This window comes from Streptomyces sp. NPDC052299 (assembly GCF_040679335.1).
GTDB lineage: Bacteria > Actinomycetota > Actinomycetes > Streptomycetales > Streptomycetaceae > Streptomyces.
The window spans coordinates 56,970-280,901 of record NZ_JBFAUP010000005.1; the positions used below are offsets into that span (position 1 = coordinate 56,970).

A 223,932-nucleotide genomic window follows, 5' to 3' on the forward strand; every position below is an offset into this window, starting at 1 on the left:
ACCAGCGCCTCGGCGCGGGCCAGGTTCTCGCGTTCCATCGCGTTCATGAAGTGGCCCTCGGGCAGGTGCGCCCGGCCGGTGCCCAGCAGCCGCGCCGCGATGCCGGCCTTCTCCTCGCCGCCGAGCCCGCCGAGCGCCCAGGCCAGGATGACCAGGTTGATCACCGCCATCTGCGGCGCGACCATCTGCGCCAGCGGGTCCCGTACGCCCTTCAGGGACCGCCGGCTCCGCTCCAGCGCGCGGGCGTACTCGCCGTCCTGGTTGTCCAGCCAGGCCAGGCCGCCGAGGACGAAGCCCTCGAACACCGCCATGGTCTCGGACGCGAACTCCTCCTGGAGGAGGGAGAACTGCTCGCGCGCCTCGGCGGTCCGGCCGCACCGGCCCAGCCACATCGCCAGGAACAGCCGGGCCGCCGGCCTGGCCTCGTGGCCGGTCTGCCGCTCGTCGGCCAGCACCTCACGCATGATCGCCTCGCCCTCCGCGCCCCGGCCGAGCTCGGTGAGCACGGAGGCGTAACGGACGCGGAGCACGGAGACCTGGGAGAGGGCGCCCAGCTTCTCGGCCGAGCGGATCGCGGCCTGGAAATCCTCGGCGGCCTGCGCGTAGTCGCCCTGCTTCTCGTTGGCCTCGCCGCGCGAGGAGATCGCCTCGGCCATGCCCCAGTCGTCGCCGAGGCGACGGAAGATCGCCAGGCTCTCGTCGGCGTCCCGGTGGGCCTCCCCGGCCCAGTCGGGGCGGTTGGCCAGCACGTTGGCCCGCATCTGGAGGGCGGCGGCCAGCTCCCACTCGTAACCGAACTCCCGCGCGCCGCGCACCGTTTCGTCCAGCAGGTGGCGCAGGTCGGCCGCGCCGCCGGTGAGCATCACGGCGTAGAACCAGAGCGAGGCGGGGCTGCGGCAGGTCTGCGGCTGGCCGACCCGGTAGGTGGCGACGATGGCCCGCAGCCGGGCCATGCTCGCCTCGTTCATCCACTCGTCCATCGCGTGGTCCATGCTGACCAGCTGGACCAGGGTCACCTGCCGCCGCGCCTCCTCCAGCAGCTCCCGGCGCATGGGCGGCGGCGCGTCCGTGCAGCGCTCGTGGATGGAGGGCGCGGGCCGTACGGGCTCCGCGAACGGGTCGGGGCCGAGGGCGGCGACCGCGTCGGCCCAGTGCAGGGCGTCGCCGCGCAGGTTGCGGATCTGCCAGTACCAGGACAGGGACAGCACCATGCACAGCGCCTCCTGCTCGTCGCGGGCGGCGACGGCGTGGCGCAGCGCGATGCGCAGGTTCTCGTACTCGCGTTGCAGGAGCCGGATCGCGGCGAGCTGTCCGGAGCCGCGCAGCAAGGGGTCGGTCGTACGGGCCAGTTCGCGGTAGAACACGAGGTGCCGGTGCTCGACGGCCTCCCGCTCGCCCGACTCCTCCAGGCGCTCCGCCGCGTACTCACCGACGGTCTCCAGGAGCCGGTAGCGCATCCGGCCGTCGTCCGCCGGGGCCGCGACCACGAGCGACTTGTCCACGAGCGAGCCGAGGAGGAGGGCCACCTCGCCGGAGCGGCCGGCCGGGTCGGCGCAGACGGCCTCGGCGGCCTCCAGGGTGCAGCCGCCGGCGAAGACGGAGAGGCGGCGCAGGGTGACGCGCTCGTCGTCGTCCAGCAGCTCCCACGACCAGTCCACGACCGCGCGCAGGGTCTGCTGTCGGGGCAGCACGGTCCGGCTGCCGCTGGTCAGCAGGCGGAAGCGGTCGTCCAGCCGGTCCGCGATCTGCTGCGGCGTGAGCATCCGCAGCCGGGCCGCGGCGAGCTCGATGGCGAGCGGCAGGCCGTCCAGGCGGCGGCAGATCTCGGCGGTGGCCGCCGCCGTCGCCTCGTCCGCGTCCACCCGGAAGCCGGGGCGGGCTGCGGCCCCGCGCTCCGCGAGCAGCCGCAGCGCGGTCGGGTCCGGGAGCGGGTCGACCGGCCGGACCGCCTCGCCCGGCACGCCGAGGGGTTCCCGGCTGGTCGCGAGGACGGTGAGCCGGGGGCAGCGGGCGAGCAGGTGGTCGGCGAGGGCGGCGGCGGCCTCGATGACGTGCTCGCAGTTGTCGAGGAGGAGCAGCATGCGGCGTCGCGCGCAGTACTCGGTGAGCCGGGCCAGCGACTCACCGGCCGCGCGCTCGTCGCCGGAGGCCCGCTCGGCGGCCCGGAACTCCCCGGAACCGGCGCCGCTGAGCACGGTCTCCCGGGCCCCGAGGGCGGCGAGCACCGCCTCCGGCACGGCCTCCGGATCGTCCACGGGGGCCAGCTCGGCGAGCCAGATGCCGTCCGGCCAGGTGCCGGGGTCGACGGTGTCGGCGACCTCCTGCGAGAGCCGGGTCTTGCCGGCGCCGCCGGGCCCGAGGAGGGTGACGAGCCGGCCCCGGGAGAGGTCGTCGCGCAGGGCCTCCATCTCGTGCTCCCGGCCGACGAAGCTGGTGAGCCGGGCGCGGAGGTTGCCCAGGGGCGCGGCTTCCCGCACGGGGGCCGGGGGCTCCTGCCGCAGCAGCTCGGCGTACAGGGTGGTCAGCTCGGGGCCGGGGTCGGTGCCGAGGCGGTCGGCGATGAGGGTGCGGACCTCCTCGTACGCGGCCAGCGCCTGGGCGGTGCGTCCGGCGTCGCGCAGGGCCCGGAGGCGGAGCGCCTGGAGGGGTTCGTCCAGGGGGTGTTCGCCGCAGAGCGCGGTCAGCTCCGGCAGCACCCCGGCGGCCCGGCCGAGCGCGAGCTCGGCGGCGAGCCGGTCCCGGCGGGCGTCGAGCCGGCGGGCGTTCCAGCGCGCGGCGGCGGCGTGCCGGTCGGGGAGGTCGGCGAGGGCGGGGCCGCGCCAGAGGGCGAGGGCGTCGCTCAGGAGGCCCGTCGCCCGGGCCGGGTCGCCCTCCGCGAGGGCCCTCGCGCCGTCGCCGGCGAGCCGTTCGAAGCGGAACAGGTCGACGGCCTCCGGCTCGGCGGCCAGCCGGTAGCCGCTCTCCGCCGAGGCGACGGCGTCGTGCCCGATGGCCCGCCGCAGCCGCCCGACCAGCGCCTGGAGCGCGCCGGCCGCGTCGGCGGGCGGTTCGCCGTCCCACACCTCGTCCACCAGCACGGCGACCGGGACCGTGCGGCCGGGCCGCAGCGCCAGCACGGTGAGCAGCGCGCGCAGCCGCGCCCCGCCGACGGAGAGGGCCGTGCCGTCGTCGCGGAGTGCCTGGGTCGTACCGAGGATGCCGTAGCGCACGCGCCCATTCTCCGCGACCGGCCCCGTTGCCCGCACGGCCGCCCCGCCCCTGCCCCTGCTCGTCATGGCCCCCACCCTTTCCGGTGCCGGAGCGGGAAGCGAACCGTTTCCGCCGTGTCGGGGTCAGCCCTCCGGCGTACGCTCCTTCGGCTCGACCGCGTAGCCGGGCACGGACGGCCAGCGGACGGTGAGCACCACGGACTCCTCCTCGGCGATCCAGGAGTGGTCGACGCCGACGCCCCACACCACGTAGTCGCCCTGCTCCTCCAGGAGCACGCTGCGCCCGGGCAGCTCCACCCGGAACCGCCCGCTGATGAGCACGAGCAGCGCGGTCCGGCTCTCCCCGCGCACCCACTGCGCCCGCTCGTCGCCCACCGGGTGGACGCCCCACTTGATCTCGACGTCCTCGCTGTGCCGGGGATCGCCCGCGTCCTTGAAGTGCCCGAGGATCCATCCCCGGTCGAGCGCGGCGTCCTTGCCGGCGTTGCCCACGTATACGTTGTCGTTCACGTGGGGGGACGCTAGCAGGGGGCGTTCCGTTCGGCGGGGACGGCTACGCTCGGCCCCATGGCGAGCGCAGCGCAGCAGCGGATCAGTCCGGTCTTCCTCGGGATCGCCGCCGTGACGGCCGTGGCCGGGTGGGGGGTGTGGACGGACTTCGCGGCGCAGCCGGGGTTCGCGACGTTCCTGTTCGTGACCGGGGCGTGGGTCGTGTCGCTCTGTCTCCACGAGTACGCGCACGCGAGGACGGCGCTGCACAGCGGGGACATCTCGGTGGGGGCCAAGGGCTATCTGACGCTGAACCCGCTGAAGTACACGCACGCGCTGCTCAGCATCGTGCTGCCGGTGCTGTTCGTGATCATGGGCGGGATCGGGCTGCCCGGCGGGGCGGTGTTCATCGAGCGGGGCCGCATCCGCGGCCGGTGGCGGCACAGCCTGATCTCGGCGGCCGGGCCGCTGACCAACGTCCTGTTCGCCGTGGTGTGCACCGCGCCGTTCTGGCTGGACGCCCTGGACGGGGTGCCGCCCGCGTTCCGGAACGCGCTGGCGTTCCTGGCGCTGCTTCAGGTGACGGCCGCCATCCTGAACTTCGTGCCCGTGCCGGGGCTCGACGGCTACGGGGTGATCGAGCCGTGGCTGTCGCACTCGGCGCGGCGCGCGGTCGAGCCGCTCGCCCCGTTCGGCCTGATCGCGGTCTTCGCCCTGCTGTGGGTGCCCGAGCTGAACCGGGCCTTCTTCGACGCGGTCTACGCCCTGCTGCGCGGCCTGGGCGTGCACGGCTGGTGGAGCGACTGCGGCCTGGACGCCTACCGCTTCTGGCAGGAGGCGGACCCGCGCTGCGCGGTCCCCGGCTAGCCGCGGTCGGCGGTCGCGGTCTCCGCGCGGCGGCGGCGCAGGTAGTACCAGGCCATGTTCGAGGAGAGGCCGACCAGCAGGACCCAGACGACGCCGATGAGCACGCTGCCCTGGACGAAGGACGTCACGGCCGCGGCGAGGGCCAGGACGCAGACGACGAGGGCGTAGAGGGCGAGGCGGGGCATGGGTGGCTCCTGTCGGGGGTGATGCGCGGTCTCCACCAGTGTCCCCCATGCCCCGGGACGTCCGGTGCGGGCCCGGCTCAGACGTCCGTCGTACGGAGGCCGGCGTGCGCCTTGTAGCGGCGGTTGACCGAGATCAGGTTGGCGACCAGCGACTCGACCTGGTGGGCGTTGCGCAGGCGGCCCGCGAAGATGCCGCGCATGCCCGCGATCCGGCCGGCCAGGGCCTGGACGACGTCCGTGTCGGCGCGGGCCTCGCCCAGCACGAGGACGTCGGTGTCGATCTCCTCGATCGTCTCGTCCTGGAGCAGCACCGCCGAGAGGTGGTGGAAGGCGGCCGTGACGCGCGAGTCCGGCAGCAGGGCGGCGGCCTGCTCGGCGGCGCTGCCCTCCTCCGGCTTCAGCGCGTAGGCGCCCTTCTTGTCGAAGCCGAGCGGGTTGACGCAGTCGACGACGATCTTCCCGGCCAGCTCCTCGCGCAGCGACTCCAGCGTCTTGGCGTGCCCGTCCCACGGCACGGCCACGATCACCACGTCGCTCTCCCGCGCGCACGTCGCGTTGTCCGCGCCCCGGACGCCGTTGCCCAGCTCCGCGGCCGCCGCCTCCGCGCGGTCCGCGGCGCGGGAGCCGATGATCACCTGCTGCCCGGCACGCGCGAAGCGGTACGCGAGGCCGCGTCCCTGGGGTCCGGTGCCGCCGAGCACGCCGACGGTCAGGCCGGACACGTCCGGCAGGTCCCAGGGGTCCTTGGCGGGGGGCTTGGGGGCGCTGCCGCTGTCATTCGTAGTCATGGCCCCGACACTACTGCCAGGGCCAGGAGGGAGCCCGTGGGCCCGGCCGCCACCCGTACGGATGGCGCTGCGGCCTTTCGCCGGTGCCGGGGCCCCCGCATGGTGCAGGATGCCGGGCCATGGATGCCGTACGTGTGGCGCTGCTGCGTGAAGTGCTCGCCAGGACCCAGTGGCCCGCCGCCGCCCGGCGGTTCGCCGGTGCGCTCCGCTCCTCCGTGGTCCCGCACGGCGGCGGGCTGCTGCTGGTGGGGACCGAGGTGTACGAGCCCTGGCACCTCGCCGCCCATCTGGTGGACGAGTCCACCTGGTCCGGGCTGCCCGAACTCCGCCCCACGCTGGTGCGCCACCGGGTGGAGCCCGGCGACCCGGCGCACCTGGCGGTCGGCCTCGGCCGGATCGAGGCGGCCGGGCGGGGCGAGACGCTGCTCGTGGTGACGCCGGACCGGGCCGGCGAAGGGCTGCTGGAGCGGGTGCACGACGCCCGGCGCGCCGGGGCGACGGTGCTCTCGCTGGACAACGGCGACCCGCAGGTGCGCGGGCTCGCCCATGAGGCGCTGTCCGTGACGGACGGCGACGACGTGGACCTGGACACCGTCCAGCACCTGGTCAGCGCCGCCGCCGGGGAGAACGGCGCGCCGGTGCCGCGCGGTGGGCGGCGCACGTTCCGCGACCGCCTGTCCCGGCTGGCCGACCAGCTCACGGCTCCCCCGCCGCCCCGTTGGTGAGCGGGCCCGGGGCCTCCGTAATCCGTTTGCATGCTCCACGTATCACGACGGACCATGTCTCCTCGTGACCTCTCGCACCTCCCTCGCCGCCAGGCTGGCCGCGCTCCTCCCCGACCTCTCGCCCTGGCGGTCGTCGGCCGACTTCCGGTTGCTGTGGGTGCAGGGCATCGTCACCTACTTCGGCAGCTTCATGGCGCTCATCGCGCTGCCGCTCCAGATCAAGGACCTCACCGGCTCCCCGCTCGCCGTCGGCGCGATGGGCGCGGTGGAGCTGGTGCCGCTCGTCCTGTGCGGTCTGTACGGAGGCGCGCTCGCCGACGCCGCCGACCGGCGCAAGATCATCCTGGCCACCGAGGCCGGCCTCGGGCTGCTCGCGGTGGTCCTGCTGGTGAACGCGGCCCTGCCCGACCCGATGCTGTGGCCGCTGTACGTGGTGGCGGGCGGGGTCTCCGCGCTCGCCGGGCTCCAGCGGCCCGCGCTGGACTCGCTGATGGCCCGGATCGTGCCGCACGACCAGCTTCCGGCGGCCGCCGCGCTGAACTCGCTGCGCTGGCAGGCCGGGGCGATCATGGGCCCGTCGCTGGCCGGTCTGGTGGTGGCCTACGCCGGGCACGCCACGGCGTACGCCATCACCGTGGTCACCTTCGCCGTCTCGGTGCTGATGTGCCGCCGGCTCGCCCCCGCGCCGCCCGCCGAGCAGGGGCTGAAGCCGTCGCTGCGCGGCATCGTGGAGGGCGCCCGCTACGCCTGGAGCCGGCCGGTGCTGCTGGGGACGTACGCGATCGACATGGCCGCGATGTTCTTCGCGTTCCCCAACACGATCTTCCCGTTCCTCGCGGACGAGCTGGACGCCGACTGGTCGCTGGGCCTGATGTACGCGGCGGGCTCGGTCGGCTCGCTGCTGCTCGGCCTGACCAGCGGGTGGACCTCGCGGGTGCGCCGGCACGGGCTGTTCGTCGTGTCCGGCGCCGCGGTCTGGGGGCTGTCGATCGCGGCGGCGGGCTGGTTCGGCAACGTGTGGCTGGTGCTGGTGTGCCTCGGGTTCGCCGGGGCGGGCGACATGCTCAGCGGGCTCGGCCGGTCGACCATCTGGAACCAGACGATCCCGGAGGAGCTGCGCGGCCGACTGGCGGGCATCGAGGTGCTCTCGTACAGCGTCGGACCGCAGCTCGGTCAGGTCCGGGCGGGCGGCATGGCGGGCTGGACGGGGACCCGGCCCGCGATCTGGACCGGGGGCGTGGCCTGCGTCGCGTCCGTGGCGCTGCTGGCGGCGGCGCTCCCGAAGCTCCTCACGTACGACTCGGCCACGGACGAGGACGCGCTGCGCAGGCGCGCCCAGCGGGCGGAGGGGCCGGCCGTGGAACCGGCGGCCTGAGGCCGGGGGCGCGGGGCCCCCGGGACCTCACCGGTCCGTCAGCCCGCCCGGCCGTCCTCGTCCGGGCCCTTGCGGTCGTGCCACTTGGGGTCCGTGTCCCACTCCAGGTTCCGTTCCTGGGCGGTCTCCATCGCGTGCTGCGCCTCCTGCCGGGAGGCGTAGGGACCGAAGCGGTCCTTGGCCGGGCACTCGGGGCCCTCTTCGACCTTCTTGTGCTCCAGGCAGTAGAACCACTCGCCCGGCTTGCCGACCGTGCGCTTCTTGAACAGGGCCATCATCGGTTCCTTTCCTCTGTGCCATGGTGCCCCGGACACGCTGGTTAGACTCGCTGGCATGTCTGGCCAGTCGCTGCTCGTACCAGGGGAGATCACTCCCGTCCGTTCCGTGCCCGGAAACATCCGGCGTCCCGAGTATGTGGGCAAGCCGGCTCCGACGCCGTACACAGGTCCTGAGGTGCAGGACGCCGACACCATCGAGCGCATGCGCATCGCGGGACGCATCGCCGCGCAGGCGATGGCCGAGGCCGCCAAGCACATCGCCCCGGGTGTCACCACGGACGAACTCGACCGCGTCGCCCACGAGTTCATGTGCGACCACGGCGCCTACCCGTCGACACTGGGCTACCGCGGCTTCCCCAAGTCGCTGTGCACGTCGCTCAACGAGGTGATCTGCCACGGCATCCCGGACTCCACCGTGCTGCGCGACGGCGACATCGTGAACCTCGATGTGACCGCGTACATCAACGGGGTGCACGGCGACAACAACGCGACCTACCTCTGCGGCGAGGTGGACGAGGAGTCGCGGCTGCTCGTCGAGCGCACCGAGGAGTCGCTGCGGCGCGCGATCAAGGCCGTGAAGCCGGGGCGTCAGATCAACGTCATCGGGCGGGTCATCGAGTCGTACGCGAAGCGCTTCGGGTACGGCGTGGTGCGGGACTTCACCGGGCACGGGATCAACACCTCGTTCCACTCCGGGCTGATCGTGCCGCACTACGACAGCCCGCACGCCACGACCGTGATGCGGCCCGGCATGACGTTCACCATCGAGCCGATGCTGACCCTCGGCAGCCACGACTACGACATGTGGGACGACGGCTGGACCGTGGTGACGAAGGACCGCAAGCGCACCGCGCAGTTCGAGCACACGCTCGTGGTGACGGAGACCGGCGCGGACGTCCTCACGCTGCCGTAGCCTCCGCGGCGGGCAGCAGCACCTCCCGGCACCACTGGCGGAAGCCGGTGGGGACCGGGGTGGTCAGGGCCCGCCACTCGGGCTCGTAGATGCCGTCGTCCTGGGCGGCGGCCATGTCGAGCAGGCCCTGCGCCCAGGCGTCGTGCATTCCGTACCCCGTCAGGGCCGCCTTGTACTCCTCGCCGTCGGGCCGCTCGAAGCGGACCGGGCGCTCCAGGACCTCGGACAGGACCCGGGCCATCCCGACGGGCGTGAGGGAGTCGGGGCTGATGAGCGGGACCGTCTCCTGCCCCGACCAGGAAGCGTCGGCGAGGAGGCGGGCGGCCACCGCGGCGATGTCGCGGGTGGCGACGAGCGGCAGCTCGCGGTCCGGGGCGACCGGCACGGACAGCACGCCGCGGGTCCTCAGCACGCCCGCCTGGTGGAGCAGGTTCTCCATGAAGAACGGCATGGCCAGGGCGCGGTAGGCGACCCCGGTGCTCTCGATCATCTCGTCCATCGCGAAGGCGGCCGACAGCTGTCCGGCGTGCGCCCCGTAGCCCCGGCCCAGGCTGCTGATGCCGACGACGCGGCGCACGCCGCTCGCCCGCAGCGCCTCGCGGGCCGGGCGGGTGAAGCCGAGGTAGTGCTCCCGGATGTCCTCGGCGCGGGGGTTGGGCGGGACCAGCCACAGGACGGCGTCGGCCCCCTCGAATGCCCGGCCCAGCACCTGAGGGTCCCCGTGGGAGCCCCGCACCACCTCGGCGCGCTCGCGCGCCTCGGGGACGAGCCTCGCGGGGTCGCGGGCGATCACCCGCACCTTCTCGCCGCCGTCGAGCAGCGCATCGAGCACCTGGCGGCCGATCCGGCCGGTGGGGGCGGTAACGACGATCACGGGAACCTCCGAAGGGGCATGGCTGTGGACGCGGACGCGGCGCGACGGCCGGTCACCGGCCACCCACCGCTTCCATCGCTAACGACTACACCGTAGCACCGATAACGCAGAGCGCTAACACGAATCCGCTATCATCGGTAACCATGGAGACCGAGCACCCCGCCCCCGCCGAGAGCAACCGCCGGCGGATCATCGCCGCCGCCACCCGACTGCTCGCGGAGCAAGGGCGCGAGGCGGTGTCGACCCGGGCCGTGGGCGCCGCGGCCGGTGTCCAGGCCCCCACCATCTACCGGCTCTTCGGCGACAAGCAGGGCCTGCTCGACGCGGTCGCCGCCGACGGCTTCGCGAGCCATGTCGGTGACAAGGCCGCGCTGGAGCTCACCGGCGACCCGGTGGAGGACCTGCGCAGGGGCTGGAACTTCAACACGGAGTTCGGCCTGGCCAACCCGGCCCTCTACACACTGATGTACGCCCAGCCGAGCCCGGGCACCCCCTCCCCCGCCTCGGTGGCCGCGCTGGAGATCCTGGCCGCGCACATCCACCGGATCGCCGAGGCCGGCCGGCTGCGGATCGACGAGGCGCGCGCCACCCACCTGGTGCACGCCGTGGGCGGCGGCACCACCCTCTCGCTCATCGCCACCCCGGAGGACCGGCGGGACATGAGCGTCTCCCACCTGGCCAGGGAAGCCGTCATCGCCGCGATCACCACCGAGGCCCCCGCCTCCCCGCCCCCCGGCCCGGCCGCGGCGGCCGTGGCGCTCCAGGCCCTCCTCCCCCGGACCGACGCCCTCACGGCGGGCGAACGCGCCCTGCTGACCGAACTGCTCGACCGCATCTCGGCCGCCCCCGAGGAACGCGCCTGAAGTTGCCGACGAGGCGTCGGCAAGGTTGACCCCGTTGCACTCCGCGAGCGGGGCGAGGAGTTCCGCGCGGCCTGAACCCTTACCCGTGGTGGGCCAGGACGACCCTGCCGCCGATCTCCACCGTGCCGTCGGGCGCGGGCGCCGTGAGGATCTGTGAGCCGCGGCCCTGTGTGATGTTGAGCGCGCGCCCGAGGTGCGCGCTCAGCAACAGGGCCGCGGCTCCCGTCGCTTCGTCCTCGACGATGCCGTCGTCCCTGCGCGGGAACGCCCTGGCCCGGACGCGCCCCGCCGCCTCCTCCTCCCACGCCCAGGCGTACAGCCAGCCCTCACCGGGCGGCGGTGCCGGGAGCGCGTCGACCTCGGCGGCCGAGGCGTACTGCTCCAGGGTGCGCGGCGGCGCCCACTCCGGGCGGGCGGTGATCCAGCAGAACTCCCCGTCGTGGCGGGCGAAGACGTCGCCCACCTCCAGCTCCAGGACCTCCAGGTCGAGCAGCCAGGCGGCACCGACGACGGGATGCCCGGCGAACGGCAGCCGGAGCCCCGGGGTGTAGATGTCGAGCCGGCCGCGCTCGGGGTCGTCCACGAACACGGTCTCGCTGAAGCCGAGCTTCCCGGCGAGCTCCTGCCGGTCCGCGCGGCCGGGGACGCGGCGCCCGTCGCGTACGACACCGAGGGCGTTGCCGTTCCGGCCGTCGGGGCCGCAGAACACGCGGAGGATGTCGGTGCCGGCGGGTACGTCGAAGTCGCTCACGCCCGCATTCAAGCATCCGCCCGGGCGTCGGGGCGCCGTCGGCTCGGCGCGCCCGGTGGCGTCCCGGCCCGAGGGCCGCGCCCACCACGACTTGACCTGCCCATTACCCATCCGGGGTACGCCCATGGGTCGATCGTGACCGCATCGTCTCCGGGAGCCGGCAGTGAGAGCTGAATCACTGCACGGGTGGGTATCGGGCAGATAAGCCTCGGCTAAGTTAGGTCCGCCTCACCTGGCTTTGTCCGGTCCGATTCCTCCTTTCCTTCATCCTCAAGTGGAGCCCCGATGCGAGCCGTTCGTCTCTCCGTCGTCACCGCAGCCGCCACCGCGGCCGCTCTGACCGCCGTCACGGGCTGCGCCGAGAAGAGCGACGGCAAGGGCGAGGGGGCCGTCCAGGTCGTCGCCAAGGACGACTCCTGCGAGGTCTCGAAGAAGAAGCTCCCGGCCGGACACGTCGAGCTGGCCGTGCAGAACAAGGGCTCCAAGGTCACCGAGGTCTACGTCCTCTTCCCGGACGACCGCATCGTCGCCGAGCGCGAGAACATCGGCCCCGGCACCAAGGCCACCATCACGGCCGAGATCAAGGCCGGTTCGTACGAGATCGCCTGCAAGCCCGGCATGAAGGGCCACGGCATCCGGCAGAAGATCGAGGTCAGCGGCGGCAAGGCGGTCAAGCGCAGCCCGGAGATGGACCAGGCCGTCGCGGCGTACCGCACCTACGTCCAGGCGCAGGCCGACGAGACCCTGCCGATGGTCAAGGTCTTCACGGACGCCGTCGCCGCCGGGGACATCGAGGCCGCGAAGAAGGCGTACGCGAACTCGCGCATCGGCTGGGAGCGCACCGAGCCGGTCGCCGAGTCCTTCGGCGACATCGACCCGAAGGTCGACGTGCGGGAGGACGGCCTGGAGGACGGCCAGAAGTGGACCGGCTGGCACCGCCTGGAGAAGGCGCTGTGGCAGGACAAGAAGCTGGGCGCCGAGGAGAAGGCCCTCGCACCGGTCCTCTACAAGGACCTGGCCGACTGGCAGAAGCGCGTCGGCACCGCCGACATCACCCCCACCTCGATGGCCAACGGCGCGAAGGAACTCCTCGACGAGGTCGCCACCGGCAAGGTCACCGGTGAGGAGGAGCGCTACAGCCACACCGACCTGGTCGACTTCAAGGCCAACGTCGAGGGCGCCGAGCAGTCGTACAAGCTGCTGAAGCCGATCGCGTCGAAGAACGACCCGGCGCTCACCGCCACCCTGGACAAGCGGTTCGCCGAGCTGAACAAGCTGCTCGAGCAGTACCGCGAGGACCCCTCCTCGTACGACTTCACCTCCTACGAGAAGGTCGGCAAGGCGGACCGCAAGGAGCTGTCGGACGCGGTCAACGCGCTGGCCGAGCCGCTGTCCAAGCTGGCCGCCGCGGTCACGAAGTAACCGGCCGGAAAGAGGCTCGGGATGAACGACGAGACCCGCGAGACACCCGCCGGGGGCTCCGCCCCGTCGCGCCGCGCGCTGCTGGGCTGGGGCGGTGCCGGGCTCGCGCTCGGCGCCGCCGCGGCCGGAGTGGGCGTCGCCGCGGCCCGCTCCGGTGACGACGGCCCGGCGACGGCCGCGGACAGCGGCGCCGCGGTGCCGTTCCACGGCGCACACCAGGCCGGGATCGCCACCGCGGTCCAGGACCGGCTGCACTTCGCCGCGTTCGACGTCACGACGAAGGACCGGGCCGAACTGGTCGCGCTGCTCAAGGAGTGGACCCGGGCTGCCGAGCGGATGACCGCCGGGCACGCGGTCGGTGACGGGGCGTACGGGGGTCTTCCGGAGGCGCCGCCGGACGACACGGGCGAGGCGCTGGGGCTGAGGCCGTCCCGGCTGACGCTGACCCTCGGCTTCGGGCCCTCGCTGTTCGCGAAGGACCGGTTCGGCCTCGAAGCGCGGCGGCCCGATGCGCTGGTGGACCTGCCGAAGTTCCCCGGTGACAACCTCGACAAGGCCCGCAGCGGCGGCGACCTGTGCGTCCAGGCGTGCGCGGACGACCCGCAGGTGGCCGTGCACGCCATCCGCAACCTCGCCAGGATCGGCATGGGCCGCGCCGCGATCCGCTGGTCGCAGCTGGGCTTCGGCAAGACGTCCTCGACCACGCCGGACGCCCAGACCCCGCGCAACATGATGGGCTTCAAGGACGGCACCCGGAACATCTCCGGCACCGACACGGCCGCCCTGGACCGCCATGTGTGGGCCGGAGCCGGGGACGGTCCCGAGTGGATGGCCGGGGGCTCGTACCTGGTGGCCCGGCGCATCCGGATGCACATCGAGACCTGGGACCGCGCCCCGCTCCAGGAGCAGGAGGACGTCTTCGGCCGGGACAAGGGCGAGGGCGCGCCGGTCGGCAGGTCCAAGGAGCGCGACGAGCCGTTCCTGAAGGCGATGCTGCCGACCGCGCACGTGCGCCTCGCCCACCCGGACAGCAACGGCGGGGCGATGATCCTGCGCCGGGGCTACTCCTTCACGGACGGCACCGACGGCCTCGGCAGGCTCGACGCGGGGCTGTTCTTCCTGGCGTACCAGCGCGACACCCGCAAGGCGTTCATTCCCCTGCAACGGCGCCTGGCGGCACACGACGCACTCAACGAGTACATCCAGCACGTGGGTTCGGCGCATTTCGCCGTCCCGCCGGGCGTCCGCGACAAGGACGACTGGTGGGGCCGGGCGCTGTTCTCGTAACGGGACTCGAAGCGGAAAGGGAACCGAGACGTGTTCAGCAACTTCCTGATCGGGCTGCGTGAGGGCCTCGAGGCCAGCCTGGTCGTCTGCATCCTCATCGCGTACCTGGTGAAGACCGGCAACCGCGACAGGCTGGTGCCGATCTGGATCGGTGTGTCGATCGCGGTCGTCGTCAGCCTGGGCTTCGGCGCCGGACTCGAATTCGGCTCGCAGGAGATGACGTTCAAGGCTCAGGAGGCGCTGGGCGGTTCGCTGTCCATCGTCTCGGTGGGCCTGGTGACGTGGATGGTCTTCTGGATGCGGCGGACCGCCCGCCATCTCAAGGCCGAGCTGCACGGCAAGCTGGACGCGGCGCTCGCCATGGGCACCGGCGCGCTCGTCGCGACCGCGCTGCTCGCGGTCGGCCGGGAGGGCCTGGAGACCTCGCTGTTCGTGTGGCGGGCGGTGCACGCGGCGGACGACGGCTGGCATCCGATGATCGGCGCGCTGCTCGGCATCGCCACGGCCGTCGTGCTGGGCTGGCTGTTCTACCGGGGCGCGCTGAGGATCAACCTGGCGAAGTTCTTCACCTGGACCGGCGGGATGCTGGTGGTCGTCGCCGCGGGCGTGCTGGCGTACGGCGTGCACGACCTCCAGGAGGCGGAGTTCCTGGGCGGCCTGCAGAACCGGGCGTTCGACATCAGCTCCACGATCCCGCCGGACAGCTGGTACGGGACGCTGCTGAAGGGCACCTTCAACTTCCAGCCGGACCCCACCGTCCTCCAACTCACCGTCTGGGCGCTGTATCTGGTCCCGGCCCTCGCGCTGTTCCTGTCCCCGGTAGGGTTCGGACGGTCAGTGGCGACGGATCAGAAGGCGCGGAAAGCAGCGGATGAGAAGTCTGGGGCCGGTGCGGCGGGCGACGGGGCTCGTGGTGGCGACGGTGCTGAGCCTGACGGCGAGCGGGTGCGTGACGGTGCACGGCGAGCGGGAAGTCGTACCGGCGGCGACGCGGGCTGAGGCCGCCCGGGCGCTGAAGGACTTCACCGCCGCGTACAACGCCGCCGACAAGGCGTACGATCCGGCGCTGGACGCGGACGTGGTGACGGGCTCGCTCGGTGCCGTCAACCAGGCGGGGCTGAAGGCCCGGCACCGGATATCGCCCACCGGCAACTCCCGGCACCAGCCGCTGAAGCTGACCGATGCCCGTTTCGTCATCCCCGGGAAGGCGGGCTGGCCGCGCTGGTTCCTCGCCGACACGGAGTCCAACCGCGACGCGGACGCGGCCGGGCGGACCAGCCGCTGGCTGCTGGCGTTCACGAAGGCGGGCCCCGACGCCGGCTGGAAGGCCGCCTATCTGTCGGTCGTCGCCAAGGACCGGCTGCCCGCCCTCGCGAAGGACGCCGCCCCGGTCGCGGCGGACGGACCGGGGCTGGCCGTGGCCCCGCGCGATCTCGGCACGCGCTACACGCAGTACCTCCAGAACGGCGCCCCGGACGTGTTCGCGCCGGGGGCGGCCACCTCGGAGTGGCGGGAGGCGCGGCTGAACACCCGGCGGGCCGGGTTCTCGTACCAGTACGCCGACCAGCCGCTGGACGGTGGCGCGTACGCCCCGCTGGGGGTGGCCACCGCGGACGGCGGGGCACTGGTCTTCTTCAGCAGCAGGCACTTCGAGCGGCAGACCGCCGCACGGGGGCTGCGTCCGGCGGTCGATCCCGATGTGGAGGCGCTGCTCACCGGAGAGGTGAAGAGCACGCTGACCAAGGAGCGGGTCTCCAGCCAGCTGGTGTACGTGCCGAAGAAGGGCTCCGGCAAGGGCCGGGTGACCGTGCTCAGCCGGCTGCCCGGGCTGATCTCGGCGAAGGGCTCGTAGCGGCGGCAAGGCCGCCGGGCAAGCTCACCGGCGCAGCGGCCAGGCCACCGATTCGTGGTCGACCTCGCTCTGGCCCTCGGAGCCGACGAACCGCGCGCAGGCGTCCGTCAGGGTCTCCAGGAGCGTCAGCGGGTCGGGCAGCGGATGCTCCGGTCCGCGCAGCCAGGCGACGTCCAGCTCACCGGGGAGCTGGGCCGGGGGCAGCAGCACATAGCTGCCGCGGCAGTGCCAGCGCAGGCCCGGGTGCTCGTCCATCGTCTCGGGATGGCAGTCCAGCTCGCACGGCCACCACTCGTCCTCGTCCTCCGGGGTGCCGCGCGTCGCGGTGAAGAACAGCATCCGGTCGTCGCCGGAGCGGGCCACGGGCCCCACCTCGACCCCGGCCGCGAGGAGCCGTTCGAGGGCCTGCTCACCGGCCGCCAGCGGGACGTCGAGGACGTCGTGGATCATGCCGGTCGCGGTGATGAAGTTGGCCTGCGGCTGGCTGCGGGCCCACCGCTCGATCTGGGCGCGGTCGGTGGTGGACTGCGTCTGCCAGGCGAAGGAGAGCGGATGGCGGGCCGGGGTGGGACAGCCGATGCGTTCGCACGAACATCGGTAGCCGACCGGGTGGGCGGCGGGCGCGATCGGCATTCCGGCCTCGGCGACGGCCAGGAGCAGCGCCTCCCGCGCGGTGTCGTCGACCTCGCGCTGCTGCGGTTTGGGTCGTCGCCGCAGCCACTGGGAAATCTTGCTCTCTGAGCCGCGACTACGGCCGAAATCGGCGCCCATCTATCCCCTTGCCTTTGCGTTGCCCCTGCCCATGGTCCCACCATCCTGCGCCTCGGGTGGCCAGAGTCCGGAAGCGGGGTGGGACGGCCGATGCCGCACGGGGGGCACTATCACACGCTTTGTCATGAAAGAGCACGTGTCGTGCCCCGTGACGACGGGCCCCGGGCTCCGCGTCCGCGCGAACCACCCGTTCGGACCACAGCGCCGGTGGCCCGAACGGCGCACCATGGGCTCACGCACAGACCCGTGCGACGCACCGGCCGCAGCGGCCACCAGCCGCCGCGACGATCCGTGGGAGCCCCTATGACTCGTGCAGCCACGCCCCGGCACTATCTGATGTGTGCGCCTGCCCACTTCAAGGTGACGTATTCCATCAATCCGTGGATGGATCCCTCCAAGCCGGTCGACCTGCCGCTGGCGCAGACGCAGTGGGAGGACCTGCGCGACCGCTACCGCGCGCTCGGCCACACCGTCGACCTGCTGGAGCCGCACCCGGACCTGCCGGACATGGTCTTCGCGGCGAACGGGGCCACGGTGATCGACGGCCGGGTGCTGGGCGCCCGCTTCGCGTACCGGGAACGGTTCGAGGAGGCGGCCGCGCACCGGGACTGGTTCCTCGGGCACGGCTTCACCGAGGTCCACGAGCCGGACCACGTCAACGAGGGCGAGGGCGACTTCGCGGTGACCCGGTCCTACGTGCTGGCGGGCCGGGGTTTCCGGTCGTCGCCGCTCTCGCACGCGGAGGCGCAGGAGTTCTTCGGGCGGCCCGTGATCGGCCTCGATCTGGTGGACCCGCGCTACTACCACCTGGACACGGCCCTGTGCGTGCTGGACGACGCGGCCGACGAGGTCATGTACTACCCGCAGGCGTTCTCGCCGGGCAGCCGGGCGGTCCTGGCGCGGCTCTTCCCGGACGCGCTGATCGCCGGGGAGGCGGACGCGGCGGCGCTCGGCCTGAACGCCGTGAGCGACGGGCTCCACGTCCTGCTGCCGCAGGCCGCGACGGGGCTGTTCGACCCGCTCCGGGCGCGCGGCTTCGAGCCGGTGCCGATGGACCTGAGCGAGCTGCTGAAGGGCGGCGGCAGCGTGAAGTGCTGTACGCAGGAGCTGCGCGGCTAGCCGGCGTCCTGCGGGGGCGGCCAGGGGTCGCCCCAGTCGGTGTCCCGGGCGGTGCGGTACAGGGCGCCGTGCCGCTTGGTGACCGTGTCCCGGCGCAGGCCCTCGTCGCGGGTGCAGAGGTCGAGGAGCACCTGCCCCTTGCGGATCTGGGGCCTGCGGACGACCCGGGCGGCCACGGGCAGGGGCGTGAACCGGGTGGCGACGACGTAGCTGAACTTCTCGTCCTCGTACGCCAGTGAGCCGCCCTTCACCTGCCGGTGCAGCGAGGAGCGGCTGACCCGGGCCGAGAAGTGGCACCAGTCGGTGCCCGGCTCGATGGGGCAGGCGCCGCTGTGCGGGCAGGGGGCGGCGACGGTGAGCCCGGCGGCGATCAGGCGGTCGCGGGCCTCGATGATCCGGGCGTAGCCGCCGGGGGTGCCGGCCTCGACGACCACGACGGCCTGTCCGGCCCGGGCGGCGGCGTCGACGAGCGCGGTGCGGGCCGGGCCGGTCAGCTCGTTGAGCACGTAGGAGATCGTGACCAGGTCCGCCGGGGCGAGATCGAGGTCCTCGCCGATGCGGGCCCGCCGCCAGTCCGCCGTGCGCAGGGCGGTCGGGCCGGTGGCGGCCAGTTCGCGGCCGAGGGCGAGCGCGGGTTCGGCCCAGTCCAGGACGGTGGTGCGGTGGCCCTCCCACTCCCCCGCCACGGCCCAGCTCGCCGCCCCGGTGCCGCCGCCGACGTCGGTGTGCGTGGCGGGCGCCCAGTCGGGGGCGGCCTCGCGGAACGCGTCGAGGGCGGACCGTACCGCCTCGAAGGTGGCGGGCATCCGGTACGCCGCGTACGCGACCACGTCCGAGCGGTCGCGGAGCACCGGGGCGTCGGTGGGGATGGTGCCCCGGTAGTGGGCGATGAGCCGGTCGACGGCCTGGCCGGCCTGCTTGGGCGGCAGCCCGTCCAGGAGTCCGGCGAGGGCCGCGCGCAGGGCGTCCGCGGTGGGGAGGGTGGCGTTCACCGAAGGATTGTAGGCGGGGCGGGGCGCCCGTCAGATCGCCGAGGCGGTCCGCCAGGGACGGCACAGGCCCAGGAAGCAGACCAGGGCGCCGGCCGCGCAGACCAGCTGGACGACCGCCATGGGCACCGCCGTCTCCTCGCCCGCGATCCCGACCAGCGGGGAGGCGATGGCGCCGATCAGGAACTGTGAGGTGCCGAGCAGCGCGGAGGCGGAGCCGGCGGCGTGCTTGGTGCGCATCAGCGCCTGGGCGTTGGTGTTGGGCATCGCGAGCCCCATCGCCGACATCAGCACGAAGAGCCCGGCGGCCACCGGCACGAGGCCGACGTCGCCGAAGACCCCGGAGGTCATCAGGAGCAGCGCGGTCGCGGCGGCCAGGATGACCACGAGCCCGAAGGTGAGGGCCTTGTCCAGGCTGACCCGGCCGACGAGCAGCTTGCCGTTGATCTGGCCGACCGTGATCAGCCCGATGGAGTTGATGCCGAAGAGCAGGCTGAAGGTCTGCGGTGAGGCGCCGTAGATCTCCTGGATGACGAAGGGCGAGGCGCTGACGTACGCGAAGAGGGCGGCGAAGGCGAGGCTGCCGGCGATCATGTAGCCGGTGAAGACGCGGTCGGCGAGCAGGCCGCGCATGGTGCGCAGCGCGTCCCCGATGCCGCCGGTGTGGCGTTCGGCGGGCGGCAGGGTCTCGCCGAGCCACTTCCAGACGACGAACGTGAGCAGGACGCCGACGGCGGTGAGGACCCCGAAGATGCCGCGCCAGTCGGTGAGGCGCAGGACCTGGCCGCCGATGACCGGGGCGATGACGGGGGCGACGCCGGAGATCAGCATCAGCGTCGAGAAGAACCGGGCCATCGCGACGCCGTCGTACATGTCGCGGACCACGGCCCGGGAGATGACGATGCCCGCCGCGCCCGCGAGGCCCTGGATGAGGCGGAAGGCGATGAGGAGCCCGGCGGACGGGGCGAAGATGCAGAGCGCGGTGGCCAGCACGTAGACGGCCATGCCGAGCAGCAACGGGCGGCGCCTGCCCCAGCGGTCGCTCATGGGCCCGACGACGACCTGGCCGAGCGCCATGCCGGTGAGGCAGGCGGTCAGGGTGAGCTGGACCGTGGCGGCGGGTGCGTGCAGCGAGTCGGTGACGGCGGGGAGCGCCGGGAGGTACATGTCCATCGACAGCGGCGGGAGCGCCGTGAGGCCGCCGAGGACGAGGGTGACGAGGAGGCCGGTGCGCCGGGCGGCTGCGGTGGCTCTGCCGGTAGGAGGGGTCCCTTGCGGGGTGGTGTCGGTGGTGCGTATGTGCTGGGCCCCGCTGAGGCCGCTCTCCGGCATTCTCGTCTCCATAGTTGTTGAATCCGGCTCTATGCTCTCAGCTCGGCGGGGATGGTCGACACCTTTTTGGGAGCGTGCATGAGCAGGACTGTCCGTTGGGGCGTGCTGGCGACCGGAGGGATCGCGGCGACGTTCACCGCCGATCTCCAGGCCATGCCCGGCGCGGAGGTGGTGGCGGTGGCGTCCCGCTCGGATGCCTCGGCGCGGGCGTTCGCGGAGCGGTTCGGGATACCGCGGGCGTACGGCGACTGGGCCGGCCTGGTCGCGGACGACGAGGTCGACGTGGTGTACGTGGCCACGCCGCACTCCGCGCACCGGGAGGCCGCCGCGCTCGCGCTGGAGGCCGGGAAGCACGTGCTGTGCGAGAAGGCGTTCACGCTGAACGAGCGCGAGGCGCGGGAGCTGGTGAAGCTGGCCCGGGACCGCGGGGTCTTCCTGATGGAAGCGATGTGGACCTACTGCAACCCCTTGATCCGGCGCCTGACCGAGCTGGTGCGGGACGGGGCCATCGGGGAGATCCGGACCGTGCAGGCCGACTTCGGCTTCGCGGCGGACCTGGGCCCGGAGCACCGGCTGCGCGATCCCCGGCTGGGCGGCGGGGCGCTGCTGGACCTGGGCGTCTATCCGGTGTCGTTCGCGCAGCTGCTGCTGGGCGAGCCGGACCGGGTGCAGGCGGACGCCCTGCTGTCGCCGGAGGGCGTGGACCTGAACACCGGGATGCTGCTGGGCTGGGACTCGGGGGCGGCCGCTCTGCTGTCCTGCTCGATCGTCGGGCACCATCCGACGGCGGCCACGGTGATCGGGACGGCCGGGCGGATCGACATCCCGCACAGCTTCTTCCACCCGGAGGGCTTCGTGCTGCGCCGGGCGGGCGCCGAGCCCGAGGAGATCACCTCGGGCCCCGGCCCGCAGGGCCTGTCCGGGATGCAGTACGAGGCGGCCGAGGTGATGCGGGCGGTGCTGGCGGGCGAGACGGAGTCCCCACTGGTGCCGCTGGAAGGTTCGCTCGCGGTGATGCGGACGCTCGACGCGGTACGTGACCGCATCGGCGTCCGCTACCCGGTGGACTAAGCGGGCTCGAGGCCCGGGCGGCCGGCCTCGGTGACGTAGGAACCGGCGGTGGTGACGGGGGCGCCCGGCTTGGTGACGGCCGAGACCGTACGGAAGTCGGCGCGCGCCGAGCGCTCCTGGAGGGTGACGACGGCGTAGCCGCGGCGGCCGTTGTAGAACTTCAGGTGCGGGTTGGCCGCCATCAGGTTGTTGTAGTTGGACGGCTTCTCGGAGCCGTCCTTCCCGCTGGTGATGGACGTGGTGACGATCTCGGTGCCGACCGTGCGCGACGCCGGGTCGTCGAAGTCCCGCTTGATGTCGAAGCCGTAGCTGACGTGCACATCGCCGGTGAGGACCATGAGGTTGTCCACGCCGACGCGCTCGGCGCCCTCGAGGATGCGGTCCCGGGAGGCCGGGTAGCCGTCCCAGGAGTCCATGGAGAGCTTGAACGCGTCGGTGGGCACATCGCGCCGCTGGGCGAAGGTGACCTGCTGGGGCACGACGTTCCAGGTGGCGCGCGAGTGGCGCCAGCCGTCGATGAGCCACCGCTCCTGGGTGGCCCCGGTCAGCGTGCGCTTCGGGTCCTCGGACTCCGGTCCCGGCGTCTGCCAGCCGTCGCCGTACGCCTGGTCGCTGCGGTACTGCCGGGTGTCGAGCACGTCGAACTGGGCGAGCCGGCCGAAGCTCAGGCGGCGGTAGAGCCGCATGTCGGGGCCGGTCGGCCGCTGGGGCGCGCGCAGCGGCTGGTTCTCCCAGTACGCGCGGTAGGCGGCGGCCCGGCGGATCAGGAACTCCTCCGGCGGCACGCTGTTCTCGGGGATGTCGCCCGCGTAGTTGTTCTCGGTCTCGTGGTCGTCCCAGGTGACGACGAAGGGGTGCGCGGCGTGCGCGGCGCGCAGGTCCGGGTCGGACTTGTAGAGGGCGTACCGCAGCCGGTAGTCCTCCAGCGTCGTCGTCTCCCGGTTGAACAGCGCGGGGAGCGTGCGGTCGGTGTAGTTGCGGGCGCCGCCGGTGGCGGTGACGGCGTACTCGTAGAGGTAGTCGCCGAGGTGGAAGACGACGTCCACGTCCTCCTGGGCGAGGTGCTGGTACGCGGTGAAGTAGCCGTCGTGGTAGGCCTGGCAGGAGACGGCGGCCAGGGCCAGTTCGCGCTTGCGGGCGCCGGGCGCCGGTGCCGTGCGGGTGCGCCCGACCGGGCTCGTCCACTGTCCGGCGCGAAAACGGTAGTAGAGGACGCGGTCCGGGGCGAGGCCCCGCACCTCGACGTGGACGCTGTGGTTGAACTCCGGGTGCGCGTACGTGGTGCCGCGCCGCACGACGCGGCCGAACCGCTCGTCGTAAGCCAGCTCCCAGCGGACCTCGACGCGGGCGTCCGGGAGTCCGCTGCCGGGTTCGAACGGGCGGGGCGCGAGCCGCGTCCACAGCAGCACGGAGTCGGGCAGCGGGTCGCCGGAGGCGACGCCGAGCGTGAACGGGTCCTCGCCGATGCGCCGGGCCTCCATCTCGCGGGCGCTCGCGGTCCCGGCGGCGGGCAGGCCGACCGAGAAGGCGAGCGCGGCGGCGGCGCCGGTGACGGTGAGGAAGCGGCGGCGGTCGGTGTGCCGGGCGGCGTCGCGCAGCTCCTGCTGTGGCGATGAGTGCGTCATCTGTCCCTCCCCTGACTGGTGGTGTGGGGGAAGTCCAGCGGCCCGGCGCATCCGGAGGCTGACGTGTTCGCGTCGCGCGGGCGTCGCCCGGATGAGGAGTGCGGCAGGATGGTGCCCCCAGGGGCAAACTCCGCGTTCGCGGCCAAATCCATGATCATCCGTCGGTGCCGGACAGGCGCGGGAATCGCCGGTGCCCCGCTCCGAATCACCCCGCCGGGGCTGCGCGTACGCTGCGGCCGCATGAACAACAATTTGTTGAACGAGCCGGGCGCACCGGCGAGGACGGCCGTCGTCACGGGCGCCGGCTCCGGCATCGGCCGCGCGGTGGCCCTGGCGCTGACCGGCGCGGGCTGGTCGGTGGCGCTCGCGGGCAGGCGCCCGGACCCGCTGGCCGAGACCGCCGCCCTGGCCGGGGAGCACGCCCGGGTGCTCACCGTTCCGGCCGACGTGACGCGCCCGCAGGACGTGGACGCGCTGTTCTCCGCCGTGCGGGAGTGGACCGGCCGCCTCGATCTGCTCTTCAACAACGCGGGGACCTTCGGGCCGGGCGGGCCCGTCGAGGAGCTGGCGTACGAGGACTGGCGCGGGGTGGTCGACGTCAACCTGACGGGGGCGTTCCTGTGCGCGCAGGCGGCGTACCGGCAGATGAAGGAGCAGGACCCGCAGGGCGGGCGGATCATCAACAACGGTTCGATCTCCGCGCACACGCCGCGCCCGCACTCGGTGGCGTACACCGCGACGAAGCACGCGATCACCGGCCTGACGAAGTCGCTGTCGCTGGACGGGCGCCCGTATCGCATCGCCTGCGGCCAGATCGACATCGGGAACGCGGCGACGGAGATGACGGAGCGGATGCGGACGGGCACCCTCCAGGCCAACGGCGAACTGGCCGTGGAACCGGTGATGGCGGCCGGCGACGTGGCCCGCACGGTGCTGCACATGGCGGAGCTGCCCCTGGAGGCGAACGTCCAGTTCGCGACGGTGATGGCGACGGCGATGCCGTACGTGGGAAGGGGCTGAGGGGGCGCGGGGGCGCGCCGGGAATGCCGCCGGGGCGTGGGGGGTTGAGGGGCACATGACTGAGCTTCCCGAGATCCTGCGCTACACCGCGTTCTCCGCCGACCCCGGGGGCGGCAACCCGGCCGGGGTGGTGCTCGACGCGTCCGGGCTCGACGAGGCGGCCATGCTGGCCGTGGCGGCGGACCTCGGCTACAGCGAGACCGCGTTCCTGACCGGGCGGACCGAGCCGTCGGAGCCGGGTGCGCGCGGTTACGCGGTCCGCTACTTCAGCCCGAAGGCCGAGGTGCCGTTCTGCGGTCACGCGACGGTCGCCGCCGCCCTCGCGCTCGCCGAGCGGGACGGGCCGGGCGAGGTGGAGTTCGCCACGCCCGCCGGTACGGTGCCGGTCACCGTGGTCAGCGAGGGCGGCGAGCTGCGGGCGACGCTGACCAGTGTGGAGCCGCGCGTCGAGGACGTGGCGGCGGGCGACCTCGCGGAGGCGCTGGCGGCGCTCGACTGGCCGGCCGCCGACCTCGACCCGGCCCTGCCGCCCCGCATCGCGTACGCCGGGGCCCGCCACCTCGTGCTGGCGGCGGCCACCCGGGAGCGGCTGGCCGCGCTGGACTACGACTTCGCGCGGCTGGAGGCGCTGATGCACCGGCTGGACCTGACGACCGTGCAGCTGGTGTGGCGGGCCTCCGACGCGGTGTTCCACGTCCGCGATCCGTTCCCGGTCGGCGGTGTGGTGGAGGACCCGGCGACGGGTGCGGCGGCGGCCGCGTTCGGGGCGTACCTGCGGGAGCTGGCCCTCGTGCCGGAGGCCGCCGTGCTGACCCTGCACCAGGGCGAGGACATGGGCCGCCCCGGCACCCTCACCGTGACGCTGGGGGCGGGCGACGCGCGGGTGCGGGTGAGCGGGACGGGCACCCGGCTGCCCGACCCGGCCTGACGCGGGGCCGGTCCGGGTCAGCCGCGCCCCAGGGGGTGTCTTGCCGATCAGGGTCGGATCAGGCCGCGGCGTCTGGTGCGGTGCATCGCAAGGCGCCGGAGCGTCTCGATAGCGGAGCTATCGGGGCGTTTCGGCAACGCCGCGAGGTGCCGTGCCAGACGCCGCGGACCCGGCCATGATCGGCAAGACACCCCCGAGGGCGCAGGTGAAGACCGTGTCGCCGTCCTGCACCGCGCGCACCCGGAGGCCGTCCGGCGCGGTCCGGGCCTCGATCCAGCAGGGGCGGTCCAGCTCCACGTACCGGAGGAAGTCCGAGCGCAGGGTGACCGGGAGGAAGCCGGGCACGGTGGCGTTGGCCGCCTGCCGGGCCGCCTCCAGGAGCAGGATGCCGGGCACATGGTCGTTGGGGCGGGCGAACAGCGTCGGGTGCCCGGTGTCGAGCCGCAGCGGCCAGCGTCCGGGCGCGACGGGCTGCCCCAGGACGACGTCGCGCTCGGCGGCCCGGCCGACGGTGCGCGGGGCGAGCGCCGGGAGCGGGGGCGGGGGCACGGTGGCGGACCGGTGGCCGCGCAGGCGGTGGTAGGCGGCGGCCGACGTGCAGCTGATCCGCGAACCGCAGACGGCGATCACCGCCCCGCCCCGGCGCAGCTCGAAGTCGACGCGCATCGAGCCGAGGCCGCGCCCCCGGCGGCGGACGTCGGAGCAGTTCACCTCGACCATGACGTCCCAGGGGTCGTCGCCGAGCACGAGGTGCCCGGCGGCCGTGGTGTAGCGCAGCTCCCACATCACGAACGCGTCGCCGAGCGGCACCCCGAGCTCCGCGTGGCAGACCAGCATGGCCGCCTGCCGCATCGTTTCCGCGATCAGCAGCGGGTCCTGGTGGCCCGCCACGGGGGCGAAGAAGCGGTGGTTGCGCGGCCAGTGCGCGGGCACGCAGAACCGGGTCTCGCTCAGCCGGGCCACGCCGGTCGGGAAGCGGTCCCGCGCGTCCGGGCGGTGGGCCATCCGCCCGAGCTCCTCCCGGGTGACGCGTGCGGCGGAGAAATGGACCATGGGGTGCCCCCGGGAGACTGCGGTTCGATGGGCCGGGGTGCCCCCGGCCCGGCTGTGACCCGGCCAGTTTGCCCCGGCCCGACCGACAGTTTCCAGCCACCCTCCCAGCTGCCTCTCGAGTCCTCCTGGAGCCGGACCCTAAGGTGAGTCGGGTGACCGGTCGTTACCCATGTGACAGGAGTGGCTCATGTCCGTGCACCGCGTGGTCCCCAACATCCCGGTAGGTCCCGGTGACGGCGCCGGGCCGGCCGCGTCCGCCCTGCGGGACAACAGCGCCTTCTACGGCCTGCTCGGCTTCGAAGAGGTCATGAATCATGGCTGGATCATGACCCTCGCCTCCCCCACCCAGCCCACTGCCCAGATCAGCTTCATGACCAAGGACGAGACCGGCCCGGTCAACCCGGACCTCAGCGTGGAGGTGGCCGACGTGGACGCGGTGCACGCCGCGCTCGTCCGCGAAGGGGCCGAGATCGTGTACGGCCCGCACGACGAGGAGTGGGGCGTGCGCCGGTTCTTCGTGCGCGACCCGAACGGCCTCGTGGTCAACGTACTGACGCACCGCTGAGCCGCCGCACCGCCTCCACCGTCTCCGCCGCCCCGTCCTCCGCGGCCATCAGCTCCGCGCCCTTCGCGGCCGCCTCCCGGTAGGCCCGCTGCCGCACGACGCGGTCGAGGGCGTCGGCGAGGCGGTCGGCGGTGAGGGTGCGGAAGGGGACCGGCTCGTCGGCGGCGCCGATCGCGGCCAGGCGGCCGGCCCAGAACGGCTGGTCGGCGGTCACCGGCACGGTCACCGCGGGGACCCCGGCCCGCAGCGCGGCGGCCGAGGTGCCGGCTCCGGCGTGGTGGACCACGGCCGCCAGGTGCGGGAACAGCGGGGCGTGCGGGACGTCCCCGATGGTGAGCACGTCGTCGCCCTCGGCGGCGAGACCGGCGCTGCCCGACTGGAGGATGCCGCGCAGCTTCGCGCGGCGCAGGGCCCGCACGGCGAGCTCGCTGAGCCGTTCGCCCTCACCGGCGGCCATGCTGCCGAAGCCGATGAGGACGGGCGGGGCTCCGGCGCCCAGGAAGTCCGCCAGTTCCGGCGGCAGTTGCGCGTCCGGGTCGTGGTGCGGCCACCAGTTTCCGACCACCCGCAGGCCGGGGCGCCAGTCGGCGGGACGCGGCACCAGGGCGGAGCTGAATCCGTGCAGGACGGGCCAGTCCGCGCGCTCCTGGCGGCGGCGCGCTTCGGAGGGCCTGGCCCGGGGCAGCCCGAGCCGTTCGCGGAGCGCGGTCACCGCCGGGGCGTACAGCCGGTCGGTCATGCGGAGCGCGAAGCGCCCGGCCAGGCGGTTGCCGGGACGGCCGAGGGAGCGGGCGCCCGTCACGACGGGCGGGAAGTCGCCGGTCGGCGCGGTGGGCTGGAGGTAGACGCCGATGCCCGGGGTGCCCGTGGCCTCGGTGAGGTGCCAGCCCAGCGGGGCGGTCGTGGTCGAGAGCAGCAGCAGGTCCGTGCCGTCGGTCATCGCGTCGGCGAACCCCTGGCCCAGGTCCGCGATGAACGCCGAGGCGGCCCGCATGAGTTCCCGCCTGTCGCCGCTCCCGCCGCCGCCCTGCGCCGGGTTGCCCGGGAGGGCGCGGAAGTCCAGCCCGGCGGCGCGGGCCAGGGGTGCGAAGGTGTCCGTGGTGGCGAGGGCGACGTCGTGACCGGCCGCGCGGAGTGCCGCGCCCAGGCCGGTGTACGGGGCGACGTCACCGCGCGATCCGGCGGCGGCGATCAGTATTCTCATCGGTTCTCCTCGGGTTCGTCGGTGCGCACGGCTCGTCGATCCGCCCCGCTCGTCCGTCCGCCCCCGCTCATCCGTCGTCCCCGCCGTCCGTGCGGCGGGCCGCGTTGGCGTGGACGGCCTTGCACAGGTAGGCGGCCAGGCCGGGGCGCTGCTGGGACGGCGGCACGACCAGGGCGAAGGCGCGCGGATCGGCGGCGAAGTCGTCCGCGATGCGCCGGTGCATGTCGGGCGGGCAGGCGGTGAACCAGCGGGAGATGTGCAGCCGGTGCTCCTCGGCGAGGTCGGTCGCCCGTTCGCCGTCGCTCGGCTCGCCCTCGTCGAAGGCCGCCAGCAGTTCGGCGCGCCAGGCGGTGGCCTCGCCCATGAGCTGCCGCCAGTCCTCCTTGGTGTGCGCGGCGGCCCGGGCCATCGACTCCCGCTGCCCCGGTGAGTCCGCCCACTTGAGCGCCGCCTCGGTGGCGTAACTCAGGTCGGCGGTGATCTCGCCGAACACCTCGAAGCGCTCCCGGGGCGTCAGCGTGACCCCGGTCCGCTGCACCTCGATCGCCCGCTGGGCCACCCCCGAGAGCCGCCGTAGCCTGGCGATCTCCGCCTCCAGCTGCTCCTGCCGGGCCCGCAGAAGGTCCAGGGCGTTGGCCTGCGGGTCCTTGAAGATCTCGGCGATCTCGTCCAGCGGGAAGCCCAGTTCGCGGTAGAAGAGGATCTGCTGGAGCCGGACCAGGTCCGCCTCGCCGTAGAGCCGGTAGCCGGCCTGGCTGCGCCCACTGGGCGAGAGCAGCCCCGCCTTGTCGTAGTGGTGCAGCGTCCGCACCGTCACTCCGGCGAAGGCCGCCACCTGCCCCACGGAATAACTCATCCACCTGCCCTTCCCTCGCGACCGTGACCGATCATCGAGCCTGACGTAAGGGGAGGGTCAAGCCGCGCTCCGGTGGGGGCGGACGGGAGAACCGGTCAGATCGCGTCCAGGGCGCGGCCGTTGGTGCGCGGGCCGAGCAGTCGCACGTTCACGCACAGCAGCACCATCAGGACCCCGGAGCCGGTGAACACCGCGGTGGCCCCCAGGTCCTCCAGCACGTCGAGCGCGACGAACGGCAGGACCACCGACGTCAGCCGGGACAGCGAGTACGCGATCCCGATGGCGCTGGAGCGCAGTCCGGTCGGGAAGATCTCCGTCTGGTAGACGTGGAAGGCGTTGGAGAACACGTTGCTGCACACGGTGAGCAGGAACCCCGCGCCGACGATCAGCCACGACGCGGACGCGAACGCGAAGACCAGACCGAAGGAGGCGATGCCGAGAGCCGAGGCGATGATGAGGGTGCGCCGCTCGACGCGGTCGATCAACGGCACGGAGAGCGCGGAGCCCACCGGGTAGCCGAGGTAACTGAGGGCGGCGTACGTCAGTGACTCGGTGACGGTGTGGCCCTTGGCCTGCAGCACGACGGGGGCGAGGGAGCCGAAACCGTAGTAGCCGACCGTCTGCAGCACCTGGAAGATCCACCACATGATCGTGCGACGGGCGTAGGGCGGCTGGAACATGCGCTTGAGCGGCACCCGGACGGGACCGGTCGGTGCCTCCGCAGGCTCCGGCCGTACCGCCGGGGGCTTCGTCGGCGTCGGCGCGCCACCCGCCCGCGCCTCGATGTCCCGCACGATCGCCTCCGCCTCGGCGTTCCGTCCCCGCGCGCTCAGCCAGCGCGGCGACTCGGGCAGCCGGGTGCGCAGCAGCTGGATGAAGGCGGCGCCCAGAGCCCCCGCCACGAGCAGCCAACGCCAGCCGTCCACACCGAACAGCTCGTGCTTGGCGACGAGCCGGGCGCCGAGCAACGCCGCCACCGGGACCCCGACGAAGCCGAGCGTGTAGGCCCAGGCTATGTACCGGCCGCGCACGGACCGCGGCAGGAACTCGGCCAAGTAGGTGTCGACAAGGACGAGTTCGGCTCCGAGGCCGAGTCCGGCGAGGAACCGCAGCACCGACAGCTGGGTGGCGTCCTGCGCGAACGCGCAGGCGAGCGAACAGAGTGAGTACGCCCCCAGGTTGATGAGGAACATCCGTCGCCGCCCGAACCGGTCGGCCAGGAAGGACAGGACGTTCGCGCCGACGAACATCCCGAGGAAACTGGACGCGATCAGCCAGGACTTCTGATGATGCGACAGGCCCCAGGGCTCCGCGAGAGCGGCGGCGAGTACGCCGCCGAGGAACACCTCGTACAGGTCGAAGAAGGCCCCGATGCCGACGATCGCCGTCAGCCGCCGGTGCCACCCGCTCGCCGGGAGCCGGTCCAGCCGGCTCCCCGTGTCGCTGGATTCGCCTGTTTCTGGAACCGCTCCGGCGGCCTCCTGGGTAGTCACGCGGTCAAACTAGCTGCTGGTGCCACATAAATAAAGAGTCCGTTCGCCAGGAGAGATCCGGCCCGCCGAGGGCGCGGGGGGACCGCCCCGCACGCCGCTCGGCGCCGGGTGTCGCGGCCGCGCCACCGCACCCCGGCTTCGGTGGTAGTGCCCGGAATATCCGGGATCAGCTCCGTGCGACCGTGTTGGCGAGGGTGACGCCGTGGCTGCTGAAATCGAGGGTGACCCGGTCACCGTCCGCCATGACGTGCCCGCCGTGGAAGCTTCCGCGGTCGGCCCCCAGGTACACGTAGTGGACGCGCCCGGGAGTGTGGAGCGTCTCGTACCCGAACAGGTTCGTCATCATGGTGTCGAGGTCGTAGTACAGGGCATCGGTGCCCGTGGTGAACGTCCCCTTCCACACGGAGACGCCGTCCCGCTCGATGGTCGTGGCACCGGTGACCTGGGCCGGCGGCGGGCCGAGCCGCAGACCGGGTGCGATCGCCGCGTCGCAGAGCTTGGCGTACGACAAGTGGCCGTTGTGCTGCTTGAACCGCCCGATGTCGGTCAGGTCGTTGCCGAAGGTGTATCCGGCGTACCGCGGCCTGCCCGTCCCCGGGGCCCCCACGTAGACAAGGACGACCTCCGCCTCCTCGCACACGGCGACCGCGTCGCCGGGGACGGACAGGGGCTCGCCCGGCAGCCGCAGCCGCTCGCCGAGGCCCTTGAAGAACCAGGTGGGCTGATCGGCCGTCACCGTGCCGATCTTCACGTTGTGGGTCATCATGAAGCCACTGACCAGGGCGTCGCCCAGGTGGCCGGGGAGCAGGGGGACCCGCGCGCGCAGCGCCTCCCGGTCCGCCGCCGGCACCTCGACCGGCTCCCTGCCGGACGTCAGGGCGGTCACGTCGCCCTCGGCGTCCGCGAGCAGGGACGCCAGTTCTCCCGGACCGCACGGATACAGGCGCACCGCGCCCTTCGCCGCGCCGGGCTCCTCGAAGCCGAACCAGCGACGGTCGCGGTGGTCGAACTCGTAGACGGTCGTCACGATGCGACGCCTTCCTTCCGTTCCTCGCACTGCCGGGCCAGGGCCCGCCGGTCGGTCTTGCCGTTTCCGTTGAGGGGGAGGGCGGCTCGGTACTCGAAGCGGCGGGGGATCATGTACGAGGGCAGGAGCGCGGCCAGATGGCCCCGCAGGGTCCGGGACGGGGTCTCCTCGCCGGTGTAGAACGCCACCAGGTCGAGGCTGCCGATCTGCCCGGGGACGGCGAGCACCACGGCGTCCGCCACACCCGGCAGCAGCCGCAGGCCCCCCTCGATCTCGGCCAGTTCGACGCGGTGGCCGCGGATCTTCACCTGCGAGTCCAGGCGCCCCAGATGGGTCAGCGTGCCGTCCGGCCCCCGGCGCACCAGGTCCCCGGTGCGGTACCAGTCCGACGGGATCGGTGCGCGACCGGTGACGGGGAGGAAGGCTCCGCCCTCGGCCGAGGCGAGGAAGCGGCCCGTGTTGTCCTCGGGGGCGAGGTAGCCGCCGAAGCGCTGCGGCCCCCGCACGCACAGTTCGCCTTCGTCGGTGTCGTGTCCGTCGGCGACGACCACGGACTCCAGATGGGGGTACACGTGTCCGATCGGGACGGTGCGGTTGGCGGTGGCGGGCCAGTCCTCGACCCGTTCGGGCAGCCGGTAGGCGGAGACGTAGACGGTCAGTTCGGTGGGACCGTAGACGTTCTCCACGGCCCCGCCCGGGGTCGCCGCGTGCCAGGCCGCGGCCTGCTCGACGGTGAGCTGCTCGCCGAGGAAGAGGCTCAGCCGTACGGACGGCATGCACCCGGGCACGAGTTCGCCGACGCCGAGGGCGGTGGTGACCGCCGACGGCACCGAGGTCCAGTGCGTCAGGGAGGCGGCGTTGGCCCAGCGCACCGGGTGCATCAGGTCCTGGGGGGCGGGTGCCACCAGCGTGGCACCCGAGCCCCAGGCGACGAAGAGGTCGAAGACGGAGACGTCGAAGGCGAAGTCGAAGTTCTGCGTCATCCGGTCGCCGGGTCCCGTCCCGTACCGGGCGATGTTGTGCGTGACGAAACTGAGCGCGTTGGCGTGGGTGACGGGCACGCCCTTGGGCCGGCCCGTGCTGCCCGACGTGAAGAGGATGTACGCGACCTGCTCCGCCCGGACCCGCTCCGCGCGGACCGCCGGGATCGCGGCCCCGTCCACGGGCGCCCCGACCTCGGGTATCCGCTCGGTCAGCACCCCCGGCACGTCGCGGAGAGCGGCGGCCGGACCGTGCACGTCGTCGGTGAGGACGAGGGACAGCCCCGCCGCGCCGGTGATCGCCCGGATGCGCTCGGCCGGGGCGGAGCTGCTGATGGGGACGACGGTGGCGCCCAGCTTCAGTACGGCCAGGTACGCCACGTACGTACGGGCCGACTTCGCGCCCAGCAGGCCGATCCGGGCCGGAACCGGGGCGGGCCCGGCCGCGAGGCCGGCGGCCAGGACGTCGGCCGCGCGGGTGAGTTCGGCGTAGGTCAGCGGGGGCTCGCCGGGTGTCTCCAGGGCCACGGCGTCCGGATGGCGGACTGCCGTGGCCTCGACGAGTTCGTGCAGCCGGGCCGGCGGGCCGGACGGCGTCGGGATGCCGGTCATACGGCTCCTTACGTGCGGGTTCGGAGGACGTCCGGGTTGACGAAGGACAGGGGGCGCTCGCCGCGCAGCACGCGCTCGGTGTTCTCGACTCCGGCGGGGACCAGGGAGCGGTACATCTCCACCGTGTGCCCCACCACGTGGTCGGTGAGGATCGTGTTCGGCGCACCGCGCAACGGGCTGTCCCCGGGCAGCGGTTCGGTCTCGAAGGTGTCGATGGCCGCGCCCGCGATGTCGCCCCGCCGCAGCGCGTCGGCCAGGGCGGTCTCGTCGACGATGCCCCCGCGCGAGGTGTTGATCAGTACGGCCTCGCGGCGCATGAGGCCCAGCTCGCGGGCGCCGATCAGGCCGCGGGTCGCCGGGTCGAGCGGGAGGTGCACGCTGACGATGTCCGCCTCGCCCAGGCAGCGCTCCAGGGAGACGAACTCCACCTCGGGCCATTCCTCGTGGCGCGGGGTTCGGGTGTGGCAGAGGATGGGGCCCACGCCCCAGCCCGCCAGGCGCAGGCACACCTCCCTGGCTATCCGGCCGAAGCCGACGAGCCCCAGGGTGGCGCCGCGCAGCGAGTGGCTGTCGAGCTCGGCGGGCCGGGGCCGGGGGCGCCCCTGCGCGAGCGCGTCGATCCGGTCCGGCAGACGCAGGCGCAGGGCCAAGGCGAGCATGATGGTGGCCTCGGCCATGCTGCCGTGGTTCTCCGGGGTCGCCCCGTTCGCGACGACGATGCCGCGCCGCGTGGCGTCGGGCACGTCGATGGAGTTCACCCCGCTGGAGGCGAAGACGACCCCCCGCACCTCCGGGTGCGCGTCCAGGAAGGCGGGAAGCACGGGGGTGCGGGAGGTCAGGACCAGGGCGTGCAGGGGCCCGGCCTCGACGTCGCCGGGCGCCGCCGCCCGGACCACCTGGTGGCCGCGGGCGGCGAGCTGCTCGGCGATCTCGTCGAGCAGCTCTCCGAGGACACGGTCCGTGCCGACGAAGACACGGTGGCCGGACGACGGATTCGTGGCGGTCATCCGTCTAGAAGCCGTTCAGGTACGGCAGGCCGGCCGCGGTCTCGCGCACCTTGTCGGAGCTCTTCAGCAGCTCCGTCAGGGTGTCCCAGGTGCCCTCCAGGAAGGCCTCGCGCAGCGACGCCTGCATCTCCACGGCGAACTCGCGACCCCCGATCCGCAGGACGCCCCGGTCGAGGTCGACCTCCGCCTCGGCGGTGGGGTCGGCGGCGGCGATGGCGCGGGCGGCCTCGCCGTCCTCGGCCGAGATGGACACGCACGGCAGGCCGATCGTGCCGCAGTTGCCGCGGAAGATCTCGCCGAAGCTCTCGCCGACGACGGCCCGGACCCCCCACCGGTGCAGGGCCTGGGCGGCGTGCTCGCGCGAGGAGCCGCAACCGAAGTTCTTGGCGACCAGCAGGATCCCGGCACCGGAGCGCTCGGGCGCGTCGAAGGGATGCGTCACGCCGCGGGCGTGGTCCTGTTTGCGGTCGTCCTCGAAGACGTGGTTGCCGAGCGCGTCGAACGTGAGGTGCTTGAGGAAGCGGGCCGGGATGATCCGGTCCGTGTCGATGTCGTTGCCGCCGAGAACCACCGTGGTGCCGGTGACCTGGGCGATACGGGGAGCGGTGGACGTGGTCACGAGGACTCCTTGGGGACTCAGGAAGCGGAGGAAGCGGTGGTGGTGACGGGCGCGGCGCCGAAGACGGTCGCCGGGTCGCAGACCGAGCCGTTGACGGCGGCGGCGGCCACGGCCAGCGGGGACATGATCATCGTCCGGCCGGTCGGCGAACCCTGACGGCCCTTGAAGTTGCGGTTCGACGACGACGCCGCCAGCTCGCGGCCGACCAGCTTGTCCGTGTTCATGGCCAGGCACATCGAGCAGCCGGCCAGGCGGAACTCGAAGCCCGCGTCTTCCAGCACCTTGTCGATGCCGAGTCGCACCAGTTCCTCGCGGACAGCGTTGGAACCGGGCACGGCCAGGGCCCGGACGCCGGGAGAGACCCGGGCGCCGGAGCGCTGCAGTGCCTCGGAGACCTCCTGGAAGTCGGAGATCCGGCCGTTGGTGCAGGAACCGATGAAGGCGACGTCGATGGGGTAGTCGCCGAGCTGGGTGCCGGGCTTCATGCCCATGTACTCGTACGCCTCGGAGTAGGAGTCGGCGACGTCCTGGGAGACGCCGTCCACCGAGGGCAGCACGCCGTCCACGGGAACGGACTGCCCCGGGTTGATGCCCCAGGTCACCATGGGACGGATGACACCGCCGTCCATGACGACCACGTCGTCGTACGAGGCGTCCGCGTCGGAGGCGATGGAGCGCCACCATGCGACGGCCCGGTCCCACGCCTCGCCGGTGGGCGCGGAGGGGCGTCCCTTGAGGTAGGCGAAGGTGGTCTCGTCGGGGTTGACGTAACCGCAGCGCGCGCCGCCCTCGACGGCCATGTTGCACACCGTCATGCGCTCGTCCATCGACATGTTGTCGATGACGGCGCCCGCGAACTCGTAGGCGTAGCCGACGCCGCCGACGACCCCGAGCTCGTGGATCACGTGGAGGATGACGTCCTTGGCGGTGACGCCGGGGGCCAGCTCGCCGTCGATCTGGACGCGGCGGACCTTCAGCCGGTTCATGGTCACGGTCTGGGTGGCCAGCACGTCCCGCACCTGGGAGGTGCCGATGCCCAGGGCGACCGCGCCGAACGCGCCGTGGGTGGACGTGTGCGAGTCGCCGCAGGCGATGGTCATGCCCGGCTGGGTGAGGCCCTGCTCGGGGCCGATGACGTGGACGATGCCGTACTGGTCACCGCTCGGCGCGAAGAAGCGCAGCCCGAAGTCGTCGGTGTTCGTCTCCAGCTGCGCCAGCATGTCCTCGCCCAGCTGGTCGAGGAACGGACGGGTGATCGTGTCGGTGGGGATGACGTGGTCGGCGGTGGCGACGTTGCGCTCGGGCATGGCGACGCTCAGGCCCCGCTCGCGCAGCATGGCGAACGCCTGCGGGCTGGTGGCCTCGTGCACGAGGTGGAGACCGATGAAGAGCTGAGCCCGGCCGTCCCCGTAGTCACGTACGGTGTGCAGGTCGAACACCTTGTTGTAGAGCGTTGAGCCCATGGCAGTTCCTACTTTCTCTTTCGCCTCTGCGGAAGGTCACTTGGAGGTCTTGACGGGGGCGGCGGAGCCCGCTGTCACGCCGCCGTCGACGGCCAGCGCCTGACCGGTGACGTAGCTCGACTCGGGGCCCGCCAACCACACGGCCGCGGCGGCCACCTCTTCGGGTAGGCCGACCCTGCCGAGCGGGGCGCGCCTGGCCCGGGCTTCCATCTGGGCCCGGTCCGCGTACAGTTCACGCAGCATCGGCGTGTCGGTGGACCCGGGGCACACCGCGTTCACCCGGATGCCGTACGGGGCCAGCTGGAGAGCCGCGGCCTTGGTGAGACCGACGACCCCGTGTTTGGTCGCGGCGTACATGGGGCTGCCCGAATGCCCCTGGAACGACGCCACGGAACCGGTCGTGACGATAGTGCCCCCACCTGTTTCGATCATCGCTTTGGACTGATGTTTGAGACACAGCCACATGCCCATGAGGTTGGTGGCGACGACCGCGGACGCGTCCGCGTGCAGGGCCTCTGAGATCAGCCCGGTCGGGCCAAACGTACCAGCGGTGTTCACGGCCGCATCCAGCCGTCCGAATTCCGAGACGGCCGTATCAACTGCGGAACCGACGCTCTCCTCGTCCGTGACGTCGCAGACCACCGCCACGCCGCGGCCGGCGTCGAGACCGGCCAGCTCCAGGGATTCCGCCAACGGCCGCGCCCGCCGTCCGGAGGCGACGACGAGGGCGCCGGCCCGGGCGAGCGCCGCCACCGTCGCCCGGCCGATGCCGCTGCCCGCGCCGGTGACCATGACGACGGCGTCCTTGAGACCGCCGCCGAGGGCGGCGGGTGTGATGGCGTTCATGAGATGTGGAGCCCTCCGTTGACGTCTATGAGCGCGCCGGTCGTGTACCCGGCGTCCTCCGCGCAGAGATGGACGACCGCGGCCGCCGCCTCGCCGACCGTGCCGTACCGCCCCATGGGCAGCCGGCTTCGCACCTCGTCCATGCGCTGCTGCGACATGGAGTTCCAGGCGTCGACGAGCCGCTCGGTGGCGATGGGGCCGTGGGCGACGGCGTTCACCGTCACGCCGTGCTCGGAGAGCTCCCAGGCGCACTGCTTGGTGTAGCCGAGGACGGCGGCCTTGGCCGCCACGTAGGCGGCGTTGCTGAAGATCGAGTACGTGCGTCCGGCGATCGAGGCGAGGTTGACGATCCTGCCCCAGCCGCGGTCCCGCATGGCGGGGGCGCACAGACGGGTCAGGGTGAAGCAGGGCAGCAGGTTGCCGGTGACCGCGCCGGCGAGGTCGTCCTCCCGCAGGTCCTCGAAGGGGATGCGGCGGGTGTCGCCACCGACGCCGTTGACGAGGATGTCGGGGAGCGCGTCCCGGCCGGCCGCCTCCGCCGCGTAGGCCGTGACCGCCTCGGTGTCGGTGACGTCCAGGTGGGCCGCCCGCACTCCGGGACGCTCGGCGCACAGGGCGTCCAGGGCGGCGCGGTCGCGGTCGACGACGACGACCTCGACGCCCTGCCCGGCGAGACGGCGCGTGACCTCCAGGCCGATGCCCGCCGCGCCGCCCGTGACCCAGGCGCGACGTGCCGCGGCGGGCTTCTTCGTATCCGTACTCACTGGTCTTCCTGACCTGCTTCCTGACGAGGCGGACGGCACGGGACGCACCGTTCCAACAGGGCCCAGGTGGGGCGCAGTCCGATGCCGGGGCCGGTGAGGGCCGGGGCCCGGGAGGCGGCACGGTCCACCTGGTAGCCGGGGGCGGTGAACGCCGGGCGCGCGGGGAACCATTCGTCCTGCCTGCCGGCCTCCACGGCGACCGGCTCGCGCAGCGCCGTGCCGATCAGCCGGCCCGCCGCCCACAACGGCCCCACCTCTCCGACCTGCACGCCCAGTTGGACACCGAGCCCGGCGGCGCGGGCGGCCCGGGCGAGCGTCAGCAGCCGCAGCGGGCCGCCGCACTTGGAGACGCGCAGGTTGAGCAGATCGGCAGCCCCGTGAGTGAGGCAGTCGGCCAGATCGGCGGCGCCGGAGAACGACTCGTCGAGCATCACCCTCAGCCCGGCGCCGCGCAGCCGTGCCATGTCCGCCCAGGAGCGCGGGGCGAGCGGCTCCTCCAGCCAGGCCGGACCGGCCGACCGCAGGCGCTCGGCGTGGGCGAGCACCTCCCCGGCGTCCCACGAGCCATTGGCGTCCACCGAGACCGTGGCGTCCGGCACCAGGTCCCGCACCCGCGCCACTTGACCGGCCACCGGGGCCACGTCGGGGCCCGCCTTGAGCTTGACGTGCGGGATCGCCGCGCGCACGGCGGCCGGCAGGGCTGCGAGGCGCTCGGCCGGATCACGTCCCAGATCCAGGACGGTGGCCACCGGCACGGGCGCGGCGCGGTCGGCGAGGAGGTCCCCGAACCCGGCCGTGTGCAGGGCCCGCAGCCCGGGCACCCCCGCCGACCGGCACACCAGGTCGAACAGCGCGGTCTCCACGGCCGCCGCGGCGGCCGGAGCGGGGCGGCCCGGCTCGCCCAGAAACGTGGGCAGGTCCAGAGCGAGCAGGCCCGCGAGCGCATCCGGCAGCGGAGCCCCGATCCAGTCCGCCACCGACGCGGGCACCCCCCGCTCCAGCGCGGCGCGCACCGAGTCCGGCGATTCGCCCGTGACGTACTCGCGCGGTGCCGCCTCCCCCCAGCCGGTCACGGCGCCCCACTCGGCGGCGACCAGTACGGACGCCGTCTCGGCGCGGTTCTTGCCCGCATGCCGGAAGCCCCGGGCCATCGGAATGCGCGCCTCGTACGCCGTGAGCGCCACCTTCGCCGTCCCGCTGCCCCGGCGCCCGCCGAGCGCCGCGGCGTCGGCGCTCACCGCTGCTCCCCGGACCGGACGACCGCGGCCAGCCAATCCCAGTACTGCTCCCGGACGTCGGTGAACTCCAGGTAGTGGGAGACGGCCGGGAAGCGCCGGGCCCGCGCCTGTGGGGCGAGCGCGGCAAGCGTGCCCGCCGCGGCGTCCAGGTTGATGATCGCGTCCCGCTCGGGGTACGCCACCCAGACCTCGCGCCCCTCCCAGGGGCCGGGCCCGGCCTGTACGTAGCTGTCCTCGGTCTCGACCATGGCGGCGCGGAAGGAGTCCGTGACGGAGCGCGTCATCAGGGCGTCGTTGGCCATGAAGCGCAGGTAGCCGGGGAGCGTGGTGTACTGCTCGTCCTCCAGCTGCACCGCGGACGAGGCCGGGCCGCGGTCGGCCCGGACGCGCGCGCGGGCCGCCTCGTCCAGTCGCGCGCGCTGCTGACCGAGCGCCGGGGCGCACAGCACGATCCGGCTCTCCGGCGGAATCCGCCCGGTGGCGACGAGGGCCGCGACCAGGCTGCCGCCGAAGCTCTGCCCGAGGACGGTGACCGGCCCGTCCGCTGCCCCGAGGACGCGTTCGAGGGCGGTCGCGTAGTCGTCGAGGACGGTGGCCGCGTCGGGTGCGTGGCCCCGCGGGCCGGTGCTGGCACCGCAGCCGCGCCGGTCCGCGGTGGTCAGCCGCACGCCGCGCCGCAGCAGCGCGGGCCCGGTCTCGAAGAACCAGCCCGCGTGGCTCTGCAGGCCGTGCACGTAGAAGAGGTCGGCCAGGCCCGGCCGGCCGTCGTCCCAGGTGTGCAGCGCGAGGGTTTCCCCGTTGGACGGCACCTTGTCGACCACCGGGTGCCGTCCGTCCGATGCGTCAGACATCGGCTGCCGCACGGGGCGGGGTGAGGCGGGGCAGGTCGCCGCTCTCCCAGCGGGCGATCAGCGAATCGGCCACGAGCTGCGAGAATTCCCGCCTGCCGGGGACCATCTGTCCGGTGCGCACGAACATGTCCCGCGCCTCGTCCCACTCACAGCGCCACTGCTCGGCGTCGGTGGTGGCACGGGCGGGGTCACTGGCGCTGCGGACCGTCACGGACGGGAACCACGGCCGGTCCGACGGTTCGCTGCTGCGGTAGAAGCGGAAGTCGAAGCTCCACCTCAGCCGGCCGGAGCGGTTCACGGTGGAACCGTGCGGCGTCCGCTTGTGCAGCAGCACCAGGTCTCCCTTGGAGACCGGCAGCGGCACGGCCTCGGCCTCGAGCTCGCTGATCGTGCCGGCGTCCATCGGCCACGGCAGCAGCTTCGTCTCCCGGTGACGGCCGGGCACGACCAGCAGGCAGCCGTGTTCCTCGGTGACGTCCATCGTGGGTATCCAGCACGTCACGAGCGTGGTGTCGTCGGACTCGGGTATCTGGGTCATCGCGTCCTGGTGCCACATCGTGGGCGCGTGCATCGTCTCGCCGCGCCGAGCCCCGAACCGGCCCTCCTGCGGGGCGGGCAGCTTGAGACGCACGTGCTGGTTCGGACTGGCGGAGATCTCCTCGCCGACGAGCCTGCCCACGACGTCGAGCACCTTCGGGTTGCGCAGCAGCCCGAGCACCCCGGGGCCGGTGTGCACCCGGCTGTCCGGCTGGAGAGAGGTGAACGGCATGTGCGGCAGCGTGATGTCCAGCTCGCTCAGCAGCGAGGGGTCGAAGCCGGGCAGCGCCGCGAGCGCCACCAGGTGTTCCTCGAAGGGCTTGCCGGCCAGTTCCTCGCCGCCGGTGAGCAGACCGTCGGCCCGCCACTGGGCGGCCCGGGCGTCCAGCAGGCGGGTGTACTCGTCACGGACCGCGGTGAAGTCCTCTTCGGCGAGCACCCCCGGCACGACCGCGTAGCCGTCGCGCTCGAAATCCTCGGCAAGGGTGTCCAGAGCAGACATGGGTGTCCTTCACAGATGGGGGAAATGGATACGAGGACGTTCAGGAAGCAGGGTCGGGGACCAGCTCGGCGAGCTGCCGGAGCAGGGTGTCGTCCGCGTGCAGCCAGCGGTGCTTGACCTGGGCGGCGGACGCCCCGCGGCCGACCTGGCGCTCGGCCAGCGCGCGGAAGGTGCCCGGCGTGACGGTGTGCCCGCTCAGCGGGGCCAGCCGCCGCGATGCGCGCTTGTCCGCGTACTCGACGTTCAGCCGGCGCAGTTCCGCCTCCACACGGTCGCGGAACCGGTGGCTCGCCGGGCCCGGCCCCTCCGGAGACTCCATGACCAGGCTGTAGCCCGGCGGGTGACCCCAGACCGGGACCACGCAGTAGACGTTGGGGACCGAGGCGCTCCCGGCCGCCGCGCGGATGGCCGCGTGGACGTCGGCCTCGGTCAGCTTCTCCCCGGTGAAGGAGCTGACCGAACCGCCGCGTCCCTCGAATTCGAGGCGCGGCAGCCGCCCCACGTGCCCCACCACGCGGTAGATGTCGCCGGAGTCGTACCGGTACAGGCCGTTGGCCTGGCTCATCACCAGCCGGTAGGTTCCCCGGCCGGCCAGTTCCTCGGGGCCGAGCGTGGCCACGTCGGGCGGGAGGGGCTCCCCCGCGTCGCTCGGATCGCAGGGTACGAACTCGAACACGCCCTGGTCGATCGCGAGCGGCCCCGCCGACGTGTGGGTGTCGACGGGCATCGTGACGATGCCCTCGGTGCCCGTCGTGGAGAACGGCACGATCGGCACCCCGGGCGCCAGACGCTCCAGCCACGCCCGGTAGTAGCGCGCCGAGGCCGAGTTCCAGCACACCTGGAGGGCGAGGCCGGGCCACAGGTCGACGAGGGTGACGTGGCCTTGGTAGGAACGGGCGGCCTCCAGCCGGGCCGCCGTCCGCGGGGCGGGGGCCAGGCGCGGATCCGGTTCGCCGAGCAGGGTGCCGTCGTGCAGGTCCTTGAGCAACGTCTCCAGCTGCTCGTTGAGCAGTTCGCCCAGGGCCGTGATGCGCGAAGGGTTGACGGTGACGATCATGCGGACGTCGGAGTCGGCCAGGAGCCGCAGCTTGGTGTAGAGGGGAAGCCCCCCGGTGTCATCGACGAACCAGGGCTCCCCGTACCAGGGCGGCGTCCAGTCGGCCGGGCCCACCGCGGACGGCCGCTTCGTGATGCTGTAGACCGGCATCAGGTCGTCCGGCGCCGGTGGCTGTATCACGGCCCGCTCCCACGACAGGTCCAGAACCTCGCCGGGCCGGTACCGCTTCAGGCCGAGGCGCTGGTAGTACAGCCCCCACTGCGCGTACAGGGCGGGGCCACGGTAGCGGTTGCGCCAGTGACGCGTGGTGGGGACGTACTTGGGCCTGCCCGTGGTCCCGGACGTGGACAGCAGCGCGTACGGACGGCTGCGGGTCAGCACCCTGTGCTCACCGGCACTGATCCGCTCCACGTATCCCCGGAAGGACTCGTAACCGCGCACCGGCACGGCCGACTTGAAATCGTCGAAGGTCCGGACGGAGCCGAGCGCGTGCTCGCGGGCGAAGGCGGTGCCCCGGACCTGCTCCAGCAGATCGGCGGCGACCCGGTCGGCCACCGGCCGAGGCTCCCGGCAGTAGTCGCGCTGCAGCTGATGCGCCGTCAGCGCTCGCTGGACGAACGCATCGGCAGTCACAACACCGCCCCGGACGCTTCGAGCTCCGCCCGCAGCCATTGACCGATCCGAGGGCCCTGGTCCAGCCGCACCCCGGGCAGGCCCCGCTCCTCGACGGAGTCGGCCGGGCTCTCGAGGGCGACGCAGCTCCCCAGGTAACCGAGCCACCGCTGCTGGACGTCCAGGGTCTCTCGCGCCACCCGGCCGAGCGGACTGCCGAAGCGCCGCTCCATCGCGGACTCCAGGTGGCCGCGCATCAGCACGAGCACGTCCCGCGCCGCCTCCAGCCGGCCGTTCAGGTCAGCGCCGGGCGGCAGGGCCGGGGCGGCGGCCGTCAGGGCCGCCACGTCCGCGTCGGGGGCGGCGCGCAGCAGGAGGGTGCCGAACTCCTCGTACCAGTCGGCCTCGGTCAGCGCGGTGCCGTTCACGCTCAGCAGGGCCGGCGCGGCTGCCCCGTCGGGCAGGGTCGCGATGAGGTGGCGCGCCCAGGAGGCGGCCGAGCAGTAGCCCAGGACGACGGCGGGTCCGTCGGCCGAGCGGCCCAGGGCGTCGTGGCCCCGGCGCAGGCACTCCTCTATCTCCGCGGCGTCCGGGCGCATGGGGACGGGGAGCTCCACGACGTCGGCCTCGGGCAGGATCTCGCGGACGAACGCGGCGAGAGCCGGTTCGGCGCGGGCGCCGGGATAGTCGACGGTGTGGACGGTCAGGACGGGGGCCGGCTCCCCGGCTGCGTCCTCGGCCACGGCCAGCAGCTCGGGCACGGCGTCGACGCGGCCGGCGACGATCGCGTCCGTCACCGCCCGCACCGCGCTCAGCAGCCGCTCGGCCTGGTGTCGTCCCACCAGCGCGAGGCTGTAGTCCAGTTCGAGCGCGAGGCCCGCGCCGCCGTCGTCCTCGAGATGGATGTTGCAGTGCCGCTTGATGCTGCCGGAGCCGAGCCCGAACGGACGCCAGCCGCCGTCACTCATGGCCGACGACTCGATGGGCGCCTCGGCCGCCTGGAAGAGGATGTTGGCGTACGGGGCGAGGGTGCGGGCCGTGTCGTAGGCACCCATCCCGTCGAGTACGACCTCCACGGGCAGCTGCGAGCGCTCCAGGCTCTCCACCACGTCCGCGTGGACCTCGCGCACGTAGTCGTCCGCGGACCGCGCGGGGGCGGTGAAGTCGCCGACGAAGAAGATCTGGTTGGTGAACAGGCCCGCGGTGGTCCGGTACTCGGCGCGATTGCGGTTGGCGACCCCACTCATCACCACGACGTGGTCCTCCCCGGACAGGACGCGGGCGGTGGCGAGCAGACCCGACAGCAGCAGGCTGTAGGTGGTGACGCCGAGGGCGCGCGCCTTCTCCCGGACGGCCGCCGCCTCGCCGGGTCCGTCCCAGACCAGCCGCAGCGTGCCCGCGCGCTGGCCGCTCGCACCGGTCGCCTCCCGGCGGGCGACGGTGAAGTCGGGCGAGACCCGCGCGAACTTCTTCTCCCAGTACGCGATGTCGTCCGCGTGGACACCGGACCGGGCCGCGCCGTCCAGCGCGGACGCGTACCGGCTGAACGGGGTGGCCGCGGCGAGAGCCCCCTCGCCCTTCGTGTAGAGGGTGAGGAAGTCGTCGGTGAGGAGGTCGATGGTCCACCCGTCGGCCGCGATGTGGTGGACCGCGAAATACACCAGGGCCGTCCCGTCCGCGAGTGGCACGCAACCGCCGCGCACCGGCGGCTCCTGCGCCAGCGGGAACGTACGGCCCATGGCCTCGCGGACCGGCAGGGCCGCCGCCTCGGCGTCCGCCGCCTCCGGGTGGCGCACGAACTCCGCGCGCTCCGGCCAGTCGGTCACCTCGTCCAGGAAGAGCCCGTCGGGGGTGCTCACGAACCGGTTGCGCAGGGACTCGTGCCGGGCGACGAGGGCCCGGAAGGCGTGTTCGGCACGGTCCGCGTCGAAGTCCCCGCCGCAGCGCAGCGCCTTCCCGATGTTGAGGAAGGCGGCCGAGCCGGCGCCCTGGGCGTGGCGCCAGTGACGCCGCTGCGTGGCCGTCGCGGGCACGGCGCCCTCCGGTGCCGCCGCCTCCTGGGCGGGCGCGGCGGGCAGCGCGGCCTGCTCGATCAGGGCGCTCAGCGGCGCCGCGCCCAGCAGCCGTGCCACCGGCACGATGACGCCCAGTTCCTCTTCGATCCGCATGACGGCGGCGTAGGCGTCCAGCGAACTGCCACCGTTCTGCACCCAGGACCGCTCGGTGCTGTAGGTCTCGGGAGCGCCGCCCTGCTTGCGGGACAGCGCCTCGAACAGGACCTCCCGCATGGCCTCTTGTGTGTTGTCGGCGTTCATACGCTCCTGCCAGTGGTAGAGCCGGTGGGGTGGTGGGGAGCCGCGGTGGCGGCCGGTGGCGGCAGTGCCGCGCCCAGCCGTGCGGCCATCTCCGCGGCCCAGTCCTCGTCACCGACGCCGTCGTCGGCGAATTGCACGGCGACCCGGGACAGGAAGGCGGCGGCAGTCCGGCGCAGTCCCTCCTCGTCGGCGCAGTCGAGGACGACGTTGCAGGCAATGGCGTCCGTGTCGGCGCGGGGCGCGCCGACACGGGCGATCTCGTCGATGCTCGCCACGCCCGGCACGCGCAGCCCGGCGGGCGAGACCCGGGAGCGGACCGGGCCGCCGGTGTCCGCGAACGGGACGAACATCCCGGCGACGTGGCGCCGGCCGCCGTTGTCGGGCAGCGGCTGCGGAGGCAGGCCCGCGGTGATCAGCAGCGCCTGGCGCACCAGGTCGAAGCCGGTACGGCGCTTGAGGACCCGGCTGAGGTGCCCGCCGACCCGGCAGTTGATCTCGATGATCTCCGGTCCGCCGGCGCCGAGTTTGACCTCGGTGTGCGTGATGCCGTCGTCCATGTCCAGCGCCCGGTGCGCGTCCAGGACCAGCCGTTCCACCTCGTTGCGCAGGCCGTCCGGCAGGCCGCACGGCAGGATGTCGCCGGTGGTCGCCATCTGTCCGGCACCCCGGTTCCGCGCACTGCGCGCGTGGACGGGGAACTTGCCGAAGACGGTGATGACCTCGTGAGTGCCGAGGGTGCTCTGCACCTCCACCGAGACGTAGTCGGCCCGCCAGGTCCCGGCCACCGGGTCGGCGGTGGGAATGAACTGCTCGGCGTAGAGCGTGCCGGGGCTCCAACGCCAGCCGGCGGCCACCTGATCGGCCTGGGCCGGGCCTTCGATCACGGTGACGTCCGTGCCGCCCGCGCCGCGCCGGGGCTTGAGCACGAACGGGAAGCCGAGGCCGGCCGCCACCCGTGCCACGTCGTCGGGTCCGTCCACGGGCAGCGTGGCCATGCCGGTCAGGCCCGCCGCGCCGAGCACGGAGCGCTGGTGGTACTTGTCCGCGGTGCGCGCCGCGCGGTGCCGCACCCCGAGGTGGGCGCCGCACGCCGCGGCCAGTTCGAGTTCGGCGTCGGCGAACGTGACCACACCGGTCACGTCCCGGCCGGGCAGGTCCAGATGTTCCTCGTCGATCTCCAGGGGCTCACCGAAGAGCCGGCCGATCAACGCGGGGAGCGCCGGCCACCGTTGTGCCGATCCAGCCCGCAGCAACGGTACGACATCGATGTCGTCGCCCGCGGCGACCAGAACGTCCCGAGCCGATGCCGCACCTCGGGGGGAGAAGAGCACCCCGATGCGCGGCCTCACCGGGAGGCGGCTTTCTCCGCCGCGTCGAGGAGCGCCGCCAACGTCCCGTCGACGAAAAGGACATCGACCGGAATCTCGGCGCCGAGATCCTTCTCGATCTGCTGGAGCAGTTCGATCGCGAGCAGGGAATGGCCCCCCAGTTCAAAGAACCGGTCCTCCGGAAGGGCCTCCTCCACGCCCAGTACCTCACACCAGTGGGTACGGACGATCGAGTCGACAGTGGGCACGCGGGTCATCGGAACTCCAGGCGGGAGATCTGCTCAACTCGATTGTTGATTCAGAACGGTTGGGGGTCAACAACCTAGAAACGGTGTCCGCAGTCCGCAACCGTGAGTCCGCATACCGAGATTCACGTGCGCGCGCTCCAGCCTTGGAGCCGCCCGTCAGCAGGATGAGAGCTCCGCCACACCCCGACCGACGCGGCCGGCGGAGGCGGGCTTCCGGGAAGCCGGCTGCTTCTACGGGCGATTCCGGTTCACCGCGCTCTTCTCTTTGAACTAGCTTTTGCCATAAGGAAGTTGAATAATGATCTCGCCATACGAGATGCCGGTTTCCGCAAGAAGAGACGGTTGGTAGTTTCACGCCATGGAAATAGTCATCGAGACAATCGATGAGATACCGGAACAACTGCACACTAATTCCTGGCAGTTCAACGCTCCGGCGCTCGCACCGAGCCGAATGGCCGCCGCCGCGGAGGATCCGCGCTGGCTCACCCGGTGGACGGTGGCCCGGTCCGGGGACCGCGTCCTCGGCATCCTGAACAGCCGGAGCCCCCGGGGCGAGCAGTTCCTCAACAGCGTCCTCGACCTGCGCGACCGTACCGACGTGCTCGGCGGCGCAGTACCGGACGACCCGCGGCGCTGGGCCTTCATCGGCAGCAGCGGCGAACTGGCCTCGGGAGCCCTGGTGGCGGCCTCCCTTCCGTCGGACGAGGCGGCCGAGGTGCGCACCGCCCTGGCCGCGGCGGCCTTCGCCCGCGCCGCCGAGGGCGGCACCTACCCGGCCGCCCTCTACGTACGCGACGGCGAGGTGGCCTCGTTCACCGCGGCCCTGGACGGCCGCGCGACCGTGCAACCCGTCGCCCAGGCCGCCGTGCTCCACCTCAACGGCGCCGATCTGGCGGAGCACATCGCCGCGTTGCCCGCCAAGGCACGCGCCAACTGCCGGCGCGACCTCCGCAGGTTCGAGGAGCTGGGCCACACCGCGGACTGCGTGCCGGCCGACGAGGTCATCGCCGAGGCCACCCCGCTGGTGTGTGCCATCAAGCGCAAGTACGGCGTGGTCGAACACCCCAAGCTGTGCGAGTTCCGGTTGCGGCAGTGGACCCGGACACTGGGCCCCGATTCATGCCGGGCGGCGGTCGTCCGCGACGCCGACGGCGTGCTGCTCGCCGCGTCGTTCTTCGCCCTCCACGGACCGCTCGTGGAAAGCTACGAGATCGGGCTCGTCGACGACTTGCCCGGACGCGAGTGGTACTACCTGCAGACCCTGATCCACGGCCCGGTCGCCTACGCGCTCCGGCAGGGCTGCCGCAGCGTCGACCTCGGCCTCGACTCCAGCGCCGTCAAGAAGTACCGGGGCGCGACCCTGGGCACGGCCTGGGCGATCAGCGCCGCCTGAGACCCCTCACCCCCCACCCACGACCCAGCGCGGACCGGCGCTGACGGAGACAGGACTGAGCACATGGAGATGCTGCGCCGCAAGGCCATGCTCGACGTCGCGGGGTTCCCGCCTTATCTGCTCTCCCGTGCCCTGAACATGTTCGGCGCCACGATGGCGCCCGTCGCACTGGCCTTCGCCGTGCTGCACACCAGCGACTCCGCGTCCTCCCTGGGTCTGGTACTCGCCGCCCAGACCGCGCCGCAGGTGATCCTCCTGCTGGTCGGCGGCGCGGCCGGTGACCGCACCTCGCGCAAGGCGCTCATGATCGCCACCAACCTGGTCATGGCGTGCACCCAGGCGTCCACGGCAGCCCTGCTGGTGACCGGACACGCCGATCTGTTCCTGCTGATCCCGCTGCAGGCCCTGTGGGGCACGGCCCGCGCCTTCTTCACCCCGGCCAACACGGGTGTCGTGCCCGACCTCGTGCCCGCGGACCGGATCCAGGACGCGACGGCCCTGGTCACCCTGAGCCGCAGTATCGCCTTCATCTGCGGCCCCGCCGTGGCCGGCGCCCTGATCGTGGTCTGGAACCCGGGCTACATCGTGCTCGGCGACGCCCTGTTCTTCGTCATCAGCGCGGCCCTCCTGACCCGCCTTCCGCTGAAGCGGTCGACCGCCCCGGCCAAGGAGAGCCTGCGCCAGGCCCTGGCCACGGGCTGGCGGGAGTTCACGGGCCGCAGCTGGGTCTGGTCGATGGTGAGCAGTTTCGGCTTCTACCAGGGAGTGGTCCGGCCCGCCATCTTCGTCGTGGGCCCGTTCCTCGCCGCCGGCAAGGAGGGGATGGGGGCGACGGCCTGGGGCCTGGTCATCGCCGCGCAGGGGGTGGGGGCCCTCCTGGGCAGCCTCGTCCTGTTCTGGTGGCGCCCGGCCAGGCCCCTCCTCGTCTCCAACCTCCTCGTCGGCCTGGACTCCCTCTTCCTGATCGGCCTCGCCCTCCCGCTCGGCTTCGAATCCGTCGCCGTCCTCGCCATGTTGGGCGCCGTGGGTGTGACCATGGGCGACGCGCTCTGGCTCAGCACCCTGCAGCGCGAGATCCCCACCGAGACCCTGTCCCGGGTCAGCTCCTACGAGTGGGTCGGCTCCCTCGCCCTCAACCCCCTGGGCATGGCGGCCACCGGTGTGCTGGTGACCGTCGTGGACCCCACGGCCATCCTGGTCTTCGCCGCCCTGTCCAACCTGGTGGTCCGCGGCCTGGTCACGCTCGCGCCCGGCGTACGCGGGATCGGCAACGGCACCCGCAAGGAGAAGCCCCAGGACGACACCGGATCAACCCAGCTCGCCGCGGTCGACTGACCCGGCCCTCCCCGGTCGTGGTGCGGGCCCCTGAAGCGAAGAAAAGGGCCTCCGACGCAGGTCGGAGGCCCTGTCCAAGGCAAAGCCGCAGGTGGCGGCAGACGAGTCGGGCTGTACGCCGGGTTCTGTCGCCCGGTCGCCTCGCGGCGGCCGGGGAGACGGCCATCCATCTAGGACCGGCATTGCTGCCGGCCTCGTGCGGTCTACCCGCGAACTCGGGCGGGCAGCCCTCGGACGTTCGCGCAGGGCCGTCTCGCGACGGCCCCTCTTGACCTTGCTCCGGGTGGGGTTTACCTAGCCGCCTGGGTCGCCCCAGGCGCTGGTGGTCTCTTACACCACCGTTTCACCCTTACCCGGGACCGAGGTCCCGGGCGGTCTGTTTTCTGTGGCACTGTCCCGCGGGTCACCCCGGGTGGCCGTTAGCCATCACCCTGCCCTGTGGAGCCCGGACGTTCCTCGGGAGGATCGAGATCCCCACGCGGCCGTCCGCCCGGCTCGTCTGCCGTGGGGCCCATGCTACCTGGCCGGGAAGGGGCTCAGAGGAAGTCCTCCGTCTTCAACTCCAGGCCGAAGGGCGACGGCAGGCTGATCGGTTTCCCGAAGGGCACGGTGCAGTGCTGGCGGTAGTCGTCGCCCTCCGGGACGCTGAACAGCGTCACCGAGGACTCCTCCCGGTCCACCAGCAGGTACAGCGGGATCGGACCCCTCGCGTAGCAGTGCCGCTTGGCCTCGCGGTCGGCGGCCGGCTTGGACGACGTGACCTCCACGACGAGCGCCACCCCCTCACATGGCATCCACGGGTCAGCGCCCCGGTAGAGCCGGAGTGCCGTCGGGGCGAACGTGCCATCGGGGATGGCGTGGTTCTTCGGACAGGCTCCGCCACTTCTCAGCTTCAGACCCTTGTTTCCGGAGAAGTCCATGTCGGTCGTCGCGTGCCTGACGACCTGCTTCAAGATCACACTGATGTAGTCCTCATGATCCCCGTCCGGCGGCGGTGTCACGACGATCTCCCCCTCGATCAGCTCCGCCCGGAAGCCCTCCGGCGTTTCCAGCGCCAGGAAGCCTTCAAGCAGGACGTCCGCCTGCGAGAGCGGTTCGTCCGGCATGGCAGACATGTCACGCCCCTTCCTCGGTCGCTCGCCAGAGTGGATCATCGCGGAACCAGCCGTCCGTGAAATGAGAGTCGTTCCCCCGATCGTGGCACAGGACGACGTCATGACGTCAAAGGCGGCTCGTCGCCAGCGCGGTGATGCCCGCCGTCCAGGCCGTGGCGACGGCCTCCTGGGTGGGGAAGCGGCCGTTCAGTTCCATCATGACCATGCCGTGGGCGAAGGCCCAGGCCGCACGGGCCAGGTGCTCGTCGGGGGCCAGGGCGCGGAAGAGGGGGGCGGCCGCGCGGGCCTCCAGACCCCGGGGGTGGGGGCGGGACGTGGTGAGGCGGTAGAGGTGGGGGTGGGCCAGGGCGTGGGCGCGGTAGGCCGTGGCCAGGGCCGGGAAGGAGCCCGGAGCGGCCGTCTCCGCCGCCTCCAGGGCCTCGGCGGTCTCCGTCAGCATCGCGTCGGCCAGCGCGTCCACCACCGACGACTTGTCCGGGAAGTGCTTGTAGAGGGACGGGGCCGTGATGCCGAGCAGGCCCGCGAGCCGCCGCATGGTCAGCGCCTCCGGGCCCTCCTGCTCCAGGAGCATGCGGGCGGCGGCCAGGATCTGGTGCTGGCGGGCGCGGTCGGTCACGCCGGTCCTTCCGTCGTACGGGCGCGGGGCGCGGGGGCCGAACTCGCGATCGTACGAGACGCCGTCAGGCCGGAACGAACAGGGCCTTCGCCGTGCCCGGAGCCGCCTGGGCGAGGCGGACCCGCAGGCGTTCGCCAAGAGGGAGGGGCGCGGTGCCCTCGACGCGGGCGACGACGGCGGGGGCGTCGACGTGGACGGTGCCGGTGGCCGGTTCGTTCTCCCTCACGTCCACCACGTAGCCGTCGAAGACCTCGCCCACCCGGTCCTTGAGCAGCGCCGCCTCGACCAGGTCCACGGACTCCCGCTCCACCGTGTTGGCGCGCCGGGTGCCCTCCGCCATCTCCTCGGGCAGCGCGGGCAGGGCGGCCAGGACCCATTCCGGCGGGTCCCGGTCCTCGCAGGCCGCGACGCACAACTCGGAGGCGTAACGGTCCACGAGGCGGCGCAGCGGCGCCGTGCAGTGCGTGTACAGGTCCGCGACCGCCGCGTGCACCGCGGGCACCGGCAGGTCGCCGCCGTCGAAGACGGAGTAGCCCGCGCCGCGCAGCAGCGTCGTGCACTCCTGGAGGAACGCCGCGTGGTCCGTGCGGCCCGGGTCGAGGGAGCGGACGAGCCGGGCGTACGGGACGTGGTGCGGCCAGTCGATGCGCAGGGCCTCGGCGCTGCGCCGCAGCCGGGCCACCGCGCCGTCGGGCGCGACCGGCAGGGTGCGCAGGATGCCGGTGCCGCTCTCCGCCATGAGGTGGGCCGCGGCCATGCCGGTGAGCAGGGAGATCTGGGCGTTCCAGCCGTCGGCGGGGAGCGGGGCGCGGTAGGCAAGGCCGTAGCGGCCGTCGTGCTCGGTGATCTCCTGCTCGGGCACGCCCAGCGAGATGCCGCCCCGGGCCACCTCCCGCTCCTCGCGGAGCGTGCCGATGTCCCGGAGCAGGGCGAGCGGTTCCTCGGCGGTGCCCGCGTCGATCTGCCGCTGCACGCCCGCGTAGTCCAGCTGGGCGCGGCTGCGGACGAGGGCCCTGCGGACCCGGGTCGCGACCGCCGTGCCCTCCAGGTCGATCTCCCACAGGACCGCGGGGCGGACCCGGCCGGGCAGCAGGCTGGCGGCGTCCTCGGACAGGACCTCCGGGTGGAGCGGCACCCGGCCGTCGGGGAAGTAGAGCGTCGTCACCCGGTGGTGCGCCTCGGCGTCGAGCGCCCCGCCGGGCCGGACGAAGGCGGCCACGTCCGCGATGGCGTAGTGCACGCGGTAGCCGTGGGCGCGGCGTTCCAGGTGCATCGCCTGGTCGAGGTCCGTGGACGTGGGCGGGTCGATGGTGAGGAAGGGGAGGTCCGTCGCGTCCGCGTGCCCGGCGAGCTCCGGGCTCCGCGCGGCGTCCGCCGCCTCGGCGAGCACGCCGGGCGGGAAGTCGTCGGGGAGCGACAGCTCGGTGCGCAGGCCGCGCAGGGCCGCCCGCAGCGGGGTCTCGGCTGCTCCGGTCATGTGCAGATGGCGGCGGGGCATGGTCCCGAGCGTAGGTCGGGGCGCGGAGCACGGCATTCCGAGCGGGGGTCCTTGTGCCCGTACGGACCGCCCGGCCGCCCCCGTACGCTGACCTGGGGCGTCCGTGCGGTCCGCACACCGCCGCGCCTCTTCCCCGTACGTACGAAGGAGAACCGCCGTGCTCGTGCTGTTGCCGCCCTCCGAAGGAAAGGCCGCCTCGGGGCGCGGGGCACCCCTGAAGCCCGAGTCCCTGTCGCTGCCCGGTCTGGCCGGGGCACGGGCCGAGGTGCTGGACGCGCTCGTGGAGCTGTGCGTGGCCGACGAGGAGAAGGCGCAGGAGGTGCTGGGGCTCAGCGAGGGGCTGCGGGGCGAGATCGCGAAGAACGCGGAGCTGCGGACGGCGGGAACGCGTCCGGCCGGGGAGCTGTACACGGGTGTCCTGTACGACGCGCTGGGCCTGGACTCGCTCGGCACGGCCGCCCGCCGCCTCGCCGGGAAGTCGCTGCTGGTGTTCTCCGGGCTGTGGGGCGCGGTGCGGGTGGGCGACCGGATTCCGCCGTACCGGTGCTCGATGGGCGTGAAGCTGCCCGGGCCCGGCGCCCTCGGGGCGTTCTGGCGTGCGCCGATGGCTGAGGTGATGCCGGAGGCGGCGGGCGACGGGCTCGTGCTGGACCTGCGCTCGTCCGCGTACGCGGCGGCGTGGAAGCCGAAGGGGGCGGTCGCGGAGCGCACGGCGAGCGTGCGGGTGCTGCACGCGCAGACCGTGGACGGGGTGGAGAAGCGGTCCGTGGTCAGCCACTTCAACAAGGCCACCAAGGGCCGCATGGTGCGCGACCTGCTGCTCGCGGGCGCCCGCCCGGCCGGTCCCGCCGAGCTGGTCACCGCGCTGCGGGACCTCGGATACACCGTCGAGGGCGAGGCACCCGCCCGGGCGGGGCGCCCGTGGCAGCTCGACGTGGTCGTGACCGAGATCCACTGACGCCCGTTGCATCCTGCGCAACGCTCGTTGCGTTCCGCGCCGCACACCGGGCAGGATGGGCGCATGACCTCCTCCTCCGTGCTGGACCTCGCCCCCGTCGTGCCCGTCGTCGTGCTGGAGGACGCGGGCGACGCGGTGCCGCTCGCCCGGGCCCTGGTCGCGGGCGGGCTGCCGGCGATCGAGGTGACGCTGCGCACCGCCGCCGCCCTGGACGCGATCCGGGCCGTCGCGGCGGAGGTCCCGGACGCGGTCGTCGGGGCGGGCACGGTGATCTCGGCGCGCAATGTCGCGGACACCGTGGCGGCGGGGGCCCGCTTCCTGGTCAGCCCGGGGTGGACGGACGCGCTGCTGGACGCGATGAAGGGGTCCGGGCTGCCGTTCCTGCCGGGCGTCTCGACCACCTCCGAGGTGGTCTCGCTGCTGGAGCGCGGAGTCTCCGAGATGAAGTTCTTCCCGGCCGAGGCGGCGGGCGGCACCGCCTATCTCAAGGCGCTCTCCGCCCCGCTCCCCCAGGCCCGGTTCTGCCCGACGGGCGGCATCTCGGCCGCCTCGGCGCCCTCGTACCTGGCACTGCCCAACGTCGGCTGCGTGGGCGGCAGCTGGATGGTTCCGGGGGACGCGGTCGCGGCCCGGGACTGGGCGCGCGTGGAGCGGCTGGCCGCCGAGGCGGCGGCGCTGCGGGGATGAGCGGGGCGGCGGGGAAACCCGTCGCGGATCGCCATGCATGCTCCCCGGTATTCGGGGCACGACCCTTGTAGGGGACGTAGCCCGCATGCCGGGTGACCCGGGTTCCGGCCGGTAATCCCCCGACCCGCCGGAACCGCCTCGGCCCCACCGGCCTTCCCCCCGCCGGTGGGGCCGAGCGCTGTCCGGGTCAGCGCAGGTGGGACGTGTCGTTCAGCAGGCGTACGGAGGCGTTGCCGTCGGCGTAGTACGCGACGGCCGAGACCGATGCCGCCGACAGCTCCATCCGGAACAGCGCCTCCGGGGGCGCTCCCAGGGCGAGCCGCACCAGCGTCTTGATCGGGGTCACGTGCGTGACGACGAGGACCGTGCGGCCCGCGCAACGCGCGACGAGGCCGTCCCGGGCCACCGCCACGCGGCGGGCGACCTCCGCGAAGCTCTCGCCGCCGCCGGTGGGGGCCGCGTCCGGGGAGGCGAGCCAGGCGTCCAGGTCGTCCCCGTACCGCTCCCTGACCTCGCCGAACGTGAGCCCTTCCCAGGCCCCGAAGTCCGTCTCGCGCAGCCCGTCCTCGACGCGGACCTCCAGGCCGAGCCGGGCCGCGACCACCCCGGCCGTCTCGCGGCAGCGGCGCAGCGGTGAGCTGACGATCTCCTGCACGGTGCCGCGCGCCGCGAACGCCGTGGCCGCGCGCTCGGCCTGCTCCAGGCCCGCCGGGGAGAGCGCGGGGTCGGTGCCGCCGCTTCCGGAGAACCTCTTCTGCGGGGTGAGGGCCGTCTCGCCGTGCCGTAGCAGGACGAGGGTGGCGGGCGCGCCCAGGTCGGGCGCCGGGCCCCAGCCCACCTGGGGGGTGGCGGTGTCGGAGGCCACCGGGGGGCGGGGGGTGTCCAGGGCAGCCGTGGACGCCGAGGGTTCCCACCGGTCGCCGCGCCGGCCCGCGTCCATCGCCTCGTTGGCCAGCCGGTCGGCGTGCTTGTTCCGCTCGCGCGGAATCCACTCGTACGTGACGTCCGCGCCGGGCAGGACCGCCGCCGCCTCCGCCGCGAGCGGCTTCATGTCCGGGTGCTTGACCTTCCAGCGGCCGGACATCTGCTCCACGACGAGCTTGGAGTCCATCCGGACGCGCACCTGGGCCCCGGTGCCCACCGGGCCGTCCGCGAGCAGGGCGCCCACCGCGCGGAGGCCGGCGACGAGGCCCTTGTACTCGGCGACGTTGTTGGTCGCGACGCCGATGTACTCGGCGGTCTCGGCCAGCGTCTCGCCGGTGTCCGGGTCGATGACGACCGCGCCGTAGCCGGCGGGGCCCGGGTTGCCCCGGGAACCGCCGTCGGCCTCGATCACGAACCGGCGCGGCAGGCTCACTACAGGCCCGAGTCGGCGGTGCGGACCAGGATGCGGCGGCAGTTCTCGCAGCGCAGCACCGTGTCGGGGGACGCGGCCTTCACGTCGTTGATCTCGGTGATGTTGAGCTCCAGGCGGCAGCCCTCGCAGCGGCGCTGGTAGAGGCGGGCGGCGCCCACCCCGCCCTGCTGGGCGCGGAGCTTGTCGTACAGCTTCAGCAGGTCGGCGGGGACCGAGCCGGCGACGACCTCGCGCTCCTTGGTGACCGAGGCGGCCTCCGTGTCGAGCTCCTGGGTCGCGGCGTCGCGGCGGGCGGTGGCGTCGTCCACCTTGGCCTGCACGGCGGCGACCCGGTCGGTCAGCTCGGCGACGCGCTCCTGCGCGGACTCGCGGCGCTCCATGACCTCCAGGACGACGTCCTCCAGGTCGCCCTGGCGCTTGGCGAGCGAGGTGATCTCGCGCTGGAGGCTCTCCAGGTCCTTCGGCGAGGTGACCGCGCCGGAGTCCAGGCGCTGCTGGTCGCGGGCGGCGCGCTGGCGGACCTGGTCGACGTCCTGCTCGGCCTTGGTCTGCTCGCGGGCGGTGTCGCTCTCCTCGGTGGTGGAGGCGACGAGCAGGTCGCGGAGCTGGGCGAGGTCGGCCGTCAGCGACTCGATCTCGGCGTGCTCGGGCAGGGACTTGCGGCGGTGCGCGAGCTGGGAGAGGCGCTGGTCGAGCGCCTGGACGTCGAGAAGTCGGATCTGGTCGGCGGGCGCGGCGTTCAGTTGGGGGCTCCAGAAGAGTGGTGGGCGGTCCAGGGGTCGGTGACCTGCTTCGAGACGTGGACCCTCAGGTCCCATCCGAGGCGGTCGGAAATCGCTTCGAGCTGTGCCGCGGCCTGCTCGCACCACGGCCACTCGGTGGCCCAGTGCGCGGCGTCGACCAGGCCGAGCGGCGAGTGCTGGGTGGCCTCGGAGGCCGGGTGGTGGCGCAGGTCCGCGGTGAGGAAGGCGTCCGCACCGGCGGCGCGCACCGCGTCGAAGAGGCTGTCGCCGGAGCCGCCGCTCACGGCGACGGTGCGCACGAGCGCGTCCGGGTCCCCGGCGAGACGGATGCCCTGCGCGGTGGCGGGCAGCCGGGCGGCGGCGCGGGCGGCGAACGCGCCCAGGGTCTCGGGGTGGTCGAGCACGCAGATCCGGCCGAGCCCCCGGCGGCCCGCCGGGTCCGTCGGGTCCGGGACGAGGGGGCGCTCGACGCGCAGGTCGAGGGCGGCGGCCAGGGCGTCGGAGACGCCGGGGTCGGCGGTGTCCGCGTTGGTGTGCGCCACGTGCAGCGCGATGCCCTCGCGGATCAGCGTGTGCACGACGCGACCCTTGAAGGTGTCCGCCGCGACCGTCGTCGTACCGCGCAGGTAGAGCGGGTGGTGGGTCACGATCAGATGCGCGCCCAGCTCCTTCGCCTCGTCGGCGATCTCCTGGACGGGGTCCACGGCGAAGAGCACCCGGTGGACCTCGGCGTCCGGATCGCCGCAGACGGTGCCGACCGCGTCCCATCCTTCGGCCCGCTCGGGCGGCCAGAGGGCGTCGAGCTCGGAGATGACTTCAGACAGACGGGGCACGGAGGAAAGGCTACCTGGCCGCCGCGCCCCGGGAAGCCCCGGGAACGGGCCGTCCGCGGCTCGGCCCCGTACAGCACACACGCTCTCCGTCGTACAGCGAAATCCGACCATCACCACCCTTATGTGTGAAGTGAGGGAGGTCGTGTTGTTCGGCTGGAAGTGCGAAAACTAGCTTCGGTTGCCGGAGGTGATGAGTCGATGACTGCCTGTGCCATCGAGGAGGGGGCCACGACGGATGACGGCGGTCCGGCGGAGCCGGAGCCGGACCCCGGTCCCGACGGGCCCGCGGCGGCCGTCGCGGAGGCCGCCCCGGCGGAGGCCGCCCCGGCGCCCGGGGCCCCCGCAGCGGCCGCCGCGCTCGAGGCGGACACCCCGGACGCCCCCGCCGAAACGGTTCTGCCCGCCTTCATGCTCACCGCCGACGGCGCGTACGGCGCGCGGCTCACCGCCGCCCCGGTGCCCGGCGCCGACACCGCCTGGTACGCCGAGCGCTGGACCCTCGACGGGCCCGAACCGTACGCCGTGCCGCTGCCGACCGACCAGCCGGAGGAGGCCGAGGCGCAGGTGGTGCCGCTCGCCGACGGCCGGGTGCTGATCCGGCGCCGGGTCGCCGAGCGGCACACCTTCTCCCTGCTCTACCCGACCGGCCCGGGCACCGGCGAACTGCTGCTCGGGGCCGTCGAGCGGGACGCGCTCGTCCTGCTGCCGCCGTCGCCGGACGGGGTGAGCGCCTACGCCCTGGCGGTCGGCGCCTACTCCACGGAGCTGTGGCGGGTGGCGGGCGGGACGGCCGGGCCCGAGCACCTCGCGGACCTGCCGGGGCGCTGCTCCGGCGGCGTCTGGCTGGACCGGGCGGGCCGGATGCTGGCCCTGGACCGGGAACCGGCGGGCGGCGGGCCGGTGAAGACGGTCGCGGTGGACCTGGGGCGGGGCGCCGAGATGACACCGCTGCTCCAGATCGCGCCGGACAGCGACGACCGGCTGCTGCTCGCGGACCCGGACAGCGGGCTGCTGCTGATCCGCTCGGACGCGCCCGGCGACGACCGGCTCGGCTGGGGCGTGCTCGGCAGCTGCCTGCCCGTGCGGTTCCCGGAGTGCCTGCGGCTGCCGGACCGCTCGGTGGTGCCGTTCGCCGTGCAGCCGGGGCAGATGCTGATGCCGGAGAGCTGCGCGGTGGCCCTCAGGATCGACGGGGCGGCGGGCAGCTGGATCGGCCTGTGGCGCCCGTCGGGCCGCCGACTGCACCAGCTCGCGGCGCCCGGGGGCTGGCTGGCGGGCAGCGGGGTCTGGTCGCGCGACGGGGTGCTCAAACTCCCCTACGCGGACGGGGACACGGCGTGCGCGGTGGCCCTGCTGGAGATGCCGGAGGAGGCGGAGTGCGCGGGCGACGTAAGTGGTAAGCAACCTTCCGCGCCAGCGGTGAATCCTCCAGTGTGTACACCGGTTCCTCTGGGGCAGGCGCCTCTCGTGGGGCGTACGGTCCCTGACTAAGCTGGAGCCGGTCTCACGCACCGTGCGTCTCGGTCACCGACCGTGGCCCTTCCCGGACGGGCGGCGGCGTGACGTTCCGGTTGGCACACACGCAAGCGACCACAACGGGGTGACTTCCCACATGTCTGAAGCCCGCACCGACACGACCCAGACGTTCCCGCCGTCGGCGGACGCGCAGCGGGGCGACGCCGGCGGCTCCGGAAAGCACCGAGGGGGTGTGGCGACGGACGACACGGCGGCAACGCCGGCCGGCCGTCATCGCCGCCCCGCCGAGGAGAGCGGCGCGGCGGCGGCCTGACCGCCGCATCGAGGAGGGGAAAGCGGTGCCCCGCCGCCCGGGACGGTCTCCCGGGCGGCGGGGCACCGCTCTGTCCGCCCAGGAAGCGACCCTTCGCGGAGGCGGACCCTCCGCGTCCGCGATGACAAATGTCATGGCGGACCGAGTACATACACATCTGCCGCCGCACGCTCACGCTGCGTAACGTCGTAGGCATGACGCAGACAAGGGACGACGAGGCCGCGGTGGTCTTCACCGGGGCGGTGAAGACGTTCGGACGGGCCGGACGGAGCGTGCGGGCCGTCGACGGGGTGGACGTGCGGATCGGGCGCGGCGAGACCGTGGCCCTGCTGGGACGCAACGGGGCGGGGAAGTCCACCGCGATCTCGCTGCTGCTCGGGCTGAACGAGCCGGACGAGGGGTCCGTGCGGGTCCTGGGCCGCTCCCCCGGGCAGGCGGTGCGGGCGGGTCTGGTCGGCGCCATGCTCCAGGAGGGGCGGCCGATCCCCCGGGTGACCGTGCGTGAGCTGGTCGCCTTCGTCGCCTCGACCTACCCGCGCCCGTTGCCGGCCGCCGAGGCACTGGCCCTGGCGGGCGTCACGGAGTACGCGGACCGGCGCATCGACAAGCTCTCGGGCGGCCAGACCCAGCGGGTGCGGTTCGCCGTGGCGCTGGCGGGCAATCCCGAGCTGATCGTGCTGGACGAGCCGACCGCGGCGCTGGACGTGGAGGGGCGGCGCGCGTTCTGGGAGTCCATGCGGGCCTACGCCCGGCGCGGGAACACCGTGCTCTTCTCCACGCACTATCTGGAGGAGGCCGACGGGAACGCGGACCGGATCGTCGTCATCGACCGGGGCCGGATCGTCGCGGACGGCAGCGGTGAGGCGATCAAGGAAGCGGCCGGGCACAGCCAGGTCTCCTTCGACCTCGCGGGCCGCTCCACCGAGGGCCTGGACCGGCTGCCCGGTGTCGTCGGCGTCGAGGTGACCGGCGACCGAGCCCTGCTGCGCACCGACGACTCGGACGCGACGGTCGTGGAGCTGGCCCGGCTCGGCATGGTCCGCGGCCTCCAGGTCTCCCGGGCCACGCTGGAGACCGCCTTCCTGGCGCTCACCGCGCCCGGCGAGACCGCCCCGCCCGGGGACACCATCCGCACGAGGACCGCGCCCAGGACCGAGAAGGAGGCCGTCTGATGTTCCGTTACGCCCTGCTCGAAATGCGCCGGACCCTGCGCGACGCCGGATTCCTGATCTTCGGCACGGGCATGCCGGTGATGATGTATCTGATCTTCACCAACATCGGTGACGACAGCGCCGACGGCTGGAAGACCGCCTCCATGGTCGGCATGGCCGCGTACGGCGCGCTCGGCTCCGCGATGTCGATCGGTACGGGCGTCGCCTCCGACAAGTCCCTCGGCTGGCTCCAGCAGTTGAGGGTCACCCCGCTCTCCCCGTCGCACGCGGTGGTGGGCCGGGCGGTCAGCGGATCGGTGACCGTGCTGCCGGTGATCCTCACCGTGCTGCTGGCGGGCGGTCTGCTCAACGGGGTGCGGATGGCGGCCTGGCAGTGGGCGGTGCTGGTGGTGCTGCTGTGGATCGGCGCGCTGCCCTTCACCCTGCTCGGCCTGGGCAACGGCTACCGGCTGACCCCGCAGGGCACCGGCGTCGTCAACGTCGCCTGCCTGATGGGCTTCGGTGTCGTCGGGGGGCTGTGGTTCCCGCTGGACCTGCTGCCCGGGTGGCTGCGCTCGGTCGGCCGGTTCACCCCGGCGAACCGGTTCGCGGACCTGGGCTGGGCGACGACCGACGGGCATGCGCCGGGCGCCATGACCGTGGGCGTGCTCGCCGCGTGGCTGCTGCTGTTCGGCGCGTACGCGGTGATCTCGTACCGTCGGTCCGCCAGGACCGTGTGACGGGAGCGAACATGCCGGGGACCGGACGACCATCGTTCAGGGAGCGCCGCCGGATGCGGAAGGAGGGCCGCAGGCCGGGACCGCCCTCGCCGTACGCCCTGCTGCCGTGGCTGCTGATGGGGCTGGGCGCCTTCTCCAACCTCTTCCAGGGCGAGACCCCCACCCCGTGGATCGCCGGCGCCGGCCTGCTGGCCTTCAACTCGCTCTACGTCTCCGTGGTGTTCCGGGGCTTCAGCAAGGAGAAGCGCGAGAGCCCGGTGACGTACGTCCTGCTGGGCGCGCTGGCCGCGGTCACCTTCGCCCTGGCCATCGGTTACGGGGGCAGCTGGCTGCTGTTCTTCCCGCTGCTCTCGCTGGCCGCCGGCACGGTCCTGCGCCACCGGCTGCTGGCGGTCGGGCTGCTCGGGCTCGCGGTCGCGGCGTGCGCGGTCGCGGTGTGGCGCGACGACAGCGCCTCGCCGCCGTGGACGCTGGGGTACGGCACGTTCATCTCCGGGGCCGTGACGTCGGCGATCCTGCGGCTGGCGGAGACCGTGACGGAGCTGCGCGCCACCCGGCAGGAGCTGGCCCGGGCCGCCGTCGAGCGGGAGCGGCTGCGCTTCTCGCGCGACCTGCACGACCTGCTGGGCCACACGCTCTCGGTCATCGTGGTGAAGTCGGAGGCCGCGCGCCGGCTCGCCCCGCGCGACATGGACGCGGCGCTGTCCCAGGTCGCCGACATCGAGTCCGTCGGGCGCCAGGCGCTCACCGAGATCCGCGAGGCCGTCACCGGTTACCGCGAGGGCAGCCTCGCGACCGAGCTGGACCGGGCCAGGTCCGCGCTGACCGCCGCCGCGATCGAACCGGTCGTCCGGCGCTCCGGGCCGCCGCTCGCCCCGCAGACCGAGGCGCTGCTGGGCTGGGTGGTGCGGGAGGCCGTCACCAACGTGGTGCGGCACTCGACGGCGACGCGCTGCGTGTTCGAGGTCGGCGGGACCGGCGAGAAGGTCCGGCTCACGGTGACCGACGACGGCCGGGGCAGGCCGGAGGGCCCCGCGCCCGCCCCGGGCATCGGCGGCACCGGTCTGAAGGGGCTCACCGAACGGCTCGCGGCGGCGGGCGGCTCGCTGGTGGCGGGCCCCGGCCCGGACGGCGGCTTCGTGGTGACCGCCGAGCTTCCGGTGGAGGCGGGCGGCGCGGAGGACGGCGGCGCCGACGCGACGCCCGGAGCCGGGGACGATCCGGCCTGCTCGCCTACCCTGGGCCGGTGAACGAGATGCCTCAGGAGCACCCTCCGGCCAAGTCCGTCCGCGTCCTGCTCGCCGAGGACCAGGGGATGATGCGCGGCGCGCTCGCCCTGCTGCTCGGGCTCGAACCGGACATCGAGGTGGTGGCCCAGGTCGGCGCGGGCGACGAGATCGTGGCGGCGGCGCTGGCCTCCCGGCCGGACGTGGCGCTGCTGGACATCGAGCTGCCGGGGCGCAGCGGTCTCGACGCGGCGGCCGACCTGCGCGAGGAGGTCCCGGACTGCCGGGTCCTGATCCTCACCACCTTCGGCCGGCCCGGCTATCTGCGCCGGGCGATGGAGGCGGGGGCGGCGGGCTTCCTGGTGAAGGACGGCCCGGTCGAGGACCTGGCCGAGGCGATCCGCCGGGTGCTCGCCGGGGAGACGGTGGTCGATCCGGCGCTGGCGGCCGCCGCGCTCAGCTCGGGGGCGAGTCCGCTCACCGCGCGGGAGCGGGACGCGCTGGTGGCGTCGGCGGACGGGGCGACGGTCGCCGACATCGCCGCCAAGCTGCATCTGTCAGAATCAACGGTCCGCAATTACCTTTCGTCGGCGATCGGCAAGACGGGCACCCGCAACCGCATGGAGGCGGTCCGCGCGGCCCGGCAGCAGGGCTGGCTCTGACCGCTTCCGCGCTCCGTCACGACCGGAAGCCCTCTCGTCATGCCCTTTCGAATACCCGCGCCCCGGCGCCTCCCGCTCTGGCTGGTGCCGGCCCTCTGGACCCTGGGCCTCGGGCTCTGGGGGCTCTCGCGGCAGGACAGCCTGTGGCGGGACGAGGCGGCGACCTGGCAGGTGGCGCTGCGGTCCGCCGCCGAGATACGGCTCATGCTGGGCCATGTCGACGCGGTCCACGGGCTCTACTACCTCCTGATGCACGGCCTCTTCGACTGGTTCGGGCCGTCGACCACGACCCTGCGGCTGCCCTCCGTGCTGGCGATGGCGGTGGCGGCGGCCTGTGTGACGGCCATCGGGGAGCGGCTGGCCGGGAGATGGGCGGGCCTGGGTGCCGGAATGGCGCTCTGCCTGCTGCCGGCCGTGCAGTTCTACTTCCAGGAGGGCCGCCCGTACGCGCTGGTCGCGGCGGGCGCCGGGATCTCGACGCTGTTGCTCGTGACGCTGCTCGGCGGGCGGGACCGGTGGGGGCGCTGGGCGGCGTACGCGGGGACGGTGCTGGTCTGCGCGCTGCTGAACTGGTTCTCGCTGCTGATCCTGCCCGCGCACGCGGTGACGCTGGCGTGGAGCGGGGCCGGGCGCCGGGCGTGGGCGCGTTGGACGGCCGCCTCGGCGGCGGCCGTCGCGGGGGCGCTGCCGCTGGTCCTGTTCACCTCGGGCCAGTCCAGGCAGGTGTCCTGGATACCGCCGCTGACCTGGCACATGATGATCGGCCCGGCGGTGCTGCTGGCGGTCGGCGGCCTCGGCGCCCTGGTGGACCGGCCGGGCGGGCGCCGGCTCTCGTCGGCGTCGGTGGGGCTGCCGCTGCTGGCGGTACCGCAGCTCGGTCTGGTCGCCGTCTCGCTGGAGAAGCCGCTCTTCCTGGACCGCTACATCCTCTTCAGCCTGCTCGGCCTGGCGCTGCTCATCGGCTCGCTGCTGGGGGCGGCGGTACGGGCGGCGGCGCCCCGGTTCCCGACGGCGGCGCGGTGGCTCGTACCGGTGCTGCTGGCCTGCGCGGTGGCGGCGCTGCTGCCGCAGTCGCTGGCCAAGCGGTCGCCGTCGAGCCGGGTGGACGACGTGCTGGCCATGACCGCCGACGTGCGCCGGATGAAGGAGCCGGGCACCGCGGTGGTGTTCCTGCCCGGCGCCCGGCGCGACGCGGAGCTGGTCTCGCCCGAGGCGTTCACCGGGCTGCGGGACATAGCGCTGGCCCACAGCCCGCTCGCGTCCGGGACGCTGAACGGGGTGGAGGCGGACCCTGCCCGGATAAGGAAGGCGATGCTCGCCCAGCACCGGATACTGCTGGTCACGGACGCGCCGGGGGCGGCGCGCCCGGAGAACGGGCGGCGGGAGAAGGTGAAGGCGGCCGTGCTGAAGGACTACTTCACCGTGATCGGGGACGAGCGGGTGCGGGGGCGTCGGGTGACGCTGTACGAACGGAAGTGAGGCGTTCCGGGCGGTGGCGCGGGAGCCACAGCAGCATCAGGAGCAGGCCGCCGAGCAGGACGGTGCCCGCCGTGCGGAAAGCCAGCGCGTAGCCGGCGGTGAGGGCGGCCGGGTCCGTCCCGCCCCCGGTGCGGGCGGCGGCGACCGTGGAGAGCACGGCGAGCCCGAGGGCGCCGCCCATGGTGCGCGAGGTGTTGACGAGCCCCGAGACGAGCCCGGCCTCCCCCGGCGCCGCGCCCGACGTGGCCAGCGAGGCGAGCGGGGTCGAGGCGAGCCCGGCACCGGCCATCATGAGCACGCCGGGCAGGCAGACCGCGGTGAGGTAGGAGCCGTGCTCGGTCATCGTGGACTGCCAGCCGAAGCCGGCCGCGGTGACGGCGGTGCCGATCAGCGCGAGGTTCTTCGCCCCGACGCGGGCCATCAGCCGGGGCGCGCTCTTGGAGCCGAGGACCACGGCCAGCGAGGACGGCATCAGGGCGAGCCCGGCCTCCAGCGCGCTGTAGTCCAGCACGTTCTGCGCGTACACCGTCATGAAGTACCACATGGAGAACGTGGCCGAGCCGATGACGAGCATCGCCACGTTCGCCGACGCGACCGCCCGCGCCCCCAGCACCCGCAACGGCATCAGGGGCTTGGCCGTGCGCGTCTCCACGAGGGCGAACAGGGCGAGCAGCACGGGTCCGCCGAGCAGCGGGACCAGGGTCGCGGCGGCGGTCCAGCCGGCCTTCTCGGTCTGCACGATGCCGTACGCCGTGGAGGCGAGGCCCGCCGTGACGAGGACGGCGCCCAGCAGGTCGACGCGGCTGCGGACGCCCGTGCGGCCCTCGGCGAGCCAGAGGGCGGCGCCGGTCAGCACGAGCACCCCGATGGGCACGTTGATCAGCAGCACCCAGCGCCAGGACAGCGCGTCGGTGAGGACTCCGCCGACGAGTCCGCCGGCCGCGCCGCCGCCCGCCCCGACCGCCATCCAGGTGCCGATGGCCTTCGCGCGGGCGGGGCCCTCGGGCACGGCGGCGGTGAGCAGGGTGAGGGTGGCGGGGGCGAGGACGGCCGCGCCGAGCCCCTGCGCGGCGCGGGCGGCGAGCAGCTGCCAGCCCTCCTGGGCGAGTCCGCCGGCCAGTGAGGCGGCGGTGAACACGCCGAGGCCGACGAGGAACATCCGCTTGCGGCCGTACAGGTCGGCGGCGCGCCCGCCGAGCAGCATGAATCCGGCGAAGGCGATCGAGTACGCGTTGAGCACCCACTGAAGTCCGGTGGAGCTCAGCCCGAGGTCCGCGCGCATCGACGGGAGGGCGACGTTGACGACGGACACGTCGAGCACCACGAGGAACTGTCCGACGCAGGCGGCGAGGATCACCGCCCAGGTGCGGACGGAGTTCCGGTCGGTGGGCTCTGCGGGCATCGGGACGTCGGCCATGGGCGTCATACTCGCAGCCCGGGTGCGCCCCGTACATCGGTTTCCGGTCGCCTCGCCCTCCGCCCAGCGGCGTAGGACCCGGCGATGAACTGACGCGCCGTCACCTCCCTCGCGCGCGCCCCGCGCGCGGCCGGGCCGGATTCGCACCCCGCGCCCCGGAATACGCCGTAGCCGAAGAAGGTTCACCCTGCACAGACTTGGCGGTCGGTGCTGCCCGCAGCACCCGCCGTAACCACTACGCCCGTCCCCTTCTCACCGCCGCCCGGAGGCCGCACGCATGCCACAGACGACGCACGAACAGCCCGGCGCGGAGCTTCCCGATCCGCGCGCGAAGGCGGGCCGGGGGATCGTCCCCGTGCTCGCCTTCGCGGGCATCACCGTCGCCGTGATGCAGACCCTGCTCGTCCCCGTCATCAAGGATCTGCCCGCCCTTCTGCACACCGCCCCCTCCGACGCGACCTGGGTGATGACCGCCACCCTGCTCGCCGGAGCCGTCGCCACCCCGATCATGGGGCGGCTCGGAGACCTGTACGGCAAGCGCGGGATGCTGCTGGCCAGCCTCGCCGTGATGGTCGTCGGCTCCCTGATATGCGCCTTCACCGACGACCTCGTCGTCATGATCGTGGGCCGCGCCCTCCAGGGCTTCGCGATGGGCGCGATCCCGCTCGGGATCGGCATCATGCGCGACGAGCTGCCGCGCGAGAAGCTCGGTTCGGCGATGGCGCTGATGAGTTCGTCCATCGGCGTGGGCGGCGGGCTCGCGCTGCCGGCGGCCGCGCTCGTCGCCCAGCACACCGACTGGCACGTCCTCTTCTTCGGCGCCGCCGGGCTCGGCGTGCTCGCCATGGCGCTGACCGTGCTCGCGGTCCCCGAGACGAAGCTGCGCGCGCCCGGCCGGTTCGACACCGTCGGCGCGCTCGGCCTCTCGCTCGGCCTGGTGCTCCTGCTGCTGCCGATCACCAAGGGCAGCGACTGGGGCTGGACCTCGCCCACCACGCTGGGTCTGATCGCCGCCTCGCTCGTCGTGCTGGTGCTGTGGGGTCTCTTCGAGCTGCGCAGCGACGCCCCGCTGGTCGACCTGCGGACCACGGCCCGCCGCGAGGTGCTGCTCACCAACCTGACCTCGATCATGGTCGGCGTCGCGTTCTACGCCGTCTCGCTGGTCCTGCCCCAGCTGCTCCAGCTGCCGGCCTCCACCGGATACGGTCTCGGCCAGTCGATGGTGGTCGCCGGGCTCTGCGTGGCCCCGCTCGGCCTGACGATGATGTTCGTCGCCCCGCTGTACGCGCGGATCTCGGCCCGCAAGGGCCCGAAGGTCTCGCTGATCCTCGGGATGCTGGTCATCGCCATCGGATACGGGGCCGGGCTCGGCCTGATGAGCGCCCCCTGGCAGACCGTGCTGATCGCCGTCCTCCTCGGCGCCGGCATCGGGCTCGCCTACTCCTCGCTGCCCGCCCTGATCATCGGCGCCGTCGACCCCTCGGAGACGGGCGCGGCCAACGGGCTCAACACCCTGATGCGCTCCATCGGCACCTCGGTGTCGAGTGCGGTGATCGGCATGGTCCTGGCCCACACCTCGACCCGGATGGGCCCGGTCGACGTGCCCACGATGAAGGGCTTCAGGATCTCGTTCCTCATCGCGACGGGCGCCGTGGTCGCCGGTCTCGTCCTGGCCTCGTTCCTGCCGTCCCGGCGCACGGCCACCGCGCCGGTCCTGCTGGCGAGCAGCGAGGGCGACGAGGCGGCCCGGCGCGCCGCCGAGGACGTCGAACCGCTCCCCCTGCCGGGCCCCGAGGGCTTCCGCGGCCGGGTGCTGGACGCGGACGGGGCGGCGGTCGCCGGGGCCAATGTGACCCTGATCGACCGGCAGGGCCGCCAGGCGGGGCTGACCACCACGGACGCGTGGGGCCGCTGGGCGCTGGCGGCCCCGGAGGCCGGCACGTTCGTCCTGGCGGCGTCGGCCACGGGGCACGCCCCGCGCGCCTGTCCGGCACGGGGCGGCTCCGCGGTCACCGACCTCGTCCTGGGGGCCGTCAGCGCGCCGGAGCGTCGAACCGCGGTTCCGTCCTGAGCAGCCAGGACACGTCCGTCCCGGCCGCCTCCTCCCGGGGCTCGGCGCCCCGCGCGAACAGGCGGGCGGGGCGGGCCCCCTCGACGTGGGCCGCCTCGCCCTCGACGCGGAGCCAGGAGCCCTCGCGCAGGCCGAGGACCGGGACGTCGTTCTCCTCCAGGAACTCGGTGAGCCGTTCCTCGCGGGTCTCGCCCTTGTGGGTGCTGGCGGGGTCCGGGTCCAGGTAGTGCGGGTTGATCTGGAACGGCACGAGGCCCAGCGCCTCGAAGGACGGCGGCTGCACGATGGGCATGTCGTTGGTGGTCCGCAGGGTGGGCGCCGCCATGTTGGTGCCGGCGCTGGCGCCCATGTACGGCAGCCCGGCGCGCACGGCGTCCCGGACCGCCTCGCGCAGCCCGGTCCGGTACAGGGCGCTGAGCAGCCGGAAGGAGTTGCCGCCGCCGATGAACACGGCGTCGGCGTCCCTCAGCGCGGCGACCGGGTCGGCGTGCTCGTGGACGCCGTGGACGGCGATCCCGGCCGGTTCCAGGGCGCCGCGGACGCGCGCGGTGTACGTGTCGTGGTCGGCGAGCGCGTACGGCACGAAGGCGAGGCGGGCCCGGGCGGGCAGGAACGCGGTGACCGTGTCCAGGGCGTGTTCCAGGTAGCCGCGGCCGTACTGGGTGGAGTTGGAGAGCAGGAGCAGGTGCACGGGATCTTCCTCCGGGTCGTGCGGTCAGGCGGACGGGGTGCGGCGGGCCCTGGGCTTCGGGCGCTGCGGCGGGTGGGTGAGGCGCTTCTCCAGGAGTGCGGCGGCTTGCCGGAGCGCGTCGAGGCGGTTCTCCGGCGCGCCCGCGAACCGCTCCTCGGCGCCGCCGAGGCTGAGGCTCCCGTACGGTTCGCGGCCCAGGAAGACGGGTACGGCGAGGGTCGCGATGCCGGTGTCGTACTCGCCGACCGTCCAGGCGTACCCCTGGGCCCGGACCTTGAGGAGCTGCTGTTCCAGCACGTCCGGGTCGGTGACGGTGCGGTCGGTGAAGCGGGCCATCGGGCGGCCCCGGAAGAGCCGGTGGCGCTGCTCGTCGGGCAGGTAGGCGTAGAAGGACTTGCTCGTCGCCCCGGCGTGCGCCGGGTAGAGCTCGCCGACCAGCGGGTAGTAGCGCAGCGGCCCCGCCTCGCCCTCCTCGGCGGCCACGCACCGCATGTGGAAGCTGTCCGGCAGGCAGAACAGCACGGTGTCGCCGGTGACCCGGCGCAGCTCCTCCAGGACCGGCCCGGCCAGCAGTTCCAGCGATCCCGAGCGCTCCCAGAGCCGGCCCAGGCGCAGCACGGCGGGGCCGATGCGATAGCGCCGGGTGGCGGGGTCGGAGACCAGGAAGCCGCGCCCGGCGAGCGTGGCGAGGAGCCGCTGGGCGACGGAGGTGTCCCAGCCGAACTCCGCCGCGACCTCGGTCACACCCCAGTCGGGCCGGGTCCGCTCGAACGCGAGCAGCACGAGCAGCGCGCGGTCGACGGTCTGGAGAGCTCCGGCGGGGGTGCGCCGGTCGACGTCGAACTCCGCCATGGCCATCTCACCATCCAGACGTGAATTGCAGATAACGGGAAATCATTGCGCTCAACGCTATCCGATCCCGAATCTGCTCTCAGCACCCCGTCCGGAGCCGCCGCTCCCTGACCGGTTCCGGACGGGTGTGACGGATGCGCGAGAAAGGCCCCCCATGTTGAAGTACGTACTGGACCTCGTCGAGCTGCTCGACGACCCCCAGGCCAATGGAAAGACGGTCGTCGAGTACCTGGACGCCGCGGCGGGGGCCGAGGGCTCGTCCGCACAGGTCACCACGGTCGCCGGTGAGCGGGGCTCGACGGACTTCGTGTCGGTCCGCATCCCCGGCTCCCGGGGCCGCACGGCCGGGGGCGGCGCCCGCACGCTGGGCGTCGTGGGCCGGCTCGGCGGCATCGGCGCCCGCCCCGAGGTGACCGGCCTGGTCTCCGACGCGGACGGTGCGATTTCGGCGCTGGCCGCCGCCGCCAAGCTGCTCGACATGCGCCGCCGGGGCGATGTGCTGCCCGGTGACGTGATCATCGCCACACACATCTGCCCGGACGCGCCGACCGAGCCGCACGACCCGGTGCCGTTCATGGGTTCGCCGGTGGACATCGCCACGATGAACCGCCACGAGGTGACCGGCGAGATGGAGGCCGTGCTCTCCATCGACACCACCAAGGGCAACCGCATCATCAACCACAAGGGCCTCGCCCTGTCGCCCACCGTCAAGGAGGGCTGGGTGCTCCGCGTGAACGAGCAGCTGGGGGAGCTGCTGGCCGTGGTGACCGGTGAGCCGTTGGTCACGTACCCGGTGACCACCCAGGACATCACCCCGTACGGTAATGGGGCACACCACATCAATTCGATCCTCCAGCCCTCCACCGCGACGGCGGCCCCCGTGATCGGCCTGGCCATCACCTCGGCCGCGGCGGTGCCGGGCTGCGGGACGGGCGCGAGTCACGAGACCGACATCGCGTCCGCCGCCCGCTATGCCGTCGAGGTCGCCAAGGCGTACGGCGACGGCCGGCTGGACTTCCACGACGCGGTGGAGTTCGACAACCTCGTCAGCCGCTACGGCTCGCTGACCCACCTGCAGACCTTCGGCCGTACACCCCAGGAGTCCTGATGGCAGCCGCCCCGCAGTCCGGTGCCGTGGCGCCCGCGCCCAAGAGCATCGGCAGCGACGACTACGCGCTCTCGCGCGTCCCGCGCGACAAGCGGTTCGGCTTCTGGTCGATGCTCCTCCAGTGGCTGGCCCAGTCCGGTTCGATCTCGCAGTTCACGCTCGGCGCCACCATCGGCGTCGGGATGACCTTCGGCGACGCGTTCCTCGCGTTCACGCTGGGCGCGGTGATCCTGGAGGTGGTGATCTTCGCGATCGGCCTGGCCGGGATGCGCGAGGGCCTGGCGACGCCGATGCTGACCCGCTGGGTGGGCTTCGGGCGCAACGGCTCGGCGCTGGTCAGCTTCGTGATCGCGGTCAGCCTGGTCGGCTGGTTCGGTGTCCAGAACAAGATCTTCGGCGACAGCGTCTCGGCGCTGGTCGGCGGCCCGTCCTGGATGTGGTGCGTGCTCGCGGGCATCGCCATCACGGCCCTGGTGATCTTCGGCTTCAAGTACATGGCGAACTTCGCGAAGGTCGTCACACCGCTGTTCTTCGCGATGGTCGCCTTCTCGGTGATCCGGACCCTGAACGACCACTCGTTCAGCGACCTGGTCCACTCGCCGCCGCCCGGCGACACCGTCCCGCTGGCCGTCGCGGCCACCGCGATCGCGGGCGGCTACATGACGGGCGCGATCGTCTCCCCGGAGATGACCCGCTACAACCGCAAGGGTTCGCACGTCTTCCTGCAGAGCGCCTCGTCCATGATCCTCTCCGAGTACATCGTCGGCCTGACCGGTGTGCTCCTGGGCCACCTGGTCAAGAGCAACGAGGTCTCGCACATCGTGCTCTCCACCTCCGGCGCCTTCGGTGTGCTCGTCGTCCTGATGTCCACGGCGAAGATCAACGACTGGAACCTGTACGGCTCCTCGCTGGGCGTCGTCAACTTCTTCCAGGTGGTGTTCAACAAGCGCGTCCACCGCGGCGCGGTCACCATCGTCCTGGGCATCGCGGGCACGGTCCTGTCGGCCGTCGGGATCATGAGCCACTTCACCGAGTTCCTGACGATCCTCGGCGTCGCCATCCCGCCCATCGGCGGCATCATCGTGGCCGAGTACTGGGTCGTGAAGCGGATGCGCAAGCCGCTCGACGAGACCCGTGAGGCCCAGACGCTTCCGGCGCACTCGCCGACCTGGGTGCCGATGTCGATCGCGATCTGGATCGCCGCCTTCTGCGTCGGCAAGTTCTACGACGGCGGCATCCCGGCCCTGAACTCGCTGGCCACCGCCTTCGTCCTGTACAGCGCCCTGGGCCTGCTGGGCTGGATCAAGCCCTACGGCACCTCCGTCCTCGCCGACGAGCAGGACGGACCGGCCCCGGCCGCCCGCACCACCACCCCCGTGGGAGCAGCATGAGCACCGCACCCGACACCGCACTGGTTCCCGCCTCCGACGAGGCCCAGGACGAGGTCGTCACCCTCTGCGCCGAGCTGATCAGGTTCGACACCTCCAACCCGACGAGCACCGAGCGCGCGAGCGCCGAGTGGGTCGTGGCCCGGCTGGCCGAGGTCGGCATCGACTCCGAACTGGTCGAGTCGGCCCCCGGCCGCGCCAGCGTCGTCGCCCGGATCGCCGGCCGCGACCGGGACCGCGGCGCCCTGCTGGTCCACGGCCACCTGGACGTGGTCCCGGCGGACGCCTCCGAGTGGCAGGTGCCGCCCTTCTCCGGCGAGATCCGCGACGGCTACCTCTGGGGCCGGGGCGCGATCGACATGAAGGACACCGTCGCGGTGATGCTGGCCACCGCCCGGCACTTCGCCCGCACCGGTACGTCCCCCTCGCGCGACCTCGTCCTCGCCTTCCTGGCGGACGAGGAGGCGGGCGGCAAGTTCGGCGCGCACTGGCTGGTCGAGCACCGCCCGGAGCTGTTCGCCGGGGTCACCGAGGCGATCGGCGAGGGCGGCGGGTTCTCCTTCGCCATCGACGACACCCGGCGGCTCTACCCCATCGAGAACGCCCAGCGCGGCATGGCCTGGATGGAGCTCACCGCCACCGGCCGGGCCGGCCACGGTTCCTCCCCCAACGACGAGAACGCGGTCACCGACCTCGCGGAGTCGCTGACCCGGATCGGCCGCGAGACCTTCCCGGTCCGGCTGATCGAGCCGGTCCGCGCACTGCTCGAAGAGGCCGCCCGGCTCTACGGCGTCGAGTTCGACGAGGACGACATCGAGGGCAGCCTCGCCCGGCTGGGCCCGGTCGCCGACTTCATGCAGGTGGTGCTGCGCAACTCGGCGAACCCGACGATGTTCAACGCCGGGTACCAGACCAACGTGATCCCCGGAAAGGCCACCGCCCGCGTGGACGGCCGCTTCCTGCCCGGCCACGAGCAGGAGCTCATCGACACGATCGACAGGCTGCTGCTGCCGTCGGTCACCCGTGAGTGGGTCAACCACGACATCGCCATGGAGACCACCTTCGACGGCCCGCTGGTCGACGCCATGTGCGCGGCGGTCCGCGCCGAGGACCCGGACGGCCACCCGGTGCCGTACTGCAACCCGGGCGGCACGGACGCCAAGGCGTTCACGCACCTGGGCATCCGCTGCTTCGGCTTCAAGGGCCTGAAGCTGCCGCACGACCTGGACTACGGCCGCCTCTTCCACGGCGTGGACGAGCGCGTCCCGCTGGAAGGGCTGCGCTTCGGCGTCCGCGTCATGACCCGCCTCTGGCAGAGCTGCTGACCCGAGCCACGCCAGGCGCCCCTCCGTACGCCCCCGCCGGTACCTTCGGCGGGGGCGTACGGCACGATGGCGCCCTAGGGGCTGTCAGGCGGATCATGGCCGGGGTCGCGACGCCTAGCACGGCACCTCGCCGCGTTACCGAAACGCCCGCATAGCTCCGCTATGAGGCCGCTCCGGCGCCTTGCGATGCACCGCACCAGACGCCGCGCCCTACCCGACCCTGACCCGCCTGACAGCCCCTACCCGTCCCACCAGGAGGAACACCGTGGCCGCCGAGCCCAAGCCGGACATTCTCGCCGCGTTCCAGGCCGCCAAGGGCTTCATGCCGGTGGTCGAGGGGCTCGCGCTGTACGAGGCGGCCACCGAGGCCGCCGCGCTCGGCCTGCCGGTGCTGGAGGTCGGCAGCTACTGCGGGCGCTCCACGATCCTGATCGCCGACGCGGCGCGGGCGGCCGGTGTCACCGCGCTCACCGTCGACCACCACCGGGGCAGCGAGGAGCAGCAGCCCGGCTGGGAGTACCACGACCCGACCGTGGTGGACCCGGAGGTCGGCCGGATGGACACCCTGCCCACCTTCCGCAGGACGCTGCACGCGGCGGGCCTGGAGGACCACGTGGTGGCGCTCGTCGGGCGCTCGCCGCAGGTGGCGGCCGTCTGGGGCGGCCCGCTGGGCTTCGTCTTCATCGACGGCGGCCACACCGACGAGCACGCCAACGGCGACTACGAGGGCTGGGCCCCGCATGTCGCCGAGGGCGGACTGCTGGTGATCCACGACGTGTTCCCGGACCCGGCGCACGGCGGCCAGGCACCGTACCGGGTGTATCTGCGGGCGCTGGAATCGGGTGCGTTCACGGAGGTCTCCGTGACCGACTCGCTGCGCGTGCTGCGCCGCACCGGACCGGGCATCTGACCGAAAAGACCTGTTTACGGGGTGTTCCCGGCCGGTCCGCGGGCACCCCGGACAGGGCAGGGGGTGGCCGATAACATCGCCGGGTGCGTCACCACGAGAGCCTTCCCCCCACCCCACGCCACCCGCTCCGGCTCGCCGCCGCCCTGCTGTGCCTGGGCCTGGGCCTGGCCGGATGCGGCGGCACGGACGGCGCCGCGCAGGCCCAGGCCGGGCCGAGCGGCGGTGCGGCCACCACCCCGGCCGCCCCGGCTTCGCCGTCCCCGGCGCCCTCGAAGGCCGCTCCGTCGCCGTCACGGCCCCCGGCGAAGTCCTCCGCGCAGCCGTCGTCCGCGCCCGACGGGCCGCTGTCCGGCAGGACCGTGGTCATCGACCCCGGGCACAACCCGCGCAACCACCTGCACACCGCCGCGATCAACCGCCAGGTCGACATCGGCACCGGCCGCAAGGAGTGCGACACCACCGGGACCGCCACCAACGGGGGTTACGCGGAGGCGGAGTTCACCCTCGACGTGGCGCACCGGCTGCGGGACCTGCTGCGGGCGCAGGGCGCGAAGGTGCTCCTGACGTACGACGGGGACCGGGAGTTCGGGCCGTGCGTGGACGAGCGGGCGCGCATCGGCAACGACGCGCACGCGGACGCGGTGGTCTCGGTGCACGCGGACGGATCGGCCGTGGGAAACCGGGGGTTCCATGTGATCCTTCCCGCACGGGTGCGCGGCGGCGGTGCGGACACCTCGAAGATCGTGGCTCCTTCCCGCGATCTCGGCACCCGTATCGCCGGTCTGTTCGTACGCAGTACCGGAAGTTCCCCTTCCAATTATGTAGGCGGCAAAACGGGTTTGGACGTCCGCGAGGATCTCGGCGGACTTAATTTGTCGACCGTGCCCAAAGTCTTCATCGAATGCGGCAATATGCGTGATCCCAAGGACGCCGCCCTGCTCACCAGCCCGGGTTGGCGCCAGAAGGCGGCCCGGGGCATCGCGGACGGTATCAGCAGCTACCTCAAGGGGTAGGCAAGGGGTGATTCTGCGATGAATTCGGGAGGATGTTCCCGCACCAACCGGGCAGGAACACAACCCGCCCGGCCAGACGATAGATTCATCCCTACGATGGGGAGCCGTTCCCGAGCTTCGAGCCTTGCCCGCCGTGTATCCGGCGGCAACGACGACCGCCCCGACGAGACGATCGACTAAGGACCTTCACGTGAATATCCGCTCCCTCACTCGAGGCGATGGCGTGGTGATCGGAGCAGCGGTCGTGCTGTTCATCGCCTCGTTCCTCGACTACTACGACTACGGAAACGCCGCCACCGACGCCCCCAACGCCTGGGACTTCCTGGGCAACGGCATCGGCGTCTACATGGTCGGAGTGATCGGCGCAGCGCTGATCGTGCTCTCCCGTTCCCAGCCCCAGCCGCGCAAGGTCGCGGGTCTCGACCTCGCCCAGTTCGGTGTCGCCGCCACGGTGTTCACCGCGTGGAACATGTTCTGGACGATCATCGACCTGGGCCAGATCGACGCGGGCGCCGGCCTGATCCTCGGCTTCATCGCCGCGCTGGCGCTGGCCGCCGGCGCGGTCGCCTCGCCGCTGGTCCCGGCCCTCAAGGCCCCGCTCGCCGGTGCCCCGAACCCGCAGGCCGTGCAGCCGCCGTACGGTGGCCAGCCCAGTCAGGGCTACGGCTACCCGGGCGGTCCGCAGCCGGCCTTCGGCGGCCAGCAGCCGGGCCAGCCGCAGCCGTACGGTGCGCAGCAGCCGGGCCAGCCCGAGGCGCAGAAGGCTCCGGCCGCTCCGGCGGCCGGTGGCGGCGCCGGTGACTTCACCCCGTTCTGGTTCGCGGTGCCGGTGGCCCGCCAGCTGTACAGCGAGGACGGTTCGCAGGCCCCGATTGCCGAGCTGGCGCCGGGCACCTGGTACCTCGCGGTCGAGCAGCACGGTTCGGCGCTGATCGCCCAGACGCAGGACGGCCGTCGTGGCGTCCTCCAGGACACCACGGGCATCCAGCGAGGCTGACGCCCGCGCCCTGTCCGTCACAGCGGCCCCTGCCCCTTCCGGGCGGGGGCCGCTGCCGTGTTCCAGGGCTCAACCCGCCGCGCGCTCGGGGACTTTGCCCTTGCGGGTCCAGCGCAGCAGCTCGTCGGCCGTCCAGGTGGTGACCACGCGTTCCGGCGGGACCTCGCACTCCTCGGCACGGGCGCAGCCGTACGCCTGCCAGTCGAGCTGGCCCGGTGCGTGCGCGTCGGTGTCGACGGCGAACAGGGTGCCCGCCGCCACGGCCCGGCGCAGGAGTCGGCGGGGCGGGTCGAGGCGTTCGGGCCGACTGTTGATCTCGACGGCGGTGCCCGCCTCGGCGCAGGCGGCGAAGACCTCGTCCGCGTCGAACGACGACTCGGGGCGGCCCCGTCCGGTGACGAGGCGGCCGGTGCAGTGGCCGAGGACGTTCGCCTGCGGATGGCGGACGGCGGCGACCATGCGGCGGGTCATCGGAGCGGCGTCCATGCGGAGTTTGGAGTGGACGGAGACGACGACCAGGTCGACCTGTTCGAGCAGGTCCTCCTCCTGGTCGAGGGAGCCGTCGAGGTTGATGTCGCACTCGATGCCGGTCAGCAGCCTGAACGGCGCCCAGCGCTCGTTGAGTTCGGCCACTTCGGCGAGCTGTCTGCGCAGCCGCTCCGGCGAGAGGCCGTTCGCGACGGTGAGCCGGGGCGAGTGGTCGGTGAGCACCGTCCAGTCGTGGCCCAGTTCCGCCGCCGCGCGGCCCATCTCCTCGATGGGGCTGCCGCCGTCCGACCAGTCGGAGTGCGTGTGGCAGTCCCCGCGCAGCAGCGAGAGCAGGTGCTCGCCGCCCTTCGCGAGGGGGCCGGCGCCGGCGGCCTCGGACTCCAGGCGGTCCAGATAGCCGGGGGTCTCACCGGCCACCGCCTCGCGGACGACCTGGGCGGTGCGGGGGCCGATGCCCTTCACCCGTTCCAGCGAGCCGTCGGCCACGCGCCGCTCCGCCTCGCCGTCGTCCATCGCGGCGACCGTGCGCGCGGCGGTGCGGAACGCCTGGACGCGGTAGGTGACCGCCCTGCCGCGCTCCAGCAGGAAGGCGATCCGCTCCAGGGCCCGGACCGGGTCCATCGGCACCTCCTCGCGGGACGGGACGGCCGGGGTGGCCGCCCGTCCAGCTTGGCCCAGCGCGGCCCGGCCCGCACACCGGCCGGTCCCGTCAGCCGAAGGAGGTGCGCGCCAGCCAGAAGTCCAGCAGCCCGGCGTCGCCCAGGACCTCGACCCGGTCGCTGTCCGGGGCGAGGCGGCGGTTGAAGACGAGCATGACGTCGGTGAGGGTGCCGCGCAGCGCCACGTCCGCCTTGCCGTGCGCCCGGCTCCAGGTGACGCCGTCCGCGCCGAGCTCGATCAGCCACTCGGCGCCGGGCACGTCGGTGGCGTGCAGGTGCAGGGTGCGGCCGTCCGCGCGCAGCTCGCCGTTCTCGCGGTCCGGGTAGGCGTCCTGGGCGAAGCGGACGATCTCCAGCCACTCGTCGATCGTGTCGGCGGCCAGCTCGGGCGTCATCGTGTACGGGACCCGCGCGGCGAGGGCCGCGTCGGCGAGGTGGACGACGGTCTCCAGGGCCATGCGGCGGGCCCAGAACCCGGCGCTGTGGTCCCAGGCCCAGGACCACACCCCGGCGTCCGGCCCGGCCTCCCGGAGTGCGGCGACGGTCCCGGCGGCGCCGTCCGCGAGCCAGGCGTCGAGGGCCGCCGGGTCGTCGCTCCCGGGGCTGTTGTCCGGCACCTTCTCGTCCGGGACCGCCTCGGCGGCCCGGGTGCGGACGATCTCGCCGGCCCAGCGGTGGGCGCGGCCGACGTGCCCGGCCAGTTCGCGCAGGGTCCAGTCGGGGCAGGTCGGCACGGTCGCGCCGAGGTCGGCGTCCCGGAGGGTGGCCCTCAACTCCCCTGTGAGCCGGATGATTTCATCGCAGTAGCGCTCGTGCGTCAGAAGTCCCATGCCCGCACCCTAGTGTTGCCGTCCCCCGCTTCACATGCGGTTATCCGCCGAGCTGCGAGGTGGAAGGGACCTTGTCCTTCACGTCGGCGCCCGCGCTCTTCCCGGCGTCCTTGATGCCGCTGATGACGTCCTCGAACGTGCCGATGTCACCGGCGTCCGCGTCGCCGTTGCGGATCTTGGCGGTGAGCCCCTTGAGCGAGGCGATGCCCGCGGTGAGCGGGGCGACGGCCTTCGACAGCAGCGGGTCGCCCTGGGCGTTCGCCGTGGCGGCCTTCAGCCGGTTGTAGGCGAAGGTGCCCGCGAGCCCGGCCTTGACGAGGGCGAGGGTGCGCCCGTCGGTGCCCTTCTTGAACTTCCCGGCCCGGTACGGCTTCACGATCCACTGGTACGTGGCGCCCGCGGCGAGCCCCGCGTTGGCGACGAACCTGGTCTTGGCCCACTTCTGCGCCTCGGCCGACGAGGTGCCGGTGGGCGACGCCGAACTGCTCGTGCCGCCGCCGTCGTCGTCGCTCCCGCACGCGGTGGCGCCCGCCAGGAGGGCGCAGGCCAGCAGCAGCGCGACGAGCGAGCGGCGGAGGGGTGCGGGACGGGGCACGGCGGACCTCCCTGGCCGGGCGGAGCGGGTGCCGGGGCCCGGCACTCCCCGCCAGGCTGGCCTCGCCCGGGGCGACCCGCCACCGCTGCGCGGCCGTACGGGTCCGGGCGACGGGTTTCGGCCGGGCGGGAGCGGCAAAGCGGAGACCATGTCCTACAGCAGAGGCAACAGCATCACCGCAGCACGTGTCATCGCCCTCGTGGCGGACGTCATGGCCTTCATCATCGGCCTGTGGATCCTGATGTACCTCCTCGACGCGAACCGGGGCAACGAACTGGTCGAGTTCGTGCGGGACACCGCCAGGTGGCTCGCGGGCTGGTCGTACGACCTGTTCACGTTCGACAAGGCGTGGGCCAACGTCGTCGCCGGCTACGGCCTCGCCGCCCTGGTGTACCTGTTCGTCGGGCACGCCGTGGCAGGCCGCGTCCGGCGCTGACCCGGGGCCCTCAGCCGCAGCAGTCCGGTTCGAGCCCCTTCGGGAGCCGGTCCCCGCCGAACACGGCGGTGGTCGCCTCGTCCCCTCCGAGCGCGGCCACCGCCAGCAGCAGCGAACCGGCCGTCCAGGAGGTGTGCTCCTCGGGCCAGAAGGCGCGGTTGCCCTCGAAGACGTAACCCGTCCAGTACAGGCCGCCCTCGGCGCGCAGGTGCTGGACCGACTGGAGGATGTCGAGCGCCCGGTCGGACTCGCCCATCACCCAGAGGGCCAGGGCCAGTTCGCAGCTCTCGCCGCCGGTCACCCACGGGTTGGGCAGCACGCAGCGCACCCCGAGGCCGGGGACGACGAAGCGGTCCCAGCCCTCCTCGATGCGCTCCTTGGCCGCCGGGCCGGTGACGGCGCCGCCGAGGACCGGGTAGTACCAGTCCATCGAGTAGCGGCTCTTGTCGAGGAAGCGCTCCGGGTGGTTGCGGATCGCGTGCCCCAGCGCCCCGGTCGCCAGCTCCCAGTCGGGCTGCGGCTCCTCGCGGCGTTCGGCGATGGCGAGCGCGCAGCGCAGGGCCTGGTGGACCGAGGACGAGCCGGTGAGCAGCGCGTCCGTGACCGGGGTGCCGTCGTCCTCCCGCTTCCAGCCGATCTGGCCGCCGGGCTGCTGGAGGCCCAGGACGAATTCGACCGCCGCGTAGACCGTGGGCCACATCCGGTCCACGAAGGCGTCGTCCCCGGTGGCGAGGTAGTGGTGCCAGACGCCGACGGCCACGTAGGCGCAGAAGTTGGACTCCCGGCCGCGGTCGGTCGGCTGCCCGGCGTCACCGTCGTGGTAGGCGGCGTACCAGGAGCCGTCGCCGTTCTGGTGGCGGGCCAGCCACTCGTACGCGCGTTCCGCGGCGGCGTGCTCGCCGGCCGCGTCCAGGGCCATGGCGGCCTCGGTGTGGTCCCACGGGTCGAGGTGGTGGCCGCGGAACCAGGGGATGGCCCCGTCCGGGCGCTGCACGGCGCGCAGCGCGGCGACGGTCTCGGCGGCCTGCGCGGCGGTGAGGACTCCGGGCAGGACGAGGTGTTCGGTCCGCTCGGGAAGGCTCACGCCTCGGCCTCGACGGCTGCTGCGGCGGCGAGAGGCAGGTGCGGCTTGGTCGCGTAGGCCACGAAGCTCTTGCCGACGACCGGGTTGAGCAGCTGCTCGGCGACCCGGGTCAGGGCGGGCTTCTTCATGATGTCCCAGACCAGGAGCTTGTGGTACGCCTTCACCGGCAGCGCCTCGTCGTTGTCGACGCCGAACGCGCACTTCAGCCACCAGTACGGGGAGTGCAGCGCGTGGGCGTGGTGGGTGCCGTACGGCTTGAGGCCGGCGCCGCGCATCTTGCCCAGCAGTTCATCGGCCTTGTAGATGCGGATGTGGCCGCCCTCGACCTCGTGGTAGGCGTCGGAGAGCGCCCAGCACACCTTCTCGGGGCCGTAGCGCGGGACGGTGACGGCGATCCGGCCGCCGGGCCGCAGCACGCGGACCATCTCGGCGAGGACACCCTTGTCGTCCGGGATGTGCTCCATGACCTCGGAGATGATCACGACGTCGAAGGACTCGTCGGGGAAGGGCAGGTTGAGCGCGTCGCCCTCCATGGCGGTGGCGGTGGCGCCCTCGGGGGCCTCCCCGGCCTCCTTCATCGCGGCGAACCACTTCGCGACCTCGCGGATCTCCTCGCCGTTCCGATCGAGGGCCACCACCTGGGCGCCGCGCCGGTAGCACTCGAAGGCGTGGCGTCCGGCGCCGCACCCCAGGTCGAGCACGCGGTCGCCGGCGGCGAGCGGGAAGCGGGTGAAGTCCACGGTCAGCACGGGTGCCTGCTTTCGCGGTCGGGGGTCGGGGGGGGTGAACGGGGTCAGGGGCCCGGCGGACGGTCCGGGGTCAACGCCGGCCGCCGGGGCCGGTGGCGGCGCGGGCGGCGATGGCCTGCCGGTAGAGCTCGGCGGTGCCGATGGCGGCCTGCTTCCAGGTGAACCGGGCGAGCACCCGCTCACGGCCGGCGGCCCCGAGCCGGGCGCGCAGCTCCGCGTCGCCGAGCAGCCGGCCGAGCGCGTCGGCGAGGGCCCCCGCGTCGCCGGGCGGCACCGCGAGGCAGGTCTCCCCGTCGGGCCCCGCGACCTCCGGGATGGCGCCGCCGGTCGTCGCGACGAGCGGGGTGCCGGTCGCCATGGCCTCGGCGGCGGGCAGCGAGAAGCCCTCGTACAGCGAGGGGACGCAGGCGATCTGCGCGCCGCGCACCAGGTCGACCAGCTCGGAGTCGCTGATGCCCTTGACGAACTCGACGGCGTCCGCGAGGCCGTGCCGCTCGATGGCCCGGGCGACCGGCCCGTCCTCGGCGCGCTTGCCGACGACGACCAGGTGGGCAGCGGGGTTGCCGGTACGGAGCTTGGCGAGGGCCTCCACGAGGTGGACGAGGCCCTTGAGCGGGACGTCGGCGCTGGAGGTGGTGACGATGCGGCCCGGGACCTCGGGGACCGAGGGGTCGGGCGACCACAGATCGGTGTCGGCGCCGATGTGGACGACCCGGATGCGGCGCGGGTCGACGCCGAGGTGGTCCACGATCTCCTGCTTGGAGGAGCCGGAGACGGTGAGCACGGACGGCAGCCGGCGCGCGACCCGCTTCTGCATGCGGGTGAACCCGTACCAGCGGCGCACGGAGGCCCGGCGGCGGCGGCTCGTCGCGGCGTCCAGCTCCAGCTGCCGGTCGACGGTGATGGGGTGGTGGATCGTGGTGACCAGGGGCGCGCCGAGGTCGGCGAGGAGCCCGTAGCCGAGGGTCTGGTTGTCGTGGATGACGTCGAACTCGCCGCGCCGGGCGGCGAGGTGGCGCCGGGCCCGCAGGCTGAAGGTGAGCGGTTCGGGGAAGCCGCCGGTCCACATGGTGGCGACCTCGGCGGCGTCGATCCAGTCCCGGTACTCGCCGCGGCTCGGGGTGCGGAACGGGTCGGGCTGCCGGTACAGGTCGAGGCTGGGCAGCTCGGTGAGCGGGACGCCCTCGTCGAGGACCGGGTAGGGCTGGGCGCCGATGACCTCGACGCGGTGGCCGAGGCGGGCGAGTTCGCGGGCGAGGTGCCGTACGTAGACGCCCTGGCCGCCGCAGAAGGGGTTGCCCTTGTAGGTGAGGAGCGCGATGCGCAGGGGTCCGTCGCCGGGGCCCGTGCCCGGTGCGGCGACGCCCGTACGGGGGCCCGACTCAACGGCCTCAGCGGTCACACTCGGCCCCCTTCTCACTGCGTGTTCGCCGGAGCGTAACCGCCGACGCTAATCTAGAACAAGTTTCAGACTGGGTAGTTCAATGAGCTACGAATCTACCGGCAGGTAGCTTCGACGCAACGGCCGGATCAGGTGATTCACGCCACGGCACACGCCCTGGCCACGGGACGGGACACATGACAGCGGAAGCCAGACCGGCATCGCCGCCCCTGACGGAACGCCAGGAGGCCCGCCGCCGCCGCATCCTGCGGGCCACCGCCGAGCTGGCCGGCCGCGGCGGTTTCGAGGCCGTCCAGATGCGCGAGGTGGCGGAGTCGGCCGGGGTCGCCCTCGGCACGCTGTACCGGTACTTCCCGTCCAAGATCCACCTCCTCGTCGCCACCATGCACGACCGCCTCCGGCAGCTGCGCGGCACCCTCCGCGAACACCCCCCGGCCGGGGACGACGCGGCGGCCCGGGTCGCCGGGACCCTGCTGCGGGCGTTCCGCGCGATGCAGCGCGAACCGCAGCTGGCCGACGCCATGGTGCGCGCGCTGACCTTCGCGGACCGGAGCGCGAGCAGCGAGGTCGACGCCGTCTCACGGCTCACGACGGCGATCATCCTGGACGCGATGGGCACCGGCCACCCGACGCCGGGTCAGCTCTCCGCCGTCCGGGTGGTCGCGTACGCCTGGCACTCCGCGCTGATCACCTGGCTCGCCGGCCGGGCGTCGGACGCCGAGGTCCGCACGGACATCGAGACGGTGTGCCGGCTGGTCGGCCCGGCGGCCCCCTGAAGCGGCTGCCATGTGCGGCACCCACACGCCTCGTGGGTGAGGTGGGGTGCCCTGCACCATATCGACGGCGGCGCGGTGTTCATACGGTTCGGCGACATCACAGGAACACGCCGAGGAGCCGGTCACCATGCCCCGCAGCCGTACCGCCAGCAGAGCCCGCAGATCCCTCAGTGACATCCGTACCGTCGCCGTCCTGGCAGCAGCCGGCCTGCTGCTGACGGGCTGCACCGCCGCCGGGAAGGCGGGCGGCTCCGACACCGCGAAGTCCGCCGGGGACGAGGCCGTCGAGGTCGGCCTGGTGTACTCCAGGACCGGGCTCCTCGCCGACTACGGCAAGCAGTACCGCGACGGCTTCATGGCCGGTCTCGACTACGCCACCCGGGGCACCCGGAAGGTCGCCGGACACCGCATCGAGGTCACCGAGCAGGACGACGCGGGCGACCCGGGCAAGGCGGTCTCCGCCGCGAAGAACCTCATCGGCAAGGGCTACAAGGTGCTGGCCGGCACCACCGACTCCGGCGTCGCCCTCCAGATGGCCCCGCTCGCCGCGCAGAACAAGGTGCTGTACGTCAGCGGACCGGCCGCCACCGACGCGGTGACCGGGATCAACGACTACACCTTCCGCTCCGGCCGCCAGTCGTACCAGGACATCCTGACGGCGGGCACGATGCTCGGCGACGCCAAGGGCAAGAAGGTCACGGTGCTCGCCCAGGACTCCACCTTCGGCCAGGCCAACGTGGCCGCCGTGAAGGCGGTGCTCGGCGGGAAGGGCGCGAAGGTCGGCTCGGTGCTGGCGCCGCCCAGCGCGACGGACCTGACGCCGTTCGCCCGGCAGGTCAAGGCGGGCGGCCCCGACCTGGTCTTCGTCGCCTGGGCCGGGTCCACCGCCCCGGCGCTGTGGACGGCGCTGGACCAGCAGGGCGTGGTGGGCGCGAGCAAGGTCGTCACCGGCCTGGCCGGCACCGCCTCGTACCCGGTATTCGGCGCGGCCGGGTCCAAGGTGTCGTTCCTGGCGCACTACTTCCCGGGCGCGGGCGGGAACAACGCCGTGGAGAAGGCGATGCTGGACGCGGTGGAGAAGGACGGCGGCAGGCCCGACCTGTTCACGCCCGACGGCTTCACGGCCGCCCAGATGATCGTGCACGCCATCGAGAAGGGCAGCGCCACCGACACCGCCGCGATGGTGAAGGCCCTGGAGGGCTGGAGCTTCGACGGGGTCAAGGGGCGGACGCGGGTGCGCGCCGAGGACCACGCGCTGCTCCAGCCGATGTTCGTGGCCCGGCTGGACGGCAAGGGCAAGACCGCCGAGCCGAAGCTGCTGGACACCGAGCAGCTGGACGCCGTCGCGCCGCCCGTGAAGCCCGCGGCGGGCTGAACCGTGACCGCACCCCACACCCTCGGCCAGGCGAGCCCGGCGGACCGGGAGGCGCCCGTGCTCCGGCTGGACGCGCTCGGCTGGAGCGTCGGCGGCGCCACCATCGTCCAGGACGTCTCGCTGAGCGTCCGCGAGGGCGAGTTCCTGGCCTTCATCGGGCCCAACGGGGCGGGCAAGACCTCGCTGTTCAACCTGATCAGCGGGCTGAACCTGCCGACCGCCGGGCGGATCGAGCTGGACGGCGCCGAGATGACGGACCGGCCCGCGCACGTCCGGGCCCGGCGCGGCGTCGGCCGGACCTTCCAGACCTCCAGCCTGTGGCCCGCCATGACCGTCGCCGACCACGTCCGGCTCGCCGCACAGGCCGCCAGGGGCGGCTCGTACCGGCTGTGGCGGCGCGCCGACCCGTACACCGCCGAAGTGACCGGTGTGCTGGAACGCACCGGCCTCGGCCACCGGGCGCGGGCCGCGGCGGGCGAGCTGTCGCACGGCGAGAAGCGGAAGCTGGAGCTCGCCGTGCTGCTGGTGGGCGAGCCCCGGCTGATGCTGCTCGACGAGCCGATGGCCGGGGTGAGCGCCGAGGAGGTCCCGGCCCTCACCGAACTCATCCGCACCCTGCACCGCGAGGAGGGGCGCACGGTCCTCATGGTCGAACACCACATGGACGTCCTGCTCGGCCTCGCGGACCGGCTCGCCGTGATGCACCACGGCCGGCTGCTCGCCCTGGACACCCCGGACGCGGTCACCGCCGACCCGGTCGTGCAGCAGGCGTACCTCGGGGAGGCGCTGTGACGGAGCAACCCCTGCTGGACGTACGGGATCTGCGGGTCCTGATCGGCGGCCGGCACATCCTGCACGGCGTCGACCTCGACGTCACCGCACACGGCGTCACCGCGCTCCTCGGACGCAACGGCGCCGGGAAGACCACCACGGTCCGCGGCATCCTCGGGCTCGTCCCGCGCGCCGGGAGCGTCCGGCTCGACGGCGAGGAGACCGTGGGCCTGCCCACGCACGCCCTGGTCCGGCGCGGCATCGGCTACGCCCCCGAGGACCGGGGGATCTTCGCCGGGCTGACCGTCGCGGAGAACCTGCGCCTGGCCGAGCGGCGCGGCGCGGGCGAACCGGCGTACGGCCTGGTCCACGAGCTGTTCCCGGAACTCAAGCAGCGGGCCCGGCAGTTGGCCGGGACGCTGTCGGGCGGTCAGCAGCAGATGGTGGCCATCGGGCGCACCCTGCTCAACGCGAACCGGCTGATCGTCGCGGACGAGCCGACCAAGGGGCTGGCGCCGAAGGTCGTCACCGAGGTGGCCCGGGTGCTGGAGCGGGCCGCCGAGGCGGTGCCGGTGCTCCTCGTGGAGCAGAACCTCGCCGTGGTGCGCCGGCTGGCCGGGCACTGCGTGGTCCTCGCCGACGGCCGCACCGCCCATCGGGGCCCGGCCGCCGAGCTGCTGGGCGACGCGGAGGCGGCCCGCACGCTGCTCGGCGTGGGCCACGGCCCGCTCCCCGCACACCCTTCCGTGAAGGCGGATTCCTGATGTCCACCCTCGTCCTGCTCACCATGACCGGACTCGGTCTGGGGGCCCTCTACTTCCTCGTCGCGTCCGGACTCTCGCTGATCTTCGGCCTGATGGACGTGCTCAACTTCGCGCACGGGGCGCTGCTGTCCATCGGCGCGTACGGCACCTGGTGGGCCGCGTCCGGCCATCTCCCCGGAGCGGGCCCCGGCGGCGCGGGCTTCGCGCTCGCGGTCCTGTTCGGTACGGCGGTGGGCACCGTCGCCGCCGTGCTCCTCGAACTCGCGGTCGTCCGCCCGCTCTACACCCGGCCGCGCGAACAGGTGCTCGCCACGGTCGGGGTGGGGCTCGCGGTCCCCGCGCTGCTCTCCGGCATCTGGGGCTCGGACGCCCACACCTTCCCCGGGCCCGACGCACTGTCCGGCACCTTCGGGCTGCTGGGCGCCCGGGTCCCGGTCAACCGGCTGGTCCTGGTGGGCGCGGCGGTCGTGGTGCTGGTGGCGCTGCGGCTGTTCCTCGGGCGCACCCGGCACGGGCTGGTGGTCCGGGCGGGCGTCGAGGACCGGGCCATGGTCACCGCGCTCGGCATCGACGTCCGCAAGGCGTTCACGCTGGTCTTCGCGATCGGCGGCTGCGCGGCGGCGCTGGGCGGGGCGCTCGGCGGACTGTACTTCGGCTCGGTCGACCCGCGCCAGGGGACCTCGCTGCTGATCTTCGCGTTCGTCGTCGTGGTCACCGGCGGCATGGGCTCGGTGACCGGCGCCGCCGTGGCGTCCGTGGTCATCGGCCTGGTCCAGCAGTTCGCCAACTACTACACCGCAGCGGGGCTCGGCGATCTGGCGGTCGTCGTCCTGCTCGCCGTGCTGCTGCTGATCCGGCCGCGCGGACTGACGGGGAGGCTCGCGTGAGCACCGCCACCGACACACCCGACCGCACCGCCGGGCGCACCGCCGCCGGGCCGGTCCCCGCCGGGGGGTTCCGCCCGCTGCGCTGGTGGCCCGCCGCCGTCCTGCTCGTCCTGGTGACGGCCCCATTCAGCGCGGTGCCGGTGCCGGGGCTGCTCGACGGTCCGCTGGGCTCGGCGGGCAGCCTGCAACTCCTGGCGACGTGCCTGCTGTTCGGCGCCCTGGCCACCGGCTACGACCTGCTCCTGGGGCGGACCGGGCTGCTGTCCTTCGGGCACGCGCTGTACTTCGCTGCGGGCAGCTACGCCACCAATCTGTTCCTCCTGGAGGCGGGCCTGCCGTTCGCGCTCGCCGGCGTCCTCGGGCTGCTCTTCGGGATCGCGCTCGCCCTGGCCCTGGGGTCGGTGAGCCTGCGCGTGACCGGGATCGGCTTCTCCATGGTGACCCTGGCCTTCGCGCAGGCGGGCTCGATCCTGGTCTCCCGCGACCCCGGCGGGGTCACCGGCGGCGAGGAGGGCCGGGCGGCCCCGTCGGACCTGCTGCCGTCCTCGCTGGTCGGCATCGACAACACCGCCAACCTGTACTGGATCGCGCTGGCCTACCTCGTCCTCACCCTGGGCGTCGTGCACTGGGCGGTCCGCTCCCCCACCGGCCGGGTCTGGGAGGGCATCAAGGAGAACGAGCGCCGGGTGGAGGTCCTCGGCCTGAAGCCGTACGGGTTCAAGCTGACGGCCTTCGTGGTCGCGGGGGCGCTCGCCGCGCTCGGCGGGATCGTGCACCTGCTGCTGACGGGCGGCTCCACCCCGCAGACGACCACGTCGGACTTCACGCTGTCGCTGCTGGTGATGGTGGTGCTCGGCGGCTCCGGCACCCGCTGGGGCCCGATGGCCGGCGGCATCCTCTACACCTGGGCCGACCACCGGCTGGGCGATCTCGCCGGGTCGGGCGCGGTCGCGGACCTGCCGGCGGTCCTGCGCGTACCGCTGTCGCAGCCGTTGTTCCTGCTGGGCGTGGTGTTCGTGGCCGTGGTACATCTGCTGCCCGGCGGCCTGGCCCGGTTGCCGTCCCGGCTGAGGGCAGCATCCTCGAACCGTAAGGAGACCGGAGTCAGTTGAGCCCGCTCGCGGAGTACGAAGAGATCGAAGTCCCCGTGCGCGGGGGCTCCCTGGCGGCCCTGCGCTGGCCGGCCGCCGCCCCGGAGGGGCCGGTCGTGGTGGCCCTGCACGGGATCACCTCCAACGCCCTGTCCTGGGCGGCGGTGGCCCGGCTGCTGAACGGCCGGGCCACGCTGGTCGCCCCCGACCTGCGCGGCCGGGCCGGGAGCGCGCACCTGCCGGGCCCGTACGGGATCGCCGCGCACACCGACGACGTCGCCGCCCTGGCCGAGGCCCTGGGCCCCGGCCGCGTGGTGCTGGCGGGCCACTCGATGGGCGCGTTCGTGGCGGCCCTGGCGGCGGTGCGCCACCCGGACCGCGTCGGGCCGCTGCTGCTCGTGGACGGCGGCATCGGCTTCCCGGCGCCGACGCACCTGACGCCCGACGAGCTGATGACGGCGGTGATCGGCCCGGCGATGGACCGGCTGTCGATGACCTTCCCGGACCGGGCCGCCTACCGCGCGTTCTGGCAGGCGCATCCGGCGTTCGCCGGTGCGTGGTCGGACGAGGTGGACGCGTACATCCAGCGCGACCTGACGGGCGAGGAGCCGGAGCTGCGCTCGTCCTGCCGGATCGACGCGATCCGCACGGACGGGGTCGGGCTGTTCGACGACGAGGTCCTGTCGGCGGTGCGGAAGCTGCCCGTCGACGCGACGCTGCTGTGGGCCGCGCGCGGCCTGATGGACGAGGAGCAGGGCCTGTACGACGAGAGCAGGCTCGCCGCCGCCGGTGTGGACGGGACCCGGGTGGAGCCGGTCGCGGTGGAGGACGTCAACCACTACACGGTCCTCACGGGGGACCGGGGCGCACGTGAGGTGGCCGACCGCCTGGCGGCCCTCGCACCTACGGGCCGCTGACACGGCTTCAGGGGCCGGTCCCGTGGCGGTACCACGAGGCCGGCCCCTGAAGGCCGCGTGCCGACGGGATCAGATCCTGCCGTTCGCCAGCCGGGTCAGCGGGCCCGTACGTGGCTTGGCGGTCGCGCGTCCGGTCGCGAAGGCCACGCCGACGATGCTCACCACGCTCACGGCGGCGCCGGCGGCTATCGCCTTCCTGAGCTTGATGGCGGTCCAGGCGGTGGTGGCCACGCTCCCGACCCTGGCCACGTTGGCCGTCACCACCTGCCGGCCGCTCTGGAGACCGGAGACGGCGGCCTGACCGGCGCGCTGGGTGAGCCCACCGGCCTCGCCCGCGGTGTCCTCGGCCGAGTCCTTGGCCTTGGCTGCCGCGGTCTTCGCCTTGGCGGCCGTGGACTTGGCCTCGTCGGCCGTGGACTTCGCCCGTCCGCCACCGGTGCCGGCCGTCCTTCTCGCCGCACCGGTCGTCCTGCGGGCAGCGGTGGTCCGTGCCTTGCTCCCAGTGGAATTCTTGGTTTCCTTCTCAGCGGTCATGGCGTCCTCCTTGCCTCGGGTGTCCTGTCAAAACCTGGGTGCGGCCCACTCATGCGCCGTTGTGGGGCAGCAGGGAGCCGAGCGGCCCCAGGTCGAGATTGAGGTCGTCCATCGTCAGGTCGTAGCGGTCGCACAGCTCGGTCATGCGCTCGTGCAGGATCATCAGCGTCATGCCGATGCGCTCCTCCTGCTGCTCGCTCAGGTCGCCCCGGTCGACGCGGTGGAGGGCGGTGCGCTCCATGAGCTGGCGGAGCAGTTCGACGATGGTGAGCACCAGCTTCATGAGGTCCCGCTCGACGGTGTCCGGGTCGGTCTCCAGCCTGCGGGCACCGGCCGGAGCGGGGTGGTCGTCCGGTGGTGCGGGGCCGGTCCCGAGCTGCCGGGCCGCCGCGGCCGCCACGGCTTCGGCGAGCGCCGCGGGTGTCCCGCGCTCGCCGTCGTACTCGGTCATGCCGTCCTCCTCGTCGTCCGGGTGATGCGGTGAGGAATCCGCGGGCTCACCACGGCGCCGGCTCCTCGCCGGTGATCGACCGGATCACCGCCCGCAGGTTGATGTGGACGAGGTCGACGTCGGCGATGGAGAGGACCAGGTCGCCGGTGAGGACCGCGCCGCCGTTCAGGAGGCGGTCCAGGAGGTCGATCAGCGCGACGGGCGGGCCCTCCCGGGCCTCGGAAGGGCCGAGCACGCTCCCGACGAGGTCCGCGCTCACGGCCCCTCACCGCCGTCCGACTCCGCCGGGGTGGCGAACGAGTAGGGCGCCCAGGGCCCCGTCACCTCGACCGACACCCCGGGGACGCCGTCGGCCAGGCCGGTGAGCGCCCGGCGCAGTTCCTCGGTGCGCTCCCGGGGGACGAGGTACGCCTCGTTGGCGACGTTCACGCCGGGGTGGGCGGCGAGCTGTCCCTGCTGCGGGCGGTGGACCACGCGGTCCGCGACCACGCCGTCGGCCAGCTGCGCGGCTCGCCCGACCAGCTCGGACGCCGCCCGGTAGGCGTCCCGGTCCTTGCGCCGGGACGCCTGACGCTGCCGCAGATAGGCCCGCCCCGCGCCGGCTCCGGCGGGCGCCGCGGCGGCCGGGGCGGGGGCGTCGGCCGTCCGGGGATCGGCGTAGACCTTCACGCCCAGTTCGACGTGGCCCTCCAGCCGGCCCAGCAGGTCCTCGAACTCCCGGCGTCGCCCGACCAGCATGGCGGCGACCCTCGCGTCGTCCAGGTAGACCGTGGCCAGCCGCATCGGCAGCACCGGCATCTCGGTGAACAGCGCGTCCACCACGGCGTGGTGGGCCCGGGCGAGCGCTTCGAGCCGCGCCAGGTCCTCCAGTTGTGCGGACAGGCCCTGCGCTCCGAAGGTGTCCGCCGGCACGCGGGAGACGAGTGCGCAGAGCCCGCCGGCGGTCACCGGGTACAGGGAGCGGCCGTCCACGCCCGGCAGGCGGGAGGCGAGCCCGTGGAGTGCGGGGCCCTCCCGCCCGACCGCGTAGACATAGGTCAGCCGTGCGCCGTCCGCCGTGTGCGTCCGGGTGCTCATCGTTCTTCCTCCTCCGTGGCCCGGGCCTGCTCCTCCTGAGGGCCGCCCGCCGCCTCGGGGAGCCCGGCGGCCGACCGCAGCCGGGCCAGCTCGGCCCGCAGCCGCTCGTTCTCCTCGGCCAGGGCACCGTCCCCGGGGCGCGCCTCGCTCTCGCGCGCGGGACGGGCCCGTGAGGAGAGCGAGGGATCGTGCTCCCACCAGTCGATGCCCATCTCCTTGGCCTTGTCGACCGAGGCGACGAGCAGCCGCAGCTTGATGGTGAGCAGCTCGATGTCGAGCAGGTTGATCTGGATGTCACCGGCGATGACGACGCCCTTGTCCAGCACCCTTTCCAGGATGTCGGCGAGGTTGGCCGACGAACCCTGCCCGTACGCCGGGGAGCTCCCCCTCGGTGGGGCCGGCAGCCGGCCGGCGAGTGAATCGGACACGGTCTCTCACGCCTTTCGTGGATGTCGGTCGGGGGCCGGGCACGGGCCCGGGTCAGCGGCGGGCGGTGGCCGTCCGGCGGCGGGAGCGGCGGGCCGGCCGGGGCTCCTCGTCCTCCTCCGGCTCCTCGTCCTCCTCCGGCTCCTCGTCCTCCTCCAGCTCCTCTTCTTCCTCCGGCTGCTCTTCGGCGTCCTCGTCCAAGGGCTCGTCCTCCGGACCGGCTTCGTCCTCCGGCTCCTCGAACTCGTCCGTCGGCTCGCCGTCCTCCGGGTCGCCGCCCTCCGGGTCGTCTTCCTCCGGGTCGCCGTCCTCCGGCTCCTCGTCCTCCGGTGCGGCCTCGTCCTCCGGTGCGGCCTCGTCGGCGTACTCGTCGTCCAGCGGCTCTTCCGCCTCGATCGCCTCGTCGTGGCTGACGACGACCTCGCCGTCGCGGATCTCGCCCCGCCAGCCGTCGGTCGCCTCACCGCGCATCATGATGAACTTGCGGTAGAGCTTCAGGTCCAGCCGGGCGCGTCGGCCCTGGGCGCGCCAGATGTTGCCGGTCTTCTCGAACAGCCCCTTGGGGAAGTACTCGAGGACCAGCAGGACGCGGGTCAGGTCGTCGGTGATCGCGTGGAAGGTGACGACGCCCTTGACGGTGCCCTTGGCACCCTCGGTGGTCCAGGTGATGCGTTCGTCCGGCACCTGCTCGGTGACGTTCGCCTTCCAGCTGCGGGTGGACTTGGCGACCTTGACCTTCCAGTTGCTGGTGGTGTCGTCGGCCTTCTCCACGCTCACGACGCCCTTGGCGAACGTGCTGAACTCCTGGAACTGGGTCCACTGGTCGTACGCCTCGCGGACGGGCACGCCGACGTCGATGTCCTCGACGACGGTGACGCTCTTGGACTTCCCTCCGCCGGACTTGCGCCCCTTGCCGAACAACCCCTTGACCTTGTCCTTCACTTTGTCCTTGAGGTGGGAGGCGCCCGCACCGATCGCCGCCTGGGCGGGCGACTTGCCGTCCTTGAGGGCCTGTCCGCCCTTGGCGAGGCTCTTCAGCGCGCCTCCCCCGCCGCCCGGCTCCGCGAGTTTGGAGACCGATTCCCCGAGCCGGTGGCCCAGTTGGGTCACCGTGTGCTCGGCGCGGGCGCGGAGGTAGTTCTGCAGTTCCTCCTTGAGCCGTTCGGCGGCCGGGCTCTTGACGACCTCGTCCTTGATGCCCTTGATCGCGGAGTCAGGCATCGCTGCCTCCCCGGGCCTTGCGGGTGCGGGTGGACGTGGCCTTGGCGGCTCCGCCCGCGCGCTTGCGGGTGGAGGCGGCAGGCTTGCGGGCGGGGGCGGCGGACTTGCGGGTGGAGGCGGCGGGCTTGCGGGTGGAGGCACGGCGGTTCCGCTTCGCGTCGCGGTCCGTCCCGGCCCCGTCGTCGGAGGCAGCCGCGTCCTCGGGGTCCTCGGTGCCCTCGGCGTCCTCGACCGGCTCGTCGTCCTCGGCAGCGGGGCCCGCCGACAGCGACTGGGTGCGCCGCTGCAGGGATTCGGCGAGGCTGCCGGCCCGCTGGGTGACGGCCTTGGTCGCCGCCGTCCTCGTGGCGTCCACCAGCTCCTTGCGGACCTGGTCGTTGAGCGGGCCCAGGGCGGGCGACTCGGCCAGCATCCGGCCGATCCGCCTCGGGTCGAGGTCGAACTTCTTGCCGAGGAGGAACATGCCGAACCCCACGGCGAGCTTGGCCTTCTTGGTCCGCCCGAGCAGGTATCCCCCTGCCAGGGCCACGCCTATCTTGGCGTTCTTCGTCATCTGCGATACACCTCGGATCTCCCCCGGTCGTGTGCGGTCCGGCCGCCGGTCATGACGTGTGCCGTGCGCCGTTGCGGTACTCCTCGATTTCGTCGAGCCGGTCGAGCAGTTCGTCCTCGCGCCGGTCGAACTCCTCGGCCCCGATGACCCCGCTGTTCAGCTCCTGTTCCAGCTGCGCGAGCCGGGCGCGCACCGGTTCGGGGTCGTAGTACTCCTCCTCGGCCGCGTGGACCACCTGGTCGAGGACCCACACCGTCCCCCGGACGGGGGCCAGCGGCAGGGTCAGCAGTTGCGTGATGAGTCCCATCCCGGCAGATCACCTCCGCTCCCGGGCCGGACGGGGCCGCGGCAGCCGTCAGACGAAGCTGTACGGCGGGAGCGGCCCCGTGAGGGTGTACGTGTAGGCGTCGCCCCGCGTGTCGGCCTCCCGCCGGACCGCCTCCACGAAGGCGTCCGCCTCCGCCCGGGGCACGAGGAAGGACAGGTTCAGGAAGTGCTGGGGCCCCGGCTCCGCGGAAGAGCTGCGGGTGGCCGCTGGGGCCAGACGGCCGACGACCTCCTCGGCCTCCCTGGCGTGGCGGGCGCTCACCTCCTGGGCCACCATTTCGCCCAGCGCGAGCCGGTCGTCATGGCTGCCCTGGGCCCGTGCCCGCTCGTTGAGCTGCCGTATCTCGTCGGATTCGGTCATGATCTCCCGCAGGAGGTCGTCCTCGTCCCGGCCGGCCTTCAGGTTGTACTCGACCTGGCCGTCCAGTTCCGCGAGCCGCTCCGCGTAGGAGTCCGCCTCCCGCTCCAGGGCCGCGGTGACCTCCTCGTCACCGGGCCCCACCAGGCCGAAGCGCATCGGCAGGGTCGCCCCCCGTTCCATCAGGGCCTCCAGGACACCCTGATGGGCCAGGACGTCCCGGCGCTTCGCGCGCAGCCCCGGCGGGGCGTCGCTGACCACCGCGGCCAGGCGGTCGGTGCACAGGATCCGCAGGTCCGCGGGCGGGTCACCGACCCCGGACAGGCCGTCCAGCGGCAACGGGTGGCCGGCGCCGGTGATGGCGTAGATGTACGTGGGCACTGCTGCTACTCCTCGCGTCGCTGGGTCTGCCGGCTGGACGTGGACTTGCGGGCGGTCCGCTTGCGCGGCTGCTCCTCCTCGGGCTCGTCGCGCTTGCCCTGCAACGATTCGCTGAACGCCTCGACGGCTCCGGTCAGCGCGCCCTTGGACTTCCCCTTGGCGCCGTTCTCCGTCATGTCGCCGACCAGGTCGGTGAGCTGGCTCGGGGCCTTGCGGCCGGATTCGAGATCCAGCCGGTTGCACGCCTCGGCGAACCGCAGATAGGTGTCGACACTGGCGACCACCACGCGGACGTCGATTTTGAGGATTTCGATGCCCACCAGGGAGACGCGGACGAATGCGTCGATGACCAGTCCCCGGTCGAGTATGAGCTCGAGAACGTCGTAGAGATTTCCCGAGCCGCCGCTCCCGGCGGACGTCGCATTGCTCTGCTGCACGAGTGTCATGGGAACTCCTTTCGGTGATCCTCGTACGTTCGACGACGGAGTCCCTCAGCGACGGTCGATCTGCCCTCGGGCATACCGGTGCACGCGTTCGTAGGACATCAGCCGCCCCTGGCGGTCGAGTTGCACCCGGTAGGAGGCCAGCACGCTCATCGTGTCCGGAACCCGCTCCAGCTCGACCACTTCGACATCCGCCGACCAGCCGTCCTCGGTCGCTTTCACCGCGGAGACCGAATCGGGCTCGCACTGAAGCATTTCCGAGAGCTGTGCGGCGGCCTGCCGCATCGCGGTGAGCGCGTCGACGCGCTTTTCTTCGTGACCGTTTCCGGTGTCCTTTTCGGTGCTCATCCTTCCCCTGTCGCCGGGGAGCGCCGCTGCCTGTCCGGCCTCCGTCGTCATGGCTTCCGTTCGCATGCCCCTGCATTCCGGAGGCATGCGTGGCGGGGCGCGAATGACGACGACGCGGCATTTTCCGCGGCCGCTGATCCGGGCGGCCGCGGAAAAACCGCGTCGTCGTGGCGTTCAGCCGGTGCAGCCGCTGTCCGCGATCACGAAGTAGCCGGCCGGGGACTCCTTCAGGGTGTGGCTGACGAAGACGTTGTACAGGCCCATGTTCTGGTCGGAGCCGTTCGCGTAGACGTACCCGCCGGACAGGTGCGCCCGGCCCGCCGTGACGTGGGCGTAGTTCGTGGCGGCGTAGCACTGCGCGGGGCCGGGATCACCGGGGTCCCCGGGATCGCCCGGGTCACCGGGGTCGCCCGGTTCGGTGCCGCCGTCCAGGCCCCAGAAGACGCCCGTGTAGTACGTGGAGCAGAGGGTGTTCAGGAAGTACGCGGCCGTCGAGCCGCACTGCTGGGCGCCCGAACCGGGGCTGACCGGCAGACCGTGGCCCATGCCGGAGACCGAGTACATCTCGACGGCCGGCTTCCCCGAGGCGTCGTCGTAGACGGTGCGGGTGGTGCCGCCGGGGAGGCTGTCCGTGGACGACGGGGTCTGGCCGATGCCCCAGACATCGGTCCACTGGTCGCGGAGGGCCGTCGCGTTGGCCGGGTACACCGTGTAGTCCGAGGTGCCCTGCCAGATCGCGACCCGGGGCCACGGACCGCCGTAGCCGGGATGGGCGGCGCGGACCTTGTCGCCCCACTGCGCGGGCGTCAGCTTCTGCGGGCCCGTCTGGCAGCCCGATGCGGCGGCCTGGCTGGTCGCGCACTGGGCGGGCAGCCCGGAGGCCACGGAGCCGCCCGCGAAGACGTCCGGGTAGGCGGCGAGCAGGTCGGCGGTCATCCCGCCGCCCGCCGAGAGCCCGGTGACGTACACCCGGTCCGCGTCGGAGCCGTAGGTCTTCTTCGCGTAGTCGACCATCTGCACGATCGACGCGGCCTCGCCCTTGCCCCGGGTGTCCTCGTTCGGGTCGAACCAGCTGAAACAGGACAGCGCGTTGTTCGCCGACGTGGTCTGCGGGAAGACGACGGCGAAGCCCCACTCGTCGGCGTACTTCGGCCAGCCGGAGTTGGTGTAGTACGCGTTCGCGGTCTGCGTGCAGCCGTGCAGGGCGACGACCAGGGGGGCGTTCGCGGGGAGCCCTGCGGGGGTGTACGCGTACATCTGGAGGTTGCCGGGGTTGGAGCCGAAGCCGGTCACCTGCTGGAGGCCGGCAGCGGCGGCGGGCTGCGCGGTGGTGACGCTCAGCGTCGCCGCGAGCAGGCCGAGGACGGCCGTCGCCGCGACGCGGCGGCAGAGGCGTTTCAGGATGGATGGGCGCACGGGTGCGTTCTCCTGCCGTGGGGGTACGGGTCGCTGCCGGAACCTACGAGCGGCACCGGCCCCCGCCCATGGGACCGGTGGCCACAACCCGGCCCCCGCTGTGTGCCCCGACTCCCTTGCGCGGCCCCGCACGGCGGTTGCCGGGGAGCGCGCACCATGTACGCCGCCACCATGCCCCGGTACGCGGGTGTGTGCACCGACGCCGTGTGACGCGGGGCCGCGCGTACCTACGGTGACGGCCATGGAGACTTCCCGCAGACCGGATCACCAGCCCGCCGCCGCCCCCGCGCAGGCGTCCGCAGAACCCGTCCTGGCCGGGCGCACCGCGCTGGTGACCGGGGCGGCGAGCGGCATCGGACGGGCCTGTGCGCAGGCGCTCGCCGCCGCGGGCGCCCATGTGCACGTCGTGGACCGGGCCGGTGAGGCCGCCGAGCGGCTGGCGAAGGAGATCGGCGGAACGCCCTGGGTGGTGGACCTGTCCGAGCCCGACGTCGTGGACACCCTGCCCGCCGATGCGGACGTGGTGGTCAACAACGCGGGCCTCCAGCACGTGGCGCCGGTGCACGCGTTCCCGCCGGACCGGTTCGCGCTGATCCAGCGCGTGATGGTGGAGACCCCGTTCCGTGTCTTGCGCCGGACCCTGCCGGGCATGTACGAACGCGGCTGGGGGCGCGTGGTCAACATCTCGTCGGTGCACGGGCTGCGCGCGAGCCCGTACAAGTCGGCCTACGTCACGGCCAAGCACGCACTGGAGGGGCTGAGCAAGGTGGTCGCGCTCGAAGCGGCGGAGCACGGGGTGACGAGCAACTGCGTCTGCCCCGGATACGTGCGCACCCCGCTGGTCGAGAACCAGATCGCCGACCAGGCCCGGACGCACGGCATCTCCGAGGACGAGGTCGTCGGGCGGGTGATGCTGGAACGGAGCGCCGTCAAGCGGCTGATCGAGCCCGCGGACGTCGCCGAGGCGGTCCTGTGGCTGTGCGGCCCGCGCACCGGGCACATCACCGGCTCCTCGCTCTCCATGGACGGCGGCTGGACCGCTAACTGACCCGCCGCCCCGAACCCTCCGAGGAACCCTGGACGCCATGCCTGAACCGCTCCCCTCCGCCGCGCCCCACCTCCGGCGCCTGTTCGACCTGCTGGCCGACGACGCCCCGGCCGAGGCGCTGGGGGCGGTCTCCTCGCAGGCGCGGGCGGACGGGGTGCCCGCCGACGAGCTGGCGGAGGTGGAGCGGGCGACGGCGACCGCGCTGCGGATCAGGAGCGCGCTGCGCCAGCACCGGCGCCGCGAGGCCCAGTTGACCGCGCTGTTCGACACGGCGGGCGACCTGGCGGCCTCGCGCGACCTGGACGACGTGCTGAAGGCGATCGTGCGGCGGGCCAGGATGCTGCTGGGCACGGACACCGCTTATCTGACCCTGCCGGACGAGGAGGCCGGGGACACCTACATGCGGGTCACGGACGGATCGGTCTCCGTGCTCTTCCAGCGGCTGCGGCTGGAGCTGGGCGAGGGCCTGGGCGGTCTGGTGGCGCAGACGGCGAGCCCGTACGCGACGCCGGACTACCGCACGGACGACCGCTTCCGCCACACCCGCAACATCAACGCCGGGGTGCTGGACGAGGGCCTGGTCGCGATCCTGGGCGTGCCGCTGCTGCTCGGGTCGAGCCGGGGCGGTACGGGAAAGGTGATTGGCGTCCTGTTCGCGGCGGACCGCTCGCCCCGGGTCTTCAGCCCGGACGAGGTGGCCCTGCTCTGCTCGCTGGCCGCGCACGCGGCGATCGCCATCGACACCGCCCGCGCGCTCGCCGACACCACCGCCGCGCTGGCCGGACTGGCCGAGGCGAACGCGGAGCTGGCCGAGGCCAACGCCTCCGTGCGGGCGCACTCGGCGGCGATGGCACGGGCGGAGGAGGCGCACGACCGGCTCACCGACCTGGTGCTGCGCGGCCGGGACGTCAAGGACGTGGCGGCAGCGGTCGCCGGGCTGCTCGGCTCGCCGCTGACCATTCACGACCCGGGCGGCCGCCCGCTGGCCGCGGTCCGCCCGGACGGTACGGACTTCGCCGCCGACAGCATGGACGCGGGCTGGCTGGCGGAGGCGGCCGAGGAGTCGCGTACCGGGGCGCGGGCCGTGCACCGCGACGGGCGGGTGGTGTGCGCGGTGCTCGCCGGTCACGAGCTGCTGGCCGGGCTCGTCCTGCACCGGGCCCGCCCGCTGGACGACTCGGACCGGCGGCTGTTCGAGCGGTCGGCGGTGGTGACGGGGCTGCTGTTGCTGCTGCGGCGGACGGTGGCCGAGACGGAGAACCGGATACGCGGTGAGCTGATCGCGGACCTGCTCGCGGACCCGGCCCGTGACCCGGCGGGGCTGGCCGAGCGGGGCCGCCGCCTCGGCATCGACCTGGACCGCCCGCATCTGCTGCTCGTGGCGGAGACCGGGGCGCGCGAGCGCCTGGCACCGGCCGCGATGCGCTTCCTGTTCGGCGGCGAGCACCAAGGCGTGAGCGCCGAACACGCGGGCGCCGTGGTGTTGTTGACGGAGGACGACGGGACGGCTGCGGGTGCGGCGGCCCGGGCGGCGGCGGCCCAGCTGGGGCAGCTGGCCCAGGCCCCGGTCACGGTGGCGGCCGCCGGTCCGGCCCGGGGCGCCGGGGGGCTGGCCGCCGCCTACGCGGAGGCGGCGCGCTGTCTGCGGGCGATGCGGGTGCTGGGGCGGACCGGCGAGGGCGCGTGCGTGGAGGAGCTGGGGTTCCTGGGCGTGGTGCTGGGCAACGCGCAGGACGTGGACGGCTTCGTGGCGGCGACGCTGGGGCCGCTGCTGGAGTACGACGCACAGCGCGGCACGCAGCTGGTGCGGACGCTGAGCGCGTACTTCGGGGCGGGCGGCAGCCTGATCCGGGCCAAGGACGAGCTGCACGTCCACGTCAACACGGTGGTGCAGCGCCTGGACCGCGTCCAGGTGCTGCTGGGCCGCGACTGGAACGAGCCGGACCGAGCGCTGGAACTCCAACTGGCTCTGCGGCTGCATCTGTTGTCGGGGGCCGCCCGGGACACGCGACCGCTCCGGCGGGCAGAATCCTGAACCGTGACGATCACCGCGCGCGCCCTCAACCGGGCGACCCTCAGCCGTCAGCTCCTTCTGGCCCGTGAGCCGCTGACGGCGGCCGACGGGGTGCGGCGGGTGGTCGCGCTCCAGGCCCAGCAGCCGGCCTCGCCGTACATCGCCCTGTGGAACCGGCTCTCGGGCTTCACCCCGGAGGCGCTCGACGCGGCCTTCGCGGAGCGGTCGGTGGTGAAGGCGACGCTCATGCGGATCACGCTGCACGCGGTGCACGCCGAGGACTATCCGGCGTTCCGGGCGGCGATGCAGCCGGTCCTGTACGGCTCGCGGCTCGGCTCCCGGTTCACCGCGTCCGGGCTCAGCGCGGCCGACGGCGAGGAACTGGTGGCGCGGGTCCTGGAGTTCGCCCGCACGCCGAGGTCGTCGGCCGAGATGCAGGCGTGGCTGGCGGAGCTCTACGGCGCGGAGCGCAAGGACGCGGTGTGGTGGGGCATGAAGAACTACGCCCCGCTGCATCACGTCCCGACCGGCCCGCCGTGGTCCTTCGGCGCGCGTGCCGCGTTCGTCGCGGCGGGCGAGGGCCCCGCGCCCCGGGGCCGGGAGGTGGACCGGGCGGCGCTGCGCACGCTGATCCTGCGCTGTCTGGCCGGGTTCGGCCCGGCGTCGGTCGCGGACGTGGCGCAGTTCTCGATGGTGGGGCGGGCGCCGGTCCGGGCGGAGCTGACGGCCATGGCGGACGAGGTGGAGCGGCTTCGGGGGCCGGGCGGGGAGGTGCTGTTCGACCTCCCGGGCGCCTCCCGGCCGGACGCCGACACCCCGGCCCCGTCCCGGCTCATGGCGATGTGGGACTCCACGCTGCTGGCGTACGCGGACCGGGCCCGGGTGATACCGCCGGAGTACCGCCCGCTGGTGATCCGGCGCAACGGGGACGTGCTGCCGACCCTGCTGGTGGACGGCTTCGTCGCGGGCGTGTGGCGCCCGACGACCGAGGGGGTCGAGGCCACGGCGTTCCACCCGCAGCCGCCCGCCGTCTGGGACGAACTGGCGGCGGAGGCCGAGGCGTTGACCGCGTTCCTCGGCACCCGCGAGCGGGCGGTCTACAACCGCTACCACCACTGGTGGGCGAAACTCCCGGACGCGGATGTGCGGATGCTCTAGGACCTTCCTGCCGGCGGCGGGTGCGGGGCGCGGAAGGTGAAGGCGTCGGGGGTGTCGCCCTTCGCGCGGAGCAGGGCGATGCGTTCCATCGCCTCCTCGACGCCCGGGCGGTGACCGGCCGGGACCCACCACAGGGCCATGTGGTGGTCGGCCAGGCGCTCGAACCACTCGCGGCGGCGGGCCATGACCCTCAGGTGATCGCTGCGGTACACGTACGCCTTCAGGGCGTCGACCGATTCCCAGACCGAGCAGTTGAACAGGAGGAACTGGTCCTCGTCCTCGGGGCGCAGGCTCGTGGCGTCGGCCCCGCCGTCGTCCACCATCCGCCAGACGAAGCCGGGGGCGTGGTCGGCGAGGGCGTTGATCTCGGGGAGCTGTGCGACGAAGTCGGCGAGCTGGGGGCTGTCGAGCGGGGCGAGGATGCGCCCGATGTTGACCTGGGCAAGGTGGAAGTCGTTCACGGGCCCAAGCATGGCCGGGTGAACCTTCTAAAGTCAACGGATTCTTTTTTAGAAGTCGGCGGTCCCCTCGGGGCCCTCGACCGCGACGCAACAGCCTTCCGGCAGCGGCTCCATGACCGCCTTCCAGCCCTCGGGGAGCAGCCCTTCGATCCCGGCGAGGTTCATCCCGCAGACCAGGGCCGGGAATTGCTCGGCCAGCGCGTGGAACGGGCAGTTGCGCAGCCGGAGCTTTCCGCAGCCCCAGTACGGTTCGTAGCCGCGCTCCCGCAGCGCCTCGACGGGGTCCGCCGTGCTCGCCGCCTCCCCGGCCGCGCGCGCCGCCGCCTGCAGCTCGTTGTCGAGCCCGGCCCGTTCGACCACCTCGGCGAGCAACTGGCCGACGGTGTCGTAGGAACGCGGCGGTACGGAGACGGCGTGCTCGCCGGCCGCCCGCCGGTACAGCTTGGAGGGCCGCCCGGCGCCGGGGCCGGTGCGCCCGGAGAGCCGGCGGAAGCCGGCCTCCAGGAGCCCGGCGTCCACGAGCTTGTCCAGGTGGAACGCGGCCACGGCCCGCGTCACCCCGACCGCGTCCGCCGCGGCGTCCCGCGTGACGTCGCCCTGGGCGGCGGCCACGTGCCGGTACAGTCCGCGGCGTACGGGGTCCCCGAGGGCCGCCAGCGCATCCAGGGCGGCGTCGTCACTGCTCACGGACCCGAGTCTAGGCGGCACGCCTCTCGGGGGCGCTGCCCCCGAACCCCCGCTGCTCAATCGCCGGAGGGGCTTGATTTTGCCCCCGGCGCGAGACCAAGCCTCTCCGGCGCTTGAGGAGCGGGGTCCGGGGCAGCGCCCCGGTTTCGGGAAGGGGCGGGGAGGGGAAGAAACCCCGCCCGCTAGACTGGCCGCGTCGTCACTATGCCCGTTCAGGGGGAAGCCGGTGCGAATCCGGCACTGACCCGCAGCCGTAAACCGCCGCGAGGCGAAAGTCGGAATGCCCTGCCCGAGTCGTGACCCGCTCACGCCGCCGGAACCCCGGCGGCCCGCCCCGTCGAGGAATACGGAGCCGGAGCCTGGTGCCGTGTGTGCCGTCCCCGGCCCCCAGGAGAGGCACCGCCCGCCATGACCGCACGCCGCAGCGCCGCCGCGCTCGCCGTCACCGCCGCCGCGCTCTGCGCGGCCGCCGCCCCGGCGGCCGTCGCCGCGCCGTCGCCGTCGCCCTCCCCCTCGGCCGCGCTGCCCTCCGGGCTCTACGGCACCGGCGACCCGACGTACGACGGGGTGTGGCGGCAGTCACTCGCCTTCCTCGCGCAGCAGGCCACCGGTGTGACCCCGGCCACGAAGGCCGTCGACTGGCTGACCGGCCAGCAGTGCGACAGCGGCGCCTTCCCCGCGTACCGTCCGGACGCCTCCGCGCCCTGCACCGACAAGACGGTGGTCGACACCAACGCGACGGCCGCCGCGGCCCAGGCCCTGCGCGCGATCGGCGGCCACCAGGACGCCGTCGCGAACGCGGTCAGCTGGCTGAAGTCCGTCCAGAACGAGGACGGCGGCTGGGGCTACACCGCGGGCAGCCCGAGCGACGCGAACTCCACGTCCATCGTGATCGGCTCCCTCGCCCGGGCCGGCGAGAAGCTGGGCGACGTGACGACGCACGGCGGCAAGACCCCGTACGCCGCGCTGCTGACGTTCTCCATCCCCTGCGGCGGCAAGGACGGCGGCGCCTTCGCCTACCAGCCCGACAAGTCCGGCAAGCTCGCCGCCAACGGTGACGCCACCGCCGCCGGTGTCCTCGGCGCGCTCGGCAAGGGCCTGGTCGTCTCGGACAACGCGGCCGTGAAGGACCCCGCCTGCCACCAGGGGTCCCCGCTCGAACCGGAGCAGGCCGCGCAGAACGGCGCCTCCTACCTCGCGACCGCCCTCGCGAAGAACGGCCACCTGGACCTGCCGAAGATGCCCGGCGCCGAGGACAGCGAGCCGCAGCCCGACTTCGGCAACACCGCCGACGCGGTCGTCGCCCTGTCCGCCGCCGGGCACAAGGACAAGGCGGCCGGCCCGGTCGCCTGGCTGAAGAAGAACTCCGCCGCCTGGGCGAAGCAGAGCGGCCCCGCCGCCTACGCCCAGCTGATCCTGGCCGCCCACGCGACCGGCGCCGACGTCCACGACTTCGGCGGCGCCGACCTCGTCGCCCAGCTGAACGCGACCGGCCCCGAGCCGGCCGCCGTGAAGAAGCCGGAGCCGACGGCCACGGAGGACGAGGAGAAGAAGGACAGCGGCGACGGCGACGGCATCGGCGGCGTCTGGTGGTTCGTCGGCATCGGCCTCGCGGTCGGCGCGGGCGCCGGCTTCCTGATCAGCGGCCGCCGCAAGAACCAGCAGCTGTGAGGGGCTGCCGGGTGGCCTCGGGCCGGTCGAGCGGACGCGGTCCGGTGCGTGCGATTCCAAGGCAGAGGAGGGAGTCGACGCGGAGCGTCGCTGACCGACGACAACGCCGGAAGCGTGCGTGCCGGGGCGTGGCCGCCCGGTCCGAGGCCACCCGGCAGCCCCACCGCCGCGTCGGACGGGCGCTCGCGCTCCTCGTCCTCGGTGCCGTCCTGGCGCTGCTCGGCGCGGGCACGGCGCAGGCGGCGGGCTACCGCTACTGGTCGTTCTGGGAGGGCTCCGGGAGCGGCTGGTCGTACGCCACCCAGGGGCCGTCGCTCGTCCGGCCCGAGGACGGCTCGGTGCAGGGGTTCCGCTTCTCGGTGAGCGCGGACTCCCAGGACGCCTCCAAGCCGCGCAACGCCCCCGACTTCGCGAAGATCTGCGCGGACACCCCGGCGAAGGACGGCAGCAAGCGCGTCGCCGTCGTCATCGACCCGGGCACCGCGGCCGACGCGCCGGACGGCGAGACGCCGCCCCCGCCGCGCACCGCCTGCGCACGGGTGGCGAAGGACGCGAGCAGCGCGGAGGCCCTGGCCGCGGTCGCCAAGCCGCTGCGCTACGACGCGAGCGCGATGCTCTGCGCGATCTCCGGCTACCCGGCCACCGGCTGCGGCGAGCAGGTCTCCGGCGCCGCGACCGGCGGCACGGACGGCGGCGCTTCCCACGACGGCACGGCCGGCGGCAGCAAGGCACCCGCCTCGGCCGCCGCGTCCGACGCCGCCTCCACCGGCGGCCACGGCGACGACGGCGGCCCGTCCGCGGGCGTCCTCGTCGGGATCGGCGCGGTGCTGCTCCTCGGCATCGCCGCAGTCGCGCAGGCCCGCCGCCGCCGCGGATGACCGGCTCGACGGCCGGCCGCACGAAGAGCACCGCGGACCGGCTCCCCGCCTGGCGCGCCCCCGCCGCGACCCGCTCCAACGCGGTGCCGGCCGGGGCGTGGTGGCTGTGGGCGCTGGGCCTGGCCACCGCCGCGTCCCGGACCACCAACCCGCTGCTGCTCGGCCTGCTGGTCGGCGTCGCGGGTTACGTGGTGGCGGCGCGCCGCACGGACGCGCCGTGGGCCCGGTCGTACGGCATGTTCATCCGGATCGGGCTCTTCGTGATCGCGGTGCGGCTGCTGTTCTCCGTCTTCCTCGGCTCGCCGATCCCCGGCACGCACACCGTGTTCACGCTGCCCGAGGTGCCGCTGCCCGACTGGGCGAAGGGCGTCCGGATCGGCGGCCGGGTCACCGCCGAGCAGCTGCTGTTCGCGCTGTACGACGGGGCGAAGCTGGCGGCCCTGCTGATCTGTGTCGGCGCGGCGAACTCCCTCGCCAACCCGGCCCGGCTGCTGAAGTCGCTGCCCGGCGCGCTGTACGAGGCCGGGGTCGCCGTCGTCGTGGCGATGACGTTCGCGCCGAACATGGTCGCCGACGTGCTGCGGCTGCGCACCGCCCGCCGGCTGCGCGGACGCCCGACCGGCGGGGTGCGGGCCGTCCTCCAGATCGGTCTGCCAGTCCTGGAGGGCGCCCTCGAACGGTCGGTCGCCGTCGCCGCCTCCATGGACGCGCGCGGTTACGGGCGCACCGCCCGGGTCCCGGCCGCCGTCCGGCACACCACGAACGTCCTGACGCTCGGCGGGCTGCTCGGGGTGTGCGCCGGTACGTACGGGCTGCTCGCCGCGGAGGGCGCCGGTTACGGCCTCCCGCTGCTGGCCGCCGGTCTCCTCGCCGCGGCGGCGGGGCTGCGGCTCGGCGGGGCGCGTTCGGTGCGGACCCGCTACCGGCCCGACCGCTGGGACGTACGGGCGTGGCTGATCGCCGGGTCCGGCGCGGCCGTCGCCGTGGCCATGATCCGGGCCGGGAACGCCGACCCGGCGGCGCTGCACCCCGGGGTCGTGCCGCTGACCGCTCCCGTGCTGCCGCTGTGGCCGGCCGCCGCCGTGCTGCTCGGGCTGCTTCCGGCGGTGGTCGCCCCCGTCCCGCCCTCCCCCACAGGCTTCCAGGAGAAGGTGTGATCCGGTTCGACGCTGTTTCGGTGCGGTACGAGGGGGCGGAGCGCCCCACGCTCTCGGGGGTCGACCTGACCGTCCCGGAGGGTGAGCTGGTGCTGCTCGTCGGCCCCTCGGGGGTCGGCAAGTCGACGCTGCTCGGTGCCGTCTCGGGGCTCGTGCCGCACTTCACGGGCGGGCTGCTGACCGGGCGGGTCACCGTGGGCGGGCGGGACACCCGGACGCACAAGCCCCGGGAGCTGGCCGACCTGGTCGGCACCGTGGGCCAGGACCCGCTGGCGCACTTCGTCACCGACACGGTCGAGGACGAGCTCGCCTACGGCATGGAGTCGCTGGGCCTGGCCCCGGCCGTGATGCGGCGGCGGGTCGAGGAGACCCTCGACCTGCTGGGCCTGGCCGGGCTGCGCGACCGCCCGATCGCCACCCTGTCCGGGGGCCAGCAGCAGCGGGTCGCGATCGGCTCGGTCCTCACCCCGCACCCCCGGGTCCTGGTGCTGGACGAGCCGACGTCCGCGCTGGACCCGGCCGCGGCCGAGGAGGTCCTCGCGGTCCTCCAGCGGCTCGTCCACGACCTGGGCACCACGGTCCTGATGGCGGAACACCGGCTGGAGCGCGTGGTGCAGTACGCGGACCGGGTCGTCCTGCTCCCCTCGCCGGGCGCCGCCCCGGTCATGGGCACGCCCGCCGAGGTGATGGCGGTCTCCCCGGTGCACCCCCCGGTCGTCGCGCTCGGCCGCCTCGCCGGCTGGGAGCCGCTGCCCCTCACGGTCCGCGACGCGCGACGGAGGGCCGGCGGCCTGCGGGACCGGCTGGCGAACGTGGCGCCGGATGCGGGAACGCAGGCCGAGGCCGCCCCGCACCCGGCACCGGACGCGCCCCGGCCGTCCGCGCCCGCCGGGCCCGCCCGCCCCGCCGTCCCCCGCCGGGGCACCCTCGCCCGCCTCATCGGCCGCGCCCCGCGGACCGTCCCCGCCCCGGAACCCGTCACCGGTGCCCCCGCCGCTCGTGCAGAACGGCTCGGGGTGCGGCGCGGCCGGGTCGAGGCGCTGCGCCGGGTGTCGCTCACCGTCGGGGCGGGCGAGACCGTGGCCCTGATGGGGCGCAACGGCGCGGGCAAGTCCACGCTGCTCGGCGCCCTCGTCGGCATGGTCGAGCCCTCCTCCGGCACCGTCCTGACCGGGGGCCTGCCCCCGCACCGGACGCCGCCGCGCGAGATGGTGCGCCGCGTCGGCCTCGTACCGCAGGAGCCGCGCGACCTGCTGTACGCGGACACGGTCGCCGCCGAGTGCGCGGCGGCGGACGCGGACGCCGGGGCGGAGCCGGGCAGCTGCCGGGCCCTGGTGTCGGAGCTGCTGCCGGACGTCGGGGACGACACGCACCCCCGCGACCTGTCCGAGGGGCAGCGCCTGGCCCTGGCCCTCGCCGTGGTGCTCACCGCCCGGCCGCCGCTGCTGCTCCTGGACGAGCCGACCCGGGGGCTGGACTACGCGGCGAAGGCCCGGCTGGTCGGGGTGCTGCGCGCGCTGGCCGCCGAGGGCCACGCCATCGTGCTCGCCACCCATGACGTGGAGCTGGCCGCCGAGCTGGCGCACCGGGTGGTGATCCTCGCCGACGGGGAGGTCGTCGCGGACGGCCCGACCGCCGAGGTGGTGGTGTCCTCGCCCGCGTTCGCCCCGCAGACCGCCAAGGTCCTGGCCCCGCAGGAATGGCTCACCGTCTCCCAGGTCCGCGCGGCCCTGGGGGGTGGCGCGTGAACGGCGTGCGGCCGCGCGGCCGCCCGGTCCGGCTGGGCCCCCGGGCGGTCGTCGCGCTGGTGCTGATCAGCGCGATCGGGATCGCCGCCTTCGGGTGGCCGCTGCTCGCGGACCGGGACTCCGGGCTCGCGCACGCGCAGGACGCGCCGTGGCTGTTCGCCGCGCTGCTGCCGCTGCTGGTCGGGGTGGTGGTCGCGATGATCGCGGACGCCGGGCTCGACGCGAAGGCGGTCGCGATGCTGGGGGTGCTGGCCGCGGTCGGGGCGGCGCTGCGTCCGCTGGGGGCGGGCACGGCGGGGCTGGAGCCGATGTTCTTCCTGATGGTGCTGAGCGGGCGGGTGCTGGGGCCGGGCTTCGGCTTCGTGCTGGGGTCCGTGACGATGTTCGCGTCCGCGCTGCTGACCGGTGGGGTGGGGCCGTGGATGCCGTTCCAGATGCTCTCGATGAGCTGGTTCACGATGGGCGCGGGGCTGCTGCCCGGCCCGGACCGGCTGCGCGGGCGCGGCGAGCTGCTGATGCTCGCGGCCTACGGCGCCGTCGCCTCGCTGGCGTACGGGACGATCATGAATCTGTACGGGTGGACGATCGTGCCGGGCCTCGCCTCGGGCATCTCGTTCCGGGCCGGTGATCCGCTGGGCGACAACCTGGTCCGCTTCCTCGCGTACTGCGCGACGACCTCGCTCGGCTGGGACCTGGGCCGGGCGGTGCTCACGATCGTGCTGACGCTGGCGGTCGGGGCGCCGCTGCTGAAGGCGCTGCGGCGGGCGACTCGGCGCGCTTCCTTCGAGGCCCAGGTCACATTCGGCGCCCCTGGCGAGTGAGGGCACCCACAGGACCTTGGTCCTGTACGAAGCGGCATAGGAGCCGGGCACGGGGCCTCCCGGGCTCCGAAGCACCCCGCACGACCTGCCACGGAGCGTTTTGGGGCGGTTCGGGACCTTGGGCCCCGGGTGCGAGGCGGGGTCGTAACAGGGGTCGTTGCCACGGCCGAACGGGCTCGCTAAGACTGGATCCCGTCGCCGAGCACCGCAGGCTCCTCACCGGGATCGCGGTCAACGAGCGCCGGTCCACGCAGGATTCGGACCGAGCCGCGACTCCCCCGTCCCCCACCGTTAGGTTTCCTGTGACGTTCGCCCGTAACCTCATCGCCAAGCCCCGTACCACCCGTCGCAAGGCCGCCATCGCAGGCGCCTCCGTGCTGCTGGGCGCCACCGGCATCGGCCTGGGTGTCTCCCCGGCCATGGCGGCCCCGTCCGCCGCACCGACCTCCGCCGGGAGCGCTCAGGACACGGCGAAGCAGATGATCGGCGACGACGCGCAGTTCCAGTGCTTCAGCAACATCGTCAGCCACGAGAGCGGCTGGAACCCGAGCGCGACCAATGCCTCCTCCGGCGCCTACGGCCTGGTCCAGGCGCTGCCCGGTTCGAAGATGGCGTCCGCCGGCTCGGACTGGAAGACCAACCCCGGCACGCAGATCAAGTGGGGTCTGGACTACATGAACTCCCGCTACGGCAGCCCCTGTGGCGCCTGGTCCTTCTGGCAGGCCCACAACTGGTACTGAGCCGGCCCGGCTCGATCCGGTGACCCCCGAAGCCCCGACCGCACCGCGGCCGGGGCTTCGGCCTGTCCGGGGCCGGCCACGGTCCCGAACACGCGTACGGGGATCATGGCGGCCATGCACGCCCTGCTCTCCGCCTTCGCCCCCATCTGGGTCCTGACCGGCATCGGTTACGCGGTCGGGCGCGGCGGGCTGCTCGGGGAGCAGGCGGAGGCCGTGCTCGGCCGGTTCGTCTTCCATGTGGCCATGCCCGCCGCCCTGTTCACGATGGTGTCGGGGGCGAGCCCGGACGTGTTCGGCCATCCGTCGCTGGTGGCCTTCGCGGCGAGCACGGCCGTCGCGGCGGGGGCCGGGTTCGTCCTCGTCCGGCGGGTCTTCGGCCGGGGGCGGGCGGACGCGGCGATCGGCGCGATGTCCTCGGGCCATGTGAACTCCGCGAACCTGGGCATCCCGGTGGCGGTCCAGGTGCTGGGCGACGCCTCGTTCGTCGCCCAGGTCATCCTCTTCCAGGTGCTGGTGCTCTCGCCGGTGATCCTGACGCTGCTGGACTCCGGCACGAGCGGGGCGGACGGGCGGCGCCCCGGCGGCCGGGTGCGGCGGCTGCTCACGATGCCGCTGCGCAACCCGATCATCCTGGCCTCGCTGCTCGGTGTGGCCGTCTCCGCGACGGGGCTGCGGCTGCCGGCCGCCGTGGCGCACCCGTGCGACGTGCTGGGCGCGGCGGCGGTGCCGACGGCCCTGATCACCCTGGGCCTGTCGCTGCACCGGGGCCCGGGGGGCGGGGGCCGGGCGCGCCGGGAGCGGGCGGAGACCGCGGTCGTCGTCGCCGTGAAGACCCTGGGCCAGCCGCTGGCCGCCCTGCTCGTCGCGGGCCCGCTGCTGCGCCTCCCGGACCACCAGCTGCTCGCGGTCGTGCTGTGCGCGGCGCTGCCCACCGCGCAGAACTCCTTCATCTACGCCCGCGAGTACGGCCTGGCCACGGGGCCCGCCCGCGACGCGATCGTGGCCTCCACGCTGGTGTCGATGGTCACGCTCTCGGTGGCGGCGTGGGCGCTGGGGCCTAGGCCGTCCGGGTGGCGAGGGGCGGCCGCCGGGCGGATGCTGAAGGGGCGACGATCCACACGGCGAAGGGTTGCGGGGACGTTTTCACGTCTCCCGCACCCCTTCGCCCGCGCGCGGCTACCGGCTGCCCGCCAGCGCCCCGTCGTCCGGCGCACGGACCGCCTCGCCCTCCGCCGCCCGTGGCGCCACCCGCAGCCGGCGCGGCCCCGCCAGCACGTAAGCGAGGAGGAACCCGAGCGCGACGACGGCCGCCCCGCCCACCGCGTCCAGCACCCAGTGGTTGGCGGTCGCGACGATCGCGGAGACCGTGAACAGCGGATGCAGCACCCCGAGCGCCTTCATCCACACCTTGGGGGCGAGCAGCACGATGATCACCCCGCACCACAGGGACCAGCCGAAGTGCAGCGAGGGCATGGCCGCGTACTGGTTGGTCACCGCCGTCAGCGCCCCGTAGTCGGGCTTGCCGAAGTCCTGCACCCCGTGGACCGTGTCGATGAAGCCGAGCCCGGGCATCAGCCTCGGCGGGGCCAGCGGGTAGAGCCAGAAGCCGACGAGCGCGAGGAGCGTGGCGAAGCCGAGGGTGGACCGGGCCCAGCGGTAGTCGGCGGGGCGGCGCACGTACAGCACGGCGAGGATCGCCAGCGGGACGAGGAAGTGGAACGTCGAGTAGTAGGAGTCGAAGAAGTCCCGCAGCCCGCCGACGCCCGCGACCGCGTGGTTGATCCGGTGCTCGATGTCGATGTGCAGCCACTGTTCGAGCGCGTGGATCTGGTGCCCGTGCCGCTCGGCGGTGTCCCGCCCGGCGGTGGCGGCCAGCCTGACGTGCCCGTAGGCGGAGTAGACGACGCGGATCAGGAGGAGTTCCAGGAGCAGGTTGGGCCGGCTGAGCACCCGCCGCCGGACGGGCAGCAGCGGCACCCGGCTCCAGCGGGCCGGGACGGGCTGCGCGTACGCGGTGGGCACGGGCGTGCGCCAGTACGGGGAGGTGCGCGGCAGGAACGGCGTCACGCAGGCGGCCCCGAGGGCGGCGATCAGCAGCACGTTGTCGCGCACCGGGAACACCGCCCCGATGTTCGGCAGCAGCATCGTGCCCGGCAGCGTCGTCACCAGGACGACGACGGCGGGCCACACCAGGCGGTCGGACGCGCTGCGGCCCGCCCGGCCGGCCACGGCGAGCAGCACCCAGAGCAGCTGGTGCTGCCAGGCGGTCGGGGACACGGCGACGGCGACGCAGCCGGTGACGGCCACCGCGAGCAGGAGCTGCCCGTCGCGCGCGTACCGCACGGCGCGGCGCAGGCCGATGACGCCGACGGTGGCGGCCAGCGCCAGGAACAGCGCGATCTCCGGCGGCCCGGCGAGGCCCAAGCGCAGCAGCGCGCCGTGCAGGGACTGGTTGGCGAGGCTGTCCGCCTGGTCGCCGAGGCCCGCCCCGGCGACGTGGTGCACCCAGTACGTCCACGAGTCGTGCGGCATCGCGGCCCACGCCAGCGCCGTGCAGGCGGCGAACGAGGCGGCCACGGTGAGCGCGGAACGGCGCCTTCCGGTGAGCCACAGCAGGAGGGCGAAGAGCAGCACGGTCGGCTGGAGGGCGGCGGCGACGCCGATGAGCGCCCCGGCCCCGCGCTCGCCCCGGACGACGAAGAGGCCGACGAGGACCAGGAGGACGGGCAGGATGCTGACCTGGCCGAGGTGGAAGGCGTTGCGCACCGGCAGCGAGAGCATCAGCAGGCTGATCGCGACGGGCGCGGCGAGCAGCGCGGTGCGCCGGCCGACCGGCCCCGGCAGGGCGCGGGCGGCGACGAGGCCGAGGGCGGCGACGAGCAACAGCGAGCCGGAGGTCCAGGCGACCCCGAGGCTCTGTTCGGCGGTGCGGGTCAGCGGCTTGAGGACGAGCCCGGAGAACGGGGTGCCGGTGAACCGGTCGGTGTCGTACAGCGAACCGGTCACGTGGAGCACCCCGTTGTCACCGATCCAGGTCTCCAGATCGATGAGCCGTTCGCCCGGCGGCTGCCGCAGCACCACCGCCATCTGCCGGACGGCCAGTGCGGCCACGACCAGCCAGAGCACCGCCCGTACCGTTCCGGTCCCCGCTCCCGCCGTCGCGCCTGTGCTGCCACCGTGCTCCGCGTTCGCCACGCTGCGCCGACCCTCCAAGGTCCGATGCCGGCCGATTGTCCGGCATGTGTGAAACCTTCGCATTGTGCTCTTGGGTAGACCCGATCAACCCCTTTTATGCCTGACTGTCACCCGGCTTCGGCCGAAAGTTCCCCCGTCCGGGTGTGCGGCGGGCCCGGAACCGGCCGGGGCCCGGGCACGTCTGAGCCCGTGATCAGTAACGACGGGGAGGACGGAAGATGCGGCGCGCGGGGAGAAACGGAAGGACGGGGGGCTGGCTGGTCCGGGGGCTCTCCCTGCTCCTGATGCTGGTGTCGCTTCAGGTGGGGTCGTTGATCGCACCCGCGTACGCGTGCGGCTGCGGGGCGATGGTGGTGAACCGGAACAGCCAGGTGGCGGTCGACCGGGAGACGTCGGCGGTCGGCTGGGACGGCCGTACCGAGCAGATCGTCATGCAGCTGAGCGTCCGGGGGAACGCGCCGGACGCGGCCTGGATCATGCCGGTGCCGCACCGCGCCACGGTCGAGCTGGGGGACGCGGCGCTGTTCTCCGAGCTCAGTGCGATCACCGCCCCGGTCACCGAGGAACGGCACTACTTCTGGCCCCGCGGCAAGGACTGGCCGTTCAGCGGTTCGGGGAACTCCGCGGGGGACAGCGCCGCCGCCCCCAAGCCCGGCGCCCCGGTCGACGTGGTCGGCCGGGAACGGCTCGGCCCGTTCGACGTGGCGCGGCTTGCGGCGACCGACCCGGAGGCGCTGGAGAGCTGGCTGAAGGAGAACGGCTTCGAGCTGCCGGACCGCCTCGCCACGGCCCTGAACCCGTACGTCGAGCAGAGGTGGGAGTACGTGGCGGTGCGGCTCGCGCCGGAGAACCGGGGCACGCTGAGCGGGACGCTCGAACCGCTGCGGCTGCGGTTCGCCAGCGACCGGCTGGTCTATCCGATGCGCCTGTCCAAGCTGGCCGCCACCCCGCAGTCGCTCGGTCTGTACGTCCTGGCCGACCACCGCATGGAACCGCGCGACGCGATCGGCGGGCGGCCCCCGAAGGTCTCGTACGCGGGCCGCGTCGACCCCGCGGAGGAGCCGTACGAGGCGCTGGCGGCGGTCACCGGGGACAAGCCGGTCTTCGTGACGGCCATCGACCAGTACTTCCCGTCGCCGGAGCGGATCGACGGCGACCACGAGCTGCGGGCGACCGCCGAGGACACCCCGTACCGGACCGTCCGCTACCGGGACGCGCTGCTGACCTGGGGCGGCATGCCGGCCTGGCTGCTGACGCTGCTCGGCGGCGCGGTGCTGCTGGTGGCCCTGCCCCTGTTCCTGGTCGTACGCGCCCGGCGGCGGCGCCCGGTACTGCCCCCGCCGCCGGTCTTCACGCCGCCGCCGCTGAGCTAGGGCTCCGAGGGGGTCTCCGCCTGCCAGCCGGCGAAGAGCGGGACCTCCTCGCCCGGGTCCAGGACGGCGATGCCGAAGGGCCGGTCGAAGGCGAGGTGCAGGCAGCGCGGGGGCGGGCCCGCCTCCGCGCCGGCCGGTGCGGGCAGCGCCGTCACGGCGGCCGCCGACAGGCCCTCCTCGGTCACCGTCAGCACGGCCTCCTGCACCGCCTCGGAGAGCATGAGCGGGGTGGCCGAGAGCCCGGAGAAGTCGGCGGCGGGGGTCGTCGCGAGGCGTATCCCGAGCGCCGACAGGTGGTCGGTGGCCCGGATGTGCGTACGCAGGGAGAAACGCGGGACCGTGACGGTCAGGATGTCCACGTTCAGCGCGGTCCGCGCCTCCTTCGGCGCCCAGGCCGCCGGAAGCACCTCGGCCGCCCCGTCGCCCGGCCGCCCCAGCACGAGGCGCACCTTGACCGGCGGCGGCCCTCCCCGCTGACGGGAGCAGCGCAGGTCCAGGACGAACGCGCCGCCGGTCATCCAGACGTCCATCGCCGGGGGCTTCCCGGCCATCGTGGGCACCTCCCGGGTGACGCCCGCCGCGTCGGTGAACGGCCGGTCCCGGGTCACCTCCCGGTTGAAGGGGAACACCCAGTCGGTCCGGACCGCGAGCGCGTTGACGAGCACCAGCAGCGTCTGGGCGTTCACGGCCACCGGCAGCCGCTCGATGAGCCCGCCGGTCGTCTTCCTGACCCAGGCGTCGGCCTTGTCCGGGTCCATGGGCCCGAAGCCGATGTCCGGCAGCGCCTTCCGGAGCCCGCGCCGCACCGGGGTCCGGGTCCACACCCGGGTCGCCACGCCCAGCCCGTCGGTGGCGGCCAGCGCCCGGGCGGTGGCCGTCGCCGCCCCGGCCGCCTCGTCCCCGGCCACCCCGAGCACCGCCCGCAGCTCCCCGGCGGTCTCCCCGCGCGCCCCGGCCGCGAGTGCGGTCAGGGCCAGCCACAGCCCGGCGGGCGAGCAGACGAAGTCACCGCCCGGCCCGGCCAGCTCCCGGATCCACCGCTCACCGAGCCGCCGGACCACCTGGGCCCCGTTCACCTGCGTCACCGCTCCGCCCCCTCGAAATCGCTTGGCTCATACACCTGTGCGGTAGCAAGAATGGCCCAATGACCTGGACCGTCGCACCCGAACCCTTCGACTCCCCGGCCGCGGCCCTGCTCCGGCGGGACTACTACGCCGAGGTGGCCGGACGCTACTGGGGGCGCCCGGCGACGGCCGAGGAGATCGAGGACGGCCTCACCGACGACGGCGCCGCGCTGCTGACCGCGCCGACCGGTGACTTCGTCGTCGGCCGCTTCGACGGCCGGGCGGCCGCCTGCGCGGGCCTGGTCCTCGTGGCCGCGGACACGGCGGAGCTGACCCGGGTCTACGTCCGCCCGGAGTTCCGGGGCACGGGCGGCGGCGGGCTGCTGCTCGCGGCGCTGGAGGAGCGGGCCCGGGCGCTGGGGGCGGCCCTGCTCCGGCTGGACACCCGGAACGATCTGGTGGAGGCGCGCGGCCTGTACGCCAAGCACGGCTTCCGGGAGGTCCCGGCGTTCAACCGGGGGCCGTACGCGGAGCGCTGGTTCGCCAAGGACGTCGCCCCGGAGGCTTAGGGCCTTTCGTCACGGCCGCAGGTCAGTCCCGCTGCGGGTGCCCCGCCGCGTGGTCGCGCTTCGGCTCGGGGCTGTGCGGGCGCTCCTTGCTCGACCCGCTGGTCTCCCGCGTCAGCTCGGAGACCAGCGCGACCAGGTCCGTCGGCCGGTCCGGCCCCCACCAGTCGCCCAGCAGCTCGGCGAGGGAGTCCTCACGGGCCTGGGCGAGCTTCACCACCGCCTCGGCTCCGGGCTCGGTGAGCACCATCTGCACCCCGACCCGCCGGACGAGCCCGCGCCCCTCCAGCTGGCGGGCGGCGTCGTTGATCACCCGCAGCGGCACGGGCGCCACCTCGGCGAGCCGGGCGGGCTCCACCGTGCCGTGGCGCTTGATCCGCAGCAGTATCCAGCTGGCGGCGGGCAGCAGGTCGAGGCCCGCCTTCTCGGTGATCCTGACGTAGACCTCACGGCGGCCCTCCCGGGTGGCCAGCACGGACAGGGCCCGCGCGCACTCGTCGTACGAGGAGCGCTCGACCGGGTTGGACGCCAGGGTCTCGCTGGGGTCCGGCGCCGTCACCGAGCCGCGCAGCTTGTCCTCCTTGAGCAGCCAGGCGAAGAGGAAGGCGACCAGGACGACCGGTGCCGCGTACAGGAAGACGTCCGTGATCGACGTCGAGTACGCCTGGAGCACCGGCCCCCGCAGCGCGTCCGGCAGCTGTCCGATGGCCCGCGGGTCGGCGGCCAGGCTGTCCGCGTCGACCCCGGGCGGCAGCGGCCGTCCGTCGAGCGCGTCGCCGAGTTTGTCGGTGAGCCGGTTGGTGAAGATGGTGCCGAAGATCGCCACGCCGAACGAGGCCCCGATGGACCGGAAGAACGTCGCCCCCGAGGTCGCCACGCCGAGGTCCCGGTACGAGACGGCGTTCTGCACGACCAGCACGAGGACCTGCATCACCAGACCGAGACCCGCGCCGAACACGAAGAAGTACGCGCTCATCTCCCAGGTCCCGCTGGACACCGTCAGCCGGTGCAGGAGCAGCAGCCCGATCGCGGTGATGCCGGTACCGGCGATCGGGAACACCTTCCAGCGGCCCGTACGGCTGACGATCTGGCCGGACACCGTCGAGGTGATGAGCAGCCCGAACACCATGGGCAGCATGTGGACACCCGACATCGTCGGCGTGATGCCGTGCACGACCTGGAGGAAGGTCGGCAGATAGGTCATCGCGCCGAACATCGCGAAGCCGACGACGAAGCTGATCACCGCGACGAGGCTGAAGGTCCTGATCCGGAACAGCTTCAGCGGCAGCACCGGCTCGGCGGCGCGCCGCTCCACGAACACGAACGCGATCAGGAGCACCGCGGCCAGCACCGCGAGGCCGATGATCTTCCACGAGCCCCAGGGCCAGGTGGTGCCGCCGAGCGAGGCGACGAGGACGAGGCAGGTGGCGACCGAGGCGATGAGGAAGGTGCCCAGGTAGTCGATGGTGTGCTTCGTCCGGCGGACCGGGATGTGCAGCACGGCGGCGATCACCAGGAGGGCGACGACGCCGATCGGGAGGTTGATGTAGAAGACCCAGCGCCAGCTGAGGTGCTGCGTGAAGAAGCCGCCGAGCAGCGGCCCGAGGACGCTCGTCGCACCGAACACGGCACCGAAGAGCCCTTGGTACTTGCCGCGCTCGCGGGGCGGGACGATGTCACCGACGATCGCCATCGACAGCACCATCAGACCGCCGCCGCCGAGCCCCTGAAGGGCGCGGAAGCCGATCAGCTGGGGCATGTTCTGGGCGAGACCGCAGAGCGCGGAGCCGATCAGGAAGATGACGATCGCGGTCTGGAACAGCTTCTTGCGCCCGTACTGGTCGCCCAGCTTCCCCCAGAGAGGAGTCGCCGCGGTCGAGGCCAGCAGATAGGCGGTGACCACCCACGACAGGTGTTCGAGCCCGCCGAGGTCGCTGACGATCGTGGGCAGCGCGGTGGAGACGATGGTCTGGTCGAGTGCCGCGAGCAGCATGCCGAGAAGCAGTGCGCCGATCGCCACCAGGACCGACCGCGTGGAGTGTTCTGCGCCCGGCGCGCCGGGGGCCGGGGGGCTCTGCTGCTGGGCCATGAAACGTCTCCTCGGGTCCGCTACACCCCCATCCTGTCCGTTCTGAACCGTTATGGCCTGCCGGGGGCCCATCCGATTGGGCTTCTCGGCGGCGGGCTGCATAATCGCAGGCAGTTCAAGGGGAGGGGACCCACGATGGCCGGACATATATGCCCGGAGTGCGGTACGGAGAGCAGACCGGGCGCCGGTCCGGGCTGCGCCTGCGCGGGCCGGAACACCGGTGCGCCCGGCTACGCCACCGACTCGGAGCGGGCCGCCGAACAGCAGCGCGTCGCCGACGAGCACCACGCCGAGCGGTCCGCGGAGATGGCCGCGGCGGAGGACTTCGACCCGCTGCGCATCCGCCCGTACGTGACGCTGGGCGAGGGCACCGCGACGGCCCCGACGGCGCCCCCGCCGGGCGCCCCGCAGACGTACGGCCCCGAGGGCGACGCGGCGACCACGATGCCGCTGTTCCTGGACCCGGCGGGCCCCCCTCCGGCGGACGCCGGTGATCCGGCCGACACCGCCCTCCTGCTCACCGGCCGCGATCCGGTGGCCCCGCGCCGCCGCAAGCCGTTCGCCGCGGTGATCGCGGGGGCGGCCGTGGTCGCCGTGGTCGGCACGGCGGCCTTCGTCGGAGGGCTGTTCAACGGGGACGACGACGGGAAGGCCGACCTCGACCAGGCCCTGCCCTCCACGGTGACCAGCCTCCCCGAGGAGAGCGGCGAGCCGGAGCCGTCCGCCTCGCCCTCCGCCTCCTCGTCGCCCAGCCGTTCCGCCTCCCCCACCTCGTCCGCGTCGGCCTCCGCGTCGTCGTCCGCCTCCTCGTCCCCCTCCGCCTCCCGCTCGGCCACCGCGTCCTCCTCGGCGCCGGGCGCGGGCACCCCGGCGTCCCCCTCGGCCAGCGCGAGCAGCAGCGCCCCGGCCGAGGGCGTGGCCCCTTCGCCGGACGAGGCGGAGACCCTGAGGCGGGGCGACCAGGGCGCGGAGGTCGCGGAGCTCCAGAACCGGCTGCGGGAGGTCTGGGTGTACAACGGCCCGGTCGACTCGGAGTACGGAAACCGCACGGAGCGGGCCGTGAGCGACCTGCAGACCTGGTGGAACATCGAGGGCGACCCGGACGGCGTCTACGGACCGAACACCCGGAGCGCCCTGGAGGCGAGGACGACGGGGCGCGGACGCCACTGACGGGCCCGCCTCCCGGAGGGGATTCGCATTCGCGACCGGGTTTTTGTATCGTGGAGAAACAAAGTGGCCCCTGCGCGCACACCCTGACCGGCGGGCGGGGGCCGCTTGATCCCCCGCGCCGCTCACCTCCGCGGCGAACGCTTCCCCCGCCCTGGAGCACGCCCATGCCGGCCACCGCCCTCACCGCCCGCGCCCTGCTGCTCGACATGGACGGCACCCTGGTGAACTCCGACGCCGTCGTGGAGCGCTGCTGGCGCCGCTGGGCGCTGCGGAACGGCCTCGACCCGGAAGAGGCGCTGAAGGTTGTCCACGGCCGCCAGGGCTACGCCACCATGGCGGTCCTGCTCCCGGAGCGCCCGATGGAGCAGAACTACGCGGACAACAAGGTGATGCTCGCCGAGGAGACCGCCGACACCGACGGGGTCGTCCCGATCGGCGGCGCCCCCGCGTTCATGGACGCCATCACCCCCCTCCCGCACGCCCTGGTCACCTCGGCCGACCTGGCACTGGCCACGGCCCGGATGAACGCCGCCGGGCTGCGGATGCCGGATCTCCGCGTCACCGCCGAGAGCGTCGGGGCCAGCAAGCCGGACCCGGAGGGCTTCCTCAAGGGCGCCGCGGCTCTGGGCTTCGCCCCGGCGGACTGCGTGGTCTTCGAGGACTCCGAGGCGGGCATCGCGGCGGGCCGGGCGGCCGGGATGCGCGTGGTGGGCGTCGGCCCGCGCGCCGGGGCCCACGCCCCGGACGCCCATGTGGCCGACCTGACGCAGCTGCGCGTCGAGGCGGCGGCGGACGGCGCGATCACGCTGCACATCGAGGCGCGATAACCTTCCCGCGGGGCGCCGGACGCCCCACCGGGGACGGACACCGGGGCCGCTGACCCCAGGTCAAACACCAGCACCACGAACCTCCGTACGGCCCTCGCCCATCCCGGGCGGGGGCCGTACGCATGCGCTCCCCCGCAGGTCAAGGACGTCTCCGCCGCGCCGGCCCGGCTCACCGCGCCCGCGCGCACCTGCCCGTACGCCCCCCACGCCACGAAGCCCTTTGTCAGATCCCTTGATGTGACGTGCCCATGTCGCCACTCTGTTACCTGGCGCCCACCCCACGGAAACCCGGCGCCGCCACGATGGCCGGGCCGTTCATGACAGCCCGTCCACATCCCCCCACATCAAGGGAGTTCGCATGTCAGGTGTCTACGCGCGTCGCATCGCCGTCCTCGCCGCATCCGCCGCACTCGCCGCCACCACCGGTCTGCTCACCGCGCCGAGCGCCCAGGCGGCCATGCCCACTCCGGTCTCCGCGTCCACCGCCCGCACCTATCTGAGCGAGCTCACCGTGAAGGCGGAGGGCTCGTCCACCGGGTACAGCCGGGACAAGTTCCCGCACTGGATCACCCAGTCGGGAGCCTGCAACACCCGCGAGGTCGTCCTGAAGCGCGACGGCACGAACGTCACCCAGGACTCCAGCTGCGCGGCCACCGGCGGCAGTTGGTACTCGGAGTACGACGGCGCCACCTGGACCGCCGCCTCCGACCTGGACATCGACCACATGGTGCCGCTCGCCGAGGCGTGGCGCTCGGGCGCGTCCGGCTGGACCACCGCCCAACGGCAGGCGTACGCGAACGACTTGACCCGTCCGCAGCTGATCGCGGTCACGGACAACGTCAACCAGGCCAAGGGCGACAAGGACCCGGCGTCCTGGATGCCGCCGCGTGCCGCGTACAAGTGCACCTACGTGCGCGCCTGGGTCCACGTGAAGCACTACTACAAGCTGTCCGTCGACTCGGCCGAGAAGTCGGCCCTGCAGTCCGCGCTCAGCGGCTGCTGAAGCCGGGAGCGCCCGACCGCGACCCCAACTCCGGTGGCCCCACCGGCCGATGCCCCGACGACGGGCCGGCCGGCGGGGCCACCGACGTGTTTTCGGCCTACTACGGCTGTTCATGACAAGCCATACACCACCCCGCAGGCGCACCGGCGGGCCCACAGTCCGCCAACGGGGCGCAAGCGGCCCGGAACTCCAGTGGGACTCCAGTGAAAGCCGGGGGTGCCGTGGTGGGAGCCCTCGACGACAGAACCGGACGCCCATGGCCGGAAAACTGCGCCGCCATTGGTTCAGGCCAAGCGAAGGAACGAGGGTGCCCAGTTCGCGGCGGTATTGGCGCGCCGAACGGCCGACAACAGACCGTCAGATTCCAGCCAGTCGACAGAACGTTGAACTTGCAAGTATTGGTGAGGTCTACCTAATCTTTTGCGCCCAGTCGGTTCACGTCCCCACCAGACCGAAGGAGCTCCTCCCCCATGACTCCACACCTCCACCGGGCCCAGCCCTATGTCCTCGCGCTCTTCCGCATCGTCCTCGGCGGGCTCTTCGCCTGCCACGGCGCCGCCTCGATCTTCGGCGTCCTAGGGGGCGCCCACGGTGGCGGGTCCATACCCGCCGGCACCTGGCCGGGCTGGTACGCGGCGGTGATCCAGCTCGTCGGCGGCGTCCTCGTGGCCCTGGGTCTCGGCACCCGGTTCGCCGCACTGATCTCGTCCGGCTCCATGGCGTACGCCTACTTCACGGTCCACCAGTCGAACGCCCTCCTCCCCCTGCAGAACGGCGGCGAGCCGTCGGCCGTCTTCTGCTGGGTCTTTTTGCTGCTCGTCTTCACCGGCCCCGGCGCCCTGGCCCTGGACAACCTCCTCACCGCCCGCACCCCGGACCGGCAGGACCGGGACCACTCCCAGGAACAGAACTCCCCGGTCACCGTCTGACCCCCTCCCCGCTCCCCCGGGCCCGCCGACCGACCGGGCCCCGCACAACCCTCGCGTGCCGCCGGGAAAACCGCTCCCCGGCGGTACGCACGCGAGGCACCCTCGACCGGGGTGCCCAACATCACGCATATATATGGATCACCGGGTGAACGGCAGGCGTACGCTGTACAGCTGACCCTGCCGCTCCTGCCGCTCCCCTGCGACGTCGCGGCGTTGTTACCGATCGGGGAGTAGAAGGTGCTAGAGAGTGTGGGTGCGCTGACCGGCAGCCCATGGATCTACGTAGCGGTCGCCCTCTCCGTGCTGCTGGACGTCTTCCTCCCCGTACTGCCCAGCGGCGTGCTGGTGATCACCGCCGCCACGGCCGCCGCGGCCGGCACCACCGGTGTCGCCGCCGACGCGGCGGGCGCCGCCCGCCACGTGACCGAGGTCCCCTCCCTGCTCGCCCTCGTCCTGTGCGCCGCCACCGCCTCGGTGCTCGGCGACTTCGCCGCGTACCGGCTGGCCCGGCACGGCGGCGAGCGGCTGGACCGCGCCATCGCCCGCTCCCGCCGCCTGACGTCCGCGCAGGAACGACTCGGCGCCGCCCTGAGCCGGGGCGGCGGCATCCTCGTCGTCATCGCGCGCTTCGCCCCGGCCGGGCGCTCGGTCGTCTCGCTGGGCGCGGGCGCCTCGCACCGCAAGGCGAAGGAATTCCTGCCCTGGTCGGCCGTCGCGGGCGTGGCCTGGGCCGGCTACAGCGTGGGGCTCGGCTACTTCGGCGCGCAGTGGCTGGGCGCGAGCTGGCTGGGCACGGCCGTCTCGGTCCTCGCCCTGTTCCTCGCGGGCTCCTTCGCCGCGCTGCTCATGCGGCGCCCGGCCGCCGCAGCGGCCGCCGCGCCCCCTATGGCGTCCTGACACCACCCCGTATCTCCAGGCCGTCGAGCAGCCGGGCGGTCGCCTCGGCGATCTCGTCCACGGCGCGGTCGAAGACTTCCCTGTTGTGCGCGGCCGGGGCGCGGAAGCCGGACACCTTGCGGACGAACTGCAGGGCGGCGGCGCGGATGTCCTCCTCGGTGGCCTCTTCGGGCAGGGCGGGCGGTCGGAGCGTCTTGATACTGCGGCACATGCGTCCAGTGTGACCCGTGCCACTGACAACGGCACCCACCCTGCCCGGACGGGCCGGTCAGATGACCGGCTTCCGCGCCGTGCACAGGGCCCAGATGACGAAGGTGTCGATGGCGAGGGAGACCACGGCCCAGACCGGCTGGTAGGGGAGCCACATGAAGTTGGCGATCATGTTGAGCGCCGCGAGCCCCACACCGGCCCCGCGCGCCCAGGCGGAGCCCCTGAGGATGCCCCAGCCGACGATCGCGATGACGATGCCGAGGATGAGGTGGATCCAGCCCCAGGCCGTCACGTTGAACTTGAAGACGTAGTCGTTGATCCGCGCGTACACGTCGTCCGACGCGATGCCGGCGATGCCCTTGATCGCGTCGAGCACCCCGTCCACCAGCAGCAGCACACCGGCGAACATGACCCCGCCGGTGGCCCAGGGGTTCTCCTCCCCCGGACGCGGGGCGGCGGGCGAGGACGGGGTGCCCGGCGGGGGCGCGGTCTGTGCCATGAGGACTCCAGGGCCGGATGGAAACGTACAGGTCAGACCGACCATGCGCCGCCCGTCCCGGCACGGCTACGCGGAAACGCCCGTACGGGTGACGCTCCCCGTCTCCGCCCCGTCCCCGCTCCCCGCCGCTTCCGCCGCCCCGCGCGGCCGCCCGGGCGACCCCAGGACCACGAACACCGTGGCGACCAGGAGCACCGCCGCCACGACCCGCAGCCCGTCGGACATCGCGGGGGCGAAGGCGGCGGCGTGGGCGGCCCCGGTGTGCTCCGGGCCGGCTCCCGACGCCAGCACGGTGCCGACGACGGCGACACCGAGCGCCGCCCCGATCTCACGCGCCGCCGTGTTGAGCCCGGAGCCGAGCCCGCTGCGGTGCGCGGGCAGCCCCACGACGACGGCCGAGGTCAGCGCGGGCGCGCAGAGCCCCGTACCGGCGGAGATGACCAGGAGGTAGACGGCGTACAGGGCGTACGGGGTGGTGCCGTCGGCGGTCGAGACGAGGAGCAGGCCCAGGCCGATGACCGTGAGCCCGCCGCCCGCCACCGGGCGGATGCCGTACCGGTCCTGCCAGCGCGCCCCAAACTTCGGCATGACGGCCATCCCCACGGTGAGCGGCACGATCGCCACCCCGGCGAGGCCGACCGGGAAGCCCTTCACGTACTGGAGGTACTGCGAATTGACGTAGAACAGCGCGAACAGGCCGAAGAACGCCGTGGCGATGCCCAGTGTTCCGGCGCGCACCACCGGCGAGGCGAAGATCCGGGGGTCGAGCAGCGGACGTGCCACGCGCAGCCCGTGGACGGTGAACACGGTGAGCATGACGGCCCCGAGGCCGAAGGCGGTCAGCACCCGCGCCGAGCCCCAGCCCTGCGGCGGGCCCTCGATGATCCCGTACACCAGGGCGGTGAGGGCGGCGACGAGCAGCAGTGAGCCGACCGGCTCGGGCGCGGCGTCCGAGCGCTCGGGGCTGCGGGGCGAGAGACGGGCGACGGCGAGGGCGAGCAGCGCGGCGAGCGGCACCATCGCCCAGAACAGGGCGCGCCAGGTGGAGAACTGGCCGGCCAGGCCGCCTCCGACGTTGCCCGCGAGGCCGCCGAGGCCGGCCGCGAGCGTCCAGGCCGCCAGCGCCTGGGACCTGCGGGCGGGCGGGGTGAGGGTGATCAGGAGGGACATGGTCGCGGGCATGATCAGCGCGGCCCCGGCCCCGCACACCCCGCGTCCGGCGATGAGCGCGGCGGGGCCGGTGGCGAGCGCGCTGGTGGCGGCGCCGCCCGCGAAGAGGCCGAGTCCGGCGAGCAGGGCTCCCTTGCGGCCGAAGCGGTCGCCGAGGGCACCCGCCGGGATCAGCAGCCCGGCGAAGGCGATGACGTACGCGTCGACCGCCCAGAGGAGTTCGCCGGCGGACGGGTGCAGGGCGGAGGCGGCGAGCTGGGGGATGAGCAGATTGACGGCGGCGACCATGCCCTGCGCGACGAGCACACAGGCACAGAGGGCGTACTGCGCGGCAGGGGTAAGGCGCGGGGGCTTCTGGGCATGCGGGGACAACGCTCCTCCTCGGAGCCGTGGTGAGTGGGATGTGCGTCCACCGTAGAGTTGGCGCGACTTGCTTTCCAATGCATCTTCGACAAGGGATGTATGCACGTGACGCAATCCGGCCTCGACCTCAATCTTCTGGTCGCCCTGGACGTCCTCCTCGACGAATGCAGCGTCTCCGGGGCCGCCGCCCGGCTGCATCTGTCCGAGCCCGCGATGAGCCGCACCCTCGGCCGCATCCGCAAGGCGCTCGGTGATCCGGTGCTGGTGCGTGCCGGGCACACGATGGTGCCCACCCCGCATGCCCTGGGCATCCACGTCGAGGTGCGCGCGGTCGTGGAGCGGGCGCGCGGGCTGTTCCTGTCGGGCGGCAAGGTGGATCTGCGCGCCCTGTCGCGGACGTTCACGGTGCTGGCCCAGGACACCCTGGCGGCGGTCTCCGGCCCGGCCCTGTTCGCCCGGATCGCCCACGAGGCGCCGGGCGTACGGCTCCGCTTCCTGATGGAGAGCCATGTGGACGGCCCCTTCCTGCGCGAGGGCGCCGCCGACCTGGAGGTGGGGGTGCTCGACACGCGCTCCCCGGAGGTGCGCCGCGAACACCTCTACGACGACCGGATGCTGGGCGTGGTGCGCCCGGGCCACCCGCTCCTGGACGGGGAGATCACCCCGGCCCGGTTCGCCGCCGCCGACCATCTGACGGTGTCCCGTCGCGGCCGGACGACGGGCCCGGTGGACACCGCGCTCGCCGAACTCGGGCTGAGCAGGCGGGTCGTGGCCTCCGTGGGCACCCTGCCGTCGTCGCTGTTCATCCTGCTCGGCAGCGACCTGGTCGGGCTGACCTCCCTGCGGACGCGCCCGTTGACGGAACCTCTGGGTCTGCGGACGTTCGAGATCCCGTTCCCGCTGCCGCCGCTCCCCTTCGGCATGGCCTGGCACCCGCGCCACGACGCCGATCCGGCACACGCCTGGCTGCGGGAGTGCTTCCGGCAACTGGCCCGCGAGGAGGCCCCGGACGACGGCGCCGGAAATCCGCTGTCCCCCGTCCCGCCGGGCGGCTAATCTCCCACCGACCGACGACCCGAGGAGGGGAAGTTGCCCGGTAGCCCGAGCACGCGCTGACGCCGTAGCACGACCCGTCATCGCGTGCTGCCTCCGAGCGCGGCACAGCGAGCCCTTTCCGCCGGACCGCCGACGCGCACCCTGCGCCGGGCGGTGGCGGAGCCCTGCCGTCCGCTGCTCAAGGGGCCTTCGTGCATCCCGTTTCCCGTACTCCCTCCTCCCCCGCTCTCCGGCGGGACTCCGGCTTCCTGTGCCTGTGGGCCGGGCAGACCGCCTCGCAGTTCGGCGAGCAGGCGCTCCTGGTCGTCCTGCCGCTGGTCGCCGTCGTCTCGTTGCACGCCGACGCGGGCGCGCTCGGTCTGCTCCGTGCGGTCGAGCAGGCGCCGATCCTGCTGCTGTCGCTGTTCGCGGGCGCGTGGGCGGACCGCCGCCGCACCCGCACGGTGATGGTGGCCGCGGATCTCGGCCGCGCACTGGCCCTGGCGGCGGTCCCCCTGGCCTGTCTCCTCGGCGTGCTCGGGCTGCCGGTCCTGCTCGTGGTGGCCGCCCTGCTCGGGGTGGGCAGCGTGTTCTTCGACGTGGCCTACCAGGCGTCGCTGGTGCGGCTGGTGGACCGCGGGCTGCTGATGCGGGGCAACAGCGCGCTGGAGGGCAGCAGGTCGGCGGCGCGGATCGGCGGGCCGGCGCTCGGCGGGGCGCTGATGTCGGTGTTCTCGCCGCTGCTCGCCGTCGTCACCGGTGCGGGCTTCTTCGTGTTGTCGGCCGTGTCGATCGGCCGCATCCGCCGCCCCGAACGCGTGCCCGCCCCGGCCGGGGCCCCGGCGCCGGTCCTGCGGCGCATCCACGAAGGGCTCCGCTTCGTGGCCCGGCACCCGGCGCTGCGTGCGGTGGGACTGGCGTCGGCCCTGTTCCAGTTCTCGCTCGCCGCGCTGATGACGGTCTATCTGCTGTTCCTGCCGCGCGAACTGGGCCTGTCCGGGGCCGAGGTGGGCCTGGCGCTCGCGGCGACCGGCCCGGGCGCGGTGCTCGGGTCGCTGCTCGCGGCGAGGCTGCCGGAGCGGCTGGGGTACGGCGTGGTGCTGGTGGGGTCGGCGGTCCTCGCGGACGGCGTGATGCTCGGCGTACCGGCGCTGCACGGCCCCGGGCCCCTGGTCCTGCCGGTGCTGATGGCCGTCAACCTGGTCTTCGGTACGTTCGGTCAGCTGGTCAACGTCACGGTGATGTCCGTACGGCAGGCGGTCACTCCGGTCCGCATCCAGGCCCGGGTGGTGGCGACGGTCAACTTCGCCGGGATGGGCCTCACCCCCTTCGGCTCCCTGCTCGGCGGCTTCCTCGCGGGGACGTGGGGGCTGCGCCCCAGCCTCCTCGTCACGGCGCTCGCCCTCGCCCTCTCCCCGCTGTTCATGGCGCTCTCCCCCTTGGCCCGCCTCGGAAAAGTCCTTCCCGTCGCAGCTCAGAGCGACCCCGCATATGCCGGTGAGTGACCCATGGTGGCGTACGATGCGGGCATGAGCGAACGCGCGATGCAGGAACCGACCCTCCTCCTCCTGACCGCCCTGGCGGACGAGCCCCGGCACGGTTACGCCATCGCGCGCGAGGTCGAGACGATCTCCGGCGGCCGGGTGAAGATGCGCACCGGCACGCTGTACGGGGCGCTGGAGCGCCTGCTGAACGAGGGCCTGATCGAGGTGCACGCGGAGGAGGTCGTGGACAGCAGGCTGCGCCGCACCTACACGCTCACCACGACCGGCCGGGAGACCCTGGCCGCCGAGGCCCGCCGGATCGCCGCCACCGCGCGCGAGGCGACCCGGCGCCTGGGTGCCGCCGGGAAGCCGGCCACCGCATGAGCACCCCGCTGCTGCGGCTCTACCCGGCCGGTTACCGCCACGCATTCGGGCCGGAGATCGCGGAGGCGTACCGCGAGGCGACCGAGGGCGCGGGCCGGACCGCCCGGTTCCGGGAGGCGGGCGACCTGGTGGCGCACGCGCTGCGGATGCGGATGCGCCTCGGCTCCGCGCAGCCCGCCGGCCGCCTGTTCGCCGCCGCGGCGCCCTTCGCGCTGGCCGCGACGGCCGCGTACGCCGCCTTCGGGCTGGTCTCGATGCTCGGCGACTGGCGGCTGAGCGGGAATCCGGACTTCCTGGTCCCGCTCAGCTTCGTCATGACCGGCTGCGACCTGGTGACGCTGGCGGGGGCGGTCCTGGCGCTGGGCGGGCGGTTCGCGGCGGGGGCGCGGTGGGCGTTCGCGGGCGCCCTGCTCCAGGAGCTCGCGCTCCTCGCGGTCCCGCTGACGGCCGGGGTGCTGCCCCCGGCCGCCGCCGCCCCGTATCTCCTGGCCCCGGTCGCGGTGGCCGCGCTGCCGCTGGCCTGTCCGCCGGACCTGCGCCCGCCCGGCCGCGCCCTGGGCACTGCGGCCCGTGTCGCGCTGCTGCTGTGGACGGGGCTCGCGGTGGCCGCACTGGCCCTGGCGGACCCCGGCAGCCATCTGACGTACCTGTTCTGGCGGTTGGGCGTCCCGATGGCCGCCGCCCTCCTCCTCGCGGGCCGCCCGGCGCTGGCCCGGCTCCGCACGCCGGGCCGGTTCGCGCTGGCCGGGGCGCCGTTCGTCGCGATGGGGTACTGCGCCGGGGTGGTGGACCGGGACACCGCGGTCCCGGCGCTGGCGGTCGTGGCGGCGGCGGGGGTGGCGCTGCGGCTGTGGCGGCTGCGGGGCGGGACGAGCACGGGCTGAGGACAGCCGGCCGGGCGCGGGCCGGTGCGGGCGGGCTGTCAGGCGGTCACGCGTATCTTCGACTGCCCGTGCCCCAGCTTCTCCCAGTCCTCCATGAACCGCGCCCGCAGCCCGTGCTTGGCGGCGAGGGCGGTCAGGGTCTCGGTGCGGTAGTAGAAGTCCTCGCGCAGCACCTGGTGTTCGGTGCCCGTGGTGCGGTCGAAGGTGAAGTCGAAGTGCCCGCCGGGCGCCAGGACGCGGCCCACGTGGGCCAGGCACTCCTCGATGATCTCGACCGGCGAGTGCGAGAAGACGCTGTGCGCGTGGACGACGTCGAAGTACGCGTCCGGCAGGAAGTCCAGCGTCAGGTCCTTGGTGATGGTCAGGTGCGGCACCTTGGCCTGGAGCCCCTGCGCGGTCAGGGTCTCCTTGGCGGCGATCAGGATGTCGGGCGAGATGTCGATGCCGTAGTAGTGCCCGGCCTCCAGATAGTCGATGAACCGCCAGCCGGCCCGGAGGTTGCCGCACCCGATGTCGAGCATCCGGGCCCCGGGGGCGAGCCCGTGCTCCACGAGGTAGTCGAACTGCATCTGCCCCAGGGCGAGCCACCGTTCGTGCGTCTGGCTGCCGACGGCGGCCTCCGGGTTGCGCCGGGTGTCCGAGGCCATCACGGCCCGGTAGTAGTTCACGTGGTCCGGGTGCTTGAACGCCAGCCACCGGTCGCGGGCCGCCCGCTTCAGGTAGGGCGCGATGCGGTCCGGCCGGGTCGCGGCGTAACGGACCTTGTGGGCAAGGGACTCACGGTTGGCGACGAGGTTCTTCTTGGATGCCATGGCGCCACTATAGGTCGGTGAACGACATATGCAAACCAACGACCCTTCGGCCCGGCCCGAAGCCCCGACGCACCTCACAGCCGTCTGATCCGGCGCACGTCGCGTACGCAGGCGTTGGCCACCCCGGCGGCGAGAACGACGGCGGAGCACACCAGGAGGATGCGCCCGCTGGACCAGTACGCGGACGCGACGGCGACCAGGAGGTAGCCGGCCGGGATGGCGATCTGCTCCCCCAGCGAGTTGAAGGCGTTGAGCCGCCCCAACTCCTCGTCGGGGACCTGCTGCTGCATGACGGTGGACCAGGCGACGACGGCCACGTCCATTCCCGCCCCGGCGACGACGGCCGCGCCCAGCACCCAGATCAGCGGCAGCCCGAACCCCATCGCGGCGAGCGGCAGGAAGAGCCCGGAACTCGTCACCACGGCGACCAGCACGAGCCGTTGCGGCTTCCACAGCAGACAGACGAACGTCCCCGCGAGCAGCCCCGCCGCGAACGCCCCCTGCACCAGCCCCCAGGAACCGGCGCCCGCGTAGCTGCGGTCCGCCACGAGCGGCCCCAGCAGTTGGTACCCGGCCAGCCAGGCGGCCACGACCGCCGTTCCGGACAGGGTGAAACTCCACAGCCACACCCGGGACCTGAAACCGGCCCACCCGACCCGCAGATCGGCCACCAGGCCCGCGCCCGGACGTCCGGCGGGCACCGCCCCCGCGAGCCGCAGCCCCGCCAGCAGGAGCGCGGCCACGACGAAGGTCACGGCATCCCACCCGAGCGCCCAGGCGGGCCCGGTCAGGGCGACGACGAACCCGCCGACGACGGGTCCGGCCACCTTGACCGCGTTCCTGGGCCCCCGGACCAGCGCGTTGGCCTGCTGAAGCCGCCCCGGCTCCACGAGCCGGGGCACGACCCCCTGGGCCGCCGGCGCGGTGAACGCGGCCGCCGCCCCCGAGGCGCACGCACACGCGCTCATCGCGGCGGTGCTCGCCGTCCCGGTCGCGACCAGCACCGCGACGACCCCCTGCGCCGCCCCGGCACCCAGGTTCCCGAGGAAAAGGATCCGGCTGCGCGACACCCGGTCCGCCAGCGCCCCGCCGACGAGCAGCAGGACCAGGGCCGGCACGGTGTTGGCCGTCAGCACGATCCCCAGCGACCGCGCTCCCCCGCCCTGCTCGATCACCGCGAACGCCAGGGCGACCGGGGCCATCGCGGACCCGGTCGCGGAGATCAGATGGGCGAGCAGGAACCGCCGGAAGGCGGGCAATCGCAGCGGGGAAGGCGACTCCTTCACCTGGTCGTCGACAGCCATCAGTCCTTCGCGCCCGTCACCCATGGCGGCAGGGTAGGGGCGGCACGGCGGGCACGGCACCCGGGTTTCGGGAACGCAGGGCGCACGCCCGGCGCGCACGTGCGGGCGTCAGGCCACCCCGAACCACGTCCCGGCGAGCTCGGACAGCGTCTCCCCGGCAGGACGCGGCATCTCCCGGAGGTACCACGGCAGATCGCTGTACACGTGCAGCAAGGTGTACGCCAGCAGCACGGACGGGTCGAAGGTCCGGCCGTACGCCCTGCTCAGCCGCCCCAGCAGGCCCGGGTCCCCGCCGGTGACGAACAGGCCGACGGCCACGAAGTCGTACGCCGGGTCCCCGGTCATGGCGGGCTCGAAGTCGATGAGTCCGGTCAGCCGCCAGCCGTCCGCGTCGGCCAGCAGGTGCTGCCGCATCACCTCGGTGTGCAGCAGGGCCGCACGCGGGGCGCGCGGCAGCGGGACCGAGGCGAGGAAGTCCGGGATCTGCTCCAGCCACCCCTCGGCCAGCCCGCGCACCCGTTGCCGCTCGACCGCGCCCGCGGCCTGCCGGTCCAGGAAACCGCCCCAGTCCTTTGGCCCGAGGACGTCGGCGAGCGGTGCCGGGTCGAGGGCGTGCAGCGCCGCGAGCAGCTCGCCGGCCTCGGTGACGATCCGTTCCCGGTCCCGACGCGGCACCCGGGCCCAGGCGGGCGCCAGGTCCTCGCCGTGCAGCCGGGACATCAGGACGTACCGCCACCCGTCGCCGACCGGGCCGGCCCCGTGCAGCCGGGGGGTCGGCACGGGCAGCCGGTCTTGCAGATGGCCGAGGACCCGCTCCTCCACGCGGGCGTGCCGCCCGTCGGCCTCCGGGAAGAGCTTGAGGACGTGCCCGTCACCGACCGCGTAGACGGGCACGGACCCCTCGGGGAACCGGACGACCGGTACGCCACCGACGCCGACGCGCCGGCACAACTCCTCGACGGCCGCGTGGGGCACGGTCCGGTCGGCATCCTCGTCAGTCGGCATGACCGGGACCGTAGGCCACGGCACGGATGCGGGACAACGCGTTATCGGCCGCGCCCGTGGTCGGGGTCCGCGTCCAGGCCGGGCAGTTCCTCGTGCCCCTCCGAGTAGTGGTTGACCCACCCGCAGAGCGCACAGGCGTACCGCCCGGCCAGACCGTGCACCTCGGTGCCGCACCGCGCGCAGTCGGTGCGGGTGATCTCGGGAATCGTCGGTTCGTGCTCGCTGGTCACACGGGGACTGTACCGAGTGGAGCGCTCTCCGCGGAGTCCGCGTACGGACTGATCATGGTGTCGAAGTACACCTCGGGCGGGCCCTCCAGGAAGGTCGACAGGTTGTCGAGGAAGGCGCGCAGCGCGGGCAGGGTGTTGTGCCGGTCCAGGTCTTCCTGCGAGCGCCACACCTCGTACAGGAAGAACCGCCCGTCCTCCTGCTCGTGGAGGTGGTACGCCAGATTGCCGGGTTCGTTCCGGGTGGGCCCGACCAGGTCGGAGAGCGTGCGCCGGACCTCGTCGGCGTACTCCGGGCGCGGCCGCAGGAATCCGTAGAGGGCAAGGGAGTTGACTCGCTGATTCGTCATGCCCGCCACGCTAGGATCTGACATTGATGTGAGGTTCAAGAGCCCGCGGGGCCCGAATATGTGAGGCGCGCCACATGAAGATCGGCGATCTGGCCGCGGAGACCGGCACCTCGGTCCGGCTGCTGCGCTATTACGAGGAGCAGGGCCTCCTCGCCTCCCACCGCGCCGGGGGCGGTCACCGCCGCTACGACCCCGACGCCCCCGCCGTGGTCCGCCGCATCCGCTCGCTGCTGGACGCGGGACTGCCGACCCGGACCATCCGCGACCTGCTCCCGTGCGTACGACAGGACGGCACGGTGGCCCTGTGCAAGCTGGACACCCTGGAACAGCACCTCCGGGGCCTGGACGACCGCATCTCCGCCCTCCAGGAGACCCGCTCGTCCCTGGCCGTCCTGGTCACGGCGGCCCGGGCGGAGGAGGCGTGACGGGCACACCCTAGGGTGTGCCGGTGATCTTCAACAGGAAGCCCGAGGCCGCGCGCCTCACCGCCGCCGTGTCCGACCTGGAAGAGGCGGTCGCCGCCCGCGACGGCGACCGCACCGGGCAGGCGTTCGGCGCCGTGATGAACAGTGCACAGCAGGCGTCGGACGCCGAGTGCCTCGACGCGGGGCCGCGCCTCGCGGCCCTGCTCCCCGCCTTCCCGCCGACCGGCCCGCGCCCGATGCTGGCGATGGCCGCCGGCTACTGCGTCGAGCGGGGCGCCGACCCGCTGGCCTGCGCGGAACCGATCCTGGACGGCGCCCGCCGGGACCTGCTGGACGCGGCGGAGTTCGCGCGCCGCTGGACGGCGACAGGCAACGAACTCCCCGCTCCGGAGGCGGAGTCGATCGACGACGCGTTCCTGGCCCGGCTGGGGGACGACGACTACGAGGCGACCCGCCTCGCCCTCGCCTGGTGCGCCCTGGAGCAGTGGCAGCCGCCCGCCCTCGCGGTGCTGTGCCGCAGCTCGGAGGTGCGCCGCCGGTACGCGTCGGACGTCGTCCCGCTCTGCCGCGCGGTGGAGGCCCTGGACCGGCACGACCTCAAGTGCCTGTCGTACGCGCTGGCGGTGCTGAACGACGAGCCCGTGATCGTGCTCCACCGCCCCACGGGCCAGGGGTTCGAGATACGTGTCGACGGCATCGGGGACAACTTCCAGCTCCACACCCTGCTCGCCCACGTCCTGGTCGGTGGCGGCCACGTCCCCGGCACGGCCCCCTCCGCGGAGAGCGTCCGCCTGGCGACGAGCCCCGAGCCCGCCGAGAGCGAATCGGACGCGGTGGCGACCGGCTTCTTCGAACTCCTCGCCCCGGACGGCACCCGCATCTGGAACGAGGGCCTGCCGGACGACATCCCGGTGGTGTCCGGCCGCCGGCTGCTGGTCCTGGACACCCCCTCCTACGCACGCACCTGGAACGCCGACCGTTTCTTCCCGCACCTGCCGGGAAGGGCGGAACTCATCCGCGTACTGCCGCCGGACGAGACGGAGACGTGGTACGCCCACACGTCACCGGCCGCCGTCTGACCGCTCCGGTCCCCCTCACGCACCCGGCGCCGCGAAGCACAGGGCGTCGAAGTGCCGCCCGGCGAAGAAGTGCCGGAGCTCCCCGATCCGCTGCCATCCGAGCCGTTCGTACAGCCGGATGGCAGCGGCGTCCTTGGTCAGCACCTCCAGCACCAACGGCAGCCCGTGCGCCCGGGCATACGCCTCCGCCGCCCCCATGAGCCGCGCACCGGCGGAGGCGCCCCGCGCGTCCCGCCCCACGAAGAACCGGGCCAGCACCGCGACCTCCCCGTCCCCGGCACCCCCGCTCTCCCGCCAGAGCCGCGCCACGTCCTCCCCGCGCCGGGCCCGGTTGACCGCGACATGTCCCACGACCCGCCCGTCGAGCTCGGCGACCCAGGCCGCGATCAGCCCTTCCGGCGACAACCACGCCTCGGGGTCCGCCACCCCTTCGACGGGATACCCGTCGGACTCATGAACACCGGCGAGCACGGCAGCCGCCGCGCCCAGATCGGCGTCCTCGCGGGGACGAACCAGGACTTCGGACACGGTCATCCTCCATGGGTGCGGGCGCGATTGTCGGACCAGCCTGCCATCCTGCCCCGGTGACCGTGAGGAGGTCATCGTGACCAGCCGCCACCGCCTCGCGATGCGAACGAGGTCGACGCGCATCCCTCCTCAGCGCGGGGCCCGGGTCAGCGCAGCCCGAAGCGTTCGGCCCAGGTGGTCACGTCGGCGGTGGTCGCATTGCCGCCGCAGACGACCAGACCGAGCCTGGCGCCGTCCCCGACGCGCTCGAGCACCTGGCGTGCCGCGGGCAGCAGGCATCCGGCGGCGGGCTCGGCCCAGACCTTCGCGTGCTCCGCGAGGTCGAGGGTGCCCTGCACGGCCTCGGCGTCGGTCACGGTGAGGACATCGGTGACCATCGCCGAGACGTGGGCGTAGGTGAGCGGTGAGGCGCTGGGGGCGCTCAACGTCGAGACGATCGAGGACAGTTCGACCGGCACCGGCCCTCCGGCGGCCAGGGCCTCCGACATGGCTCGCGCGCCCTCGGTCTCGACGCCCCAGATCCGTACCCCCGGACGACGCGCGCGCAGCGCGGTCGCGACGCCGGAGATCAGCCCCCCGCCACCGATGCTGACGAGTACGTCGGTGAGCTCACCGGCATCCTCCGCCAGCTCCAGGCCGACGGTGCCCTGTCCCGCGACGACGACGGGGTCACCGAAGGGGTGGACCAACGCGAGCCCCGACTCCCGGAGTTCGTCCACCAGGGCGAAGGCGCCGCCCATGGTGTCGGCGAGGACGACGTTCGCCCCGGCCGCCTCGGCGATCTCCACGGCGCGGGCGGGGGCGGACCGGGGCATCACAACGGTCGCCTTGATGTCCAGCGCACCGGCCATCTCCGCGACCGCGATCCCGTGATTGCCCCCGCTCACCGCGACGACCCCCGCGGCACGCTCGGCCTCGGTGAGCGCGAGCAGCTTCGCCGTCGCACCGCGCGCCTTGAAGGAGCCGGTGCGCTGGAGCAGTTCCAGCTTCGTGGTGACCGGCACCCCGAGGAAGGCGGAGAGCCCGGGGCTGGGCACGGTCGGCGTCCGCACGACATGCCCGGCAATCCGCCCGGCCTCGGCTTCCACATCCGCAACGGTGATCAGCACGTTTCCCTCCCATGTCACCCGAGCCACGGCGACCACTCAACACCAACGGTCGAGCGGCACGCCGAGGGCCCCCAGCCATACGTGACTGGGGGCCCTCGGAACCGGTGGGCGCGGACGGTTTCGAACCGCCGACATCTGCTTTGTAAGTTCGACCCGAGGTGTCTGAGCACCTTAACGGACTCCACTGCAGCTGCCGTCGTGGGCTCCCCACGGCCGCCGCTGTACGCCGACGTTGATGTCAGGAGTGGATGTCAGCTCACGGGTTTGGCATCTGCTCGTCAGCCGGCCTGCGCGGTCGCGACACAGCCACTGCGGCGCGCCTGTCGTTCGCATGCTTCTGCTCGATCGAGGCTCGCAGCTCCTCGGGGGTTGGCCATGGCGCGCTCCGATGGATCATGCGGTGACAGTTGGCGCAGATGAGAGCGAGATCGCTGAGCTTGGTGTGCCCCTCCCCCGCTACGTGGAGCGGAAGGACGTGATGGCACTCGATGTACCCGGCACCGCGGTCTCCGTAGATCTTCTCGAAGTCGAAGCCGCAAGCCTCACACGTGAGCTGTCCACCGCTCTTGAGGACGGAGGCGATCTTCTTCTTGCGCAGGCCCTTGTTCCGCTCGCGCGCCCTGTGCCAGCGCATGAGCAGCCGCCCCTCGGGCGCACTAAAGTCGTCGCCGAACTCCTCTTCCTCGGTCGGCACGAAGGACTGCAAGTCGCCAGTTGCGATGCCCTGCCGGATCAGCCTCGCGGCCTCGGTCATCTCCTGCGGCCGGGCAAGGAACTCGTGCAGCACCGCGACGTCCAGCGCGCCGCCGTTGGTGGGCTTCCCCTGGTACTCGGGGTGCCGGGTGGCGATGTCGAACGTCTTACGAGCGACACCGTTGGGGTTGCGGAACTTCTCGTTGCGGTCCGCCTCGGCGTGGATGGGAAGCAGCTGAAGCAGGGCGGACAGCTCCACTACCCGGGCGTCCCCGGCGTCCAGCCCTTTCCAACCGTTCTCCATCACCAGCTGACAGGCAAGGATGATCTCGTCGCGTGCCCAGTCCGGGTTCTTGATGGACTTGACCTGGAAGCCCACCCGCTTGAGCCACGCCACGGCGTGGTCCTTGCCGCCGCTGAACTCGTCCCGAGTGAGGGCTCGCCCTTGATCCCACTTGTGAGCGACCCCGGCGACGGCCTTGGAGTCGTACTCGTGACCGTCATGAACCAGGACGTAGGACCGCGCCTCCCCGAAGCCGTACTTCGCCAGAAAGTCTTCACGCCCCAGCTCGTCATGCTCCGCCAGGACCTTGAGCACGGACTCTCTCGTGATCGCTCCTCTTCGCATAGGAGGATCGTAGGACCGAGCACTGACAACGCCCTCGACTTTCGCGACACCGCCATGGCACCACCTCCCCGTTCCGAAGCAACTCGGCCTGGCCACTGCCTTTTGAGGGCTGCGTGGGATACCTGGATCGACTGTCCGCTGACGCCCATGGCGTCCTGATCCGTAGCTCTAGCCGGATCGGTCAGCGGTGGCCCATACCGGCCGCTACCCAACTCCGAAGAGGTGGTGGCGTGCGGGGGCGGTTGCTGTGGTTGCGGTACGCCGCTGCTGTACTCCCGCTGGTAGCCTCCCCGTGGCCCGCGTCGGTCGGTGGCTGCTTCCCCCAGTACCGGCCCGTTGTGGAGGGGACCAGCCCGTTCGAGCCGGGCCGGGCGGGGCGACACCCGCTTTAGGAGTTCGACCTGACGCCCTCAGACGGCGGCTGCCGCGAGGCTTGGGCTGACACCTACGGCCGTCCGGAGTCGTTGGCGTCCGGTGTGGTTGATGTCAGCCGTGGACGCCAGGTGCCTCCGCGTTCGCCTACGGGCGACGGTAGGCAGCCGGGTCGGTTCCGGGTGTCGGAGCCCGGGAGAGGTCCAGGTAGCACGGGTGGGCGGGGTCGCCTACTTCCATGACCACGAACTGATCGACGTCGTGGTTGGCGAAGCGATGGAGGTACTGCAAGAACAGTTCCAGCTCCTCATCGGAGAGAGGTTCGTCGTGTCGGTCGTTTCGCACACCTCCACGCTACAGCCGGCCTTGGTGACAAAACCTCTTCGTCGGGCCTCGGGCTGGCGCGATGGTGGCGAGGTTGTCAGTGCGGCGGTTGAAACTGCTGGTGTAGACGGCCGACCTATGAAGGAGCCATGGTGGATATATGGGTGACTGTTACGTTTGCGCTGGTTGGCGTGATCGCTGGTGCGATGGTGAGCCCTTGGGCAGCGCGTCGACAAGCATGGGTTACTTCTCGGCGTGAGGCATTGGACCGAGCCATCGTGGCAACCCGAAAGGCCAACTTGCGACGCAACTACTTGCGGGGCGTCGCCAAGGACCAGTTGCTACCGGTACAGGTGGGCGTACAGGCTCATGAGCACTGGCCAGAGTTGACGGCCGAGCAGCTAGCTCATGCCCACACAGCGCGCGTACAGGTTCCCCTCGATGGCTTCGCAGAGTTCAGAGTGGCAGTGGTCGAAATGCGCGATGCGCTCGCTCTGGTGGAGCCGTACGTCGATCTCCAGTGGGACTGGGAGAGGGAGTGGCTACCTGGGCCGGCTACCTTCTCGTCGCTGCTTGTACAGCTAAAGCGGGCGCGATCCCGTAGTGCATGGTGGCGTCGCATCCGTTCATGACTGTGCGTACCGTCCCTGCGTGCTCTGACTGGCCGAGGGGACCACTTGTTTTAACCCACCACTCGCCCTAGCTCCCATCCCGTCCGCCTTCGACCCACACACCGTGGAGCGGGCGTGGTTCAGGGCGTCAAGGTGGAGCGCGCCACTGTACGAACGACCTTGACGCCCTGGGCCGCGACTGCTCGGCTCTGCCTGGGTCGAAGGTGGTCGGGGTGGGAGCCCCACGACGCTCACCACAAGACGACCGGCACTCGCGAACGGCGCCCCTGCCATCCCGGAGTCTGAGCGCCCCCGCCGGAGGCATCGTCTTGAAGCCGCGGGCTTGGTTCTCGTCTCATGCCCTCGGGCCTACACAGCGGGCGCGCGTCGGCGGCGGCAGCGCCGAGCGGGCCGAAGGCAGGAGCGCGGGCGCAGCCAGAGCCGGAAAGCGCGCCCGGCGGAGCGGAGCGCAGCCGGGTGCCTTGATGAGGTAGAGAAACCTGTAACAGCTCTCGGTGGCCGGAATCGGCGTCTTGGCACCTCTGCTGGGGCATGGTGCGGTGGACTCCCGACCGAGGGGGTAGGCATCTGTACGGCAAGAGGACTTGGTGGGCAATCGGCCGGGAGATGCGGTCCGGAGGAAGCTCGCAGAACTGGAGCGCAACCGAGTGAAGAGGCCGTTCCCCGCTGGTCGCCGGATCGGGAGATACGCAACTGGGCGTTAGGGCTGGCCGGTGAGCGTTCGACTGGCCGGCGCCTGAACACTCTCAGACGACAGGGTTGGCGGGTTCTTCACTCCGTCCAATGGCCCAGCGGGTCGGACATCGATCACCTGGTCATAGGCCCCTCGGGCGTTTTCACCATCAACTCGAAGTGCCACAGGGGCAAGACCGTCTGGTACGGCGATCACGCCATTACGGTCAACCGCGCCCCCACCAGGTACATCGTGGTCAGCGAGCACGAGGCTCGACGCACCTCGCGTGCTCTGTCAGACCACTGCGGGTTCCTTGTGCCTGTCCGCCCGGTCATCGCGATCGTGGGTGCGGCCAGACTCTCCGTTAAGAACGCGGCGCCTCCGGTTCTCGTCATTGATGGCGCCACGGTGCACACAGTCCTCTCCGGACTCGCACCTGTACTTCCGCCAGAGCGGGTTGAGCGGACATTCAGCGTTGCCCGCCGGGGCGAAACCTGGGCTGGGCGCTGAGGAGCCCTTACGCGTCAAAGGCGTATTCGAGGATGTATGAAGCGGAGTCAAGGGGCATCTCGTTGACCTCGACGGCACGTCCCTCGTCCGCAAACGCCGTGCGGCAGATCAGCATGACGGGCGTCCCGGTGGAGAGCTTCAGTTGTTCCGCCTCGTCCGTCGACGGCATGCGAGACCGAATCTCCTCGCGGAAGTGGACCGGCTTGGAGCCGAGTTCAGCAAGCCGTGCGTAGATGCCGCAGCGGACGAAAGGACCGTACGAACACGCCGGGCCGAGTGCGACACCAAGCGCCGCGAACTGCTCGCCAAGGTAGACCAAGGCGTCCCAGTGCCCACGCGGTCGGCCAAGCTCTCCGAGTGGCTGCCGTACTGGCTGGAGAACGTTGTCAAGCCGCGCCGCAAGCGAACGACCTACGCCAAGTACGAGACGCACATCCGCCTCTACCTCGTGCCCATGCTCGGCTCGAAGCGCCTCGAATCGTTGAGTGTCGCGGACGTCCGCCGCTTCCTTGCCCGTCTGGAACAGCAGACCACCGCAGCGACCGCCAAGGAATCCCACCGTGTCCTGCGTACCGCGCTGACGGCGGCCTGCCGGGAAGAACTCGTCATGCGGAACGTGGCGACCCTCGTGGAACCGCCCTCGGCCGAAGTGCGAGACCTCTCCCCCTGGTCGCTGGACGAGACCCTGTCCTTCCTCACCGTGGCCCGTAGGGATCCGCTCTACGCAACCTTCGTCCTCGCCATCGCGCTCGGCTTCCGCCGCGGTGAGATCGTCGGCCTCCGGTGGGAAAACGTGGACCTCGACAAGCGGGAGATCCGGGTTCGCACTCAGCGGCAGCGTGTCCGCGGTGAGGCGTACGAGGACGATCCCAAGGGGCGCCGCAGGAAACAGACGCTCCCCCTCCCCGCCCTGTGCGTCGCTCCGCTCCGCTGGGAACGGCTGCGGCAGGCTGCTCGTCGTGAGGCTGCCGGTGATCAGTGGGAGGACACGGGATACGTCTTCACCACCCGCACTGGCCGGCCGATCGAACCCCGCAACCTGTACCGCTCGTTCACCCGCGTCGCCGCGACCGCCGGACTTCGCGTGATTCGCCTGCATGATGCCCGCCACGGCTGCGCGACCTTGCTGACCGCCGCCGGCGTCCCGCCCCGCGTCGTGATGGAGATCCTGGGGCACAGCCAGATCGCGGTCACGATGAACATCTATGCCCATGTCGTCCAGGACACGCAGCGCGAGGCCGTGAGTCACCTCGACCGCATGCTGAAGCGGCAGCGTCCCGACCGTGGGTGATCGTGCCCGTTGATGTCAGAAGTGGATGTCAAAGACCCCCAGTCATGATCGACTGGGGGTCTTTGTGCTGGTGGGCGCGGACGGTTTCGAACCGCCGACATCTGCTTTGTAAGAGCAGCGCTCTACCCCTGAGCTACGCACCCGTGGATGAAGGAACAGGTTACATGGCCCGTGGGGCATGTCGACAATCGGTTCGGGCGGGCTTACGGGGGATAGCCCCACCCCGGAGACGGTAGCCGTCCGGATCGTCCGGGCGGGCCCGCGCTGCCTACCGTAGGGGCACATCGCAGCACCGGCCCAGGGGGACCTGATCACCATGACCATCCGTAATCGCAGCGCGTTCGTGGCCGTCGGGGGCACCGTTCTGCTCGTCGCGGCGCTCACCGGGTGCGGGAGCACGGACGTGGAGGACGCGCCCGCCGAGCACAAGTCGTTCGCGTTCGGGGGGAAGGCGCTGACCATCGACGCGGAGAACTCCACCGTGGACGTCGTCCCGGCCGATGTGGACGAGGTCCAGGTGACCCGGAAGGTCGACGGGTGGGTCATGCTCGGGAGCGGGCCGGACCCCGTGTGGAAGCTGGAGGGGGACACGCTCACCCTTCGCGTGAAGTGCAAGGCGCTGGTCAGCAACTGCGAGGCGCGCCACACGGTGAAGGTGCCCCGCGGGCTCGCGCTCACCGTGGACGCGGACAACGGGAAGGTGACCGCGTCCAAGTTCACCACCCCGCTCAAGCTGTACTCCGACAACGGCGGCGTCGTCGTCCGGGACGTCAGCGGTCCCCTTGAACTGAAGAGCGACAACGGGTCCGTACGTGCCGAGCGGGTCTCCTCCCGGTCCGTGGTGGCCCGGTCGGACAACGGGTCCGTGGATCTCGACCTCGCCCGGGTGCCGGACCTCGTGGACACCGTCAGCGACAACGGGCGCATCGCCATCGACCTGCCCGCCGGCACGACCTCGTACGCCGTGTCCGCGTCGGCCGACAACGGGCACGTCGACGTGAAGGTGCCGCGCAGCGACAACAGCCGGCACGTCGTGAAGGCCCACAGCGACAACGGTGGAGTCGCCGTCCGGCACGCGGGCTGAGCCGAGGAGCACGGTCACCGGCCTCACGGTGAACTAACCGGCACGTGTGTTCGTCCTTACTGGTGGGAGAATGTATCCGGCAGGGCGAAACGGCACGGGAGAGGCATGTGACGGCGACAGACGCGCAGCCGCAGGCGGGAGTCGCCGGAGCGGTCCGGGAGCGGAGTCGGCGTCGTGCGGTGGGGGCGGTTCCGGGCGACCGGCCGGTTCCCGGTCCGCGTGCCCGGCGTGCGCGCCGCGCCACTGGCCTGCGTGACCTGTGCGTTCTCGTTCTCGCGCCCCTCCCCCTCCTCGCCGCCGCGCTCCCTCTCGCCGTCACCGGCGGCGGTACGCGGCGGTGGTTCGGCGGGCGTGGCGAGGGGCAGCGGGCCGAGGCGCAGGCGGCGAAGGACGCCGCCGCCGAGGCGTTCTACGAGCTGGACACCGCCCAGCGCGACCTCAAGATCTCCATCGAGACCATCACCGCCGTCGACAGTTCGCCGGCCGCCCGCAGGGCCGTGGACGACTTCGCCGCGCTGGGCCGACGCATCGACGAGGCGAGCCACGCGTACATCACCGCCGTCGACGCCCATGACCTCGACCGCGACGATCTGGAACCGTCCGTCGCGTCCCGGGCGCGGGCCGAGCTGACCTCCGCGAAGGAGCAGCTGGTACGGGTCAAGGGGGAGCTCGACCGGTTCGGCGCGGGGCTCGGGCCGCTCCTCGGGAGCGCCGAGACGCAGCTCGCCCGGCTCGCCCCCGCCGTGGAGCGCGCGCGACAGGCGCTCCTCGGCGCGAGCAATGCTCTCGATTCGGTGCGGGCGTCCGGGCTGCGGGCGGACGACCTGGCCGCCCGGCTCGCCGCCCTCGCCCCCGAGCTGACCAAGCTCAACCAGGGTGCCGGGCGGCACGGCGTGACCGAGACCCTGCAGCGCGCCGACCGCGTGCTGCGCGACGCCGAAGCCGTACGGGCCGAGGCCGAGAAGCTGCCCGAGCGCGCCGCCGAGATCGACCGCCGGCTGGTGAGCCTGCGCACCCGCGCCCAGGCGCTGACCACCAGGTCCGCTTCCGTCGAGCCCGTCCTCAGCGAGCTGCGGCGCCGGTTCTCGGCCGCCTGCTGGCAGGACCTCCAGCCGGTCCCGGAGCAGGCCGCGGTCAATGTGCGCCGGGCCGAGGAGAAGCTGAAGGAGGCGTCCCAGGCCCGTGACGAGCAGCGCTGGGCCGACGCCACGTCCCGGCTCAGCACCGTGCGTGCCCTGCTCAACGCCACCGACGAGGCGGTGTCCGCCGCCGGTGACCGCCTGCGCCGGCTCGATGACGTCGCCAAGGACCCGCAGCAGGAGATCCAGCGCACCCGGTTCGCCATCCGCGACGCCCAGCGCCTCGCCATGGCCGGGCGCCACACCCCCGAGCCGCGGCACGCCCGGCCGCTGGACGACGCGGTGGCCCGCCTGGAGCAGGCGATCACAGCCCTGGAGAACCGGCACCCCGACTACTGGCACTTCCTCACCGTGACGGAGGGCCTGCGCCGGACCGCCGCGGACGTCGTCGCCGACATCCGCGAGGAACGCGGCGCGGGAAGTCACTGACGCCTCCGGCTCGGACGGTCCTGGGCTTCGGCGCTGTGGACAGTCCGGGGCCCCTCGCCGATAACCTGGCGTCATGCCTCGTTACGAGTACCGCTGCCGCTCCTGCGGAGACACCTTCGAGCTCAGCCGTCCCATGGCCGAGTCGTCCGCTCCCGCCTCGTGCCCGGCCGGGCACGAGGACACCGTGAAGCTGCTCTCCACCGTCGCCGTCGGCGGCACGGCGGGCGGCGGCTCCCGGCCGGCGCCCTCGGCCGGTGGCGGGGGCGGCTGCTGCGGCGGAGGCTGCTGCGGCTGATCCGGTGCTCCCGGACCCGCCGCCGCCCGGGAGCCCGCCGCGCCCGGGCGGCTACCGCTTGCGCGACAGCGTCAGCCCGTCCGACACCGTCAGCAGGACGCTGTCCATCCGCGCGTCCGCCGACACGTGGTCGTTGAACTCCTGGATGGCCTTCGCCGCGCCCGTCGCGTCCGGGTCCGTCACGCGGCCGTGGAACAGCACGTTGTCCGTGGTGATGACCCCGCCCGGGCGCAGCCTCGGCACCAGTTCCTCCCAGTACGCGATGTAGTTGCCCTTGTCCGCGTCGAGGTAGGCGAAGTCGATGTGGGGCTCCTCCGGCATCGCGCGCAGGGTGTCCAGGGCGGGGGCGATGCGCAGGTCGATGCGGTCGGCGACGCCCGCTTTCCGCCACGCCTCGCGGCCGTACGCCGTCCACTCCTCGGAGACGTCGCAGGCGATCAGCCGGCCGTCCGCCGGGAGCGCCTGGGCCATCGCCAGGGCGGAGAAGCCGGTGAACGTGCCGACCTCCACGATGTGCCGGGCACCGGTCAGCCGGACGAGGAACGCGAGCAACGGGCCCTGCTCCTCCGCCGACTGCATGCCCGCGTGCTCGGGCAGCCGCGCGTAGGTCGTCTCGACCAGTTCGCGCTGTACGGCGTCGAGGGGCGGGTTGTGCGCCAGCATGTACGCGTACAGCTCATCGGTGATCTTGGTGGAGTTTCCCTTGGTCATCGCGCAACTCTACGGCCGCCCGCGTGATTTACCGGACTCCCGAGGCCCGCAGGAAGCGGCGCAGGATCTCCTCGCCCGCCGCCACGCCCCGTTCGGCGGTGGCCTCGATGTGGTCGGCGTCCCAGCCCGCGTCGGCGAGTTCGCCGTGGGCGGGGCGCCAGCCCCGGTCGGCGGCGAGGAGGAGGTCCGCGTCCAGGAGGGAGTCGCCTGCGGCGAGGGTCTGGGTGGCGCCGGTGCGCCGGGCGACCTCGCGCATCGCGGCGCTCTTCGTGAGCGGGCGCGGTACGGCGTATATCTTGCGGCCCTGGAGCGACACGGTCCAGCCGCGCGGCTCCGCCCAGGCGGCGAGTTCCGTCGTCCACTCCGGGGGGAGTTCGGCGCGGTCGACCACGAGGTACGCGAACAGGTCCTCGGCAACGCGCTCCTTGAGCAGCCACGCGGGATCGGCGGTGGCGACGAGGTGGGCGCGGACCTCGGCGAGCGGGGCGCATTCGTCGGAGAGGCGGCGGGCCACGGTCCGCTGCCAGTCCGGGTCGGACTCGCCCTTGACCAGGATGTGGCCGCCGTTGGCGCAGATCGCGAACTCGGCGGGGGCGCCCGGGAGTCGGATGCGGTGGTACTGCTCGCGGGTGCGGGTGGTCGTCGGGACGAACACCGTGGAGGCGGCGGAGGTCAGGTCGGCGAGCAGCCCGGCCGCGGTCTCGGTGACGTACGACAGCGGCTTGTGGTCGTAGACCTCGACGCACAGCAGCCGGGGCGCCCGTTCGTCCTCCATGGTGAGCTGGAGCGCGGCCGTGGAGTAGATCAGGGTGCGGTCGAGGTCGCTGGCGACGAGGGTGACCGGGGAGGCCGTCACGCGGACTCCACCGCCTTGCCGTCGGCGCCGGTCGCCCCGCGCGTGTACTTGGGGTGGATGAGCCCGACGCAGGTGTAGGGCAGCGAGTCGACCTCCTCGACGGGTACGCCGCGCTGCTCGGCGAGGAGCCTGATGTGGTCGAGGTCCGGGCCGGCGCCGCGCCGGGCGAGGATCTTCCAGGGGACGCGGCGCAGCAGGACCCGGGTGGTCTCGCCGACGCCGGGCTTCACGAGGTTGACGTCGTGGATGCCGTACTCCTCGCTGATGCGCTCCACGGCCGCCCAGCCCTCCCAGGTGGGGGCCCGGTCGGCGGCCAGGAGCTCCTTCACCTCGGTGTCCACGGCCTCCGCGACCTCGTCGAAGCGCGCGGCGACCGTGTCGAGGAAGAGACCGGAGACATCGGCACCGGCCAGTTCGCGGTAGAACTTCGCGCCGTGGAAGTCGTACGGCCCGACCAGGTCGGCGCGCAGGACCGTGCGGGAAATGAGCCCGGACACCGTGGAGTTGAGGCAGGCGGAGGGGATGAGGAAGTCCTCGCGGGTGCCGTACGTCCGCACGCAGCCGCCCGGGTCGGCGAGCACCGCGATCTCCGGGTTGAAGCCCGCCACTCCCCCGGCCTTCTCGAACTCGGCGACGGCAGCGGCCAGTTCGCGGGTGATGGCGCCCTTGCCGGTCCAGCCGTCCACGAAGACGACGTCGGCCGGGTCGTGGTGCTCGGCGAGCCAGCGCAGCGCGTTGGCGTCGATGCCGCGTCCGCGCACGATGGAGACGGCGTAGTGCGGCAGGTCGAGGCCGCGCCGCGCCCGGGCCCAGCGGCGCATCAGCACGCCGACCGGCGTACCGGCCCGGGCGAGCGAGACGAGGACCGGGCGGGGGCCCCGCTCGGCGAGGACGGTCTCGGTGACGGTGCCCACGGCGCGGGCGATGCGGGCGGCCGACAGCGCGAGGGCGCTCTTGAACAGTTCCTGGTACTCGGCGGAGGGCTGGTACTCGACGGGGAGCGATTCCGCGTAGTGCGCGCCCCCGCTCTGTATCGCCTCCTCGCGCTCCTCCGTGGGCGCTTCGAGGCGGGTGTCCGAGAGGTCCTGGAGCAGCCAGCCGACCTCGTCCGGCGCGTACGAGGAGAACGCGGGGCCGCGGAGGGGCTCGGGCAGCTGCATGAGGGCTTCTTCCTGGCGTTCGGGGGCCGGTGCCCCCGGTACGTACGAGGGGATCACCGCGAGCAGGACCTGCGCGGTGTGCGGGGCGAGCCGGTCCAGCAGGCCGCCGGGGGCGTGCAGGGCCGGGGTGTCGGCGGCGGAGTCGACCACGAGGACGACGGCGTCGAAACCGCCACCGGCCACGTTGTAGGCGTAGCGCTCGCCGGGGCCGTCGGCCGGGTCGTCGTGGGCCGGGAAGACCAGCCGGGTGCGTATCGCGTAGCCCGGGTCGTCCACGGCGAGGACCGGGGAGCGGGTGGTCGTGGAGTAGCGGACCTCGGCTTCGGTGCGCTCCTCCAGGGCGGTGGCCAGGCGCAGCGGCGCGTACATCAGCTCCTCGAAGCCGAGGACGAGGACGCGGCGGGGGCCGTCACCGAGGGCCTGGGCGATGCGGTCGGCCAGGGCGGGCAGCGCGGGCTCCAGGAGGGCGCGGTGGGTCTCGGTGAAGCCGTGCCGCCCGCCGTCGGGGACACCGGCGGGCCAGGGGAGGTCGAGGCGGGTGTGGGGGCGGGGGTGCGGGGGCCCGTCCTGGGGGACCTCCGCGTCGGCCTCCCACTCCGCGACCAGGGCCTGGCCCCTTTCCAGGACGCCGTCCGGGAGGGTGACCGTGCCGGTGTTGCGGGCCACCAGGTCGACGCGGGCGCCGATCTCGGCCGCGAACTCCGTGAGGCGGCCCCGGTCGGCCGGTGAGCGCATGTCGACGAGGGCGACGATGACGTAGTGGTCGCGGGGGTAGCGCTCGTGGAGGGCGCGGATCGTGTTGAGGACGGTGTTGCCGGTGGAGAACTCGTCGTCCACCAGGACCAGCGCCGAGCCGGGGCCGTCCGCCGCCAGCAGCTCCGGGTCCTCGGGGAGCAGCAGGTGCGAGGTGGCGTGCGAGTGGGCCTCCTCGAAGCCGCCCGCCCGGGCGACCCCAGGCACCGGCCTGCGGGTCGAGTGGAGGTACGGCGCCGCGCCGAGGCCGTCGGCGACCGAGTGGCCGAGGCCGGTGGCCGTCTCCGCGTAGCCGACGACGACCGCGCGCCGCGCGCCGTCCTCGCCGAGGAGCGCCCGGACCCGGCGGCCCAGCTCGACGCCCGCACCGTGCACGACGGAGGGGCGCTGCGGGACGTGTTTGCCGAGCACGTTGGAGACGAGCAGGTGTGCCCGCTTGGGGTTGCGCCGCAGGGCGAGGCCCAGCAGCCCGCGCAGCTCCCCGTCGCCCACCAGCCCGACGCCCAGTCGCTCCGCAACCCAGCTACCCGACCACACCACGTCCGTCGTCCCTCTTTCCACTCGCCCGTCGGGCCCGGCGCCGTGCTCGGCGCCGGGTCCCTCTCCGATCGTCCCGCCGGTCCCGCTCACTCCGCCAGGCAGGCCGCCAGCAGGTCCACGAAGCCGATGTCCTCCCGGGCCACGCCGAAGACCTTGGCGCGCAGCAGGGTGCGCTCGGCCCAGGCCCGGTGGGGCTTCACCTCGTTCATCTTGTTCGTGTACGCGGAGCGCAGCACGCCGCCGCCGTTGCTCTCGGGCCGCAGGATGTCCTGGGCGTCGCTGAACTCTTCGTGGCTGACCACGGACAGCGCGTGCACGGGAGCGACGTGCGAGGGGTGGATGCAGGTCTTGCCGAGCAGCCCGTTGGCCCGGTCCAGGTCGATCTCGCGCAGCAGTCCGTCCAGGTCGTGCGCGATGAGCGCGGTGCGCAGCGCCTCGGCGCGGTTCTCCTGGAAGGGGCTGTTCCGCAGCTGCGGCTTGAACATGCGCTCCTGGCGGGGGAAGTACTCCCAGACGGGCCCGGTGACCGTGAAGCCCGTCCCGTCGGCCCGGCCGAGCACGTTGACGACGTCCGCGATGACGTGGGCGACGATGCCGACGTCGTATGCCGTCATGTCGGGCGAGCGCCGCAGTCCGTAGGCGGAGCAGAAATCGGTGACGCCGAGGCGGAGGGCGAGGATCCGGTCACGATGCGCGGTGACCGTCTCGGCGATGCCCCGAAGCGTTTCGCGGCGGGTCTCCAGGTGAAGGAGCTCGGGCGATTCGAGCACGGGCATGGCGAAGAGCCGGCGGCCCGCCGCGGCCTCGGCCTTGGTCAGGGCCTCCATGAACGGGATGCCCCGGGTGCGGGTGAACTTCGGGAGTACGAAACCGGACAGCAGCCGGACGGAGGCGCCGAGACGGCGCACCAGGTCGGTGATCTGTTCCGGTTCGCGGACCCGGATGAACAGCAGCGGCAGTTCGACGGAGCGTGCGTCCAGGTCGGCGAACTGCCTGACCAGGTTCTCCTCGGCCCCGGCGACCTCGGAGTCGTCGATCGAGTCCTCCAGGCAGAGCACCATCGAGACGACTCCGCGCCCGGCCAGCTTGACGATGTCGTCGGCGAGCCGGGGGCGGGTGGCGGGGCTGTAGAGCGTGGCGCCGAGGGCCGCGGAGAGGAGGGGGGCCGGCGAGTCGGCGTCGAACGCACAGGGTTCCTGGAAGAAGAGCCCGTCCTTCGCAGCAGCTGCAATATGCCCGAAATGACGCATGCAATTCCCCCCGTACTCTCTGACCGACCGGACAACGTGTGGCCGGTAATAGTACGTACGAACGGGTGTCTGCAGTTCCCAGCCTGGGTGAATTCCGGGTGTCATGACCGTTTCGCACGAATTTCAAAAGTGGCGGAGTAGGTGAATCCGCCCGGCGGCCGGGACACGGACTCCGCCCCCCGCGTTGTCCGCACGGACGGCCAGCAGGCAGGATGACCGGCATGACGCACGCGATGGTGAAAGGCTCGAACGTCCCCCTCGACGCCCTGGCCGTACGGGCCGTGCTGCGCTGGACGCCGGGCGCCGGGGTGCCCGATGTGGACGCCTCGGCCCTGCTGCTCGGCGCCGGCGGGCGCGTGCGCTCGGACGAGGACTTCGTCTTCTACAACCAGCCGCGCCACCCCTCGGGCCTGGTGCGCAGGCTGCCCAAGCGCAGCCTGCCCGAGGGCCTGACGGACACCGTCGAGGCCGACCTGAACGCGCTCGACCCGTCGGTCGAGCAGGTGGTCATCGCCGCGTCCTCGGACGGGGCCGCCTTCGGAGCCGTCCGCGATCTGCGCATCCTGGTCTACGACGCCGCGGCGGCCGGCGGCGAACCGCTCGCCGTGTTCGACGTGCGCGCGGAGACCGGCGACGAGACCGCGATCATCTGCGGTGAGCTGTACCGGCGCGGCGACGGCTGGAAGTTCCGGGCGGTCGGGCAGGGCTACCCGACGGGGCTCATCGGCCTCGCGACCGCATTCGGCATCTCGGTCGACGAGGCGGAGCCCGAGCCCCAGCCGCCCGCCCCGGCGCCGCCCCCGGTCCCGCCCGCCCCGGCCCCCGTACCGGACTCGCAGGCGACCGTGCTGCACCAGCAGCCCTCGTACGGCTATCCGCAGCCCGCCACCCCGGCGCCGCAGCCCTCGTACGGCTATCCCCAGCCGGCCTCCGCGCAGCCCGCCTACGGCTATCCGCAGCCCGCGCCGGCTGCGGCGCCCGCTCCCGATCCGAATTTCAGGCTGCCCCCGCAGGGACCGCAGTTCATACGGCCCTGAGGACCCTCCTAGGCGCGGCTCTTGTAGCCGCGCCCCCACTGCATGCCGAAGCCGTACATCCGGTCCAGCTCGGACTGGAAGCCGTAGACGAACTTCACCTCGCGGCGCACGATCAGCTCGCCCTTGACGTTCTCCACCGTGAGCACCGCGCAGGAGCGGGCCTGCGGGGCTCGTTCGTCCAGCTCGATCTCGATGCGCGGCCCGTTGCCCGGGTAGAGCGTCACCTTGGCGTGCGTACGGTCGAAGGCGGGCGTCTGGTCGTAGATGTAGACGAAGAACAGCAGCCGCTTGATGTGCTCGCGCTGATCGAGGTTGACGTAGAGCGTCTCGCCGGACGGGGCACCGAAGCGGTCGTCGCCGCTGAGCCTGATGTAGGGCGGCCCGTTCAGATCGCCGAGCAGATTGCCCAGCGGCTGCACCACGCCCCGGGTGCCGTCCGCCAGCTCGTACATGCAGCCGAGGTCCAGGTCGACGTTGACCATGCCCTGGGTGTGCGCCTGGACGGCCTCGGGCTGGAACAACTTGAAGGGGCGCAGCAGCCGGCCGCTCTGCCGGGAGCGGCCCCCGATGTCCGAGGTGCGCATGCGCCAGGAGAGGTTGACGCGGAGGTTCCCGCTCAGCGCCCCCTGCTTCGTCAGCGAGACCGTGGAGTGCCGCCGGGTGAGCACGATGGAGTTGGTCGCCGCGTTCCCCGACTCGAACTGTGTCTCCCGCCCCGGCCACAGGCTGTTCCAGAACGCCATCCCCGACCCCGCCCTCTCGGTCCTCACCCGTCGCACGCGGCGCGTACGACGCACGCACCACTGCGGGGCGGCTCCGGGCCGCCTCCGGGTGTGTCCCGGAACCGTTGCCGTACGAGCCGCCCCGCAGAGAGCGTTCCCTCAATTCCTACCGGGTCACACCCCGGCGGTCACTTCGCTGTTGCCCTCTTCCGCCTCCAGCGCCTTGTTGCGGCGGACGGAGGACCAGAAGGACCAGGCGATCAGGACGACGCCGACGAGGCCGGTGATGATCTCGTTGATCTCGTACTGGATCGTGACGAGCAGGATGACGGCCAGCGCGCCGATCGCGTAGTGCGCGCCGTGCTCCAGGTAGACGTAGTCGTCCAGGGTGCCCTGGCGGACCAGGTAGACCGTGAGCGAACGGACGTACATGGCGCCGATGCCGAGGCCGAGCGCCATGAGCACGATCTCGTTGGTGATGGCGAAGGCGCCGATCACGCCGTCGAACGAGAAGGACGCGTCGAGGACTTCCAGGTAGAGGAACATGAAGAAGGCGGCCTTGCCGGAAAGGGCGACCGCGGAGATCTTCTTGCCGCTCTTCTTGGCCTCTTCCTCGGCCTCGTGCTCGCGCTCCTCCTCCTCTTCGAGCTTGTCCTCGAAGTAGCCGGAGAGTCCGCCGACGATGAGATACGTGATCAGACCGGCGATACCGGAGAGCAGGACGGTCTCGGCCTTGTCCACATGTCCGCCGCCGTGCTGGTGGGCGTGGGTGGCGACGGTCATCGCGGAGATCAGCAGGACGATGAGGGCGATACAGACCGACAGCATGTCGACCTTGCCCAGCTTGGCCAGCGGGCGCTCCAGCCAGCGGAGCCACTGGATGTCACGGTCCTCGAAGATGAAGTCGAGGAAGATCATGAGCAGGAACATGCCACCGAAGGCGGCGATCGCCGGGTGGGCGTCCGTGACCAGTTCCTTGTAGCGGTCCGGGTCGTTGAACGAGAGATCGATGGCGTCGATCGGGTTCAGGCTCGCGGTGATGGCGACGATCACGACGGGGAAGACCAGCCGCATACCGAAGACCGCGATGATCACGCCGATGGTGAGGAAGATCTTCTGCCAGAAGGCGGACATCTTCTTCAGGATTCCGGCGTTGACAACGGCGTTGTCGAAGGACAGCGAGATCTCCAGGACGGAAAGGATCGCCACCACGCCGAAGGCTTCCCACCCCCCGTAGAACCACGCGGCCACGAGGCCGATCACGGTGATCGCGAACGACCACCCGAAGGTTTTCAGAAGCACTGGCTACCCCATCATGTATGTAACGGGTCTCCCCCGATGTGCACGGGGCTCCCCCGCGCCGTGCGCGGCTTTACGAAACGTTGACCCCGAAGTCTAGAGCGATGCCGCGAAGCCCCGATGCGTACCCCTGGCCAACTGCACGGAACTTCCACTCGCCGTTGTAGCGGTAGAGCTCGCCGAAGATCATCGCGGTCTCCGTGGAGGCGTCCTCGGTGAGGTCGTAGCGCGCGAGTTCCTGGCCGTCCGCCTGATTGACGACGCGGATGAACGCGTTGCTGACCTGGCCGAATGTCTGGCCGCGATTGTCGGCCTCGTGAATCGAGACCGGAAAGACGATCTTGTCGCAATGGGCCGGCACCTGCGTGAGGTTCACGATGATCGACTCGTCGTCGCCGTCGCCCTCACCCGTGAGGTTGTCACCGGTGTGCTCCACGGAACCGTCGGGGCTCGTGAGGTTGTTGTAGAACACGAACCACTCGTCGCCGAGGACCCGGCCCGACTGGCACAGCAGGGCGCTGGCGTCCAGGTCGAAGTCGGCCCCCGTCGTGGATCGTGCGTCCCAGCCGAGCCCGACCAGCACCTGGGTGAGATTGGGTGCGGCCTTGGAGAGGGAGACATTGCCTCCCTTGGCGAGCGTGACGCCCATGGTGTTGTCCTCCCCGAGTCTATGAACCGTCTTTGTACCGGACGGAGCCGCCGGCCGAACCCGTGCGGCCGGAAGAACTGTCCGTCGAGCGCGTCCGGCGCCGCACGTGGTGCGGCGCCGGACGGGAATGCTGGTGCCGGGGCCGGGGCCCCGGGCAGGTCAGACGTTGACGCCGAAGTCCTGCGCGATGCCGCGCAGACCGGAGGCGTAACCCTGGCCGATGGCGCGGAACTTCCACTCCGCCCCGTTGCGGTACAGCTCGCCGAAGACCATGGCGGTCTCGGTCGAGGCGTCCTCGGACAGGTCGTAGCGCGCGAGCTCGCTGTTGTCGGCCTGGTTGACGACGCGGATGTACGCGTTGCGGACCTGGCCGAAGCTCTGCTGGCGGGTCTCGGCCTCGTAGATCGAGACCGGGAAGACGATCTTGTCGACGTCGGCCGGGACCGTGGCCAGGTTGACGTTGATGACCTCGTCGTCGCCCTCGCCCTCACCGGTGAGGTTGTCACCGGTGTGCTCGACGGAGCCGTCGGGGCTCTTGAGGTTGTTGAAGAAGACGAAGTTGCCGTCGTTGGCGACCTTGCCCTCGGCGTTCGTCAGCAGAGCACTGGCGTCGAGGTCGAAGTCCCCGCCGGTGGTGGTACGGGCGTCCCAGCCGAGACCCACGATGACCGCGGTCAGGTTGGGCGCGGCCTTGGTCAGCGAGACGTTGCCGCCCTTGCTGAGGCTGACTCCCACGAGTCCTCCCATTGGTTTCTTGGGGGCCGGCCGGTGCCGGCGCCTCCACGTCGTGTTGACATCCGATCAACGAGTGGATCCTAGTGACCGGTTCCCGGCCGAAACAGGCTTTCCGCCCCGGTACGGCCCGCGATCCGCCCGGAGCCGGATCAGAGGGCGCCGAGCGCCTTGACGTAGTCGTTGAGGTCGCGTGCGTCGGGCAGGCCGTTGACGACCGTCCAGCGCACCACGCCCTCCTTGTCGATGATGAAGGTGCCGCGCACCGCGCAGCCCTTCTCCTCGTCGAAGACGCCGTAGGCGCGCGAGGTCTCGCCGTGCGGCCAGAAGTCGGAGAGCAGCGGGTATTCCAGGCCCTCCTGCTCGGCGAAGACGCGCAGGGTGTGGATCGAGTCGTTGGACACGGCCAGCAGCTGCGTGTCGTCGTTCTCGAACGTGGGCAGCTCGTCGCGGAGTGCGCACAGCTCACCCGTGCAGACGCCGGTGAAGGCGAACGGGTAGAACAGCAGCACCACGTTCTTCTCGCCCCGGAAGTCGGAGAGCTTCACGGTGCGGCCGTGGTTGTCCTTCAGCTCGAAATCCGGGGCCTGGGTGCCGACCTCGATCGCCATGAAAACGCGTCCCTTCGCTACGTCACCGGGCTGGGCTGTCCGGGTGACCCCCACCCTACGCAGACCCCCGGGGCGCCCGTGCGGCACCCGGGAAAGCTTCCCGCCCACGGGCGGATCAAGCCCGTGGGCAACCGGGACACGGATGTACGAGACGGATGTACGAAGGCCCCCGGCCGGCGCGATGCCTGTCGGGGGCCTTCAGGGGTTGGTGGGGTCAGCGCTTGGCCTTGGCCGCTTTGGGCGTGACGAGACGGCTTCCCGACCAGTCCTTGCCCGCGTTGACGCTCTTGGTCTGGGCGAGCCCTGCGGTCTGGGCGGCCTCGTTGATGTCGCTCGGCTCGACGTATCCGTCGCGGCCGGTCTTCGGCGTCATCAGCCAGACCACGCCGCCGTCCTCGAGCAGACCAATGGCATCCACCAGCGCGTCCGTAAGGTCGCCGTCCTCGTCGCGGAACCACAGCAGGACGACGTCAGCGATGTCGTCGTAGTCCTCGTCGACGAGATCCTGGCCGGTAATGGCCTCAATGCCCTCACGGAGCTCCAGCTCGACGTCGTCGTCGTAGCCGATCTCCTGGACCACCTGTCCGGGCTCGAACCCCAGGCGTGCTGCCGGGTTGGTCCGCTCCTCCGCGTGGTCCGCGGTCGCGCTCACGGGTTGCCTCCTGATCATTTTTCGGAAAATGCTTCAGCCACGCGCGTGCGCGGGGCGTTGGCCGTAGTCCACACGGGAGCGGCGGATCGCGCAAGTACCCAGCGTGCGAGACCGCCTAAACGGTGACGTTTCCTGTCACGTCGCCGTCCTTCAGGCAGCCTCACTGCGAGGCTCCGCGTCCTCCTCCACTCCTGTCGTGCCCTACGTCCTTGGACAGCTTATGCCGTTTCGGTCCGGCATTCGGAGCCGAGCAGCTTATGGGAACGCTTGCACGTCCTGGGCGTATGGTTGCGTTCCGTCACCTCTCATCCTGTCTGCCCCGTCCTGTCCGGCACCTTCTGCCTGCACCGATACCCACTCGCCGGCCGTCCATCCGTCCCGGCGGAACCCGGCCGGGGACGCGTTCGCGGTTACCTTTCGGTAGAGATGACGTACGCGTTTCAGCGGTACACGATGGGGATGGCGTACACATCCTCATGTCCGGGGGTAGGACTCCCGTAACAGGCCCCGAAGCGCAGCACCGAACAGCGAAGGAACAGCGTGGCTTCCGGATCCGATCGCAACCCGATCATCATTGGCGGCCTTCCGAGTCAGGTCCCGGATTTTGATCCCGAAGAGACCCAGGAATGGCTCGACTCCCTCGACGCCGCCGTCGACGAGCGAGGCCGTGAGCGGGCCCGCTATCTCATGCTCCGGCTCATCGAGCGAGCGCGCGAGAAGCGCGTCGCGGTGCCGGAGATGCGCAGCACGGACTACGTCAACACGATCGCCACGAAGGACGAGCCGTTCTTCCCCGGCGACGAGGAGATCGAGCGCAAGATCCTCAACGCGACCCGCTGGAACGCGGCCGTGATGGTCTCGCGCGCCCAGCGACCGGGGATCGGCGTGGGGGGCCACATCGCGACGTTCGCCTCCTCGGCCTCGTTGTACGACGTCGGCTTCAACCACTTCTTCCGCGGCAAGGACGACGGTCTGGGCGGCGACCAGATCTTCTTCCAGGGGCACGCCTCGCCCGGGATCTACGCCCGCGCCTTCCTGCTGGACCGCCTGAGCGAGGCGCAGCTGGACGCCTTCCGCCAGGAGAAGTCGAAGGCGCCGAACGGGCTGTCCAGCTATCCGCACCCGCGGCTGATGCCTGACTTCTGGGAATTCCCGACGGTGTCGATGGGCCTCGGCCCGCTCGGCGCGATCTACCAGGCGCGGATGAACCGCTACATGGAGGCGCGCGGCCTCGCCGACACCTCGAACTCGCATGTGTGGGCGTATCTCGGTGACGGCGAGATGGACGAGCCGGAGTCGCTCGGCCAGCTGTCCATCGCCGCCCGCGAGGGCCTGGACAACCTGACCTTCGTCGTCAACTGCAACCTCCAGCGCCTCGACGGCCCGGTGCGCGGCAACGGCAAGGTCATCCAGGAGCTGGAGTCCCAGTTCCGGGGCGCCGGGTGGAACGTGATCAAGCTGGTCTGGGACCGGTCCTGGGACCCCCTGCTGGCGCAGGACCGCACGGGCATCCTGGTCAACAAGCTGAACACGACGCCGGACGGGCAGTTCCAGACGTACGCCACGGAGACCGGCGCGTACATCCGGGAGCACTTCTTCGGGGACGACCCGAGGCTGCGCGAGATGGTCAAGGACATGACCGACCAGCAGATCCTGCACCTGGGGCGCGGCGGTCACGACCACCGCAAGGTGTACGCGGCCTACGCGGCGGCCAAGGCCCACAAGGGCCAGCCGACGGTGATCCTGGCGCAGACGGTCAAGGGCTGGACCCTCGGGCCGAACTTCGAGGGCCGCAACGCGACCCACCAGATGAAGAAGCTGACCGCCGAGGACCTGAAGCGGTTCCGGGACCGGCTGCACATCCCGATCGCGGACAAGGAGCTGGAGGACGGCAACCCGCCGTACTACCACCCGGGCCGCGACTCGGAGGAGATCCAGTACATGCACGACCGCCGCAAGGGCCTGGGCGGTTACGTGCCGACCCGGGTGGTGCGCGCGAAGCCGCTGCCGCTGCCCGAGGACAAGACGTACGCGGCCGCGAAGAAGGGCTCGGGCCAGCAGTCGATCGCCACCACCATGGCGTTCGTCCGCATCCTGAAGGACCTCATGCGGGACAAGGAGATCGGCAAGCGCTTCGTGCTGATCGCGCCCGACGAGTACCGCACGTTCGGCATGGACGCCTTCTTCCCGAGCGCGAAGATCTACAACCCGCTCGGGCAGCAGTACGAGTCGGTCGACCGGGATCTGCTCCTCGCGTACAAGGAGTCGCCGACCGGGCAGATGCTGCACGACGGGATCTCGGAGGCGGGCTGCACGGCCTCGCTGATCGCGGCGGGCTCCGCCTACGCGACGCACGGCGAGCCGCTGATCCCGGTGTACGTCTTCTACTCGATGTTCGGTTTCCAGCGCACCGGTGACCAGTTCTGGCAGATGGCGGACCAGCTGGCGCGCGGCTTCGTGCTGGGCGCGACCGCGGGGCGGACGACGCTGACCGGCGAGGGGCTCCAGCACGCGGACGGGCACTCGCAGCTGCTGGCGTCGACCAACCCGGCCTGCGTGGCCTACGACCCGGCGTTCGGGTACGAGATCGCGCACATCGTGCAGGACGGCCTGCGCCGGATGTACGGGGAGAACAGTGAGGACGTCTTCTACTACCTCACCGTCTACAACGAGCCGATCCAGCACCCGGCGGAGCCCGCCGATGTCGACGTCGAGGGCATCCTGAAGGGCGTCTACCGCTACAGCCGCGGGGAGAAGGGCGAGATCCCGGCCCAGATCCTGGCGTCCGGCGTTGCGGTGCCGTGGGCGGTCGAGGCGCAGCGCATCCTCGCCGACGAGTGGAACGTGAAGGCGGACGTCTGGTCGGCGACCTCCTGGAACGAGCTGCGGCGCGAGGCCGTGGACGTGGAGCGGTACAACCTGCTGCACCCGGAGGAGGAGCAGCGCGTGCCGTACGTGACGCGCAAGCTGTCCGGGGCGCAGGGGCCGTTCGTGGCGGTGTCGGACTGGATGCGGTCCGTGCCCGACCAGATCTCCCGCTGGGTGCCCGGTCCGTACCAGTCGCTGGGCGCGGACGGATTCGGGTTCGCGGACACGCGGGGCGCGGCGCGGCGGTACTTCCACATCGACGCGCAGTCGATCGTGCTCGGCGTGCTCACGGAGCTGGCGAAGGAGGGGAAGGTCGACCGGTCGGCGCTGAAGACGGCGGTCGACCGCTACGAGCTGCTGGACGTGGCCTCGGCCGATCCGGGGGCCGCGGGCGGCGACGCGTAACGCGGGCGCGGAGACCGGCCCGGAGCGGGGCGGCGGGACCCGGGAGGGGTCTCGCCGCCCCGCGGCGCGTCCGGGCCCGGTCAGTTCTCCCACACCTTGAAGGCGCGCACCTGGTACGGCGAGCGCGGCAGCCAGGTGCCGCCGCCCGGGTACGTCTCGAACTCGCCGGTCTCCTCGCACTCGGCGGACTGGTAGGTGGTGACCGGGCGGCCGGTGCGGTTGGCCAGGGCCTGCGCGGTGGTGCCGGACTTCAGCGGGACGCAGCTCTCGATGTCGATGGTGGACAGCTCATGGGTCTGCCGGGCGCCGGTGAAGTCGGGCTTCGCCCAGAGGCACAGCTGCCCGCTCGCGCAGTCCCCCAGGGAGACGGGCGCGGCGGCCTTCGCGGGCGCGGTGGTCCCGGCGGGCGCGAGCAGGAACAGGGTGGTGGCGGCCAGGAAGGCCGCGGCAACGGTCGTACGCATGTGAGTTGAACCCCCGTGTGATGAAAGCGCTGATGCGGTCGTCCACCGATGTGGATCTCCGGCACCACCCTGCGCCGTTACGGAGAGTAATCGGAAGTACTGAAGGCCAGGTCCACTCCGAAAGGTGACGGTCCGCACAGAGTTGACGCGAAAGGCGCGGAGCGTGCCGCAGGGCCGTACGCAGGGTGAGGCAATCACCGTGTCCTTCCGCACAGTCGGGTGATGTACGTCACCCTGCTCCCGAACCGGCTCCACCCGTCTCCTAGGGTGGTCCGGAGTGACTTCCTTCGACTCCTCCCCCACGCTCACCGCCTGGCGCGCACTGCTCGCCGTCGCGGTCGTCTTCGTGATGCTCGCGACGACCGGCTGGACCGCCGTGCACCACCAGCGCTCCGGCGACTCCCGCGCACTCGCGCTGGCCGCCTGGGCCAAGGGGTCGATAGCGGGAGCGCCGCTGCCGGACGCCGACAGCCCGCCGTACAAGCTGGCGCACTTCTTCGCCACGCTGACACCGGCGCAGCGCGCCCACCTCGCCGACCGGTACCCACTCGTCGTGGGCAACCTCAACGGCGCCCCGGTGGCCACCCGTTACCGCGCGAACCGGCGGGCGATCGTGCAGGCGAGCGCGGTCGAACGCAAGCGCGTCCACGACACCAGACTCTCCGCGTCCGGCCGCGCCGAGGCCCAGCACCGCCTGGACCGGTTCCGCTCGATGCTCGCCCGGGACCGCCACTTCCTGGCGTTCGATCCGTCGGGGCGCGGGCTCGCCGCCGAGGTGTTCGGCGACCTGGACCGGGCCCGGCGCATCTCGCTGGTCGTGCCCGGCGTCGACACGAATCTGCTGACCCTGGAACGCACCGGGCCCAAGACCAACGCCGCGCCCGTCGGCATGGCCAAGTCGCTGTACGCCGCCGAGCGCGCCGCGAGCCCCGAGGTGCGCACCGCCGTCATCGCCTGGGCCGACTACACCACGCCCGTCGGCATCGGCATGGACGCCGCCCTCGGCAACCTCGCCGAGCGCGGGGCGGTCCGGCTCGACGCGCTCGTCCGGGCCCTCCCGGGACCGGCGCCCGTCTCGCTGTTCTGCCACAGCTACGGCTCCGTCCTGTGCGGGGTCGCCGCGAGCAGGCTGCCCGGCCGGGTCGAGGACATCGCGGTGGCCGGCAGCCCCGGGATGCGGGCGGACAACGCCGGTCAGCTGCACACCCGGGCGCACGTGTGGGCGATGCGGGACAGCGGCGACTGGATCGAGGACGTGCCGAACCTGGAGTTCGGGGGTCTGGGACACGGCGCGGATCCGGTGGACCACGGCTTCGGCGCCCGGATCGTCTCGGCGGACGGCGCGGTCGGTCACAGCGGTTACTTCGAGCCGGGCACCGAGAGCCTGGAGAACTTCGCCGCGATCGGTGTTGGCGCGTACACATCGGTGACCTGTGCACCGGCCGACAGCGCCTGCCACGACGGGGTGTACGCCAACTCGACAGCCTGACGCGCGTAGAGACACCGCGTCCGTCCTCCGGAAGCGGTCGACTCCGAGAGGGGACGGGGCGGGCAAGTGCCGCATACGATGAGGCGCATGGGTGATGTGCTGGCCGGAATTCATGCCACCTGGGAGTTCGACGCCGACTCCGTGCTCATCCGCTACGAACGGGGTATCCGCACGCCGAGACTCCTCCAGAGCCTCCGCGAGCGCCGCGTCCCGCACGCGGCGCTGTCATCGGTGACGCTGACCCCGGGCAGGCGGGGCACGGTGGTGCTGCGTGCCGTCCCGCGCCCCGGGGCCGACCCGCTCCTCGAAGCCGCCGCCGGACAGCTCAAGGACGGCTGCGACCCGTACCGGCTGGTGCTCCCCGCCGCCCGCGAGACCCTTGCCGAGTACTACGCGGACGAGTTGCGGGCCTGCCTCGGCACGGACGCGGGCGAGCCCGCCGACCGTTTCCTGGTCGCGGCCCCCGAGGCCCCGATGCAGTTCAAGGCGTACGACGGGCGGGCCGGCTTCGACGGTGAGCGGATCTCGTTCCGCTGGTTCTGGACGGGCGCCTCGTCGGAGAAGTGGAAGGCCGGTGACCAGACGTTCCCGGTCACGGACCTGTGCGGGGTGGAGTGGCGCTCGCCGGAGGGCCTGGAGGGCTATCTGCGGCTGCTGCCGAAGGGCTCCGACGCCGTGGCCCACGCGTCCGGAGGGCTCACCGGTCCCGCGACGTCCGGGACGGCCACGGGCGTCCAGCCGGTCATACCCCGTCCCGCCCGGGCCGATCAGGACCCCGCGGCGGTGATCTTCGGGCTCGGCTACGGCCCGGTCCACGAGTCGCTGCCCTTCGCGGCGGCCGTCCTCGAATCCGTACGCAGGAAACAGTCCGCGCCCCCGGCCACCGCTCCCCTCACCGCCGCCGCGCGGCGCGATCCGGCGGACATCGCGGAGCGCATCCACCACCTCGGGGAACTGCACCGGGCGGGCCTGGTGACCGACGAGGAGTTCAGCGCCAAGAAGGCACAGCTCCTGGCCGAGCTGTAACGGCCGGCGGCCACCGAGATGACCGAACCGATAACCGCCCCCGCCCCCGCGCACCCCACCGTTTCGCGGCGCTGGACGAGCTTCCTGCCGGAGGCCGCCGCCGTCGCGCTGACGGTGCTCTTCCTCCCCGTCACCCTGGCCAACCTCCTCGATCAGTACGGGCTCGGCGGTGCGGCCGCCACCACCCTCGCCGTCACCCAGGCCGGGCCTCTGCTGCTGATGGCGCGCCGGCCGCTGTGGGCGTGGTGCATCGTCTTCCCGGCGGACATCGCGGGCGCGCTGGTGATCCTGGGGCAGCCGGCCCGCGAGTACGACGTGTGGCCGTGGCCGCCCGCGCCGCTCGTCGCCTGTCTCTTCCTGCTTCTCGCGCTGGCTCTGCGCCGGTCCAGGCGGGTGCTCGTCGCCGTCTGGCTGGTGACCGGGGCGGCGAGCCTCGTCCTCCACCTGGTCCGCGCGGACCGGAGCAACGGCACGGCTCTGCTGCTGCCCCTGCTCGCGGCCGTGGTGCTGGTGATCGGCGCGGCGGTCCGGGAACGGCGCGTCGCGCAGCGCCGCCTCGCCGAGCAGGAGACCGTCAGCGAGGCGGAGCGCGCCCGGCGGACGCTGCTGGAGGAGCGGACCCGGATCGCCCGGGAGCTGCACGACGTGGTCGCCCACCACATGTCCGTGATCACCGTCCAGGCGGACTCGGCGCCCTACCGGCTGCCGGAGCTGTCGGACGAGGCGCGCGACGAGTTCGGGACGATCGCGGCGAGCGCGCGGGAGTCGCTGACCGAGATGCGGCGGCTGCTCGTGGTGCTGCGGGGAGACGGCACGGAGGGCGAGCGGACCCCGCAGCCGGGGATCAACCGCTTGCAGCAACTGGTGGAGGCCACGGTACGGGCGGGGCTTCCGGCCGAACTGTCGCTGGCCGCCGACCTGGGTGACGTGCCGTCGGCCGTCGACCTGTCCGCGTACCGGATCGTTCAGGAGGCGCTGGCCAACGTGGTCCGGCACGCCCCGGGAGCACGGACGCGGGTCTCGGTCGCCGCGGACGGCGACCAGTTGACGGTGCTGATCGTCAACGAACCGCCGGAGCAGCCGGTTTCGCCGCTGGAGACGGCGGGAACGGGCCACGGCCTGGTCGGGATGCGGGAGCGCGTACGGTTGACGGGCGGCTCACTGGACGCCGGGCCGCTGCCGGACGGGGGGTTCCGGGTCGCCGCGCGGCTGCCACTGTCCCCGGCCGGGCCCGAAGACGCCCCCTGAGTCCGGAGGAACCGTGACCATCCGTGTGATCATCGTCGACGACCAGGCCATGGTGCGGGCGGGTTTCGCGGCCCTGCTGGCGGCCCAGGCGGACATCGACGTGGTCGGTGAGGCGCCGGACGGGCGCCAGGGCATCGAGGTCAGCCGCCGGGTCCACCCCGACGTGGTCCTGATGGACGTCCGGATGCCCGAGATGGACGGCCTCGCGGCGGCCCGCGAACTGCTGGACCCGCCATCGGGTGTGGTCCATGTGCCCAGGGTGCTGATGCTGACCACGTTCGACGTGGACGACTACGTGTACGAGGCGCTGCGGGCCGGGGCGTCCGGCTTCCTGCTGAAGGACGCGCCCCCGGCCGACCTGATCGCGGCGGTCCGGGTGGTGGCGTCGGGCGACGCGCTGCTCGCGCCCTCCGTGACGCGCCGTCTGATCGCCGACTTCGCGAAGCAGGGGCCGTCGGCCGCCGCCCGGGGCGGGGCGACGCTGCGGCTGAACGGGCTGACGCCGCGCGAGACGGAGGTGCTGGAGCTCATCGCGCGCGGCCTGTCGAACCAGGAGATCGCCGCGAAGCTGGTGCTCGCCGAGCAGACGGTGAAGACGCACATCGGGCGCGTCCTGGCGAAGCTGTCCCTGCGGGACCGGGCACAAGCGGTGATCTTCGCCTACGAGGCGGGGCTCGTCGTCCCCGGCTCCGCCTGACGGCCCGCCACACCCCCTACCCGGGTATGACACGGCAGTTGGCCCCCCGGTGTGACGTCCGCGCACCCACCGCGTTCCTACCTTCCTCCCGTCACGCCGAACGGCGGGCGGGGACCGGCCGGTTGGGCCGGAGAGGGAGGGCGGGGCGGATGCGGCGTTACGCGAGGACCCTGGTCGCGGCCGCGCTGGCGGTCACCGTGGTGTCGGGGACGGCGGGCTGGGTGTCGGGCAACGCCCAGCAGGCGGTCACGGGCCCGCCCCCAGGCACGGCCTCCTGGCGGGCCGACCACACCCTGGGCCGCGAGCTGCCCGACCCGGAGCGGGACGCGCCCGCCCAAGTGGCTCGCTTCTTCGCGAAGTTGAGCGCGGCACAGCAACAGGCCCTGGCCGTGCGGCACCCACTCGTCGTCGGCAACCTGGACGGCGCCCCCGTCGAGCTGCGCTACCGGGCCAACGCCCGTGCCCTGAAAGCCTCGCACGACCCCCGCTACGCCCACCTCGCCGAGGACCCGGCCCGCCGCTTCCTGGCGTTCGACCCGCGCGGCCGGGGCCAGGTCGCGGAGGTGTTCGGCGACCTGGCGGCCGCCCGCCGGGTGTCCGTGGTGGTGCCCGGCTCCGACATCGACGCCGGAACCTTCGACCGTACGACGGACGTGTACGGCACCCCGGCCGGGATGGCCAGGTCGCTGTACGCCCGTACGGGGCCGGGCACCGCCGTCATCGCCTGGGCCGGGTACACCACACCGGTGGGCCTCGGGCTCGACGCCGCCCGGGGGACGCTTGCGGAGGCCGGTGCGGCGCGGCTGACCCGGTTCACGGACGGGCTGGAGGCCGCCGGGACGCCCGTCACCGCGGTGTTCTGCCACAGCTACGGCTCGGTCGTCTGCGGACTGGCCGCGCACCGGCTGCGCGTCGCCGACCTGGTGGTCCTCGGTTCTCCCGGGATGCGCGCGGACAGCGTGGCCGGTCTGCGCACCGGGGCGCGGGTGTGGGCGGCGAAGGACCCGGGCGACTGGATCGGCAAGGTCCCGCACGTCGAGTTCGCCGGGCTCGGTCACGGCACGGACCCCGCGTCGCCGGGGTTCGGCGCCCGGCGGGTGCCCGCGGACGACGCGGAGGGGCACACGGGCTACTTCGCGCCGGGCACCGAGTCGCTGCGGGCGTTCGCGTCGATCGCCGAGGGCGCGGACGCCCGACCCGCCGGGACCGGCATGGTCCGGACGAGAAGCGCTAGTCCTTCCCGCCCAGCTCCTCCGCCAGTCCGACGATGACGCCGTCCGGGCCGCGCAGGTAGCAGAGCAGGTAGCTGTCCTCGAACCGGGCGATGGAGCCGACGAGTTCGCCGCCGAGAGGACGCAGCCGGGCGACGGTGTCCTCGATGTCGTCGACGGCGAACATGACGCGGTGCGTGCCGAGCACGTTGTGCGGCCGGTCGCGCGGGGCGTCGATCAGCGCGGGGGTGAGGTACTTCGCGAGCTCCAGGCGGCTGTGCCCGTCCGGGGTCCGGAGCATGGCGATCTCGCAGTGGGTGCCGTCGAGGCCGGTGCACTCGGCGGCGAAGCCGCCCTGGACCTCGCCCCTGCCCTCCAGCTCCATGCCGAGTTCCCGGAAGAACGCGATGGCCGCGTCCAGGTCCTCGACCACGATGCCGACGTTGTCCATGCGCTGGACCGCCATGCCGGTTCCTCCTCGCTCGGTTGCCTCGTACGGACGCTACCCCGCGCTACTCGCGCGCGAGGGACGTCAGGCTCATGTCCTGGTAGCGGTCGCCCGCGACCTGCCCGGCGATCGGTTCGAGGAGGGCGAGCTCGTCGTCGGTGAGCGTCAGACGGGTCGCGCCCACGTTCTCCAGGAGGCGGTGGCTCTTGCGGGTGCCGGGGATCGGGACGACGGTGATGCCGTGGACCTGGGCGCGCTGCTGGACCCAGGCGAGCGCGACCTGCCCGGCGGTCGCCCCGCGGGCGGCGGCGATCTTGTGGACGGGCTCCAGGAGGGCCGCGTTGGTCTTCGCGTTCTCGCCGGTCATGCGGGGCTGCGAGGCCCGGAAGTCGCCCGGGGCCAGCTCCTTGCCCGCGTCCGCGAAGGAGCCGGTGAGGAAGCCCCGGCCCAGCGGCGAGTACGGCACGACCGTGACGCCCAGCTCGGCGGCGGCGGCGAGCGCGCTGCGCTCCACGTCCCGGCTGAAGAGGGACCACTCGGACTGGAGGGCGGCGATCGGGTGCACGGCGTGCGCCTCGCGCAGTTCGGCGCCGGTGACCTCGCTCAGCCCGAGCTGCTTGACCTTGCCCTGCTGGACCAGCTCGGCCATGGCGCCGACGGACTCGGCGAACGGGACGGCGGTGTCGTGGCGGTGCATGTAGTAGAGGTCGATGACATCGGTGTTCAGGCGGCGCAGGCTCGCCTCGACGGCCTCGCGGATGTACGCGGGGTTGTTGTTGACGCCCCGGTAGTCGGGGTCGTCGTCGCGCCGCTCGATGCCGAACTTCGTGGCGAGGGTGATCTCGTCGCGGTGCGCTCCGACGAACGGGGCGAGGAAGGTCTCGTTGGCGCCGCTGCCGTAGATGTCGGCGGTATCGAAGAGGGTGACGCCCGCCGCCAGCGCCGTTTCCAGCGTCTCGCGCGCCGACGCCTCGTCGGTGTCGCCGTAGAACTCGCTGATGCCCATGCAGCCGAGGCCCTGGACCCCGACGCGGGGGCCGCCCCGGCCGAGTTCGACGGTGGCGATCTTGTGGTCGGTCATCAGGCACTGGGCCCTTCCGGCGCCCCACGGGCGCCCGCATAGAAGTCGATCTTGTAGTCCAGCACGGCCAGGGTGTCCTGGAGCTCCGCGATCCGCGTCCTCACGTCGCGGCGGGTCGCCTCCAGCAGCTCCTGCCGTTCCTCGAAGGTGTGGTCGCCCTCGCGTATGAGCTCGGCGTACCGGACCATGTGGGCGACCGGCATCCCGGTCAGCCGCAGCTTGGTGACGAAGGCGAGCCAGTCGAGGTCCCGGTTGCTGAAGCGGCGCTGGCCGGTGTGCGACCGGTCCACGTGCGGCATGAGTCCGATCCGCTCGTACCAGCGCAGGGTGTGGGCGGTCAGGCCGGTGAACGCGGCGACCTCGCTGATCGTGTAGCGGTCCTGCCCGTCGGGGCGCGGATGCGCCGAGGGGGCGGAGGCGCAGATATCGGCCCGGGTCGAAGTGGTCTCCATCACCGTCATGCCTCCACGCTATGACGTTGGAGTGCACTCGAAGCAAGCATCACCGGGTGCGGTTTCCGACAGGTGGGACCCGGAATCTACTCTCGTACGCATGCAGAGCCTGGCGATGATCGAGAACTGGCCCGTCCCCACCGCCGCGGCGGCCGTCGTACGAGCGGACGGCACGGTCGCCGGTACGCACGGTCCGACCGCGCACCGCTTCCCGCTCGCCTCCGTCACCAAACCGATCGCGGCCTACGCGGCGCTGGTGGCGTACGAGGAGGGCGCCGTGGAGCTGGACGAACCTGCGGGCCCCGAGGGCTCGACCGTGCGCCACCTCCTCGCCCACACCAGCGGCCTCGCCTTCGACGAGCACCGGGTGATGGCCCCGCCCGGCAACCGGCGCCTCTACTCCAACGCGGGCTTCGAGGTGCTGGGCGACCACATCGCGAAGGCCACCGAGATCCCGTTCCCGGAATACGTTCGACAGGCGGTCCTGGAACCGCTCGGGATGACCGCGACGACCCTGGACGGCTCCCCCGCCAAGGACGGCGTCTCCACGGTGGACGACCTCGCGCGCTTCGCCGCCGAGGTGCAGGCCCCCCGCCTCCTCGACCCGCGCACCGTGCTCGCCGCGCAGACCGTGGTCCACCCGGGCCTGAAGGGCGTCCTTCCCGGCTACGGCCACCAGAACCCCAACGACTGGGGCCTCGGCTTCGAGATCCGCGACTCCAAGTCGCCGCACTGGACGGGCACCGCCTCGTCCCCCGCGACCTTCGGCCACTTCGGGCAGTCGGGCACCTTCCTCTGGGTCGACCCGGCCGCGGGCGCGGCCTGCGTCGCGCTCACCGACCGGGCCTTCGGCCCGTGGGCGGTCGAGGTGTGGCCGCCGTTCACCGACGCGGTGCTGGCGGAGCTGGCGGGCTGAGGGGCCCCGCCCCCGCGCGTCCCGGCCGGGCCGTACCGGCGCGGCCCACGCGCCCGCCCACCGTTTGACGAGCTCACGACATGACGCAGTCCCGCCACGGTGACCGGGGTTGCCGGGGTGTCCGGCCGCGCAGACCCCCTCCATGACGCGACCAAGACACAGTCTCCGGTACCTCCCGGCGGCGACCGCCACCGCGCTCGCGCTCAGCGGTGCGCTGCTGGTCTCACCGCCCGCCTCGGCGGACAGCGGCACGGCTGCGGCGGGCACGGCGCAGGCCCCCGCCGCGGCCGGGCAGCCCGTCCACGACATCACCCTGGTCACGGGGGACGTGGTCCACTACACGGACCTCCCCGGTGACCAGGACGACGTCACCGTCGACCGGGCGCCGGGCGCGCGCGGCGGGGTGAGCGTGCAGAGCTACGGCCACCACACCTACGTCATCCCGACCGAGGCGATGGGGCTCATCGCCTCCGGGAAGCTGGACGTCGAGCTGTTCAACGTCACCGGTCTGGTGGCCATGGGCTACGACGACGCCCGCTCCGGCGGCATCCCCGTCATCGCCACCGCGCCCGCGGGACGCACCGCCGAGCCCCCCGCCGCACCGGCCGGGGCCTCGAAGGTGCGCAGGTTCGACGCGGTCGACGCCACGGCGATGAAGGCCGACGCCGGGCACGGGCGCGCCTTCTGGAAGGACATCGCCCCGGCCGCACCCGCGAAGGCGCGCGGGTTCGCCGCGGGCAGCGGCATCGGCAAGCTGTGGCTCGACGCCAAGGTGGAGGCGGCGCTCAGCGACTCGGTCGCCCAGGTGCGCGCCCCCGAGGCATGGGCGAAGGGATTCGACGGGACGGGCAGCAAGGTGGCGGTCCTGGACACCGGCATCGACGCCACCCACCCGGACCTCAAGAATGTGATCGCCGCCGAGAAGAGCTTCGTACCGGGTGAGACCGCCGACGACCGGCACGGGCACGGTACGCACGTGGCCTCCACGATCGCCGGGTCGGGAGCGGCCTCCGACGGCAAGGAGAAGGGGGTCGCCCCGGGCGCGAAGCTCTACGTCGGCAAGGTGCTGTCCGACAACGGCGAAGGCAGCCAGTCGGGCATCCTGGCCGGGATGGAGTGGGCCGCGGCGCAGGGCGTCGACGTGGTGTCGATGAGCCTGGGCACCAACAGTTCGTCCGACGGCACGGACCCGCTCTCGCAGGCCGTAGACCGGCTCTCCGCCGACGGCGGCCCGCTGTTCGTGGTCGCCGCCGGGAACAACATCTCGGTGGGCTCGATCGGTTCGCCCGGCGCCGCGGCCTCGGCGCTCACGGTGGGCGCGGTCGACCAGCGCGACGCCCGGGCGGGCTTCTCCAGCCAGGGGCCCATCGCGCGCTCGTACGCCCTCAAGCCGGACATCTCCGCGCCGGGCGTGGGCATCAGCGCGGCGGCGGCGCACCCGGCGGAGGGCGCGTCGATGTACCAGTCGATGAGCGGCACCTCGATGGCCACGCCGCACGTGGCGGGCGGTGCCGCGATCCTGCACCAGGCGCACCCGGACTGGGACGCGGACCGGATCAAGAACGCCCTGATGTCCACGTCGAAGAAGCTCAGCGGCCTGACGCCCTATCAGCAGGGCACCGGGCGCATGGACGTCGTGGCGGCCGTGGAGTCCACGATCGAGGCGCCCGGCTCCGTGCCGGCCGCCGCCTTCAAGTGGCCGAACGCGGACGCGGGACCGGTCGACCGCACGATCACGTACCGCAACACGGGGACCGCCGACGTCACCCTGGACCTGAAGACGGACACGACCGGCTCGACGGTGTCGCTGTCCGAGCCGTCGGTGACCGTCCCGGCGGGCGGAACGGCCGCCGTCACGCTCCGGATCGACCCCACGGGGCTGCCCGTCTCCACGCCCACGACCCTGCTGTCCGGGCTCGTGACCGCGGTGGACCGCGCGACCGGCGCAACCGCCGCGCACACGGCGTACGCCCTGTTCAAGGAGCCGGAGGCGTACGACTACACCATCGAGCTGACCGGCCGGGACGGGAAGCCCGCCACCGGCACGGTCGCGCTGACCTTCCCCGGCAACCCGGCGCCCGGCTTCGTGGAGGTCTACGGGAGGACCACGCTGCGCCTCCCCGCGCGCACCTACAGCGCCTTCGGCTTCCTGGACGTGAACGGTGACGGCCCGGACGCCCTCGGCATGGCCGTGCTCGTCGCCCCGGACGTCGCCGTCGGCCCCGGCCACAGTGACGCGACGGCCCGCCTCGACGCCACGAAGGCCCGCCGGGTGAGCGCCGTCGCACCGCGCGAGACGGAGAACGCGCAGACGGTCGTCCAGTACCGCCGCAGCCTCACGGGCGGGGGCGCCATCGGTTCGGCGTTCGTCCTGGACAAGGCGTACACGGAGCTGTACGTCTCGCCCACCGCGCAGACCGAGGGCGGCGTCCAGGACCTGATGGTCCACTGGCAGCTGCGGCAGAAGGCCCTCGACGCCACCACGCTCACCGGCCACTCGGTCGAGCTGACCGGGCAGGACGGCACCGCCCCCCACGACGGCCACCGGCTGCTGCGGACCGTCTACGCGGGCTCGGGCACCCCGGCCGACTACGCCCGGCTGGACGCGAAGGGCCGCGCGGTCGTCGTGGACCGCGGCACGTCGAGTCCCGCCGAGCGGGCGCGGGCCGCGGCCGACGCGGGGGCCGCCATGCTGATCACCGTGGCCGAGCAGCCGGGGCGGCTGTACGAGACGTACGACGACAGCCACGGCCTGACGCTGGCCAGTACGGGCAGCACCGACGGGGCACGCCTGATTGAGGAGGCGAAGACGGGCTTCGGCGCCCTGAGCCTCGACGAGCACCGCTACCCGGAGTATCAGTACGACCTGCTCCAGTATCAGAAGGGATCGATCCCGGACCGGGACCTGGTCTATCGCCCCGGCAACGGGCAACTCGCCCGCGTGGACACGTCGTTCTACGCGCTCCGCAAGGACGCGGGCACCCGCGAGGGCACCGGCCACCGGCTCCTGACGCCCTCCTGGGGCCAGGGCGTGGGCGGTACGCAGAAGGAGGGCTACCCCGGCACCCGGACCGACTACCTCACGCCCCTGCCCGACGGCCTCGGCGTGTGGAACGAGGATCACCGGTTCACCCTGAGCTCCCTCGGCGCGGACTCCGTGCTGGAGGTTGCCCCGGGGCGGACGTATGCGGCGGGCGAGCGCTACCCCGGTGAGTGGTTCAAGCCGGTCAACGCGCCCCGGTTCGGCGAGGGGCTGTGGCGGCCCAGCCGTACCAGCAACGGCATTTCCTGGAGCGTGCCCGCCTGGTCCGGTGGCTCGGACGGGCACATCGCGCGGTCGCCGGGCGGCACCGCGTCCTCCGAACTCCGCCAGGGCGGCACGGTGGTGGCCAAGGGCGCCTACGCGGGCTACTCCACCGGGCTGCCGGGCGCGGAGCAGGAGTACACGCTCTCGCTCAGGACGGACCGCGACAACGGCACCTGGGCCGCGTCGACGGCCACGGACACCACCTGGACGTTCCGCTCGGCGGCCCCGCCGCAGGGCACGCCCAAGAAGGAGATCCCGGTCCTCGACCTCGGCTACGACGTCGACACCGACCTCCTCGGCCGGGCCCGCGCGGGCAGCCGGGTGGAGCTGGGGCTCAGCTCGTCCAGCTACACCAGCGGGGTCGCGGCGACCGGGGCCACGCTCCAGGTGTCGTACGACGACGGGGCGACCTGGCGGCCGGTGACGCTGAAGCGGTCCGGCGACGGGGCGTGGCGGACGGCCCTCGCCACTCCGCTCCACAAGGGCGGCTGGGTGTCGTTGCGGGCCACCGCCCAGGGGCCGGACGGGCTGAAGGTCAGCCAGGACGTCATCCGGGCGTTCGGCCTGAAGTAGCGGCGACGGGGCGGGCCCGGTCCGGACCCGCCCCGTCCGTCAGTCGTTCACCGTCGCCACCCGGCCCGCGTACCGCTGGGTCCAGCCGGTGCCGGTGTCGGCGGTGAGCACCACGTCGTAGTAGCCATGCTCGGTGGGCCAGTCCACGACCGCGGAGTGGCCGCCGGGGACGGTGACCTTCCGGGTGCCGCCCGCGTAGTCGTTGGCCACCAGGGTGTAGCGGACCGGGTGGTGGCCGTCGTTGTGCAGGCCCAGGCGGACCACCGGGCGCCATCCCCGGACCAGCCGCGGTTCGACGCGCGGCAGGCCGGTGCGGCGGGTGTCCGCGTCCTCGGGGAGCAGCTGCCCGGCGAAGGAGCGCAGGAACCCGTCGGGGCCGTACACCGAGAACGCGTATCTGCCGTCGGTCGCGGTGGTGTCCCAGGTGTACGTGCGCGGGGCGGCCGCGCTCACCGTGTGCGGGATGTTCTCGAAGGGGAGGTACCGGTCGGGGAAGACCTGGAGGCTGACCGCCTTGCCCTCCGGGCCGCCGGTGAGCGTCATGGCGGCGGTCACCGTTCCGGCGGCCCGGTCCTCGGTGAGCACGGCGTGCGGGTGGAAGGAGAGCCCGCGCGGCTCCATCCGGTCGCGGGGCGGCCTCGGCGGGGTGCCGGTGACCGGGTCCGCGATGACGACCGGGCCGGGGCGCGGGTGCGCGAAGTCGATCGCGCTGGTCAGGTCTCCGGCGATGGAGCGGCGCCACGGGGTGATGTTCGGGCAGGTGAACGGCTTGCCCAGGTGCGCGGCCCAGGTCTCCAGGAACTTCACGGTCGAGGTGTGGTCGAAGACCTCCGAGGCGACGTAGCCGCCGCGGCTCCACGGGGAGACCAGCACCATCGGGACGCGGGGCCCGAAGCCGTACGGGGTGGTGCCGGAGAACTCGCCGGGGGTGCCCGCCTCCGGGCGCGGCGGCAGGACGTGGTCGAACTTCCCGTCGTTCTCGTCGTACGTGATGATCACCAGGGTGTGGTTCCAGATGTCCTCGTTGCTCTGGAGGGTCTTCAGCACCTTGTTCATGTACCGCTCGCCGTGCACCGTGTCGAAGCCCGGGTGCTCGCTCCACGCGGCGGGCATGACCACCCAGGACACCTCGGGCAGCGGGTGCTCGGCGCCCGGCTCGCAGGCGGCGATCAGGTCGCGCAGGACGGCGTCCAGATTGGCCTCGGAGTCGTCGTTGGGCGTGGTGGCGCCCGCGTAGACGAAGGAGTTGGCCTTCCAGACCCTGCCGGTGCCCGGTTCGAGTTCGGCCGGGTCGGCGGTGCGCGGGTCGAAGGCGGCGAAGCTGTTGGTGACGTTGCAGCCGTACTCGCCGACGTAGCCGCTCTGGAGGCTCTTGCCGACGCCGTTGCCGCTGTTGTCGGAGTAGACCCGCCAGTTGATGCCCGCCTGCTGGAGCTGTTCGGGGACGGTGGTCCAGCGGCGGGTGTAGTTGTTCTGGCCCGCGTTGGTGGTCTCACCGCCCGCCGTGCCGCTCATCAGGTAGTAGCGGTTGGGGATGGTGGGGCCGTGCAGCGAGCAGAAGTTCATGTCGCAGACGGTGTACTGGGAGGCGAGCGAGTACATCCACGGCATGTAGTCGGGCGTGTAGTACCACATGCAGTGGTCGCCCTTGTCCTGCACCCAGGTGTCCCAGCGCCCGCCGTTGGCACCGTAGAAGTTGTGCTTGTCGCTCCAGGTGGCGGTCGAGACGGCGGGCGTCACGATGGCGCCGGTGGCGTCGCGCTGCTGGAAGACGCTGGTGCCGTCCTGGAAGGTCAGGACCTGCTTGTCGTCGTGGCCGCGCACCCCCTTCAACTGGCCGAGGTAGTGGTCGAAGGAACGGTTCTCCTGCATGAGGATCACCACGTGCTTCAGGTCGGAGATATCGCCCTTGAAGCCTTTGGGCAGGCGGTATTCGGCCGCCTCGGCCTGCGCACCGCCGACCGCGTCGGCCACCGGCCCCGCGGCGAGGGCGCCGAGCGAGACGGCGGCCGTCTGCAGCATCCGGCGGCGGCTGATGCGCATCTCGTTGGTGAGCTCGCCGGTGTCATCGGCTTCGGTGTCCGGACACGGGAACTCGCTGGTCTGAAGGGTCATCGGGGCACCTCTGATGGGAAGAGTGGTTCACAAGGGGGAGGGAGTCTGCGCGCCTGCGAAAACTAGGCCGCCGGTGCGAACGGCGGGCGAACCGTGGACGTATTCCTGAGGCACCGGCAGATTTACATGGCCCCGACACGCAGTCGAGATCCCGCACGGTGATAGCCGAAAATCGCGCCCCGATGGCCGGTCGGCCGGTCTTGCCGGAACGCTGGCCGCCGGTCACGGACGGCCGCTACGCTCCCCGCCCATGACCGACGACATAGTCCGCGCCACCGCGTCCGACGTCCCCGCGCTCGCGGACGTACTGGCCAGCGCGTACGCCGAGGACCCGGTCTGGTCCTGGCTGATGCCCCGGGACCGGGACCGGCGGCTGCGGCTGCTGTTCACCGCGCACCTGGCGCAGCAGGTCCCGGCGGGACGGGTCTGGACGGACCGGGACCGCACGGTGGCGGCCGTCTGGGCGGAGCCCGGCGCTTGGAAACTCCCGGCGGGCTACCTGCTGCGCAACGCGGGCACGCTGCTGCGGGCGAGCCGGGCGCAACTCCCCCGCACGACAGGGAGGTTGCTGCCCCTGGAGCACCGGCACCCGGCCCGCCCCGCGCACTGGTACGTGGAGTACATCGGCACCCACGCCGACGCACGCGGTACGGGGCGCGGCTCGGTGGTCCTCGGCGGCCTGCTGGAAAGGGCGGACGCGGACGGCCGCCCGGTCTTCCTGGAGTCGAGCAACAGCCGCAACCTCACGTTCTACCGCCGTCACGGCTTCGAGGTCAGCGAGGAGATGACGTTCCGGTCGGGGCCGCCGATGTGGTCGATGTGGCGGCGGTAGCACGCCTCCGCAGCCCCAATCTTTGTCACCCCCCGTGTTTACGACGGCCTTTTCCGGTTACGAAAAGTAGTGACAGACCATCAGTACCCGGCGGAAGGCAGGAACATGAACGTCGTCATCGTGCTGATCCTCGTCGCTGTCGCCGCCCCGGTCGTCTTCGTGGCCCTGGCCCCGAAGGTGCCCGCGCGGCGCAACCCGTTCCCCGACCGGAGCCGTCGCCGCCCGGCGATGCGGCTGAGTGAGATCCCGCGCCAGCAGGCGGGCCGGCACCACGCCCGCTGACCCGGGCGGGGCCGGGGTGCGTCAGCCGGACAACTCCCAGACCAGCACCTCGGCCGCGTCCGCCGCGACCAGTTCGAGCCCCGTCTCCCCGGTGATCCGGGCCGCGTCGCCCGCCCCCAGCTCCTCGGAGCCGACGCGCACCGTGCCGCGCACCACGTGCACGTACGCCCGGGCGGCGTCCGGGACCGCCGCGCGCCCGCCCTCCGCGAGGCGGCGTACGTGCAGCATGGCGCCCGCCTCGGGGAGGGCGTACGGGGTGGAGTCGGCGATGCCCGGGACGGTCGTGTACGAGGGCTCGCCGCCGGGCTCCAGGGGCGCGAGCCACATCTGAAGGAACGTCAGCGGACGGTCGCCGTCGTTGCGTTCGACGTGGCGGACGCCGGAGGCGGCGCTGAGGTGCTGGACGTCACCGGCCCGGACCACCGTGGCGTGGCCGGCGGAGTCGCGGTGCGTCAGCTCGCCCTCGACGACCCAGGTGACGATCTCCGTATGGCTGTGCGGGTGCTCCTCGAAGCCCGCGCCGGGCGCGAGGCGCTCCTCGTTGCAGGCCAGCACCGGGCCGAAGCGGAGGTTGTCGGGGTCGTAGAAGGTGCCGAAGGAGAACGCGTGCCGGGACGCGATGCCGGCCGCCGCGTCCCCGCCCTCGAACCGGTCGCCCGCGCGGTGTACGGATATCACCCGTCCACGGTAGCCCGCCGGCCTCCGGACCCGGCCGCCACCCGGCCCCGGCCATCCGGGCGCGCGTCCGGATAAGGCAGTCTTGTCTCCGTGCCCCGACCCGATCCTGAGCAGCCCGCTCCGAACGACGCCCATCGCCATGCCGCGACCCTGAAGCGGCTTGAGCAGTCCTCCGGCCGGCTGGCCGCGAACGCGATCGCCCGCATGGACGAGTCGCTGCCCTGGTACCGGGCCATGCCCCCGGAGAACCGGTCCTGGATCGGCCTGGTCGCCCAGGCCGGTATCGCCGCGTTCACCGAGTGGTTCCGGCATCCGGAGACCCCGCAGGCGATCTCGACCGATGTCTTCGGGACCGCCCCGCGCGAGCTGACCCGGGCGATCACGCTGCGGCAGACCGTCGAGATGGTGCGGACCACGATCGAGGTCATGGAGGCCGCGATCGACGAGGTCGCCGCGCCCGGCGACGAGTCGGTGCTGCGGGAGGCGCTGCTCGTCTACGCCCGCGAGATCGCGTTCGCGACCGCCCAGGTGTACGCGCAGGCGGCCGAGGCCCGGGGCGCCTGGGACGCCCGCCTCGAATCGCTCGTGGTGAACGCGGTGCTGTCCGGCGAGGCCGACGAGGGCGCCGTCTCCCGGGCCGCCGCGCTCGGCTGGAACTCCCCCGAGCACGTCTGCGTGCTGCTCGGCACCGCCCCGGACGGGGACAGCGAACTGACCGTGGAGGCGATCCGGCGCGCCGCCCGGCACGCCAAGCTCCAGGTCCTCACGGGGGTGCTCGGCAACCGCCTGGTGGTCATCGCGGGCGGCAGCGACAATCCGCTCCAGGTGGCGAAGGCCCTGATCGGGCCGTACGCGGCGGGCCCCGTGGTGGCCGGGCCCGTGGTGGCGGACCTGCTGGCCGCGACCCGGTCCGCGCAGGCCGCGGCCGCCGGGCTGAAGGCGTGCGGGGCCTGGCAGGACGCGCCGAGGCCGGTGCTCGCGGACGATCTGCTGCCGGAGCGCGCGATGGCGGGAGACCCCGCAGCGCGCGAGCAGTTGGTGGAGGAGATCTACAGACCGCTTGAAGAGGCGGGCTCCGCGCTCCTGGAAACGCTGAGTGTGTATCTGGAACAGGCGAGCAGCCTGGAGGGCGCGGCCAGGATGCTCTTCGTGCATCCCAACACCGTGCGCTACCGGCTTCGACGTGTGACAGACGTCACCGGCTGGTCACCTTCCGATGTGCGCTCGGCGTTCACTCTGCGAATCGCCCTGATCCTGGGGCGTCTGGCCGACCGGGATACGCAGTCCTAGACTTTTGTCGGACATCAACAATTCCCCCTACGGTTCTTCGTCCCTGTCCCCACGGGTGTTCCGGACCGTTCACAAGAGAGAGTGTGAGGGTGCTCGTACTCGTCGCTCCCGGCCAAGGCGCTCAGACGCCCGGCTTCCTGACTCCCTGGCTCGACCTCCCCGGTGCCACCGACCGCATCGCGGCCTGGTCCGACGCCATCGGGCTCGACCTCCTGCGCTACGGCACCGAGGCGGACGCGGAGGAGATCCGCGACACCGCGGTGGCCCAGCCGCTGCTGGTCGCCGCCGGTCTGCTGTCGGCCGCCGCGCTCGACGCCTCGCCGGACGTCGTCGCCGGCCACAGCGTCGGTGAGATCACCGCCGCCTCGTTCGCCGGTGTCATCGGCGCCGAGGCCGCGCTCCGCTTCGTCCGTACGCGTGGGCTCGCCATGGCCGACGCGGCCGCGGTCACCGAGACCGGGATGGCGGCGCTGCTCGGCGGCGACCCCGAGGTCACCGTGCCCCACCTGGAGAAGCTCGGGCTGACCCCGGCGAACGTCAACGGGGCCGGCCAGATCGTCGCCGCGGGCACCGCCGCGCAGATCGCCGCGCTCACCGAGGACAAGCCGGAGGGCGTGCGCCGCGTGGTGCCCCTGAAGGTGGCCGGCGCGTTCCACACGCACCACATGGCGCCCGCGGTCGAGCGGCTGCGCGCGGCGGCCGGGGACCTGGACGTCTCGGACCCCTCGGTGACGTACGTCTCGAACGCCGACGGCAAGACCGTCGCCACGGGCCACGAGGTCATCACCCGGCTCGTCGGCCAGGTCGCCAACCCGGTCCGCTGGGACCTGTGCATGGAGACCTTCAAGGAGATGGGCGTCACCGCGCTCATCGAGGTCTGCCCCGGCGGCACCCTCACCGGCCTGGCCAAGCGGGCGCTGCCCGGCGTCCCGACCCTCGCGCTCAAGACCCCCGACGACCTCGACGCGGCCCGCGCGCTCATCGCTGAGCACGCGGGCGCCTAAGGAGCCCGAGAGCATGTCGAAGATCAAGCCCAGCCAGGGCGCTCCTTACGCGCGGATCATGGGTGTCGGCGGCTACCGTCCGACCCGGGTGGTGCCCAACGAGGTCATCCTGGAGACGATCGACTCCTCCGACGAGTGGATCCGCTCCCGCTCCGGCATCGCGACCCGCCACTGGGCCTCCGAGGAGGAGACCGTGGCCGCGATGTCCGTCGAGGCGTCCGGCAAGGCCATCGCGGATGCCGGGATCGCCCCCGAGCAGATCGGCGCGGTCATCGTCTCCACGGTCTCGCACTTCAAGCAGACCCCGGCCATCGCGACCGAGATCGCCCACAAGGTCGGCGCCGGCAAGCCCGCCGCCTTCGACATCTCGGCCGGCTGCGCGGGCTTCGGCTACGGGCTGACCCTGGCCAAGGGCATGATCGTCGAGGGCTCCGCGGAGTACGTGCTGGTCATCGGCGTCGAGCGGCTGAGCGACCTCACCGACCTGACGGACCGGGCCACGGCCTTCCTGTTCGGCGACGGCGCCGGAGCGGTCATCGTCGGCCCCTCCAAGGTGCCCGCCATAGGCCCGACCGTCTGGGGCTCCGAGGGCGACAAGTCCGAGACGATCAAGCAGACCGTGGCATGGAACGACTTCCAGCTCGGCGACGTCACGAAGCTGCCCCTCAACGACCGCGGCGAGGTCAAGTTCCCCGCCATCACGCAGGAGGGCCAGGCGGTGTTCCGCTGGGCCGTCTTCGAGATGGCGAAGGTGGCCCAGCAGGCGCTGGACGCGGCCGGGATCTCCGCGGAGGACCTGGACGTCTTCATCCCGCACCAGGCCAACATGCGGATCATCGACTCGATGGTGAAGACGCTGAAGCTGCCGGAGAGCGTCACGGTCGCACGTGACGTGGAGACCACCGGCAACACCTCGGCCGCCTCGATCCCGCTCGCCATGGAACGGCTCCTGGCGACCGGTCAGGCCAAGAGCGGCGACACCGCGCTCGTCATCGGCTTCGGGGCGGGTCTCGTCTACGCCGCGACGGTCGTTACTCTCCCCTAGGCACTCCGGGCTTTTCGCCCGGACGCCCGAACCCAGCAGAAACACATCGAAGGAGCGCCGAAATGGCCGCCACGCAGGAAGAGATCGTCGAAGGTCTCGCGGACATCGTCAACGAGATCGCCGGTATCCCCGTCGAGGACGTCCAGCTGGACAAGTCCTTCACGGACGACCTGGACGTCGACTCGCTGTCCATGGTCGAGGTCGTCGTCGCCGCCGAGGAGCGCTTCGACGTGAAGATCCCGGACGAGGACGTCAAGAACCTCAAGACCGTCGGCGACGCCGCGGACTACATCCTCAAGCACCAGGACTGATCCAGCCGGTTCGTGTGTCGCCACCCGGCGGTGGCGCCGCTGATTCACGACCCCCTACACGTGGAGAAGATTTTCCAGTGAACTCGACCAATCGCACCGTGGTCGTCACCGGTATCGGCGCAACCACTCCGCTGGGTGGCGATTCCGCATCGACCTGGGAAGGTCTGATGGCCGGGCGTTCCGGCGTCAAGCCTCTTGAGGGCGAACGTTTCGCCGAACTGCCTGTCCGGATCGCGGCCCTGGCGGCCGTCGATCCCGCTGACGTCCTGCCCCGTCCGCTCGCCCGCCGGCTGGACCGCTCGGCGCAGTTCGCGCTGATCGCGGCCCGTGAGGCGTGGGCGGACGCGGGTTTCACCGGCAAGGCCGGTGAGGACGAAACGATCCAGCCCGAGCGGCTGGGTTCGGTGATCGCCTCCGGCATCGGCGGCGTGATCACCCTGCTCGACCAGTACGACGTGCTGAAGGAGAAGGGCGTACGCCGCGTCTCCCCGCACACCGTGCCCATGCTCATGCCCAACGGCCCGGCCGCGAACGTCGGCATCGAGGTGAACGCCCAGGCGGGCGTCCACACCCCGGTCTCCGCCTGCGCCTCGGGTGCCGAGGCGATCGGGTACGCCGTAGAGATGATCCGCACCGGCCGTGCCGACGTGGTCCTCGCCGGCGGCACCGAGGCGGCGATCCACCCGCTGCCGATCGCCGCGTTCGCCAACATGATGGCGATGTCCAAGAGCAACGACGAGCCGGAGAAGGCTTCCCGCCCGTACGACGTGGGCCGCGACGGCTTCGTCCTCGGCGAGGGTGCCGGTGTCGTCGTCCTGGAGTCCGCGGATCACGCGGCGAAGCGCGGCGCCCGGGTCTACTGCGAGGTGCTGGGCCAGGGCCTCTCGGCCGACGCCCACCACATCGCACAGCCGGAGCCGACGGGGCGCGGCATCGCCGCGGCGATGCAGAACCTGCTGGACCAGACGGACCTCAAGCCGTCGGAGATCGCCCACCTGAACGCCCACGCGACGTCCACCCCGCAGGGTGACCTCGCGGAGGTCAAGGCGCTGCGCTCGGTGCTGGGCGACGACCTGGACCACGTCGCGATCTCCGCGACGAAGTCGATGACGGGCCACCTGCTCGGTGGTGCGGGCGGCATCGAGACCGTGGCGACGGTCCTGGCGCTGCACCACCGGATGGCTCCGCCGACGATCAACGTGGACAAGCTGGACGAGGAGATCGAGGCGGACATCGTCCGGGACGCGCCCCGGGCGCTTCCGGAGGGGCCGATCGCGGCGATCAACAACTCGTTCGGCTTCGGCGGCCACAACGTGGTGCTGGCGTTCCGCAGCGTCTGACGCGCTTGCGCGTCCGCGCAGCTTTGAAGCCCGTACCCCTCACGTGGGGGTGCGGGCTTCGTCGTGGTTTCGGGGGCTCTGCCCCCGGGCCCCCGCTCCTCAATCGCCGGAGGGGCTTGATTTGCCCCGGTATCAGACGACCTGGTGGAGCCAGCGGACCGGGGCGCCCTCGCCCGCGTGGCGGAAGGACTCCAGCTCGTCGTCCCAGGGCTTGCCCAGGAGCTTGGCGATCTCCGCCGCCAGATCCGTCTCACCGCCCGCGGAGCGGGCCAGCGCGGCACGGAGCCGGTCCTCGGGGACCAGGATGTCTCCGTGCATGCCGGTGACGGCGTGGAAGATGCCCAGCGCGGGCGTGGAGCTGTAGCGCTCGCCCTCCGCGGTGGGCGACGGCTCGGCCGTCACCTCGAAGCGCAGCAGGTCCCAGCCACGCAGCGCGGACGCCAGCTTGGACGCCGTGCCGGGCCGGGCCCGCCAGGAGAATTCGGAGCGCCAGGTGCCCGGCGCGGCCGGCTGTCTGATCCAGTCGAGCTGCACCCGCCCGCCGAGGACTCCCGCCACCGCCCATTCGACATGTGGGCAGAGCGCGCGCGGTGCGGAGTGAACGTACAGGACTCCACGTGTCGTCACCGGGACCTCCAGTGTGGGACGAGGTTCGCCTTCCCCAGCGGCCTGTCATCAGTAAACAGCATCGGGAGTTATTCTCCGGAAAAGCGACAGTATGTGACGCGGTGTGATGTTCGGATGCCACCCGAGTGGAGCCGGGAGCCGCGAAAGCCACTGGTTCGACGGGGAAAAGCTACCGCGCCCCGGTATCGGAGGTGTGACGTACCGTCGGTCCCGGGGCCCTTCTTCGCTCAGTCTTCACCCGGCGGAGCGGCGGGGCACGAACAGGAGGAGACCAGGCAATGCCGGATCGGTCCGTACGCCACCGCTCGCGCACCGCACTGGCCGGGGTGGCCGCTCTGGCCTGCCTCGGCTCGGCGGCGCTGGCCGGCTGCGGCTCGGGGTCCGACGGGACGACGAAGGGCTCGGCGGCCGCGCACCGGCCGTCCCCGGCGGCGGGCCCGGTCTGGGACCCGCGCCCGAAGTCGATCGCGGCGGTGGGGGACTCCATCACGCGCGGCTTCGACGCGTGCTCGGTGCTGGCCGACTGCCCTGAGGTCTCCTGGTCGACCGGCACGGACAGCGCGGTACGCAGCCTGGCCGTTCGGCTCCTGGGCGCGTCCGGCGCGGTGGATCACAGCTGGAACCACGCGGTGACGGGTGCCCGGATGGCGCAGTTGCCGGAGCAGATGGCGCTGGCGGCGGACGAGGACCCGGACCTGGTGACCGTGATGATCGGCGCCAACGACGCCTGCCGGGACTCGGTGCGGTCGATGACCCCGGTGGCGGACTTCCGGAGGTCGTTCGAGACCTCGCTGCGCGAGCTCCGCGCCGGGGCGCCGAAGGCACAGGTGTACGTGTCGAGCGTGCCGGACCTGAAGCGGTTGTGGTCGCAGGGGCGCGCCAATCCGCTGGGCAAGCAGATCTGGAAGCTGGGCATCTGCAAGTCGATGCTGTCCGACGCGGACGACATGGGCGCGGCGGCGGTGGCCCGGCGCACGGCCGTCCAGGAGCGGGTCGTGGCCTACAACGAGGTGCTGCGCGAGGTGTGCGCGAAGGACCGCCGCTGCCGGTACGACGGCGGGGCGGTGTTCGACTACCGGTTCACGGGCAAGCAGCTCAGCCAGTGGGACTGGTTCCACCCCGGCCGCAACGGGCAGGCGCGGCTCGCCGAGATCGCCTACCGAAATGTCACGGCGGTGCGGCCGCCCGCGTAAAGTTGCTGATCATGGAGACGCGTTCGGGCACGGTGATCGGTACGGAGCACTTCGGCACCCTCGCGGACGGCACCGCGGTGCACCGCTGGACGCTGGAGCGGGACGGCACGCGGGTGCGTGTCCTGACGTACGGCGGCATCGTGCAGTCGGCCGAGGTGCCGGACCGGGACGGCGTTCGGACCGGGATCGCCCTCGGGCTGCCCGACCTGGCCTCGTACCAGGAGTACACGGCGCCGTACTTCGGCGCGCTCGTCGGCCGGTACGCGAACCGGATCGGCGGGGCGTCCTTCGAGCTGGACGGCCGTACGCACCACCTCACTCGCAACGAGGGCCGCAACCAGCTGCACGGCGGGGTCCGCGGATTCGACAAGCGGGTGTGGGACGCGCGCGCGGTCCCGGACGGGGTGGAGCTGTCCCTCGTCTCGGCGGACGGCGAGGAGGGGTTCCCCGGGCGCGTCGAGCTGACGGCGGCGTACACGCTGGACGAGGGCGGGGCGCTGCGCATCGCGTACCGAGCGGTGACGGACGCGCCGACCGTGCTGAACCTGACGAACCACACCTACTGGAACCTCGCGGGCGCCGACAGCGGCAGCGCGCTCGGCCAGCGGCTGCGGATCGCGGCGGGGGCGGTCACCCCAGTGGACGCGGAGTCGCTGCCGACCGGTGAGTTCCTGCCCGTGGAGGGCACGCGCTTCGACTTCCGCGAGCCCCGGCCGGTGACCGAGGGCTACGACCACAACTACGTGCTCGACGGCACGGGTCCGGCGGCGGAGCTGCACGACGAGGGGTCGGGGCGGGTGCTGACGGTGACGACGACGGAGCCCGGGCTCCAGCTGTACACGGCGGACCACTTGGACGGACGGCCGTTCGGCCCGTGCGCGGGGGTCGCCCTGGAGACCCAGCACTTCCCGGACTCGCCGAACCGGCCGGAGTTCCCGAGCACGGTGCTGCGGCCGGGCGAGGAGTTCACGTCCACGACGGTGTACGGGTTCTCGGTGCGCTGAGCTCAGTCCTCGGCGGCGGCCGTCTCGCCCTTGGCCGCGTCGTCCGCCGCCTCGTCGCCGACCAGGCCCCGCGCCAGCAGGGTCGCCCCCGCGACGGCGCCGGGCATGAGGAACACGGCGACGAACGGCAGCATGAAGGCCAGCCCCAGCGGTACGCCGAAGCCGAGGGTGCGCATGCGGTGGCCGCGCAGCAGGGCGAGGCGGTCCTTCAGCACCATGCCCCGGCGTTGGAGGGCGACGGCGGTCAGCTCCTCGGCCAGGAAGTACCCGGTGACGCAGAAGCCCAGGACGGGGACGACGGTCTGCCCGGCCACGGGCACGAATCCGAGGGCGAAGAGCAGGATCGCGTAGAGCCCGACCCGGATCAGGACGCGCATGCTGTCGCGGGCGGAGATCCACAGCTCCCGCCAGAGCGGCAGCCCCGATTCGGGGACCGTGCCGCCCTCGGTGCGCTCGACCTCCTCGGACAGCGACTCGTAGAAGGGCTGGCCGACCAGCAGGGTCACGGCGGTGAAGGTGATCACGGCCAGGAACAGGCCGAGGACGAAGACCAGCACGGTCAGGGTGTTGCGCAGCAGGGCCGGCCAGGGCGAGGACCAGTCGTCGGCGAAGGGTGTCGCCCACGCCACCAGGTCGTCGGCGCCGTAGCCGAGGCCGACGAGGGCGCCCGCGTACAGCAGGAGGGTGATCAGCCCGGGCAGGAGCCCTATGCCGAACCACTTGCCGTGGCCGAAGACCCAGCGCTGGCCCTTGATCAGAAAACCGAGCCCCGCACCAAGATCACGCATGGCGTCAGCCTAACGGGACCCGGACGGGGCTCGGTTCAGTGGTGCGGGAGCGGTCAGGCGACCGCGAGGTCCACCTTGATGTTGCCGCGCGTGGCGTTCGAGTACGGGCAGACCTGGTGGGCCTTCTCGACGAGCGCCCGCGCGGTCGCCGTGTCCACGTTCGGGATGGTCGCGGTGATGGCGACCTCCAGGCCGAAGCCGCCGGCCTCGGTCTTGCCGATGGAGACCGCCGCGGTCACCGTGGAGCCGGAGATGTCGGCCTTCTCCTGGCGGGCGACGACGCCCAGCGCGCCCTGGAAGCAGGCGCTGTAGCCGGCCGCGAAGAGCTGCTCCGGGTTGGTGCCGGCGCCGCTGCCGCCCATCTCCTTCGGCGGGTTGACGACGACGTCGAGCTTGCCGTCGTCCGAGGCCACGCGACCGTCACGGCCGTTCTCGGCGGTGGCGACGGCGGTGTACGCGACGGCTATGTCCTGAATGGTCATGCTGAGGATTCCTCCTGCTGATGCGCCGCGACTCGCGCCCACGATCGCGACGGCCTGGGTTGAGCCTAACGGGTGCGGGAAGGGCGGTTCAGCCGAGGGAGACGATCATCTTCCCGGTGTTCTCGCCGCGCAGCAGGCCGAGGAAGGCGTCGACGCCGTTCTCGATGCCCTCGACGACGGTCTCGCGGTACTTCAGCTCGCCCGAGGCCAGCCAGCCGGCCACGTCCTGGACGAACTGCTGCTGGAGGTCCTGGTGGTCGGCGACGAGCATGCCCTGGAGGCGCAGCCGCTTGCCGATGACCAGCGCGAGGTTGCGCGGGGCGGGGGTGGGCTCGGTGGAGTTGTACTGGGCGATCATGCCGCAGATGGTGGCGCGGCCGTGCACGTTGAACGAGGAGATCGCGGCTTCCAGGTGCTCCCCGCCGACGTTGTCGAAGTAGACGTCGATGCCGTCGGGGGCGGCCTTGCGCAGCTGTTCGGCGACGGGGCCGTTCTTGTAGTTGAACGCGGCGTCGAAGCCGTACTCCTCGGTGAGGAGCTTGACCTTCTCGTCGGAGCCGGCGGAGCCGATGACCCGGGACGCGCCCTTGATCTTCGCCATCTGGCCGACCTGGCTACCGACCGCACCGGCGGCGCCGGAGACGAAGACCGCGTCGCCCTCCTTGAAGGACGCCACGTCGAACAGGCCGGCGTAGGCGGTGAGCCCGGGCATGCCGAGGACGCCGAGGTAGGCGGAGAGCGGGGCGATCGAACCGTCGACCTTCACCGCGTGCTGGGCGGGGACGCTCGCGTACTCGCGCCAGCCGAGGCCGTGCAGGACGTGGTCGCCGACCTGGAAGCCCTCGGCGTTCGACGCGACGACCTCGCCGACGGCGCCGCCGTCCATGGGGTGGTCGAGCTTGAAGGGCGGGGTGTACGACTTCACGTCGTTCATCCGGCCGCGCATGTACGGGTCCACGGAGAAGTGCAGGTTGCGCACGAGGACCCGGCCCTCGGCGGGGGCCGCGACCGGGGCCTCACGCAGCGCGAAGTCCTCGGCCTTCGGCCAGCCGTGCGGGCGGGCGGTGAGGTGCCATTCGCGGCCGGAAGCGGGAAGAGCTGCAGACATGGGCTCGGGGTCTCCTCGGTGTGGGGGTGCTGGTGTCGCGGTGGCGAAAAAGCTTCACCACATGAAACAACCATGCTCCTGGATATTTCACCTTGTCAAGCAACTGGGTATCCTGTGTCCCATGGCCCCCCCGCGCACTGATCCCCTGACCCTCGAAGTCATCGAGCTCATCGGCAGCGTCGTCGCGCGTTACTACGAGGAATACGACCGGGCCGCCGCCGAGCACAGCCTCACGGGCGCGCAGGCCCGGGTGCTGGGACTGCTGTCCGTCGAGCCGCTGCCCATGCGCCGGATCGCCCAGAAGCTGAAGTGCGAGCCGTCCAATGTGACCGGGATCGTGGACCGGCTGGAGGCGCGCGGCCTGGTGGAACGGCGCCCGGACCCGGCCGACCGCCGGGTGAAGCTGGCCGCGCCGACCGAGCGGGGTGCGGCGACGGCCGCGCAGCTGCGCGACGCGCTGGACTTCGCGCGGGAGCCGCTGGCCGGGCTGTCCGCGGCGGACCGGACGGTGCTGCGGGACCTGCTGCGGCGGATGCTGGGCGCGTGAGCGGCGCCGCGCCCTCCGGGCCGTTCGGGCCCCGTGAGTTCCAGCTCGTCCTGTTGCGCCGGATGGCGGACCACCAGCCGGGGGCGGTGGAGGACGCCCGGCGGGAGCTGAGCGCGACGCCCGCCGAGATGCGGGAGGCGAACCGGCGCTGGCAGGCCATGGTCCGGGCGCCGGGCGGGCGAGGCGCGCTGCGGCGCTACCGGGCGGTGCTCGGGGAGCCGGAGTCGACGGGGCACCGGGTCCTCGGCGACCTGGAGTTCGACGTGCTGCTGTGGCCGGTGCCGCTCTGGCCGGAGCTGCGGTTCGAGGTGATGGTGGCGCCGGGCGGGGCGGTGTGGAACGAGTGGCTGGTACGGGCGCCGGGCGCTGCCGCGCCGGTGCTGCTCGGGGTGGACGACCTCGTGCCCTGGTCGTGCACGGTCGACGAGGTCGCCCGGGCCTTCGCCCCGGCCCGCCCGATGGAGGGGAGCGCGCCGACGCGGTTCGCGCTGCGGCTGGGGGGCGCGGCGGAGTCGTGGGTCGCGGAGTTCACGTGGGGGTTGCTGCAGCGGGTGCTGCCGGAGACCGACGGGGCCGGGATCGCCTGACGGACCGGATCGCGCGCAACGCGCTCGACACGCCGTCAGGTTGTCCCTCCTCCGGCTCAGTCCAGCGGGCGTGGGGGCCCCGAACGGCGCAGGCTTTCAGGAGAGCCGGCTGTCCGTCGGTCGCCCTCAACGCTCTCGGGAGGAACCCGCCGTGACCGTCAGCCTTGAGCAGTTGCGCCGTTGCCATGTAGCCGTCGACCTGGGCGCCGCCCGCACCCGGGTGTACGTGAAGGGGCCCGGCCTCGTCGTGGACGAGCCGAGTGTCGCCGCCGTCAACACCCGTACCGGCTCACTGATCGCCGTGGGCGCGCTCGCCGAGCAGATGACCGGCCGCACACCGGACTACATCCGGGTGGCCCGGCCCGTGTCCGGCGGGACCGTCGTGGACATCGAAATGGCCCAGCGCATGCTGCGCCACCTGCTCGGTGAGAAGCTCCGGCGCCAGTTGCGCCGCAAGCCCTGGCTGCGCGCCGCCGCCTGCACCCCGCACGACAGCGACCCGCTGGCGCGGCGGGCCTCCGTGGAGACCCTGGTCGGCCTCGGCGCCCGGCGGGTGGAGCTGGTCGACACCCTGATCGCGGCGGCCGTCGGCTGCGGGCTGCCGGTCGAGCAGCCGACCGCGACCATGATCATGGTGTGCGGGGCCGCGACGACGCAGATCGCGGTCCTCTCGCTCGGCTCGATCGTGACGGCGGTACGCCTCCCGGTCGGCGGCGACGCCATCGACCACGCGGTCATCCAGCACCTGCGCCAGCACCACGAACTGATGCTGCCGAGCCAGTCCGTGCGCCCCCTGCAGCTCGCCCTGAGCGGCAACGGGCTGACCGCACAGGGCCCCTCGGTCACCGAGATCCACGGCCGCGACGTCGCCACCGGCCTCGCCCGGTCCGTCAAGGTCGACACCGCCGCCATCCGGCAGGCGATCCACCGCCCGCTCACCGCGGTGCTCGACGGCGTCGGCAAGGTGCTGCGGGACTGCCCGCCCGACCTGGTCGCCGACCTCGCGGACTGCGGGATCACGATGGTCGGCGGGAGCGCCCTGCTGCCCGGTCTCGACCAGATGCTGCGCGACGCGACCGGCGTGCCGGTGCACATCGCGGAGCGGCCCGACACCTGCTCGATCCTCGGCCTGGGCGCCATGATGGAGGGCGAGATCAGCCCTCTGGTGCTCGACCCGCTGGCGAGCTGACCCCGGCGGGAGCGTCGGATGACGGACCGGCCGGCCGGATCGCTCCCGGACCGCGGCCTGCCCGGGTCGCCGCTGCTGCCCCGGCTCCTCGAAGCCGTGCTGAGCGTCGGCTCGGACCTCGGACTCCGGGCCACGCTCCAGCAGATCATCGACACCGCGACCGCCCTGACCGACGCCCGGTACGGGGCGCTGGGGGTACTGGACCCCGGCCGCGGCACCATCCGCGAGCTGTACGTGTGCGGGATGTCCGAGGACGAGCGGGCGGCGATCGGTGACTTCCCGGACGGCCACACGGGCCTGCTCGGCGCGCTCGTGGACGCGCCGGGCCCGCTGCGCTCCGACGACCTCCCGGCCGATCCGCGTGCCACGGGCACCCCGCCCGGGCATCCCCCGATGCGCTCGTTCCTCGGCGTCCCGATCCGGGTCCACCACGAGGTCTTCGGCAACATCTACCTCGCCGAGAAGCACACCGGCCACTTCACGGAGACCGACGCGGGGCTGCTGAAGGTCCTGTCCGCACAGGCGGGCATCGCGATCGGCAACGCCCGGCTGTACGAGAGCGCCCGCCAGCGGGAACGCTGGATCGAGGGCGCGGCGGCCGTCACCAACACCCTGCTCACCGGAGCGAACCCGTCCGACGCGCTGATGACGGTGGCGGAGCGGGCGCGGCTGCTCAGTGACGCCTCGGCCGGGGTGATCCTCCAACCCACCGAGGAGGGCGGGATGGAGATCGTCGCCGCCTCGGGGCCGGAGGACCCGGCGGGGCTGCTGGGGACGGCGATCGCGCCCGGTTCGCCGGTCCTGGTGCAGTTGCTGGGCGGCGAGGCCGTGTTCATCGAGGACTCGGCGTCCGATCCCCGGATGACGACGCCGGTGCGGTCGCGGTTCGGCCCGAGCATGATGCTGCCGTTGGAGAGCGGGGGCCGGCTCATCGGGACGCTCGCCCTGCCCCGGCGGCGCGGAGCCCGCCCGTACACCGGCGTGGACCGGCTGCTGGCCGCCCAGTTCGCCTCGCAGGCCGCGCTGGCGCTGGTGCTGGCGGACTCGCAGCAGGACCGGGAGCGGCTGGCGGTCTACGAGGACCGCGACCGGATCGCGCGGGACCTGCACGATCTGGTCGTCCAGCGGCTGTTCGCCACCGAGATGATGCTGGAGTCGACGCGCCGCAGGGCCGGTGCCGGGGAGACGGGTGCGCTGCTCGGGACGGCCGTCGACGAGCTGGACTCCACGATCCAGGAGGTGCGGACGGCGATCTTCGCCCTCCAGCAGCCGCCCGCCGAGGCCCCCGCCACCTTCCGGGGCCGGGTGCTGCGGGAGACCGGGGGCGCGGCGGCGGTGCTCGGCTTCCAGCCGTCGGTGCGGTTCGCCGGGGCGGTGGACGCGCTCGTCGCGGAGCCGGTCGCCGGGCGGTTGCTCGCGGCGCTGCGCGGTGCGCTGGCGGCGGCGCACCGGCGGGCCGGGATCTCGGCGATCGAGGTGGACGTGGACGCGACGGCCGCCCTGCCGGACGGACGGGGCGCGGTCCGCCTCACGGTGGCGGACGACGGGCGCGAGCCGGACGGTTCGCGGGCGGAGCCGGTGACCTGGGAGGCGCCGCTGTAAGGGCGCCGGGCGTCATGGCCCGGGAGCGGCCCTCAGGGCGACCCGGGTGTTCGAGTGGGCGACGCCCGCCTCGCGTTTGAGGCGGCGCAGCAGGGTGTCGAGGGCCGCGGTGTCGGCTGCGGTGGCGCGTACGAGATAGTCGTGGCCGCCCGTCACGTGCACGACCTCGGTGATGCCGGGCAGGGTCAGCACCGCCCGTTCGAAGGTCTCGTTGGTGGTGTCCATCCGCAGGGTCACGTCGATGAAGACGACGAGCCCGGTGCGGGTGTCGGCGGCCGGGTCCACGATCACCGTGAAGCCGCGGATGACGCCGTCCTTGCGCAGCCGCCGGACCCGGTCGGCCGCCGCGTTGGCGCTGAGCCCGACCCGCACGCCGAGGTCGCGGTACGAGATCCGCGCGTCCTCCTGGAGGACGCCGAGGATTTCCCTGTCCAGACGATCCATGGTCCCCATTGTCGCAGTTTCACCGCATATGCGAAGAGCGAGAGATGTCCCCCGTACGGAGCAGGCCGACGGGCTCACGGCCCGTGGCCGTCCTTGACTGGGCGTGTGGACACAGCCGCGAAGCAGTCACCCGCACCCGTGGACGCCCCTGGCTCCGCCGCGTACCGGAACCTGATCATGGCCACGATCGGCTTCACGCTCACCTTCTGGGCGTGGAACCTGATCGCGCCGATGTCGGGCGACTACAAGGACCGCCTCGGCCTGAGCTCGTTCCAGCAGTCGCTGCTCGTGGCGGTGCCGGTGCTGGTCGGCTCGCTGGGCCGCATCCCGGTGGGCGCGCTGACCGACAAGTTCGGGGCGCGGCTGATGTTCCCGCTGACCTCGGCGCTGACCATCCTGCCGGTGCTGCTGCTGATCCCGGCGAAGGACTCGTACGGGGCGATGCTCGCCGTGGGGTTCCTGCTGGGGGTCGGCGGCACGACGTTCGCGATCGGCATCCCGCTGGTCAACTCGTGGTTCCCGCCCGCCAAACGCGGTCTCGCGCTCGGCGTCTTCGGCATGGGCATGGGCGGCGTCGCGCTGTCCGGCTACTTCACGCCGCGCATCGCCAAGCACGGCGACAACCTGCCGTTCCTCGTGGTCGCCGCCGCCCTCGTGGTGTACGCGGCGCTCTCCGGGCTGCTCATCAACGACCACCCGGACCGCAAGGTCCCCACCGATTCGCTGGCGCACCGGCTGGGTTCGGCGGGCCGGCTGCGGGTGACCTGGGAGCTGTCCGCGCTGTACGCGATCGGCTTCGGCGGCATCGTCGCGTTCGGCGTGTACCTGCCGACGTACCTCAAGACCTGGTACGAGCTGACGCCGACGGACGCCGGTACGAAGGCGGCCGGGTTCGCCCTGGTCACCGTCATCTTCCGGCCGATCGGCGGCTGGCTCTCGGACCGCGCCCACCCGGCGCTCGTCACCTCGGTGGCCCTGGGGGTGGCCGCCCTGATGGCGATCGTCCAGGCCTTCGACCCGCGGCTCGACCCGACCGGCACGATCGCGCTGCTGGTCATGGCGGCGGGGCTGGGCACGGCGAGCGGCAGTGTCTTCGCCCTGGTCTCGCAGGTCACCCCGCAGGCGAAGGTGGGCAGCGTGACCGGCATCGTCGGCGCGATGGGCGGGCTCGGCGGATTCGTGCCGCCGCTGGTGATGGGCGCGATCTACAGCGCGAAGGACTCGTACTCGATCGGCTTCATGCTCCTGTCCGACCTGGCGCTCGCGGGCTGTGTGTACGCGTACGGGCGCATGCGGAACGTGCAGCGGGACGGGTGAGGGGCGCGGCGCGTCCACCGGGCGCGCGATGGGCGGTGGACGCCGGGGCATGAGGGGCGGTGCGCGCCGGGGCGTGAGGCGGGCCTCATCCAGCCGGTTTCCCGGGCCGGGGTGAGCGTGCCGATCTAGGGTGCGCAGGGTGATGCCACTTCTGCCCGCACTCCAGGACGTGTCCGGTCCGGCAGCCGCCCGCGAGGCCGTCCGGTTCGACGACGTCACCCTCACCTACTCCGGGCTGGCCCGGCAGACGGACGCGCTGGCGGCCCGCCTCACCGGCGCCGGCCGGGTCGCCGTCTGGGCCACGCCCACCGCGCACACCGTCGTCGCGGTGGTCGCCGCGCTCCGGGCCGGGGTGCCGGCCGTCCCGCTGAACCCGAAGACCGGGGAACGGGAACTGGCGCACATCGTCGCCGACAGCGCGCCCTCGCTGGTGCTCGCCTCGCCCGACGACGTGCTCCCGCCCGCCCTGGCCGGCCTCGGACGCCTCGACGTCACCGCCGCGCTCCCTGACCCCGCGCCCGTCGCCGCCCTCCCGGAACCCGATCCGGAGTCCGCCGCGCTCGTCGTGTACACCTCCGGGACGACCGGCCCGCCGAAGGGCGCCGTCCTCCCCCGCCGGGCGCTCGCCGCCTCGCTGGACGCGCTGGAGGACGCCTGGCGGTGGACCTCCGACGACGTCCTGGTGCACGCGCTCCCCCTGTTCCACGTGCACGGGCTGATCCTCGGCGTCCTGGGCCCCCTGCGCCGGGGCGGCTCGGTGCGCCACCTGGGCCGGTTCTCGCCGGAGGGCGTGGCCCGGGAGCTCGCCTCGGGCGGCACGATGCTGTTCGGCGTACCGACCATGTACCACCGGCTCGCCGAGGCGCTGGCGGACCCGGACGCGTCGGCCGGGCTCGCGAAGGCCCTGGCGGGCGCCCGGCTGCTGGTCTCCGGATCGGCCGCGCTGCCGGTCCACGACCACGAGCGCATCGCGGCGGCGACCGGTCGCCGGGTCATCGAGCGGTACGGGATGACGGAGACCCTGATGAACACGGGCGTACGGGCCGACGGGGCCCCGCGCCCCGGCACGGTCGGTCCGCCCCTGCGCGGGGTGGAGCTGCGCCTGGTCGAGGAGGACGGCACCCCGCTCACCGGCCCGGACGCGATCGGCGAGATCCAGGTGCGCGGCCCGAACCTGTTCACCGGCTATCTGAACCGGCCCGACGCCACGGCCGCCGCGCTCACCGCCGACGGCTGGTTCCGCACGGGCGACATGGCCACGCTCGACCCGGACGGCTATGTGCGCATCGTCGGCCGCAAGGCGACGGACCTGATCAAGAGCGGCGGCTACAAGATCGGCGCGGGTGAGATCGAGAACGCGCTGCTCGACCACCCCGGTGTCCGGGAGGCGGCGGTCACCGGCGAGCCCGACGCGGACCTGGGCGAGCGGATCGTGGCCTGGGTGGTGCCCGCCGACCCGGCCGCCCCGCCCACCGCCGAGCAGCTGGCGGACCATGTCGCCGCCCAGCTCGCCCCGCACAAACGCCCGCGCACCGTCCGCTACCTGGACGCGCTGCCCCGCAACGACCTCGGCAAGATCATGAAGCGGGCGCTCCATGGCTGAGCGGCTGACGGCACGCGAGGCGATCGCCGCCCTCACCGACGCCTTCACCGAGCTGCCCGCCCCCGCCGGCGACACCGACGGCGACGGCCCGCTCGGCTGGACCGGCTACGCGGACTCGCGGGCCCGGGCCACCGCCCGTACCGGCGAACAGGAGTCCGTCGTGCACGGCACCGCCACGGTCGGCGGCCACCCGTGCGTACTGATCTCCTTCGAGTTCGGGTTCCTGGGCGGGTCGCTCGGGCAGCGCACCGGGGACCGGCTCGAAGCGGCGTACGAGGAGGCGATCACGCGGCGGCTACCGCTCGTCTCGCTCATCGCGACGGGCGGCAGCCGGATGCAGGAGGGCATGATCGCGCTGACCCAGCTCCAGCGGGTGGCGCGGGCCTCGGCCCGGCTGCGGGCGGCGGGCCCGGCGCAGCTCGCGGTGGTGCGCGATCCCACGACCGGCGGCGGCTGGGCCACGCTGGGCGCGGGCGCGGATGTGATCCTGGCGGTGCCCGGGGCGCAGATCGGGTTCGCCGGGTCGCGGGTGCGTCCGGCGGACGCCGACCCCGCCGCGTACACCGCCGAGGGGCAGTTCGCGGCCGGTTCGGTCGACGCGGTCGTGGCGCCCGGGGAGCTGCCGGCCACGGTCGGCCGCTGGCTCGGCCTGCTCGCCCGCCGGGACGGCCCGTCCTCCCCCGCCCCGGTCCCGGCGGCGCTCGCGGCGACGGACGCTCCGGAGACGGGCTGGGACGCGGTGCTCCGGGCGCGGGCGGTGGACCGGCCGCGCGCCGGGGCCTATCTGGACGCCTACTTCGAGGCGCGCCTGCCGTTGAGCGGCGACCGCTGCGGGGGCACGGACCCGGGGCTGCTGTGCGGTTTCGGGGTGCGCGAGGGGCGTGCGGTGGCGTACGTGGCGCAGTGCGGTACGGCGACGCGCCCGGCCGGATACCGCACGGCGGCCCGGGTGATCCGGCTCGCCGACCGGCTCGGCGTCCCGGTCCTCACGCTGATCGACACCCCGGGCGCGGCCAACGACGCGGAGGCGGAGCGGGCGGGCGCGGGGGCGGCCATCGCGGACGCCTTCGCGGCGGTGGCCGCGGCCCGGGTCCCGGTCACCACGCTGGTGATCGGCGAGGGCGGCTCGGGCGGGGCGCTGGCGCTGGCCGCGCCGGACCACACGCACGTCACCCCGGACAGCTATTTCTCGGTCATCGCGCCGGAGCTCGCCGCCGCGATCCTGAAGCGCTCCCCGGACCGGGTCCGGGAAACGGCCGGCCAACTGCGGCTGCGCCCGCAGGACCTGGTGGACCTGGGCGTGGCCCGCTCGGTGGCGGGCCCGCGAGCCGACAGGCAGGGGACGTGAAGGCTGGCTAGCGTGAACAGGGGAGCATTCACCCGGACGAGGAGATGACCACGATGCCCGCAGAACCGACCGAGGGCACACCGTGCTGGGCCGACGCGACGTTCACCGATCTGGAAGGCGCCAAACGCTTCTACGGTGAGCTGCTGGGCTGGACGTTCGGCGAATCGCTGCCGGAGTACGGCAACTACACCCAGGCCCACGTGGACGGCAAGGCGGTCGCCGCGCTGATGCCGCCGGGTCCGGGCGGGATGCCGACCGGCTGGTGCCTGTACCTGGCCTCGCCGGACGCGGCCGCCACCGCGTCGAAGATCCGCGACAACGGCGGCACCGTCCTGGTGGAGCCCATGCGGGTCGGCGAGTTCGGCACGATGGTGCTGGCCACCGACCCGGGCGGGGTGACCTTCGGCGTCTGGCAGCCCGGCAGCCACAAGGGCTTCGAGACCGGCATGGTCTCCGGTGCCTTCACCTGGGCCGAGATCTTCACCCGCGCACCGGAGAAGGCGGACGCCTTCTTCCCGTCGGTCTTCGGGTACGGCGTGCAGCGCATGGTGGACGACGGGGCCGACTTCACGCTCTACGACCTGGGCGCCGACCCGGTCCTGGGCCGCATGAGGATGACGGAGGACTTCCCGCCGGAGGTGCCGGCGTACATCAACGTGTACTTCGCGGTGGACGACTGCGACGCGGCGGTGGAGAAGGCGAAGTCGCTGGGCGCGACGCTGCGGTTCGGCCCGATGACGATCCCGTTCGGCAGGTTCGCCGCGCTCACGGACCCGCAGGGCGCGCCGTTCTCGGTGTTCGACAGCGGCACGACGGCCGGCGAGCGGCCGGAGCTGGCTCGGGAGCGGGAGGCGTAGAGCCCCCTCACGCCTCGGGGTTGCGCGCGTCGTATCGGGCGAAGCCGGGCCACCGGAGCGCGAGCAGCCCCACGGCGACGGCACACGCGATCCCGCCCCCGGTGACGGCGAGGCCCGGCGAGGTGAGGTCCGCGGCGGACCCGGCCAGGAAGTCCCCCAGCCGGGGCCCGCCGGCGACCACCACGATGAAGACGCCCTGGAGCCGGCCGCGCAGCTCGTCCGGCACGGCCGCCTGGAGCATGGTGTTGCGGAAGACCATGGACGTCGTGTCGGCGGCCCCGGCGAGCGCGAGGAACAGGATGCCGAGCCAGAGCTGCCGGGTGAGCCCGAAGACGGCGACGGCGGCGCCCCAGCAGGCGACGGCGACCAGAACCGCGAGACCGTGCCGCCGGACGCTCCCGAGCCACCCGGAGAACACCCCGCCGAGGAGCGCCCCCAGCGCCGGTGCGGCGACGAGCAGTCCGGTGGTCTTCGCGTCGCCCCCGTACCAGAGGACGGCGACGACGGGGAAGAGCGCGCGGGGCTGGGCGAGGACCATGGCGCACAGGTCGCTGAGGAACGTCATCCGCAGATTCGGCCGGGTCCCGAGGAACCGCAGCCCGTCCAGCACGGAGGCCCGCTTCCGGTCCGCCGCGTCGTCCCGCTCGGGGAGCATGGAGGGCAGCCGCCACATCGCGTAGAGGGAGGCCGTGAAGGTGACGGCGTCGACCCCGTACGCGGCGCGGTAGCCCCACCAGCCGACGATGAGGCCGCCGAGCATGGGCCCGACGAGCGTGCCGGTGGTGCTGGTCATGGAGTTCAGCGCGTTGGCGGCGGGCAGCTGCTCGGCCGGCAGCAGCCGGGCGATCATGGAGCTGCGGGCGGGCGAGTTGAGCGCGAAGCAGACGGCCTGGAGCGCGACGACCCCGTACAGCACCCCGACCTGCTCGACCCCGGCGACGGTGATCCCGACGAGCGCCACCGACAGCAGGAACGACCCGAAGGCGCTGACCAGCCCCAGCTTCCGCCGGTCCACGGTGTCCGCGACGGCACCGCCGTACAGCCCGAACACCACGAGCGGCACCAGCGAGCACGCCCCGATGAGCCCCACGGAGAACGCCGATCCCGTCAGGTCGTACACCTGCAACGAGACCGCGAGCGCGGTCATCCCCTGCCCGATCCAGGACACGGTGTTCCCGAACCAGAGCCGCCGGTAGTCGGGCGAGATCCGCAGGGGGGTCAGATCGGCGAATATCCGCCCACGCGGCGCCGGCTCACCGGCGGCGGCATCGGATTCGGTCAGGGATTCGGTCACGCGGAATGGTATCGACCACCCACCCGGCGCGTACGCGCCGGTCGGATCGATTCTGCTCGGTGGGGCGGGTGGGACTCGAACCCTAACCAGTGACGCGTCCCACCTGCGACGACGCCCAAACACTGGACATTCCGCCAGATTTCCATCCGCCTCGATCCCGCTCGGCCGGGGGGACGTCAGGCGTTCGCCACGCCACCCCGCCCCCCGCCTCGACCGGCGGCGCCCCACCGGCCCAGGCCGGGCGGGGGACGCCCACCGCCCCGCCTGGGCGGGGACTTGTGTCAACTGGCCGCGATCAAGCGCCCGGCGCCACCGGGGCCCCGACCCTCGGGCACGCTGACTGCTCAGCACTGTGGCACGGTCACAGGCACCAGTTTCCCGTCGCCAAGATGGAGCCATCCTCTGCCTGGCGTGATCGGCCTTCCCACGATGGAGCCGCTGACCTTGACGCCGATCAGGTCGCCCGCATATCGGGCCCGTGGAGACAGAAGGAGTCCACGATGAGCGTTCCTGGCTCGTCGTGACCAGCGGAAGCCGCTCCCGAGTTTCTCCTCGTCCCCGCCGAGAACCAATGCGGTCCCGTCCGCGAAACCCTGTTGAAGCATCGCCTCCAGCAGACGCCTGGCGCCACACTCCTCCAGGCGATCCGCATCGTCCATCACGACGACGACCGGTTCCTCGCAGGACGCTTCCGACAAGACAGCTGCGAGCTCGTCATGTCCCACATCCTCCTGGTCGAAACAGGCAAGGACTCCGTTTCGGGAGGCCAGCTCTCGCAATGGACACGGCTTCGGTGCAACCAACACGACGCGTGCACCGGCTCCGAGGAGGGAACAGGCGATGGTGGCCAAAGTCGTGGATCGTCCCGACCCAGCCGGGCCGGCCACGGTGAAGGCCGGAACAGTCCCACGGGACAGATCGGGTCCGAATGGGGCCAGAACGTCTCCCCCGACGCCGACGAGCGCCCACAGTTTGGAGGCTGTCGGGTCACGCAACGACCATGCCTCGTCGAAGCTGATCTGTTGAGGCAAGTCCTCGCAACGTCTCTCCACTTCCAGCGCGTCGTGGGCTGCTTCCCACAGGCCCAGGAGCAGCACATGGTCTTCCAGCATCGGGTTGATCGCGTGGGAGAAAGCGACGATTGCCTCGCGGCTGGGCAGCTCGTCGTTGGTATACCAGCGGATCCAGGAGCTGGCCGGAATCCCCGTCTCGTTCTCCAGATCCGTGAAGGACCACTTGCGCTTGACGCGTTGCTCGTCGAGGCGCCGGCGCAACGTGGCCAGTTCGAGGCGCGCCGGAGAGTACTCGACCTCGAACTCTCTGCTCTTCGTGCCGTAGAAGGTCGCGTTGGCGGGCCGATGTTCCTCTGCGGCATCAGCCAGCTTGGAGAAACCAGGACTGCGGCGGACGACCCCCAGGAAGACTCTCAGTGCATCCTTGTCATCCCAAAGCGCTTGCGCCGCGTTGATGATCAAGCCCTTCAAAGACTCCTGCGCGTAGTTGAACTCCGCGGCTTGGTTTGCGTCCGCGCGTGAGCCCTTCGCGCCGGATTCTCCTCGCTCTTCCTCAACGCCGGGTTCCGTCGCCTCCTGGTCCGGGGCGTCCTGGTCGAGTTCGTACTCGGCGTCGCCTTCAGCATCTTCCTGTGGGCCCACTGATGCCTGAGCAACCGTCTCCGTCACAGCCTGCTTCCACAGGCTCTTGAAGCGATTGACTTCGCTGGAGACGTCGTCGCATCGGGCGGCTCCGGCCAGAGCGGCAACGATGAGCTCAAGTCGGCCAAGGTCCGGGAGGTCAGGCCGTTGAAAGGCGTTGAGGACCGACTGATGGCTCACGATCCAGTAGTCCTGTGCGTCCCGTCCAATGTGGTTTCTTATCGTTCGAGCCGAAGGAAACCCGGCTTCGAACCTCAAGGAGTGGAGCTCATCGTTCAGCTTCTTCAAGCGCGGGTGCCCATCCAGGTCCGGCTTCTTCCACGGTTGGGCAACTGCCATCACTTCCCCCTCAGTCACGCGCTGTCAAAAGGTGTCCAGCAACTCGCTTCTAGCTCCCCATGCTTGGCCGTGAGCACGCGTCAGTCATTGTTCCGTCCTGGTCTTCGCAGGCTGGTTCCGTCACGCCTTGTTCTGGATCTGTCAGGCGCTCCTGTGTCGGTCCCACGGTGGTTCCCGAACCCGTTGGCCCCACAGAGAGAAGGTTCTGGTGGACCAGATCAACCGACACCTCGCAGCCCTCCTGACAATCGGTGTCCTAGTCGCAGTCCTGTCGCTTCTGGCACCCGAAGTCGGGGCTTCCCTGTCCGGTGCCGCAACGGTGGTGGCTCTGCTCGCTCAGGTCACGCGTCGTAAGTAACGACACGGCTGCGCCCAAGCGGCCACTCTGGCGGTGAAGCAGTGTCGTAGGCGGCCGTCCGGTCGCAACTGGGGCCGCCACGGAGTGGAAGGCTTGCGGCTGGTGGAGCAGCCGCAAGCCGGACGCACGAGGCCCTTCACCATCCACACCTGGGGTGGGCCCTTCGTTGCGCTTGAGCCACCGAAGCTCCCACGAACAGCGCTCCCTTTCTCTGGGAGCCCATACGCGCCAGCCGCGGGCACACTCGTCCGGCCACCACGCCTCGGACACCGGCCGCGGCAACGGCATAGATCTGGTGACCCCAGCCTGCGGTGTCGATGTCCTTGGCCTTTTCGCACCGGACCGGAGTGCCGAGGTCGGGCGCGAAACCGGCGAGCGTCCGATACCGCTCCCCGATCGCCAACAGTTCCGCGTCAGCTCCGTCAAGGGGGACAACAATCACGAGGACGAGCTGGGCAAGATCATCGACAGCCGGTCGCGGCCTGGGAACGTCACTCACACCCCGCGGCCCATGATCACCGTTGGCCGCGACGTAATAGCCCGTTCCGTGGGCTGGGTGTGACGACATCCAGCGGGGTGGGTGTTTGGGGTCTTCACGTGCAGGATCGGGGCCTGGGACTCCTGGCGAACGAACTCGGACCTGCACGCCGTCCGCGTACCGAAGGAGTACGGCGGCGCCGACGCGCTCGCCACGGTCGTCGTGATCGAGGAACTGTCAGGCGCGTACGTCTCGCTGGTGCAGTTCCTTGAGAACCGCCGCCACCGTGGCGAAGTCGTTGTCCACGTGGAGCACCGTGTGCCCGTGATGGACCGCTGTCGCACACACCACGAGGTCGATGGCTCCGGCGGCACGGTGCTGCGCCCGCTGGGTGAGCTTGTACTGAGCGGTGTCGACCCAGCGCCAGGCGTTCTTGGGGACCGGCGAGAGATGACAGAGATCATCCAGCTCTTCGGCCAAGTCGTCCCGATGCGCCGGGCCAGTGGCCGAGTAGAGGAACTCCGTCTTCGTGGGTTCACAGACATGGAACACGCCGGCGGCGATGTGGCCTTCCCAGAGCCGCAACGCGCCCGGGGTACGAAAGAGGTACCACAGGGCGGACGTATCGAGGAGGTACGTGATCACTCGAAGGCTGCCTGCCGCGCACGCTTGGCCGCTGCATGCGCCGCAGCCGCGGCCTCGAACTCGCCCCGCTCACCTCGCGCCGCAAGCTTCTCGGCGGCCTCCAGCCGCTTGACGCGCGCCACGTAGTCCCGCAGAGCTCCGTTGACCGTCTCCTTCTTCGTCGACGTCCCCATGAGCCGCATCGCCTCGGCCAGAGCCTCGTCATCGAGATCGACCTGGGTCACAGACATACCGGCCACCCCTCCACCTCTGGAAGTCCACGATGTACATACACATGATACTTCACCAACATTCGCGGGCGTCGACTCAGGAAGCGGACGAGGCGCGGAGGGGGCGATGGCACGTCGATGCGGGGCGCATCCCCGAAAACGCGTTACCCCAGGTCAGAACGATTCTGCCTGGGGTTTCGAAGTGGGGCGGGTGGGACTCGAACCCACGGCCGACGGATTATGAGTCCGCTGCTCTAACCGGCTGAGCTACCGCCCCGTCTCGGCGTGGCGCGTACAAGTGTGCGCACCGTCTGCCGCAGCATAGCCGGTCATACGATCTCCCGCTGCGGCTGCCCGGCTCCTGATGACCATGAAGACGGCACCGCCCGCCGACCGGTTCCGGGCACACGAAAAAGGACCCCGGAGGGGGTCCTCTTCCGATCGCTCCCCCGACTGGACTCGAACCAGTAACCCTCCGGTTAACAGCCGAATGCTCTGCCAATTGAGCTACAGGGGATTGCGCTCCCCCGACTGGACTCGAACCAGTAACCTGCCGGTTAACAGCCGACTGCTCTGCCAATTGAGCTACAGGGGATTGCTGCGGTGCCTCGAACGTACCTGCCTGGCGGATGCCGGGCGGCGCGCGCTCGCTGCGACACATACATTAGCGCAAGCAGGGGGGTGCTTTGCCAATCGGTATCGGCCGGGGTGATCTCGGGCGTCTGCGGGTAGGCGGGCAGCACACGTCGCACGGAGCGAAGGAAGGGTGGCAGCCATGCGGTACCGGCTCACGTTCATCGCCGGAGTGGCCCTCGGATACGTGCTCGGCACGCGGGCCGGGCGCGAGCGTTACGAGCAGCTGAAGAAGACCGCGCGCCAGTTCGCCCAGAACCCGGCCGTGCGCAACACCTGCGAGACCGCGGCCCAGAGCGGCCGGGAGTTCGCGGGGAAGGCGTACCACGCCGTGGGCGAGAAGGTCGGCGACAAGGTGCCGGCGTCCGTGACGGACCGGGTCCGGTCCTTCCGGGGACGCGGGAACGGGAACGGCGTGGAGGACGACTGGGGGACCACCAACACCTAGCCGGCCCCGCCGTCGCTTCTGCCGCACCACCGGTACGGGAAACCTCCGGGGGTGCGGCAGAATCTGTGTATGGGCATAGTCGCCGGCTTGGACAGTTCTTCCGCGTTCACACACATCGTGGTCTGCGATACGGACACGGGCGCCGTACTGCGCGAGGGGTACGCCCCGCACCCCGTCGAGGCCAAGGCCACCGAGGCCGACCCGCAGGCGTGGCTGCTCTCCCTGGGTGAGGCCGCCACCGGCGGGCTGCTCGAAGGGGTGCAGGCCATCGGCGTCTCCGCGCAGCAGCACGGCCTCGTCCCCCTGGACCACCAGGGCAACCTCGTACGCCCCGCGCTGCTCGGCAACGACAAGCGGGCGCAGGCCGCCGCGGCCGATCTGATCGACGGGCTGGGCGGGCGGCAGGCGTGGGCCGAGGCGGTCGGCGCGGTGCCGCAGGCCGCGCAGCCGGTGGCGAAGCTGCGCTGGCTGGCGCGGTCCGAGCCGGAGCAGGCGCAGCGGGTGGCGGCGGTGCTGCAGCCGCACGACTGGCTGGTGTGGCAGCTGCTCGGGCGGCCGGCCCGGCGGACCACCGACCGGGGTGCCGCGTCCGGCACGGGCTACTGGTCGGCGGGGACCGAGTCCTACCGGCCGGATCTGGTGGAGCTGGCGCTCGGGCACCAGGCCGCGCTGCCGGAGGTGCTCGGTCCGTCCGACGCCGCCGGGATGACGCCGGAGGGACTGCTGATCTCCGCGGGCACCGGCGAGACCATGGCGGCGGCCTTCGGACTGGGCGTCGGCATCGGGGACGCGGTCGTGTCGCTGGGGGCCTCGGGCTCCGTGATGGCCGTGCACCACGAGGCGCTGGCCGACCCGACCGGGATGATCACCTCGTTCGCCGACGCGACGGGCATGCACCTGCCGGTGGTGCACACGTCGAACGCCGTGCGCGCGCTGCGCGGGACCGCCGAGATGCTGGACGTGGACGGCCTCGAGGCCCTGTCCGCGCTGGCCCTGAAGTCGACGCCCGGCTCCTCGGGGCTCGTGCTCCTGCCGTATCTGGAGGGCGAGCGCACCCCGCAGCTGCCGCACACGGCCGGAACCCTGTGCGGGCTGCGGCGCGAGTCGATGAAGCCGGAGCACCTGGCGCGGGCCTCCTTCGAAGGAATGCTCTGCTCGCTGGCGGACGCGCTCGACGTGCTGCGCGGCCGGGGCGTGGAGGTGCGGCGGGTCTTCCTGCTGGGCGCGGCGGCCGAACTGCCGGCGGTGCAGCAGCTGGCGCCCGCCCTGCTGGGGACGCAGGTCGTCGTGCCGCAGCCCGCCCAGTACGCGGCGCGGGGCGCGGCCCGGCAGGCGGCGTGGGCGCTCGGGGTCTCGCAGGGGGCGCTCGACGGGCGCACTCCCCCGGCCTGGCAGGGCGCGGCGGCGCAGGTGCTGGAGCCCGGTGAGGAGCTGGCCGTGGGTCAGGCGGTGCGCCAGCAGTACATCGCGACGCGGGACCAGATTCACCCGGGAGCGTTCGACCAGGCACGGTGAGTGCGGAGGGACCGCGAAATTATGGACCGGGTCCGTTTTTTGACCTGGACTTGAATAAAAACGTTCGCGGTCCCGGTGAGCGGTGCCGGAAGATGGGTCGGCTCCCCCGACCTACGCCGACTCCGAGAGACACGCGTGCTCATAAAACTCCTGCGGGCCTATCTCGGTCCGTACAAGAAACCCATCGCGGTGCTGGTCGTCTTCCAGCTGTTGCAGACCTGCGCCACGCTCTACCTGCCGACCCTCAACGCCGACATCATCGACAACGGTGTCGTGCGGGGGGACACGGGCTACATCCTCCAGTACGGCGGCGTGATGATCGTCGTCAGCATCGCCCAGGTGGTCTGCAACATCGGGGCCGTCTACATCGGCGCCCGCACCGCGTCCGCGCTCGGGCGGGACGTGCGGGCGTCGGTCTTCGACCGGGTGCAGTCCTTCTCCTCGCGCGAGGTCGGGCGGTTCGGGGCCCCCTCGCTGATCACCCGTACGACCAATGACGTCCAGCAGATACAGATGCTGGTCCTGATGACGTTCACGCTGATGGTGTCGGCGCCGATCATGTGCGTCGGCGGCATCATCATGGCGCTCGGCCAGGACGTGCCGCTCTCGGCGGTGCTGCTCGCGGTGGTGCCGGTCCTCGGAGTCTCGGTCAGCCTGATCGTGCGGAAGATGCGCCCGCTGTTCCGGCAGATGCAGAAGCGGCTCGACACGGTGAACCGGGTGCTGCGCGAGCAGATCACCGGCAACCGCGTCATCCGCGCGTTCGTGCGCGACGACTACGAGGAGGGCCGCTTCCGGGGTGCCAACACCGAGCTGACGGACGTGGCGCTGTCGACGGGCCGGCTGATGGCCCTGATGTTCCCGACCGTGATGACCGTCGTGAACGTGTCGTCCATCGCGGTGGTCTGGTTCGGTGCGCACCGCATCGACAGCGGCGGGATGGAGATCGGGGCGCTGACCGCGTTCCTCGCCTACCTGATGCAGATCGTCATGTCGGTGATGATGGCGACCTTCATGTTCATGATGGTGCCGCGCGCCGAGGTGTGCGCCGAGCGCATCCAGGAGGTCCTGGAGACGGAGTCCAGCGTCGTCCCGCCCGTCGAGCCGGTGCGCGAGCTGCGCGCCCACGGCCACCTGGAGGTGCGCGGCGCGGACTTCCGCTACCCGGGCGCCGAGGAGCCGGTGCTGCGGGCGGTCGACCTGGTGGCCCGGCCGGGCGAGACGACCGCGATCATCGGGTCGACGGGCAGCGGGAAGTCGACGCTGCTCGGGCTCGTACCCCGGCTGTTCGACGTGACGGACGGCCAGGTGCTGGTCGACGGGACGGACGTGCGGACCCTGGATCCGGCGCTGCTGGCGAAGACCGTGAGCCTGGTCCCGCAGAAGCCGTACCTCTTCTCCGGGACGGTCGCGACGAACCTGCGGTACGGGAATCCGGACGCGACCGACGAGGAGCTGTGGCACGCGCTGGAGGTGGCCCAGGCGAAGGAGTTCGTGGAAGCCCTGGAGCACGGGCTCGACGCGCCGATCGCGCAGGGCGGCACCAATGTCTCCGGCGGTCAGCGCCAGCGGCTCTCGATCGCGCGGACGCTGGTGCAGCGCCCGGAGATCTACCTCTTCGACGACTCGTTCTCGGCGCTGGACTACGCGACCGACGCGGCGCTGCGGGCGGCGCTCGGGCGGGAGACCGCCGAGGCGACCGTGGTGATCGTGGCCCAGCGGGTCTCCACCATCCGGGAGGCCGACCGGATCATCGTGCTGGACGAGGGGCGGGTCGTGGGGACCGGCACCCATCACGAGCTGATGGACGGCAATGACACGTACCGGGAGATCGTGCTCTCCCAGCTGACGGAAGCGGAGGCCGCGTAATGGCCGGGCCTGGCGGACGCATGATGGCGGGCGGCGCGCCGACCGAGCGGTCCATGGACTTCAAGGGGTCCTCGAAGCGGCTGCTGAAGCGCTTCGCCGTCGAGAAGAACACCCTGTACGTGATGCTGGTCGCGGTCGCGTGCAGCGTCGGGCTCTCCGTGGTCGGCCCGAAGATCCTCGGCAGGGCGACCGACCTGGTCTTCGCCGGGGTCATCGGCCGGTCCATGGACGCGGGAACGACGAAGGAGCAGGCCGTCGAGGGCCTGCGCAGGAGCAACAGCGGCCTGGCCGACATGCTGTCCGGGGTGGACTTCACGCCGGGTCAGGGCATCGACTTCGGCGCGGTCGGCGACGTGCTGCTGCTGGCGCTCGCGGTGTACGTCGGCGCGGGGCTGCTGATGCTGGTGTCGACGCGGCTGTCGATCCGGATCATCAACCGGGTCGTGTTCCAACTGCGCGAGGACATCCAGACGAAGCTGTCGCGGCTGCCGCTCTCGTACTTCGACCGCGCCAAGCGCGGCGAGGTGCTGAGCCGGGCGACGAACGACATCGACAACATCTCGCAGACGATGCAGCAGACGATGGGCCAGCTCATCAACTCGCTGCTGACGATCATCGGCGTGCTGGTGATGATGTTCTGGATCTCGCCGCTGCTGGCGCTGGTCGCGCTGGTGACCGTGCCGCTCTCGGTGGTCGTGGCCACGAAGGTCGGCAAGCGCTCGCAGCCGCAGTTCGTGCAGCAGTGGAAGGTGACGGGCAAGCTCAACGCCCACATCGAGGAGATGTACACCGGCCACACCCTGGTGAAGGTCTTCGGCCGGCAGGAGGAGTCCGCGAAGGACTTCGCCGAGCAGAACGAGGCGCTGTACGAGGCCGGGTTCAAGGCCCAGTTCAACAGCGGGATCATGCAGCCGCTGATGATGTTCGTGTCGAACCTCAACTACGTGCTGATCGCCGTGGTCGGCGGGCTCCGGGTCGCGTCCGGCGCCCTGTCGATCGGTGATGTGCAGGCGTTCATCCAGTACTCGCGCCAGTTCTCGATGCCGCTCACCCAGGTCGCCTCGATGGCCAACCTGGTGCAGTCCGGGGTCGCGTCGGCGGAGCGTATCTTCGAGCTGCTGGACGCCGAGGAGCAGGAGCCCGACCCGGCGAAGGGCGAGGGCGAGCACCCCGGCGTCCTGCGCGGCAGTGTCGCGCTGGAGCACGTGTCGTTCCGCTACGACCCGGAGAAGCCGCTCATCGAGGACCTGTCGCTGAACGTCGAACCGGGCCACACGGTCGCGATCGTCGGCCCCACGGGCGCCGGCAAGACGACGCTGGTCAACCTGCTGATGCGGTTCTACGAGGTGACGGGCGGCCGGATCACGCTGGACGGCGTGGACATCGCGAAGATGTCCCGGGCCGATCTGCGCGCGGGCATCGGCATGGTCCTCCAGGACACCTGGCTGTTCGGCGGGACCATCGCGGAGAACATCGCCTACGGCGCCTCCGGCGACGTCAGCCGGGAGCGCGTCGAGGAAGCGGCGCGGGCGGCCCACGCCGACCGGTTCATCCGGACCCTGCCGGACGGTTACGACACGGTGATCGACGACGAGGGCTCCGGGGTCAGCGCGGGCGAGAAGCAGCTGATCACGATCGCCCGGGCGTTCCTGTCCGACCCGGTGATACTCGTGCTGGACGAGGCGACCAGCTCCGTCGACACCCGGACCGAGGTGCTGATCCAGAAGGCGATGGCGGGCCTGGCGCACGGCCGCACGAGCTTCGTGATCGCGCACCGGCTCTCCACCATCCGGGACGCCGACGTCATCCTGGTCATGGAGAACGGCTCGATCGTGGAGCAGGGCACGCACGACGAACTGCTGGACGCGAAGGGCGCCTACGCCCGGCTGTACGCGGCGCAGTTCGCCCAGGCGGTCGCCGAGGTCGACTGACCCGTAAGCCGTACGGCCGCTCCGCGGCTGCCCCGGGCGCGCACGTGCGTGTCAGTCGAGGTAGCCGCGGAGCTGGTCGGCGGAGGCGTGGTCGCGGAGCCGGTTGAGGGTCCTGGACTCGATCTGGCGGATGCGCTCGCGCGTCACGCCGAAGATGCGGCCGATCTCCTCCAGGGTGCGGGGCCGTCCGTCGACGAGTCCGTAGCGCAGCTGGACCACCTTGCGTTCGCGCTCGCCCAGGGTGGAGAGCACCGCCTCCAGGTGCTGGCGCAGCAGCAGGAAGGCCGCGGACTCCACGGGGGACGCGGCGTCCCCGTCCTCGATGAGGTCGCCGAGCGAGACGTCCTCCTCCTCGCCGACCGGGGCGTGCAGCGAGACGGGTTCCTGGGCCAGGCGCAGGATCTCGCCGACCCGTTCGGGCGTCAGGTCGAGGTGAGCGGCGACCTCCTCGGGCGTGGGCTCGTAGCCGCGTTCCTGGAGCATGCGGCGCTGGACCCGGACGACGCGGTTGATCAGCTCCACGACGTGGACCGGGACCCTTATGGTCCGGGCCTGGTCGGCGAGGGCGCGGGACATGGCCTGCCGGATCCACCAGGTCGCGTACGTCGAGAACTTGTAGCCGCGCGCGTAGTCGAACTTCTCGACGGCGCGGATCAGCCCGAGGTTCCCCTCCTGGACGAGGTCGAGCATGGTCAGGCCGCGGCCCACATAGCGCTTGGCGACGGAGACGACGAGGCGCAGGTTGGCCTCGATGAGCCGGCGCTTGGCCATGCGGCCCATGACGACGAGCCGGTCCAGGTCGACGGCGAGCCGGGTGTCGGGGTCCGGGGTGCGGGCGAGGCGCTCCTCGGCGAACAGCCCGGCCTCGATGCGCCGGGCGAGCTCCACCTCGTCGGCCGCCGTGAGCAGCGGGATGCGCCCGATCTCGCGCAGGTACTGGCGGAACAGGTCCGAGGTGGGCCCGGCCTCCGGTCTCCCGCGCGGCTCCGGGGGCTCGTCCGGCTCCTCCAGGACCCCTTCGGGATGGTGCGCGGCCATGGCCTGCACGGGGACGGCCGGGGCGCGTTCGGCTTCGGTGACGGTCCGGGTCTGCACGGGGGCGACCTCCAGGTGATCGCTGCCGGACCGCGGGGGTGGGGCCGCGCTCCGATGACTCAGGGCACCGCCATCAGTGTGGGGTACGACACACAGCCGCTACGAGGGGCGTGCGGTGACTTTCTGAGTCCGCTCCGTTACAGACGCCGGGTCAGAGGGCGTCGGCGCCGTGGTTGCGCAGGGTCTGGGCGTACTGCTGGAGGACCCAGACCTCGTTCTGCGCGGCGGCGAGGTGGTCGGGGGCCACATTGCTGCCGAGGCGGGCGAGGCTGCTCTGGACGTCGTTGATCCGGCGGTCCACGGCGCGCAGGCGGACCTTGACCAGGTGCTCCCCGGCGTAGGTCTCGTCGATGGACTTGCCGTGGAAGACTTCGACGGCGAGCTCGGTGATCAGCTTGCGGACGGACTCGTTGGGCGTGGCGTCGAGCACCCGGACGAGATATTCGCGGCTGTCGGCGAGGCCCTGCTCGGCGCCGCCCGCCTCCTCGATGCACTGGCGCACGGCGGCGTAGGGCGGTGCGGTGAACTCGTCGGCGCCGTAGGCGTCGAAGGCGGGCGCGACGAGCTCGGGGCGCTGGAGGGCGAGCTTGAGCAGTTCGCGCTCGGTGCGGTGGGCGGGGCTGCGGAGGTTGAGCGCGGGGCCTGAGGGGACGGGCGGGGCCTGGACCTGCTGGTGGCGGGCGCCGCCGCGGGCGGCCGGGGCGGGTCCGCGCCGGTCGCCGCCCCGGCCGCGGGCCCACTGGGCGAGCTGGTTGATCCGGTGGACGACGTACTCCTGGTCCAGGATGCCGATGAAGCCAGCCAGCTGGACGGCGACCTCCCGCTGGACGCTGCCCGTCTTGATCTTGGCGACGACGGGGGCGGCCTCGTCCAGCGCGGCGGCGCGGCCGGCCGGGGTCTCCAGGTCGTACCGACCGACGATCTGGCGCAGTGCGAACTCGAAGAGCGGGGTGCGCGGTTCGACCAGGTCGCGGACGGCGTCGTCGCCCTTGACCAGGCGCAGGTCGCACGGGTCCATGTTGTCCGGGGCGATGGCGATGTACGTCTCGGCGGCGAACTTCTGGTCGTCCTCGAAGGCGCGGAGGGCGGCCTTCTGACCGGCCGCGTCGCCGTCGAAGGTGAAGATCACGCGGGCGCTGCCGTTGTCCATGAGGAGGCGGCGCAGGATCTTGATGTGGTCGCCGCCGAAGGCGGTGCCGCAGGTGGCGATGGCGGTGGTGACCCCGGCGAGGTGGCAGGCCATCACATCGGTGTAGCCCTCGACCACGACGGCCCGGCTGGACTTGGCGATCTCCTTCTTGGCCAGGTCGATGCCGTACAGCACCTGGGACTTCTTGTAGATCGGGGTCTCGGGGGTGTTGAGGTACTTCGGCCCGTTGTCGTCGTCGCGGAGCTTGCGGGCGCCGAAGCCGACGACGTCCCCGGCGGTGTCGCGGATGGGCCACATCAGGCGGCCCCGGAAGCGGTCGATGGGGCCGCGCCGGCCGTCCTGGGAGAGGCCGGAGGCGATCAGCTCCTTGTCGCTGAAGCCCTTGCCGCGCAGGAAGCGGGTGAGGTGGTCCCAGCCGGCCGGGCTGTAGCCGACGCCGAAGTGGGCGGCGGCGGCCTGGTCGAAGCCCCGGTCGGCGAGGAACTTGCGGCCGATCTCGGCCTCGGGACCGTTCAGCTGGTCCACGTAGAACTGGGCGGCCACCTTGTGCGCCTCGACCAGCCTGATCCGCTCGCCGCGCTGGTGGGAGGGGTTGTAGCCGCCCTCCTCGTAGCGCAGGGTGATGCCGGCCTTGGCGGCGAGCCGTTCGACCACCTCCGCGAAGGTCAGGTGGTCGATCTTCTGCACGAAGGCGATCGTGTCGCCGCCCTCCTGGCAGCCGAAGCAGTGGAAGAGGCCCTTGCTCGGACTGACCTGGAAGGAGGGGGACTTCTCGTCGTGGAAGGGGCAGAGGCCCTTGAGGTTGCCCCCGCCCGCGTTGCGCAGCTGGAGGTACTCGGAAACGACGGCGTCGATCGGGACCGCGTCCCGTACCGCCTTCACATCGTCGTCATTGATCCTGCCTGCCACGCCTTGAAGTCTACGGGTGGGCTCGGACAGAAACGGTCGGGGCAGGGGGCGGTCCCGGGCCGGTGCGAGGAGCGGGGGTGGTGCCCGCGCACCGGCCCGGGGCCGCTCAGACCAGGGATTCCAGGGGGACCGAGGGGTCGGCCAGGGCGTCCGGGTCGACGGGCCGGCCGGCCCGGATCAGCTTCTGGACGGGCTCCGTGACGTCCCACACGTTGACGTTCATCCCGGCGAGTACGGTGCGGTCCTTCAGCCAGAACGCGATGAACTGGCGCTTGCCCGCGTCGCCCCGGATGACCACCTGGTCGTAGGAGCCGGGCGGGGCCCAGCCGGAGTACTCCAGGCCCAGGTCGTACTGGTCGGAGAAGAAGTAGGGCACCCGGTCGTAGGCGACGTCCTGGCCGAGCATGGCCCGGGCCGCGGCCGGGCCGCCGTTCAGCGCGTTGGCCCAGTGCTCGACCCGCAGCCGGGTACCGAGCAGCGGATGGGCGGCGCTCGCCACGTCACCGGCGGCGTAGATGTGCGGGTCGCTGGTGCGCAGCGAGGCGTCGACCGCGATGCCGCCGCCCTGCTCGCGCGGGGCGATCTCCAGGCCGGCCGCCTCGGCGAGCGCGGTGCGTGGGGCGGCGCCGATCGCGGCGAGGACGTCGTGGGCGGGGTGCTCCTCGCCGTCGTCGGTGCGCACCGCGAGGACCATGCCGTCCTGGCCGACGATCTCGGTGAGCCGGCCGCCGAAGTGGAAGCGGACGCCGTGGTCGCTGTGGAGCTCGGTGAAGATCTGGCCGAGCTCGGGGCCGATGACCCGGAGCAGCGGGGTGGCCTCCGGTTCGACCACGGTGACCTCGGCGCCGTAGCCGCGGGCGGCCGCCGCGACCTCCAGGCCGATCCAGCCGGCCCCGGCGATCACCAGGTGGCCGTTGTCGCGGCCGAGGGCGGCGAGGACGTTGCGCAGCCGGTCGGCGTGGGCGAGGCGGCGCAGGTGGTGGACGCCGGCCAGCTCGGTGCCGGGGACGTCGAGGCGCCGGGGTTCGGCGCCGGTGGCCAGCAGCAGCTTGTCGTAGTGGATGACGGTGCCGTCGCCCGTCTCCACGGTGCGCGCCTCGCGGTTCAGGCCGGTGACGGACTGGCCGAGGTGGAGCTCGATCTCGGCGCCCGCGTACCAGGCGGTCTCGTGGACGAAGACGCTGTCGCGGTCCTCTTTCCCGGTCAGGTATCCCTTGGACAGCGGTGGGCGTTCGTACGGATGGTCGCGCTCGTCGCCGATCAGGATGACCCGGCCGCTGAATCCCTCTGCCCGGAGCGTCTGGGCTGCCTTCGCCCCGGCGAGTCCTCCGCCGACGATGACGAACGTCCGATGTGCGTCGACCACGTGATGCCTCCTCGGTGCTTGCTGCGCGGCGCCAACTGCGAGCGTCCCGCACGCAGCGTAGTGGGGGAAGGGGGTGTGGCCCGATCAGGTCACTCCCGGTGGCGGCCGGGTGCTCCGCCGAGGTGGGCGTGCAGGGCGCGGGCGGAGGCGTCGGTGAGGGCGGCGATCTGGTCCACGAGGACCCGCTTGCGGGCGCGGTCGTCGGGCGCCGCCTCGTAGAGCGCGCGCAGCTGCGGCTCGAGCCCTTCGGGGGCGCGGGCGGTGAGCGCGGCGGCCAGCTCGGCGATGACGACGCGCTGGTCGGCGCGGATCTCCTCCTGCTCGGCGCGCTGCATCACGTAGCGGTCGGCGATGGCCTTGAGCACCGCGCACTCGTTGCGCGTGGCGCGCGGGACGACCAGCTCGGCGGCGTAACGGGTGAGGCGTCCGGTGCCGTGGCCCTGGCGGGTGGCGGTCTCGGCGGCGAGGCAGAAGCGGCCGATCAGCTGGCTGGTGGCGTCCTTCAGACGGGCCTGGGCGACGGCGGACCCGTCGTAGCCGTGCGGCCACCACTCCTGGGCGACGAGCCGGTCGAGCGCGTCGGCGAGCTCCTGCGGGTCGGTGTCCGCGGGGACGTAGCGGCCGATGGCGACGTCCCAGATGTCGCGGCGCTCCGGCTCGGCCTCCAGGCAGTTGGGGTCGATGTGCCCCGCGTGCAGCCCGTCCTCGAAGTCGTGCACGGAGTACGCCACGTCGTCGGACCAGTCCATGACCTGGGCCTCGAAGCACTTGCGGTCGCGGGGGGCGCCCTCGCGGAACCACTGGAAGACCGGCAGGTCGTCCTCGTAGACCCCGAATTTGGGCGAGCCGGGGTCGGTGGGGTGGGCGCCCCGGGGCCAGGGGTACTTGGTGGCGGCGTCGAGGGCGGCGCGGGTGAGGTTGAGGCCGACGCTGACCAGGTCGCCGGTGCGGGTGTCGGGGACGAAGCGCTTGGGTTCGAGGCGGGTCAGCAGCCGGAGCGACTGGGCGTTGCCCTCGAAGCCGCCGCAGTCGGACGCGAAGTCGTTGAGCGCCTGCTCGCCGTTGTGGCCGAAAGGCGGGTGTCCCATGTCGTGGGAGAGGCAGGCCGCCTCCACCAGGTCGGGGTCGCAGCCGAGGGCGGCGCCGAGCTCGCGGCCGACCTGGGCGCACTCCAGGGAGTGGGTGAGCCGGGTGCGCGGGCTGGCGTCCCAGCCGGGTCCGCGGGTGCCGGGGGTGACGACCTGGGTCTTCCCGGCGAGCCTGCGCAGCGCCGCGGAGTGCAGCACGCGGGCGCGGTCGCGCTGGAAGGCGGTGCGGCCGGGCCGTTTGTCCGGCTCGGGGTCCCAGCGCTCGGCGTCGGCGGGGCCGTAGGGGGCCGTGCCGGGGTGCTGTGTGCCGTCCGTGCCGTTCATGGGTCCGACAGTAATCCGCCGCACCGACAGGACGGGTCAGGCGGACGCCGGGAAGCGCGTGTGCCCGGGTATGCCGTACGCGGCCGCTGCGGCCGGGCGCGCCTGGTCGTAGCGGTGCAGGAGCAGCCGGGCCAGTGCGGGGTGGGCGCCGAGCGGGGCGGCGGCGATCCACGGCGCGTGGGCGGCGGCGGCCGAGGCGAAGCGCCCGGGCGCGGTGAAGTAGGAGGCGACGGCGATCCGGCGGTGGCCCCGGGCGGCGAGCGCGCGCACGGCGGCGGGCACGGTGGGCGAGGCGGCGGAGGTGTAGGCGGGCACGACGGGCACGCCGCCGAGCCGTTCCCCGAGCAGCCGTGCGGTGTGCCGGGCGTCGGCCGCCGATTCCGGGTCGCGCGACCCGGCGGCGGCGAGGACGACGGCGTCCCCCCGGTCCGGGGCGTGCCAGCCGGCCTCGGTGAGCCGGTCGTGCAGCGCCTCCACCAGCAGCGGGTGCGGCCCGAGGGGCGCGGCGACCCGGGCCCGCAGGGCGGGGGCGGCGGCGACGGACGCGGGGATGTCGTGCTTGACGTGGTGCCCGCGCCCGAGGAGCAGCGGTACCAGGACGGCCTCGCCGGTGCCGAGGGCGTGCAGGGCGTCCGGCAGGAGCGGCGCGTTGAGCTCTATGTGGCCGAGGCGGACGTCGAGCCCGGGGCGCAGTTCGCGGACCCGGTCCAGGAGGGCGGCCACGGCGTGCGGGGTGCGGGGGTCCCGGCTGCCGTGGGCGACGGCGACCAGGGCGGGGGCGGTGGACGCCGGACGGTTCGCGGGGCCGGGCGGGGGGAGGTGCCGGATGCGGTGCATGGGGTCGATGGTGGCGGACGCACGTTGCCGGGGCGTTGCACGGCGGTCACGCAGGTTTTCCGGGGGCTCTCAGCCGCTCCCCCCGCGCCGCGAACAGGTGCTCGATGACCTGGGCCACCCCGTCCTCCTCGTTGGTCCGGGCGTGCGTCGGCACGGCGGCCAGCACCGCCGGGTGGGCGTTGGCCATGGCGTAGCCCGTACCCGCCCAGGCCAGGACGGTGAGGTCGTTGGGCATGTCGCCGAACGCGATGACGTCCGCCGCCTCGATGCCCCGCTCGGCGCAGAGCACCGAGAGCGCCCCGGCCTTGGTGACGCCGGGGGCGCTGATCTCCAGCAGTCCGTGCCCGCCGGAGTGGGTCAGCTGGACGGTGTCGCCGGCCCCTTGGCGGGCGGCGGCGAGCAGGGTGTCCGCGTCGAGCTGTTCCGTCCAGGCGAGGAGCTTGGTGACGGGGGCCTCGGTGAGCCAGAGCTCGGCGAGGGACGCGACGGGGAGTTCGGCGCCCTCGTCCTCGGACAGGCGCAGCCGGTAGGCCGGTTCGTAGTAGACCTGGTTGCCGGTCTCCAGGGCGAAGCCGACGCCGGGGACGGCGGCGGCGAGCGCGGTGGCGACCTGCTGGGCGACGGGCAGGGACAGCAGCTGCGAGGAGACGACGCTGCGGCTCGCCATGTCGTAGACGAGCGCGCCGTTGCTGCACACCGCCGTGCCCGTGAGGCCGGTGGCCTCGGCCAGCCGGTCCACGAAGCGGGGCGGCCGCGCGGTCACGATGACGATCTCCGCCCCGGCCTCCTCGGCGGTGCGCAGGGCGCGCAGGGTGCGCGGGGAGAGCGAGCCGTCACCGCGCAGGAGGGTGCCGTCGAGATCGGATGCGATCAACCGTGGAAGCGACATCGCCCGATGGTACGCGGACGGCCCGGGGCGGGCCGAGAACCCTTTCGGCCTCCGGTTCGTCCAGTAGGACAGGGGCCGCGTGGCCCGGGTGGCAGGTGCGGGCGAGTGAGGACGGGGCGCGTGAGGGTACGGATGCGGCGGACGCGGAAGGGTGAACGGGTGCGGGGCGCCCGGCTGCTGAGGGCCGTCCGCCGGCTGCGGCCCCGGCTGCCGAGGACCCGTCGGGCGCAGCGGCGGGCGGTGCAGGGGCTGATGGCCGCGTGTGTGCTGGCCCTCGCCCCCGCGGCCTGGCTGCACGTGGCGGCCGATGCCCGGATCAGGACCGTCGAGGACGTGCCCGCGCGGCAGGTCGCGGTGGTGTTCGGGGCGGGGCTGTGGAACGGGAAGCCGTCCCCGTACCTCGCGAACCGGCTGCGGACGGCCGCCGCGCTCTACCGGGACGGCAAGGTGAAGGTGGTCCTGGTGACCGGGGACAACAGCCGCGTGGAGTACGACGAGCCGGACGCGATGCGGGCGTTCCTGGTCCGGAAGGGCGTGCCGGACGACCGGATCGTCAGCGACTTCGCGGGCTTCGACACCTGGGACTCGTGCGTGCGGGCGAAGAAGGTCTTCGGCGTCGACCGGGCGGTGCTGGTGAGCCAGGGCTTCCACATCCGCCGGGCCATCGCGCTGTGCCGGGCGGCGGGGATCGACGCGTACGGGGTCGGGGTCGACGCCAAGCACGACGCCACCTGGTACTACGGCGGGACGCGGGAGGTGTTCGCGGCGGGGAAGGCGGCGCTGGACGCCCTGTTCGAGCCCGATCCGCACTTCCTGGGCCCCCGGGAACGGGGCGTGGACGACGCGCTGGCGGCGGCCTCCCGCTGACCGCCCCTCAGACCGAGGTGACCGGGGCCGTCTCGGCGGAGACCCAGCCCAGGTAGCGGGCGCTGCCCCGGAGAACCGGCAGGGCGATGATCTCCGGGGTGTCGTAGTCGTGCGCCTCCTGGAGGTGGGCCTCCAGCTCCTCGTACCGCTCGGCCGTCGTCTTGCAGAACAGCTGCCACTCCTCGGTGGCCTCGATGGCGCCCTGCCAGCGGTAGACGGAGGTGACGGGCGCGGAGATCTGCACGCACGCGGCGAGCCGCGCCTCGACCAATCCCCGCGCCAGCTCCCTGGCCTTCTCCTCGCTGTCCGTCGTGGTCAGTACGGTCAGCCATGCCGGTGTGGTCGTCACGTCGGCGTCTCCTCGCAGCGGTCGGCGGTTGCTCCACGATTGTGGGCCGCCACCTCCCGCCGCGCCATCAGCCGCCGTACGGGTGGGCCCTCTTCGCGTCCCGCAGCGCGCGGCCCCACCAGACGAGCTGGTCGAGCAGCGTCTTCACGGCGGCGTCCGGGCCGGCCGGGTCGCGGTGCCTGCCCTCGTCGTCGAACTGGGCGCCGGCGTTGTGGAAGGAGACGGTGTCGCGGATCGAGACGGAGTGCAGCTCGGCGAAGACCTGGCGCAGGTGCTCGACCGCGCGCAGTCCGCCGGAGACCCCGCCGTAGGAGACGAACGCGACGGGCTTGGCCTGCCACTCGTCGCGGTGCCAGTCGATGAGGTTCTTCAGGGGCGCCGGGTAGGAGTGGTTGTACTCGGGGGTGACGACGACGAAGGCGTCCGCCTCGGCCAGCCGGGCCGAGACCCCGGCCAGCACCTCCCTGGCCCCGGGCTCCGGGCGGTAGGAGAGGGCGGTGGGCAGATCGAGGGCGGCGACGTCGACCACGTCCGTCCCGATCGCGGGATGGGCGTCGGCGTGGGCGAGGAACCAGTCGGCGATGACCGGGGCGAACCGGCCCTCGCGGTTGCTGGCGAGGATGACGGCCACCTTCAGGGGGGTGGTCGCGGGCAGGGCGGTGGCGGTGGATTCCGCGGTGATGAGGTCCATGGCGAAGACGTTCGTACATCAACCATGGTTGAGGTCAAGCGCGGCCGGGAACGGGCCTCCCGCCGAGGGCCGGCGCCCGCATACCGTGGCCGCATGACGACTCCAGCAGCGGCGGCCCTCCCGTACGCAGAGTTCGACGGCCGGCCCGCCACCGAGGACGATCTGGGCCGGGCACTGTTCTTCAACTACGGTCATTTCACGGCGATGCAGGTACGCGAGGGCCGGGTGCGCGGCCTGGATCTGCACCTGGCCCGGCTGGACGCGGCCAACCGCGAGCTGTTCGGGCTGCCCCTGGCCGGCGACCTGGTGCGCCGGCTGATCCGGCACGCGCTGGCGGGCGCGGGCACGGCGGACGCCTCGGTGCGGGTGCACGCGTATCTGCCGCCGGGGAGCACGGCGACGACCGTGATGGTGACGGTGCGGGAACCGGGCGGAATGGCGCCCGGGCCGAAGAGCCTGATGTCCGTCCCGTTCGCCCGGACCGCCCCGCACCTCAAGCGGCCGGGCGAGTTCGGCCAGACCTACCACGCGAACCTGGCCCGTCGCGCCGGTTACGACGACGCGCTGCTGACCCTGCCCGACGGCTCGGTGACCGAGGGTGCGTTCACCAACATCGGCTTCTGGGACGGGGACGCGATCACCTGGCCGCAGGCCCCGGCCCTCTCCGGCGTGACCATGGGCGTCCTGGAACGCGAGCTTCCGGGCGCGGGCCTGACGTCGCTGCGCCGCGCGGTGACCCTGGACGGGCTCGGGGCGTTCCGGTCGGCGTTCCTCACCAACTCGCTGGGCATGGCCCCGGTCTCCCGGATCGACGGCACCGGGTTCACGGTCGACGCGGAGCTGATGAGGCGACTGGCGGCGGCGTACGAGGCGGCACCGGGCGAGGCGGTCTGAATCGGGGACGCCCGCGCGCTCCCGGCCGGGGTCCGCACCGGGCGGCCCCTGACGCAGTCCGCCCCCTCCGGACCCAGGGGGGAGGTCCGGAGGGGGCGTCGGCCGGGGGCGGCTGTGCGCACCGTCCCGTGGGGGGTTGTGATGCGTGTTCCCGTTCAGCAGCACCTCACGCATGTGATGTACGCCACACGGCCCGGCGGGTCCGTCACCCGAACGGCACCAGGACGCGACGGACCGTGCGCTCCGCCCACTCCCACCCCTGTGACCTGCGACGACACCTCCTGGCAAGGAGGGCGCGCCGGGCCGTACGGGTGAGAGCTGACTCGGTGTCAGCAGGCATGGGGGCCGGTCCGGCTGTTGGCTCGGAGCCAGGACACACCCGCCAGCGCCCTGCTCGGAGGAAACCCCCATGCGCCGTCCTGCCCGACTCGTGACCGGCACCGCCGCCGCGGCCCTGGCCGCCGCCGCGCTCGGCCTCAGCGCCGCCGCCCCGTCCGCGTACGGGGACGAGGCGGCGCCACTGAGGATCACCCCCGCCAGCGCCGCGCCGGGCGCCACGGTCACCGTGGACACCACCGCCTGCGGCGGCGACAGCGCGGCCACCGGCGACGCGAGCGCGCTGGACGCTCCGGAGTTCCCGCTGGCACCGGCCTCCCTCGAAGAGGCCCTGGCCGGCTCCTTCCGGGTGCCCGGTGGCGTGGCGCCCGGGTCGTACGGCATCGGCGTGGACTGCGCGAACGGCAAGAAGGCCACCGGTGAGATCGAGGTGAAGGCCGCGGGCGCCTCGCGCGACGAGGGCGCCGAGGACACCGCGGGCGCCTCCGACTCGCCCACGTACGACTTCTCCGACCTCGAAGGGCTGGGCGGCGACGAGGACACGGAGGGCCTGGACGGACTCGACGCCGAGGCCGCCGGCTCCGGCCTCGTCCCGGACGCCCCCGCCGAGGCCGGCCGCTCCACGCCCGCCGAGCGCCCCGCCCCCACCGGCCGCCCGACCGGGTCGTCCGACTGGGACGAGAGCGGGTCCGGGCGCGAGACGCCCTCCGGACACCGCACATCGGCCGCGCCCACCGCCCCCTCGGGGCACGTGAAGACCGGAGTCGGCGGCAGCGTCGGCCCGGACACCACCCAGATCGCGGCGGGAGCCGGCGTACTCGCCGCTGCCGCCGTCGGCGGAGCCTGGCTCCTGCGTCGCCGGGCGAGCGGCACGCGGGACGCCGGCTGACGGAGGCATCCACCCCTCCGTACCGCCCGGTGACCGTCCCGGTGGCCCCGCGCCACCGGGACGGGACCGTTTCCGTTCCCGCACCCCGGAGGACCACCGTGTCCCAGAAGGCCAAGGGCTGGCTGCTCGTCGTCGTGGCGCTGGCCGGTGTCTGGCTGATCCAGAACGGCGCGGGCACCCGGCTCACCCCGCCGGGCCCGGCCGCCGCCCAGGCGTTCGCCGCCGGGCCCGCCCTGCTGCCCGGCTCCCCCGTCGCCGAGCCGCTGCGCCCCTCCGCGCCCGTACGCATCCGGATTCCCGCCATCCGGGTGGACGCGCCGATGATGCGGCTCGGGCTCGGAGCGGACGGCAGCCTGGACGTGCCGACGGCCGGGAACACGGACATCGTCGGCTGGTACAAGGACGGCACGCCGCCGGGTGCCAAGGGCACCGCGATCGTCGCCGGCCACGTCGACAACGCGGAGGGCCCGTCGGTCTTCTACGACCTGGGCTCACTGAAGAAGGGCAGCACCGTCGAGGTGGACCGGCAGGACGGCCGCACCGCAGTCTTCGCGCTCGACGCGATCGAGGTGTACGAGAACGACGACTTCCCCGACCAGCGGGTGTACGGCGCCTCCGAGCACGCCTCGCTGCGCCTGATCACCTGCGGCGGCGGCTACTCCGAGGCGACCGGCTACCGGGGGAACGTGGTGGCGTACGCCCACCTCACGGACGTGCGCTGAGCCCCGCCGTACCACGCATCAGCTCTGCCACTGGTCGAAGCCGAGCTTCGCCACCAGCGAGAACACCACCACCAGCAGCACCCCGCGGACGAACTCGCTGCCCTTGCGCAGCGCCATCCGCGCGCCGAGCAGCCCGCCCGCCAGGTTGAACACCGCCATCAGCGCCGCCAGCTGCCACAGGACGTTGCCCTGGTGGGCGAACATCGCGAGCGCCCCGGCGTTGGTGCAGACGTTGACGATCTTCGCGGTCGCCGACGCGGTCACCAGGTCGAGGTGGAGCACGGCGGTCAGGGCGAGCACCAGGAAGGTGCCCGTACCGGGTCCGAACAGCCCGTCGTACAGGCCGATGCCGCCGCCCACCAGGACGATCGCGGTGATCCTGCGGGCCCGGGTGACCTGCGGCGGGACGCCCTCCCCGGCGGAGCGGCCGAACTGGGGCCGCAGCATCACGAACGCGGCGACCGCCAGCAGCACCACCATGATCACCGGCCGCAGCACCTCGCTGCTGATCCCCGCGGCGAAGAAGGCGCCGGTCATCGACCCGGCCAGGGCCGCGAGCCCGATCCGGACCGCCGTGCCCACCTTCACCGGAGCCTTGCGCGCGTAGGTGACGGCGGCGCCCGAGGTGCCGACGATGGCGACCGCCTTGTTGGTGCCGAGGATCTGCGCGGCCGGCAGGTGCGGCAGGCCGAGCAGCAGGGCGGGCAGCAGGAGCAGTCCGCCGCCGCCGACCACCGCGTCGACCCAGCCCGCCGCGGCGGCGGCGAGGCACAGCACGACCAGGGTGGTCAGAGTGATGTCCGGCATGAGCACGACCCTATGGAGGGGATGCGTGCACCGTCCAACCGTTCCGGGGCGGCACCGGGAAAGTTGAGCCAACTCTGAGGTTTCCGCAGGACAGCACCCCTTTTCCGGCGTCCGCCGGCCCCCTCACAGCCCATTTCGGCGCGTGCTGAGCGCAAGGTTCCTCCCGGGAAACAGCGGGGAACCGGCCGGGTAACACCGCCCGGACACGCTTTTGGTCATGAGCACACAGGCCCGGCGCCTGTGGCCCTGCCGAATCTGCTCACCGACGACGGAGGCCCCGAGATGCCGGTGTCCACTCCCCCGACCGCCCCCACCTCCGGCCCCGCCGCCGTGCCGACGCTCGTGGTCGTCGGGCACGGGATGGTCGGCCAGCGCTTCCTGGAGGCCCTGGCCGAGCGCGGTCTGACCGGCGCCGCGGGAACCGCCCGGGTCGTCGTCCTGTGCGAGGAGCCCCGCGCCGCCTACGACCGGGTCCAGCTGACCTCGTACTTCGCGGGGAGGACCCCGGACGAGCTGTCGCTGGTCGAGGACGGCTTCATGGAGCGGCACGGCTTCGAACTGCGGCTCGGCGACCCGGCGGTGGCCGTGGACCGCACGGCCCGCACGGTCACCGCGCGGTCCGGCGAGGTCTTCGCCTACGACACGCTGGTGCTTGCGACGGGGTCCTATCCGTTCGTGCCGCCGGTCCCCGGCAAGGACAGCACCGGCTGCTTCGTCTACCGGACGATCGAGGACCTGCTCGCCATCGAGGAGTACGCGAAGAACGCCACGACCGGCGCGGTGGTCGGCGGCGGCCTGCTCGGCCTGGAGGCGGCCGGCGCGCTGAAGGGCCTCGGCCTGGACACGCACGTGGTGGAGTTCGCGCCCCGGCTGATGCCCGTCCAGGTGGACGAGGGCGGGGGCGCGGCGCTGCTGCGCACCATCGAGGACATGGGCCTGACCGTGCACACGGGGGTCGGTACGCAGGAGGTGACCGCGGGCGAGGACGGCGCGGTGACCGGGATGGCGCTCTCCGACGGCTCCGCGCTGGCCACGGACCTGGTGGTGTTCTCGGCCGGGGTGCGCCCGCGCGACCAGCTGGCCCGGGACTGCGGGCTCGCGGTCGGGGAGCGCGGCGGGATCGTCGTGGACGAGGAGTGCCGGACCTCCGACCCGGCGGTCTTCGCGATCGGCGAGTGCGCGCTCGCCTCGGACGGCCGGGTGTACGGGCTGGTGGCGCCGGGTTACGAGATGGCGCTGACGGCCGCCGAGGTGATCGCCGGGAAGACGGCCACGTTCACCGGCGCCGACCTGTCGACCAAGCTGAAGCTGCTCGGCGTGGACGTGGCCTCGTTCGGCGACGCGCACGGCACCGCCGAGGGCTGCCTGGACGTGGTCTATTCGGACGCCCGCTCCGGCGTCTACAAGAAGCTGGTGATGGCGGCGGACGGCACCCTGCTGGGCGGGGTCCTGGTGGGCGACGCCGACCAGTACGGCACGCTGCGCCCGATGACCGGGAGCGTGCTGCCGGTCGCCCCCGAGCAGCTGGTGCTCCCGGCGGGGGCGGGCGGCCCGGTGGCGCTCGGCCCGTCCGCGCTGCCCGACGAGGCGGTCATCTGCTCCTGCCACAACGTCACCAAGGGCGCGATCTGCGAGCACACCACGCTCCCCGAGGTGAAGAAGTGCACCAAGGCGGGCACCGGCTGCGGCAGCTGCGTCAAGGTGATCGGCCAACTGCTCCCGCAGAGCGCGGACGCGGGCCTGTGCGGCTGCTTCGCGTACACCCGCAGCGAGCTGTACGAGATCGTCCGCACCCTGCGCATCACCTCGTACGCGGACCTCCTCGACTCCCACGGGCGGGAGGCGGCACGGGGCGGCGACGGCTGCGAGGTCTGCAAGCCGGCGATCGGCTCGGTCATCGCCTCGCTCGCCCCGACGGTCGGCGCCAGCGGCTATGTCCTGGACGGCGAGCAGGCGGCCCTGCAGGACACCAACGACCACTTCCTGGCCAACCTCCAGCGCAACGGCTCGTACTCGATCGTGCCGCGCATACCCGGCGGCGAGATCACCCCGGACAAGCTGATCGTGATCGGCGAGGTGGCCCGCGACTTCGGGCTCTACACCAAGATCACCGGCGGTCAGCGCATCGACCTCTTCGGCGCCCGCGTCGACCAGCTGCCGCTGATCTGGACCCGGCTCGTCGACGCGGGCTTCGAGTCGGGGCACGCGTACGGGAAGTCGCTGCGCACGGTCAAGTCCTGTGTGGGGCAGACCTGGTGCCGCTACGGCGTGCAGGACTCCGTGAAGATGGCCATCGACCTGGAGCTGCGCTACCGGGGGCTGCGCTCCCCGCACAAGCTGAAGTCGGCGGTCTCGGGGTGTGCCCGGGAGTGCGCGGAGGCCCGGGGCAAGGACTTCGGGATCATCGCCACGGCCGGCGGCTGGAACCTCTACGTGGGCGGCAACGGCGGCGCCACCCCGCGCCACGCCGACCTGCTCGCCCAGGACCTGTCCGACGCCGAACTGGTCCGGCTGATCGACCGCTTCCTGATGTTCTACATCCGCACCGCGGACCGGCTGGAGCGCACCTCGGCCTGGCTGGAGCGCATCGAGGGCGGCCTGGAGCACGTCCGGGACGTCGTGGTGCACGACAAGCTCGGGCTCTGCGAGGAGCTGGAGCGGATGATGGCCGACCATGTGCGCGGCTACCGCGACGAGTGGGCCGAGACCATCAACGACCCCGAGCGGCTGCGCCGGTTCGTCACCTTCGTCAACGCGCCCGACGCGCCCGATCCGTCGGTGAAGTTCGTCCCGGAACGCGACCAGGTCAAGCCGGACCTGGACATCCTCGCGGGCCCGGTTCTCGCCATCCGCACTCTTGAAGGGACCGCCTCCTGATGACCACGCAGACGCTGGAGACCGCGCAGGACACCCGGACCGTCCGGCTCGCCGCCGGGGACGGCTGGCTCACGGTGTGCGACCGCTCGCTGCTGACCCCCGGCCGCGGGGTCGCCGCCCTCCTCCCGGACGGCCGGCAGGTCGCGCTCTTCCTGGACCGGGCGGGCCGGACGTACGCCATCGACAACCGCGACCCGTTCACCGGGGCCTATGTCCTCTCGCGCGGCCTGGTCGGCTCGGACGGCGGGCAGCCCTTCGTCGCCTCGCCCCTGCTCAAGCAGCGGTTCGACCTGGCGACGGGGGCCTGCCTGGACGACGACGAGGTCTCCGTACCGGTCTTCGAGGTGCGCGCGGACTGAGCGCTTCCGCTCGTACCGGGACAGCCGGAAGTACCCCCGAACGGGTGCTTCCGGTCGTCCGTGTTCCCAGTCGTACGCTTGATCCATGACCCAGGGCTGGAGCGCGCGCGACATACCCGACCAGAGCGGCCGCACCGCCGTGGTCACGGGGGCCAACAGCGGGATCGGGCTCGTCACCGCCCGCGAACTGGCCCGCTGCGGGGCCAGGGTGCTGCTCGCCTGCCGCGACGAGCGGCGCGGCGAGGAGGCGGCGGCCCGCATCCGCTACGCGGTGCGCGGCGCGGACGTGGAGTTCGCCCCGCTCGATCTGGCCGACCTGTCCTCCGTGCGCGCGTTCGCCAAGGACCTCCGGGCGGACCGGCTCGACCTGCTGGTCAACAACGCGGGCGTGATGGCCCTGCCGTACGGGCGCACCGCCGACGGCTTCGAGACCCAGTTCGGCGTCAACCACCTCGGGCACTTCGCGCTCACCGGGCTGCTGCTCCCGAGGCTGCTGGCCACCGGGGGCGCCCGGGTCGTCAGCGTCTCCAGCGGGCTGCACGCCCTGGGCAACATCGACATCGGCGACCTCAACAGCGAACGGCACTACCGCCGCTGGACCGCCTACGGCCGCTCGAAGACCGCGAACCTGCTCTTCGTCCACGAGCTGGCCCGGCGGCTCGCGGCGGCCGGCAGCGGACTGGTCGCCGCGGCCGCCCACCCCGGCTACGCCTCGACGAACCTCCAGACGGCGGCGGCCCGGATGGAGGACCGCAGGACGGCGGAGCGGGTCGTGGGCCTCGCCAACCGCGTCGTCGCCCAGCCCGCGTCGGCCGGGGCCCTGCCCACGCTGTACGCGGCCACCGCGCCGGGCGTGCGCCCCGACTCGTTCACCGGCCCCCGGGTGCTGGGGTGGCGCGGCGCGCCCGGCCCGTCCTGGCGGGCGGGCTGGACGCGCGACGACGTGGCGGGCGAGCGCCTGTGGGTGGCCTCGGAGCAGCTGACCGGGGTGACGTACCCGGGGCTGTAGCTCAGCCCTCGATGGCGGACGGGTCCATCCAGACGACCTCCCACATGTGGTGGTCCGGGTCCTGGAAGGAGCGGCCGTACATGAAGCCGAGGTCCTGCGGCTCGTTGGCGGGCGATCCGCCGTTGGCGAGGGCCGCGTCGGTCAGCTCGTCCACCCGCTCGCGGCTGTCGGCGCTGAGCGCGAGGATCACCTCGGTGGACGTCGAAGCGTCGGCGATGTCCTTCTTGGTGAAGTCCTTGAAGCGCTCCTCCTGGAGGAGCATCGCGAAGATCGTGTCGCTGATGACGAGGCAGGCGGTGCGCTCGTCGCTGAACTGCGGGTTGAAGGAGTAGCCCAGCTTCGTGAAGAAGTTCTTCGACGTCTCCAGGTCCTTGACCGGCAGGTTCACGAAGATCATCTGGGGCATGGCCGTCTCGCTCTCTCGGTGCTCTGGTTCCGTGTGCGTCTTCTGACAGGTAGACGCCGGGGCCGCCCGGAACTCATCGGTGCGGGCCGCAGATCCTTTCCGCGCGGACCGGCTCAGGAAACCGCGACCGGCGCCCCGCCCCTCAGCAGCGAGCCGCCCAGCGGGGTCAGGGTGTGCTGGACGGAGCTGCCGTGCCGCAGGGTGTGGACGAGCCCCGCCTCGCGCAGGACGCAGGCGTGCTGGCTGGCCGAGGCGAGGGACACCCCGGCGCGCCGGGCCAGTTCGCTGGTGGTGCAGCCGTCGCCGATGGCCCGCAGGACCGTGGAGCGGGTCTGCCCGAGCAGCCGGCCGAGCGAGGGGCCCGGGTCGGCGAAGGCGGGCGCGGCCCGATGGGCGACCGGGTAGACCAGGACCGGCGGGAGCAGGGGGTCGCGCAGCACGACGGGGGTGCCCCGGCAGAAGTAGGACGGCTGGAGGAGCAGTCCCCGCCCGTCCAGGTGGAGGTCGCGGTCGACGGGGTAGTCCGCCTCCAGGACGGGCGCCCGCCACCGGATGACCGGGGGCAGCGAGGCGAGCAGTTCGTCGGTGCCGCCGTCCAGGAGGGCGCGGCCGCGGATCGCCCGGTCGGCCTCGACGGCGGAGCGGATGTGCGGCCAGTACGGTTCGACGGCGGCGCGGTGGTAGTCCCGTAAGGCGGCGACCAGCCGGGCCAGGGGCTCGGCGCCGCCCTCGCGCAGGGGGTCCAGGCGGGCGGCCCGGCGCGCGCCGGGGTCCCCGAGGAGGGCGATCTCGGCGCGCAGGCGCGCGGGCGGAGTGGCGCGCACGGCTTCCATTCCGGCGTCGAGTCCGAGCGGTTCGGCGCTTTCCTGAGAAGGCGTCAGGAAGTCGGGAAAATATCCGCGCTGCGGGACCACCGCGGACAGCAGGCGTACTTCACCGCTCAACCGTGGGCGGGTTTCGGTGCGCCATTTCCCGAAGACGGCGGAAGCCCTCCGGTCCCTCAGCCGGTGAAAGCTGAGAATGGTCTCCCACAGCGCGTCCGGCCCGGAGGCCATCCGCACCCTGGAAAGGTCCCATCCGGAGACATGGATACGCAGCACCGAACTCCCACCCCTTGCACCTGCAATTCCCCCCTCGCAAGAGTATGCGAATCGTAACAGCACGTCACCACGGGGTTTCGGCCAGAGGTGAAACGCCTCGCCGGGACCGGCCGCCGGACGAAAAGCTGTACGGCGTCGGGTGCGATTCCGGAGCCACCGGAAGAGCGAGTGAAGGCCGTGGGGGGTTTTGCTCGTTCGGCGGCGGTTGGCAAAGGTGCGGCTCCGCACTCGATGGGGGTAAGCCGGGTGCGGCCCGTGGATGGGGATCCACGGGCCGCACCCCGGTCCGTTCAACTCAATTTCTTTGCGCATTAAACGAAGCAATGGACGCCGGTCATCGTATTTACCGGGTCATGACAACGCTGCCGCTCGGCCCGTACGGCAAGACGGCGGCACCCCCGCACAGGGTGCCGCCGTCCCCGGAATTCCGCTTCCACCGCCGGTTCGGGTGAGGGTGGGGTCACCGGCGGCGGAGGCGGAATCGGTCGGTGTGGCGCGTCAGCGGCTGTCGCTCGCCCGCGCCCCGGCCGCCGCCCGGCCCGCCTCCAGGCGCGCCACCGGAATGCGGAACGGCGAGCAGGAGACGTAGTCGAGACCGGCCTCGTGGAAGAAGTGCACCGACTCGGGGTCGCCGCCGTGCTCCCCGCAGATGCCCAGCTTCAGGTCCGGGCGGGTGGCCCGGCCCGCCGCGACGGCGCTCCTGACCAGCGAGCCGACGCCGTCCTTGTCGATCGTCTCGAACGGCGACACCCCGAAGATGCCCTTCTCCAGGTAGGCGGTGAAGAA

Annotated in this window: 214 protein-coding genes, 4 tRNA genes, 1 other RNA gene, 3 pseudogenes and 1 riboswitch (2 of these 223 running past the window's edge); of the genes and pseudogenes, 105 read left to right on the plus strand and 117 right to left on the minus strand. The window is 72.7% G+C overall.

Annotation, left to right across the window (positions count from 1 at the left end; genetic code table 11):
• Positions 1-3,209: the 5' portion of a BTAD domain-containing putative transcriptional regulator gene (locus AB0L33_RS10080; protein WP_365679542.1), read on the minus strand. Its footprint begins 112 nt before the window's first position; the window shows 3,209 of its 3,321 coding nt (coding positions 1-3,209); its start codon is at positions 3,207-3,209; its stop codon lies off the left edge, out of view.
• A gap of 123 nt (positions 3,210-3,332) precedes the next feature.
• A complete protein-coding gene (locus tag AB0L33_RS10085; protein WP_365679544.1) occupies positions 3,333-3,719 on the minus strand; it encodes a signal peptidase I in 387 nt (128 codons plus the stop codon).
• Positions 3,720-3,776: 57 nt separating this feature from the next.
• On the opposite strand from AB0L33_RS10085, the gene AB0L33_RS10090 reads away from it, so the two are divergent.
• Entirely contained in the window at positions 3,777-4,565 is a 789-nt protein-coding gene (locus AB0L33_RS10090; RefSeq protein ID WP_365679546.1) for a site-2 protease family protein, read from the plus strand.
• Here the strand turns inward: AB0L33_RS10090 and AB0L33_RS10095 are convergent.
• Positions 4,562-4,750: a hypothetical protein gene (locus tag AB0L33_RS10095; RefSeq protein ID WP_365679547.1), complete on the minus strand. Its 189-nt coding sequence runs from the start codon at positions 4,748-4,750 to the stop codon at positions 4,562-4,564. The two genes, AB0L33_RS10090 and AB0L33_RS10095, sit on opposite strands and share 4 nt — an antisense overlap.
• Before the next feature lie 77 nt (positions 4,751-4,827).
• The gene (gene npdG, locus AB0L33_RS10100) at positions 4,828-5,538 is read right to left on the minus strand and encodes an NADPH-dependent F420 reductase (protein ID WP_365679549.1); all 711 of its coding nucleotides are present in this window, start codon (positions 5,536-5,538) and stop codon (positions 4,828-4,830) included.
• Positions 5,539-5,657: 119 nt separating this feature from the next.
• On the opposite strand from npdG, the gene AB0L33_RS10105 reads away from it, so the two are divergent.
• Both AB0L33_RS10105 and AB0L33_RS10110 read left to right on the plus strand, forming a co-directional pair.
• Entirely contained in the window at positions 5,658-6,263 is a 606-nt protein-coding gene (locus tag AB0L33_RS10105) for a hypothetical protein (protein ID WP_365679551.1), read from the plus strand.
• A gap of 64 nt (positions 6,264-6,327) precedes the next feature.
• Positions 6,328-7,638 carry an MFS transporter gene (locus AB0L33_RS10110; RefSeq protein ID WP_365679553.1) on the plus strand — a complete coding sequence of 437 codons (1,311 nt, stop codon included), beginning with the start codon at positions 6,328-6,330 and terminating at the stop codon, positions 7,636-7,638.
• Positions 7,639-7,676: 38 nt separating this feature from the next.
• Here AB0L33_RS10110 and AB0L33_RS10115 read toward each other — a convergent pair whose 3' ends face one another.
• Positions 7,677-7,913, minus strand: a complete 237-nt coding sequence (locus tag AB0L33_RS10115) for a hypothetical protein (protein ID WP_365679555.1) — start codon at positions 7,911-7,913, stop codon at positions 7,677-7,679.
• A gap of 58 nt (positions 7,914-7,971) precedes the next feature.
• On the opposite strand from AB0L33_RS10115, the gene map reads away from it, so the two are divergent.
• Positions 7,972-8,829, plus strand: coding sequence for a type I methionyl aminopeptidase (gene map, locus AB0L33_RS10120; RefSeq protein ID WP_365679557.1), 858 nt, complete (start codon positions 7,972-7,974; stop codon positions 8,827-8,829).
• On the opposite strand, the gene AB0L33_RS10125 is transcribed toward map, so the two are convergent.
• Positions 8,816-9,703: an NAD(P)H-binding protein gene (locus AB0L33_RS10125; protein WP_365679559.1), complete on the minus strand. Its 888-nt coding sequence runs from the start codon at positions 9,701-9,703 to the stop codon at positions 8,816-8,818. The genes map and AB0L33_RS10125 overlap by 14 nt on opposite strands.
• Positions 9,704-9,846: 143 nt before the next feature.
• On the opposite strand from AB0L33_RS10125, the gene AB0L33_RS10130 reads away from it, so the two are divergent.
• Positions 9,847-10,566, plus strand: coding sequence for a TetR/AcrR family transcriptional regulator (locus AB0L33_RS10130; RefSeq protein ID WP_365679561.1), 720 nt, complete (start codon positions 9,847-9,849; stop codon positions 10,564-10,566).
• 79 nt (positions 10,567-10,645) lie between these two features.
• Here AB0L33_RS10130 and AB0L33_RS10135 read toward each other — a convergent pair whose 3' ends face one another.
• A complete protein-coding gene (locus AB0L33_RS10135) occupies positions 10,646-11,317 on the minus strand; it encodes a PhzF family phenazine biosynthesis protein (protein ID WP_365679563.1) in 672 nt (223 codons plus the stop codon).
• Positions 11,318-11,602: 285 nt separating this feature from the next.
• Between AB0L33_RS10135 and efeO the strand changes: the two genes are divergently transcribed.
• Genes efeO through AB0L33_RS10155 form a run of 4 tightly spaced genes read left to right on the plus strand, consistent with a single transcriptional unit; the run spans position 11,603 to position 15,878 of the window.
• Complete coding sequence (gene efeO, locus AB0L33_RS10140) at positions 11,603-12,739, plus strand: iron uptake system protein EfeO (RefSeq protein WP_365679565.1); 1,137 nt, start codon at positions 11,603-11,605, stop codon at positions 12,737-12,739.
• Positions 12,740-12,760: 21 nt separating this feature from the next.
• Positions 12,761-14,026 (plus strand): iron uptake transporter deferrochelatase/peroxidase subunit, encoded by a 1,266-nt coding sequence (efeB, locus tag AB0L33_RS10145; RefSeq protein WP_365679567.1) that lies wholly within the window; start codon positions 12,761-12,763, stop codon positions 14,024-14,026.
• A 30-nt stretch (positions 14,027-14,056) separates the two neighbouring features.
• Positions 14,057-15,025: an iron uptake transporter permease EfeU gene (gene efeU, locus AB0L33_RS10150; protein WP_365679569.1), complete on the plus strand. Its 969-nt coding sequence runs from the start codon at positions 14,057-14,059 to the stop codon at positions 15,023-15,025.
• A complete protein-coding gene (locus tag AB0L33_RS10155; protein WP_365680112.1) occupies positions 14,976-15,878 on the plus strand; it encodes a hypothetical protein in 903 nt (300 codons plus the stop codon). The genes efeU and AB0L33_RS10155 overlap by 50 nt, the downstream gene beginning before the upstream one ends.
• A 24-nt stretch (positions 15,879-15,902) precedes the next feature.
• Here the strand turns inward: AB0L33_RS10155 and AB0L33_RS10160 are convergent, their stop codons facing one another.
• The gene (locus tag AB0L33_RS10160; RefSeq protein ID WP_365679571.1) at positions 15,903-16,649 is read right to left on the minus strand and encodes a bifunctional DNA primase/polymerase; all 747 of its coding nucleotides are present in this window, start codon (positions 16,647-16,649) and stop codon (positions 15,903-15,905) included.
• Positions 16,650-16,952: 303 nt separating this feature from the next.
• On the opposite strand from AB0L33_RS10160, the gene ddaH reads away from it, so the two are divergent.
• Entirely contained in the window at positions 16,953-17,768 is an 816-nt protein-coding gene (gene ddaH, locus AB0L33_RS10165) for a dimethylargininase (RefSeq protein ID WP_365679573.1), read from the plus strand.
• On the opposite strand, the gene AB0L33_RS10170 is transcribed toward ddaH, so the two are convergent.
• Positions 17,765-18,760 (minus strand): small ribosomal subunit Rsm22 family protein, encoded by a 996-nt coding sequence (locus tag AB0L33_RS10170; RefSeq protein WP_365679575.1) that lies wholly within the window; start codon positions 18,758-18,760, stop codon positions 17,765-17,767. The genes ddaH and AB0L33_RS10170 overlap by 4 nt on opposite strands.
• Before the next feature lie 30 nt (positions 18,761-18,790).
• Entirely contained in the window at positions 18,791-20,089 is a 1,299-nt protein-coding gene (locus AB0L33_RS10175) for a multidrug effflux MFS transporter (RefSeq protein WP_365679577.1), read from the minus strand.
• 78 nt (positions 20,090-20,167) lie between these two features.
• Between AB0L33_RS10175 and AB0L33_RS10180 the strand changes: the two genes are divergently transcribed.
• Positions 20,168-21,160 carry a Gfo/Idh/MocA family oxidoreductase gene (locus AB0L33_RS10180; protein ID WP_365679579.1) on the plus strand — a complete coding sequence of 331 codons (993 nt, stop codon included), beginning with the start codon at positions 20,168-20,170 and terminating at the stop codon, positions 21,158-21,160.
• Here the strand turns inward: AB0L33_RS10180 and AB0L33_RS10185 are convergent.
• Positions 21,157-22,785: an alkaline phosphatase D family protein gene (locus tag AB0L33_RS10185; protein ID WP_365679581.1), complete on the minus strand. Its 1,629-nt coding sequence runs from the start codon at positions 22,783-22,785 to the stop codon at positions 21,157-21,159. The two genes, AB0L33_RS10180 and AB0L33_RS10185, sit on opposite strands and share 4 nt — an antisense overlap.
• Positions 22,786-23,025: 240 nt before the next feature.
• On the opposite strand from AB0L33_RS10185, the gene AB0L33_RS10190 reads away from it, so the two are divergent.
• Both AB0L33_RS10190 and AB0L33_RS10195 read left to right on the plus strand, forming a co-directional pair.
• The gene (locus tag AB0L33_RS10190) at positions 23,026-23,805 is read left to right on the plus strand and encodes an SDR family oxidoreductase (RefSeq protein WP_365679583.1); all 780 of its coding nucleotides are present in this window, start codon (positions 23,026-23,028) and stop codon (positions 23,803-23,805) included.
• A 55-nt stretch (positions 23,806-23,860) separates the two neighbouring features.
• On the plus strand, positions 23,861-24,733 hold the full coding sequence (locus AB0L33_RS10195) for a PhzF family phenazine biosynthesis isomerase (RefSeq protein WP_365679586.1): 873 nt from the start codon (positions 23,861-23,863) through the stop codon (positions 24,731-24,733).
• A 117-nt stretch (positions 24,734-24,850) separates the two neighbouring features.
• On the opposite strand, the gene AB0L33_RS10200 is transcribed toward AB0L33_RS10195, so the two are convergent.
• Entirely contained in the window at positions 24,851-25,786 is a 936-nt protein-coding gene (locus AB0L33_RS10200) for a ScbA/BarX family gamma-butyrolactone biosynthesis protein (protein WP_365679588.1), read from the minus strand.
• Between the two features lie 187 nt (positions 25,787-25,973).
• On the opposite strand from AB0L33_RS10200, the gene AB0L33_RS10205 reads away from it, so the two are divergent.
• Positions 25,974-26,351 carry a VOC family protein gene (locus tag AB0L33_RS10205; RefSeq protein WP_365679590.1) on the plus strand — a complete coding sequence of 126 codons (378 nt, stop codon included), beginning with the start codon at positions 25,974-25,976 and terminating at the stop codon, positions 26,349-26,351.
• Here AB0L33_RS10205 and AB0L33_RS10210 read toward each other — a convergent pair.
• From AB0L33_RS10210 to AB0L33_RS10290, 17 genes are all read right to left on the minus strand, one after another.
• Positions 26,329-27,555, minus strand: a complete 1,227-nt coding sequence (locus AB0L33_RS10210) for a glycosyltransferase (RefSeq protein WP_365679592.1) — start codon at positions 27,553-27,555, stop codon at positions 26,329-26,331. The two genes, AB0L33_RS10205 and AB0L33_RS10210, sit on opposite strands and share 23 nt — an antisense overlap.
• A gap of 67 nt (positions 27,556-27,622) precedes the next feature.
• The gene (locus AB0L33_RS10215) at positions 27,623-28,411 is read right to left on the minus strand and encodes a MerR family transcriptional regulator (protein WP_365679594.1); all 789 of its coding nucleotides are present in this window, start codon (positions 28,409-28,411) and stop codon (positions 27,623-27,625) included.
• Between the two features lie 95 nt (positions 28,412-28,506).
• Positions 28,507-29,904: an MFS transporter gene (locus tag AB0L33_RS10220; protein ID WP_365679596.1), complete on the minus strand. Its 1,398-nt coding sequence runs from the start codon at positions 29,902-29,904 to the stop codon at positions 28,507-28,509.
• Positions 29,905-30,070: 166 nt separating this feature from the next.
• On the minus strand, positions 30,071-30,931 hold the full coding sequence (locus AB0L33_RS10225) for an FAH family protein (RefSeq protein WP_365679598.1): 861 nt from the start codon (positions 30,929-30,931) through the stop codon (positions 30,071-30,073).
• Complete coding sequence (locus AB0L33_RS10230) at positions 30,928-32,523, minus strand: amino acid adenylation domain-containing protein (protein WP_365679600.1); 1,596 nt, start codon at positions 32,521-32,523, stop codon at positions 30,928-30,930. Before AB0L33_RS10230 ends, AB0L33_RS10225 begins: the two co-directional genes overlap by 4 nt.
• Before the next feature lie 8 nt (positions 32,524-32,531).
• Entirely contained in the window at positions 32,532-33,530 is a 999-nt protein-coding gene (locus AB0L33_RS10235; protein WP_365679602.1) for an NAD(P)-dependent oxidoreductase, read from the minus strand.
• Positions 33,531-33,534: 4 nt separating this feature from the next.
• The gene (locus AB0L33_RS10240) at positions 33,535-34,149 is read right to left on the minus strand and encodes a 3-isopropylmalate dehydratase small subunit (RefSeq protein ID WP_365679604.1); all 615 of its coding nucleotides are present in this window, start codon (positions 34,147-34,149) and stop codon (positions 33,535-33,537) included.
• 17 nt (positions 34,150-34,166) lie between these two features.
• Positions 34,167-35,612, minus strand: coding sequence for a 3-isopropylmalate dehydratase large subunit (locus tag AB0L33_RS10245; protein ID WP_365679606.1), 1,446 nt, complete (start codon positions 35,610-35,612; stop codon positions 34,167-34,169).
• 36 nt (positions 35,613-35,648) lie between these two features.
• Entirely contained in the window at positions 35,649-36,458 is an 810-nt protein-coding gene (locus AB0L33_RS10250; protein WP_365679608.1) for an SDR family oxidoreductase, read from the minus strand.
• Complete coding sequence (locus AB0L33_RS10255; protein ID WP_365679610.1) at positions 36,455-37,222, minus strand: SDR family oxidoreductase; 768 nt, start codon at positions 37,220-37,222, stop codon at positions 36,455-36,457. Before AB0L33_RS10255 ends, AB0L33_RS10250 begins: the two co-directional genes overlap by 4 nt.
• Positions 37,219-38,460, minus strand: coding sequence for an enolase C-terminal domain-like protein (locus tag AB0L33_RS10260; protein WP_365679612.1), 1,242 nt, complete (start codon positions 38,458-38,460; stop codon positions 37,219-37,221). The genes AB0L33_RS10255 and AB0L33_RS10260 overlap by 4 nt, the downstream gene beginning before the upstream one ends.
• Positions 38,457-39,311, minus strand: a complete 855-nt coding sequence (locus tag AB0L33_RS10265) for an alpha/beta fold hydrolase (RefSeq protein WP_365679614.1) — start codon at positions 39,309-39,311, stop codon at positions 38,457-38,459. Before AB0L33_RS10265 ends, AB0L33_RS10260 begins: the two co-directional genes overlap by 4 nt.
• Entirely contained in the window at positions 39,304-40,350 is a 1,047-nt protein-coding gene (locus AB0L33_RS10270; RefSeq protein WP_365679616.1) for a phytanoyl-CoA dioxygenase family protein, read from the minus strand. Before AB0L33_RS10270 ends, AB0L33_RS10265 begins: the two co-directional genes overlap by 8 nt.
• Positions 40,351-40,390: 40 nt before the next feature.
• Positions 40,391-42,040 carry a GH3 auxin-responsive promoter family protein gene (locus tag AB0L33_RS10275; RefSeq protein WP_365679618.1) on the minus strand — a complete coding sequence of 550 codons (1,650 nt, stop codon included), beginning with the start codon at positions 42,038-42,040 and terminating at the stop codon, positions 40,391-40,393.
• Positions 42,037-44,334: a condensation domain-containing protein gene (locus AB0L33_RS10280; protein WP_365679620.1), complete on the minus strand. Its 2,298-nt coding sequence runs from the start codon at positions 44,332-44,334 to the stop codon at positions 42,037-42,039. The genes AB0L33_RS10275 and AB0L33_RS10280 overlap by 4 nt, the downstream gene beginning before the upstream one ends.
• The gene (locus AB0L33_RS10285; protein ID WP_365679622.1) at positions 44,331-45,683 is read right to left on the minus strand and encodes a hypothetical protein; all 1,353 of its coding nucleotides are present in this window, start codon (positions 45,681-45,683) and stop codon (positions 44,331-44,333) included. Before AB0L33_RS10285 ends, AB0L33_RS10280 begins: the two co-directional genes overlap by 4 nt.
• A complete protein-coding gene (locus tag AB0L33_RS10290) occupies positions 45,680-45,910 on the minus strand; it encodes a phosphopantetheine-binding protein (RefSeq protein WP_365679623.1) in 231 nt (76 codons plus the stop codon). Before AB0L33_RS10290 ends, AB0L33_RS10285 begins: the two co-directional genes overlap by 4 nt.
• A gap of 358 nt (positions 45,911-46,268) precedes the next feature.
• Here AB0L33_RS10290 and AB0L33_RS10295 point away from each other — a divergent pair, with 358 nt between their 5' ends.
• Together AB0L33_RS10295 and AB0L33_RS10300 are read left to right on the plus strand one after the other, a co-directional pair.
• Complete coding sequence (locus tag AB0L33_RS10295) at positions 46,269-47,303, plus strand: GNAT family N-acetyltransferase (protein ID WP_365679625.1); 1,035 nt, start codon at positions 46,269-46,271, stop codon at positions 47,301-47,303.
• Positions 47,304-47,366: 63 nt separating this feature from the next.
• Positions 47,367-48,638 (plus strand): MFS transporter, encoded by a 1,272-nt coding sequence (locus tag AB0L33_RS10300; protein ID WP_365679627.1) that lies wholly within the window; start codon positions 47,367-47,369, stop codon positions 48,636-48,638.
• 98 nt (positions 48,639-48,736) lie between these two features.
• On the opposite strand, the gene rnpB is transcribed toward AB0L33_RS10300, so the two are convergent.
• The 4 genes from rnpB to AB0L33_RS10320 all read right to left on the minus strand — a co-directional run bounded on the left by rnpB (position 48,737) and on the right by AB0L33_RS10320 (position 51,846).
• An RNA gene (rnpB, locus tag AB0L33_RS10305) (RNase P RNA component class A) lies at positions 48,737-49,136 on the minus strand.
• 38 nt (positions 49,137-49,174) lie between these two features.
• Positions 49,175-49,744, minus strand: coding sequence for a Uma2 family endonuclease (locus tag AB0L33_RS10310; protein ID WP_365679629.1), 570 nt, complete (start codon positions 49,742-49,744; stop codon positions 49,175-49,177).
• A gap of 115 nt (positions 49,745-49,859) precedes the next feature.
• Entirely contained in the window at positions 49,860-50,369 is a 510-nt protein-coding gene (locus tag AB0L33_RS10315; RefSeq protein WP_365679631.1) for a TetR/AcrR family transcriptional regulator, read from the minus strand.
• A gap of 64 nt (positions 50,370-50,433) precedes the next feature.
• The gene (locus AB0L33_RS10320) at positions 50,434-51,846 is read right to left on the minus strand and encodes an RNB domain-containing ribonuclease (protein WP_365680114.1); all 1,413 of its coding nucleotides are present in this window, start codon (positions 51,844-51,846) and stop codon (positions 50,434-50,436) included.
• A gap of 178 nt (positions 51,847-52,024) precedes the next feature.
• Here AB0L33_RS10320 and yaaA point away from each other — a divergent pair, with 178 nt between their 5' ends.
• Complete coding sequence (gene yaaA, locus AB0L33_RS10325) at positions 52,025-52,825, plus strand: peroxide stress protein YaaA (RefSeq protein WP_365679633.1); 801 nt, start codon at positions 52,025-52,027, stop codon at positions 52,823-52,825.
• A gap of 63 nt (positions 52,826-52,888) precedes the next feature.
• Complete coding sequence (eda, locus tag AB0L33_RS10330) at positions 52,889-53,512, plus strand: bifunctional 4-hydroxy-2-oxoglutarate aldolase/2-dehydro-3-deoxy-phosphogluconate aldolase (protein WP_365679635.1); 624 nt, start codon at positions 52,889-52,891, stop codon at positions 53,510-53,512.
• Between the two features lie 187 nt (positions 53,513-53,699).
• Here eda and AB0L33_RS10335 read toward each other — a convergent pair whose 3' ends face one another.
• Genes AB0L33_RS10335 through AB0L33_RS10345 form a run of 3 tightly spaced genes read right to left on the minus strand, consistent with a single transcriptional unit; the run spans position 53,700 to position 56,445 of the window.
• Positions 53,700-54,869, minus strand: coding sequence for a bifunctional RNase H/acid phosphatase (locus tag AB0L33_RS10335; protein WP_365679638.1), 1,170 nt, complete (start codon positions 54,867-54,869; stop codon positions 53,700-53,702).
• Positions 54,869-55,612, minus strand: a complete 744-nt coding sequence (locus AB0L33_RS10340) for a C4-type zinc ribbon domain-containing protein (RefSeq protein ID WP_365680117.1) — start codon at positions 55,610-55,612, stop codon at positions 54,869-54,871. The genes AB0L33_RS10335 and AB0L33_RS10340 overlap by 1 nt, the downstream gene beginning before the upstream one ends.
• Entirely contained in the window at positions 55,609-56,445 is an 837-nt protein-coding gene (locus AB0L33_RS10345; RefSeq protein WP_365679640.1) for a Nif3-like dinuclear metal center hexameric protein, read from the minus strand. The genes AB0L33_RS10340 and AB0L33_RS10345 overlap by 4 nt, the downstream gene beginning before the upstream one ends.
• A 198-nt stretch (positions 56,446-56,643) precedes the next feature.
• Here AB0L33_RS10345 and AB0L33_RS10350 point away from each other — a divergent pair, with 198 nt between their 5' ends.
• The 7 genes from AB0L33_RS10350 to AB0L33_RS10380 all read left to right on the plus strand — a co-directional run bounded on the left by AB0L33_RS10350 (position 56,644) and on the right by AB0L33_RS10380 (position 63,492).
• Positions 56,644-57,936, plus strand: a complete 1,293-nt coding sequence (locus AB0L33_RS10350; RefSeq protein ID WP_365679642.1) for a hypothetical protein — start codon at positions 56,644-56,646, stop codon at positions 57,934-57,936.
• A 121-nt stretch (positions 57,937-58,057) separates the two neighbouring features.
• The gene (locus AB0L33_RS10355) at positions 58,058-58,234 is read left to right on the plus strand and encodes a hypothetical protein (RefSeq protein ID WP_365679643.1); all 177 of its coding nucleotides are present in this window, start codon (positions 58,058-58,060) and stop codon (positions 58,232-58,234) included.
• 194 nt (positions 58,235-58,428) lie between these two features.
• Complete coding sequence (locus tag AB0L33_RS10360; RefSeq protein WP_365679645.1) at positions 58,429-59,406, plus strand: ABC transporter ATP-binding protein; 978 nt, start codon at positions 58,429-58,431, stop codon at positions 59,404-59,406.
• Complete coding sequence (locus AB0L33_RS10365; RefSeq protein WP_365679647.1) at positions 59,406-60,125, plus strand: ABC transporter permease; 720 nt, start codon at positions 59,406-59,408, stop codon at positions 60,123-60,125. Before AB0L33_RS10360 ends, AB0L33_RS10365 begins: the two co-directional genes overlap by 1 nt.
• Before the next feature lie 53 nt (positions 60,126-60,178).
• Positions 60,179-61,375, plus strand: a complete 1,197-nt coding sequence (locus tag AB0L33_RS10370; RefSeq protein WP_365679649.1) for a sensor histidine kinase — start codon at positions 60,179-60,181, stop codon at positions 61,373-61,375.
• A 5-nt stretch (positions 61,376-61,380) separates the two neighbouring features.
• The gene (locus AB0L33_RS10375; RefSeq protein ID WP_037786093.1) at positions 61,381-62,013 is read left to right on the plus strand and encodes a response regulator transcription factor; all 633 of its coding nucleotides are present in this window, start codon (positions 61,381-61,383) and stop codon (positions 62,011-62,013) included.
• Positions 62,014-62,052: 39 nt separating this feature from the next.
• On the plus strand, positions 62,053-63,492 hold the full coding sequence (locus tag AB0L33_RS10380) for a glycosyltransferase family 39 protein (protein ID WP_365679651.1): 1,440 nt from the start codon (positions 62,053-62,055) through the stop codon (positions 63,490-63,492).
• Here AB0L33_RS10380 and AB0L33_RS10385 read toward each other — a convergent pair.
• Entirely contained in the window at positions 63,431-64,918 is a 1,488-nt protein-coding gene (locus tag AB0L33_RS10385) for an MFS transporter (protein ID WP_365679653.1), read from the minus strand. The genes AB0L33_RS10380 and AB0L33_RS10385 overlap by 62 nt on opposite strands.
• A gap of 268 nt (positions 64,919-65,186) precedes the next feature.
• Between AB0L33_RS10385 and AB0L33_RS10390 the strand changes: the two genes are divergently transcribed.
• A complete protein-coding gene (locus AB0L33_RS10390) occupies positions 65,187-66,980 on the plus strand; it encodes an MFS transporter (RefSeq protein ID WP_365679656.1) in 1,794 nt (597 codons plus the stop codon).
• Here AB0L33_RS10390 and pepE read toward each other — a convergent pair.
• Together pepE and AB0L33_RS10400 are read right to left on the minus strand one after the other, a co-directional pair.
• The gene (gene pepE / locus AB0L33_RS10395) at positions 66,943-67,671 is read right to left on the minus strand and encodes a dipeptidase PepE (protein ID WP_365679658.1); all 729 of its coding nucleotides are present in this window, start codon (positions 67,669-67,671) and stop codon (positions 66,943-66,945) included. The genes AB0L33_RS10390 and pepE overlap by 38 nt on opposite strands.
• 24 nt (positions 67,672-67,695) lie before the next feature.
• Positions 67,696-68,529, minus strand: a complete 834-nt coding sequence (locus tag AB0L33_RS10400) for an IclR family transcriptional regulator (protein WP_365679660.1) — start codon at positions 68,527-68,529, stop codon at positions 67,696-67,698.
• Between the two features lie 148 nt (positions 68,530-68,677).
• Between AB0L33_RS10400 and AB0L33_RS10405 the strand changes: the two genes are divergently transcribed.
• The 6 genes from AB0L33_RS10405 (at position 68,678) to AB0L33_RS10430 (ending at position 75,264) form a co-directional block, all read left to right on the plus strand.
• The gene (locus tag AB0L33_RS10405) at positions 68,678-69,631 is read left to right on the plus strand and encodes a DUF1177 domain-containing protein (RefSeq protein WP_365679662.1); all 954 of its coding nucleotides are present in this window, start codon (positions 68,678-68,680) and stop codon (positions 69,629-69,631) included.
• A complete protein-coding gene (locus AB0L33_RS10410; RefSeq protein WP_365679664.1) occupies positions 69,631-71,022 on the plus strand; it encodes a cytosine permease in 1,392 nt (463 codons plus the stop codon). The genes AB0L33_RS10405 and AB0L33_RS10410 overlap by 1 nt, the downstream gene beginning before the upstream one ends.
• Positions 71,019-72,344 (plus strand): M20/M25/M40 family metallo-hydrolase, encoded by a 1,326-nt coding sequence (locus AB0L33_RS10415; RefSeq protein ID WP_365679666.1) that lies wholly within the window; start codon positions 71,019-71,021, stop codon positions 72,342-72,344. The genes AB0L33_RS10410 and AB0L33_RS10415 overlap by 4 nt, the downstream gene beginning before the upstream one ends.
• Positions 72,345-72,666: 322 nt before the next feature.
• Positions 72,667-73,254: a class I SAM-dependent methyltransferase gene (locus AB0L33_RS10420; protein ID WP_365680121.1), complete on the plus strand. Its 588-nt coding sequence runs from the start codon at positions 72,667-72,669 to the stop codon at positions 73,252-73,254.
• 83 nt (positions 73,255-73,337) lie between these two features.
• Positions 73,338-74,267, plus strand: coding sequence for an N-acetylmuramoyl-L-alanine amidase (locus AB0L33_RS10425; RefSeq protein WP_365679668.1), 930 nt, complete (start codon positions 73,338-73,340; stop codon positions 74,265-74,267).
• 223 nt (positions 74,268-74,490) lie between these two features.
• Entirely contained in the window at positions 74,491-75,264 is a 774-nt protein-coding gene (locus AB0L33_RS10430; RefSeq protein WP_365679670.1) for a hypothetical protein, read from the plus strand.
• 69 nt (positions 75,265-75,333) lie between these two features.
• Here AB0L33_RS10430 and AB0L33_RS10435 read toward each other — a convergent pair whose 3' ends face one another.
• The 3 genes from AB0L33_RS10435 to AB0L33_RS10445 form a co-directional block, all read right to left on the minus strand.
• Positions 75,334-76,374: a PHP domain-containing protein gene (locus tag AB0L33_RS10435; RefSeq protein WP_365679672.1), complete on the minus strand. Its 1,041-nt coding sequence runs from the start codon at positions 76,372-76,374 to the stop codon at positions 75,334-75,336.
• Between the two features lie 88 nt (positions 76,375-76,462).
• Complete coding sequence (locus AB0L33_RS10440) at positions 76,463-77,242, minus strand: maleylpyruvate isomerase family mycothiol-dependent enzyme (protein ID WP_365679674.1); 780 nt, start codon at positions 77,240-77,242, stop codon at positions 76,463-76,465.
• 40 nt (positions 77,243-77,282) lie between these two features.
• Positions 77,283-77,837 carry a hypothetical protein gene (locus AB0L33_RS10445; protein WP_365679676.1) on the minus strand — a complete coding sequence of 185 codons (555 nt, stop codon included), beginning with the start codon at positions 77,835-77,837 and terminating at the stop codon, positions 77,283-77,285.
• A gap of 148 nt (positions 77,838-77,985) precedes the next feature.
• Between AB0L33_RS10445 and AB0L33_RS10450 the strand changes: the two genes are divergently transcribed.
• Positions 77,986-78,273, plus strand: coding sequence for a hypothetical protein (locus tag AB0L33_RS10450; protein ID WP_365679679.1), 288 nt, complete (start codon positions 77,986-77,988; stop codon positions 78,271-78,273).
• 10 nt (positions 78,274-78,283) lie between these two features.
• Here the strand turns inward: AB0L33_RS10450 and AB0L33_RS10455 are convergent, their stop codons facing one another.
• From AB0L33_RS10455 to AB0L33_RS10465, 3 genes are all read right to left on the minus strand, one after another.
• Positions 78,284-79,357, minus strand: a complete 1,074-nt coding sequence (locus AB0L33_RS10455; protein WP_365679681.1) for a prenyltransferase — start codon at positions 79,355-79,357, stop codon at positions 78,284-78,286.
• The gene (locus tag AB0L33_RS10460) at positions 79,354-80,106 is read right to left on the minus strand and encodes a class I SAM-dependent methyltransferase (RefSeq protein ID WP_365679683.1); all 753 of its coding nucleotides are present in this window, start codon (positions 80,104-80,106) and stop codon (positions 79,354-79,356) included. Before AB0L33_RS10460 ends, AB0L33_RS10455 begins: the two co-directional genes overlap by 4 nt.
• A gap of 70 nt (positions 80,107-80,176) precedes the next feature.
• A complete protein-coding gene (locus AB0L33_RS10465) occupies positions 80,177-81,508 on the minus strand; it encodes a glycosyltransferase family 4 protein (protein ID WP_365679685.1) in 1,332 nt (443 codons plus the stop codon).
• Positions 81,509-81,684: 176 nt separating this feature from the next.
• On the opposite strand from AB0L33_RS10465, the gene AB0L33_RS10470 reads away from it, so the two are divergent.
• The 7 genes from AB0L33_RS10470 to AB0L33_RS10500 all read left to right on the plus strand — a co-directional run bounded on the left by AB0L33_RS10470 (position 81,685) and on the right by AB0L33_RS10500 (position 88,089).
• Complete coding sequence (locus AB0L33_RS10470; protein ID WP_365679687.1) at positions 81,685-82,284, plus strand: TetR family transcriptional regulator; 600 nt, start codon at positions 81,685-81,687, stop codon at positions 82,282-82,284.
• A gap of 127 nt (positions 82,285-82,411) precedes the next feature.
• Positions 82,412-83,659: a substrate-binding domain-containing protein gene (locus AB0L33_RS10475; RefSeq protein ID WP_365679688.1), complete on the plus strand. Its 1,248-nt coding sequence runs from the start codon at positions 82,412-82,414 to the stop codon at positions 83,657-83,659.
• Between the two features lie 3 nt (positions 83,660-83,662).
• Positions 83,663-84,451: an ABC transporter ATP-binding protein gene (locus AB0L33_RS10480; RefSeq protein ID WP_365679690.1), complete on the plus strand. Its 789-nt coding sequence runs from the start codon at positions 83,663-83,665 to the stop codon at positions 84,449-84,451.
• On the plus strand, positions 84,448-85,194 hold the full coding sequence (locus AB0L33_RS10485; protein ID WP_365679692.1) for an ABC transporter ATP-binding protein: 747 nt from the start codon (positions 84,448-84,450) through the stop codon (positions 85,192-85,194). The genes AB0L33_RS10480 and AB0L33_RS10485 overlap by 4 nt, the downstream gene beginning before the upstream one ends.
• Positions 85,194-86,081 (plus strand): branched-chain amino acid ABC transporter permease, encoded by an 888-nt coding sequence (locus AB0L33_RS10490; RefSeq protein WP_365679693.1) that lies wholly within the window; start codon positions 85,194-85,196, stop codon positions 86,079-86,081. Before AB0L33_RS10485 ends, AB0L33_RS10490 begins: the two co-directional genes overlap by 1 nt.
• Positions 86,078-87,193, plus strand: a complete 1,116-nt coding sequence (locus AB0L33_RS10495) for a branched-chain amino acid ABC transporter permease (protein WP_365679695.1) — start codon at positions 86,078-86,080, stop codon at positions 87,191-87,193. Before AB0L33_RS10490 ends, AB0L33_RS10495 begins: the two co-directional genes overlap by 4 nt.
• Positions 87,190-88,089, plus strand: a complete 900-nt coding sequence (locus AB0L33_RS10500) for an alpha/beta hydrolase (RefSeq protein ID WP_365679697.1) — start codon at positions 87,190-87,192, stop codon at positions 88,087-88,089. The genes AB0L33_RS10495 and AB0L33_RS10500 overlap by 4 nt, the downstream gene beginning before the upstream one ends.
• 69 nt (positions 88,090-88,158) lie before the next feature.
• Here the strand turns inward: AB0L33_RS10500 and AB0L33_RS10505 are convergent, their stop codons facing one another.
• The 12 genes from AB0L33_RS10505 to AB0L33_RS10560 all read right to left on the minus strand — a co-directional run bounded on the left by AB0L33_RS10505 (position 88,159) and on the right by AB0L33_RS10560 (position 95,624).
• On the minus strand, positions 88,159-88,623 hold the full coding sequence (locus tag AB0L33_RS10505) for a hypothetical protein (RefSeq protein ID WP_365679699.1): 465 nt from the start codon (positions 88,621-88,623) through the stop codon (positions 88,159-88,161).
• Positions 88,624-88,672: 49 nt separating this feature from the next.
• Entirely contained in the window at positions 88,673-89,074 is a 402-nt protein-coding gene (locus AB0L33_RS10510) for a gas vesicle protein K (protein ID WP_365679702.1), read from the minus strand.
• A gap of 46 nt (positions 89,075-89,120) precedes the next feature.
• Positions 89,121-89,333, minus strand: a complete 213-nt coding sequence (locus AB0L33_RS10515) for a gas vesicle protein (protein WP_365679704.1) — start codon at positions 89,331-89,333, stop codon at positions 89,121-89,123.
• Positions 89,330-90,151, minus strand: coding sequence for a GvpL/GvpF family gas vesicle protein (locus AB0L33_RS10520; protein WP_365679706.1), 822 nt, complete (start codon positions 90,149-90,151; stop codon positions 89,330-89,332). The genes AB0L33_RS10515 and AB0L33_RS10520 overlap by 4 nt, the downstream gene beginning before the upstream one ends.
• Positions 90,148-90,579: a gas vesicle protein gene (locus AB0L33_RS10525; protein WP_365679708.1), complete on the minus strand. Its 432-nt coding sequence runs from the start codon at positions 90,577-90,579 to the stop codon at positions 90,148-90,150. Before AB0L33_RS10525 ends, AB0L33_RS10520 begins: the two co-directional genes overlap by 4 nt.
• Positions 90,580-90,631: 52 nt before the next feature.
• Complete coding sequence (locus AB0L33_RS10530) at positions 90,632-91,798, minus strand: SRPBCC family protein (RefSeq protein ID WP_365679710.1); 1,167 nt, start codon at positions 91,796-91,798, stop codon at positions 90,632-90,634.
• Positions 91,791-92,351, minus strand: coding sequence for a hypothetical protein (locus AB0L33_RS10535; RefSeq protein WP_365679712.1), 561 nt, complete (start codon positions 92,349-92,351; stop codon positions 91,791-91,793). Before AB0L33_RS10535 ends, AB0L33_RS10530 begins: the two co-directional genes overlap by 8 nt.
• Before the next feature lie 49 nt (positions 92,352-92,400).
• Entirely contained in the window at positions 92,401-92,658 is a 258-nt protein-coding gene (locus AB0L33_RS10540) for a gas vesicle protein GvpG (RefSeq protein ID WP_365679714.1), read from the minus strand.
• A gap of 48 nt (positions 92,659-92,706) precedes the next feature.
• A complete protein-coding gene (locus tag AB0L33_RS10545; RefSeq protein WP_365679716.1) occupies positions 92,707-93,417 on the minus strand; it encodes a GvpL/GvpF family gas vesicle protein in 711 nt (236 codons plus the stop codon).
• A 5-nt stretch (positions 93,418-93,422) separates the two neighbouring features.
• Complete coding sequence (locus AB0L33_RS10550) at positions 93,423-93,863, minus strand: gas vesicle structural protein GvpA (RefSeq protein WP_365679717.1); 441 nt, start codon at positions 93,861-93,863, stop codon at positions 93,423-93,425.
• 45 nt (positions 93,864-93,908) lie between these two features.
• Positions 93,909-94,208: a gas vesicle protein gene (locus tag AB0L33_RS10555; protein WP_365679719.1), complete on the minus strand. Its 300-nt coding sequence runs from the start codon at positions 94,206-94,208 to the stop codon at positions 93,909-93,911.
• A gap of 174 nt (positions 94,209-94,382) precedes the next feature.
• Complete coding sequence (locus tag AB0L33_RS10560; RefSeq protein ID WP_365679721.1) at positions 94,383-95,624, minus strand: PHB depolymerase family esterase; 1,242 nt, start codon at positions 95,622-95,624, stop codon at positions 94,383-94,385.
• Between the two features lie 241 nt (positions 95,625-95,865).
• Here AB0L33_RS10560 and AB0L33_RS10565 point away from each other — a divergent pair, with 241 nt between their 5' ends.
• The 3 genes from AB0L33_RS10565 to AB0L33_RS10575 are packed head-to-tail and all read left to right on the plus strand — an operon-like array spanning position 95,866 to position 99,844.
• Positions 95,866-96,672, plus strand: a complete 807-nt coding sequence (locus AB0L33_RS10565) for a 3-hydroxybutyrate dehydrogenase (RefSeq protein WP_365679723.1) — start codon at positions 95,866-95,868, stop codon at positions 96,670-96,672.
• A 37-nt stretch (positions 96,673-96,709) separates the two neighbouring features.
• Positions 96,710-98,707, plus strand: a complete 1,998-nt coding sequence (locus AB0L33_RS10570) for a GAF domain-containing protein (RefSeq protein ID WP_365679725.1) — start codon at positions 96,710-96,712, stop codon at positions 98,705-98,707.
• 3 nt (positions 98,708-98,710) lie between these two features.
• Positions 98,711-99,844 (plus strand): winged helix DNA-binding domain-containing protein, encoded by a 1,134-nt coding sequence (locus tag AB0L33_RS10575; RefSeq protein ID WP_365679727.1) that lies wholly within the window; start codon positions 98,711-98,713, stop codon positions 99,842-99,844.
• Here AB0L33_RS10575 and AB0L33_RS10580 read toward each other — a convergent pair.
• The gene (locus AB0L33_RS10580) at positions 99,841-100,305 is read right to left on the minus strand and encodes a DUF3291 domain-containing protein (RefSeq protein ID WP_365679729.1); all 465 of its coding nucleotides are present in this window, start codon (positions 100,303-100,305) and stop codon (positions 99,841-99,843) included. The genes AB0L33_RS10575 and AB0L33_RS10580 overlap by 4 nt on opposite strands.
• 48 nt (positions 100,306-100,353) lie before the next feature.
• Positions 100,354-100,992: a helix-turn-helix domain-containing protein gene (locus AB0L33_RS10585; RefSeq protein WP_365679731.1), complete on the minus strand. Its 639-nt coding sequence runs from the start codon at positions 100,990-100,992 to the stop codon at positions 100,354-100,356.
• 172 nt (positions 100,993-101,164) lie between these two features.
• Positions 101,165-101,299: riboswitch (cobalamin riboswitch) on the plus strand.
• Positions 101,300-101,400: 101 nt separating this feature from the next.
• Between AB0L33_RS10585 and AB0L33_RS10590 the strand changes: the two genes are divergently transcribed.
• The 7 genes and pseudogenes from AB0L33_RS10590 to AB0L33_RS10620 form a co-directional block, all read left to right on the plus strand.
• On the plus strand, positions 101,401-102,663 hold the full coding sequence (locus tag AB0L33_RS10590) for a prenyltransferase/squalene oxidase repeat-containing protein (protein WP_365679733.1): 1,263 nt from the start codon (positions 101,401-101,403) through the stop codon (positions 102,661-102,663).
• A gap of 209 nt (positions 102,664-102,872) precedes the next feature.
• A complete protein-coding gene (locus tag AB0L33_RS10595) occupies positions 102,873-103,541 on the plus strand; it encodes an SCO2322 family protein (protein WP_365680124.1) in 669 nt (222 codons plus the stop codon).
• Entirely contained in the window at positions 103,538-104,698 is a 1,161-nt protein-coding gene (locus tag AB0L33_RS10600; protein ID WP_365679735.1) for an energy-coupling factor transporter transmembrane protein EcfT, read from the plus strand. The genes AB0L33_RS10595 and AB0L33_RS10600 overlap by 4 nt, the downstream gene beginning before the upstream one ends.
• Positions 104,695-106,446: an ATP-binding cassette domain-containing protein gene (locus tag AB0L33_RS10605; RefSeq protein WP_365679737.1), complete on the plus strand. Its 1,752-nt coding sequence runs from the start codon at positions 104,695-104,697 to the stop codon at positions 106,444-106,446. The genes AB0L33_RS10600 and AB0L33_RS10605 overlap by 4 nt, the downstream gene beginning before the upstream one ends.
• Positions 106,443-107,267 (plus strand): ECF transporter S component, encoded by an 825-nt coding sequence (locus tag AB0L33_RS10610; RefSeq protein WP_365679739.1) that lies wholly within the window; start codon positions 106,443-106,445, stop codon positions 107,265-107,267. Before AB0L33_RS10605 ends, AB0L33_RS10610 begins: the two co-directional genes overlap by 4 nt.
• Before the next feature lie 302 nt (positions 107,268-107,569).
• Complete coding sequence (locus AB0L33_RS10615; RefSeq protein WP_365679741.1) at positions 107,570-108,007, plus strand: transglycosylase SLT domain-containing protein; 438 nt, start codon at positions 107,570-107,572, stop codon at positions 108,005-108,007.
• 114 nt (positions 108,008-108,121) lie between these two features.
• Positions 108,122-108,985: pseudogene (locus AB0L33_RS10620) on the plus strand (AEC family transporter); the annotation flags it as partial.
• Here AB0L33_RS10620 and AB0L33_RS10625 read toward each other — a convergent pair.
• Together AB0L33_RS10625 and AB0L33_RS10630 are read right to left on the minus strand one after the other, a co-directional pair.
• On the minus strand, positions 108,958-109,125 hold the full coding sequence (locus tag AB0L33_RS10625; protein ID WP_365679743.1) for a hypothetical protein: 168 nt from the start codon (positions 109,123-109,125) through the stop codon (positions 108,958-108,960). The pseudogene AB0L33_RS10620 and the gene AB0L33_RS10625 overlap by 28 nt on opposite strands.
• A 58-nt stretch (positions 109,126-109,183) precedes the next feature.
• On the minus strand, positions 109,184-111,133 hold the full coding sequence (locus tag AB0L33_RS10630) for a bifunctional glycosyltransferase 87/phosphatase PAP2 family protein (protein WP_365679745.1): 1,950 nt from the start codon (positions 111,131-111,133) through the stop codon (positions 109,184-109,186).
• Between the two features lie 353 nt (positions 111,134-111,486).
• Between AB0L33_RS10630 and AB0L33_RS10635 the strand changes: the two genes are divergently transcribed.
• Complete coding sequence (locus AB0L33_RS10635) at positions 111,487-112,575, plus strand: DUF2330 domain-containing protein (RefSeq protein ID WP_365679747.1); 1,089 nt, start codon at positions 111,487-111,489, stop codon at positions 112,573-112,575.
• Here AB0L33_RS10635 and AB0L33_RS10640 read toward each other — a convergent pair.
• A complete protein-coding gene (locus tag AB0L33_RS10640; protein WP_365679749.1) occupies positions 112,572-113,660 on the minus strand; it encodes a serpin family protein in 1,089 nt (362 codons plus the stop codon). The two genes, AB0L33_RS10635 and AB0L33_RS10640, sit on opposite strands and share 4 nt — an antisense overlap.
• A gap of 59 nt (positions 113,661-113,719) precedes the next feature.
• Here AB0L33_RS10640 and AB0L33_RS10645 point away from each other — a divergent pair, with 59 nt between their 5' ends.
• On the plus strand, positions 113,720-114,208 hold the full coding sequence (locus AB0L33_RS10645; RefSeq protein WP_365679752.1) for a GNAT family N-acetyltransferase: 489 nt from the start codon (positions 113,720-113,722) through the stop codon (positions 114,206-114,208).
• A gap of 22 nt (positions 114,209-114,230) precedes the next feature.
• Here AB0L33_RS10645 and AB0L33_RS10650 read toward each other — a convergent pair whose 3' ends face one another.
• Positions 114,231-116,441: an MFS transporter gene (locus AB0L33_RS10650; RefSeq protein WP_365679755.1), complete on the minus strand. Its 2,211-nt coding sequence runs from the start codon at positions 116,439-116,441 to the stop codon at positions 114,231-114,233.
• On the opposite strand from AB0L33_RS10650, the gene AB0L33_RS10655 reads away from it, so the two are divergent.
• The 5 genes from AB0L33_RS10655 to AB0L33_RS10675 all read left to right on the plus strand — a co-directional run bounded on the left by AB0L33_RS10655 (position 116,430) and on the right by AB0L33_RS10675 (position 121,120).
• Positions 116,430-117,464, plus strand: coding sequence for a peptidoglycan-binding domain-containing protein (locus AB0L33_RS10655; RefSeq protein ID WP_365679757.1), 1,035 nt, complete (start codon positions 116,430-116,432; stop codon positions 117,462-117,464). The two genes, AB0L33_RS10650 and AB0L33_RS10655, sit on opposite strands and share 12 nt — an antisense overlap.
• Positions 117,465-117,628: 164 nt before the next feature.
• Positions 117,629-118,291 (plus strand): HAD-IA family hydrolase, encoded by a 663-nt coding sequence (locus AB0L33_RS10660; protein ID WP_365679759.1) that lies wholly within the window; start codon positions 117,629-117,631, stop codon positions 118,289-118,291.
• A gap of 358 nt (positions 118,292-118,649) precedes the next feature.
• A complete protein-coding gene (locus AB0L33_RS10665; RefSeq protein WP_365679761.1) occupies positions 118,650-119,294 on the plus strand; it encodes an HNH endonuclease family protein in 645 nt (214 codons plus the stop codon).
• A gap of 470 nt (positions 119,295-119,764) precedes the next feature.
• Complete coding sequence (locus AB0L33_RS10670; RefSeq protein WP_365679763.1) at positions 119,765-120,223, plus strand: DoxX family protein; 459 nt, start codon at positions 119,765-119,767, stop codon at positions 120,221-120,223.
• A gap of 237 nt (positions 120,224-120,460) precedes the next feature.
• Complete coding sequence (locus AB0L33_RS10675; RefSeq protein WP_365679766.1) at positions 120,461-121,120, plus strand: VTT domain-containing protein; 660 nt, start codon at positions 120,461-120,463, stop codon at positions 121,118-121,120.
• Here the strand turns inward: AB0L33_RS10675 and AB0L33_RS10680 are convergent.
• The 3 genes from AB0L33_RS10680 to AB0L33_RS10690 all read right to left on the minus strand — a co-directional run bounded on the left by AB0L33_RS10680 (position 121,107) and on the right by AB0L33_RS10690 (position 123,371).
• Positions 121,107-121,331, minus strand: coding sequence for a DUF2277 domain-containing protein (locus tag AB0L33_RS10680; protein ID WP_147972665.1), 225 nt, complete (start codon positions 121,329-121,331; stop codon positions 121,107-121,109). The genes AB0L33_RS10675 and AB0L33_RS10680 overlap by 14 nt on opposite strands.
• Positions 121,332-121,388: 57 nt before the next feature.
• Entirely contained in the window at positions 121,389-121,829 is a 441-nt protein-coding gene (locus AB0L33_RS10685; protein WP_365679769.1) for a hypothetical protein, read from the minus strand.
• Between the two features lie 66 nt (positions 121,830-121,895).
• The gene (locus AB0L33_RS10690) at positions 121,896-123,371 is read right to left on the minus strand and encodes an MFS transporter (RefSeq protein WP_365679771.1); all 1,476 of its coding nucleotides are present in this window, start codon (positions 123,369-123,371) and stop codon (positions 121,896-121,898) included.
• Positions 123,372-123,461: 90 nt separating this feature from the next.
• On the opposite strand from AB0L33_RS10690, the gene AB0L33_RS10695 reads away from it, so the two are divergent.
• From AB0L33_RS10695 to AB0L33_RS10710, 4 genes are all read left to right on the plus strand, one after another.
• Positions 123,462-124,418 (plus strand): LysR family transcriptional regulator, encoded by a 957-nt coding sequence (locus tag AB0L33_RS10695; protein ID WP_365679772.1) that lies wholly within the window; start codon positions 123,462-123,464, stop codon positions 124,416-124,418.
• A gap of 191 nt (positions 124,419-124,609) precedes the next feature.
• Positions 124,610-125,902: an MFS transporter gene (locus AB0L33_RS10700; protein WP_365679774.1), complete on the plus strand. Its 1,293-nt coding sequence runs from the start codon at positions 124,610-124,612 to the stop codon at positions 125,900-125,902.
• A gap of 24 nt (positions 125,903-125,926) precedes the next feature.
• Positions 125,927-126,265 (plus strand): PadR family transcriptional regulator, encoded by a 339-nt coding sequence (locus AB0L33_RS10705; RefSeq protein WP_365679776.1) that lies wholly within the window; start codon positions 125,927-125,929, stop codon positions 126,263-126,265.
• Positions 126,262-127,149 (plus strand): hypothetical protein, encoded by an 888-nt coding sequence (locus AB0L33_RS10710; RefSeq protein ID WP_365679778.1) that lies wholly within the window; start codon positions 126,262-126,264, stop codon positions 127,147-127,149. The genes AB0L33_RS10705 and AB0L33_RS10710 overlap by 4 nt, the downstream gene beginning before the upstream one ends.
• Before the next feature lie 38 nt (positions 127,150-127,187).
• Here AB0L33_RS10710 and AB0L33_RS10715 read toward each other — a convergent pair whose 3' ends face one another.
• From AB0L33_RS10715 to AB0L33_RS10735, 5 genes are all read right to left on the minus strand, one after another.
• The gene (locus AB0L33_RS10715; protein WP_365679780.1) at positions 127,188-127,961 is read right to left on the minus strand and encodes a class I SAM-dependent methyltransferase; all 774 of its coding nucleotides are present in this window, start codon (positions 127,959-127,961) and stop codon (positions 127,188-127,190) included.
• A gap of 74 nt (positions 127,962-128,035) precedes the next feature.
• On the minus strand, positions 128,036-129,265 hold the full coding sequence (locus tag AB0L33_RS10720) for an MFS transporter (protein ID WP_365680126.1): 1,230 nt from the start codon (positions 129,263-129,265) through the stop codon (positions 128,036-128,038).
• Between the two features lie 108 nt (positions 129,266-129,373).
• Positions 129,374-130,270 (minus strand): aminoglycoside 3'-phosphotransferase/choline kinase family protein, encoded by an 897-nt coding sequence (locus AB0L33_RS10725; protein ID WP_365679782.1) that lies wholly within the window; start codon positions 130,268-130,270, stop codon positions 129,374-129,376.
• A 41-nt stretch (positions 130,271-130,311) separates the two neighbouring features.
• Complete coding sequence (locus AB0L33_RS10730) at positions 130,312-130,500, minus strand: hypothetical protein (RefSeq protein WP_365679784.1); 189 nt, start codon at positions 130,498-130,500, stop codon at positions 130,312-130,314.
• Positions 130,497-130,847: a putative quinol monooxygenase gene (locus AB0L33_RS10735; RefSeq protein WP_365679785.1), complete on the minus strand. Its 351-nt coding sequence runs from the start codon at positions 130,845-130,847 to the stop codon at positions 130,497-130,499. Before AB0L33_RS10735 ends, AB0L33_RS10730 begins: the two co-directional genes overlap by 4 nt.
• Positions 130,848-130,921: 74 nt before the next feature.
• Here AB0L33_RS10735 and AB0L33_RS10740 point away from each other — a divergent pair, with 74 nt between their 5' ends.
• Positions 130,922-131,272, plus strand: coding sequence for a MerR family transcriptional regulator (locus tag AB0L33_RS10740; RefSeq protein ID WP_365679787.1), 351 nt, complete (start codon positions 130,922-130,924; stop codon positions 131,270-131,272).
• Between the two features lie 23 nt (positions 131,273-131,295).
• Positions 131,296-132,351 carry a hypothetical protein gene (locus AB0L33_RS10745; protein ID WP_365679789.1) on the plus strand — a complete coding sequence of 352 codons (1,056 nt, stop codon included), beginning with the start codon at positions 131,296-131,298 and terminating at the stop codon, positions 132,349-132,351.
• A gap of 15 nt (positions 132,352-132,366) precedes the next feature.
• Here the strand turns inward: AB0L33_RS10745 and AB0L33_RS10750 are convergent, their stop codons facing one another.
• From AB0L33_RS10750 to AB0L33_RS10765, 4 genes are all read right to left on the minus strand, one after another.
• The gene (locus tag AB0L33_RS10750; protein WP_365679791.1) at positions 132,367-132,885 is read right to left on the minus strand and encodes a GNAT family N-acetyltransferase; all 519 of its coding nucleotides are present in this window, start codon (positions 132,883-132,885) and stop codon (positions 132,367-132,369) included.
• Positions 132,886-133,025: 140 nt separating this feature from the next.
• Complete coding sequence (locus AB0L33_RS10755; RefSeq protein WP_365680128.1) at positions 133,026-133,985, minus strand: threonine/serine dehydratase; 960 nt, start codon at positions 133,983-133,985, stop codon at positions 133,026-133,028.
• Positions 133,986-134,244: 259 nt separating this feature from the next.
• On the minus strand, positions 134,245-135,309 hold the full coding sequence (locus AB0L33_RS10760) for an HNH endonuclease (RefSeq protein WP_365679793.1): 1,065 nt from the start codon (positions 135,307-135,309) through the stop codon (positions 134,245-134,247).
• Positions 135,310-135,828: 519 nt separating this feature from the next.
• Positions 135,829-136,026 (minus strand): hypothetical protein, encoded by a 198-nt coding sequence (locus tag AB0L33_RS10765; RefSeq protein WP_365679795.1) that lies wholly within the window; start codon positions 136,024-136,026, stop codon positions 135,829-135,831.
• Positions 136,027-136,959: 933 nt separating this feature from the next.
• Between AB0L33_RS10765 and AB0L33_RS10770 the strand changes: the two genes are divergently transcribed.
• Entirely contained in the window at positions 136,960-137,820 is an 861-nt protein-coding gene (locus tag AB0L33_RS10770; RefSeq protein WP_365679797.1) for a nuclease-related domain-containing protein, read from the plus strand.
• Between the two features lie 7 nt (positions 137,821-137,827).
• Here AB0L33_RS10770 and AB0L33_RS10775 read toward each other — a convergent pair.
• Positions 137,828-138,052, minus strand: a pseudogene (locus tag AB0L33_RS10775) (UTRA domain-containing protein); the annotation flags it as partial.
• 39 nt (positions 138,053-138,091) lie between these two features.
• Between AB0L33_RS10775 and AB0L33_RS10780 the strand changes: the two are divergent.
• A pseudogene (locus tag AB0L33_RS10780) lies at positions 138,092-139,111 on the plus strand (site-specific integrase); the annotation flags it as partial.
• Positions 139,112-139,179: 68 nt separating this feature from the next.
• Here the strand turns inward: AB0L33_RS10780 and AB0L33_RS10785 are convergent.
• A tRNA-Val gene (locus AB0L33_RS10785) sits at positions 139,180-139,254 on the minus strand.
• Positions 139,255-139,427: 173 nt separating this feature from the next.
• Here AB0L33_RS10785 and AB0L33_RS10790 point away from each other — a divergent pair.
• The 3 genes from AB0L33_RS10790 (at position 139,428) to AB0L33_RS10800 (ending at position 142,058) form a co-directional block, all read left to right on the plus strand.
• Positions 139,428-140,195, plus strand: a complete 768-nt coding sequence (locus AB0L33_RS10790) for a DUF4097 family beta strand repeat-containing protein (protein ID WP_365679799.1) — start codon at positions 139,428-139,430, stop codon at positions 140,193-140,195.
• 107 nt (positions 140,196-140,302) lie between these two features.
• Positions 140,303-141,763, plus strand: a complete 1,461-nt coding sequence (locus AB0L33_RS10795) for a hypothetical protein (protein WP_365679801.1) — start codon at positions 140,303-140,305, stop codon at positions 141,761-141,763.
• A 73-nt stretch (positions 141,764-141,836) separates the two neighbouring features.
• Positions 141,837-142,058, plus strand: a complete 222-nt coding sequence (locus AB0L33_RS10800) for a zinc ribbon domain-containing protein (RefSeq protein WP_143615814.1) — start codon at positions 141,837-141,839, stop codon at positions 142,056-142,058.
• Between the two features lie 51 nt (positions 142,059-142,109).
• Here the strand turns inward: AB0L33_RS10800 and AB0L33_RS10805 are convergent, their stop codons facing one another.
• From AB0L33_RS10805 to AB0L33_RS10820, 4 genes are all read right to left on the minus strand, one after another.
• A complete protein-coding gene (locus AB0L33_RS10805; RefSeq protein WP_365679803.1) occupies positions 142,110-142,769 on the minus strand; it encodes an O-methyltransferase in 660 nt (219 codons plus the stop codon).
• A gap of 28 nt (positions 142,770-142,797) precedes the next feature.
• Complete coding sequence (locus AB0L33_RS10810; protein WP_365679805.1) at positions 142,798-143,625, minus strand: HAD family hydrolase; 828 nt, start codon at positions 143,623-143,625, stop codon at positions 142,798-142,800.
• Complete coding sequence (locus AB0L33_RS10815) at positions 143,622-146,078, minus strand: phosphoribosyltransferase (protein WP_365679807.1); 2,457 nt, start codon at positions 146,076-146,078, stop codon at positions 143,622-143,624. Before AB0L33_RS10815 ends, AB0L33_RS10810 begins: the two co-directional genes overlap by 4 nt.
• An 86-nt stretch (positions 146,079-146,164) precedes the next feature.
• The gene (locus AB0L33_RS10820) at positions 146,165-147,328 is read right to left on the minus strand and encodes an HpcH/HpaI aldolase/citrate lyase family protein (RefSeq protein WP_365679809.1); all 1,164 of its coding nucleotides are present in this window, start codon (positions 147,326-147,328) and stop codon (positions 146,165-146,167) included.
• Positions 147,329-147,549: 221 nt separating this feature from the next.
• Here AB0L33_RS10820 and AB0L33_RS10825 point away from each other — a divergent pair, with 221 nt between their 5' ends.
• Complete coding sequence (locus AB0L33_RS10825) at positions 147,550-148,365, plus strand: TerD family protein (protein WP_365679810.1); 816 nt, start codon at positions 147,550-147,552, stop codon at positions 148,363-148,365.
• An 8-nt stretch (positions 148,366-148,373) separates the two neighbouring features.
• On the opposite strand, the gene AB0L33_RS10830 is transcribed toward AB0L33_RS10825, so the two are convergent.
• From AB0L33_RS10830 to AB0L33_RS10855, 6 genes are all read right to left on the minus strand, one after another.
• Positions 148,374-149,108 carry a Tellurium resistance gene (locus AB0L33_RS10830; protein ID WP_365679812.1) on the minus strand — a complete coding sequence of 245 codons (735 nt, stop codon included), beginning with the start codon at positions 149,106-149,108 and terminating at the stop codon, positions 148,374-148,376.
• Positions 149,109-149,261: 153 nt separating this feature from the next.
• Positions 149,262-150,389: a DUF475 domain-containing protein gene (locus AB0L33_RS10835; RefSeq protein ID WP_365679814.1), complete on the minus strand. Its 1,128-nt coding sequence runs from the start codon at positions 150,387-150,389 to the stop codon at positions 149,262-149,264.
• 70 nt (positions 150,390-150,459) lie between these two features.
• Complete coding sequence (locus AB0L33_RS10840) at positions 150,460-151,035, minus strand: TerD family protein (protein ID WP_164643397.1); 576 nt, start codon at positions 151,033-151,035, stop codon at positions 150,460-150,462.
• A 159-nt stretch (positions 151,036-151,194) separates the two neighbouring features.
• Positions 151,195-151,770: a TerD family protein gene (locus AB0L33_RS10845; RefSeq protein ID WP_026171553.1), complete on the minus strand. Its 576-nt coding sequence runs from the start codon at positions 151,768-151,770 to the stop codon at positions 151,195-151,197.
• 149 nt (positions 151,771-151,919) lie between these two features.
• Complete coding sequence (locus AB0L33_RS10850; RefSeq protein ID WP_111331985.1) at positions 151,920-152,378, minus strand: peroxiredoxin; 459 nt, start codon at positions 152,376-152,378, stop codon at positions 151,920-151,922.
• 214 nt (positions 152,379-152,592) lie between these two features.
• Positions 152,593-153,030: a DUF3052 domain-containing protein gene (locus AB0L33_RS10855; RefSeq protein ID WP_018103344.1), complete on the minus strand. Its 438-nt coding sequence runs from the start codon at positions 153,028-153,030 to the stop codon at positions 152,593-152,595.
• A 540-nt stretch (positions 153,031-153,570) separates the two neighbouring features.
• Between AB0L33_RS10855 and aceE the strand changes: the two genes are divergently transcribed.
• Positions 153,571-156,303: a pyruvate dehydrogenase (acetyl-transferring), homodimeric type gene (gene aceE / locus AB0L33_RS10860; protein WP_365679817.1), complete on the plus strand. Its 2,733-nt coding sequence runs from the start codon at positions 153,571-153,573 to the stop codon at positions 156,301-156,303.
• 80 nt (positions 156,304-156,383) lie between these two features.
• Here aceE and AB0L33_RS10865 read toward each other — a convergent pair whose 3' ends face one another.
• Positions 156,384-156,767 (minus strand): peptidase inhibitor family I36 protein, encoded by a 384-nt coding sequence (locus AB0L33_RS10865; RefSeq protein WP_365679819.1) that lies wholly within the window; start codon positions 156,765-156,767, stop codon positions 156,384-156,386.
• A gap of 277 nt (positions 156,768-157,044) precedes the next feature.
• On the opposite strand from AB0L33_RS10865, the gene AB0L33_RS10870 reads away from it, so the two are divergent.
• The 5 genes from AB0L33_RS10870 to AB0L33_RS10890 all read left to right on the plus strand — a co-directional run bounded on the left by AB0L33_RS10870 (position 157,045) and on the right by AB0L33_RS10890 (position 162,498).
• Entirely contained in the window at positions 157,045-158,256 is a 1,212-nt protein-coding gene (locus AB0L33_RS10870; protein ID WP_365679820.1) for an alpha/beta hydrolase, read from the plus strand.
• Positions 158,257-158,343: 87 nt separating this feature from the next.
• The gene (locus AB0L33_RS10875) at positions 158,344-159,282 is read left to right on the plus strand and encodes a DUF4429 domain-containing protein (RefSeq protein ID WP_365679822.1); all 939 of its coding nucleotides are present in this window, start codon (positions 158,344-158,346) and stop codon (positions 159,280-159,282) included.
• 18 nt (positions 159,283-159,300) lie between these two features.
• Positions 159,301-160,530: a sensor histidine kinase gene (locus AB0L33_RS10880; RefSeq protein ID WP_365679824.1), complete on the plus strand. Its 1,230-nt coding sequence runs from the start codon at positions 159,301-159,303 to the stop codon at positions 160,528-160,530.
• 13 nt (positions 160,531-160,543) lie between these two features.
• Complete coding sequence (locus tag AB0L33_RS10885) at positions 160,544-161,227, plus strand: response regulator transcription factor (protein ID WP_365679826.1); 684 nt, start codon at positions 160,544-160,546, stop codon at positions 161,225-161,227.
• Between the two features lie 149 nt (positions 161,228-161,376).
• Complete coding sequence (locus AB0L33_RS10890) at positions 161,377-162,498, plus strand: alpha/beta hydrolase (protein ID WP_365679828.1); 1,122 nt, start codon at positions 161,377-161,379, stop codon at positions 162,496-162,498.
• Here the strand turns inward: AB0L33_RS10890 and AB0L33_RS10895 are convergent.
• Genes AB0L33_RS10895 through AB0L33_RS10905 form a run of 3 tightly spaced genes read right to left on the minus strand, consistent with a single transcriptional unit; the run spans position 162,458 to position 164,428 of the window.
• Positions 162,458-162,904, minus strand: a complete 447-nt coding sequence (locus AB0L33_RS10895; protein WP_365679829.1) for a VOC family protein — start codon at positions 162,902-162,904, stop codon at positions 162,458-162,460. The two genes, AB0L33_RS10890 and AB0L33_RS10895, sit on opposite strands and share 41 nt — an antisense overlap.
• 46 nt (positions 162,905-162,950) lie before the next feature.
• Complete coding sequence (locus AB0L33_RS10900; protein WP_365679831.1) at positions 162,951-163,967, minus strand: aldo/keto reductase; 1,017 nt, start codon at positions 163,965-163,967, stop codon at positions 162,951-162,953.
• Complete coding sequence (locus AB0L33_RS10905) at positions 163,967-164,428, minus strand: MerR family transcriptional regulator (RefSeq protein ID WP_164630260.1); 462 nt, start codon at positions 164,426-164,428, stop codon at positions 163,967-163,969. The genes AB0L33_RS10900 and AB0L33_RS10905 overlap by 1 nt, the downstream gene beginning before the upstream one ends.
• 91 nt (positions 164,429-164,519) lie before the next feature.
• Here AB0L33_RS10905 and AB0L33_RS10910 point away from each other — a divergent pair, with 91 nt between their 5' ends.
• Together AB0L33_RS10910 and AB0L33_RS10915 are read left to right on the plus strand one after the other, a co-directional pair.
• Positions 164,520-165,335 (plus strand): serine hydrolase domain-containing protein, encoded by an 816-nt coding sequence (locus AB0L33_RS10910; protein ID WP_365679833.1) that lies wholly within the window; start codon positions 164,520-164,522, stop codon positions 165,333-165,335.
• Between the two features lie 142 nt (positions 165,336-165,477).
• Positions 165,478-169,215 carry a S8 family serine peptidase gene (locus AB0L33_RS10915; RefSeq protein ID WP_365679836.1) on the plus strand — a complete coding sequence of 1,246 codons (3,738 nt, stop codon included), beginning with the start codon at positions 165,478-165,480 and terminating at the stop codon, positions 169,213-169,215.
• 39 nt (positions 169,216-169,254) lie between these two features.
• Here AB0L33_RS10915 and AB0L33_RS10920 read toward each other — a convergent pair whose 3' ends face one another.
• Entirely contained in the window at positions 169,255-171,330 is a 2,076-nt protein-coding gene (locus AB0L33_RS10920; protein WP_365679838.1) for an alkaline phosphatase family protein, read from the minus strand.
• A 250-nt stretch (positions 171,331-171,580) separates the two neighbouring features.
• On the opposite strand from AB0L33_RS10920, the gene AB0L33_RS10925 reads away from it, so the two are divergent.
• The gene (locus AB0L33_RS10925) at positions 171,581-172,162 is read left to right on the plus strand and encodes a GNAT family N-acetyltransferase (RefSeq protein ID WP_365679840.1); all 582 of its coding nucleotides are present in this window, start codon (positions 171,581-171,583) and stop codon (positions 172,160-172,162) included.
• Positions 172,163-172,267: 105 nt separating this feature from the next.
• Positions 172,268-172,444: a hypothetical protein gene (locus tag AB0L33_RS10930; protein WP_365679842.1), complete on the plus strand. Its 177-nt coding sequence runs from the start codon at positions 172,268-172,270 to the stop codon at positions 172,442-172,444.
• 21 nt (positions 172,445-172,465) lie between these two features.
• Here AB0L33_RS10930 and AB0L33_RS10935 read toward each other — a convergent pair whose 3' ends face one another.
• A complete protein-coding gene (locus AB0L33_RS10935; protein WP_365679844.1) occupies positions 172,466-173,122 on the minus strand; it encodes a pirin family protein in 657 nt (218 codons plus the stop codon).
• Positions 173,123-173,212: 90 nt separating this feature from the next.
• On the opposite strand from AB0L33_RS10935, the gene AB0L33_RS10940 reads away from it, so the two are divergent.
• The 5 genes from AB0L33_RS10940 to fabF all read left to right on the plus strand — a co-directional run bounded on the left by AB0L33_RS10940 (position 173,213) and on the right by fabF (position 178,112).
• Positions 173,213-174,412: a helix-turn-helix domain-containing protein gene (locus tag AB0L33_RS10940; protein ID WP_365679846.1), complete on the plus strand. Its 1,200-nt coding sequence runs from the start codon at positions 173,213-173,215 to the stop codon at positions 174,410-174,412.
• 89 nt (positions 174,413-174,501) lie between these two features.
• The gene (locus AB0L33_RS10945) at positions 174,502-175,416 is read left to right on the plus strand and encodes an ACP S-malonyltransferase (RefSeq protein ID WP_365679848.1); all 915 of its coding nucleotides are present in this window, start codon (positions 174,502-174,504) and stop codon (positions 175,414-175,416) included.
• A gap of 13 nt (positions 175,417-175,429) precedes the next feature.
• Positions 175,430-176,461: a ketoacyl-ACP synthase III gene (locus tag AB0L33_RS10950; protein WP_073965316.1), complete on the plus strand. Its 1,032-nt coding sequence runs from the start codon at positions 175,430-175,432 to the stop codon at positions 176,459-176,461.
• A 62-nt stretch (positions 176,462-176,523) separates the two neighbouring features.
• A complete protein-coding gene (locus tag AB0L33_RS10955) occupies positions 176,524-176,772 on the plus strand; it encodes an acyl carrier protein (RefSeq protein ID WP_365679850.1) in 249 nt (82 codons plus the stop codon).
• 77 nt (positions 176,773-176,849) lie between these two features.
• On the plus strand, positions 176,850-178,112 hold the full coding sequence (gene fabF, locus AB0L33_RS10960) for a beta-ketoacyl-ACP synthase II (RefSeq protein WP_365679852.1): 1,263 nt from the start codon (positions 176,850-176,852) through the stop codon (positions 178,110-178,112).
• Positions 178,113-178,244: 132 nt separating this feature from the next.
• Here fabF and AB0L33_RS10965 read toward each other — a convergent pair whose 3' ends face one another.
• Complete coding sequence (locus AB0L33_RS10965) at positions 178,245-178,739, minus strand: DUF3145 domain-containing protein (RefSeq protein WP_365679855.1); 495 nt, start codon at positions 178,737-178,739, stop codon at positions 178,245-178,247.
• A gap of 278 nt (positions 178,740-179,017) precedes the next feature.
• Between AB0L33_RS10965 and AB0L33_RS10970 the strand changes: the two genes are divergently transcribed.
• Positions 179,018-179,932: an SGNH/GDSL hydrolase family protein gene (locus AB0L33_RS10970; RefSeq protein ID WP_365679857.1), complete on the plus strand. Its 915-nt coding sequence runs from the start codon at positions 179,018-179,020 to the stop codon at positions 179,930-179,932.
• Positions 179,933-179,943: 11 nt separating this feature from the next.
• A complete protein-coding gene (locus tag AB0L33_RS10975) occupies positions 179,944-180,936 on the plus strand; it encodes an aldose epimerase family protein (protein WP_365679859.1) in 993 nt (330 codons plus the stop codon).
• 2 nt (positions 180,937-180,938) lie between these two features.
• On the opposite strand, the gene AB0L33_RS10980 is transcribed toward AB0L33_RS10975, so the two are convergent.
• The 3 genes from AB0L33_RS10980 to AB0L33_RS10990 form a co-directional block, all read right to left on the minus strand.
• Positions 180,939-181,724, minus strand: a complete 786-nt coding sequence (locus AB0L33_RS10980) for an EI24 domain-containing protein (RefSeq protein ID WP_365679860.1) — start codon at positions 181,722-181,724, stop codon at positions 180,939-180,941.
• Between the two features lie 53 nt (positions 181,725-181,777).
• The gene (locus tag AB0L33_RS10985) at positions 181,778-182,206 is read right to left on the minus strand and encodes an organic hydroperoxide resistance protein (protein WP_365679862.1); all 429 of its coding nucleotides are present in this window, start codon (positions 182,204-182,206) and stop codon (positions 181,778-181,780) included.
• Positions 182,207-182,294: 88 nt separating this feature from the next.
• Positions 182,295-183,314, minus strand: a complete 1,020-nt coding sequence (locus tag AB0L33_RS10990) for an NADP-dependent oxidoreductase (protein WP_365679863.1) — start codon at positions 183,312-183,314, stop codon at positions 182,295-182,297.
• 121 nt (positions 183,315-183,435) lie between these two features.
• Between AB0L33_RS10990 and AB0L33_RS10995 the strand changes: the two genes are divergently transcribed.
• The 4 genes from AB0L33_RS10995 (at position 183,436) to AB0L33_RS11010 (ending at position 187,239) form a co-directional block, all read left to right on the plus strand.
• The gene (locus tag AB0L33_RS10995; RefSeq protein ID WP_365679865.1) at positions 183,436-183,861 is read left to right on the plus strand and encodes a MarR family transcriptional regulator; all 426 of its coding nucleotides are present in this window, start codon (positions 183,436-183,438) and stop codon (positions 183,859-183,861) included.
• Positions 183,858-184,448: a hypothetical protein gene (locus AB0L33_RS11000; RefSeq protein ID WP_365679867.1), complete on the plus strand. Its 591-nt coding sequence runs from the start codon at positions 183,858-183,860 to the stop codon at positions 184,446-184,448. Before AB0L33_RS10995 ends, AB0L33_RS11000 begins: the two co-directional genes overlap by 4 nt.
• Before the next feature lie 151 nt (positions 184,449-184,599).
• Positions 184,600-185,637: a rod shape-determining protein gene (locus AB0L33_RS11005; RefSeq protein ID WP_365679869.1), complete on the plus strand. Its 1,038-nt coding sequence runs from the start codon at positions 184,600-184,602 to the stop codon at positions 185,635-185,637.
• An 18-nt stretch (positions 185,638-185,655) separates the two neighbouring features.
• Entirely contained in the window at positions 185,656-187,239 is a 1,584-nt protein-coding gene (locus AB0L33_RS11010) for a GAF domain-containing protein (protein ID WP_365679871.1), read from the plus strand.
• A 12-nt stretch (positions 187,240-187,251) separates the two neighbouring features.
• On the opposite strand, the gene AB0L33_RS11015 is transcribed toward AB0L33_RS11010, so the two are convergent.
• Positions 187,252-187,683 carry an Lrp/AsnC family transcriptional regulator gene (locus tag AB0L33_RS11015; protein ID WP_026171549.1) on the minus strand — a complete coding sequence of 144 codons (432 nt, stop codon included), beginning with the start codon at positions 187,681-187,683 and terminating at the stop codon, positions 187,252-187,254.
• Between the two features lie 105 nt (positions 187,684-187,788).
• Here AB0L33_RS11015 and AB0L33_RS11020 point away from each other — a divergent pair, with 105 nt between their 5' ends.
• From AB0L33_RS11020 to AB0L33_RS11035, 4 genes are all read left to right on the plus strand, one after another.
• Positions 187,789-189,000, plus strand: coding sequence for an MFS transporter (locus AB0L33_RS11020; RefSeq protein ID WP_365679873.1), 1,212 nt, complete (start codon positions 187,789-187,791; stop codon positions 188,998-189,000).
• Positions 189,001-189,139: 139 nt separating this feature from the next.
• Positions 189,140-190,603, plus strand: coding sequence for an acyl-CoA synthetase (locus AB0L33_RS11025; protein WP_365679875.1), 1,464 nt, complete (start codon positions 189,140-189,142; stop codon positions 190,601-190,603).
• Positions 190,596-191,951 (plus strand): carboxyl transferase domain-containing protein, encoded by a 1,356-nt coding sequence (locus AB0L33_RS11030; RefSeq protein ID WP_365679877.1) that lies wholly within the window; start codon positions 190,596-190,598, stop codon positions 191,949-191,951. The genes AB0L33_RS11025 and AB0L33_RS11030 overlap by 8 nt, the downstream gene beginning before the upstream one ends.
• 53 nt (positions 191,952-192,004) lie before the next feature.
• Complete coding sequence (locus tag AB0L33_RS11035) at positions 192,005-192,808, plus strand: VOC family protein (RefSeq protein WP_365679879.1); 804 nt, start codon at positions 192,005-192,007, stop codon at positions 192,806-192,808.
• A 7-nt stretch (positions 192,809-192,815) separates the two neighbouring features.
• On the opposite strand, the gene AB0L33_RS11040 is transcribed toward AB0L33_RS11035, so the two are convergent.
• The 7 genes from AB0L33_RS11040 to AB0L33_RS11070 all read right to left on the minus strand — a co-directional run bounded on the left by AB0L33_RS11040 (position 192,816) and on the right by AB0L33_RS11070 (position 198,381).
• Positions 192,816-194,042, minus strand: coding sequence for an MFS transporter (locus AB0L33_RS11040; RefSeq protein ID WP_365680130.1), 1,227 nt, complete (start codon positions 194,040-194,042; stop codon positions 192,816-192,818).
• 404 nt (positions 194,043-194,446) lie between these two features.
• Entirely contained in the window at positions 194,447-195,937 is a 1,491-nt protein-coding gene (locus AB0L33_RS11045; RefSeq protein ID WP_365679881.1) for an ATP-binding protein, read from the minus strand.
• Positions 195,938-197,169: 1,232 nt separating this feature from the next.
• Positions 197,170-197,577 (minus strand): PIN domain-containing protein, encoded by a 408-nt coding sequence (locus tag AB0L33_RS11050; protein WP_365679883.1) that lies wholly within the window; start codon positions 197,575-197,577, stop codon positions 197,170-197,172.
• Complete coding sequence (locus AB0L33_RS11055; protein WP_365679886.1) at positions 197,574-197,807, minus strand: type II toxin-antitoxin system VapB family antitoxin; 234 nt, start codon at positions 197,805-197,807, stop codon at positions 197,574-197,576. The genes AB0L33_RS11050 and AB0L33_RS11055 overlap by 4 nt, the downstream gene beginning before the upstream one ends.
• 182 nt (positions 197,808-197,989) lie before the next feature.
• Positions 197,990-198,063 (minus strand) — tRNA-Ile (locus AB0L33_RS11060).
• 167 nt (positions 198,064-198,230) lie between these two features.
• A tRNA-Asn gene (locus AB0L33_RS11065) sits at positions 198,231-198,303 on the minus strand.
• Positions 198,304-198,308: 5 nt separating this feature from the next.
• A tRNA-Asn gene (locus tag AB0L33_RS11070) sits at positions 198,309-198,381 on the minus strand.
• Between the two features lie 180 nt (positions 198,382-198,561).
• On the opposite strand from AB0L33_RS11070, the gene AB0L33_RS11075 reads away from it, so the two are divergent.
• The 4 genes from AB0L33_RS11075 (at position 198,562) to AB0L33_RS11090 (ending at position 204,182) form a co-directional block, all read left to right on the plus strand.
• Positions 198,562-198,867, plus strand: a complete 306-nt coding sequence (locus AB0L33_RS11075) for a YtxH domain-containing protein (RefSeq protein ID WP_365680132.1) — start codon at positions 198,562-198,564, stop codon at positions 198,865-198,867.
• A gap of 69 nt (positions 198,868-198,936) precedes the next feature.
• Positions 198,937-200,382 carry an FGGY family carbohydrate kinase gene (locus tag AB0L33_RS11080; protein WP_365679888.1) on the plus strand — a complete coding sequence of 482 codons (1,446 nt, stop codon included), beginning with the start codon at positions 198,937-198,939 and terminating at the stop codon, positions 200,380-200,382.
• Positions 200,383-200,517: 135 nt separating this feature from the next.
• Positions 200,518-202,251: an ABC transporter ATP-binding protein gene (locus AB0L33_RS11085; RefSeq protein ID WP_365679891.1), complete on the plus strand. Its 1,734-nt coding sequence runs from the start codon at positions 200,518-200,520 to the stop codon at positions 202,249-202,251.
• Entirely contained in the window at positions 202,251-204,182 is a 1,932-nt protein-coding gene (locus AB0L33_RS11090; RefSeq protein ID WP_365679894.1) for an ABC transporter ATP-binding protein, read from the plus strand. The genes AB0L33_RS11085 and AB0L33_RS11090 overlap by 1 nt, the downstream gene beginning before the upstream one ends.
• A 51-nt stretch (positions 204,183-204,233) precedes the next feature.
• Here AB0L33_RS11090 and AB0L33_RS11095 read toward each other — a convergent pair whose 3' ends face one another.
• The 6 genes from AB0L33_RS11095 to AB0L33_RS11120 form a co-directional block, all read right to left on the minus strand.
• Positions 204,234-205,277, minus strand: coding sequence for an RNA polymerase sigma factor (locus AB0L33_RS11095; RefSeq protein ID WP_365679897.1), 1,044 nt, complete (start codon positions 205,275-205,277; stop codon positions 204,234-204,236).
• 151 nt (positions 205,278-205,428) lie between these two features.
• Positions 205,429-207,336, minus strand: a complete 1,908-nt coding sequence (gene dnaG, locus AB0L33_RS11100; RefSeq protein ID WP_365679900.1) for a DNA primase — start codon at positions 207,334-207,336, stop codon at positions 205,429-205,431.
• A gap of 106 nt (positions 207,337-207,442) precedes the next feature.
• On the minus strand, positions 207,443-208,702 hold the full coding sequence (locus AB0L33_RS11105; RefSeq protein WP_365679902.1) for an FAD-dependent oxidoreductase: 1,260 nt from the start codon (positions 208,700-208,702) through the stop codon (positions 207,443-207,445).
• 89 nt (positions 208,703-208,791) lie between these two features.
• Positions 208,792-210,114, minus strand: a complete 1,323-nt coding sequence (locus tag AB0L33_RS11110) for a deoxyguanosinetriphosphate triphosphohydrolase (protein WP_365679903.1) — start codon at positions 210,112-210,114, stop codon at positions 208,792-208,794.
• 36 nt (positions 210,115-210,150) lie between these two features.
• Positions 210,151-210,951 carry a sirohydrochlorin chelatase gene (locus tag AB0L33_RS11115; RefSeq protein ID WP_365679905.1) on the minus strand — a complete coding sequence of 267 codons (801 nt, stop codon included), beginning with the start codon at positions 210,949-210,951 and terminating at the stop codon, positions 210,151-210,153.
• A 46-nt stretch (positions 210,952-210,997) separates the two neighbouring features.
• On the minus strand, positions 210,998-211,825 hold the full coding sequence (locus AB0L33_RS11120; RefSeq protein ID WP_365680135.1) for a Cof-type HAD-IIB family hydrolase: 828 nt from the start codon (positions 211,823-211,825) through the stop codon (positions 210,998-211,000).
• A 147-nt stretch (positions 211,826-211,972) separates the two neighbouring features.
• Between AB0L33_RS11120 and AB0L33_RS11125 the strand changes: the two genes are divergently transcribed.
• Positions 211,973-212,707, plus strand: a complete 735-nt coding sequence (locus AB0L33_RS11125) for an ElyC/SanA/YdcF family protein (protein ID WP_365680137.1) — start codon at positions 211,973-211,975, stop codon at positions 212,705-212,707.
• Between the two features lie 7 nt (positions 212,708-212,714).
• Here AB0L33_RS11125 and cutA read toward each other — a convergent pair whose 3' ends face one another.
• Complete coding sequence (gene cutA / locus AB0L33_RS11130) at positions 212,715-213,056, minus strand: divalent-cation tolerance protein CutA (protein WP_365679907.1); 342 nt, start codon at positions 213,054-213,056, stop codon at positions 212,715-212,717.
• A 67-nt stretch (positions 213,057-213,123) separates the two neighbouring features.
• Positions 213,124-213,747: an NAD(P)H-dependent oxidoreductase gene (locus AB0L33_RS11135; protein WP_365679908.1), complete on the minus strand. Its 624-nt coding sequence runs from the start codon at positions 213,745-213,747 to the stop codon at positions 213,124-213,126.
• Positions 213,748-213,840: 93 nt separating this feature from the next.
• Between AB0L33_RS11135 and AB0L33_RS11140 the strand changes: the two genes are divergently transcribed.
• The 3 genes from AB0L33_RS11140 to AB0L33_RS11150 all read left to right on the plus strand — a co-directional run bounded on the left by AB0L33_RS11140 (position 213,841) and on the right by AB0L33_RS11150 (position 216,588).
• On the plus strand, positions 213,841-214,641 hold the full coding sequence (locus AB0L33_RS11140) for an aminotransferase class IV family protein (protein WP_365679911.1): 801 nt from the start codon (positions 213,841-213,843) through the stop codon (positions 214,639-214,641).
• 409 nt (positions 214,642-215,050) lie between these two features.
• On the plus strand, positions 215,051-215,866 hold the full coding sequence (locus tag AB0L33_RS11145; RefSeq protein ID WP_365679913.1) for a hypothetical protein: 816 nt from the start codon (positions 215,051-215,053) through the stop codon (positions 215,864-215,866).
• Between the two features lie 98 nt (positions 215,867-215,964).
• Entirely contained in the window at positions 215,965-216,588 is a 624-nt protein-coding gene (locus AB0L33_RS11150) for a class F sortase (protein ID WP_365679915.1), read from the plus strand.
• 18 nt (positions 216,589-216,606) lie between these two features.
• Here AB0L33_RS11150 and AB0L33_RS11155 read toward each other — a convergent pair whose 3' ends face one another.
• The gene (locus tag AB0L33_RS11155; RefSeq protein ID WP_365679917.1) at positions 216,607-217,395 is read right to left on the minus strand and encodes a TSUP family transporter; all 789 of its coding nucleotides are present in this window, start codon (positions 217,393-217,395) and stop codon (positions 216,607-216,609) included.
• A 282-nt stretch (positions 217,396-217,677) separates the two neighbouring features.
• Here AB0L33_RS11155 and nirB point away from each other — a divergent pair, with 282 nt between their 5' ends.
• From nirB to AB0L33_RS11170, 3 genes are all read left to right on the plus strand, one after another.
• On the plus strand, positions 217,678-220,272 hold the full coding sequence (nirB, locus tag AB0L33_RS11160; RefSeq protein WP_365680139.1) for a nitrite reductase large subunit NirB: 2,595 nt from the start codon (positions 217,678-217,680) through the stop codon (positions 220,270-220,272).
• Positions 220,272-220,631 carry a nitrite reductase small subunit NirD gene (nirD, locus tag AB0L33_RS11165; RefSeq protein ID WP_018103288.1) on the plus strand — a complete coding sequence of 120 codons (360 nt, stop codon included), beginning with the start codon at positions 220,272-220,274 and terminating at the stop codon, positions 220,629-220,631. The genes nirB and nirD overlap by 1 nt, the downstream gene beginning before the upstream one ends.
• A gap of 85 nt (positions 220,632-220,716) precedes the next feature.
• Positions 220,717-221,640, plus strand: a complete 924-nt coding sequence (locus tag AB0L33_RS11170; RefSeq protein WP_365679919.1) for an oxidoreductase — start codon at positions 220,717-220,719, stop codon at positions 221,638-221,640.
• A 1-nt stretch (position 221,641) separates the two neighbouring features.
• On the opposite strand, the gene AB0L33_RS11175 is transcribed toward AB0L33_RS11170, so the two are convergent.
• The 3 genes from AB0L33_RS11175 to ppdK form a co-directional block, all read right to left on the minus strand.
• Positions 221,642-222,046, minus strand: a complete 405-nt coding sequence (locus tag AB0L33_RS11175; RefSeq protein ID WP_365679921.1) for a VOC family protein — start codon at positions 222,044-222,046, stop codon at positions 221,642-221,644.
• Positions 222,047-222,159: 113 nt separating this feature from the next.
• Positions 222,160-223,146, minus strand: a complete 987-nt coding sequence (locus AB0L33_RS11180; RefSeq protein WP_365679923.1) for a helix-turn-helix domain-containing protein — start codon at positions 223,144-223,146, stop codon at positions 222,160-222,162.
• A gap of 498 nt (positions 223,147-223,644) precedes the next feature.
• Positions 223,645-223,932, minus strand: the 3' end of a protein-coding gene (gene ppdK, locus AB0L33_RS11185) for a pyruvate, phosphate dikinase (protein ID WP_365679925.1). The gene runs 2,424 nt beyond the window's last position; the window shows 288 of its 2,712 coding nt (coding positions 2,425-2,712); its start codon lies beyond the right edge, outside the window — the gene reads right to left on this strand; it ends in the stop codon at positions 223,645-223,647.

Excerpts from the sequence above, each read along its gene's own strand:
- eda (WP_365679635.1), top strand. The coding sequence starts at position 52,889 with ATGACCTCCTCCTCCGTGCTGGACCTCGCCCCCGTCGTGCCCGTCGTC.
- AB0L33_RS10410 (WP_365679664.1), top strand. The coding sequence starts at position 69,631 with ATGGCAGCCGCCCCGCAGTCCGGTGCCGTGGCGCCCGCGCCCAAGAGC.
- AB0L33_RS10365 (WP_365679647.1), top strand. The coding sequence starts at position 59,406 with ATGTTCCGTTACGCCCTGCTCGAAATGCGCCGGACCCTGCGCGACGCC.
- AB0L33_RS10440 (WP_365679674.1), bottom strand. The coding sequence starts at position 77,242 with ATGGGACTTCTGACGCACGAGCGCTACTGCGATGAAATCATCCGGCTC.
- AB0L33_RS10385 (WP_365679653.1), bottom strand. The coding sequence starts at position 64,918 with ATGACGCCCATGGCCGACGTCCCGATGCCCGCAGAGCCCACCGACCGG.
- AB0L33_RS10725 (WP_365679782.1), bottom strand. The coding sequence starts at position 130,270 with ATGCCGACTGACGAGGATGCCGACCGGACCGTGCCCCACGCGGCCGTC.
- AB0L33_RS10655 (WP_365679757.1), top strand. The coding sequence starts at position 116,430 with ATGGCCGGACATATATGCCCGGAGTGCGGTACGGAGAGCAGACCGGGC.
- AB0L33_RS10555 (WP_365679719.1), bottom strand. The coding sequence starts at position 94,208 with ATGAGCACCGAAAAGGACACCGGAAACGGTCACGAAGAAAAGCGCGTC.
- AB0L33_RS11155 (WP_365679917.1), bottom strand. The coding sequence starts at position 217,395 with ATGCCGGACATCACTCTGACCACCCTGGTCGTGCTGTGCCTCGCCGCC.
- AB0L33_RS11055 (WP_365679886.1), bottom strand. The coding sequence starts at position 197,807 with ATGTCTGTGACCCAGGTCGATCTCGATGACGAGGCTCTGGCCGAGGCG.
- map (WP_365679557.1), top strand. The coding sequence starts at position 7,972 with ATGTCTGGCCAGTCGCTGCTCGTACCAGGGGAGATCACTCCCGTCCGT.
- AB0L33_RS10250 (WP_365679608.1), bottom strand. The coding sequence starts at position 36,458 with ATGAACGCCATCACACCCGCCGCCCTCGGCGGCGGTCTCAAGGACGCC.
- AB0L33_RS10530 (WP_365679710.1), bottom strand. The coding sequence starts at position 91,798 with ATGCCTGACTCCGCGATCAAGGGCATCAAGGACGAGGTCGTCAAGAGC.
- AB0L33_RS10450 (WP_365679679.1), top strand. The coding sequence starts at position 77,986 with ATGTCCTACAGCAGAGGCAACAGCATCACCGCAGCACGTGTCATCGCC.
- AB0L33_RS10985 (WP_365679862.1), bottom strand. The coding sequence starts at position 182,206 with ATGACCATTCAGGACATAGCCGTCGCGTACACCGCCGTCGCCACCGCC.
- AB0L33_RS10635 (WP_365679747.1), top strand. The coding sequence starts at position 111,487 with ATGCTGGTGTCGCTTCAGGTGGGGTCGTTGATCGCACCCGCGTACGCG.
- AB0L33_RS10415 (WP_365679666.1), top strand. The coding sequence starts at position 71,019 with ATGAGCACCGCACCCGACACCGCACTGGTTCCCGCCTCCGACGAGGCC.
- AB0L33_RS10245 (WP_365679606.1), bottom strand. The coding sequence starts at position 35,612 with ATGGGCTCAACGCTCTACAACAAGGTGTTCGACCTGCACACCGTACGT.
- AB0L33_RS10950 (WP_073965316.1), top strand. The coding sequence starts at position 175,430 with ATGTCGAAGATCAAGCCCAGCCAGGGCGCTCCTTACGCGCGGATCATG.
- AB0L33_RS11030 (WP_365679877.1), top strand. The coding sequence starts at position 190,596 with ATGGCTGAGCGGCTGACGGCACGCGAGGCGATCGCCGCCCTCACCGAC.
- AB0L33_RS11015 (WP_026171549.1), bottom strand. The coding sequence starts at position 187,683 with ATGGATCGTCTGGACAGGGAAATCCTCGGCGTCCTCCAGGAGGACGCG.
- AB0L33_RS11125 (WP_365680137.1), top strand. The coding sequence starts at position 211,973 with ATGCGGCGGACGCGGAAGGGTGAACGGGTGCGGGGCGCCCGGCTGCTG.
- AB0L33_RS10645 (WP_365679752.1), top strand. The coding sequence starts at position 113,720 with ATGACCTGGACCGTCGCACCCGAACCCTTCGACTCCCCGGCCGCGGCC.
- AB0L33_RS10185 (WP_365679581.1), bottom strand. The coding sequence starts at position 22,785 with ATGACGCACTCATCGCCACAGCAGGAGCTGCGCGACGCCGCCCGGCAC.
- AB0L33_RS10920 (WP_365679838.1), bottom strand. The coding sequence starts at position 171,330 with ATGACCCTTCAGACCAGCGAGTTCCCGTGTCCGGACACCGAAGCCGAT.
- AB0L33_RS10660 (WP_365679759.1), top strand. The coding sequence starts at position 117,629 with ATGCCGGCCACCGCCCTCACCGCCCGCGCCCTGCTGCTCGACATGGAC.
- AB0L33_RS10160 (WP_365679571.1), bottom strand. The coding sequence starts at position 16,649 with ATGGGCGCCGATTTCGGCCGTAGTCGCGGCTCAGAGAGCAAGATTTCC.
- AB0L33_RS10510 (WP_365679702.1), bottom strand. The coding sequence starts at position 89,074 with ATGACCGAGTACGACGGCGAGCGCGGGACACCCGCGGCGCTCGCCGAA.
- AB0L33_RS10375 (WP_037786093.1), top strand. The coding sequence starts at position 61,381 with ATGCCTCAGGAGCACCCTCCGGCCAAGTCCGTCCGCGTCCTGCTCGCC.
- AB0L33_RS10355 (WP_365679643.1), top strand. The coding sequence starts at position 58,058 with ATGTCTGAAGCCCGCACCGACACGACCCAGACGTTCCCGCCGTCGGCG.
- AB0L33_RS10350 (WP_365679642.1), top strand. The coding sequence starts at position 56,644 with ATGACTGCCTGTGCCATCGAGGAGGGGGCCACGACGGATGACGGCGGT.
- AB0L33_RS10720 (WP_365680126.1), bottom strand. The coding sequence starts at position 129,265 with ATGGCTGTCGACGACCAGGTGAAGGAGTCGCCTTCCCCGCTGCGATTG.
- AB0L33_RS10295 (WP_365679625.1), top strand. The coding sequence starts at position 46,269 with ATGGAAATAGTCATCGAGACAATCGATGAGATACCGGAACAACTGCAC.
- npdG (WP_365679549.1), bottom strand. The coding sequence starts at position 5,538 with ATGACTACGAATGACAGCGGCAGCGCCCCCAAGCCCCCCGCCAAGGAC.
- AB0L33_RS10105 (WP_365679551.1), top strand. The coding sequence starts at position 5,658 with ATGGATGCCGTACGTGTGGCGCTGCTGCGTGAAGTGCTCGCCAGGACC.
- AB0L33_RS10115 (WP_365679555.1), bottom strand. The coding sequence starts at position 7,913 with ATGGCCCTGTTCAAGAAGCGCACGGTCGGCAAGCCGGGCGAGTGGTTC.
- AB0L33_RS11035 (WP_365679879.1), top strand. The coding sequence starts at position 192,005 with ATGCCCGCAGAACCGACCGAGGGCACACCGTGCTGGGCCGACGCGACG.
- AB0L33_RS10825 (WP_365679810.1), top strand. The coding sequence starts at position 147,550 with ATGACGCACGCGATGGTGAAAGGCTCGAACGTCCCCCTCGACGCCCTG.
- AB0L33_RS10830 (WP_365679812.1), bottom strand. The coding sequence starts at position 149,108 with ATGGCGTTCTGGAACAGCCTGTGGCCGGGGCGGGAGACACAGTTCGAG.
- AB0L33_RS10850 (WP_111331985.1), bottom strand. The coding sequence starts at position 152,378 with ATGGCGATCGAGGTCGGCACCCAGGCCCCGGATTTCGAGCTGAAGGAC.
- AB0L33_RS10095 (WP_365679547.1), bottom strand. The coding sequence starts at position 4,750 with ATGCCCCGCCTCGCCCTCTACGCCCTCGTCGTCTGCGTCCTGGCCCTC.
- AB0L33_RS10800 (WP_143615814.1), top strand. The coding sequence starts at position 141,837 with ATGCCTCGTTACGAGTACCGCTGCCGCTCCTGCGGAGACACCTTCGAG.
- AB0L33_RS10680 (WP_147972665.1), bottom strand. The coding sequence starts at position 121,331 with ATGTGCCGCAGTATCAAGACGCTCCGACCGCCCGCCCTGCCCGAAGAG.
- AB0L33_RS10190 (WP_365679583.1), top strand. The coding sequence starts at position 23,026 with ATGAACAACAATTTGTTGAACGAGCCGGGCGCACCGGCGAGGACGGCC.
- AB0L33_RS10565 (WP_365679723.1), top strand. The coding sequence starts at position 95,866 with ATGGAGACTTCCCGCAGACCGGATCACCAGCCCGCCGCCGCCCCCGCG.
- AB0L33_RS10820 (WP_365679809.1), bottom strand. The coding sequence starts at position 147,328 with ATGCGTCATTTCGGGCATATTGCAGCTGCTGCGAAGGACGGGCTCTTC.
- efeB (WP_365679567.1), top strand. The coding sequence starts at position 12,761 with ATGAACGACGAGACCCGCGAGACACCCGCCGGGGGCTCCGCCCCGTCG.
- AB0L33_RS10490 (WP_365679693.1), top strand. The coding sequence starts at position 85,194 with ATGTCCACCCTCGTCCTGCTCACCATGACCGGACTCGGTCTGGGGGCC.
- AB0L33_RS10360 (WP_365679645.1), top strand. The coding sequence starts at position 58,429 with ATGACGCAGACAAGGGACGACGAGGCCGCGGTGGTCTTCACCGGGGCG.
- AB0L33_RS10895 (WP_365679829.1), bottom strand. The coding sequence starts at position 162,904 with ATGGCGGTCCAGCGCATGGACAACGTCGGCATCGTGGTCGAGGACCTG.
- AB0L33_RS10970 (WP_365679857.1), top strand. The coding sequence starts at position 179,018 with ATGCCGGATCGGTCCGTACGCCACCGCTCGCGCACCGCACTGGCCGGG.
- AB0L33_RS10540 (WP_365679714.1), bottom strand. The coding sequence starts at position 92,658 with ATGGGACTCATCACGCAACTGCTGACCCTGCCGCTGGCCCCCGTCCGG.
- AB0L33_RS10215 (WP_365679594.1), bottom strand. The coding sequence starts at position 28,411 with ATGAGTTATTCCGTGGGGCAGGTGGCGGCCTTCGCCGGAGTGACGGTG.
- AB0L33_RS10865 (WP_365679819.1), bottom strand. The coding sequence starts at position 156,767 with ATGCGTACGACCGTTGCCGCGGCCTTCCTGGCCGCCACCACCCTGTTC.
- AB0L33_RS10925 (WP_365679840.1), top strand. The coding sequence starts at position 171,581 with ATGACCGACGACATAGTCCGCGCCACCGCGTCCGACGTCCCCGCGCTC.
- AB0L33_RS10535 (WP_365679712.1), bottom strand. The coding sequence starts at position 92,351 with ATGACGAAGAACGCCAAGATAGGCGTGGCCCTGGCAGGGGGATACCTG.
- AB0L33_RS10400 (WP_365679660.1), bottom strand. The coding sequence starts at position 68,529 with ATGGCCATGGCGGAGTTCGACGTCGACCGGCGCACCCCCGCCGGAGCT.
- AB0L33_RS10380 (WP_365679651.1), top strand. The coding sequence starts at position 62,053 with ATGCCCTTTCGAATACCCGCGCCCCGGCGCCTCCCGCTCTGGCTGGTG.
- AB0L33_RS10200 (WP_365679588.1), bottom strand. The coding sequence starts at position 25,786 with ATGGTCCATTTCTCCGCCGCACGCGTCACCCGGGAGGAGCTCGGGCGG.
- AB0L33_RS10750 (WP_365679791.1), bottom strand. The coding sequence starts at position 132,885 with ATGACCGTGTCCGAAGTCCTGGTTCGTCCCCGCGAGGACGCCGATCTG.
- AB0L33_RS10405 (WP_365679662.1), top strand. The coding sequence starts at position 68,678 with ATGTTGAAGTACGTACTGGACCTCGTCGAGCTGCTCGACGACCCCCAG.
- AB0L33_RS11175 (WP_365679921.1), bottom strand. The coding sequence starts at position 222,046 with ATGCCCCAGATGATCTTCGTGAACCTGCCGGTCAAGGACCTGGAGACG.
- AB0L33_RS10740 (WP_365679787.1), top strand. The coding sequence starts at position 130,922 with ATGAAGATCGGCGATCTGGCCGCGGAGACCGGCACCTCGGTCCGGCTG.
- AB0L33_RS10840 (WP_164643397.1), bottom strand. The coding sequence starts at position 151,035 with ATGGGCGTCACGCTCGCCAAGGGAGGCAATGTCTCCCTCTCCAAGGCC.
- AB0L33_RS10650 (WP_365679755.1), bottom strand. The coding sequence starts at position 116,441 with ATGTCCGGCCATCGTGGGTCCCCTCCCCTTGAACTGCCTGCGATTATG.
- AB0L33_RS11075 (WP_365680132.1), top strand. The coding sequence starts at position 198,562 with ATGCGGTACCGGCTCACGTTCATCGCCGGAGTGGCCCTCGGATACGTG.
- AB0L33_RS11090 (WP_365679894.1), top strand. The coding sequence starts at position 202,251 with ATGGCCGGGCCTGGCGGACGCATGATGGCGGGCGGCGCGCCGACCGAG.
- AB0L33_RS10975 (WP_365679859.1), top strand. The coding sequence starts at position 179,944 with ATGGAGACGCGTTCGGGCACGGTGATCGGTACGGAGCACTTCGGCACC.
- AB0L33_RS10090 (WP_365679546.1), top strand. The coding sequence starts at position 3,777 with ATGGCGAGCGCAGCGCAGCAGCGGATCAGTCCGGTCTTCCTCGGGATC.
- AB0L33_RS11115 (WP_365679905.1), bottom strand. The coding sequence starts at position 210,951 with ATGCACCGCATCCGGCACCTCCCCCCGCCCGGCCCCGCGAACCGTCCG.
- AB0L33_RS10880 (WP_365679824.1), top strand. The coding sequence starts at position 159,301 with ATGACCGAACCGATAACCGCCCCCGCCCCCGCGCACCCCACCGTTTCG.
- AB0L33_RS11080 (WP_365679888.1), top strand. The coding sequence starts at position 198,937 with ATGGGCATAGTCGCCGGCTTGGACAGTTCTTCCGCGTTCACACACATC.
- AB0L33_RS10705 (WP_365679776.1), top strand. The coding sequence starts at position 125,927 with ATGAGCGAACGCGCGATGCAGGAACCGACCCTCCTCCTCCTGACCGCC.
- AB0L33_RS10470 (WP_365679687.1), top strand. The coding sequence starts at position 81,685 with ATGACAGCGGAAGCCAGACCGGCATCGCCGCCCCTGACGGAACGCCAG.
- AB0L33_RS10520 (WP_365679706.1), bottom strand. The coding sequence starts at position 90,151 with ATGAGCACCCGGACGCACACGGCGGACGGCGCACGGCTGACCTATGTC.
- AB0L33_RS10230 (WP_365679600.1), bottom strand. The coding sequence starts at position 32,523 with ATGACCGGCATCCCGACGCCGTCCGGCCCGCCGGCCCGGCTGCACGAA.
- AB0L33_RS10505 (WP_365679699.1), bottom strand. The coding sequence starts at position 88,623 with ATGACCGCTGAGAAGGAAACCAAGAATTCCACTGGGAGCAAGGCACGG.
- AB0L33_RS10665 (WP_365679761.1), top strand. The coding sequence starts at position 118,650 with ATGTCAGGTGTCTACGCGCGTCGCATCGCCGTCCTCGCCGCATCCGCC.
- AB0L33_RS10205 (WP_365679590.1), top strand. The coding sequence starts at position 25,974 with ATGTCCGTGCACCGCGTGGTCCCCAACATCCCGGTAGGTCCCGGTGAC.
- AB0L33_RS10955 (WP_365679850.1), top strand. The coding sequence starts at position 176,524 with ATGGCCGCCACGCAGGAAGAGATCGTCGAAGGTCTCGCGGACATCGTC.
- AB0L33_RS10980 (WP_365679860.1), bottom strand. The coding sequence starts at position 181,724 with ATGCGTGATCTTGGTGCGGGGCTCGGTTTTCTGATCAAGGGCCAGCGC.
- AB0L33_RS10195 (WP_365679586.1), top strand. The coding sequence starts at position 23,861 with ATGACTGAGCTTCCCGAGATCCTGCGCTACACCGCGTTCTCCGCCGAC.
- AB0L33_RS10735 (WP_365679785.1), bottom strand. The coding sequence starts at position 130,847 with ATGACGAATCAGCGAGTCAACTCCCTTGCCCTCTACGGATTCCTGCGG.
- AB0L33_RS10670 (WP_365679763.1), top strand. The coding sequence starts at position 119,765 with ATGACTCCACACCTCCACCGGGCCCAGCCCTATGTCCTCGCGCTCTTC.
- AB0L33_RS10905 (WP_164630260.1), bottom strand. The coding sequence starts at position 164,428 with ATGACGGTGATGGAGACCACTTCGACCCGGGCCGATATCTGCGCCTCC.
- AB0L33_RS10550 (WP_365679717.1), bottom strand. The coding sequence starts at position 93,863 with ATGACACTCGTGCAGCAGAGCAATGCGACGTCCGCCGGGAGCGGCGGC.
- AB0L33_RS10900 (WP_365679831.1), bottom strand. The coding sequence starts at position 163,967 with ATGACCGACCACAAGATCGCCACCGTCGAACTCGGCCGGGGCGGCCCC.
- AB0L33_RS10420 (WP_365680121.1), top strand. The coding sequence starts at position 72,667 with ATGCCGGTGGTCGAGGGGCTCGCGCTGTACGAGGCGGCCACCGAGGCC.
- AB0L33_RS10930 (WP_365679842.1), top strand. The coding sequence starts at position 172,268 with ATGAACGTCGTCATCGTGCTGATCCTCGTCGCTGTCGCCGCCCCGGTC.
- AB0L33_RS10715 (WP_365679780.1), bottom strand. The coding sequence starts at position 127,961 with ATGGCATCCAAGAAGAACCTCGTCGCCAACCGTGAGTCCCTTGCCCAC.
- AB0L33_RS10175 (WP_365679577.1), bottom strand. The coding sequence starts at position 20,089 with ATGCCGGAGAGCGGCCTCAGCGGGGCCCAGCACATACGCACCACCGAC.
- AB0L33_RS10270 (WP_365679616.1), bottom strand. The coding sequence starts at position 40,350 with ATGTCTGCTCTGGACACCCTTGCCGAGGATTTCGAGCGCGACGGCTAC.
- AB0L33_RS11145 (WP_365679913.1), top strand. The coding sequence starts at position 215,051 with ATGCGCCGTCCTGCCCGACTCGTGACCGGCACCGCCGCCGCGGCCCTG.
- AB0L33_RS10600 (WP_365679735.1), top strand. The coding sequence starts at position 103,538 with ATGACCGGCTCGACGGCCGGCCGCACGAAGAGCACCGCGGACCGGCTC.
- AB0L33_RS10130 (WP_365679561.1), top strand. The coding sequence starts at position 9,847 with ATGGAGACCGAGCACCCCGCCCCCGCCGAGAGCAACCGCCGGCGGATC.
- AB0L33_RS10890 (WP_365679828.1), top strand. The coding sequence starts at position 161,377 with ATGCGGCGTTACGCGAGGACCCTGGTCGCGGCCGCGCTGGCGGTCACC.
- AB0L33_RS10790 (WP_365679799.1), top strand. The coding sequence starts at position 139,428 with ATGACCATCCGTAATCGCAGCGCGTTCGTGGCCGTCGGGGGCACCGTT.
- AB0L33_RS10590 (WP_365679733.1), top strand. The coding sequence starts at position 101,401 with ATGACCGCACGCCGCAGCGCCGCCGCGCTCGCCGTCACCGCCGCCGCG.
- AB0L33_RS10805 (WP_365679803.1), bottom strand. The coding sequence starts at position 142,769 with ATGACCAAGGGAAACTCCACCAAGATCACCGATGAGCTGTACGCGTAC.
- AB0L33_RS10370 (WP_365679649.1), top strand. The coding sequence starts at position 60,179 with ATGCGGAAGGAGGGCCGCAGGCCGGGACCGCCCTCGCCGTACGCCCTG.
- AB0L33_RS10710 (WP_365679778.1), top strand. The coding sequence starts at position 126,262 with ATGAGCACCCCGCTGCTGCGGCTCTACCCGGCCGGTTACCGCCACGCA.
- AB0L33_RS11135 (WP_365679908.1), bottom strand. The coding sequence starts at position 213,747 with ATGGACCTCATCACCGCGGAATCCACCGCCACCGCCCTGCCCGCGACC.
- AB0L33_RS10265 (WP_365679614.1), bottom strand. The coding sequence starts at position 39,311 with ATGTCTGACGCATCGGACGGACGGCACCCGGTGGTCGACAAGGTGCCG.
- AB0L33_RS10235 (WP_365679602.1), bottom strand. The coding sequence starts at position 33,530 with ATGACCGCCACGAATCCGTCGTCCGGCCACCGTGTCTTCGTCGGCACG.
- AB0L33_RS10990 (WP_365679863.1), bottom strand. The coding sequence starts at position 183,314 with ATGTCTGCAGCTCTTCCCGCTTCCGGCCGCGAATGGCACCTCACCGCC.
- AB0L33_RS10180 (WP_365679579.1), top strand. The coding sequence starts at position 20,168 with ATGAGCAGGACTGTCCGTTGGGGCGTGCTGGCGACCGGAGGGATCGCG.
- AB0L33_RS10390 (WP_365679656.1), top strand. The coding sequence starts at position 65,187 with ATGCCACAGACGACGCACGAACAGCCCGGCGCGGAGCTTCCCGATCCG.
- AB0L33_RS10300 (WP_365679627.1), top strand. The coding sequence starts at position 47,367 with ATGGAGATGCTGCGCCGCAAGGCCATGCTCGACGTCGCGGGGTTCCCG.
- efeO (WP_365679565.1), top strand. The coding sequence starts at position 11,603 with ATGCGAGCCGTTCGTCTCTCCGTCGTCACCGCAGCCGCCACCGCGGCC.
- AB0L33_RS11110 (WP_365679903.1), bottom strand. The coding sequence starts at position 210,114 with ATGAACGGCACGGACGGCACACAGCACCCCGGCACGGCCCCCTACGGC.
- AB0L33_RS10760 (WP_365679793.1), bottom strand. The coding sequence starts at position 135,309 with ATGCGAAGAGGAGCGATCACGAGAGAGTCCGTGCTCAAGGTCCTGGCG.
- AB0L33_RS10280 (WP_365679620.1), bottom strand. The coding sequence starts at position 44,334 with ATGAACGCCGACAACACACAAGAGGCCATGCGGGAGGTCCTGTTCGAG.
- AB0L33_RS10435 (WP_365679672.1), bottom strand. The coding sequence starts at position 76,374 with ATGGACCCGGTCCGGGCCCTGGAGCGGATCGCCTTCCTGCTGGAGCGC.
- AB0L33_RS11170 (WP_365679919.1), top strand. The coding sequence starts at position 220,717 with ATGACCCAGGGCTGGAGCGCGCGCGACATACCCGACCAGAGCGGCCGC.
- ddaH (WP_365679573.1), top strand. The coding sequence starts at position 16,953 with ATGACTCGTGCAGCCACGCCCCGGCACTATCTGATGTGTGCGCCTGCC.
- AB0L33_RS10310 (WP_365679629.1), bottom strand. The coding sequence starts at position 49,744 with ATGCCGGACGAACCGCTCTCGCAGGCGGACGTCCTGCTTGAAGGCTTC.
- AB0L33_RS10320 (WP_365680114.1), bottom strand. The coding sequence starts at position 51,846 with ATGACCGGAGCAGCCGAGACCCCGCTGCGGGCGGCCCTGCGCGGCCTG.
- AB0L33_RS10915 (WP_365679836.1), top strand. The coding sequence starts at position 165,478 with ATGACGCGACCAAGACACAGTCTCCGGTACCTCCCGGCGGCGACCGCC.
- AB0L33_RS10875 (WP_365679822.1), top strand. The coding sequence starts at position 158,344 with ATGGGTGATGTGCTGGCCGGAATTCATGCCACCTGGGAGTTCGACGCC.
- AB0L33_RS11010 (WP_365679871.1), top strand. The coding sequence starts at position 185,656 with ATGACGGACCGGCCGGCCGGATCGCTCCCGGACCGCGGCCTGCCCGGG.
- AB0L33_RS10695 (WP_365679772.1), top strand. The coding sequence starts at position 123,462 with ATGCACGTGACGCAATCCGGCCTCGACCTCAATCTTCTGGTCGCCCTG.
- nirD (WP_018103288.1), top strand. The coding sequence starts at position 220,272 with ATGACCACGCAGACGCTGGAGACCGCGCAGGACACCCGGACCGTCCGG.
- nirB (WP_365680139.1), top strand. The coding sequence starts at position 217,678 with ATGCCGGTGTCCACTCCCCCGACCGCCCCCACCTCCGGCCCCGCCGCC.
- AB0L33_RS11140 (WP_365679911.1), top strand. The coding sequence starts at position 213,841 with ATGACGACTCCAGCAGCGGCGGCCCTCCCGTACGCAGAGTTCGACGGC.
- AB0L33_RS10995 (WP_365679865.1), top strand. The coding sequence starts at position 183,436 with ATGGCCCCCCCGCGCACTGATCCCCTGACCCTCGAAGTCATCGAGCTC.
- AB0L33_RS10910 (WP_365679833.1), top strand. The coding sequence starts at position 164,520 with ATGCAGAGCCTGGCGATGATCGAGAACTGGCCCGTCCCCACCGCCGCG.
- AB0L33_RS10475 (WP_365679688.1), top strand. The coding sequence starts at position 82,412 with ATGCCCCGCAGCCGTACCGCCAGCAGAGCCCGCAGATCCCTCAGTGAC.
- AB0L33_RS10570 (WP_365679725.1), top strand. The coding sequence starts at position 96,710 with ATGCCTGAACCGCTCCCCTCCGCCGCGCCCCACCTCCGGCGCCTGTTC.
- AB0L33_RS10210 (WP_365679592.1), bottom strand. The coding sequence starts at position 27,555 with ATGAGAATACTGATCGCCGCCGCCGGATCGCGCGGTGACGTCGCCCCG.
- AB0L33_RS10685 (WP_365679769.1), bottom strand. The coding sequence starts at position 121,829 with ATGGCACAGACCGCGCCCCCGCCGGGCACCCCGTCCTCGCCCGCCGCC.